144 protein-coding genes and 3 pseudogenes (1 of these 147 only partly in view) are annotated in these 172,869 nt (G+C 71.4%); 73 read left to right on the top strand and 74 right to left on the bottom strand.

Annotated features, from left to right (window positions below; genetic code table 11):
* Positions 1–130: 130 nt before the first annotated feature.
* A complete protein-coding gene (locus ACIQMV_RS10790; protein ID WP_402592467.1) occupies positions 131–1,273 on the bottom strand; it encodes a glycerate kinase in 1,143 nt (380 codons plus the stop codon).
* 204 nt (positions 1,274–1,477) lie between these two features.
* Here ACIQMV_RS10790 and ACIQMV_RS10785 point away from each other — a divergent pair, with 204 nt between their 5' ends.
* From ACIQMV_RS10785 to ACIQMV_RS10765, 5 genes are all read left to right on the top strand, one after another.
* Complete coding sequence (locus ACIQMV_RS10785; RefSeq protein ID WP_402592365.1) at positions 1,478–2,560, top strand: ADP-ribosylglycohydrolase family protein; 1,083 nt, start codon at positions 1,478–1,480, stop codon at positions 2,558–2,560.
* 205 nt (positions 2,561–2,765) lie between these two features.
* Complete coding sequence (locus ACIQMV_RS10780) at positions 2,766–3,308, top strand: DUF3558 family protein (RefSeq protein ID WP_141356816.1); 543 nt, start codon at positions 2,766–2,768, stop codon at positions 3,306–3,308.
* A 91-nt stretch (positions 3,309–3,399) separates the two neighbouring features.
* Complete coding sequence (locus ACIQMV_RS10775; protein ID WP_398227482.1) at positions 3,400–3,891, top strand: NUDIX domain-containing protein; 492 nt, start codon at positions 3,400–3,402, stop codon at positions 3,889–3,891.
* Positions 3,892–4,047: 156 nt separating this feature from the next.
* A complete protein-coding gene (locus ACIQMV_RS10770; RefSeq protein ID WP_402592364.1) occupies positions 4,048–5,697 on the top strand; it encodes a recombinase family protein in 1,650 nt (549 codons plus the stop codon).
* A gap of 140 nt (positions 5,698–5,837) precedes the next feature.
* Positions 5,838–6,380 (top strand): GNAT family N-acetyltransferase, encoded by a 543-nt coding sequence (locus ACIQMV_RS10765; protein ID WP_402592363.1) that lies wholly within the window; start codon positions 5,838–5,840, stop codon positions 6,378–6,380.
* Between the two features lie 228 nt (positions 6,381–6,608).
* On the opposite strand, the gene ACIQMV_RS10760 is transcribed toward ACIQMV_RS10765, so the two are convergent.
* From ACIQMV_RS10760 to ACIQMV_RS10745, 4 genes are all read right to left on the bottom strand, one after another.
* Positions 6,609–7,973: a replication initiator gene (locus ACIQMV_RS10760; RefSeq protein WP_402592466.1), complete on the bottom strand. Its 1,365-nt coding sequence runs from the start codon at positions 7,971–7,973 to the stop codon at positions 6,609–6,611.
* A gap of 296 nt (positions 7,974–8,269) precedes the next feature.
* Positions 8,270–8,467, bottom strand: coding sequence for a hypothetical protein (locus ACIQMV_RS10755; protein WP_361411960.1), 198 nt, complete (start codon positions 8,465–8,467; stop codon positions 8,270–8,272).
* Positions 8,464–9,765, bottom strand: coding sequence for an FtsK/SpoIIIE domain-containing protein (locus ACIQMV_RS10750; protein WP_402592362.1), 1,302 nt, complete (start codon positions 9,763–9,765; stop codon positions 8,464–8,466). The genes ACIQMV_RS10755 and ACIQMV_RS10750 overlap by 4 nt, the downstream gene beginning before the upstream one ends.
* Positions 9,765–10,112, bottom strand: a complete 348-nt coding sequence (locus ACIQMV_RS10745) for a hypothetical protein (RefSeq protein ID WP_402592361.1) — start codon at positions 10,110–10,112, stop codon at positions 9,765–9,767. The genes ACIQMV_RS10750 and ACIQMV_RS10745 overlap by 1 nt, the downstream gene beginning before the upstream one ends.
* A 163-nt stretch (positions 10,113–10,275) precedes the next feature.
* Between ACIQMV_RS10745 and ACIQMV_RS10740 the strand changes: the two genes are divergently transcribed.
* Positions 10,276–11,055, top strand: a complete 780-nt coding sequence (locus tag ACIQMV_RS10740) for a GntR family transcriptional regulator (RefSeq protein ID WP_402592360.1) — start codon at positions 10,276–10,278, stop codon at positions 11,053–11,055.
* 410 nt (positions 11,056–11,465) lie between these two features.
* On the opposite strand, the gene ACIQMV_RS10735 is transcribed toward ACIQMV_RS10740, so the two are convergent.
* Complete coding sequence (locus ACIQMV_RS10735; protein WP_402592465.1) at positions 11,466–11,765, bottom strand: hypothetical protein; 300 nt, start codon at positions 11,763–11,765, stop codon at positions 11,466–11,468.
* A 321-nt stretch (positions 11,766–12,086) separates the two neighbouring features.
* Positions 12,087–12,644: an ATP-binding protein gene (locus ACIQMV_RS10730; protein WP_402592359.1), complete on the bottom strand. Its 558-nt coding sequence runs from the start codon at positions 12,642–12,644 to the stop codon at positions 12,087–12,089.
* Between the two features lie 210 nt (positions 12,645–12,854).
* Here ACIQMV_RS10730 and ACIQMV_RS10725 point away from each other — a divergent pair, with 210 nt between their 5' ends.
* A complete protein-coding gene (locus ACIQMV_RS10725; protein ID WP_402592358.1) occupies positions 12,855–14,225 on the top strand; it encodes a sporulation protein in 1,371 nt (456 codons plus the stop codon).
* Between the two features lie 3 nt (positions 14,226–14,228).
* Here the strand turns inward: ACIQMV_RS10725 and ACIQMV_RS10720 are convergent, their stop codons facing one another.
* Positions 14,229–15,143 carry an aminoglycoside phosphotransferase family protein gene (locus tag ACIQMV_RS10720; protein ID WP_402592357.1) on the bottom strand — a complete coding sequence of 305 codons (915 nt, stop codon included), beginning with the start codon at positions 15,141–15,143 and terminating at the stop codon, positions 14,229–14,231.
* Positions 15,144–16,088: 945 nt separating this feature from the next.
* Between ACIQMV_RS10720 and ACIQMV_RS10715 the strand changes: the two genes are divergently transcribed.
* Positions 16,089–19,319: a hypothetical protein gene (locus ACIQMV_RS10715; protein ID WP_402592356.1), complete on the top strand. Its 3,231-nt coding sequence runs from the start codon at positions 16,089–16,091 to the stop codon at positions 19,317–19,319.
* Positions 19,320–19,637: 318 nt separating this feature from the next.
* On the opposite strand, the gene ACIQMV_RS10710 is transcribed toward ACIQMV_RS10715, so the two are convergent.
* The 4 genes and pseudogenes from ACIQMV_RS10710 to ACIQMV_RS10695 form a co-directional block, all read right to left on the bottom strand.
* On the bottom strand, positions 19,638–20,423 hold the full coding sequence (locus ACIQMV_RS10710; protein ID WP_402592355.1) for a hypothetical protein: 786 nt from the start codon (positions 20,421–20,423) through the stop codon (positions 19,638–19,640).
* Positions 20,424–21,120: 697 nt separating this feature from the next.
* Positions 21,121–21,231, bottom strand: a pseudogene (locus ACIQMV_RS10705) (IS5/IS1182 family transposase); the annotation flags it as partial.
* Between the two features lie 919 nt (positions 21,232–22,150).
* A complete protein-coding gene (locus tag ACIQMV_RS10700; RefSeq protein ID WP_402592354.1) occupies positions 22,151–22,789 on the bottom strand; it encodes a hypothetical protein in 639 nt (212 codons plus the stop codon).
* 2 nt (positions 22,790–22,791) lie between these two features.
* A complete protein-coding gene (locus ACIQMV_RS10695; RefSeq protein WP_402592353.1) occupies positions 22,792–23,679 on the bottom strand; it encodes a nucleotidyltransferase in 888 nt (295 codons plus the stop codon).
* Positions 23,680–24,127: 448 nt separating this feature from the next.
* Between ACIQMV_RS10695 and ACIQMV_RS10690 the strand changes: the two genes are divergently transcribed.
* The 3 genes and pseudogenes from ACIQMV_RS10690 to ACIQMV_RS10680 all read left to right on the top strand — a co-directional run.
* The gene (locus tag ACIQMV_RS10690) at positions 24,128–24,826 is read left to right on the top strand and encodes an SIR2 family NAD-dependent protein deacylase (protein WP_402592352.1); all 699 of its coding nucleotides are present in this window, start codon (positions 24,128–24,130) and stop codon (positions 24,824–24,826) included.
* Positions 24,827–24,905: 79 nt separating this feature from the next.
* Positions 24,906–25,373 carry a hypothetical protein gene (locus ACIQMV_RS10685; RefSeq protein WP_402592351.1) on the top strand — a complete coding sequence of 156 codons (468 nt, stop codon included), beginning with the start codon at positions 24,906–24,908 and terminating at the stop codon, positions 25,371–25,373.
* A gap of 31 nt (positions 25,374–25,404) precedes the next feature.
* Positions 25,405–25,629, top strand: a pseudogene (locus tag ACIQMV_RS10680) (Sir2 family NAD-dependent protein deacetylase); the annotation flags it as partial.
* A gap of 103 nt (positions 25,630–25,732) precedes the next feature.
* Here ACIQMV_RS10680 and ACIQMV_RS10675 read toward each other — a convergent pair.
* Together ACIQMV_RS10675 and ACIQMV_RS10670 are read right to left on the bottom strand one after the other, a co-directional pair.
* On the bottom strand, positions 25,733–26,215 hold the full coding sequence (locus ACIQMV_RS10675; RefSeq protein WP_225078215.1) for a methylated-DNA--[protein]-cysteine S-methyltransferase: 483 nt from the start codon (positions 26,213–26,215) through the stop codon (positions 25,733–25,735).
* Positions 26,216–26,227: 12 nt separating this feature from the next.
* Entirely contained in the window at positions 26,228–27,751 is a 1,524-nt protein-coding gene (locus ACIQMV_RS10670) for an AlkA N-terminal domain-containing protein (protein WP_402592350.1), read from the bottom strand.
* Between the two features lie 235 nt (positions 27,752–27,986).
* Between ACIQMV_RS10670 and ACIQMV_RS10665 the strand changes: the two genes are divergently transcribed.
* The 10 genes from ACIQMV_RS10665 (at position 27,987) to pqqE (ending at position 37,967) form a co-directional block, all read left to right on the top strand.
* Positions 27,987–28,568 carry a DUF488 family protein gene (locus ACIQMV_RS10665; protein WP_402592349.1) on the top strand — a complete coding sequence of 194 codons (582 nt, stop codon included), beginning with the start codon at positions 27,987–27,989 and terminating at the stop codon, positions 28,566–28,568.
* A 53-nt stretch (positions 28,569–28,621) separates the two neighbouring features.
* A complete protein-coding gene (locus ACIQMV_RS10660; protein WP_402592348.1) occupies positions 28,622–30,016 on the top strand; it encodes a LytTR family transcriptional regulator DNA-binding domain-containing protein in 1,395 nt (464 codons plus the stop codon).
* A gap of 72 nt (positions 30,017–30,088) precedes the next feature.
* Positions 30,089–32,239: a catalase/peroxidase HPI gene (gene katG, locus ACIQMV_RS10655; RefSeq protein ID WP_402592464.1), complete on the top strand. Its 2,151-nt coding sequence runs from the start codon at positions 30,089–30,091 to the stop codon at positions 32,237–32,239.
* Between the two features lie 197 nt (positions 32,240–32,436).
* Positions 32,437–32,898 carry an MSMEG_3727 family PQQ-associated protein gene (locus ACIQMV_RS10650; protein WP_402592347.1) on the top strand — a complete coding sequence of 154 codons (462 nt, stop codon included), beginning with the start codon at positions 32,437–32,439 and terminating at the stop codon, positions 32,896–32,898.
* A 19-nt stretch (positions 32,899–32,917) separates the two neighbouring features.
* A complete protein-coding gene (locus ACIQMV_RS10645) occupies positions 32,918–34,618 on the top strand; it encodes a PQQ-dependent dehydrogenase, methanol/ethanol family (protein ID WP_402592346.1) in 1,701 nt (566 codons plus the stop codon).
* Positions 34,619–34,679: 61 nt separating this feature from the next.
* Positions 34,680–34,793: a pyrroloquinoline quinone precursor peptide PqqA gene (gene pqqA / locus ACIQMV_RS10640; RefSeq protein WP_141356837.1), complete on the top strand. Its 114-nt coding sequence runs from the start codon at positions 34,680–34,682 to the stop codon at positions 34,791–34,793.
* Between the two features lie 128 nt (positions 34,794–34,921).
* Positions 34,922–35,812 (top strand): pyrroloquinoline quinone biosynthesis protein PqqB, encoded by an 891-nt coding sequence (gene pqqB / locus ACIQMV_RS10635; protein ID WP_402592345.1) that lies wholly within the window; start codon positions 34,922–34,924, stop codon positions 35,810–35,812.
* Between the two features lie 4 nt (positions 35,813–35,816).
* Positions 35,817–36,515, top strand: a complete 699-nt coding sequence (gene pqqC / locus ACIQMV_RS10630; RefSeq protein WP_402592344.1) for a pyrroloquinoline-quinone synthase PqqC — start codon at positions 35,817–35,819, stop codon at positions 36,513–36,515.
* A gap of 5 nt (positions 36,516–36,520) precedes the next feature.
* Positions 36,521–36,850: a pyrroloquinoline quinone biosynthesis peptide chaperone PqqD gene (gene pqqD / locus ACIQMV_RS10625; RefSeq protein WP_141356843.1), complete on the top strand. Its 330-nt coding sequence runs from the start codon at positions 36,521–36,523 to the stop codon at positions 36,848–36,850.
* Positions 36,843–37,967: a pyrroloquinoline quinone biosynthesis protein PqqE gene (gene pqqE, locus ACIQMV_RS10620; RefSeq protein ID WP_402592343.1), complete on the top strand. Its 1,125-nt coding sequence runs from the start codon at positions 36,843–36,845 to the stop codon at positions 37,965–37,967. The genes pqqD and pqqE overlap by 8 nt, the downstream gene beginning before the upstream one ends.
* 9 nt (positions 37,968–37,976) lie before the next feature.
* Here pqqE and ACIQMV_RS10615 read toward each other — a convergent pair whose 3' ends face one another.
* The 6 genes from ACIQMV_RS10615 to ACIQMV_RS10590 form a co-directional block, all read right to left on the bottom strand.
* Positions 37,977–38,504, bottom strand: a complete 528-nt coding sequence (locus ACIQMV_RS10615) for a manganese efflux pump MntP family protein (RefSeq protein ID WP_402592342.1) — start codon at positions 38,502–38,504, stop codon at positions 37,977–37,979.
* 153 nt (positions 38,505–38,657) lie between these two features.
* Complete coding sequence (locus tag ACIQMV_RS10610; RefSeq protein WP_376504824.1) at positions 38,658–39,170, bottom strand: O-acetyl-ADP-ribose deacetylase; 513 nt, start codon at positions 39,168–39,170, stop codon at positions 38,658–38,660.
* A complete protein-coding gene (locus ACIQMV_RS10605) occupies positions 39,167–40,576 on the bottom strand; it encodes a phytoene desaturase family protein (protein WP_402592341.1) in 1,410 nt (469 codons plus the stop codon). Before ACIQMV_RS10605 ends, ACIQMV_RS10610 begins: the two co-directional genes overlap by 4 nt.
* A gap of 271 nt (positions 40,577–40,847) precedes the next feature.
* Complete coding sequence (locus ACIQMV_RS10600) at positions 40,848–41,738, bottom strand: inositol monophosphatase family protein (protein ID WP_402592340.1); 891 nt, start codon at positions 41,736–41,738, stop codon at positions 40,848–40,850.
* 141 nt (positions 41,739–41,879) lie between these two features.
* Positions 41,880–43,706 (bottom strand): gamma-glutamyltransferase family protein, encoded by a 1,827-nt coding sequence (locus ACIQMV_RS10595; protein ID WP_402592339.1) that lies wholly within the window; start codon positions 43,704–43,706, stop codon positions 41,880–41,882.
* Between the two features lie 57 nt (positions 43,707–43,763).
* Positions 43,764–44,531, bottom strand: coding sequence for a hypothetical protein (locus ACIQMV_RS10590; protein ID WP_402592338.1), 768 nt, complete (start codon positions 44,529–44,531; stop codon positions 43,764–43,766).
* A 241-nt stretch (positions 44,532–44,772) separates the two neighbouring features.
* On the opposite strand from ACIQMV_RS10590, the pseudogene ACIQMV_RS10585 reads away from it, so the two are divergent.
* The 5 genes and pseudogenes from ACIQMV_RS10585 to ACIQMV_RS10565 all read left to right on the top strand — a co-directional run.
* Positions 44,773–44,961 (top strand): annotated as a pseudogene (locus ACIQMV_RS10585) (Scr1 family TA system antitoxin-like transcriptional regulator); the annotation flags it as partial.
* Positions 44,942–45,163, top strand: a complete 222-nt coding sequence (locus ACIQMV_RS10580) for a DUF397 domain-containing protein (protein ID WP_402592463.1) — start codon at positions 44,942–44,944, stop codon at positions 45,161–45,163. The pseudogene ACIQMV_RS10585 and the gene ACIQMV_RS10580, both read left to right, overlap by 20 nt.
* Positions 45,164–45,311: 148 nt before the next feature.
* Complete coding sequence (locus ACIQMV_RS10575) at positions 45,312–46,493, top strand: DUF4190 domain-containing protein (RefSeq protein WP_402592337.1); 1,182 nt, start codon at positions 45,312–45,314, stop codon at positions 46,491–46,493.
* 82 nt (positions 46,494–46,575) lie between these two features.
* Positions 46,576–47,640, top strand: coding sequence for a biotin/lipoate A/B protein ligase family protein (locus tag ACIQMV_RS10570; protein ID WP_402592336.1), 1,065 nt, complete (start codon positions 46,576–46,578; stop codon positions 47,638–47,640).
* Positions 47,641–47,902: 262 nt separating this feature from the next.
* Complete coding sequence (locus tag ACIQMV_RS10565) at positions 47,903–48,595, top strand: hypothetical protein (protein ID WP_141356865.1); 693 nt, start codon at positions 47,903–47,905, stop codon at positions 48,593–48,595.
* 43 nt (positions 48,596–48,638) lie between these two features.
* On the opposite strand, the gene ACIQMV_RS10560 is transcribed toward ACIQMV_RS10565, so the two are convergent.
* From ACIQMV_RS10560 to ACIQMV_RS10525, 8 genes are all read right to left on the bottom strand, one after another.
* Complete coding sequence (locus ACIQMV_RS10560; RefSeq protein WP_141356867.1) at positions 48,639–50,165, bottom strand: NCS1 family nucleobase:cation symporter-1; 1,527 nt, start codon at positions 50,163–50,165, stop codon at positions 48,639–48,641.
* Positions 50,166–50,276: 111 nt separating this feature from the next.
* Positions 50,277–51,296 carry a TIGR03842 family LLM class F420-dependent oxidoreductase gene (locus ACIQMV_RS10555; protein WP_141356869.1) on the bottom strand — a complete coding sequence of 340 codons (1,020 nt, stop codon included), beginning with the start codon at positions 51,294–51,296 and terminating at the stop codon, positions 50,277–50,279.
* Positions 51,297–51,307: 11 nt separating this feature from the next.
* The gene (hydA, locus tag ACIQMV_RS10550) at positions 51,308–52,708 is read right to left on the bottom strand and encodes a dihydropyrimidinase (protein ID WP_401770857.1); all 1,401 of its coding nucleotides are present in this window, start codon (positions 52,706–52,708) and stop codon (positions 51,308–51,310) included.
* Positions 52,709–52,757: 49 nt separating this feature from the next.
* Positions 52,758–53,600, bottom strand: a complete 843-nt coding sequence (locus ACIQMV_RS10545; protein WP_225078236.1) for a nitrilase-related carbon-nitrogen hydrolase — start codon at positions 53,598–53,600, stop codon at positions 52,758–52,760.
* A 155-nt stretch (positions 53,601–53,755) separates the two neighbouring features.
* Positions 53,756–55,342 (bottom strand): PucR family transcriptional regulator, encoded by a 1,587-nt coding sequence (locus ACIQMV_RS10540; protein ID WP_401770860.1) that lies wholly within the window; start codon positions 55,340–55,342, stop codon positions 53,756–53,758.
* A 264-nt stretch (positions 55,343–55,606) separates the two neighbouring features.
* Positions 55,607–56,890 carry an aspartate aminotransferase family protein gene (locus ACIQMV_RS10535; RefSeq protein ID WP_402592335.1) on the bottom strand — a complete coding sequence of 428 codons (1,284 nt, stop codon included), beginning with the start codon at positions 56,888–56,890 and terminating at the stop codon, positions 55,607–55,609.
* On the bottom strand, positions 56,887–57,729 hold the full coding sequence (locus ACIQMV_RS10530) for a nitrilase-related carbon-nitrogen hydrolase (protein WP_141356879.1): 843 nt from the start codon (positions 57,727–57,729) through the stop codon (positions 56,887–56,889). The genes ACIQMV_RS10535 and ACIQMV_RS10530 overlap by 4 nt, the downstream gene beginning before the upstream one ends.
* Positions 57,730–57,895: 166 nt before the next feature.
* Positions 57,896–58,543 carry a ScbR family autoregulator-binding transcription factor gene (locus ACIQMV_RS10525; protein WP_402592334.1) on the bottom strand — a complete coding sequence of 216 codons (648 nt, stop codon included), beginning with the start codon at positions 58,541–58,543 and terminating at the stop codon, positions 57,896–57,898.
* Positions 58,544–58,653: 110 nt separating this feature from the next.
* On the opposite strand from ACIQMV_RS10525, the gene ACIQMV_RS10520 reads away from it, so the two are divergent.
* Together ACIQMV_RS10520 and ACIQMV_RS10515 are read left to right on the top strand one after the other, a co-directional pair.
* The gene (locus ACIQMV_RS10520) at positions 58,654–59,631 is read left to right on the top strand and encodes a ScbA/BarX family gamma-butyrolactone biosynthesis protein (protein ID WP_402592333.1); all 978 of its coding nucleotides are present in this window, start codon (positions 58,654–58,656) and stop codon (positions 59,629–59,631) included.
* Positions 59,632–59,898: 267 nt separating this feature from the next.
* Entirely contained in the window at positions 59,899–60,684 is a 786-nt protein-coding gene (locus ACIQMV_RS10515; RefSeq protein ID WP_141356885.1) for an HAD family phosphatase, read from the top strand.
* Between the two features lie 61 nt (positions 60,685–60,745).
* Here ACIQMV_RS10515 and ACIQMV_RS10510 read toward each other — a convergent pair whose 3' ends face one another.
* Positions 60,746–60,997 (bottom strand): helix-turn-helix domain-containing protein, encoded by a 252-nt coding sequence (locus tag ACIQMV_RS10510; protein ID WP_402592332.1) that lies wholly within the window; start codon positions 60,995–60,997, stop codon positions 60,746–60,748.
* A gap of 43 nt (positions 60,998–61,040) precedes the next feature.
* Between ACIQMV_RS10510 and map the strand changes: the two genes are divergently transcribed.
* Complete coding sequence (gene map, locus ACIQMV_RS10505) at positions 61,041–61,808, top strand: type I methionyl aminopeptidase (protein ID WP_402592331.1); 768 nt, start codon at positions 61,041–61,043, stop codon at positions 61,806–61,808.
* A gap of 214 nt (positions 61,809–62,022) precedes the next feature.
* On the top strand, positions 62,023–64,581 hold the full coding sequence (locus ACIQMV_RS10500; RefSeq protein WP_402592330.1) for an ATP-dependent Clp protease ATP-binding subunit: 2,559 nt from the start codon (positions 62,023–62,025) through the stop codon (positions 64,579–64,581).
* An 85-nt stretch (positions 64,582–64,666) separates the two neighbouring features.
* Here the strand turns inward: ACIQMV_RS10500 and ggt are convergent, their stop codons facing one another.
* The gene (gene ggt, locus ACIQMV_RS10495) at positions 64,667–66,478 is read right to left on the bottom strand and encodes a gamma-glutamyltransferase (RefSeq protein ID WP_402592329.1); all 1,812 of its coding nucleotides are present in this window, start codon (positions 66,476–66,478) and stop codon (positions 64,667–64,669) included.
* Positions 66,479–66,613: 135 nt separating this feature from the next.
* Here ggt and ACIQMV_RS10490 point away from each other — a divergent pair, with 135 nt between their 5' ends.
* Positions 66,614–67,375, top strand: coding sequence for a hypothetical protein (locus ACIQMV_RS10490; protein WP_402592328.1), 762 nt, complete (start codon positions 66,614–66,616; stop codon positions 67,373–67,375).
* Positions 67,376–67,742: 367 nt separating this feature from the next.
* On the opposite strand, the gene ACIQMV_RS10485 is transcribed toward ACIQMV_RS10490, so the two are convergent.
* The 4 genes from ACIQMV_RS10485 to ACIQMV_RS10470 form a co-directional block, all read right to left on the bottom strand.
* The gene (locus tag ACIQMV_RS10485) at positions 67,743–68,183 is read right to left on the bottom strand and encodes a DUF6278 family protein (RefSeq protein WP_141356897.1); all 441 of its coding nucleotides are present in this window, start codon (positions 68,181–68,183) and stop codon (positions 67,743–67,745) included.
* Positions 68,184–68,344: 161 nt separating this feature from the next.
* Complete coding sequence (locus ACIQMV_RS10480) at positions 68,345–69,124, bottom strand: exodeoxyribonuclease III (protein WP_141356899.1); 780 nt, start codon at positions 69,122–69,124, stop codon at positions 68,345–68,347.
* Between the two features lie 57 nt (positions 69,125–69,181).
* Positions 69,182–69,817 (bottom strand): MBL fold metallo-hydrolase, encoded by a 636-nt coding sequence (locus ACIQMV_RS10475; protein WP_141356901.1) that lies wholly within the window; start codon positions 69,815–69,817, stop codon positions 69,182–69,184.
* A gap of 81 nt (positions 69,818–69,898) precedes the next feature.
* Entirely contained in the window at positions 69,899–71,194 is a 1,296-nt protein-coding gene (locus ACIQMV_RS10470; RefSeq protein WP_401770882.1) for an alpha/beta fold hydrolase, read from the bottom strand.
* A gap of 269 nt (positions 71,195–71,463) precedes the next feature.
* Here ACIQMV_RS10470 and ACIQMV_RS10465 point away from each other — a divergent pair, with 269 nt between their 5' ends.
* The gene (locus ACIQMV_RS10465; protein ID WP_141356905.1) at positions 71,464–72,573 is read left to right on the top strand and encodes a PP2C family protein-serine/threonine phosphatase; all 1,110 of its coding nucleotides are present in this window, start codon (positions 71,464–71,466) and stop codon (positions 72,571–72,573) included.
* Between the two features lie 297 nt (positions 72,574–72,870).
* On the opposite strand, the gene ACIQMV_RS10460 is transcribed toward ACIQMV_RS10465, so the two are convergent.
* From ACIQMV_RS10460 to ACIQMV_RS10425, 8 genes are all read right to left on the bottom strand, one after another.
* Positions 72,871–74,709 (bottom strand): SWIM zinc finger family protein, encoded by a 1,839-nt coding sequence (locus tag ACIQMV_RS10460; RefSeq protein ID WP_402592462.1) that lies wholly within the window; start codon positions 74,707–74,709, stop codon positions 72,871–72,873.
* A 1,130-nt stretch (positions 74,710–75,839) separates the two neighbouring features.
* The gene (locus ACIQMV_RS10455; RefSeq protein ID WP_402592327.1) at positions 75,840–78,800 is read right to left on the bottom strand and encodes a DEAD/DEAH box helicase; all 2,961 of its coding nucleotides are present in this window, start codon (positions 78,798–78,800) and stop codon (positions 75,840–75,842) included.
* A gap of 103 nt (positions 78,801–78,903) precedes the next feature.
* Positions 78,904–79,485, bottom strand: coding sequence for a sugar kinase (locus ACIQMV_RS10450; protein ID WP_141356907.1), 582 nt, complete (start codon positions 79,483–79,485; stop codon positions 78,904–78,906).
* Positions 79,482–80,630 (bottom strand): ROK family glucokinase, encoded by a 1,149-nt coding sequence (locus ACIQMV_RS10445; protein WP_402592326.1) that lies wholly within the window; start codon positions 80,628–80,630, stop codon positions 79,482–79,484. Before ACIQMV_RS10445 ends, ACIQMV_RS10450 begins: the two co-directional genes overlap by 4 nt.
* A gap of 142 nt (positions 80,631–80,772) precedes the next feature.
* Positions 80,773–81,564 carry an ATP-binding cassette domain-containing protein gene (locus tag ACIQMV_RS10440; RefSeq protein WP_141356911.1) on the bottom strand — a complete coding sequence of 264 codons (792 nt, stop codon included), beginning with the start codon at positions 81,562–81,564 and terminating at the stop codon, positions 80,773–80,775.
* Positions 81,561–82,625, bottom strand: coding sequence for an ABC transporter permease (locus ACIQMV_RS10435; protein ID WP_402592325.1), 1,065 nt, complete (start codon positions 82,623–82,625; stop codon positions 81,561–81,563). The genes ACIQMV_RS10440 and ACIQMV_RS10435 overlap by 4 nt, the downstream gene beginning before the upstream one ends.
* Positions 82,622–83,626, bottom strand: a complete 1,005-nt coding sequence (locus ACIQMV_RS10430; protein ID WP_402592324.1) for a sugar ABC transporter substrate-binding protein — start codon at positions 83,624–83,626, stop codon at positions 82,622–82,624. Before ACIQMV_RS10430 ends, ACIQMV_RS10435 begins: the two co-directional genes overlap by 4 nt.
* 183 nt (positions 83,627–83,809) lie before the next feature.
* Positions 83,810–84,559: a GntR family transcriptional regulator gene (locus ACIQMV_RS10425; protein WP_141366108.1), complete on the bottom strand. Its 750-nt coding sequence runs from the start codon at positions 84,557–84,559 to the stop codon at positions 83,810–83,812.
* Positions 84,560–84,676: 117 nt separating this feature from the next.
* Here ACIQMV_RS10425 and ACIQMV_RS10420 point away from each other — a divergent pair, with 117 nt between their 5' ends.
* Entirely contained in the window at positions 84,677–85,699 is a 1,023-nt protein-coding gene (locus ACIQMV_RS10420; RefSeq protein ID WP_401770893.1) for a Gfo/Idh/MocA family oxidoreductase, read from the top strand.
* 655 nt (positions 85,700–86,354) lie between these two features.
* Positions 86,355–87,320 (top strand): NADPH:quinone reductase, encoded by a 966-nt coding sequence (locus ACIQMV_RS10415; protein ID WP_402592323.1) that lies wholly within the window; start codon positions 86,355–86,357, stop codon positions 87,318–87,320.
* A gap of 267 nt (positions 87,321–87,587) precedes the next feature.
* On the opposite strand, the gene ACIQMV_RS10410 is transcribed toward ACIQMV_RS10415, so the two are convergent.
* From ACIQMV_RS10410 to ACIQMV_RS10390, 5 genes are all read right to left on the bottom strand, one after another.
* A complete protein-coding gene (locus ACIQMV_RS10410; protein ID WP_402592322.1) occupies positions 87,588–87,983 on the bottom strand; it encodes a ribonuclease domain-containing protein in 396 nt (131 codons plus the stop codon).
* Positions 87,984–88,289: 306 nt separating this feature from the next.
* The gene (alc, locus tag ACIQMV_RS10405; protein ID WP_402592321.1) at positions 88,290–89,405 is read right to left on the bottom strand and encodes an allantoicase; all 1,116 of its coding nucleotides are present in this window, start codon (positions 89,403–89,405) and stop codon (positions 88,290–88,292) included.
* A gap of 5 nt (positions 89,406–89,410) precedes the next feature.
* Positions 89,411–90,757 (bottom strand): allantoinase AllB, encoded by a 1,347-nt coding sequence (gene allB / locus ACIQMV_RS10400; RefSeq protein ID WP_402592320.1) that lies wholly within the window; start codon positions 90,755–90,757, stop codon positions 89,411–89,413.
* 186 nt (positions 90,758–90,943) lie between these two features.
* Entirely contained in the window at positions 90,944–91,669 is a 726-nt protein-coding gene (locus ACIQMV_RS10395; protein ID WP_402592319.1) for an aspartate/glutamate racemase family protein, read from the bottom strand.
* A gap of 76 nt (positions 91,670–91,745) precedes the next feature.
* On the bottom strand, positions 91,746–93,239 hold the full coding sequence (locus tag ACIQMV_RS10390; protein ID WP_402592318.1) for an NCS1 family nucleobase:cation symporter-1: 1,494 nt from the start codon (positions 93,237–93,239) through the stop codon (positions 91,746–91,748).
* Between the two features lie 237 nt (positions 93,240–93,476).
* Between ACIQMV_RS10390 and ACIQMV_RS10385 the strand changes: the two genes are divergently transcribed.
* A complete protein-coding gene (locus ACIQMV_RS10385; protein WP_141356922.1) occupies positions 93,477–94,280 on the top strand; it encodes an IclR family transcriptional regulator in 804 nt (267 codons plus the stop codon).
* 243 nt (positions 94,281–94,523) lie between these two features.
* Here the strand turns inward: ACIQMV_RS10385 and ACIQMV_RS10380 are convergent, their stop codons facing one another.
* The gene (locus ACIQMV_RS10380) at positions 94,524–95,243 is read right to left on the bottom strand and encodes an ABC transporter ATP-binding protein (RefSeq protein ID WP_402592317.1); all 720 of its coding nucleotides are present in this window, start codon (positions 95,241–95,243) and stop codon (positions 94,524–94,526) included.
* Positions 95,240–96,274, bottom strand: coding sequence for an ABC transporter permease (locus tag ACIQMV_RS10375; protein WP_402592316.1), 1,035 nt, complete (start codon positions 96,272–96,274; stop codon positions 95,240–95,242). The genes ACIQMV_RS10380 and ACIQMV_RS10375 overlap by 4 nt, the downstream gene beginning before the upstream one ends.
* A gap of 135 nt (positions 96,275–96,409) precedes the next feature.
* On the opposite strand from ACIQMV_RS10375, the gene ACIQMV_RS10370 reads away from it, so the two are divergent.
* Both ACIQMV_RS10370 and ACIQMV_RS10365 read left to right on the top strand, forming a co-directional pair.
* Positions 96,410–97,594, top strand: a complete 1,185-nt coding sequence (locus ACIQMV_RS10370; RefSeq protein ID WP_402592315.1) for a sensor histidine kinase — start codon at positions 96,410–96,412, stop codon at positions 97,592–97,594.
* Positions 97,591–98,229: a response regulator transcription factor gene (locus ACIQMV_RS10365; RefSeq protein WP_141356929.1), complete on the top strand. Its 639-nt coding sequence runs from the start codon at positions 97,591–97,593 to the stop codon at positions 98,227–98,229. The genes ACIQMV_RS10370 and ACIQMV_RS10365 overlap by 4 nt, the downstream gene beginning before the upstream one ends.
* A gap of 73 nt (positions 98,230–98,302) precedes the next feature.
* Here ACIQMV_RS10365 and ACIQMV_RS10360 read toward each other — a convergent pair whose 3' ends face one another.
* Positions 98,303–98,617 carry a DUF5955 family protein gene (locus tag ACIQMV_RS10360; protein WP_141356931.1) on the bottom strand — a complete coding sequence of 105 codons (315 nt, stop codon included), beginning with the start codon at positions 98,615–98,617 and terminating at the stop codon, positions 98,303–98,305.
* A gap of 192 nt (positions 98,618–98,809) precedes the next feature.
* On the opposite strand from ACIQMV_RS10360, the gene ACIQMV_RS10355 reads away from it, so the two are divergent.
* Positions 98,810–99,409: an NTP transferase domain-containing protein gene (locus tag ACIQMV_RS10355; RefSeq protein WP_402592314.1), complete on the top strand. Its 600-nt coding sequence runs from the start codon at positions 98,810–98,812 to the stop codon at positions 99,407–99,409.
* A gap of 222 nt (positions 99,410–99,631) precedes the next feature.
* Positions 99,632–101,257, top strand: a complete 1,626-nt coding sequence (gene aceB, locus ACIQMV_RS10350; RefSeq protein ID WP_402592313.1) for a malate synthase A — start codon at positions 99,632–99,634, stop codon at positions 101,255–101,257.
* Between the two features lie 193 nt (positions 101,258–101,450).
* Here aceB and ACIQMV_RS10345 read toward each other — a convergent pair whose 3' ends face one another.
* The gene (locus ACIQMV_RS10345) at positions 101,451–102,365 is read right to left on the bottom strand and encodes a HipA family kinase (RefSeq protein ID WP_402592312.1); all 915 of its coding nucleotides are present in this window, start codon (positions 102,363–102,365) and stop codon (positions 101,451–101,453) included.
* Between the two features lie 210 nt (positions 102,366–102,575).
* On the opposite strand from ACIQMV_RS10345, the gene ACIQMV_RS10340 reads away from it, so the two are divergent.
* From ACIQMV_RS10340 to ACIQMV_RS10285, 12 genes are all read left to right on the top strand, one after another.
* Positions 102,576–102,746: a thiazolylpeptide-type bacteriocin gene (locus ACIQMV_RS10340; RefSeq protein WP_031128743.1), complete on the top strand. Its 171-nt coding sequence runs from the start codon at positions 102,576–102,578 to the stop codon at positions 102,744–102,746.
* Positions 102,747–103,293: 547 nt separating this feature from the next.
* Positions 103,294–105,204: a BTAD domain-containing putative transcriptional regulator gene (locus tag ACIQMV_RS10335; protein WP_402592311.1), complete on the top strand. Its 1,911-nt coding sequence runs from the start codon at positions 103,294–103,296 to the stop codon at positions 105,202–105,204.
* A gap of 126 nt (positions 105,205–105,330) precedes the next feature.
* Complete coding sequence (locus ACIQMV_RS10330) at positions 105,331–107,589, top strand: TOMM precursor leader peptide-binding protein (protein ID WP_402592310.1); 2,259 nt, start codon at positions 105,331–105,333, stop codon at positions 107,587–107,589.
* The gene (locus ACIQMV_RS10325) at positions 107,579–109,531 is read left to right on the top strand and encodes a TOMM precursor leader peptide-binding protein (RefSeq protein WP_402592309.1); all 1,953 of its coding nucleotides are present in this window, start codon (positions 107,579–107,581) and stop codon (positions 109,529–109,531) included. Before ACIQMV_RS10330 ends, ACIQMV_RS10325 begins: the two co-directional genes overlap by 11 nt.
* A gap of 82 nt (positions 109,532–109,613) precedes the next feature.
* On the top strand, positions 109,614–111,251 hold the full coding sequence (locus ACIQMV_RS10320) for a nitroreductase family protein (protein ID WP_402592308.1): 1,638 nt from the start codon (positions 109,614–109,616) through the stop codon (positions 111,249–111,251).
* Positions 111,252–111,269: 18 nt separating this feature from the next.
* Positions 111,270–114,128, top strand: a complete 2,859-nt coding sequence (locus tag ACIQMV_RS10315) for a lantibiotic dehydratase (protein WP_402592307.1) — start codon at positions 111,270–111,272, stop codon at positions 114,126–114,128.
* Positions 114,116–115,249, top strand: coding sequence for a lantibiotic dehydratase C-terminal domain-containing protein (locus ACIQMV_RS10310; protein ID WP_141356949.1), 1,134 nt, complete (start codon positions 114,116–114,118; stop codon positions 115,247–115,249). Before ACIQMV_RS10315 ends, ACIQMV_RS10310 begins: the two co-directional genes overlap by 13 nt.
* Positions 115,246–116,370, top strand: a complete 1,125-nt coding sequence (locus ACIQMV_RS10305) for a metalloprotease (RefSeq protein ID WP_402592306.1) — start codon at positions 115,246–115,248, stop codon at positions 116,368–116,370. The genes ACIQMV_RS10310 and ACIQMV_RS10305 overlap by 4 nt, the downstream gene beginning before the upstream one ends.
* 49 nt (positions 116,371–116,419) lie before the next feature.
* Complete coding sequence (locus ACIQMV_RS10300) at positions 116,420–117,406, top strand: ATP-binding cassette domain-containing protein (protein WP_402592305.1); 987 nt, start codon at positions 116,420–116,422, stop codon at positions 117,404–117,406.
* Complete coding sequence (locus ACIQMV_RS10295; RefSeq protein ID WP_365424450.1) at positions 117,403–118,158, top strand: ABC transporter permease; 756 nt, start codon at positions 117,403–117,405, stop codon at positions 118,156–118,158. Before ACIQMV_RS10300 ends, ACIQMV_RS10295 begins: the two co-directional genes overlap by 4 nt.
* Positions 118,155–120,107 carry a TOMM precursor leader peptide-binding protein gene (locus ACIQMV_RS10290; protein ID WP_402592304.1) on the top strand — a complete coding sequence of 651 codons (1,953 nt, stop codon included), beginning with the start codon at positions 118,155–118,157 and terminating at the stop codon, positions 120,105–120,107. The genes ACIQMV_RS10295 and ACIQMV_RS10290 overlap by 4 nt, the downstream gene beginning before the upstream one ends.
* Before the next feature lie 127 nt (positions 120,108–120,234).
* The gene (locus tag ACIQMV_RS10285; RefSeq protein ID WP_402592303.1) at positions 120,235–121,512 is read left to right on the top strand and encodes an amidohydrolase; all 1,278 of its coding nucleotides are present in this window, start codon (positions 120,235–120,237) and stop codon (positions 121,510–121,512) included.
* A 150-nt stretch (positions 121,513–121,662) separates the two neighbouring features.
* Here ACIQMV_RS10285 and ACIQMV_RS10280 read toward each other — a convergent pair whose 3' ends face one another.
* On the bottom strand, positions 121,663–124,149 hold the full coding sequence (locus ACIQMV_RS10280; RefSeq protein WP_402592302.1) for a lamin tail domain-containing protein: 2,487 nt from the start codon (positions 124,147–124,149) through the stop codon (positions 121,663–121,665).
* 710 nt (positions 124,150–124,859) lie between these two features.
* Positions 124,860–126,353, bottom strand: a complete 1,494-nt coding sequence (locus tag ACIQMV_RS10275; protein WP_402592301.1) for an IucA/IucC family protein — start codon at positions 126,351–126,353, stop codon at positions 124,860–124,862.
* A 111-nt stretch (positions 126,354–126,464) separates the two neighbouring features.
* On the opposite strand from ACIQMV_RS10275, the gene ACIQMV_RS10270 reads away from it, so the two are divergent.
* The 3 genes from ACIQMV_RS10270 to ACIQMV_RS10260 are packed head-to-tail and all read left to right on the top strand — an operon-like array spanning position 126,465 to position 130,093.
* Positions 126,465–127,997: an IucA/IucC family protein gene (locus ACIQMV_RS10270; protein WP_402592300.1), complete on the top strand. Its 1,533-nt coding sequence runs from the start codon at positions 126,465–126,467 to the stop codon at positions 127,995–127,997.
* Positions 127,998–128,006: 9 nt separating this feature from the next.
* A complete protein-coding gene (locus ACIQMV_RS10265) occupies positions 128,007–129,272 on the top strand; it encodes a VWA domain-containing protein (protein ID WP_402592299.1) in 1,266 nt (421 codons plus the stop codon).
* Positions 129,272–130,093, top strand: a complete 822-nt coding sequence (locus ACIQMV_RS10260) for a hypothetical protein (RefSeq protein ID WP_402592298.1) — start codon at positions 129,272–129,274, stop codon at positions 130,091–130,093. Before ACIQMV_RS10265 ends, ACIQMV_RS10260 begins: the two co-directional genes overlap by 1 nt.
* A 60-nt stretch (positions 130,094–130,153) precedes the next feature.
* Here ACIQMV_RS10260 and ACIQMV_RS10255 read toward each other — a convergent pair whose 3' ends face one another.
* Positions 130,154–130,792 carry a winged helix-turn-helix transcriptional regulator gene (locus ACIQMV_RS10255; protein ID WP_402592297.1) on the bottom strand — a complete coding sequence of 213 codons (639 nt, stop codon included), beginning with the start codon at positions 130,790–130,792 and terminating at the stop codon, positions 130,154–130,156.
* An 87-nt stretch (positions 130,793–130,879) separates the two neighbouring features.
* On the opposite strand from ACIQMV_RS10255, the gene ACIQMV_RS10250 reads away from it, so the two are divergent.
* From ACIQMV_RS10250 to ACIQMV_RS10235, 4 genes are all read left to right on the top strand, one after another.
* Positions 130,880–132,088: a pyridoxal phosphate-dependent aminotransferase gene (locus tag ACIQMV_RS10250; RefSeq protein ID WP_402592296.1), complete on the top strand. Its 1,209-nt coding sequence runs from the start codon at positions 130,880–130,882 to the stop codon at positions 132,086–132,088.
* A 242-nt stretch (positions 132,089–132,330) separates the two neighbouring features.
* Positions 132,331–133,800: a hypothetical protein gene (locus tag ACIQMV_RS10245; RefSeq protein WP_402592295.1), complete on the top strand. Its 1,470-nt coding sequence runs from the start codon at positions 132,331–132,333 to the stop codon at positions 133,798–133,800.
* Complete coding sequence (locus ACIQMV_RS10240; protein ID WP_402592294.1) at positions 133,797–134,945, top strand: ARPP-2 domain-containing protein; 1,149 nt, start codon at positions 133,797–133,799, stop codon at positions 134,943–134,945. The genes ACIQMV_RS10245 and ACIQMV_RS10240 overlap by 4 nt, the downstream gene beginning before the upstream one ends.
* Positions 134,946–135,057: 112 nt before the next feature.
* Positions 135,058–135,240 (top strand): hypothetical protein, encoded by a 183-nt coding sequence (locus ACIQMV_RS10235; protein ID WP_402592293.1) that lies wholly within the window; start codon positions 135,058–135,060, stop codon positions 135,238–135,240.
* 16 nt (positions 135,241–135,256) lie between these two features.
* On the opposite strand, the gene ACIQMV_RS10230 is transcribed toward ACIQMV_RS10235, so the two are convergent.
* Positions 135,257–135,502: a hypothetical protein gene (locus ACIQMV_RS10230; protein WP_402592292.1), complete on the bottom strand. Its 246-nt coding sequence runs from the start codon at positions 135,500–135,502 to the stop codon at positions 135,257–135,259.
* A gap of 138 nt (positions 135,503–135,640) precedes the next feature.
* Between ACIQMV_RS10230 and ACIQMV_RS10225 the strand changes: the two genes are divergently transcribed.
* From ACIQMV_RS10225 to ACIQMV_RS10215, 3 genes are all read left to right on the top strand, one after another.
* Positions 135,641–136,246 carry a histidine phosphatase family protein gene (locus ACIQMV_RS10225; RefSeq protein WP_402592291.1) on the top strand — a complete coding sequence of 202 codons (606 nt, stop codon included), beginning with the start codon at positions 135,641–135,643 and terminating at the stop codon, positions 136,244–136,246.
* Positions 136,247–136,331: 85 nt separating this feature from the next.
* Complete coding sequence (locus tag ACIQMV_RS10220) at positions 136,332–136,964, top strand: hypothetical protein (RefSeq protein WP_402592290.1); 633 nt, start codon at positions 136,332–136,334, stop codon at positions 136,962–136,964.
* Between the two features lie 50 nt (positions 136,965–137,014).
* Positions 137,015–137,437, top strand: a complete 423-nt coding sequence (locus ACIQMV_RS10215; RefSeq protein WP_402592289.1) for an acyl-CoA thioesterase — start codon at positions 137,015–137,017, stop codon at positions 137,435–137,437.
* Between the two features lie 108 nt (positions 137,438–137,545).
* Here ACIQMV_RS10215 and ACIQMV_RS10210 read toward each other — a convergent pair whose 3' ends face one another.
* The 8 genes from ACIQMV_RS10210 to ACIQMV_RS10175 form a co-directional block, all read right to left on the bottom strand.
* Positions 137,546–138,877: a nucleobase:cation symporter-2 family protein gene (locus ACIQMV_RS10210; protein ID WP_402592461.1), complete on the bottom strand. Its 1,332-nt coding sequence runs from the start codon at positions 138,875–138,877 to the stop codon at positions 137,546–137,548.
* Positions 138,878–139,196: 319 nt separating this feature from the next.
* The gene (locus tag ACIQMV_RS10205) at positions 139,197–140,582 is read right to left on the bottom strand and encodes an 8-oxoguanine deaminase (protein ID WP_402592288.1); all 1,386 of its coding nucleotides are present in this window, start codon (positions 140,580–140,582) and stop codon (positions 139,197–139,199) included.
* A 67-nt stretch (positions 140,583–140,649) separates the two neighbouring features.
* Positions 140,650–142,059: a nucleobase:cation symporter-2 family protein gene (locus ACIQMV_RS10200; RefSeq protein WP_402592287.1), complete on the bottom strand. Its 1,410-nt coding sequence runs from the start codon at positions 142,057–142,059 to the stop codon at positions 140,650–140,652.
* A gap of 62 nt (positions 142,060–142,121) precedes the next feature.
* Positions 142,122–143,057, bottom strand: coding sequence for a factor-independent urate hydroxylase (gene pucL, locus ACIQMV_RS10195; RefSeq protein WP_402592286.1), 936 nt, complete (start codon positions 143,055–143,057; stop codon positions 142,122–142,124).
* 8 nt (positions 143,058–143,065) lie between these two features.
* Entirely contained in the window at positions 143,066–143,467 is a 402-nt protein-coding gene (gene uraH, locus ACIQMV_RS10190) for a hydroxyisourate hydrolase (RefSeq protein ID WP_402592285.1), read from the bottom strand.
* Positions 143,468–143,489: 22 nt separating this feature from the next.
* The gene (gene uraD, locus ACIQMV_RS10185) at positions 143,490–143,999 is read right to left on the bottom strand and encodes a 2-oxo-4-hydroxy-4-carboxy-5-ureidoimidazoline decarboxylase (protein ID WP_402592284.1); all 510 of its coding nucleotides are present in this window, start codon (positions 143,997–143,999) and stop codon (positions 143,490–143,492) included.
* A gap of 120 nt (positions 144,000–144,119) precedes the next feature.
* Positions 144,120–144,482 carry a helix-turn-helix domain-containing protein gene (locus tag ACIQMV_RS10180; RefSeq protein WP_225078290.1) on the bottom strand — a complete coding sequence of 121 codons (363 nt, stop codon included), beginning with the start codon at positions 144,480–144,482 and terminating at the stop codon, positions 144,120–144,122.
* Entirely contained in the window at positions 144,479–144,730 is a 252-nt protein-coding gene (locus tag ACIQMV_RS10175) for a hypothetical protein (RefSeq protein WP_402592283.1), read from the bottom strand. The genes ACIQMV_RS10180 and ACIQMV_RS10175 overlap by 4 nt, the downstream gene beginning before the upstream one ends.
* 170 nt (positions 144,731–144,900) lie before the next feature.
* Here ACIQMV_RS10175 and ACIQMV_RS10170 point away from each other — a divergent pair, with 170 nt between their 5' ends.
* From ACIQMV_RS10170 to ACIQMV_RS10150, 5 genes are all read left to right on the top strand, one after another.
* Positions 144,901–145,740, top strand: a complete 840-nt coding sequence (locus ACIQMV_RS10170; RefSeq protein WP_281154199.1) for a TIM barrel protein — start codon at positions 144,901–144,903, stop codon at positions 145,738–145,740.
* Between the two features lie 66 nt (positions 145,741–145,806).
* A complete protein-coding gene (locus ACIQMV_RS10165) occupies positions 145,807–146,700 on the top strand; it encodes a 2-hydroxy-3-oxopropionate reductase (RefSeq protein ID WP_388475592.1) in 894 nt (297 codons plus the stop codon).
* A 195-nt stretch (positions 146,701–146,895) separates the two neighbouring features.
* Positions 146,896–148,359, top strand: coding sequence for a catalase (locus ACIQMV_RS10160; protein WP_402592282.1), 1,464 nt, complete (start codon positions 146,896–146,898; stop codon positions 148,357–148,359).
* Between the two features lie 463 nt (positions 148,360–148,822).
* On the top strand, positions 148,823–149,059 hold the full coding sequence (locus ACIQMV_RS10155; protein ID WP_141357001.1) for a hypothetical protein: 237 nt from the start codon (positions 148,823–148,825) through the stop codon (positions 149,057–149,059).
* Between the two features lie 211 nt (positions 149,060–149,270).
* Entirely contained in the window at positions 149,271–149,852 is a 582-nt protein-coding gene (locus tag ACIQMV_RS10150) for a TIGR04222 domain-containing membrane protein (RefSeq protein WP_402592281.1), read from the top strand.
* Positions 149,853–149,943: 91 nt separating this feature from the next.
* On the opposite strand, the gene gcl is transcribed toward ACIQMV_RS10150, so the two are convergent.
* On the bottom strand, positions 149,944–151,728 hold the full coding sequence (gene gcl / locus ACIQMV_RS10145) for a glyoxylate carboligase (protein ID WP_402592280.1): 1,785 nt from the start codon (positions 151,726–151,728) through the stop codon (positions 149,944–149,946).
* Positions 151,729–152,057: 329 nt separating this feature from the next.
* On the bottom strand, positions 152,058–152,813 hold the full coding sequence (locus ACIQMV_RS10140) for a helix-turn-helix domain-containing protein (RefSeq protein WP_402592279.1): 756 nt from the start codon (positions 152,811–152,813) through the stop codon (positions 152,058–152,060).
* Positions 152,814–153,047: 234 nt separating this feature from the next.
* Here ACIQMV_RS10140 and ACIQMV_RS10135 point away from each other — a divergent pair, with 234 nt between their 5' ends.
* Positions 153,048–153,713, top strand: coding sequence for a DUF4097 family beta strand repeat-containing protein (locus tag ACIQMV_RS10135; protein ID WP_402592460.1), 666 nt, complete (start codon positions 153,048–153,050; stop codon positions 153,711–153,713).
* 99 nt (positions 153,714–153,812) lie between these two features.
* On the opposite strand, the gene ACIQMV_RS10130 is transcribed toward ACIQMV_RS10135, so the two are convergent.
* Entirely contained in the window at positions 153,813–155,420 is a 1,608-nt protein-coding gene (locus ACIQMV_RS10130) for an AMP-binding protein (RefSeq protein ID WP_402592459.1), read from the bottom strand.
* Between the two features lie 11 nt (positions 155,421–155,431).
* Positions 155,432–157,105 carry an AMP-binding protein gene (locus tag ACIQMV_RS10125; protein WP_402592278.1) on the bottom strand — a complete coding sequence of 558 codons (1,674 nt, stop codon included), beginning with the start codon at positions 157,103–157,105 and terminating at the stop codon, positions 155,432–155,434.
* Positions 157,106–157,240: 135 nt separating this feature from the next.
* On the opposite strand from ACIQMV_RS10125, the gene ACIQMV_RS10120 reads away from it, so the two are divergent.
* From ACIQMV_RS10120 to ACIQMV_RS10110, 3 genes are all read left to right on the top strand, one after another.
* Entirely contained in the window at positions 157,241–158,077 is an 837-nt protein-coding gene (locus ACIQMV_RS10120; protein WP_402592277.1) for a response regulator transcription factor, read from the top strand.
* A 759-nt stretch (positions 158,078–158,836) separates the two neighbouring features.
* A complete protein-coding gene (locus ACIQMV_RS10115; protein WP_402592276.1) occupies positions 158,837–161,677 on the top strand; it encodes an AAA family ATPase in 2,841 nt (946 codons plus the stop codon).
* A 297-nt stretch (positions 161,678–161,974) separates the two neighbouring features.
* Positions 161,975–162,760, top strand: a complete 786-nt coding sequence (locus ACIQMV_RS10110) for a S1 family peptidase (RefSeq protein WP_402592275.1) — start codon at positions 161,975–161,977, stop codon at positions 162,758–162,760.
* A gap of 126 nt (positions 162,761–162,886) precedes the next feature.
* On the opposite strand, the gene ACIQMV_RS10105 is transcribed toward ACIQMV_RS10110, so the two are convergent.
* From ACIQMV_RS10105 to ACIQMV_RS10095, 3 genes are all read right to left on the bottom strand, one after another.
* A complete protein-coding gene (locus ACIQMV_RS10105) occupies positions 162,887–164,026 on the bottom strand; it encodes a winged helix DNA-binding domain-containing protein (RefSeq protein ID WP_402592274.1) in 1,140 nt (379 codons plus the stop codon).
* Between the two features lie 90 nt (positions 164,027–164,116).
* Positions 164,117–164,617, bottom strand: coding sequence for a TIGR03668 family PPOX class F420-dependent oxidoreductase (locus ACIQMV_RS10100; protein ID WP_141357024.1), 501 nt, complete (start codon positions 164,615–164,617; stop codon positions 164,117–164,119).
* A 14-nt stretch (positions 164,618–164,631) separates the two neighbouring features.
* Complete coding sequence (locus tag ACIQMV_RS10095; protein ID WP_402592273.1) at positions 164,632–165,273, bottom strand: phosphoribosyltransferase; 642 nt, start codon at positions 165,271–165,273, stop codon at positions 164,632–164,634.
* Positions 165,274–165,422: 149 nt separating this feature from the next.
* Here ACIQMV_RS10095 and ACIQMV_RS10090 point away from each other — a divergent pair, with 149 nt between their 5' ends.
* From ACIQMV_RS10090 to ACIQMV_RS10080, 3 genes are all read left to right on the top strand, one after another.
* Positions 165,423–165,725 carry a DUF3040 domain-containing protein gene (locus ACIQMV_RS10090; RefSeq protein WP_141357028.1) on the top strand — a complete coding sequence of 101 codons (303 nt, stop codon included), beginning with the start codon at positions 165,423–165,425 and terminating at the stop codon, positions 165,723–165,725.
* Between the two features lie 122 nt (positions 165,726–165,847).
* Positions 165,848–166,633 carry a polysaccharide deacetylase family protein gene (locus ACIQMV_RS10085; protein ID WP_402592272.1) on the top strand — a complete coding sequence of 262 codons (786 nt, stop codon included), beginning with the start codon at positions 165,848–165,850 and terminating at the stop codon, positions 166,631–166,633.
* A gap of 182 nt (positions 166,634–166,815) precedes the next feature.
* Entirely contained in the window at positions 166,816–167,256 is a 441-nt protein-coding gene (locus tag ACIQMV_RS10080; protein ID WP_141357032.1) for an SRPBCC family protein, read from the top strand.
* 16 nt (positions 167,257–167,272) lie between these two features.
* On the opposite strand, the gene ACIQMV_RS10075 is transcribed toward ACIQMV_RS10080, so the two are convergent.
* From ACIQMV_RS10075 to ACIQMV_RS10060, 4 genes are all read right to left on the bottom strand, one after another.
* Complete coding sequence (locus tag ACIQMV_RS10075) at positions 167,273–168,424, bottom strand: XdhC family protein (RefSeq protein ID WP_402592271.1); 1,152 nt, start codon at positions 168,422–168,424, stop codon at positions 167,273–167,275.
* A gap of 65 nt (positions 168,425–168,489) precedes the next feature.
* The gene (locus tag ACIQMV_RS10070; protein ID WP_402592270.1) at positions 168,490–169,947 is read right to left on the bottom strand and encodes an NCS2 family permease; all 1,458 of its coding nucleotides are present in this window, start codon (positions 169,945–169,947) and stop codon (positions 168,490–168,492) included.
* 153 nt (positions 169,948–170,100) lie between these two features.
* Complete coding sequence (locus ACIQMV_RS10065) at positions 170,101–172,482, bottom strand: xanthine dehydrogenase family protein molybdopterin-binding subunit (RefSeq protein WP_141357038.1); 2,382 nt, start codon at positions 172,480–172,482, stop codon at positions 170,101–170,103.
* Between the two features lie 2 nt (positions 172,483–172,484).
* Positions 172,485–172,869 carry the 3' portion of a (2Fe-2S)-binding protein gene (locus ACIQMV_RS10060; RefSeq protein WP_402592269.1) on the bottom strand. It continues 188 nt past the right edge of the window, so the window shows 385 of its 573 coding nt (coding positions 189–573); the start codon falls outside the window, past its right edge — the gene reads right to left on this strand; the stop codon is at positions 172,485–172,487.

Here is a 172,869-nt window from a genome sequence, read left to right as displayed (position 1 = left end):
ACCGAGCCGGGCGGGCGAGCAAAGCACCCGGGGCGCAGCCCCGGCAGGGCGCAGCCCCGGCAGGGCGCAGGGGCAGAGCCCCAGGGAACGCCCCCGTCACACCGACCCAGCCGGGCGGGCCCCCGCCCCGTCACCCCAGACAGTCACGCCCGATCTGCTCAGCCACGTGCTCAAGGATCCGCCCCGCATCCGCAATGCACGTGGCCACGTCCGGCTCGACCTCGGTCAGGGCATACGCCCGCCGGATCCCCGCACGCTCCAGAACCTCCGGCTCCAGCGCCAGCCGCCCACAGACCGCGACGACATCCTTCCCCGCCGCCCGCGCCGCCGCCGCGACCCCGGCCGGAGCCTTCCCGTGCAGCGTCTGCTCGTCCAGAGAGCCCTCACCGGTGATCACCAGCGAGGCCCGCTCCAGCGCGGGGGCGAACCCCAGCACATCGAGCATGACCTCGATCCCCGCCCGGAACCGCGCCCCGAGCAGCATCGCCCCGAACCCGATACCACCCGCCGCACCCGCCCCCGGCGACGCCGCGTACTCGGCCGCCCGGTTCCCGACCCCGCCCACTCCCTCCAGCACCTTCGCGAAGTGTGCGAGCGCAGCGTCCAGCGTCGACACGTCCTCCGCCGAGGCGCCCTTCTGCGGCCCGTAGACCGCCGGCGCGCCCTTCGGCCCGGTCAGCGGATTGTCGACGTCGCTCGCGAGCACCAGCTCCACCGCGGCGAGCCGCGGGTCGAGCCCGGACAGGTCCGCCCGGACGAGTTCCGCCAGCCCCCCGCCACCGGGCGGAATCGGCTCCCCGTCCGCGTCCAGGAACCGCGCCCCGAGCGCGGCCAGCATCCCCGCGCCCCCGTCCGTCGTCGCGCTCCCGCCGACGCCGAACACGATCGTGCGCGCCCCCGCGTCCAGCGCGGCCCGCAGCAGCTCCCCGGAGCCGTACGTGGACGCCGTGAGCGGCGCGAACACACCGGCCGGCAGCCGCTGCAGCCCGCTGGCCTCGGCCATCTCCACGACCGCCGTGTCGCCGCGCAGCGCGAACGCGGCCGTCACCTCGTCCCCGAGGGGACCCGCGACCCGTACCTCCCGGCGCTCGAACCCGGCCGCGACCGCCGCGTCCACGGTCCCGTCGCCGCCGTCGGCGACGGGCAGCGCCTCCACCTCCACGTCCGGCACGACCCGGCGCAGCCCGGCCGTCACGCGCTCGGCAACCTGCACGGCCGTCAGCGAGCCCTTGAACTTGTCCGCGGCAACCAGCACACTCCGGGTGCCTCGCACTGCAGCGTCCGCCACCTTGACATCCCCTTGCTCTCCGGGGCCCCGCACGTCAGGGCCAGTCGCGCCGCTGCGACCTTAACCGGCGACCGCCCCCGCCGTCATGCCCCGCCCGGACCCTGAGAAGCCCCTGACGTGCTGGTGAACCCCGAGGGCGTGCCCGTGAACCCCGAGCGGCCGCACCCGGAATCCGGTAGACCGGTTCCCATGACCGCTGTGGACACCGCCGTGGACACCGGACCAGCGCTCGCCGACCGCATCCTCGGCGGCTGGTTGGGCCGGATCGCCGGCAACATGCTCGGCAAGCCGGTGGAGCAGGGCGACGTGTGGACGCGCGACCGCATCGACCGCTACCTGCGCGCCGCCGACGCGCTGCCGCTGACCGACTACCTGCCCGAGCCGGCCGGCGACGACGACCCGCCGCTGCGCCCCGAGTGGCGGAGCTGCGTCCGCGGCCGCATCCACGGCAGCTGCCGCGACGACGACGTCGACTACGCGATCCTGGGCCTCGACCTCCTGGAGACGCACGGCTTCGGCTTCACCACGGAGCAGGTCGGCGAGCTGTGGCTGCGGCGCCTGCCGTACCTTCAGACGTTCACCGCGGAGCGGGCCGCGTACCGCAATCTCGCGAACGGGCTCAAGCCGCCCGTGACGGCCACGTACGACAACCCGTACCAGGAGTGGATCGGCGCCCTGATCCGCGCCGACATCCACGGCTGGACCAGCCCCGGCGACCCGCGCCGCGCCGCCTCGCTGGCCCGCCGCGACGCGGTGCTGTCGCACACCGGCAACGGCGTCTACGGCGCCATGTGGGCGGCGGCACTGATCGCGGCGGCCTTCACCGCGCCCACCGTCCGCGCCGCCGTCGACACCGCGCTCACGGTGATCCCGGCCGGCAGCCGTCTGGCCCGCACGGTGCGCCGGGCCCTCGCCCTGCACGAGGCCGGCCTGCCCTGGGAGGACGCGCTCGACACGCTTGCGGAGGAGACCGCCGGTCTCGGCTGGATCCACACGGTGCCGAACGCCGCCGTCATCACGTCCGGCCTGCTCTACGGCGGGGGCGACTTCACCCGCACCATCGCGCTGACCGTCCGCGGCGGCCTGGACACCGACTCCAACGGCGCGACGGCCGGCTCGGTGGCCGGCGTCATGACGGGTGCGGCGGCCGTCCCGGCCCAGTGGAAGGACCCCCTCGAGGACACGGTCCGCAGCGCGGTCTTCGGCTTCGACGGCGTCAGCATCGGCGAACTCGCCGAGCGCACCCTGTGTCTGGCCCGCCTCGACGCCTGACAGGACCGCACCCGCAGGACCCGCTTCCCGCCCGCTCCTGCAACGGCATGGTGCGTTCCGTCCGCCCTCATCGCACTTCTCCACAACATGGACACACAGCGGTCACCAATCCGCACCACACGCGGACTCTCGCCCCGCGGGCCGGGATCCTGGTCCGGCAACGGCTCCATCAGCCCTGACGGTCGGCAGAAACCAGGAGAACACCATGACTCTCATCCGTGTGCGCCGAGGCTCGGCGCTGCTGTCCACAACCCTGCTCGCGGTCCTCGGCCTGGCCGGCTGCGGCGGCTCCGGCGAGAAGGCGCCCGCCGCCGGCTCCGCGCCTTCCGCGACCGCCTCACAGGGGGGAGCCGCCCCCTCCGCTCCGTCGAAGAAGGCCCCGGCGGACCCGTGCGCGCTCATCTCCCTTCAGGAGGCCCAGGAGCTGGGAGGCACGTCCGTCGAGGGGCAGAAGAGCGAGGACACCGCGGGCGGCTGCAGATACACCCACGAGGGGGTACCGATCGCGTCCACCATCCAGGGGGACGAGGCCCGGCAGTTCATGGACGACATGCTCCGGGCAGCCGACCGCAAGCCGCTCACCGGCATCGGCGACGAGGCGACCGCCTACGACGACAAGGACCACGGAACGTTCGGGCTCCTGTTCCGCACGTCGGGCACCTGGGTCGCGATGACCGTGGTGGCGGACCGGGCCGACAACGACCGGCGCCTGGAGGAGCTGGCCCGCAAGGTCGCCGCCCGGATGTGACCACGCCGGACGCCGGTCCCGGTGCCCCGGGCGCGGGACCGGCGACACGGTGCGTCGCACCGGCCGCCACGCGGCTCGTTACCCTTCTTGGATGACCACCGCGGACTACGCCACGTACATCGCCGGCCTTCCCCGGGTCCTCGCCGCTGCCGCCTGCGTCTTCCGTGACGCGGAGGGCCAGGTGCTTCTCGTCGAGCCGAACTACCGGGACGGGTGGACGCTGCCCGGCGGCACCGTCGAGTCCGACGACGGGGAGACTCCGCGCCAGGGCGCGCGCCGCGAGACGCTGGAGGAGATCGGGCTCGACCGCGAGCCGGGGCGGCTGCTCGTCGTGGACTGGGTGCCCGGCACCGCACGGCCGCCGCTGGTGGCGTACCTCTACGACGGCGGGTTCCTCACCGACGACGACCTCAAGGCGATCCGCCTCCAGGAGGAGGAACTGCTGTCCTGGCGCCTGGTCGCCCGCGACGAACTCGCCGCCCACCTCCCGGGCGCCCTGGGCCGCCGCGTCCTGACCGCCCTCGACGTCCTGACCGACGGCACGGGCACGGCGGAACTGGAGAACGGCCACCGCCCCGGATGACCACCGGATGACTCCCGTCCGGCCCCGGGCGAATATCCGTTCGCCCGTGCCGCCCCTCCGCCCTACCCTCGGCCCCATGACCAAACCCCTCGTCGCCATCCTCAGCGGAGCCGGTATCTCCACCGAACAGAGCATTGGCGGAAGTAACCTCGCGCCATGACCGATGACCTGGTTCAGCGAGCGCACTGGGGTGACCTGGAAGGACAGAACTGGGCGGCGTTGGTCCGGCTCTCCCTCGAAGCGGAGGACGAGGAGTTATCCGCGTCCTCTGCCAGAAGGCAGCCGAATCGCGTGTCCGACAACGGCACGAAGTGGCGTCCGGCCACGGGTCGGGACATCAAGAGCCGGGAAGAGCAGGAGAAGGACGCCCGCCGGTTCGTCGAGAGCCGCGGAGGCCGGCACGTCTACACGTACGAGGAACCCGACACGTCGGCGTGGAAGCGCAAGAGGGTGCGGCAGCCGGACGGAACGATCTCCTACCGCGTGATACGCCCAGTGTTCGAGGGGGCGCTGGAAGATCTGAAGCGCGGAACGACGCCCGACGGCCAGCGACTGGACGGCCTGATCGTCTACGACATCGATCGTCTGACGCGCGACAACCGGCATCTTGAAGACGCCATCGAGGTGGTGGAGAACTTCCGCCGCCCGATCATCGACATCACCGGCACCCTCGACCTTCTCACCGACAACGGCCGGACGGTCGCGCGTCTGCTGGTGACCGTGGCCAACAAGTCGAGCGCCGACACAGCCCGACGCGTTCGAAGCAAGCACCAAGCGTTGCAGCAGGCAGGAATCCCGACGGGCAGCACCCGCCCGTTCGGCTACAAGGACGACAAGCGGAAGCTTGATCCCAAGGAAGCCGCTGTACTCCGTAAGGCCGTCGCGCGCATTCTCACCGGAGCGTCCCCCAGGGCGATCGCAGCCGATTGGAACAAGCAGGGCATCACCACGACGCGGGGCAACGGGTGGAGCAAGGAGACCGTGAAACAGGTGCTCCGCAACCCCCGGATCTGCGGTTACCGCTCAAGGAAGGTTCGGGAGTTCAACCCGGAGACTGGGACCGAGAGCGTGAGGGTTGAGCCCGTCCTCGATGACGACGGGGAACCGGTCAGGGGCCAGTGGGACCCGATCATCTCGGTGGCCGACTGGGAGGCCGTCACCGAAATCATCGGCAAGTCCCCTGAGCCCGGCGACGCGTACAACGCCCGGAAGTACCTGGGTACAGGCACTCTGCGGTGTGACAAGAACGGGTGCGGAGGCCGCTTGCGCGCGATGAAGGCGCCAGTGAGCCGGAACAAGCCCGAAGGGTTCTTCTACTACACCTGCCCCGACAAGCGGAGCGGTTACGGATGCGGCGGGATCCGTGTCTCCGGGCCGGAGACCGACCGTGCGCTCAAGATGCTTGTGATCGCCAAGTACGAGGAGGAGGCCCAGGAGCGGGAAGCCACGTCGGTGCCCGAAGAGTGGGGCGGCGAAGAAGAGCTTGCCCGAATCCGGGAAGACATTGCCGACTGGACAGAGCAGCGCGAACAGCGGCTCGTCAGCAAAGAGCGCTTCTTCGCGTTCCTGGCGAAGGCGGAGGCGACGGAACGTCGATTAGTGAACGAGCGTAACGAGTGGCGCCGCCGTGTAATGCGCGCGACAGGACAGCCGGTCGACCTACGCCGTGTGTGGGACGATCTCGACTTCGTGGAGCAGCACGCGTACGTGGAAAAGACACTCCTGACCGTCCTGGTCAGTCCAGCGGTCAGACCCGGTGGCCCGGTCTGGAATCGACTCACGCCCATCTACCGGGGCGAGGACTAGCGGACTGTTTGAAAGCACTTCTTTGGGCTCCACCGCACGGATGAGAAGTGGCTCCATCGCAGCAGGTATGGCATGGGCGAGACGGCAGGGCTCGACATAACCGATCGACACCCTGATCTGGTTCGGGTTGGCTGGGTGGCATGCCAGAGCTGCGAACCGATCGTCTTCTGCTCCGCCGGTGGCGGGAGTCCGACCTCGAACCGTGGGCGGCTATGAATGCCGATCCCGAAGTCCGAAAACACCTGGGGGAACTGCTCACACGGGAGCGAAGCGATGCCGCGGTGGCACTCATGCAGGCCGAGTTCGACGAGCGAGGCTTTGGGTGGTGGGCGCTCGAAGCACGGGAGACTGGTGAGTTCATCGGCCGTGCCGGCTTCGACGAGGTGGGCGAGGACATGCCGTTCGCGGGGGTGGATATTGGTTGGCGGTTGAAGCGTTCGGCATGGGGTCACGGTTACGCCACCGAGGCTGCCCTAGCCTGCCTGGCATTCGGCTTCGAGACCCTCGGACTGCCGGAAGTGGTTGCGTCGACGACAGTCAACAACCTTCGCTCCCAGGCTGTAATGCGCCGGATCGGCATGACCCGGGATCCGGCCGACGACTTCGAGGATCCAAGCGTGCCCGAGGGACCGCTTCGCCAGTGTGTGCTGTACCGGATCGCCCGCAGAGGCACCTCTGGTTGATCGCGCAACTGTCTGGGTAACGAAGAGCGAACCTGGTGATTTTCAAGAATTCCCATCATCGGGCCCGTTACGGCATGCGCTTGCCGGAACGGGCCCGAGTCGTTCTCACCTCAAGACCAAGGATCGCGTTCACTTGCCGCCATCGGGCATCCGACCACTTGGGAGCCTTGCGCGCGTGCTCTCTGGCCCACTCCCATCCTGCGGCTTCTGTCCTCTCACGTCTCGCCGTCAGCGGTCCGCCTCCCCCAGTGCAGCCGACCGCTCTTCTCGGATAACTTCGTGCAACTGAGCAAGGTCGTCGGCAATTCCGGCGGCGATAAGTGCGGCGCCGGAGGTGTGTCCGGAACCGACGTAACGCCAGTGCCCTTCGGTGACCACGTCGGGCACGTCGGCGTGACCCATGTGGTGGGCGCGTTCGGCGCGGAGTGCCGCGTAGGTAGTCGAGTAGGCGCGGGATTTGGTGAGGATGTGGCCCCGGTAGCCGAGGGTGTGAGCCCAGGCCCGGAGCCGGAGCGGTGCGTACTCGGGCAGGCTGCCCAGGCGCCAGCATCGGCGCATGAGGGCACGGACGTGTCCACTCACGGGCGCCAACTCGATGTCGCCCCAGGTCGAGAGCGCGTGGTCGAGGCCGGCACCTGTCTCACTTGCACCCTTGGTCACGTACTTGGCCACGTATGCGGCGACCGCGTCATCGTCGGGTCCGTCGCCGTCGGCGCGTAGTGGCCGGGCGTCGACCTGAGCGCCCCAGCGCAAGGCCAGCTCGCCTACGGCCGGGCTGTAGGGGGTGCGGACCACGACCCGCCGGGCGGAGGCGCACACGGCGTCGATGAGCAGGTCTGGAGTGGCCCAGGACGGGGGTTCCTCGTCAGGTCCGTTCGGTCCGTCGAGGCGGACGACGGCGTGCACGTGGACAGCCGCCCGCTTCTGATACTCCGCGACGCGGGCGAAGGACAGCCGGGCATGTTTGGCGAAGTGGGACTGTACGAGGCCGACGGATGAGGCGAGGCGCCGCCGGACGTCGATGACGAACCGGTCCCACAGTTTGGATGCGTGTGCGTGCCAGAGCACATGCGCCGTGTAGTCGTAGCAGCCGGGACAGAGGGGTTGGCCGACGGCGGGTGCGTCCGGTGCGTGGACGGCGCCGCAGCCGAGGGAGCATCCGTGTTCGCAAGTACCGCCGTCGCGACGGGGACGGCACAGCTCCCCAGCCCGGTGGACGGGGCCGAAGGACGGGGCGGTGAGGGTGACGAAGAGGCAGGGGCGGTTGCGCACGGTGGCGGGGATGTTCTTGCCGCCGAGGAGGCCGGCGCGGACGAGGTGGTAGGTGTCTCCGGCGTGGAGGCGGGAGCAGGCCGGGCAGACGGTGGCGCGTCGGTTGCGGCAGCGGACGAGGAGCCGTTCACCGGGCTCGGTGCGGGTGTCGTAGTGGTGGAGGATCTCGCCAGTCGCACCGTCCAGAGTGGTGGTCGAGCCGGTGAGGTGGACTGGGTGGGCACAGCCGCCGGTGGCGGTGATCTGCTCCAGCCAGCGGGCGAACTTGGGGTCTTGGGCGAGGCGGATGGCGTCGCGGTCTGCTTCGGGGAGCTGACGCAGGCGCGCCGCGCGGTCGAGGGCGGCGCGCCGGTCAGCCGGGGTGATCTGCGGGGTGATGGTGGTGACCTTCCGGGGTGGGCCGCCGTAGCGGCCGGGAGGGTGGTGGGTAGTGCGCTGTGGGTCATGGGGATCGCCTCCGTTGCGGGTCGGATGGGGTGCGAAGTCAGCGGATGGTTCCGGTTCCGCGGCAGACGCGGCAGCGCCGCTGCCGTCCGGTCCAGGTCTTGCGGGCTCCGTCGCCCTTGCACTGGGGGCACCTCACGCGGGGCATGGGCATGCGGTTCTGTCCTTTCAGCTCAAGGGTGGGAAAAGCCGTTGATCAGCCAGGTGACGAGGCCGTGGATCGTGAAGACCACGGGGGTCTGGCCGAGGTAGAGGCCGAAGAGGCCGACGCAGACCGCTTCCCAGGCGCGGACGTCGCGGGAGCGGACGAGGAGGACGGTGATGATCCCGAAGATCACCGCGAACGTGAACGCCGTACCTTCGCCGATCACTTCTCGTCTCCTTCCAGCGCCTCAAGGGCCCTTGTCAGGCCGGGCAGTTCGGGAGTGGTCGCGGCGTACTTCCTCGCGGCCGCCACGGCCTCTTGCGTCGGGGTGAGGTGGGATCGGGCGCGGCTCCAGCCGCCGTCCGGCCCGGTGCACACGGCCACCCCACGTTCCTTCGCCGTGATCGACTGGGCGACGGCCACGGCGTCCTTGTTCAGGTCGCCGAGGGTCATCTCGGCGGTGCTGGGGTCGTTGACGCGGTGGCAGATACGGCCGCCGAGCTGGGCCCGCAGGGCGGTGACGCCGGGGCCGAGGTCGGAGCCGACGCGTTGGCCGGCGACGACCAGGTGCAGGCCGAGCGCGGCCCCGAGCTGGGCCAGCCTGAGCAGCAGCGTGGAGCACTGGTCTGCTTCCGCCTTGCTCTCGCGGGTGCCGTCGGACAAGTACAGTTCCGCGATCTCGTCGACGATCACGACGACCGGCACCGGCCGCAGTTTCTCGGGCAGCTCCCAGATCGAGCGGACACCGGCGGACCGGCAGGCGCTCATCCGGTCCTGCATGTCGACCACCAGCGCGGAGAGCACGGCGACCGCTTCCCTGCGGCAGGTCGCCAGCGCGCTGAGCCGTCCGGCGAACAGGCCGAGTTCCATGCCGCCCTTGCAGTCGATGCCGACCAGGGCCACCGGCTGGCCAGCGAGCTGGGTGATCAGCCGGGCCAGCAGCGTGGATTTGCCCGAGCGGGTGGCCCCGGCGATAAGCCAGTGCGGCACGAGCCGCAGGTTCATCACCCACGCCCCGCCGGACTCCAGCACGCCTATCAGCGCGGAGAGGAGTTCGGCCGGAGCCGTGGCTAAGCCAGGCCGCTGCAGCGGATCCGTGGCCGTCGCCGTCAGCAGGACGAGTCCGCGTTCCGGCGAGGTGACCCGCACGGCGTGCACCTTCCACGCGTGCACGAACGCGTCCGCCGCCTTCAGGTACGTCGCCGGGGTCTGCCCCGCGTGCAGCCGCACGATCACGGTCAGGCCCATGCGGGTGGCGCGCGGGAAGGAGACCCGCGGAGCCACCGGCCGCAGTGGATCGCCCTTGACCACCAGGTCCCCGAGTAGTCCGCGCGGCGGGCGGCGGGAGACGGCGAGGTCGTTGAGCATGGCGACCTTGCGCCAGGTGAACACCACCCGGCACGCGGCAGCCGGGTAGCCCACCAGGTACCAGTGCCAGGCCGGACGGCGCCGGCGCACCAGGTCACCGACGACGAGCACCCAGGCCAGCACGGCCAGGGCGAAGGCGAGCAGGATCGGTCCCATCAGGCGCCACCGCCCTTGGCATGCGCCGTCGCGCCGGGCACGGGCGTGATGGCATCGGCGCGGAAGCTGACGCCATGCCGCTCGCCCATCGACCAGACGAACGCCGTCAGCCCGGTGACCTTGACGATCTGCCCTTCCTCGATGCCCTTCGGCTCACCGGTCACGGCGATCTCGATGACGGAGATCCGCCGCCGGTCCTGCCGCACGGTGACCGCGACGGTGTAGACGGGGTTGCCGTCCCGGTCCTTCTTCACCTCCTGTGTCTCGGGGTTGCTGATCTTCACTTCGGGCGCGATGGCGCACCGCAGTACGCCCAGCCGCGCCGTGTCCACGGGAATGGACTGCATTTCTTTGGCCTCCCTGGCCAGTCGGGACGTCAGCGATGTACTGACGTCACTTGTCCTTACGAGTTACGACTATGGAGTCCTGTACGACAGGGATGCAACTACTTATGCTGACGAGTGATGTCGCGCGTGCGACGTGCCTACGACCTCACCCGGAGAAGCCGAGATGACCGAGATCCAGCGCCCCGGAGCCCTCTACCAGCAGGTGGCCGCAGCGATCAGGGAAGCAATCCTCACGGGCGAGTTCGCCCCCGACTCCCTGCTTCCGTCCGAGGCCCAACTCATGGCCCGCTACGGCGTCTCCCGCCCCACGGTCCGCAACGCCATCGCCGCACTGAGGGCCGAAGGGCTGATCGATGTCCGGCACGGCAAGGGCAGCTTCGTACGCTCCGACGGCCAACCGGCCCTGACCCTGGAGCGGCGCATCAGCCGCACCACCGAAGGCAAGTTCGTCATGCCCAACGGCGACGTATGGCAGGAGACCGAGGAGCCGAACACCTACCGCACCCACACCGCCAAGGACACCGGCCGACTGCTTCAACTCGGCGAGGAAGAAGCACTGTTCGGCTGCGACCGACTGCTCACCGACCCCAGCACCGGGACGCGCGCCATGCACCGCACACTGATCCCCTTCGAGATCGCCGAGGCCGTCCCGCTGCTCGGCAAGGAGCCGTGCAAGCCTCCGGCAGCGATCTACTGGGTACTCACCCAGGCCGGACACAAGCTGTCGTGGACCGAGACGGTACGCGCCCGCATGCCGCTGCCGGACGAGCGCACCACGCTCCAGCTCCCCGACGCGACCCCGATCCTGCACATGGCCCGCGTCACCCACGGCACCGACGACCGCCCCCTGATCCTCGAAGAGCTGCGCATCGGCGCGGACCGTGCCGAACTCGCCTACCGGATCACCGCCGACAAACAGCCCGCCCGATGCACCCGCACCTGACCGGCAACCGGCATCGGTCGAAACCGCCTTCACTTCCTCAAGGGCGCGCCTGCGGCGCGCCGGGCCGCCCGGCCGCCCCGGCCGGGCGTGCGGCGTGGACGCCGGTCCCGTCCGGTCACCGGACGCCCCACGCCACAGCCAGCCAGAGAAGTCGAGGCGTGGACCGGCCGTCGCACCCCGGGGCGTGGGTGGCTGAGGGTCGCCGGCCTCCGAGACTTTACGCAGCTCCCATGGGGCGAGCCTCGAAGAACAGGGGGCCCATCGGGCACAACCGCGGGCAGGTCCAGTACCTGCCCGATTCGCCGGGCCAGCGTAAGGCCCCCTGTTCACTCGCCCCATGGCAGCTACTGCCCAAAGTCTCTCCAGCCGACGACGTGCCCACGAACCGCGGTCACCAGCGAACACGCCCCTCACGCCGCACCGCCGCCACCGCCGGCGAGCCCCTCCAGGAGCCCGGCAAGCCGCTCCACCGCCTCCGGCCAACCCGCCAGCCGCACGAGCCCGCGCCCGCCCTCACCCGTCGAGGCGACCGCCCGCACGGCGGACAACTCAAAGCCCGCACCGAGCAGCGCTCGGTTCAACTGGTCGGCAACCTCCCGAGCCTCCCGCCAGCCCCCCACGTAGTCGACCCCCCGCACCCACAAGCCGTGGTCGACGCCCATCGCGTCATCGAGGCCATCACTCAGCCAGCTCTCACCCGAGCCAGTCACCTTGCCCACCTCTGCCCTGATCTAGGTAACGGATCATCAACTCTGTTTGTCCCAGGGCAGACGAGCAGCACGACGGCCCCGGTACCATCAGGCACCGGGAACCGCCGTGTTCCCAGCCGGGCCACCCTTCGCTTTCCAGGGCTGATGGGGTGGCCCGGTCTCGGTATGTGGTTGTGAGGCGCGGCCCCCAGCCGAGAGGGGAGCTCCCGCGACCCGAGGGGCCGCGCCCGGTGACCGGAGTAGGTCGAGCTCCGATCGGTGTCCGGTCCGCCGCCTGCTCCCGATCGCGAGGGAGAACCGCAGGCGGCGGATCGGAGATCATCAGCGCGGTCTGTGCTCAGCCCCGCCGTCCAGATCGAAGCGGCACCAGACCGTCTTGCCGCCACCGTCCCCCGGCGTCCACCACACGGCCGTGGCCAGTCGCTGAGCGATGAGCAGCCCACGCCCGCTGTCCGGCAACACCGCCTCGGACAGTTCCGCCACCAGGCCCGGCGAGAAGATCTCGCCCACCGGGAGCAGGGGAGGCGTCGAGTCCTCATCGGCAACGCCGATGAACAGCCACTTCGGCCACACCTTGACGATCACGTCGATGCGCCGACAGCCACCCGGCCGAGCCAGATCCCGATCCGGCACCGCGTGGTTCACCACGTTTCCGACCAGCTCTGAGACGACCAACCGGGCATCGTCCACCACGTCACAGGCGCCCGCGCCCCGAAGGAACTCGGCCGTCTGATCCCGCGCGACACGTGCCGAGTTGCCGCACTCGGCAAAGAGCGTCAGCGTCAGGAAGTGTCCAGCGGAGGACGGGTTCGGCGCCACGAACCAGTGGACGTACGCGTCCAACTCGCTCGACAGGCGCTTGGCTTTCCCTGCATCCATCGTGTCCCCTTCCGAGCCTTCGACGGCTCTGCCGACACCGCTTGCTGCACGCAAGCCAGTACACGGCGAAAGGCCCCTGACCGGGAGCGTTCACCAGGGGGTTCACGTGAACACCGGCAAACGCAAAGGGGGTTCACTAATGAACCCCCCAGCGAGAGACTGCTGTGACACGATGAACACTCGCCGTCATTCTCGGGTTGGCAGGGGAGCATGAACCGAGAGCCGAACGCGCAGTTGATCGCCGTCATGGACGAGGTCAAGGTCTCGAACAAGGGTCTGGCGAAGCGGATGCAGGACGCCGCCGCACAACGCGGAGTGAGCCTCGGAACTACACACGTTTCCGTGAAGCGATGGCGCGAGGGTTCAGGCATCCAGCCGCAGGCAGCAGCGATCATGGCTGATGTCCTTGGCGGCAAACTGGGCCGACCCATCACGCCGAGCGATCTCGGCTTCTTCGACCTTGCACGGCCGGCCACCCCTCAGCCGGTCGGATACCCCAGCACAGTGCCAGAGGCGCTCTCCATGCTCGGAGGCCTTGCCGATGAGCGCGCCGAAGCCCCGGCCGCCGATCAGCTGACCGTCGCAGACGGCGATCTCAGCTCGGCGGTCCTGTCATGGATGATCGCGCGCCCAGACGGCATCCAGGCCGACCGACCCGCACACCAACGAGTCGGCATGCGCGATGTCCGCGCCATTAGGGACGCCGCCAGCATGTTCATGCAACTCGACTTCAAGTACGGCGGAGGCCAGGGGCACAAAGCCTTACGCCACTACTTTCGCCACGAGGTCCTGCCCCTGCTGGATGCCAGCTACAGCGAGAAGACGGGAACCGCGCTATTCAGCGCCGCTGCAGAGGTCTCGCAGCTGCTCGCATGGACCGCGTACGACACCGGAAACCACCGGCTCGCCCACCGTTACCTGACCTCCACTCTGCGCCTGACCCAGGTCATCGACGACCGCATGTTCGGCGCCCGCATCCTCGGCAACCTCAGCCACCAGGCCAACTACCTCGGTCGCCACCCCCAGGCAATCCAACTGGCCCGAGCCGCGGTAGAGGGAGCCAAGGGCCGCGCCACTCCGCGCGCCATGGCGAACTACTCGGCGATGGAGGCCCGCGCCCTGTCCAACGCAGGCGACCGCATCGCGGCTGGCCGCGCGATGAACGAGGCAGAACGCCACTTCGAGCACGCCGACACAGCCGAAGACCCCGTATGGCTCGCCTACTTCGACGCCGCGGAACTCATGGGCGAGCTCTGCCACTGCTTCCGCGACCTCAAGATGCGCCGAGAGACAGTCGAACAGGCACAACGCGCCGTGGACAGCACCGACCCGAAGTACGCCCGAACCCTCGGGTTCTGCCGCATGGTGCTTGCGCAGAGCCAGCTATTAAACGACGAGTTGGAGGCCGCCGTCACCACCGCGAGCCTCGCAGTCGATGGCGGCGACTCCCTTCAGTCCACCCGTTTCCAGCGCTACGTCACCGACTTCCAGGCCGAGGTGAGCGCCCACGCGACGAACCCGATCGTGGCCGCCTTCAACGACCAGGTGCGGGACGCACTTGCCCGACTCGACGACGAGTAGCAGCTACCAGGGCCGCCAGTCGCGCGGAGCATCGTCATTGCGCAGGCCAGCGATGCGCCGGCGGTACTCGGCCGCCGTCCTCTCGTCCTCCTGCACGTTCTGCATGAGCCACGTCGTCATGCCGAACTCTTGCAGCCCTCGCAGCGTCTCGTACCCGGGCCAGTCATACAGGTCACGCCCGTACGCGGTCACGAAGTCGGCGTACTGCTCATCGGTCTGCCACCCAAGGCTGTGATGTTCAACGGCCGTGACCATGAGATCCCACTCGGGATGATCGAAGCAGAAGGCTTCGAAGTCGATCAGGATGACCTGCCCCTGATCGTCCACCATGAGGTTCTGCACGTGCGCGTCCCCGTGCACCGGCCCCTTGGGCGTCTCGAAGCGCAGTTCGGCGTACTTGTCTTGCAGTTCGCGCCAGCGCTTCCGAAGGAACACCTTGTCGTCTTCCGGGATCACGGCCCGGTCGAGCCGGCGCTCTTGTTTGTCGAAGGGATCGAACGAGGGCAGCTCAAGCCCGTCCGGCACCTTCAAAGCGTGGAGATCCCGCAGGGTGGCCCCCAGCTCCCCATACGTCGCCTTCCGGTCCCCCTCAACAATCAGATGCCAGAAGGTCACGGGGTGACCGTCGACCACGAGCGGCTGCTCAAGATCCTCAACGATCCGAGCAGCCGGAAACCCCTCACCCGCCAACCACCGCGAGACAGCGACCTCTTTACGAGCCGTGGTCAACCACTCCCGCCCACGAGCCACACGCACGACCACCGGCACCGAAGCCAGCCGGAACAACGCGTTCTCCCCGAGCCGGATCAACTCCGCGCCCCTGCCATCAAGCCCCGCAGCCCGGCACGCGGCAACCATCACCCGTGTAGCCGCCGTCGACGTGAACCCCTCTTTCGACCTAGCAACGTCAACCGCCATGCCCGTACCAGCTCCCCTAGTCGCGCGCGATCAACCGGCGCACGCCAAAGGGTGACCATCCCGGCGTACACCAGACCCGACCACGACCGTATCGAGCGGGCCACTGCGAAACGAGGGCAGGAGCGTCACAGTCATCCTGGACCATCCCCCACCGAGCATGTTGTGGTCACACTGAGTGAACCAGCTGACGCATGGAGCCTGTTGTCATGCCTCGAAGGGCATACATAAGCGCGTCTCCGCAGTCATGATGGAGGCATGACGCGTAGGCAACGGATAGTCCTGGTGACCTCTGGCCTGGCCATCGGCGTACTCGCAGGGGTGACCTCCTTACTAAGTTGGGACCGAGCCAATCAGGTCGCTGGGATAGTCTCCGCTTTCGTCGGCATTGCATCGCTTGGGGTTGCTCTCTGGGCCACGACAGCGACCGCCCCGGCCCACTCCGGTATCCACATCCAAGTTTCCGACACTGGCAAGGCCACTGCCCGTGGTGGAGGTAGAGCGAACACCGGGGCGATTATCCCTACCGGCCTCGCCGAGCCAACAAAGGTGGAAGTCAAGGGAACCGGGGATGCCGACGCGGATGGCGGACAGGCCAATACGGGCATCATCCCTCAGTGAAACGTAAGCGTGCGTAAGCCCAATAAAAGTGGGGGAACCTTGGTTGGCTCCAGCCGAGTGTCGTTGAGAGGAACGGGGGACGGTCATGTGGAAGGCCCAGGCGCCTTTGTCAACACAGGCCATATTGACGGCAACGTTGTGCTACCACGGGTGCGGCCGGCCGTTTCCGGTTACCTGCATCAGGTCCGCCGACTAGCTGCACCACGCTTCCAGGGCCGCGAAGAGGAATTGGCCTCAATGGTTGAATTCTGCACGGCTCCACTCCCAACCTTATCCGGAGCATGGTGGCGATGGTTCGCGCCGGCATGGGCGGGTAAGACTGCACTGATGGCTCAATTCGTCCTGAATCCACCAACTGAAATAGTCGTTGTTTCTTTCTTTATCACGGCACGTTTGGCGGGACAGAACAATCGCGCTGCCTTCTGCGAAGTTGTCCAGCGTCAGTTGTACGCACTTCTGGACGAGGAAGAACCTGCCGTCACTGAGTACACGAGGGATGAGTCACTCTTGCACGCCCTCGAGCGGGCAGCGAGGCACTGCGCCGATCGGGGCCGACGGTTGGTCCTGGTCGTCGACGGCCTTGATGAAGACCACAGCAACGACGCAGCAGTTGGGGGGCATAGTATTGCCGCTCTCCTCCCAGCGAATCCGCCCCACGGCATCCGAATTTTGGTTGCAGGACGCCCGCACCCTCCCATCCCCCATGACGTCCCGACTGGCCACCCGCTACGAACAGACGCTATCAACCATCGTTTGACGAGATCCCCGCACGCGGCAACTGTCCGTGCCGAAGCCGAGAACGCCCTCGACGAGTTGGTGGAAAAAGGCGGGCTGGGTTACCAATTACTCGGCCTAGTTGCGGCCGCCGGTGGCGGACTCAGCGCTGAAGATCTGGCACATCTTCTTGGAACTCGCCCTCTACGAATACGTAGAACGCTCGTAGGTGTGATCGGACGACTGTTTCTTACAAGCCCGCGCACCTGGGCACCAGAGGGAGAGGTTTACATCCTCGGCCACGAGGAACTCCACAACACTGCACTGGAGATGCTCACCGATGATGAAATCATTGCGCATCGCGCACTAATCCACGCATGGGCAGATCTCTTCCGCGAAAGAGCCTGGCCATCCAACACTCCAGAATACTTGTTACGAGGATATCCTCAGCTATTGCACTCCCAGGCAGATGCGGATGGTCTCGTCAAATTGGCCTGTGATACGGCTCGACATGAGCGCTTGTGGCAAACAACAGGGTCCGACCTTGAAGCTCTAAGCGAGATCGACACGGCAGTTAGCCTTCATCAGACTAGAGCAGGCCGCACTGGCCCTGACATCCGCACCTCCCTCGTTCTAGCTATCTATCGAGAGAGCCTTCACGAGCACAGCGATAACGTCCCTGATGATCTGATCATCACACGGGGCCTGCTCGGGCATGCCGATCGCGCCATGAATCTAGCCCTTTCCTGTCCGGAACGCGAGCGGCAGGTAAACATCCTCATAACCACGGGACGTGCCCTAATACGTTCGGGAAGCATCGATGACGCCAGAAGCTTCATACGTCTGGCTACAGAAATCGCTGACAAGCTACCTACCGCTCAAAGTAAGGCGAGGAACTGGGCCAAGATCTCTGGCGCGATGGCCGAAGCTGGACTAAATGAAGAGATGAGGCTATATGCGCTTAAGGCGATCGACATAACAAACATGATCCGGAACGCCGAGAATCGGTCACGGATACTTGCGGAAATTTCCAGTTTCCTGGGGCACTCCAGTCAAGAAGAAGTCGCTTTTAAGATTGCCGACGATGCCGCCGAGATGGCTCGCGCAATTACCGACTCTTTTGTTCAAGCGCGAGAGCTTGCGGCAGTTGCTCGGGCCCAGTCAATGCTTCGCCGACATGAGGTGGCAACCGAGATCGCCTTCGAGGCGCGAGATGTTGCGCGCCTAATCGCAGATCCCTCCATGCGGGCACGAGCGCTGTCTGCTGTTGCTGACGTCATGGCTGATTTCGACGAGCGGCACGCAGCAAGCGAAACCATGACCCTGGCAGTCGAAGCAGTTAGCGCCATCCTTAATACCGAAAGCCGAACGCTAGTTCAAGGTGAGATCCTCGACTCGTTAGTACGAGCTGGCAAGGCCGAGCAAGCGCTGAGAATCGCAGCGAACTTTACCGACAAAAGAACCAGCATGCGCGCTTTGACCACTGTCGCCAGCACCTTGGCCAAGGAGGGCAAACACGCGCAAGCGATCGAGCTGGCGCACGCCATCACCGACTCCACCTTGCAAGCTCGAACCCATGCCGAGGCCGCTAGCGCGCTGGCTAGAGCAGGCCAACACGCGCAAGCGATCGAGTTGGCGCGCACCATCACCGACACCACCTTGCAGGCTCGAACCCTCGCCGAGATCGCCAAAAGTGAGGCTTTGTCAGGTAATTTTGATCAGGCCAATCAAATCGCCAATGAAGCTGGCGAGATCGCCCGCTCCTCGGCTAATTCGGAAGGACGTATGCGTGCACTTATTGAGCTCGCTCAAGCTGCCACAGACGGCCACCAATCCTCAGAGGCGGTGAAGCTCGCCCAGAGAGCCGCCGGAATTGGGCGTATGCTTCCGGATCCAGGTCGGCGAGCGCGCGCTCTCGCCGCAACGGCTGACATCATGGCTGCATGCGGGGATATCCCACAGGCAGTTCTTATGGCTCGTGAGGCTGAAGAAAGCGCTTATACGGTGACTAAGACCAAGGAACGGGTGCGCGCCCTTCATGCAGTTGTGAGGCCTACCGTCAGAGCCCACCAGTTGGCACGAGCAAGCGAGATCACCGAGGACATCAAGGATGAAGGCTGGCGCACCCTAGCAATGGGAGAAGTGGCTCATGCTTACGCAGAATCGGGAGGATATAAGCATGCTCTGAAGATAGCCAGTGCCATCTCAGACGGTGGCTGGCAAGCCCGGGTTTTGGCGCAGATCGCCAGTACCATGACACGCGCTGGCAATGACACAGCTGCCGCCGCTACCGTCGAAGAGGCGCTGACATGCGCAAGCCGGGTGACTGATCCCGGTTGGCGAGCGAGGTCGTTGTCACGGATCACCGAGACCTTGGCAGAATCGACTGGGCAGGCACAGGTCATCCGAATTGCTCACGAAGCTGCCGAAACGGCCCGCCTCGTTTCTGGCCCAGAGAGGCGTGCCCAAGCCCTTGCTGAGGCCGCCAATGCCATGGCGAGTGCCGGCCAACGCGCACAAGCCATCCAGATTGCGCACGAAGCCATGAGATTACCTAGTTTTAAAGCTCAGGCCCGCGTGCTAAGTGAAGTTGCCAGCGCTCTAGCACGCGTCAGTGAGCAAGAGCAGGCGATCAAGATCGCCAAACGCATCGATAAAGCGGACAGCCGAGCCCGAGCACTGCTCAAGGTCGCAAAGGAGAGCGGCGCCAGCCCCGCAGGGCGTCAGATTCTTGCTGAGGCATTACAGACGGCCTCATGGTTGATCGCCTGCGATGCGCTTCCATCGGTAGCTCCTGAGGCCATCTCAGTGGCAGCCGAGCATGTGCTCAGTCACGTACGGTGACTCAACCACTCTTCATGCCAAAGATCAATTACGGGGGCAGCCTCCAGGCCGACGCAGGCACCGTGCCGGCGGCAACATGCGGGGGCCCTACCACAGCCTGCACTGACCGAGTCTCCATGAAATTCACTGAGCTTTTTCAGAGTGACCACCGATCAGGTGACGCGGCTGAGGCGTCGCCAGTAGTCATCATGCTCGATCCTGCCCGTCGAGCGTGTGTCAACGACGGACGCACGTTCACCTTCCCGGGGTTCAGTTGAAAAAGCTCACTGATCCAACCGCCGCCCAACTTGGTCAACATCCTTGGTGCCGATTTCCCACTCAATACGCTGGAAATTTGCGATGCAACGCATCGCGACTTTCCCTAAAGCCCTTCACTTCCTGCCGTGCGTCACTGAACGACCCCACGACCGCAGACCTTCGAAGCAAGGAGTGATTGAAAGCATGAATTTGGCTAATCCTACCCTTAAAGCCGACCACGATACCGAGTTTGGCTCGCCAACTAACAGGAGTACCACCACTTGCAATCTTTAGGCGCATGAAAGCCAGCTCGTAGCCGATATAGAGCGCGAACAAGTAGATACAAGAGAGGGATCCTATCGATAGCCATATGGGCGCCAAATACAAGGAAATAACACCCTGGGGCTCAATTTCGTTCCAATTTTCTATCAAATTTCTTGCAGTGCCAATAGCGGCCCACATGAAGATAATGAACAAACTTCCCCCCAGAAGTCGACTTGCCGACTTAAACTCATCCCTAGTATCACTAAAGGACTTTAGTGTGATGAGAACCGCAAGTGCCAGCTGGAGAATAATCTCAACAGGAAGACTGAAGGTCCTTACATTCAAGAAGAGTTCGATGACTGAAGCTACTCCCACAAGTTTAACTATGCGCTTACGGAAAAACCCAGTTTCACTGCCTACATCAGTGACCTGCAGGAAATACCTCAGACCCGTAAAAAGGAACCAAAGGACGATCGTGCCAATCATGGATTTATTCCAATAGCCGAGCCTTGCCATGAACCACGTAAGGGATCCCAATGCAGCAGCATAGAGAGATAGCGCCACGGCCACGCCTGACACCAACACCTGCCTAAAGCTGCTCACGATCGATCTCCGTAGGCTGCTCTTGGTCATGCAAGCCACGAGGAATATCGTCAGCCAGAGAAGGATTGCCTGTTCACGCGTAGTCACATTGCTAGTTAAACACAGCTCTTCCAGGAATCACTAGGCTTCAGAGTAAGTTACAAGCACCGAGAGTTCACACTCTGACGTGATGGCGCACGTCCTGCGCTCCAACTTCCAGCCGAAAGTCGGAGCGCCGACGTGTTCCCCTGACTCAATCTTTCAACGACCTCTTGAAGCGACGCCATGCTTCAACCAAGGATGGCAACTGGTCAAGAAGAGCCTTGGAGGCGTAAATGAGCATAGCGATGACCCCGGACCAAGTGATGATCCAAAGGCTGACGGAGGACGCCACGGCTCGGCTTCCCTTCGAATAGAGGCCAAACCTCATGCGCGGGCGCACTCAGTCCGACCACGTACACAAGTGATCGAACTGAGTCCCATCCGACGCTGAAACTCAGGTACTACTGCAATATCTGGGTACCTGTTTGGGGGTAGTGAGCCCTGGTTTGCTCTCCCAGGGGGCCCTTCAGAGGCTGCCGTAAAGAGCAGTCGTCGGATTGCTCCCGGCAGCATGGTTGGCTGGGCGTCACGTCATCGAGCGACCGACCCAACTCACTGCGTTCCAGCGATGATAGCGCGTCTTCGAAGGCGTAGGCGTCTATCTGCATTGAGCCATGCCCTCGCGTCGGCAGCGGTCCAGAACCTCGTGCAAGTCTGGGGCCTGATCGGTGAGGACGTCGATGCCTTCGTGCAGGTAACTGTAGCCGGTGGCCTGGGAGATGCCGGCGGTCGCCTTCGCCGAGCGCTCGCTTCCGTCCACCGACCGCGACAGTTTTCCTCACCATGCGGGTCCGTCAGGTCTGGCGGATAGTGATGGAAGAACGATGTCCCCCACAGCTCCCCGTGCTTCAGGAGACTCGATGCCTTCTTCACCGTCCGACGGGTGCCGACTTGGCAGCACCCCTATGTACGCGGGGGCTGGGGACCGTCCGGTCCACCCCCTCGCCAGACATCCCGCAATTCTCGCAGTGCCTTGATGATGGGCGGGAACGCTCCCAGCAGCATCAGCAAAAGAATAAATAGGAGCGCCAAGAGGTCGAAAACATCGAGCAGAATCGATCTGACCTCGTCATGCCAGTGCACTTGGCCGTGTCCTCTTCTTGACGACATGGCCAGGCTGGACAGGCAGGCTCAGCCCGACCACGTTTGGGGTCGAGGTGAGTTCTGCCAGCGCCAGAAGGTCACAAAGGTGTGGCTAAGGGTACCGAAGATGTATGTATATCGACGGCATGCATTCACGAAATGGGATTAGGTGCATCCGTGGGACCCTCGGCTGCGCGGAGCCGAATGAACCTCGAAGGACACCCATCGCGGCCGACTTTTCAGCCTGACGCACGCGAACCCTGCCGGGCCGACCTCTTCGGTCAGACACCCGTAGCCGACCTCTTCGGTCAGACACCTTGGGTCCCTGGGGCGTGAGAGAGCCATCTTAGCCCAACACGTCAGCTCATGGGTGGCGTCTGTAAAAGCAGCCTGCAATAGCGGCTGTCTCCCTAAGGACTTGTGAGCGCGCCTTGACGTGGATCAAGCAGTCGTTCCCCATCCGGTCACCCCCTGGCACCCCGAACGGACCTACCTCCCTGACCGGACAAGCCCACCGAGCGGCCCGTGTCGCCAGGAGAGAACGATGGCTTGATCCAGCTCAGTCAGCTAGGGGTGTGCTCTGGGTCGGCCGCCTGGGCTTCGGCGAACGTGCCGTAGTCGATGGAGCGGTTGAGCAGGATGAAGTCCATGTCGCCGGCGGTGAACCGGCTGGTGTAGTAGTGCCCAGTTGCTGCCCGGGGATTTAGGCCCGTGACAGAGATGCGGCAGGCCCCTTCGTGCCGGGGGCTGCGGTGCTGATGTGCCACGCGGGGCGTGTTGTCGTAGAGGAACCCGATCTCGCCGGTGCCGGAGTTCTCGGGGGAACCGATGGTGGCGTTGCTTGAACGGGAGGCGCTCTCTTTAGTGCGGAGCGTGGCGTGCAGGCTCCAGAAGGTCTGCTCGATCGTCATGTACGTGGTGATCGGGCCCTGGTTTCCGCCTTCGGGTATGTGGCTGTCCGGGCTCGGCGACAGGATCACGCGCCAGGTGCCGGTGACCCAGGGTCGGCCGGTGAAACGGTGGATGCCGGGCCAGTGCCAGGCCCACTTGTCGAAGACGACCACGCCGTATCCGACAGCGGCCGGGATGTAGGCAAACAGGTAGCGGAACTGCGATGGGTACAGGCCCAGCACGAGCAGGATGACTGTGTAGAGAGTGGCGGCGATGGTGGCGCCAGTGCGGATGGTGGTAGCCGTGCCCATCGTCAGCCTCCGTAGCCGAGGTAATACCAGGCTTCCTCGATCAGCTCCCGTGCGTCCTTCTCAGTCCACTTCTGGCCCTCACCGAAGACCTTCTTGATTCCGTTCGGCTCCACCATGCGCTGCGAACCGAACCAGGGTCCCGTGAGCTGCCGGTAGACCTCTTGCAGGCTCGCGCGGACTGCGTCGTCAAAGTCGCCGGCGAGGAAGACGAGGTTCGGCACGTTGTAGATCAGGCACTCCGAGAAGTACGACGGGAGGGCCTTGATCACACCCTCAGTGGCGAGGTCGTTCTCCACGTTCTTCAGGACCCGCACCACGAACTTGTACCGCCGGTTCGTGCTGGTGTTCTTCGTGCGGCCGTTGACCAACTGAAGCTCGGGCCAGTTGATGATCCGCTTGCTGTTGCGGCCATAGACGGCGCTCCCCACGTACTGGCCCCCGGGCGCCGAGAAGTCATACTTCACCCACTTGAAGCACGGCACTACGTCGATGCTGGGACGGCTGCCGACAACCTCCGGGACGTAGAAGGCGATGTTGTGGTTCGGGTCCACCCACCCGAAGTGATTCGTGAGGGCGGCGTAGACCTCCTCGCGAAGCCTCGTCCTGGTCCACGCCCCCGCGTCGGCCTGTTCACCAAACCACCAGGCTGCCGCGCCGTCGGTGTGAAAGGGATCGTTGAGCTTCACCATGATGTCCACGTCGCTGTCGCCGCGGACGTTGGTCTTGTTGGGGTAGGAACCCTTCGCCGCGACCGTGATGTCGAGCCCCCGGAACGGCCCGTGCCGATCGACCGCGGCCTTGACCATGCGCTCGGCTCGCTCCAGCCGAAGCTGCTCGGAAGGGCCGGGTGGGTTCTTCCACTTTTTGATCAGAGCGAGCCGCTGCGTCACCGTCAACTGCCTTGCCATGAGCCTCTCCCTACCTCCCGCCCTACGCTGGGAGAAGCCTACGGACGGGGACTGACAAACCGATCTACGGCGGGCACACGTGACCGAAGCTGCTCGTTGGATCGAGGATGACGACGTACGACTCGGCTCTGCGGTCCGCTCCGAAAGCAGACGGGGACGTCTCGCTGGCAGCCTGCTTCAACCTGGCCGTTGTCTGAGATTCGAGGTGCAGTAGACACGCTGGCCGACTGCCTCCGGCAACATGCCTCGTTCTGGCATCCGGCGCGGCTGTGGCGCAGACGCCGCTGACGCGTCGCGAATCGGGGACAGGCAGACCGACGCGCAGGAGTCTACAAACGGCTGGATGAGGCATGTCGCTCTGTCTCATCTCTGCACCCGAACGGCCAAGACCTGCACCGTTGTTGCCCAGCTCGCAGTGTTACATCCACCAATGCCTTGCGATTCCGGCATCCCTGACTACCGCGGCCCGAACGGGCTGTGGCGACGGGATCCCGAGGCCGAGAAGCTCGTGACCTACGAGTACTACATGGGCGACCCCGAGATCCGGCGGCGGTCCTGGCAGATGCGGCGGAAGAACCGCGCGCTCACGGCCGAGCCGAACGCCGCGCACCGGGCCGTCGCCGAGCTGGAGCGGGCCGGGGTACCGGTCAGGGTGATCACACAGAACGTCGACGGCCTGCACCAGCTCGCCGGGATGCCCGCCCGCAAGGTACTGGAACTGCACGGCAGCGTACGCAGTGTGGTGTGCACGCGGTGCGGGGCGCGCGGCCCGATGGAGGACGCCCTGGAACGGGTGGCGGCCGGGGAGGACGACCCGCCGTGCCGGGAATGCGGCGGGATCCTCAAGTCGGCCACCGTGATGTTCGGCGAACGCCTCGACCCGGCGGTCCTCGGCGAGGCCGTAGCCATCACCAAGGCGTGCCAGGTGTTCATCGCTGTCGGCACCAGCCTCCAGGTCCAGCCGGCCGCCGCACTCGCAGGCGTGGCCGCCGACCACGGAGCACGGCTGGTCATCATCAACGCCGAACCGACACCGTACGACGACATCGCCGACGAGGTCGTACGCGAGCCGATCGGCACCGCCCTGCCCCGGTTGCTGTGCAGGCTGAGCGCAGAGAGCACCCAGTAGATCCCGCCAGTGCGGTGACCGGGAAGATTCGCCGGGTTGCGTACGCTGAGCCCCGCTGCTGTGGACGAGGAGAGCGGGCATGACGCGGAGACCGCTGGTGGGTGAGGCCGTGGGAGTGCTTGAGGGCGAACTGGGGGCCGGGCGACGGGCACTTGCCGGCCTGGCGACGGAAGACGTCTGGCTTGCCTTCCTCCGTTTCGGCAGACGGCTGTTCGACGTCCCGGACACACCCGACGTTGACGGCCTTCTGTTCCAGTACGGGACCTACGCGTTCGACGGTCCTCCGACGTTCACGCTGGACCTCGCCCGGCAGTTCGAGATCTCCGACAACGACGGTGATCACGGCCATTACGTCCAGGTCCACTGCGAGCTTCGATACGGACTCGCTCCCGCCCTGGAGGCCCTGGGAAGCTTCGACTCCTGGTTCTTCCACGGTGCCGGGGACGATCTCGGTGAGTGGGCCGAAAGGCTGACCGAGCGGGCAGCCTGGAAAACGATCCGCACACTCCAGCCGGCTGAGATCAGGGTGTACCAGGAGCAGGTGTAGTCGCTCAGGCGCGCTTGTAATACATCCGCCGATGCCTTGCGATTCCGGCATCCCTGACTACCGCGGCCCGAACGGGCTGTGGCGGCGGGATCCCGAGGCCGAGAAGCTCGTGACCTACGAGTACTACATGGGCGACCCCGAGATCCGGCGGCGGTCCTGGCAGATGCGGCGGAAGAACCGCGCGCTCACGGCCGAGCCGAACGCCGCCCACCGGGCCGTGACCGAGCTGGAGCGGGCCGGGGTACCGGTCAGGGTGAGCCGACACCGTACGACGACATCGCCGACGAGGTCGTGCGGGAGCCGATCGGTACGGCGCTTCCCGCGCTGCTGCGCGGGCTGCGCGACGGCTCGCACAGCGGCTAGAAGAGGGCCGTTCCCCGTTCGAAGTCCAGCAGGCGCCGCTTTCTGGGCAGGCCGCCGCCGTAGCCGGTGAGGCTGCCGCCCGCGCCGATCACGCGGTGGCAGGGGACGATGATGCCGATGGGGTTCTTGCCGTTGGCGAGGCCGACCGCGCGGGAGGCGCCCGGGTTGCCGAGGGCGGTGGCGAGTTCGCCGTAGGAGCGGGTCTCGCCGTAGGGGATCTTCCGCAGCTGGTCCCAGACCGTGCGCTGGAACGGGGTGCCGTGCAGGCGCAACGGGACGGTGAACTCCTTCAGTTCGCCCGTGAAGTAGGCCTCCAGCTGATCGACGGCCTCGCCGAAGGGGCCGTCGTCGGGCTCTCCGAAGGACTCCTCGGGCGGGCGGTGGCGCTGATCGGTCATGTACAAGCCGCACAGGACGCCGTCGTCGGCGACGAGGGTGAGCAGGTCGTAGGGGCTGTCGATCACGGTGTACTGCTTCATGGCGGAACGTCCTCAGACGGGAAGGAAGTTGATCGGGTGGCTGTCGGTCGCCCACAGGTACTGCACGGCGTACGCCCGCCAGGGCCGCCAGGCCGCCGCGCGGGCGGTGAGCGCGGCCGGGGTGGACGGCAGGCCGAGTTCCCGTGCGGCGCGCCGGATGCCGAGGTCGGTGGGGAGGAAGGCGTCCGGGTCGCCCAGGGCGCGCATGGCGATGACATCGGCGGTCCAGGGGCCGAATCCGGGGAGTGCCAGGAGACGGGCGCGAGTCTCCTCCCAGTCGCTTTCCACGCCCAAGTGGAGTGTTCCGTCCGCGAGTTGACCGGCCAGGGTGAGCAGTGTCGTACGACGGGTGCGGGGCATCGCCAGCGACTCGGGATCGAGGGCGGCCAGTGCCTCGGGGGCGGGGAAGAGGTGGGTGAGGCCGCCTTCGGGGTCGTCGACGGGCTCGCCGTGCACGGCGGCCAGGCGGCCCGCGTGGGTGCGGGCGGCGGCCGTGGAGACCTGCTGGCCGAGCACGGCCCGCAGCGCGAACTCGCCCTCGTCCACGGTGCGCGGCACGCGCCGGCCGGGGGCCTTGTCGACCAGGGGCGCGAGGAACGGGTCGGTGCGCAGTTGGTCGTCGATGGCGACCGGGTCGGCGTCCAGGTCGAGCATGCGCCGGCAGCGGCTGATGGCGACCGGAAGGTCCCGCAGGTCGCCGAGGGTGAGGCGGCAGGCGATGTGGTCCGGCTTCGGGGTCAGCGTGGCGATCCCGTGGCCGTAGGGCAGGCGCAGGGTCCTGCGGTAGGCGCCGTCGCGCCACTCCTCGACGCCGGGTACGGCGGTGGCCGCGAGGTGACCGAAGAGGTTGTCCGGGTTGAGCGGGGCGCGGAACGGCAGGCGCAGGGAGAGGGCGCCCGGGGTGCCCGGGGAGCCAGGGCTGCCCGGTGTGCCGGGAAGCGTGCCGGGCTCGGTGGGTCGCCGAGGAGCGCGGGTGCGCAGTCCGCTGGGCGACAGGGCGAACACCTCGCGCACGGTGTCGTTGAAGGTGCGGATCGAGGAGAAGCCGGCGGCGAAGGCGATCTCCGCCATGGGCAGGGCGGTCGTCTCGATCAGCAGCCGGGCGGTCTGGGCACGCTGGGCGCGGGCGAGCGCGAGCGGTCCGGCGCCGAGTTCGGCGCGGAGCTGGCGCTCGATCTGGCGGGTGCTGTAGCCGAGGCGGGCGGCGAGTCCGGGCACGCCCTCGCGGTCGACGACTCCGTCGGCGATCAGCCGCATCGCGCGGGCCACGGCGTCGGCGCGCTGGTTCCACTCCGGTGAGCCGGGGCTGGTGTCGGGGCGGCAGCGCTTGCAGGCCCGGAAGCCGGCCTGCTGGCAGGCGGCCGCGCTCGGGTAGAAGGTCATGTTCTCCGGCTTGGGCGGCACCACCGGACAGCTGGGCCGGCAGTAGATGCGGGTGGTCAGGACGGCGGTGAAGAACCAGCCGTCGAACCGCGCGTCCTTGGACTGGACGGCGCGCACACAGCGCTCCCGGTGGGTGTACATCCCTTTCTGCATGCGTCCAGCATCCGGCACCGGGCGGCCCGGGGCTGGCGGGAATCCGACATCGACCTCGTGTGTCCTGGGTCCGTGGCGATCGCGTCTTGCGTCCGTGGCGATCGCGTCCCGGGTCCGTGGTGATCGTATCGAGCCGTGGCGATCGTTCCGTGGCGATCGTGTCGACCCGTGGGGATCGCCCTCGGAGGGACGAGGCTCTCCGGCGCTCCGGAGGCATGGAGACGATCCTGGAGGCATGGAGCAGCAGCCGCTCGTCACCTTCGGGCACGGTACGGCGGACCGCGAACGCCTCACGGAGCTGATCCGGGCGGCGGGGATCGCCGCCGTGGTGGACGTCAGGACCGCGCCCGGAAGCCGCCACAACCCGGACGTGGGCCGGGAGGGGCTGCTGCGGTGGCTGCCCGAGCGCGGGATCGCCTACCGCTGGGAACCGCGACTGGGCGGATTCCGCACAGTGCCTCCGGACTCGCCGGACACCGTCTGGCGCAACGAGGCCTTCCGCGGTTACGCCGCACACACGCGCACGGGCGAGTTCCTCGACGCGATCGCCCGGCTCCTCGACGAGGCCGCGCTGCGGCGGACGGCCGTCATGTGCGCGGAGGCGGTCTGGTGGCGTTGCCACCGCCGTGTCATCGCCGACTTCGTGGTGCTCGCCCGCGGACGGCCCGTCGTGCACCTGATGCACGACGGCCGGCTCGTCCCCCATCGGCTCGGCGAGGGAGTACGTCTGCGCGAGGACGGACTGCTCGTCTACGACGGCCGGCGGTCCTCGGACCGGCCCGAAGAGGGACGTGCACAGCCCGACGACGGAACCTAGGGTGGGGGATGCAGGTCTGGGGGGTGGACAGGGACCAAGGACGGTTCTGAACCATGAGGGATGTACATCGGCTCGAGCCCGTCTCGGCGAACCTGGGCAGCGGCACCGTGCTCGCGGCGTGGGAGCGGTTCGTGCGGGGCGAGGACCACGTCCCGGACGTCCGGCCCCTGGTGGCGATCTCCTGGCACCGCTGCCGGGAGCAGTACCGGGTGGATCCCCACCTCACGCGGGCCCCGGTGGCCGTCGCGGAGCCCGACCACACGCCCGAGCACGACGTCGTGTTCGCCGAGTTGGGTTTCCGTGCCGCCTCCGTCGCCCATGAGGTGGGCGGCCTCGGTGGCGTCGTCACCGTCACCGACGCCACCGGCAGGATCCTGGCCGAGTGGGGTGACCAGGCCACGCTCGCCCGGGCCGGCGAGGCCAATCTGGCGCCCTGGTTCTGCTGGTCCGAGTGCGCGGTCGGCACGAACGGCATGGGCACGGCGCTGGAGGCGCACGGACCGGTACCGATCAGGGGCGCGGAGCACTGGTGCCAGGCGTTCCACGACTGGGTCTGCGCGGGCGTCGCGGTGCGTGACGTGGTGACCAAGGACCCGATCGCGGTCATGACCATCTGCTGCTGGCGCAGCCCGCTGCCCGCGTCCGCGAGCGGCTGGCTGGCGAACGCGGTCACCATGACCCAGTACCCGTTGAAGAGGCGCGCCCGGGACAGCGGCGCCGAGCTGGTCGCGGCCTGCACGCAGGCCAGGGCGCGCTCCGGTGCGGCGCTCGCCGCGGTGGACACCGCGGGCAAGGTGGTGATCGCCGACGACATGGCGAGCGTGCTCCTGGGCGTCCCCGCCTGCACCCCGGCGGTCGACCCCACATTGCGCTGGAAGCCCGGGCTGCCGGAGCTGATCGCGGCCGCCCGGTACGCCACGGGGCAGGCGGCCCACAATCCCGACTGGGTCGGCTCGACGCAGATCTTCGCCCATCTCGCCGACGAGCCGACGTCGATCGGCATCCGGCCCGTCTTCTCGTCGGGGCGCCTGATCGGGCACCTGGTCTCGTTCGGTGCGTCCGACGGGGCGCAGGTGCCGCAGGTGGAGGGACCCGCGCATCCTCGGGTGCCGCCGCGCCGGCTGGTCGCGGTGCGCGACAACCGGCTGGTGCTGCTGCGGCTGCCGGAAGTCTCCTTCGCCGAGTCGCGGGGCAACGACGTGTGGCTCTCCACCGATCAGGGGCGGCTGCGGGCCGCCTCCGTGAGCCTGGACAAGCTCGACAGTGAGCTGGCGGACGCCGGATTCCTGCGGGTGCACCGCCGGTATGTGGTCAACCTCGGCCGCATCCGGGAGATCGAGCGCGGGCTCAAGGGCGAGCTGTCCCTGGTCATGGACGGCCGGACCAGCGAGATGGTGCCGGTCTCCCGGCGGAACGCGCCGGCCGTGCGTCGCGCGCTGGACCTCTGAGTCCCCCGGCACCACCGCTGTTCCCGGAAGGAGGGTCCCGTGACGGACAGTCGGGACGCCGTTGCCGGCGCGATGAACCCCGGGGGCGCGTGCAACCGCGACTGGTGGCCGGGCCGGCTCGACCTGGCGGTCCTCCGGAAGCACCCCGCCATGGCCGACCCCATGGGCGAGCGCTTCGACTACGCCGCGGAGTTCCGGACGCTCGACCTCGACGCCGTGGCGCGGGACGTCGACGAGGTGCTGACGACGTCGCAAGAGTGGTGGCCGGCCGACTTCGGCCACTACGGGCCGCTCGTGATCCGGATGGTGTGGCATTGCGCCGGGACGTACCGCGTCGACGACGGCCGCGGTGGCGCGGGCGCCGGCATGCAGCGTTTCGCGCCGCTGAACAGCTGGCCGGACAACCGCAACCTCGACAAGGCGCGCCGGCTGCTGTGGCCGGTGAAGAAGAAGTACGGCCGCACGATCTCCTGGCCGGACCTGATGGTCTTCGCGGGCAACCGCGCCCTGGAGACGATGGGCTTCACGACCTTCGGCTTCGCCGGCGGCCGGGCCGAGGTCTGGGAGCCCGACGAGGACGTCTACTGGGGTCCCGAGCGCGCCTGGCTCGGCGACGAACGCCACGGGGGCGTCCGGAAGCTGGAGAGTCCGCTGGCCGCCGACCAGATGGGCCTCATCTACGTCAACCCGGAGGGTCCGAACACCGTCCCGGACCCGCTCACCGCCGCCCGGGACATCCGCGAGACGTTCCGGCGCATGGGGATGAACGACGAGGAGACCGTCGCTCTGATCGCGGGCGGCCACACGTTCGGCAAGACCCACGGCGTGGCCGACCCGGACACCTGCCTCGGCCCCGAACCCGAGCGCGCCCCGCTCGAACAGCAGGGCCTGGGCTGGAAGAGCGGGTACGGCACGGGAAAGGGAGCGGACGCCATCTCCAGCGGGCTGGAAGGCACGTGGACGCCCACCCCGACGAGGTGGGACAACGGCTTCCTGGAGACCCTGTTCGGCTACGAGTGGGAGCTGGAGCTGAGTCCCGGCGGTCTGTGGCAGTGGATCCCGAGGGACGGCGGCGGGGCCGGCACCGTGCCGGACGCCCACGACCCGTCGGCGACCCACGCCCCGACGATCCTGACGACGGACCTCGCGCTGCGGTCGGATCCGGTCTACGAGCCGATCGCGCGGCGCTTCCTGGAGCACCCGGACCAGCTCGCGGACGCGTTCGCACGCTCCTGGTTCAAGCTGACGCACCTCGACATGGGCCCGGTCCGGCGCTACCTCGGGCCGCTGGTCCCCCGGGAGACGCTGCGCTGGCAGGACCCGGTCCCCGCCGTGGACCACGAATTGGTCGGGGCGGCGGGCATCGCCGCGCTCAAGAGGCGGATCCTCGCCTCCGGGCTGTCGGTCTCCCAGCTCGTCTCGACGGCGTGGGCGTCGGCCTCGACGTTCCGCGTCAGCGACAAGCGGGGCGGGGCGAACGGTGCCCGCATCCGCCTGGAGCCGCAGCGGAACTGGGAGGTCAACGACCCCGGCACGCTGGCAGGGGTGCTGCGCACCCTGGAGGGGATCCAGGAATCCTTCAACAGCGCCCAGACCGGGGACAAGAGGATCTCGCTGGCCGACCTCATCGTGCTGGGCGGGGCCGTCGCCGTCGAGCAGGCCGCCAGGACCGCCGGCCACGACGTCCAGGTCCCCTTCGCACCGGGGCGCACGGACGCCGCCCAGGAGTGGACCGACGTGGAGTCCTTCGCCCCACTGGAGCCGGCCGCGGACGGGTTCCGCAACTACCGCGGCAAGGGCGGCCGGCTGCCGTCGGAGCACTCGCTGGTCGACCGTGCGAACCTGCTGGACCTGAGCGCGCCCGAGATGACCGTCCTCGTGGGTGGCCTGCGGGTGCTGGGCGCCAACCATCGGCAGTCGCCGCTGGGTGTCTTCACCTCGGCGCCCGGGTCGCTGACCAACGACTTCTTCGTGAATCTGCTCGACATGGGCACGGAATGGAGCCCGACGTCCGCGACCGGGGAAACCTTCGAGGGCCGCGACCGCGCCACCGGCGAGGTCAAGTGGACCGGCAGCCGCGTCGACCTCGTCTTCGGCTCGGACTCCGAGCTGCGTGCCCTCGCCGAGGTCTACGCGAGCGACGACGCGCGGGAGAGGTTCGTGCGGGACTTCGTCGCCGCGTGGGACAAGGTCATGAACCTCGATCGGTACGACCTCGCCTGATTCCTCCGCCCCTCCCGACGGCGGCACTTCGGGTACGAACGGTGGCTGGTCACGGACGAACGGCATGCGCCGCCCGGTGTGATTCCTCCGGCGTAGCGTGCTCTTTGATGACTAATTTTTTACCTTTTTCGGCGCGAATTTCATAAATTCGTGAATTCAAGGTCCCTTCGGATTCGGGTGAGGAGAGTGAAGCCCCGATGACGACCGCGCAGGAACGGTCCAGCCTCCTTGACAAGATCGGGTTGGCCGGACAGAACAAGGCAGCGCTGGGGCAAGTGCTGGGAACCGGAAGCATTGGGCAGGCCACCGTGAGGCCGGACGGCCGGATGGAGGCCACCATTCGCATCCACCCGGACGAGCTGGCCTGGGATCCCTCCATTCTGGTCATGCCCCACGGAGGCGATATCGAGCTCGAACTCGTCAATGACGACCTGAACACGCACTGTGCGCTCCTGCCCAGCAATGGCGACCGGAAGTTCATCTGGCTGGTGAACCATTCGCGAGGACGGGCGGCCCTCAACCTCGACGGACCGGGCTACTACTGGTTCGGCTCCCCCACCGGCAATGACGAGGGCCGGGGTCTGACCGGGGCCATCGTCGTCATGGGTGACGCTCCGCCGGAGGCCCGCCTCGACCGGCCCGAACAGCCGCGGCCGTAGGAAGAAGGAGGTGGAGCACATGGCCGTCGAGTACGTGGACGCGGGCTGGGCCGTCGACCAGGGAAGCCTGAGCGGCAAGGTCGCGGGCGGGGACATCGCGCCGCCCGTGGTGGCCGGCGTCGACTACGAACGCCTGCTCAACGCCCGCGAGGAGCCCCAGAACTGGCTCACCTACTACGGCGCCTACGACGGGCAGCGGTACAGCCCGCTGGGCCAGATCAACACGGAGACCGTCAAGCGCATGGTCCCCGCATGGGTCTTCCAGGCCGGCACGACCGGACTGATCGCGGGCGCGTCGACCTACTCCTTCGAGGCAGCCCCGATCGTCGTCGACGGGGTCATGTTCCTCTCCGGCTGGGACGGCTGGGTCTGGGCCCTCGACGCGAAGACGGGTGTGGAGATCTGGCGGTACAAGCACGCGGTCCCCTTCGACGTGTCCCTGTGCTGCGGGAACGTCAACCGCGGGGTCGCCGTGGCGCAGGGGAAGGTCTTCTTCGTCACCGCGAACGCCCGTGTGCTCGCGCTCGACGCCACCACCGGCAAGCGGGTCTGGGACAGGACCTACGGAGACGTCCGCGCCGGGGAGAGCGCCACCCTCGCCCCGCTGGTCGTGAAGAACCTGCTCATCGTCGGCAGTTCCGGCGGCGAGTTCGGCGTACGGGGCCACCTCGACGCGTTCGACCTCGAGACCGGCGAGCACCAGTGGCGCTGCTACACGGTGCCGAAGCCCGGGGAGCCCGGCTCGGAGACCTGGCCCGCCGACGGCGAGGCCTGGGCCCGGGGCGGGGCGAACTGCTGGGTCACCGGCACCTTCGACCCGGAGACGAACCTGCTGTACGTCGGCACCGGCAACCCGGCGCCCGACTTCGACGGAGCCGTCCGCGAGGGCGACAACCTCTTCACCGACAGCATCATCGCCGTCGACGTGGACAGCGGTCAGATCCGCTGGCACTACCAGTGCACCCCGCACGACGTGTGGGACTACGACAGCATCGCCGAGTGCATCCTGTTCGAGCGGGACGGACGCAAACTGCTCGGGCACTTCGACAAGAACGGCTACTTCTTCGTCCTCGACCGCACGAACGGCGCGAGGGTCGGGATCACCCCCTTCGTGGACCGCATCACCTGGGGAGCGATCACGAGGGACGGCCAGGTGACGGCGAAGGCGTACCCGGACGAGGAGGGAGTGCCGGTCCACTTCTACCCGGGTCCGGCCGGTGCCAAGGAATGGACGCACGCGGCTTACAGCCCGAAGACCGGGCTCTTCTACGTCCCGGTCCAGGACACCGGGGCCACGGCCACCCGGCGGCGCCGGGAGTTCAAGGAGAGCATTCCGTACTGGGGCGCGGGCGTTCAGGTGGACATCGAGGACATGGCCGGGTCCATCAGCGCGTTCGACGCGAGCGGCGAGGAGAAGTGGCGGTGGCGCAACGAACTCCCGATGTGCGCCTCGGTGCTGGCCACCGGCGGTGATCTGGTGTTCGCCGGTGAGGCCTCCGGGGAGTTCAACGCGCTCGACGCCCGTACCGGGGAACTGCTGTGGCAGTTCCAGTGCGGAAGCGGCCACCACAGCAACCCGACCACCTACATGGTCGACGGCAGGCAGTACATCGCCGTGCCCGTCGGCTGGGGCGGATGGGCCGAGGGATTCCTCCCCGGCATGCTCGGCGCGGGGCACGGAAGCGCCCTGATGGTCTTCGCCCTCCCGGAATCGCCGTAGCGCGTGACCGGAACCTGCCCCCTTCGGGCAGAGAGGATTCGGGCAGAGAGGAGGTGCATCCATGGAGTCTCAGCTCGAAGTGCTGGAAGCGCTCGAAGTGTGGGAGCCGCCCGAGTTCGAGGAGATCGCGGTCGCGGCCGAGGTGACCATGTACGTCGCCCGGATGGAGGACTAGCGGACTGGCGGACTGACGGACGTGGGACGGCGCCGGACCCGGTCCGGCGCCCTCCGAGGGTTCAGTACGGCCACGGACGACCGGGCCGGGCGACGGACCCGGACCTCTTCGACGAACGGAGTGCCGGCGTGTTGCTGCGCGTGCTGGGCTCGGCGGCGGGGGGCGGCTCCCCGCAGTGGAACTGCGGCTGCCCGGTGTGCGCCGCGGTCCGCTCCCGGGGCCTCGCGCGCACCCAGTCGTCGGTCGCGGTCAGCGCCGACGGCCGCCGGTGGTTCCTCATCAACGCCTCGCCCGACGTCCGCGCCCAGATCGAGGCCTTCCCCGCACTGCACCCGCGCGACGACCGGACGACGCCGCTGGAGGCGGTGCTCCTCACCGACGCCGAGCTGGACCACACGCTGGGCCTGCTGCTGTTGCGCGAGGCCCGCGCCCTGCGGCTGTACGCCACACCGGCGGTGCGCGAGACCCTGTGCGTCGGCTCGGGAATCCTGCGCACGCTCGAACGCTACTGCCCGGTCGAGTGGCGGGCGGTGACCCCCGGCGCCGGCCTGGCCCTCGCCCTGGCGGACGGGCTGTCCTGCCGGGCGTTCGACGTGCCCACCGGCAAACGCGACCGGTTCGGAACCGGGCAGGACCACGGCCGCGTAGTGGGCTACCGGCTGACCGACGAGCGCACCGGCGGGACGCTGGTGTACCTGCCGGGGGTGCAGTCGCTGGCGCCGGCGGTGCGCGGGGAGATCGAGGGCTGCGCATGCCTGCTGATCGACGGGACCTGCTGGAGCGACGACGAACTCGTACGGCTCGGCCTGGCCGGCAGGACGTCCAGGGAGATGGGCCATCTGCCCATCGACGGCCCGGACGGCAGCCTGGCGCAGCTCCCGTCGCTGGGCGTGCGGCGGACGGTCTTCGTGCACATGAACAACACCAACCCGATCCTTCTGGAGGACACTCCCGAACGTCGTATCGTGGAGAAGAGCGGCATGGAAGTGGCCACGGACGGCCTAGAGGTCCAGGTGTAGAGCCGTGACGACAACGACCACGAGAACCGGCGCCGACGGCTTCGTCGAGGCGTTGCGGGCCCACTCGCGGCGCTACCACGACCAGCACCCGTTCCACGTCCGGATGAACGCCGGCCGGCTGAGCCGCCGGCAGGTGCGGGGCTGGGTGGCCAACCGCTTCTACTACCAGGAGAACATCCCCCGCAAGGACGCCGCGATCCTCTCCAACTGCCCCGACCTGGAGGTCCGGCGCCGCTGGATCCGGCGGATCACCGACCACGACGGCACCGCCGCCGGCGAGGGCGGCATCGAGGCGTGGCTGCGCCTCGGCGAGGCCGCGGGGCTGACCCGCGAGGAGGTCCGGGACCACCGGCACCTGGTGCCCGGGGTGCGGTTCGCCGTCGACGCCTACGTGAACTTCGCCCGGACCCGCCCGTGGGTGGAGGCGGTGGCGTCCTCGCTCACCGAGCTGTTCGCGCCCGATCTGATGACGGCGCGGCTGGCCGCGTTCGAGCGGTGGTACCCGTGGATCGACCCCGAGGGCCTCGCCTACTTCCGTACCCGGCTGGAGCAGGCGCCCCGCGACTGCGAGCACGCCCTCGAAGTGGTCACGGCGCACTGCCTCTCCGCCGAGTCCCAGGCACGCGCCGTCGACGCGCTGTCGTTCAAGTGCGACGTCCTGTGGAGTCTGATGGACGCCGTCGACCAGGCCTATCCGGAGTGACCACCATGGACCCGACCCCCACCGGAACGACCCGGACCACATCCGGGACCCGCCCCTTCGTCGAGGTGTCCGGCACGGACCGGCCCCGCCTGGCGCGCCATGTCCGGCTGGCCTACTCCCGGACCAGGCAGCGTCCGGTCCTGCTGCACCCCGAGACGGTGGTGGTGCTGAACGGCAGCGGCGCGGAGATCCTCAAGCTGTGCGACGGGCGGCACACCGTGGCCGAGATCATGGCCGAGCTGGGCACGCGCTACGAGTCCGTCCCCGACGACCAGGTGCGGCGGTTCCTGGCCCGGCTCGTGGCCCGGCGCTGGGTGGAGCTCGCCGATGGATAGCCCGTTCGGGTTGCTCGCCGAGCTCACCTACCGCTGCCCGCTGGCCTGCCCGTACTGCTCCAACCCGCTGAACCTGGGCGACTACCGGGACGAGCTGACCACCGACGAGTGGCGGCGGGTGCTGGCCGAGGCGGGCGATCTGGGGGTGCTCCAGTGCCACCTGTCCGGCGGGGAGCCGCTGCTGCGGCGCGACCTGGTGGAGATCGTGGCAGACGCCCACGACCTGGGTCTCTACACCAACCTCATCACCAGCGCGGTCGGGTTCTCGCGTCCGAAGGCCGAGCGGCTGCGGGCCGCCGGCCTGGACCACGTGCAGGTCAGCATCCAGGCCGACGAGCCGGCCGTGTCCGACCGGATCGCCGGGATCCCGTCCTTCGAGCGCAAGGTCGAGGCGATGGGCGTGGTCAAGGAGCTGGGCTGGCCGCTCACCGTGAACGTGGTGCTGCACCGGTACAACATCGACCGCGTCGCCGACGTCCTCGGGCTGGCCGAGAAGGTGGGCGCCGACCGGGTGGAGCTGGCCAACACCCAGTACTACGGCTGGGCCTGGCGGAACCGTGACGCGCTGCTGCCGAGCCGGGCCCAGCTCCAGGCGGCCGAGGTCGTCGTACGGGCCGCCCGCGAGCGGTTGCGGGACCGGATGGACGTCATCTACGTCCTCCCCGACTACTACAGCCGCTACCCGAAGCCCTGCATGAGCGGCTGGGCCTCCCGGCAGCTGACCGTGACGCCGAACGGTGACGTCCTGCCCTGCCCGGCCGCCCAGTCCCTGCCGTTGCCGCGGGCCAGCGTGCGGGAGGACTCGCTGGCGCGGATCTGGACCGAGTCCCCGGTGATGACCGCGTTCCGGGGTACCGACTGGATGCCGGAACCGTGCCGGAGCTGTCCCCGGCGGGAGGTGGACTTCGGCGGGTGCCGCTGCCAGGCGTTCCTGCTCACCGGCGACGCCGCCCGCACCGACCCGGTCTGCCATCTGTCGCCCGACCACGACCTGGTCGCCCGGGCGGTCGAGGCCGCCAACGCCGGCTCGCGCGCCGAGGCCCTTCGGCTGATCCCCCGCTCGCACCGGGGCCGCCGGCCGGATCGAGCGGGCCGGGCCGCCTCCGGGGCCGAATGAGCGGTCGTACTAGCCACCGAACACCAACGGCAGCACCGCCGCCGCGATGATCAGGCTGACCCCGCTCACCAGGTCCGCACGGATCCGGACGAGGCGCGCCGCGGCCCGCCCGAGCTGGAGCCCGATCAGCGACATCACCGCCGTGATGAGGCCGAAGACGGGGGCCGAGAACCACGGCGAGAGCCCGAGGATGCCCAGGCTCGCGCCGGCGACCAGGTTGTCCAGGCTCAGCGTCAACGGGATGCCGAACAGCGCCCACGGCTGGTCCAGCTCGTCCGGCTCGGGGTTCCGGAGGGACGCGATGACGAGGTAGAGGCCGTACCCGCCGAGCGCGACCGCGCCCACCACATCGGCGACGCCCCCGACGACCTCCCCGATTTCGCGGCCGATGAGCAGCCCGACCAGCGGCATGACCGCGTCCCACAGTCCGAAGGTCAGCGCGACCTGCATCGCACGCTTCAGACCGAAGGGGACGGTGCCGAGCGCTATCGACACCCGGAAATTGTCCAGGCCGAGCACGAAACCCAGGCCCAGCATTTCCCAGATCATCGCGACGTCACTGCCCCGACGTCACTGCCCGATGACGACCGACGCCGGCGTGAGCGGCTGTGCCTCGGCTCCTACCCGCCATAATCAGCCATGATATAGGGCGATTTGCCGGAGTTCCGCTCCGTATGGGGGGTAGCCGGGTCAGCCGACGCGTGCGGCGAACGCCTCGTAGGCCCGGTCGTCGAAGAGGACGAAGCGGACCTCTTCGACCGAGGTGCCGGTCTCCCTCACGGTCTCCACCGCGATCCGGGCCGCGTCGTCCATCGGCCAGCGGTAGACGCCGGTGGAGATCGCCGGGAACGCCACGGTGCGGGCGCCCAGCTCGTCGGCGACGCCGAGGGACGCGCGGTAGCAGGAGGCCAGCAGGTGCGAGCGGTCCTCGGTGCGGCTGTGGACGGGGCCGACGGTGTGGATCACCCAGAGGGCGTCCAGTTCGCCGGCCGTGGTGGCGACCGCCTGGCCCGTGGGCAGGCCTTTGCCGTAGCGGGAGGCGCGCAGGGCGCGGCACTCCTGGAGGATCGCGGGGCCGCCGCGGCGGTGGATGGCGCCGTCGACGCCACCGCCCCCGAGGAGGGAGGAGTTGGCGGCGTTGACGATCGCGTCGGCGCGCTGCCTGGTGATGTCGCCCTGGACGAGCGTGATGACGGTGGTCATGTCTGCCGCAGCCTCCTCCAGACGGCCTTCGCGGCGTTGTGCCCCGACATGCCGTGCACGCCGGGGCCGGGCGGGGTGGCCGACGAGCAGATGAAGACGGCCGGGTGCGGGGTGCTGTACGGGAACAGCGACGGCTTCGGGCGCAGCAGGAGCTGGAGCCCGGAGACCGAGCCGGAGGCGATGTCGCCGCCGACGTAGTTGGCGTTGCGGGCGGCGACCTCGGGCGGGCCGGCGGTGGCGCGGGCGAGTACGCGGTCGCGGAAGCCCGGGGCGAAGCGTTCCAGCTGGCGTTCCACGGCGTCGGTGAGGTCGCCGGTCCAGCCGTTGGGGACATGGCCGTACGCCCAGAAGACCTGCTTGCCCGCGGGGGCGCGGGTGGGGTCGGCGACGCTGGGCTGGACCGTGATGAGGAAGGGCCGGTCGGGGGCGCGGCCCTCGCGGGACGCGGCGCGCAGCGCTGTGCCGATCTCGGCGCTGTCCGCGCCGATCTGCACGGTGCCGGCGCCGCGGGGCTCCCGCGCGGTCCACGGCACCGGGCCGTCCAGGGCGTAGTCGATCTTGAAGACGCCGGGGCCGTAGCGGTAGCCGTCGTAGTAGCGGCCGAGGCCGGCGATACGGGCCAGCGCGGTGGGCGAGGTGTCGAAGACGTACGCCCGCGCGGGCGGCAGGTCGTCGAGGCGCTTGACCTCGTAGTCGGTGTGCACGGCGCCGCCGAGGTCCTTGAGGTACGCGGCGAGGGCGTCGGAGATCGCCTGGGAGCCGCCGCGGGCCACCGGCCAGCCGCGGGCGTGCGCGGCGAGTGCGAAGATCAGGCCGACGGCGCCGGTGGCGAAGCCGCCGAGGGGGGCCATGACGTGGGCGACGAGACCGGCGAAGAGGGTCCTGGCCCGCTCGTCCCGGAAGCGGCGCATCAGCCACGTGGACGGGGGCAGGCCGACCAGGCCGAAGCGGGCCAGGGTGACCGGGTCGCGCGGGAGCGCGGTCAGGGGAAGCGACATGAAATCGCGGGCGAGGGTGTCCCACCTGGGCAGGAACGGCTGGACCAGCCTGCGGTAGGTGCCCGCGTCGCGCGGCCCGAAGGAGGCGGCCGTCTCGGCGACGGAACGGGCCAGCACGGCCGCGGTGCCGTCCGGGAAGGGGTGCGCCATGGGCAGCTCGGCGTGCAGCCACTCCAGGCCGTAGCGCTCCAGGGGCAGGGCGCGGAACGCGGGCGAGTTGATGCCGAGGGGGTGCGCGGCGGAGCAGGGGTCGTGCCGGAAGCCGGGCAGGGTGAGCTCCTCGGTGCGGGCACCGCCGCCCACGGTGTCCCGCGCCTCGAACACCGCCACGTCGAAGCCGCGGCGGGCGAGCTCCACGGCAGCGGTCAGTCCGTTCGGCCCCGCACCCACCACGACCGCATCGAGCATCGACGGCACCTTCGGACCCCCTAGTCAGCCGATGGCCACTCGGCCCCAGGATATGCCGCACCCCTGACACCCCGAGGGCGGGGCAGCGGGCTCGGGAACGGGGTGGTGTCGCAGGGGCTTGCCGGGATCGGGGGGCCGAGGCCCAGCGTGACCGGACTCGCGGGGGTCGGGGTCGGGGTCGGCCGTACCCGGACTCGCCGGGGTCGGGGTCGGCCGTACCCGGACTCGCCAAGGTCGGGACCGGTGCCCGCCGTACCCGGACTCGTCGGGATCAGGGCGCCGGGGGCGGGCCTTGCACGCCGGGCGAGGGGGTGTGGGCGTCCGGGGCGGTGAGGAGGCCGGTGATGTGGCGGGCCGTCGCCATGTCTCGCGCCGCTGTGAACGGGAGGGTGTTGCCGCCCGTGATGCGGAAAGGAGTGCCGGTCAGGGTCAGGTGGGTGCCGCCGGCCTCCTCGACCAGGAGGAGGCCCGCCGCGTGGTCCCAGGCCGCCTCCCAGCAGAAGGCCGTGGCGTCCAACTCGCCCCGGGCGACGGCCAGATACTCCAGCCCCGCCGACCCGCAGGGACGCGGCGCGACACCGTCCGACCACAGGCCGCGCAGGGCCCGCTTCTGTTCGTCCGTCGTGTAGTCGGGGTGGGACGTGGCGACTTCGAGCGGCCGCCCCGGCTCGGGCGCACCGCAGCGCAGGCGTACGCCGTCGAGGAAGGCGCCCTGACCCCGTACGGCCGTGGCGAGTTGGTCGTACGCCGGCGCGTACGTCCAGGAGGCCAGCACGACCCCGTGCCGGGCGAGGGCCACCAGGGTGCAGAAGCCGGGGTCGCCGTGCACGAACTGCCGTGTGCCGTCGACCGGGTCGACGATCCAGACGGGGGCGTCGCCCCGTATGGCCTCGTAGACCGCCGGATCGGCGTGCACCGCCTCCTCGCCGACCACGACCGAGCCCGGCAGCAGGGCGCCGAGCGCGTCCGTGAGGTGCCGCTCGGCCAGCCGGTCCGCGTCCGTCACCAGGTCGTGCGGTCCGGACTTCTGGTCCACCTCGTGCTCCGCCAGCCGCCGGAAGCGGGGCATGATCTCGGCCGCGGCGGCCTTGCGGACCGCCTCCTCCACGTCGGCCGAGTGACGTGCGAGAAACTCTTCGATGGTTTCCGTCTCTTCGATCATGTCTCTATGAGACCATGCCCCACTGACATTCCCCGCCGGGCCGGTGCACTCCGGATGGAATCGGCGTGAACACCCGTCATCGGACATCCCGGCACGTCCGGTGCAGGCCCGCGGCCGGCGCGCGGCGGAAGCCGGCCGGCCTCACCGGCCGACCGCGTACCCCTGCATCCCCCGCGGGTTGGCGGCCGCGGACAGGATGCCGGTCTCGGGGCAGCGGGCGACGGCACACAGGCGGCCCTCGGACCAGGGCCCGCCGACGGTCACGTCATGACCGCGGCGCCGCAGTTCCCTGACGACCTCCGCGTCCATGCGGGACTCGACGGTGACGCTGCCGGGGCGCGTCCCGCGCGGATAGAAGGAGCCGGGGAAGCTGTCGTTGTGCCAGTTCGGCGCGTCGATGGCGCCCTGGAGGTCGAGGCCCCCGCGGACGGCGGCGCGCAGCGCGACCGCGAGGAGGAAGTGCAGCTGCCACTGGTCCTGCTGGTCCCCGCCGGGCGTGCCGAACGCCATGACGGGCACCCCGTCGCGCAGCGCGATCGAGGGGGTGAGGGTGGTGCGTGGACGGCGGCCCGGCGTCAGCGAGTTGGGCAGGCCCTCCTCCAGCCACGCCATCTGGAGCCGGGTGCCGAGCGGGAAGCCCAACTCGGGCACGACGGGGTTGGACTGGAGCCAGCCACCGCTGGGGGTGGCGGCGACCATGTTGCCCCAGCGGTCGACGACGTCGATGTGGCAGGTGTCACCGCGCGTGCCGCCGTCGGCGGCCACGTCGGGTTCGCCCGGCACGGGTGACGCGGGACTCTTGGCGAACGTCGGCTCGCCGACGCCCATCGCGTCGAACTCGCCCTCGCTGGCGGCCACCGCGTGCGCGTGCGTGCTCAGCCGCGGGACGCGCCCGCCGGGACTGCCGGGCCGCAGCTCGTACGAGGCGGCGGCGCCGACCAGCCTGCGCCGCTCGATGTTGTACGGCGCCGACAGCAACTCCGTCAGCGGCACCTCGGCGGCGTCCCCGTACCAGGCCTCCCGGTCGGCCATGGCGAGCTTGCAGCCCTCGATGAGCAGGTGGACGTAGTCGGCGGAGCCGTACGGGGGCAGTTCGGACGGGAGGAGGGCCAGTTGCTGGAGGAGCACCGGGCCCTGGCTCCAGGGGCCGGCCTTGCACACGGTCCAGCCGTTCCAGTCGTACGTCGCCGGAGTCTCGTAGGTCGCGGACCAGGCGGCGAGGTCGGCGGCCGTCAGGGTGCCGGTGTGCCGTTCGCCGCTGGTGTCCAGCGTCGGCCGCCCGGCCTGCCGGACCAGCGCCTCGGCGATGAAACCGGTGCGCCACGCCTCCCGCGCGGCCTCGATCCGCGCCTCCCGGTCCCCCGCGCCGGCGCTCTCGGTGAGCACCCGCTCCCAGGTGGCGGCGAGCGCGGGGTTGCGCAGCAGCGTGCCGGGGCGCGGCGAGTGTCCGCCGGGCAGGTAGACCTCGGCGGACGAGGTCCACTCGGTCTCGAACAGCCGCCGCACGGTCTCGACGGTCTCGCCGACGCGCTCCACGGGCGCGTGCCCGTGCTCGGCGTACCCGATGGCGTACTTGAGGACGTCGTCGAGGGACTTCGTGCCGTGGTCGCGCAGCAGCACCATCCACGCGTCGAACGCGCCCGGCACGGCGGCGGCCAGCGGGCCGGTGCCGGGTACGAGGTCCAGCCCGAGCGCCCGGTAGTGCGCGACCGTGGCCCCGGCCGGGGCGACACCCTGCCCGCACAGCACCCGTACCTCGCCGCCGGCCGGGGCGAGCAGGATCGGCACCTCACCGGCGGGTCCGTTCAGGTGCGGCTCCACGACGTGCAGTACGAAGGCCCCGGCCACGGCCGCGTCGTAGGCGTTGCCACCGTCCTCCAGCACGGCCATCGCCGACTGCGAGGCGAGCCAGTGGGTGGAGGACACCATGCCGAAGGTGCCCTGGAGGGTGGGCCGGGTGGTGAACATGCGGTGTCTTACCTCGCTGTTTCCGCGCGTCGGTCGGTCCGGGCGAACGACCTCATCTCACCGCACGTCCGCCGGCAGCTCAATCCTCCCGGCGTACGCCCCCTGGTTCTCCTCACCGACATGCTGCTCGAACGTGATGTCGGCGCCGCCGTACGGGATCAGGAAGCCGAAGTCCAACCGGTGACTCCTGATCCGGTACGTCTTCGCGTCCAGGACCAGCACTTCGTCAAGGCCGGAGAGCGTCAACCGGGCATCCTCGACGGCCACTCCCGCCGTGCGGAGCTGTTCAGCCGTCGGATCGAACTCGCGCTTCGCCTTCTTCGCCCAGGCCCGGTCCGCGACGGCACTCAGCTTCCGCTTGCCGCTCGCGACGCGGAGTTCCACCGTGCCGTCGCCCGTCCCGGTCACCTTCACGTCTCCCCCGGTGGCCTTCGCGTACGTCCGGAACTCCTCGACGACCGCGACCGGGTCCTCGACCTTGTTCCGCATCTCCGGGTCGGTGACGGGTGCGTGCCTCCAGGGCGCGTCACCCTCCCTCAGGTAGGCGGTGCCGTCGGCGACGTACATCTCCTCGTTCTTCCTGGTCCCCTTGCTGCTGGTGGTGACGCCCTCGGACCGCAGCACCTCCGGCTTCATCGAGCGCCGGACCGTGGCCCGATAGGTCGCCGCGTTCTTCTGCCCCTGGAGAGTGAGCCCCTCCTCCCCCTTCACGGAGAAGGTCCAGGCGGGCTCCTCGGCCATCGCCTTCGCCGCGAGGTCGAGGAAGTCCAACGGCGACTCGGGCGTCGCGGACGGCTCGGGCGTCGCGGACGAAGGCGCCGCCACCTCGGGGCTTCCCGCCGCCCCGGCCGGCTCCCCCGCCTCAACTCCACATGCGTCCAGTGAGAACACGAGCGGGAGTACGAGCACAAGGGCACACCGGAGGCGAGTTCGCATGGACCTTTTCCTTACGTCACGGCGGAGCGGCGCGGACTGTACAGCAACACTCGGCCGCGATCATCCCGACGGTCATTCCGCGCATATCGACACACACGACGGCTCGTCCTCGACCTGATCACTCCGGAACCCGGACGCCCCGCCCCCGGTCTGCACAGAGGCGCTGCACAGCGGCGACACCATCGACGATCCAGCCCTCGTGAAGGAGTACCGCAGGTCGTACGATCTGCTCAGGGCCGCCGCACTGCCTCCGGAGGCGTCCCTCGCCCTGATCGAGGAAACGGCTGAGGATGACCGAAATGGCAAGCAGCGGGATTGACTTGACCACCGCCATCCGGCGCAGGAGCAGCTACAGCAAGGGCGACGGCGGGAGCTGCGTCGAGGTCGCCGACGGTCTCACGGGTGTCGCCCCCGTCCGCGACTCCAAGCTCTCCCGCGGCCCGGTTCTCACGGTCACGGCCCCCGCCTGGACGTCGTTCGTCACGGCTCTGAAGAACGCCCCCGCCCCACAGGCTTCGTAGGCTCCGACTGGCGCTTCAGCACGACGGCTCGGCGCCACCCGGTTGGGCGTGGTTCGTCCTCACCGCGTCTTTCTACGCGCATGGACCGGCGCCCTACGCGCATGGACCGGCGCCGAGTCTCCGTTGTATCGAGAAAGGCTCAGAATCCGTGTCGTTTCCCCCGCCGCCCCCTCCTCCTCAGCCGCCCGCGTCCGCGCCCGGCCCAGGACAGCCCTGGGGACCACAGTGGAACCCGGCGGGACAGCCGGTTCAGCCGACGCTGAACGGCTTCGCGGTCACGGCACTGGTGACGTCACTGGTGTGCCTCGCACCTCTGGGATTGATATTCGGCATCGTCGCGCTGGTGCAGATATCCAGGAAGGGACAGCGGGGCAAGGGGCTCGCGATTGCCGGGATCTCCGTCTCCGGTGCCGTTCTGCTGCTGGCCGCCCTCGTCGCGGGGACGGCCGACTTCAAGGTGTGGACGCTTCCCGGCAGAGACAGCAGCGGCGAGGTCACGAGAAGCGGGTGGACCACGATCCTCTCACTCCGCACCGGTGACTGCTTCAACCCGGGCACCGAGATAGAGCGGGACAAATCAACACTGAATGACGCGAGTGTGGAGCTGGTGCCGTGCGACACGTCGCATCGAGGGGAGGCCTACGCCTCCTTCACGCTCTCCGGACAGCGGGACTTCCCAGGCACCGACACGATCGCGGCGATCGCGATGCCGCGGTGCGCGAAACTCTTTCTCGACTACTCGCTCGACCCGGTGGCCCACGGGCCGTTGCAGACCTACTACTACTATCCGGCCGAACAGAGCTGGGCAGCCGGGAATCGCACCGTGCGGTGCTGGGTGGCCCCGAAGGGCGACGCCGAACTCGACACCACGGTCAAGCGCGACGCGTCCGATCTGGACTCCGGTCAGCTGGCCTTCCTCTCCGCCGTGAAGCCGCTGAACGCGGCAGGCGTGCTCCGTCCGGCGGAGGGCCCCCGGCAGGACCTCGCCGGCGCCAAGGCCTGGGCCGGCCAGATGGCCGAGGCGCAGGCCGAGACCATCCGGCTGCTCAAGGACGCCGACCTGCCCGGGGCTCAGCGGCCGGCCGGACAACTCGTGGCGGAGCTCGAAGCGGGGCTGCCGTTCTGGCGGCAGGCCACCAAGGCGTCCGACGCGGACACCTTCCTCGGGCATCTGCGCTCGGTGAACGAGCACAACGGAGACACGTACGTCCGCCGGATCCGAGAACTGCTGGACCTGCCCCTGCCCAGCGCACAGCCGACGCAGGCACGCCACGACGGGGCCGCCCCGGCATCCACAGCTCGAACATCCACCGCTCCGGCACCCGTGTGACCTCGCCCGCTCCCACCCGGCCCGCGGGAACACCATGGAAGCCCGCGGTGTTGGTCTGCTGCGGCAGATCGGAGGTCGGACGGTGCATGGTGAGTACAAGGTCCCGGGCGGCAAGCTCGTCGTCGTGGACGTGGAGGTCGAGGACGGCTCGCTGCGGCACGTACGCGTGGCGGGCGACTTCTTCCTGGAGCCGGACGAGGCCCTGGAGGCCGTGAACCGCGCGCTGGAGGGCGCACCCGCGGACACCGCCGCGGCGGGCCTGGCCGCCCGCATCGACGCGGCGCTGCCCGAGGGCACCGTGATGTACGGGCTGACGTCCGAGGGCGTCGGGATCGCGGTGCGCCGCGCGCTGGCGCACGCCACGGACTGGACGGACTACGACTGGCAGCTCGTCCACGAGGGCCCGCAGTCCCCCGCGCTGCACATGGCACTGGACGAGGTGCTGACGGCGGAGGTCGCCGCGGGCCGGCGTCCGCCGACCCTGCGCGTGTGGGAGTGGGCCGCGCCCGCGGTGATCATCGGCAGTTTCCAGTCGCTGCGCAACGAGGTGGACCCCGAGGGGGCGGCGCGGCACGGCGTCGAGGTGGTGCGCCGGATCTCCGGCGGCGGCGCGATGTTCGTCGAGCCGGGCAACACGATCACGTACTCGCTGTCGGTGCCGGAGGCGCTGGTGCAGGGGCTCTCCTTCCAGGACAGCTACGCCTACCTGGACGACTGGGTGCTCGGCGCCCTCGGCGACATGGGGATCCGGGCCTGGTACCAGCCGCTGAACGACATCGCCACCGACCAGGGAAAGATCGCGGGCGCCGCGCAGAAGCGGATGGTGGGGCCGGGCGGAGGTCCCGGAGCGGTGCTGCACCACGTGACCATGTCGTACGACATCGACGCCGGCAAGATGATGGAGGTGCTGCGGATCGGGCGGGAGAAGCTGTCCGACAAGGGCATCGGGAGCGCGAAGAAGCGGGTGGACCCGCTGCGCCGGCAGACCGGGCTCGCCCGCGAGGCGGTCATCGCGCGGATGGTGGAGTCCTTCCGCGCCCGGTACGGGCTGACGGACGGCAAGGCGACCGACGAGGAGCTGGCCCGCGCGCGGGAGCTGGCGCGGACGAAGTTCGGTTCGGAGCGGTGGACGGCGCGGGTGCCGTAGCGTCCAGGCACGCTGTCACCGGCCCCGACTGCTCGGCAGGGACGAGGAGTTGCTCCGCGCGGCCTCAAGGGTCCGGCTCCGTTTCGCCTCCCTCCGCCGGGACATAAACGGCAAACGGTACGTCAGGAGCGGGCGGCCGTAACCGCGCGGGCACGGAGCGGAGTACCGCTTCCGCCACACGGGGAGTCGTGTGACACTGAGGTTCCGTCCGCGGTGTGGAGTCGCTCCCCACCGCGTCCGTCCCCCACACGAGAAGTGCGCCGTGCGTGAACTTCCTCTCCCTCTCGCGCTCACCGCGCGACTGAGTCCGGTCGTCGTGCTCGCCTGCGCGGGCTGGGCGTTGACGTCCGGCCCGTTCGCCGCCTCCCCGGCCGCCGCCGGTCCCAAGGCCGCACAGCAGGAGGACCGCGGCGCCGACGACGGGGCGTCCTCCGAGCCGTCCGCTCCGTCGTCGACCGCGGTGACCAAGACGTACGCGTCCGCCCCCGCACCGTGCACCAGCGTCGCCGAGAAGACGATCACGTCCCTGGTGCCGGGCGCCAAGGCCGCGGGCAAGGAGATCCCGTCGACGGACACCAACGTGCGCCGGACCTGCTCCTGGAACGCGCTCAAGGACTACGACTACCGCTGGCTCGACGTGTCCTTCGAGATCATGGCGACGGACGAGGCGGCGCTGAAGTCGTACGAGCAGCGGACCACCGACAAGAGCGGCGGCGGAGCCGTGCCCGGTCTCGGTGACAGCGCCTACTCGGTGGTGAACCTGACCACCGAGGACAAGCAGGAGACCCGCGAGGGCGTGGTGCTGGCCCGCGCCGCCAACGCGATCGTGGTCGTCACGTACAACGGCAGCGACTTCGAGTCGAAGAAGGCGCCCAGCACGGACGAGATCAACAAGGGCGCCATCAAGGCCGCCAAGGAGGCGATGGCCGCCCTGGAGAACGGTCGCACGGGCTGACCGTCCTCCCCGGGCGGTGAAACGCTTCGGATGGTGACGCGCGTCAGACGGTGGCCCGCTGCCGGCCGCGCGCCGCCATCAGCAGCAGGTACAGCACCAGCGAGGTGCCCAGGCCCACCGCCCAGCCGTAGTCGGCGAGGGACTTCAGGGCCGGGATGGGCCGGCCGTCGATCAGCGGGTGGAAGTCCGCGCCGCCGATGGCCAGCACGCCGCCCACCACGAAGGCCACGACCGCCCGCCAGTTCCAGCCGCCCTCGTACCAGTAGCGTCCGCCCGCGCGGTACAGGTCGCCCAGGTCCAGCCGGGAGCGCCTGAGGACCCAGTAGTCGGCGATGAGGATGCCGGCGACCGTGCCGAGCAGTCCGCCGACCAGGCCGAGCCAGGTGAAGATGTAGCCCTGCGGGTCGGCGTACAGCTTCCACGGGCACATCACCACGGCGAGCACGGCGGTGACCAGGGCGCCGGTGCGGAAACTGACCTTGCGCGGCGCGACGTTGGAGAAGTCGAAGGCCGGGGAGACCATGTTGGCCGCGATGTTGACCGACAGGGTCGCCACCAGCACGGTGACCAGCGCGTACACCAGGCCCACCACGTTGTCCGTCTTCGCCGCCAACTGCACCGGGTCCCACACCGGTTCGCCGTACACGGCCTGGGAGCCGGAGGTGACCAGCACGGACAGGAACGCGAACAGGGTCATGGTCGTGGGCAGTCCGAGCGCCTGGCCCCGGGTCTGCGCCTTCTGGCTCCTGCCGTACCGGGTGAAGTCCGGGATGTTCAGCGACAGGGTGGACCAGAAGCCGATCATGCCCATCAGGGAGGGCGCGAACAGTCTCCAGAAGTCCGCTCCCCAGCCCAGTTTCGACGGCTGGTCGAAGAGCGGGCCGAGTCCGCCGGCCTTGCTGCTCATCCACCACAGCATCACGAAGGCGCCGACGAGCACGAAGGGCGCCGCCCAGTTCTCGAACCGGCGGATGGTCTCCATGCCCCGGTAGATGACGGCCACCTGGATCAGCCAGAAGATGGCGAACGACAGCCACATCGTCCAGGCGTGGCCGCCCACCTTCGCGGCGTCCGTCCAGCCGCTCCCGATCAGTTTCCCGGCGAGGAAGTAGATCGCCTCGCCGCCGATCCAGGTCTGGATGCCGAACCAGCCGCACGCCACCAACGCCCGTACGACGGCGGGCAGGTTGGCGCCGCGCACGCCGAAGGAGGCGCGGGCGAAGACCGGGAAGGGGATGCCGTACTTGGGTCCCGCGTGCCCGGTGAGCAGCATGGGGACGAGCACGATCAGATTGGCCAGGGCGATGGTGAACACCGCCTGCTTCCAGTCCATCCCGACGGCGATCAGACCGGAGGCCAGGGTCCAGGAGGCCGTGTTGTGGGCCATGCCGACCCACAGTGCGGAGAAGTTGTACGTGGTCCAGGTGCGCTGGGCGACCGGGACGGGCAGCAGGTCCGCGTTGGCGTAGGGGCCGCTGGGCGGCGGAGTGCCGGGGGCGATCTCCACCCGCCCGTCGGCGAGGGTGACCTGCGCGGACGGCGGTATGGCCGGAGGAGCGGTGTCGGTCATGGGCAGCCCAATCGATGAGACGGGTCGAAACGGGGCGGTGCGGGCGCCCGGCCCCTCCCCGGGGAGGTGGGGAGGGGGGACAGAGGGGGGATGGGAACAGCGCTCGGGGACTCAGGAGTTGACGGCCGGGATGATCTGCTGCCCGTACGCGTCGATCACGGCTTCCTGCGCGTCGTGCATGTCGTACACGGCGAACTGGTCCACGCCCAGCTCACGCAGCGCGTTCAGCTTCTCGATGTGCTTCTCGACCGGTCCGACCACGCAGAACCGGTCGACGATCTCGTCCGGCACGAACTGCGTGTCCGGGTTGCCGCTGCGCCCGTGGTGGGCGTAGTCGTAGCCCTGGCGGGCCTTGATGTAGTCGGTGAGTTCGTCGGGGACGGCGGCGGAGTGCTCGCCGTAGCGGGTGACCAGGTCGGCCACGTGGTTGCCGACCATGCCGCCGAACCACCGGCACTGGTCGCGGGCGTGGGCGAGCGCCTCGGGCGAGTCGTCGGCGGTGACGTACGCCGGGGCGGCGACGCAGATCTTCACCTCGGACGGGTCGCGCCCGGCCGCGGCCGCCGCGTCCTTCACGGCCTTCACCATGTACTCGGTCAGATAGAGGTCGGCGAGTTGGAGGATGAACCCGTCGGCCTCCTCACCGGTCATCTTCAGCGCCTTGGGGCCGTACGCGGCCATCCACACGGGCAGTTCCGCGCCCGGCTTGATCCACGGGAACCTGATCACCGTGCCGCCGAGGTCGGCCTCCTCGCCCCTGCCCAGCGCCCGGATGACCTTCATCGCCTCGCTGATCCGGGCCAGGGTGTTGGGTTTGCGGCCGGCCACCCGCATCGCGGAGTCGCCGCGGCCGATCCCGCAGACCGTGCGGTTGCCGAACATGTCGTTGAGGGTGGCGAAGGTGGAGGCCGTGACCTCCCAGGTGCGGGTGCCGGGGTTGGTGACCATGGGGCCGACGGTCAGCTTCTCGGTGTTCGCGAGGATCTGACTGTAGATCACGAACGGCTCCTGCCAGAGCACGGCGGAGTCGAAGGTCCAGCCGTAGCGGAAACCGTTGTGCTCGGCGCGCTTCATCAGGCTGACCACGCGCGAGGCCGGCGGGTCGGTCTGCAGGACGAGTCCGAAGTCCATGGGCGGCACTCCTAGTCGAGGTACTGGCAGGTGGAGCGCGGGGTGTAGACGCCGTGCCCGGCGTGCCCGGTGTACTCCCGCTCGGTGATGACGGGTTCGCCGCGGGAGAGCACGGTCTCCACCCGGCCGGTGATCCGCCTGCCCTCGTACGCCGAGTAGTCGACGTTCATGTGGTGGGTCTCGGCGGACATGACCTGCTCGGCGTGCGGGTCGTAGACGACGACGTCCGCGTCGGCGCCCGGCGCGATCGTGCCCTTCTTCGGGTACATGCCGAACATGCGGGCCGGGGTGGCGCAGGCGATCTCGATCCAGCGGCGGCGCGAGATGTGCCCGTCGACGACGGCCTGGTGGAGCAGGTCCATCCGGTTCTCCACGCCCGGCATGCCGTTGGGGATCTTGGAGAAGTCGCCACGGCCGAGTTCCTTCTGGCCGGTGAAGCAGAAGGGGCAGTGGTCGGTGGAGACCACCTGGAGGTCGTTGGTGCGCAGGCCCTTCCACAGGGCCGCCTGGTGCTCCCTGGGGCGAAGAGGCGTCGAGCACACGTACTTGGCGCCCTCGAAGCCGGGCTCGGCGAGGTTGTCGGTGGACAGGAACAGGTACTGCGGGCAGGTCTCGCCGAAGACGTGCAGTCCCTGGTCGCGTGCCCTGGCCAGTTCGGCGACCGCCTCCTGCGCCGAGACGTGCACGACGTACAGCGGCGCGCCCGCGACCTGGGCGAGCCGGATGGCGCGGTGGGTGGCCTCGGCCTCCAGCAGGGCCTTGCGGACCTCTCCGTGATAGCGCGGGTCGGTCTCGCCGCGGGCCAGGGCCTGTTCGACCAGGACGTCGATGGCGATGCCGTTCTCGGCGTGCATCATGATCAGCCCGCCGTTGTCGGCGGCACGCTGCATGGCGCGCAGGATCTGCCCGTCGTCGCTGTAGAAGACGCCCGGGTAGGCCATGAACTGCTTGAAGGAGGTCACACCCTCCTCCACCAGGAGGTCCATCTCCTTGAGCGTCTCCTGGTTCACATCGGAGACGATCATGTGGAAGCCGTAGTCGATCGCGCAGTTGCCCTCGGCCTTGGCGTGCCAGGCGTCCAGGCCCTCGCGCAGGGTTCCGCCGACGGTCTGGATGGCGAAGTCCACGATCGTGGTCGTGCCGCCCCAGGCGGCGGCCCGGGTGCCGGTCTCGAAGGTGTCCGCGGCGTAGGTGCCGCCGAAGGGCATCTCCATGTGGGTGTGGCCGTCGACGCCGCCCGGGATCACGTACTTGCCGGTGGCGTCGATGGTCCGTTCGGCGGTGAACGCCCCGGCGGCCGGGGTGCCGGAGGCGGCGAGGGCGGCGATGCGGCCGTCCTCGATCAGGACGTCGGCGTGGATCTCGTCGGCGGCGGTGATGACGAGGCCGCCGCGGATGACGGTGCGGCTCATGCTCCCTCTCCTTCCGGTCGGGTGTGCACGGTGGGTCGCGGGTCCCCGGTCAGGGCGCGGTCAGCGGCTCGTACGTGCCCGGGGCGCGGTCGCGGTAGAACTGCCAGCGGTCGCGGACCTCGCGCAGCTTGGCCAGGTCCAGGTCCCGCACCACGAGTTCGGTGTCCTTGTCGCTCGCCGGTTCGCCGACGAACTGCGCCTCCGGGTCCACGAAGTACGAGGTGCCGTAGAAGTCGTTGTCCCCGTACTCCTCGACGCCCACCCGGTTGATCGCGCCGACGAAGTACTCGTTGGCGACGGCCGCCGCCGGCTGCTCCAGCTGCCACAGGTAGCCGGACAGTCCGCGCGAGGTGGCCGACGGGTTGAAGACGATCTCGGCGCCGGCCAGGCCGAGGGCCCGCCAGCCCTCCGGGAAGTGCCGGTCGTAGCAGATGTAGACACCGATCCTGCCCGCCTTGGTGTCGAAGATCGGCCAGCCGCTGTTGCCGGGCCGGAAGTAGAACTTCTCCCAGAAGCCCTTGACCTGCGGGATGTGGGTCTTGCGGTACTTGCCGAGGTAGGAGCCGTCCGCGTCGATCACGGCGGCGGTGTTGTAGAGGACGCCGGGCTGCTCCTCCTCGTACATCGGCAGCACCAGGACGAGGCCGAGTTCCTTCGCGAGCGCCTGGAAGCGCCGGACGATCGGGCCCTCGGGGATCTGCTCGGCGTACTCGTAGAACGCGGGGTCCTGGACCTGGCAGAAGTACGGTCCGTAGAACAGTTCCTGGAAGCACAGCACCTGGGCGCCCTGCGCGGCCGCGTCGCGGGCCGCCTGCTCGTGGACCTGGATCATGGATTCCTTGTCGCCGGTCCACGCGGTCTGGAAGAGGGCGGCGCGGATCACCTTGCTCATCGGGACCTCCACTCGCTGGATGTGCGGGGAGCGTAGAAAGCCGGCGGCTCCGTTTTGAGGTGCACCGTGTCACGTCTGCGGGGGCGGTGCGTGCCACCGTGTCACTCCGGGTCCGTCCCATGTCTCACCGCCGTTCTCCCGGCCGTTCTTCCGGCTCACTCCTGTTGCGCGTCGTGCGCGAGGAGCGCGATGTGCACCGAGGCGGCCTGCTCGAAGTCGTCGAGGTCCACCCCGAGGCACGCCTGTATGGACTCCAGGCGGCGGTAGAGCGCGGGCCGGGAGACGTGGTGGAGCTGTGCGGTGCGGGACTTGTTGCGGCCCGTGGCGAGGTAGGTGCGCAGCACGGACAGCAGGTCGTCGTCGGCCCGTCGCAGCAGGCCGTCCAGTTCCCGCTCGGCGAAGGACTGCACGTGCGGGTCGTCGCGCAGCAGCCGGACCAGGCCGCGCAGGTGCACGTCCTTCAGGCGTACGACGGCCGGGAGGTCCAGGGCCGCGGCGGAGTCGGCCACGGCCCGGGCGACGTGCCGGGCCTCGCGCAGCCCGGCGGGCACGTCGTCCCAGACGGTGCGTGCGTCCGCGGCGGCGACGACCGTGCGGTCCGCGCCGGATCCGCCGCGCAGCCGGGCCGCGAAGTGCTCGGTGAGGGCGTCGGCGTCCTGGTCGCGGGCGAGGCTGAGCAGCACGGCGGTGGCGCCCTCGGTCAGCTCGGCGACCAGCCCGGGAAGGCCCAGCAGGCGCAGCAGCCGGTCGAGTCCGGCCACGTCGCCGTCCGGTACGACCAGCGGTACGAAGCTGCGCCGGTTGACCGGCAGCCCGGCGGCCCGTGCCCGGGGCAGCAGCTGCCGGGCCGGTACGGCTCCGCCCACGAGGTCGGTGAGCAGGCTCTGCGCGGACTGCTCCTCCCAGGAGCAGCCGGCGTTGCCGCCGAGCATGCGGTGCAGGACGAGGGCCTCGGCGGCGCGGTCGGCCAGCAGCCGTCCGGTGGCGCTGTCGCCGCGGTGGCCGCACAGCACGATCCGTCCCCACCGCTCCCCGCGTCCGCCCAGTTCGGCGCGGATCCAGCCGTCGCCCTGCCCGGCACCGGCCTGCCGGGCGATGCGCTCCCAGTCCCGCAGCACGTCGTCGACCGCCGACCGTTCCCCCGCCGTGGCCAGGACGCGGTGGGCGAGGTTGGTGACGACGACGGGGCAGGCGCTGTGCTGGGCGATCTCGTCGAGCAGTGCCTGGAGCGGGGCGCCTGCCGTGATCAGCGCGGTGAGGGCGGTGCGTACGGCCTCCGACAGGCTGACGGAGGCGAACTTGCGCCGCACCAGCCGGGACTGGACCTCCTCGGTCAGCTCGGCGAAGGGGAAGGGGCGGTGCAGGACGACCAGGGGCAGCTGGCACCGCTCGGCGGCCCGGCGCATCACGTCCGGCGGCGTGGGGAAGGCCCGGCCCAGGCCCAGTACGACGGCCGCGGCCTCCGCGCGGTGCAGGGAGCGGATGTACTCGGCCTGTTTCTCCTCGTCGCCGGCGAGCAGCACGCCGGTGGTGAGGACCATCTCGCCGCCGCTGAGCATCACGCCGACGTCGGCGGCCTCGGCGACGTGCACCCAGCGCACGGGCCGGTCGAGGTGGCCGGCGCCGGCCACCACCTCGGGCTCCCCCGCGAGCACCCGCTCCAGGGTGAGGACCTGGCGCACCGACAGGGCGGGTTCCGGCGGGTTCCAGGTGGTCGGGGGTGTGTCCGAGGCGGTGGTCATGTCGAGGTTCCCCTCTGCGTACGGTCCGGTTCGCCTCCGCTAGTGCTGTGACCGGAAAGGTTCACCGGCTCGCGACGCCCGGCACGGCACTCCCCCAGCCTTCGGCCGGGGGTACCCCCACGCCGCGTTGTCGCATCACCCGAGTACATCCCGTACGCGGGCAATGCTCCGCCTCGCGAGGCTCCCCCACTGCCCGAAGGGCGTGGGAGGTGCCCCCAGCACCGGACGCCGCGAGCTTCCCGGCAAACCTTCCCGGCCACAGCACTAGTAGGCGGCGCGCAGTGCGCCCTCCAGGATCGCGGCGCCCTCCTCGGCCTCCGCGACGGTCAGGGACAGCGGCGGGGCGATGCGCAGGGCGCTGGTGTTGTGTCCGCCGCCCTTGCCGATGAGCAGGCCGTCCCGCCGGGCCGCCTCCAGCACCGCGGTGGCCGCCTGCGGGTCGGCCTGGTCCGTCCCCGGCCGGGTCAGTTCGACGCCGATCATCAGCCCGCGTCCGCGGACCTCGCGCACGCCGGGCAGTTGGGCGGCGACGGCCCGCAGCCGCTCGATGAGGAGTCCGCCGACGCGCCGGGCGTTGCCCTGGAGGTCGTGTTCCAGGAGGTAGTTGAGGTTGGCGAGGCCCGCGGCCATGGTGAGCTGGGTGCCGCCGAAGGTGGAGATGCTGTTGGCGTCCAGGCAGTTCATGATCTCGGCGCGGGCGACGACCCCGCCGATGGACGTGCCGTTGCCGATGCCCTTGGCGAAGGTGACGATGTCGGGCGGTCCGCTGGATGCGTGCGCCTGCCAGCCCCAGAAGTGGTCGCCGGTGCGGCCCCAGCCGGTCTGCACCTCGTCGGAGATCCACAGGATGCCGTGCTCCTGGAGCACGTCCCGGAAGGCGGCGTACAGGCCGTCGGGCGGGGAGGTGAAGCCGCCGACGCCCTGGACGGGCTCGGCGATCAGCGCGGCGGGCGGGCGGGTGTGGCCGAGGAGGTCTCTGAGGTCCTCGACGCAGGCGGCGATGAACTCGGCGTCGCTCAGGTGGGCGAACGGGCCGCGGGTGCGTACGCCGCCATGGACGTACAGCGTCTGGAGCGGGGACAGGGAGGTCGGGGACCAGCCGCGGTTGCCGGTGATGCCGACGGCGCTGAAGGAGCGCCCGTGGTAGCTGTTGCGCATGGCCAGGACGGTGTTGGCGCGCCGGTACGTCGTCGCCAGCAGCAGGGCGGTGTCGTTGGCCTCGGTGCCGGAGGTGGTGAAGAACACCCGGGCGTCCGGGATGCCGCTCAACTGGGCGACTCGTTCGGCGAGTTCGACCATCGGGCGGTTGAGGTAGAGCGTGGAGGAGTGGATGATCCGCCCGGCCTGCTCGGTCACCGCCTTGGTGACCTCGGGCAGCGCGTGGGCGGTCATGGTGGTGAGGATTCCGCCGAAGAAGTCGAGGTAGCGCCTGCCGTCGGCGTCCCAGACGTGGCGTCCCTCGCCGTGGGTGATCTCGATCGGGTCCTCGTAGTAGAGCGCCAGCCAGTCGGGTGTGACGGCCCGGTGACGGTCGTACAGGTCGCTCACGGCTGCACCAGCCCTTCGTAGGCGTCGGGGCGGCGGTCGCGGTAGAAGGCCCACTGCTGCCGCACCTCTTCGATGACGTCGAAGTCGAGGTCGCGGACGAGGAGTTGCTCCTTGGAGTCGTCGGCGACGTCTCCGACGAACCGTCCGCGGGGGTCGACGAAGTAGCTCGTTCCGTAGAAGTCGTTGTCGCCGTACTCCTCCCGGCCGACGCGGTTGATCGCGGCGACGAAGTACTCGTTGGCGACGGCGGCGGCCGGCTGTTCCAGCTGCCACAGGTAGGCGGACAGGCCGCGGTGGGTGGCGGAGGGGTTGTAGACGAGCTGGGCGCCGTTCAGGCCGAGTTGCCGCCAGCCCTCCGGGAAGTGGCGGTCGTAGCAGATGTAGACGCCGACCCGGCCGACGGCGGTGTCGAAGACGGGCCAGCCGAGGTTGCCGGGTTTGAAGTAGTACTTCTCCCAGAAGCCCTTGACCTGCGGGATGTGGTGCTTGCGGTACTTGCCGAGGTAGCTGCCGTCGGCGTCGATCACGGCGGCGGTGTTGTAGTAGAAGCCGGACTGCTCGACCTCGAACACCGGGACGACGATCACCATGCCGGTCTCGCGGGCGAGTTCGCGCATGCGTCGCACCGTGGGCCCGTCCGGCACCGGCTCGGCCCAGCGGTAGTGCTCCGGCTCCTGGACCTGGCAGAAGTACGGCGCGTTGAAGACTTCCTGGAACCCGATGATCCGGGCACCCTGACGAGCCGCCTCGCGGGCGTGCTCCTCGTGTTTGGCGACCATGGACTCGGTGTCGCCGGTCCAGGTGGCCTGGACCAGGGCCGCACGGACGACGTTGGCCATGAGCTGCTCCTTCGACGTACGTCAGAGCCTCTACGCCCGTAGAACAGGCCTAGAGGCACGAACGTAAGCCTCTTCTCCTGGCTTGCCAAGACCATTGTCGTCAACCCGCGAAGTCAATCGTGTTTCGCACTCCTGTGGGTGAGCGCGGGGACCGGCGGCAGGGGCGTCACGACGAGGCCGGGACCGGGGCACGCGCCCTGGCCAGCAGGTCGTGGGGCGCCGCGGGGCCGACGGGATCGACCAGGAGTCCGGGAAGCAGCAGCAGCCACAGGGCGGCCAGGCGGTCCTCGATCAGCAGGCGGTCGTCGAGGACGTCGGAGAGCGTGTGCAGGCCGAAGAAGGCGGCGACCAGGGTGGGAGCGTCCCGGCCGGGCTCCGCCCCCGGGGCCAGTCCTCCCTCGCTCCGGGCGGCGGCGAGCATGCGTTCGACGGTGGCGATCCAGTCCACGAACGGCGGGGGCATCTCCACGTCGATGGACCGCCGCTCGGCCCACAGCCGCGCGCCGGCGCGTACGACGACGTCGTCACGGAACGCCCGGGCCACCGAGAAGCTCAGCCGCACCAGCCTCTCCAGGGCGGGCTCGGCCACCGACTCGTGCTGTGCGACCAGGGCCGGCCAGGCGGCGAAGTGCGCGGTGACCACGGCGAGGGCGAGCTGCTCCTTGTTGGTGTAGTGGAAATAGATGGCCCCGCTGGTACGGCCGGACCGTGCGCTGATGTCGGCGATACTGGTCCCCGCGTAACCCCGTTCGAAGAACAGGTGAGCCGCCGCCTGCAATACGGCCTTGCGGGTTTCCTCCGCCCGTTCCTGCACGCGTCTCCCTCGTCCGTAGGTGCGTCGCGAGGAAAAATCTATCGGCCTTTGCCGCCCGGCCGGGAGAGCCCAACATGCGAAACTCTTAATAGTCTTATTAGCATTTTTCCATGGACTCCGGATCGCGCACACGGGATTCCCGCACCCCGTCGACCGGGTCCGGCGACCCCACCGCCCTTTCCCGTCTTTCCCCGCCTTCCCCGCCTTCCCGGTCTTCCCCGCTCAACCGGTCCCGGACGGTCGAGCGCGAACTGGTCCACCGGACCTCCGTGGCCGAGGTGTTGCTGACCGACGTCCGCCCCCACGGTCCGCTCTCCTTCCGCGCCGCCGCCGCGTGGCCGCGCTCGCATCCCACGTTCCCCCGCGGACGCGACGACCGGCACAGCCCCTGGATGATCGTCGAGACCCTGCGCCAGCTCGGCATCTACATCCCGCTGCGGCACCTGGACGTGCCCCGCACCGCCCGCTTCCTGATCGACGACCTGTCCTACGCCCTGGATGTGGCCGCGGAGCCCACGGCACCGCACGGGGCCAGCGAGGTCACCTGCCTGGTGCGGGTGGGCGGCCTGCGCACCGACCACGACGGAAACGCGCTGACCGGGCTGCGCATGCGGGTCGACTTCCTGGCCGGCCGGCGGCCGTTCGCCCGCGCGGCGGGCGGGGCGCGGTTCCTCGACGCCGAGCGCTACGACCGGCTCCGGTCCGGCGCCGGCGCGGCCGTGCCCTCCGGAGCCGGGCCGCGGCCCGAACCCACGCTGCTGGGGCTGGCGTCGGAGTCGGACGCCGTCGTCGTCGCGGCCGGCGAGGAACTGCTGGTGTGCCCCGCCGATCCGCGTCATCCGTTCCTGTTCGACCACGGCACGGACCACGTGCCCGGGACGGCCCTGCTGGAGGCGGCGCGGCAGGCGATCGCCCTGCGCAGCGGAGGACGGCTCGTGCGGCCCGTCGCCTGCCGGATGTCGGCCCTGCGGTTCACCGAGCACGCCCCGCCCGCCGTCATTCACTGCTCCACCCAGGGCCGCACCGGCGCATTCCTTTTCCGGCAGGGCGGCACCACCACGGCCGAAGGCGTACTGCGATACCCGTGAGGTGTCACCCACACGTGCGTATTGCGGCAGTGGATATCCGCGACCGGTCAAGTGGAGCGTAACGTTCATTATGTTTCCGGTTCCGGATGAATTCCCGGAAACCACGCAGTGCGGTGCGTGTGACCGCCTCACTTCTCAACCATCCCTGTCCGCCTGCGACTTCACGCTGCCTTGAAACGCGTGACGAACAGCAGGCGCCGACGTCCACGACCGGCGGATCGCGCCGCCCTCCGGCAGGTCCGTCCCGCGCCAGAACGGCAAGAGCACATGGCCACACATCACATGTTCGACCTCGACTGGACCCCCGAAGCCGTCGTCTTCGACTGCGACGGCACACTGGTGGACTCCGAACAGCACTGGCAGCAGGCCCGGGTCAGCGTCCTGCGGGACTTCGGCTGCGAACCCGGCCCGGACTTCACGGAACGCGCGAAGGGACTGCACTACACCGAGTGCGGCGCCCTCATGGCGCGCGTCGCCGGGAGGCCGGACGCCGCCGAGGAGATGACCGAGCGGTTGCTGACGACCTTCCGCACCCTCGTCGCGCGCGAGCCCGTGGCCGCGCGCGGCGCCAAGGGTCTGGTGACGATCCTGAGCCGGGTCGCACCGCTGGCCGTGGCCAGCAACTGCCCCGCCGACGTGGTGGAGTTCTCCCTGGAGTCGGTGGGCTTACGGCACCACTTCCGGCACATCGTCGTGCCCGACGAGGAGGTCCGCCCCAAGCCGCACCCCGGCACCTACGCAGAGGCCGTGCGCCGCCTCGGGGTGACCGACGGCAACACCCTGGCCGTGGAGGACTCGGTCAACGGGTTGAAGGCCGCGGCGGACGCCGGCCTCCGGGTGGTCGGGGTGGGCCCACGACCGGGCCCCGAGGCCGCCACCCTCGCCGACCTGTGGGTGGGCGCGCTGGACAACGCGGGCCTGATGGCCTGGGCGGCCAGCCGCCCCAGAACCGTCCGACTCAGGACCGGCACCCCCGGCGCGGCGCAGGGCCGCCCCGCGGTTCCGCCACCCGGCGGCCCCAGCCGGTCCTCCGACACCACGTCCGCCCCCTGAGCCCCGTACCGCCCGCGGTGGTCCACCTCATGCCGACGGCCACCGCGGGCCGTGCGGACGGTCATACCGAGGCCAGTGCGCTCCGCTCCGCCAGCTCCTCCATGGACAGTCCCAGCACCCGGGCCAGCGCGGCGATCGTGAAGAAGGCCGGGGTCGGGGCGCGGCCCGTCTCGATCTTGCGCAGCGTCTCGGCCGAGATGCCCGCGCTCGCCGCGACCTGAGCCATGCTGCGGTCGCCGCGCGCCGCGCGCAGCAGACGGCCGAGCCGCTCACCGCGCTCGCGTTCCTCGGGGGTCAGGGGGGTGCGCACCATACGAGCATCCTACCGCGATTCAAATACCGGTATAGTAATTGGCATGGTGGAACTGAAGACGGACACGTCGATCGACGCGATGTACGAGGCCGGCCAGGTCGTGGCACGGGCCCTGACCGCGGCACGCAAGGCCGCCGGCGTGGGAGTGTCCCTGCTGGAGCTGGACGAACTGGCCCACGACGTCCTGCGGGAGGCGGGCGCGGCCTCGCCGTTCCTGGGCTATCGGCCCTCCTTCGCCCCGACCCCCTTCCCCGCCGTGCTCTGCGCCTCGGTGAACGACGCGATCGTGCACGGGATCCCCACGAAGTACCGGCTGCGCGACGGCGACCTCGTCTCCCTGGACTTCGGCGCGAAGCTCGGCGGCTGGGCAGGCGACTCGGCGATCAGCTTCGTCGTGGGCCGGCCGCGCCCCGCGGACCTGCGGCTGATCGAGACCGCCGAGCGGGCGCTGGCCGCGGGCATCGAGGCGGCCGTGGTCGGCAACCGCATCGGCGACATCGCCCACGCCATCGGCTCGGTGTGCCGCGCGGCGGGCTACGGCATCCCGGACGGGTTCGGCGGCCACGGCATCGGCCGCCAGATGCACGAGGACCCCGGCGTCCCGAACGAGGGCCGGCCTGGCCGGGGCCTGCCCCTGCGTCACGGCATGGTCCTCGCCATCGAGCCGATGCTGATCGCCGGCGGCACGGACGGCTACCACGCGGCCCCGGACGGCTGGACCCTGCGCACCGACGACGGCTCCCGCGCGGCCCACGTCGAGCACACGGTGGCGATCACGGAAACGGGCCCGCGCATCCTCACGGAACGGTAGGCCGCCCGCTCGCGGGGCGCGGAGCCGTATCGATGGGCGGCTCCGTCGCGCGGGCGCGACCAGCCGCGACGCACCCGCGGCCGCACGACGGCACCGTGCCCGCCGCCCGCGGGCGCTCCGTATGCCGTCCGCGGGAACTCGTGCCATCGTGGCATGAACGACCCCCACACCGGTTACCCGGCGGGAGCCACTGTCAGCGACGGAACGGACAGCGATGACCAGCGGCTTCAACGGCCCGGAGGGCGACCGCGACCGCGACCCCTTCGGTGAACTCTTCGCCCGCTTCTTCGGCGGACCGCGCCCCGGCCCCCGGCAGATAGACATCGGCCGGCTGCTGAGCCAGCCCGCCCGGGAGCTGGTGCGGGGCGCGGCGCAGTACGCCGCGGAGCACGGCAGCCATGATCTGGACACCGAGCACCTGCTGCGCGCCGCCCTCGCCGCCGAGCCCACCCGCAGTCTGCTCAGCCGGTCCGGTGCGGACCCCGACTCGCTCGCGACGCAGATCGACGAGCGGGCCGGCCCCGTGCAGCACCCGCCGGGCGAGGCGCCACCGCCGACCTCCCTCTCGCTCACCCCGGCGGTCAAGCGCGCCTTCCTCGACGCCCACGACATGGCACGGGCCAGCGGCGCCGGTTACATCGGTCCGGAGCACGTGCTCAGCGCGCTCGCCGCGAACCCCGACTCGGCGGCCGGGCACATCCTGAACGCGGCCCGGTACGCCTCCTCCGGCCTGCCGCCCGAGACGCCGGACGCCGCGGCGCCGCCCGGGACGGAACGGCAGCGGTCCACCTCGACACCGACCCTGGACAGGTACGGGCGCGATCTCACCGAACTGGCCCGGCAGGGGCGCATCGACCCGGTGATCGGGCGGGAGCAGGAGATCGAGCAGACCATCGAGGTGCTCTCCCGGCGGGGCAAGAACAACCCGGTGCTCATCGGCGACGCGGGCGTCGGCAAGACCGCCATCGTGGAGGGGCTGGCGCAGCGGATCGCCGACGGGGACGTGCCCGACGTCCTGACCGGCCGCCGGGTGGTGGCCCTGGACCTGACGGGCGTCGTCGCGGGCACCCGGTACCGGGGCGACTTCGAGGAGCGGCTGAACAACATCGTCACCGAGATCCGCACCAACTCCGAGCGGCTGATCGTCTTCATCGACGAGCTGCACACCGTCGTCGGCGCCGGCGCGGGCGGCGAGGGCGGCGCGATGGACGCGGGCAACATCCTCAAGCCCGCCCTCTCCCGCGGCGAGCTGCACATCGTGGGCGCGACGACGCTGGAGGAGTTCCGGCGGATCGAGAAGGACGCGGCGCTGGCCCGCCGGTTCCAGCCGATCCTGGTGCCCGAGCCGTCCGTCGCGGACGCGCTGGAGATCCTGCGCGGGCTGCGCGACCGCTACGAGGCCCACCACCAGGTGCGGTACACCGACGAGGCGCTGGTGGCCGCCGTGGAGCTGTCCGACCGCTATCTGACGGAGCGCCGTCTGCCGGACAAGGCGATCGACCTGATCGACCAGGCCGGTGCCCGGGTGAAGCTGCGGGCACGCACCAAGGGCACCGACGTACGGGCCATGGAGCGCGAGGTCGAGCAGCTCACCCTGGACAAGGACCAGGCGGTCGCGGACGAACAGTACGAGCAGGCCACGCAGTTGCGCGACCGGATCACCGAGCTGAAGCAGCGGATCGGCCAGGCCACCGGCGGCGGCGAGGCCGACGAGGGTCAGCATCTGGAGGTCACCGCGGAGGCCATCGCCGAGGTGGTGTCGCGGCAGACCGGCATCCCCGTCAGCAGCCTCACCCAGGAGGAGAAGGAGCGCCTGCTCGGCCTGGAGCTGCACCTGCACCGGCGGGTCGTCGGCCAGGAGGAGGCCGTGAGCGCGGTCTCGGAGGCGGTGCTGCGCTCCCGCGCCGGGCTGGCCAGCCCGGACCGGCCGATCGGCAGCTTCCTGTTCCTCGGCCCGACCGGCGTCGGCAAGACCGAGCTGGCCCGGGCGCTGGCCGAGGTCCTGTTCTCCAGCGAGGACCGCATGGTCCGCCTGGACATGAGCGAGTACCAGGAGCGGCACACGGTCAGCCGGCTGGTGGGCGCCCCACCCGGGTACGTCGGTCACGAGGAGGCCGGCCAGCTCACCGAGGTGGTGCGCCGGCACCCGTACTCGCTGCTTCTGCTCGACGAGGTGGAGAAGGCGCACCCGGACGTCTTCAACATCCTGCTCCAGGTGCTCGACGACGGGCGGCTCACCGACTCCCAGGGCCGCACGGTGGACTTCACCCACACCGTCATCGTGATGACCAGCAACCTCGGCTCCGAGGCGATCACCCGGCGCGGGGCCGGCATCGGGTTCGGCCCGGGCGGTGCGGAGGCGGACGAGGAGGCGCGGCGCGAGCAGATCCTCAGGCCGCTGCGCGAGCACTTCCGGCCCGAGTTCCTCAACCGGATCGACGAGATCGTCGTCTTCCGCCAGCTGACCGCCGATCAGTTGCGGCAGATCACCGACCTGCTGCTGGAGAAGACGCGCCGGCTGCTGCACGCGCAGGACGTCACCGTCGAGTTCACCGAGGCGGCCGTGGACTGGCTCGCCCGGCACGGCCACCAGCCCGAGTACGGCGCCCGTCCGCTGCGCCGCACCATCCAGCGCGAGGTCGAGAACCAGCTCTCCCGGCTGCTCCTGGCCGGCCGGGTCCGCGAGGGCGGCCGGGTCGTCGTGGACGCGAAGGACGACCGGCTCACCTTCGACCCCCAGAACAAGGAGCCCGCGCCCTCACCCACGGAGTGAACGAGCCGGGCGTGAACGGCCGGGGCCCGCCGTCCCTTCCGGGAGGCGGGCCCCGCCGTGCCGGCCGGCATGTCAGCGGCCCGGCTCACGGCGACGGATTCACCACCATCGCCGAGCCTCCGCCCCGGCGCACCTTCTCCGCGGCGGCCAGCCACCTGCCGTCCGGCAGGCTCTGGACGCCGGTGGCGGCGCCGATCTCGGGATTGAGCTTGAAGGAGTGGCCGATCGCCTCCAGCTGCTTCTTCAACACGCTGTCGTAGAGGGCCGGTTCGAGTTCGGTCTGCGCGGCGTTGCGCTGGCTGGCGCGCGGTGCGGCGATCGCGTCGACCAGGGACAGGTGCCGGTCGAGGAACCCGGTCAAGGTCTGCAGCACGGTGGTGATGATGGTCGCCCCGCCCGGCGAACCGAGCGCCACCACCGGCCGGTCGTGCCGGTCCAGCACGATCGTCGGCGAGATCGACGAGCGCGGCCGCTTGCCCGGACCGGGCAGGTTCGGGTCGTGCACGGCCGGGTTGGCCGGGGCGAAGGAGAAGTCCGTCAGCTCGTTGTTGAGCAGGAAGCCCCGGCCGGGCACGGTGATCCCGCTGCCGCCGGTCTGCTCGATGGTGAGGGTGTAGGCGACGACGTTGCCCCACCGGTCGGCGACCGTCAGGTGCGTGGTGTTCTCGCCCTCGTACGTCGTCGGCGCGGCCGTGCCGCCCCGGGAGCAGGCCGCGGGGTGGCGCGGGTCGCCGGGTGCGAGCGGGCTGGTGAGGACCGCGTCGTCCTTGATCAGGCAGGCCCGGGAGTCGGCGTACTTCTGCGACAGCAGTTGCTTCGTGGGCACGTTCTCGAAGGCGGGGTCGCCGACCCAGCGCCCGCGGTCGGCGAAGGCGATCCGGCTCGCCTCGATGAAGTGGTGCAGGTACTGGAACTCGCTCGCCGTCGAGAGCTCCGAGCGCTGCAGGATGTTGAGCGCCTCGCCGACGGTGGTGCCACCGGAGGAGGAGGGCGCGATGGAGAACACGCGCAGGCCCCGGTACGAGGTCTGCGTGGGCGCCTGGAGCTTGGCGCGGTAGGCCGCGAGGTCCTTGGCGGACAGCTTGCCCGGGCGGGCGTTCCAGCCGGACTTCGGGTCGACGGGCGGGTAGTTGACTGTCTTGATGATGTCCTTGCCGAGGTCGCCCCGGTAGATCGCGCCGACGCCCTTGGCGGCCAGCTCCTGATAGGTGCGGGCGAGGTCGGGGTTCTTCAGGGTGGAGCCGACCGCCGGCGGCTTTCCGCCGGGCAGGAACAGCTTGGCGGTGTCGGGGAAGTAGCGGAAGCGGGTCTCGTTGGCGGCGGTCTGCGAGCGGAAGGTCTCGTCGACGGTGAAGCCGTCGCGGGCCAGCTTCTCGGCCGGCTTCAGGACCGTGCCCAGTCGTCTGGTGCCCCAGTGGTCCAGCGCCGTCTGCCAGGTGGCGGGCGTGCCCGGGGTACCGACGCTCAGACCGCTGCTGACGGCGTCGTCGAAGGCGAGCGGCTTGCCGTTCTCCGTGAAGAGCGTCGAGTCGGCGGTCAGCGGGGCGGTCTCGCGGCCGTCGATGGTGTGCACCGTGCGGGAGCGGGCGTCGTAGTAGACGAAGTAGCCGCCTCCGCCGATGCCTGCGGAGTAGGGCTCGGTGACGCCGAGGGCGGCGGCGGTGGCGACCGCCGCGTCGACGGCGTTGCCGCCCTGCTTGAGCACCTCGATACCGGCGGCGGAGGCGTCCGCGTCGACGCTGGCCACGGCGCCGCCGTAGCCGGCCGCCACGGGGACCTTCTGGACCGGTCTCGGCTTCGCCTCCGGCTGGGCGGTGGGCGGCGCCGCGGCTCCCACCGTCACCACGGCGGCCGAGACCGCCAGGACCGCCAGTTTCCGTGCGACAGGGCGACGCATCCGCACCTCCACGCTGATTGTGGTTCGGTTGCCTGACCGTTCGCGCAGCTTAATTCATTGCCATGCTCCCGTCAGGCCGACAGGGCCAGTCGGGTGTCGAACAGAGGTACGCGGGACCGGCTACCATGCGCGGCCATGAACGACGACGTGCGCAACATCGTCCTGGGAGTGGCCGCGACAGGGGTCAGCGCCGCGTTCGGCTGGCTGGCCCGCACTTATCTGTGGCGGCGCAGGCTGCGCCGCAAGCAGGCGTTCTTCGGGCTGCCCGACAACGCCGAGTCGCTGCTGGTGGTCAACCGCGACCCGGCGACGGCCGAACTCGCGGTGCACCGGTTCGACGTGTTCGCCCTGCTCGAACTGGCCGCACTGATCAAGAGCTGCGGCGCGAACGTCCAGATGGTCACCCAGGACTCGGTCCATCAGGGATTCGGCGAGCGCACGGAGTTCTGCGTGGGGGGTCCGGGGTCGAACCGGCGGATGATGGCGCACATGTCCGCCATGCTGCCGGGCGTGCGGGTGAACACCGACCGGGAGCCCGGCCCGGACCGGTGCGCCTTCCGGATCGGTACCGAGCACTACCGCATGGACTCGGGCGTCACGGAGTACGTGCTGCTGGCGCGTCTCACCGCGGGCGAGCGCGGCGGCAGCCGGCCGGTGTTCCTGTTCTGCGGCCAGCGCGCGATCGACAACCAGGCCGCGACCCGCTATCTGGCCCGCAACCACGAGCGGCTGCACCGCAAGTACGGCAACGGCTCCTTCGTGCTGCTGCTGAAGGTGATCAACTCCCAGGCCTACGGCCCGGACGTGGTCGAACTCGTCGCGGACGTGACCCGCGCGGCACGGACCCCCCTGCCGGAGCCCGAGAATGATCCCTCAACAAGCGTTACCAGCACGTAACTTACGGCGGCGCCCACGGCGAGCCGTCCGGTGTGGATCCGCGTCGAGCACAACCCGTCCGGCGCGCAGCTGACCTTCCCCTCGCCGGCGGACGACCCGTCATATCGGTCCGTCCCACCGCGCGAGCAGTGATCTCCGGCTGCCGCCGGCCGGGTATGGCTCTCTGTGACCTGCTGCCCCCTACGGTCGAGGGGCCGCCGTGGGGGTGCCTCACCCGGCAGCAGCGTCCCCGTCCCGGTGGCGGTGGGCCAAGGGGCGCCATCACCACAGGGACGAGCGGAACATCGTAGTCGAGGTCGGGCGCGCCTGGCCCGGCGGTGTGAAGGAACGCCCTTCGGGGGCCGTGCGGCCACGCTCCTCCCGGCGCTCACACCTCCGCGATCTCCGCGTACAGCTGGGAGAGTTCGGGCACCCCGGAGCCGGCCCAGTCGTGGCCGGCGGTCACCACGTCGATCTCGCGTCCGGAGGCCAGCCTGACGACCGGCCGGCCGCCCGGCCCGATCTCCCAACCCGCGCCGGGCACGGTCCGCACGACGACCGTGCCCAGGTACAGCCCGGCGTCGTTGCCGAGCCAGGTCAGGGTGTCCTCGTCGTCGCGCCAGCGCGGCAGCAACTGGTCCAGTGCCTCAAGGGAGGCGGCAGAGTCGTCGAGCCGGAGGCCCGCCCCGGACACCTGGGAACGCAACAGCTCGCACTCGGAGAGGAGTTGGGCGAGGCCCGCCCGGCCCTCGGATCCCTCGGGGAACACCACGGCACCGACGGACGAGTCCTGCCTTTTGCGCCACCTGCCGAGGAAAGGGATGTCCATGGCCCCAGGGTGACATCCGCACCGCCGGTCGCACCACAGGCGCGCGGGCCCTGGCACCGCGCCCTGATCCGCCCTGATCCGGCCTGATCCGGCCTGATCCGAAGGAAAGACCCCATGCTGTGACCGGAAAGGTTCACCGGCTCGCGACGCCCGGCACGGCACTAGACGTCGAGGTCCACCACCACCGGGGCGTGGTCGGACGCGCCCTTGCCCTTGCGCTCCTCGCGGTCGACGTAGGAGTCGGTGACCGCCTTCGCGAAGGGCTCGTTGGCGTACACCAGGTCGATGCGCATGCCGCGGTTCTTGGGGAAGCAGAGCTGGCGGTAGTCCCAGTACGTGTAGGGGTGGTCGTACTTCAGGGGCCGGGGGACCACGTCCGAGAGGCCCACCTCGCGCAGGGCGGTCAGGGCGGCGCGCTCGGCCGGGGTGACGTGGGTGGCGCCCTCGAAGGCGGCGCGGTCGTAGACGTCGTCGTCCGTCGGCGCGACGTTGTAGTCGCCGAGGACGGCGAAGGGGCGGCTGCCGCCCGCGTCGCCGGCGACGGCCGCCCTGAGGGCCTCGAACCACTGGATCTTGTAGGCGTAGTGGGGGTGGTCCACCTCACGGCCGTTGGGCACGTACACCGACCAGACGCGGACCGGGCCGCAGGTCGCCGAGATGGCGCGGGGCTCCTCCACGCCCTCGTAGCCGGGGCCGCCGGGCAGGCCGCGGACCACGTCCTCGAGCCCGACGCGGGAGAGCACCGCCACGCCGTTCCACCGTCCGGTCGCGTGGACCGCCGCCTCGTAGCCCAGTTCGCGCAGCTGGTCGAAGGGGAACTGGTCCTCGGCGACCTTGGCCTCCTGGAGGCACAGCACGTCCGTGCCGCTGCTCTCCAGCCAGGCCAGCAGCCTGGGCAGACGGGCGGTGATCGAGTTCACGTTCCAGGTCGCGATGCGCATGACTCACAACCTACCGGGCACCGCTGACAACGCCCTCCGCCCGGCTCCGGGCCCGGCTCAGACCTCCGCCGACGCGCCCGGCGTCAGCCGCAGGTGCTCCGCACCGCCCAGGGCGCCGATCTGCCGGTCGTAGATCGGGCGGGCCAGATCGGTCAGGAGGGCGTCGTGGATGTCGTAGGCGCGCTGCGGCCCGACCTCGCGGACGTAGTCGATCACCTCGGAGATCTTGTTCCATGGCGCCATCACCGGCAGCATCAGCGTCTCGACCGGGACGTCCGGCACGGTGAGCGCGTCGCCCGGGTGGAAGACCCGGCCGCCGTCGACGAGGTAGCCGACGTTGGTGATGCGCGGGATGTCCGGGTGGATCACCGCGTGCAGCTCGCCGTGGACCTGCACGTCGAAGCCCGCGGCGGTGAAGGTGTCGCCGTGGCCGACGGTGTGGACGCGGCCCGGGAAGGCGGCGGCGATCTGCTCCGCGACGGACTTCAGGGTCCAGATCTCGGCGCCGGGGCGGGACTCCAGGGCGGCGCGCAGACGCCCCTCGTCGAAATGGTCGGCGTGCTCGTGGGTGACCAGGATCGCGTCCGCGCCGGACGCGGCGTCCTGCTCGCTGAACCCGCCGGGATCGATGACGAGCGTCCGCCCGTCCTTCTCCAGACGAACGCAGGCGTGCGCCTTCTTCGTGAGTCTCATGCTCCCCAGCCTGGACCACCCGCGCGTCGGGCGCGCGGGTGGTTGCCGGTGGCGGTGCCCGGCCGGAGGTCACGCCGGGGGTCACTCCGTGAGCGTCGTCTCCTCGCGTATGACCTGCTGGGCGATCCCGAAGGCGGCGCCCGCCGCGGGAATCCCGCAGTACACCGCGGTCTGCAGCAGCACCTCCTTGATCTCGTCCGGGGTCAGTCCGTTGCGCAGGGCGGCCCGGGTGTGGGCGGCGAGGTCCTGGAGGTGGCCGCCCGCGACCAGGGCGGTGAGGGCGACGCTGCTGCGGGTGCGCCGGTCCAGGCCGGGCCGGTCCCAGATCTCGCCCCAGGCGTAGCGGGTCAGGAACTCCTGGAAGTCGCCGGAGAAGTCCTCCGCCTCGGCGAGCGCCCCGTCCACGTGCGCGTCGCCCAGCACCTCGCGGCGGATCTTCAGACCGATGTCGTACCGGTCCGGCCCGCCCGCCACCTGCGCCGGTACGGGCGCCGGGGCGATCTCGGCGATGGGCGAGACCTGCGGGGGCGCGGCGAGCACCGGCTTGACCGGGGGCCCGACGATCGCCATGTGTCCCGTGGTCGAGTCGTATCCGGGGTGCCAGGCGGTGGAGAAGTGCCGGACCAGCAGGTCGGTCACGGCGACGGGCTGCTCCACCGGCACCAGGTGGGAGGCGCCGGGCACGACGGCCAGGCGCGCGTCGCGGATGCCGGCGACCAGGGTGCGTGCCTCGGCGGGGCCGGTGACCTGGTCGTCGGAGCCGACCAGGACCAGCGTGGGCACGCCGATGCGGCCGAGGTCGGCACGGGCGTCGAAGACGGCCAGCGCCTCGCAGGCGGCGATGTAGCAGCCGGGATCGGTGGTGCGCACCATCTGCACGGCCCAGTCGGTGATCGCGGGCTGCGCGGCGGCGAAACCGCTGGTGAACCAGCGTTCCGGGGAGGTGCGGGCGATCGGGTCGAGACCGTTCGTCCGCACGATCACCCCGCGCTGCCGGAACTCGTCGGGAGTGCCGAACCGCGGCGAGGTGGCGATCAGGGCGAGGGAGGCGAGGCGCTCCGGGTGGCGCAGCGCCAGTTCGACGCCGATCGCGCCGCCGAGCGCGCACCCGGCGTAGCCGAAGCGCTGTACGCCCAGTCCGTCCAGGGTGGCCAGCAGCCGGGTGACCAGGTCGGAGACCGAGTCGGCGGGGTGCGCGGGCGCTCCACCGTGTCCCGGCAGGTCGAACCGGAAGACACGCCACTGTTTCGTCAGCTCCGGGACCTGCCGGTCCCACATGTGCCAGGTCGTACCCAGTGAGGGACCCAAGATCAGGACTGGGGCGTCTTCCCGCCCGTCGAAGCGGTATTGCAGGGTGTTCGTCGGTGTGTCACTCACGCCCTGCACGCTCTCACATCACACAAATTCTCACGTGCTTGGGTCGGAGCCCCTCGCAAGCCGCCCCAGGTTGTGGTGACTTCGCGAAGATCCTCTCCTTCTCGGCTTCAGCGGGAAGTGACGGTCTCTCCCCAGAGGTGTGCAACGCCTGTCGCTTTCGCCGGCTGGCCGACGGCGCCTTCCTGCGGCCGGCCGCCGCGACCCCCGAGGAGCGGATGGGCCGGACCGTCCGGGCTGCCGCGTCCGAGTGGGGGGTGTAAGCAGGAAGCATGCGTCCAGGGCGGCGGATCTCGCACCGCTTCCACTCGTGGCAGGCCAGCGACGCTCTGCTCGCGGTGCCGCTCGGTCTGATCGCCGCCATCCTCGTCGCCGACATTCTGACCGGGCCCCACGTGCCGCTGGGGCCGCTGCTGATCGTGGCACCCGCGATCACCGCGTCCTTCGCCAGTCCCTTCGTCACCGCTCTGGTCGGCGCCATCGCCGTGGGGGCCCTGCTCGGCGTCGGCGCGGGGTTCCGCCTGCTGACCACGGAGAGCGTCGGCGCGCAGATCATCTCCCTGGTCGTGGTCTCGGTGGTCGTGACGGTGTTCCGCTATCTGCGCGAGCGGCACAACCGCGAGCTGGAGCAGGTACGCAGAGTGTCGGAGGCCGCTCAGCGAGTGGTGCTCAGGCCCTTGCCCAGGCGCATCGGGCCGCTGCGGGTGGCGTCGGTGTACCTGGCGGCTCAGGAGGAGGCGCTGATCGGCGGCGACCTGTACGCGGCCGTCCGCACCCCGACCGGCACGCGGCTGATCATCGGCGATGTGATGGGCAAGGGCCTGACCGCGATGGGCGACGCCTCGCTGCTGCTGGGCGCGTTCCGGGAGGCCGCGCACCGGAAGGCGGCCCTGCCCGAGCTGATGGCCTACCTGGAGCGCAGCGTGTGCTGGAACCTGGCCGAGCCCACCGAGCCGGGGCAGGAGGGGGAATGCTTCATCACGGCCGCGATCATCGACATCCCCGACGCGCTGCCGCAGGCGCAGATGGTGACCTGCGGGCACCCGCCGCCGTTGCTGCTGCGCGGCCGGCAGGCCGTCACGCTGCGCCCCAGCGCTCCCGCTCCGCCGCTGGGCCTGGGCGAGCTGGGCACACCGGAGTACCGGGTGGACACCTTCCAGCTGGAGCCCGGGGATCTCCTGCTGCTCTACACCGATGGTGTGGTCGAAGCACGCGACCCCGGGGGCGTCTTCTACCCGCTCGCCGCACGGGCCATCTCCTGGGCGCAGGACAGCCCGGTGGCTCTGGTCCATCACCTGCGGGCCGATCTCCTGGACCACGTCGGCGGGCGCCTGGCCGACGACGCCGCCGTGGTCGCGCTGCAACGCACCGCCGGCCCTTAGGCCACGGAAGTCCGCGGAAGCCCCGGGAAGCCCACGGAGCAGGCACGGGCCATCCACGGAGCAGGCACGGGCCGCCGACGGGATCAGGCGGGGCCTCGCCCGAGGGGCCGCCAGGTCCGCCCCTCGGGTCCGGCAAGGCCGCCCACGGGTCCGGCAGGGCGCCCACGGATCCGCCAGGCACCGGGATGCCTACGGGATGCAGGCGCGGCCTCGCCCGAGGGGCCGCCAGGTCCGCCCCTCGGGTCCGGCAAGTCCCGCGGGGTCCGGCAGGACGCCCACAGATCCGGCAGGGGGCCGTCAGAGGGCGCCCGGTGGGCCCAGGCCGGTCAGGGCGCCGACCGGGTCGAGGTCGGGGGTGCCGCGGGGCCACCAGTCGTCGCGGTCCGGCTCCGATTCGTACGCGTACCACAGGCCGTCCCGGCCCAGGCGGAGCTGGAGGTGGCCGCGGGGGTGGGTGAGCCGGTTGCGCCAGGGGCGGAAGGCCGGCAGGTCGGCGGCGAGGAGCAGCGGGCGCGCCCGGTCGAAGCGGCCGGCCGGAGGGTCCCAGGGCTCCTCCAGGACGGCGAGTCCTTCCGGGCCGCCCTGCCGCCAGGCCGCCACCGCCCGCGCCAGTTCGGCCGTGCCGCGGCCGGTGGCGGAGGCGAGCGAGGCGTACAGGGAGCGGGTGGCCGCGGTCAGTCCGGAGCCGGGGCGGGCGGCGGCGAGGCGTACCGCGTCCTGCCACAGTGTGAGCCCGCCGACCGGGTCGCGGCCGGTGGTGAGCAGGGCGTGGGCGCGGGTGGCGGCGTCCGTGGCCAGCTGGTCCAGGGCGAACGGGTCGGGGCCGCCCGGTGCCGCCGGATACACCGGGGGCTGCTCCGGGTGCGGGGGTGCGGGCAACGGAGCGGGCAGCGGCGGGCGTCGCCGCTCGGCCAGTGCCTCGCCCGCGCGCACGCCCGGGAACGGCTCCGGTTCCCGCTCCTGCGCGGCGCGGGCCGTGCGGGTGGCGTTCAGCCGGGACAGGGCGTCGAGCAGTTCCCGCTCGCCCCGGCCGCGGAGCAGCAGCAGGACGAAGGGGTCCGCGTCCAGCAGGCGTGCGGTCTGATAACAGAGGGCGGCGGCGTGTTTGCAGGGGTGGCCGTGGTCGGGGCAGCTGCAGTGCGGCTCCAGGTCTCCGGGGCCGGGGAGCAGCGGGACCCCGCAGTCGGCGAGCGACTGGGGCATCTCCTTGTCGAGGAGCGCGGCGATGTGCCCGGGGCGCTCCGCGACGGCGTCCAGGAACCGGTCCCAGTCGGCGTCGTCCAGCGTCCGCAGCCGCACCTGGACCCGGTACGGGCGCGGCCGGCTCCCCTGCACGTATGCCAGGACCAGCCCCGGGGTGACCGTGACGGCGTCCACGTGCCCCGTCCGCGCGTACCCACGCCCACGGGCCAGCCGCGCCGCGTCCAGCGCGCCCTCCTCCAGCGCGTCGACCCATGCGTCGCCCCACCAGGTCTCGGCGAACCGCTCCCCTTCCACCGCCCGCGCCGGGAACGCCGGAAAGGTACGCCGAAGTTCGCCGTCCCGGCGGGGGGAGGCCATGGTCCGGGGGACCCGGGGCGGCGCGGGGGGCTCGGCGCCGTCCCGCGCCGGTGAGAACGCGGCACTTCCGGAGCCCGCCCCGGCCGAGGACGGGGACGCCTGGCGACCGTGCGCCCGCCTCCCTGCCGAGGGGATGTCCGGGGTGCCTGCCGAGGCGGCTTCCGGGGTGTCTGTCCAGGGGGCGCCCGGGGCGCCTGTCCAGGGGGCGTCCGTTGAGACGCCGTCCCGCGTCGTGGCTGAGGGGGCGCCCGGAGTGCCAGCCGAGGCGCTGTCCCGCATCGCGGCTGAGGGGGCGTCCGGAGCGCCCGCCGAGACGCCGTCCGGGACGCCCTCCCCCGTCGCCACCGAGGGGGCGCCCGAGGTAGCCACTGACGCGCCGTGCCGCGGTGCGGCTGAGGGGTCGTCCGGGGCACGCTCCGAGGCGCCCTCACCCATCGCCGCCCAGGCGCCGTCCGGAGCGCCTGCCGGGGCCCACTCCTCCGTCCCCACCGAGAGGGCTTCGGGGTTGGCACCCAGAGTGCCGGGCTGTGGGGTGGGGTTCGGTGGACTGTCACAGGGTGCGGACGAGGTGGCCACGGTGGGGGCGACGGAGGTGCCCTTCTGCGGCGTGCGGTTCGGAGAGCCGCCGGACGGGGTGGGCGACGTGTCGGCGTGGGAGGCGACAGGGCTGTCGTCCTGGGGCGCGCGGCTCGGAGAGCCGTCGGCCGGGGCGCCCGAGGTAACGGTGGGCGTCAGGACGCCCCGCAATGCGGCAGCCCAAGCGGCGGTCGGGATGGCTGCCAGGGCGCCCGCAGTAGCAAGGTCCTCCCCCGAGGACACGGGTGTGGGCGGGAACGTCCGGGGCTCAGGGCTTCCCTGATCGGTCGGGCTGTTGCCGCCGGTGTTCGCATCGTGGCCCGGCGCAGCCGGGGGCGTCCGGAAGGGACCGGTGGGCGCGCCGGCGTGGGTGCCTGCCCCGTCGTGTGCGGCGGCGGTTCCGATCGGGGAGTCGGCGGGCGCCGGCGGCGTCGCTCGACGCGGGGCCGGGGTCCGACGGCGAGCGGCCCTGGTCTCCGCCTGCGTGGCCTCCGCACGGGCCGCCCGCCGGGCCAGGGCGCCGCGCAGCGCCTCCCGCGCGGCTTCCGAGGGACGTGCCCCCGCGGGCCGCCGTGGCGCGGCGCCGTCCACCGGAGCGCCGAAGGGCACCTCCGGCCGGGGTACCGACTCGTCCGCGTCCGCCGAGGGCACGGCCTCCGAGGGCACGGCCTCCGAGGGGCGGGCCCCAACCGACCGCCGCGACGCGGCGCCATCCGCCGGTCCGCCGGAGGCCGCCTCCGACCGGGGCACCGACTCGGCCGCGTCCACCTCCGGCACGGCCTCAGAGAAACGGGTCCCAGCCGTCCACCGCAGCGCCGCGCCGTCCACCGGACCGCCGGAGGCCGCCTCCGGCCGAGGCACCGACTCATCCGCGTCCGCGTCCTGGGCAGTGGCCCCGTCGTCCGCGGGGCCGTCGCCGCGCCGGGCGTTCACCGCGCGCCGCAAGGCGTCCCGTGCGGCGTCGCCGGGACGGTTCCCCGCACCGGCCGGATCGCCCGGAACGGGCTTGCGGTGGTCCGCGGGGCCGTCGGGGGTCCGGGTCTGCTGTTCCCGGGCGGCGCGCAGGGCCCGGCGTGCCGCGTCGGCGGGGCGCTCGTCCATCAGGCCTCCCTCGGCGGGGCGCTCGTCCATCAGGCTTCCCTCCGCAGAGAGACCAGGTCGGACAGCTCGCGGTCGGTCAGCTCCGTGAGCGCCGACTCGCCCGCGCCGAGGATCGCGTCGGCCAGGGCGCGCTTGGCGGCGAGCATCTCGGCGATACGGTCCTCCACGGTGCCCTCGGTGATCAGGCGGTGCACCTGGACCGGCTGGGTCTGGCCGATGCGATAGGCGCGGTCGGTGGCCTGCTCCTCGACCGCCGGGTTCCACCAGCGGTCGAAGTGGACGACGTGGCCCGCGCGCGTGAGGTTCAGGCCCGTGCCCGCCGCTTTCAGGGACAGTACGAGGACCGGGGTCGCGCCGCTCTGGAAACGGTCCACCATGCGCTCGCGCTCCGGGACCGGCGTACCGCCGTGCAGCAGGTCCACCGGGACCGCGCGGGTGGTGAGGTGGGAGGTGATCAGGCGGGCCATGCCGACGTACTGGGTGAAGACCAGCGCCGAGCCGTCCTCGGCGAGCAGGGTGTCCAGCAGCTCGTCCAGGAGCGCCAGCTTCCCGGAGCGCGCCGCCAACCTGTCGCCGCCACGGGCGTGCTCCTCCTTGAGGTAGAGCGCCGGGTGGTCGCAGATCTGCTTCAGCGAGGTCAGCAGTTTCAGGACCAGCCCGCGCCGGGCCATGCCCTCGGCGGTCTCGATGGCGAGCATCGACTCGCGCACCACGGCCTCGTACAGCGCGGCCTGTTCGCGGGTGAGGGGGACGGGGTGGTCCGTCTCGGTCTTGGGCGGCAGCTCGGGGACGATGCCGGGGTCGGACTTCCTGCGGCGCAGCAGGAAGGGGCGTACCAGGCGGCCCAGACGCTGCACGGCCTCCTCGTCCTCGCCGGTCTCCACCGCGCGGGCGTGCCGGGCGCGGAAGGACTTCAGCGGGCCGAGGAGCCCGGGGGTGGTCCAGTCGAGCAGCGCCCACAGTTCGGAGAGGTTGTTCTCCACGGGCGTGCCGGTGAGGGCCACGCGCGCGGGGGACGGGATCGTCCGCAGCGCCTTCGCGGTCGCCGAGTACGGGTTCTTGACGTGCTGGGCCTCGTCGGCGACGACCATGCCCCAGGGCTGCTCGGCCAGCAGGGGTGCCGCGGACCGCATCGTGCCGTACGTGGTGAGCGCGAAGCCTCCGTCGAGGCCGTCCAGGGTGCGGTCCTGGCCGTGGAAGCGGCGGACGGGGACGCCGGGGGCGAACCGGGTGATCTCCCGCTGCCAGTTGCCCAGCAGGGAGGCCGGGCAGATCACCAGGGTGGGTTCGTCGCGCGCCCGCTTGAGGTGCAGCGCGATGACGGTGACCGTCTTGCCGAGGCCCATGTCGTCGGCGAGGCAGCCGCCGAGGCCGAGCGAGGTCATGAGGTCGAGCCAGCCCAGACCGCGCAGTTGGTAGTCGCGCAGGGTGGCGTCGAGGCCCGGCGGCGGTTCGGCGGGCCGTACGCCTGCCGTGAGCCGGTCCCGCAGGGTCGCCAGCGCGCCGACGGGCACCGCCTCGACCGTCTCGCCGTCGACCTCCGCCGTGCCGGTGAGGGCGACGGAGAGCGCGTCGACCGGGTCGAGCAGACCGAGTTCGCGCTTGCGGGCCTTGCGGACGAGGGCCGGGTCGACGAGCACCCAGCGGTCCCGCAGCCGCACCACCGGGCGGTGGGCCTCGGCGAGCGCGTCCATCTCGGCGTCGCTGAGCGGATCGCCGCCGAGCGCCAACTGCCAGCGGAACCGCAGCAGTTCCTCACCCTCGAAGAAGCCGGTGCCGTCCTTGGCGGAGCCCGGCGCGGGGCGCACCACCGCGGTCGCCGTGAGGTCCTGGGCCAGGTCGCGCGGCCAGTGCACGGCGACGCCTGCCGCGGCGAGCCGGGTCGCGGCCACGCCGAGCAGTTCGCTCACCTCGCCCTCGGAGAGGGCGAGGACGTCGGGCACCTCCTGCTCGGAGAGCCGGTCCAGCGGGGGCCAGACGCGGGCCGCGCGCCGTACGGCCAGGGCGGCGTCCACGCGTGCGCGTGGGCCGAACGCCGTGTCCGCCTCGCCCGCCCACAGGGCCGCCGCGTCGGCGACGAGGGTGGGGTCGGCGAGGCTGTGCACCTGGACGATCGCCGCGCCCGCGCTGCGGGCGGCCCGGTCGCCGTTGCCGCCGTCGCCGTCGCCGTCGCCGTCGAACAGGTTGTGCGCGGACAGATCCAGGCGGAGGGAGACGCGTACGCCTGCGTCCATGCCGGCGGCGACCTCGGCCGCCCAGTCGTGGGCGTGCGGCAGGTGCTGCGGCCCGCGGGCGGCGAAGGGTTTCCCGGAGGTGTGGGGTGCGGCCGGGGTGCGGGGCAGGGTGTCGGCGACCGCGTCGAGGAAGGCGCGCAGCAGCGCCTCCGGTTCGGGCAGGCGGAGCGGGCCGGAACCGGACAGCGGGACCGCGTGGCCCTCGTAGGGCAGGGCGGCGGCGATCGCGCGCAGGTGGGCGATGTCGTCCGGGTCGAGGGGGCCCGCGCGCCAGGCGTCGTGCCCGGTGACGGTCAGGCCGGGCAGCAGCCGTCCACGGGCGACGAGCCGCAGCGCGTGCAGGGCGGCGGCGCCCCAGCATGCCGTGGCGGGATGGGCCGCCGGATCGTGCCGTGCCCGTACGAGGTGGGGAAGCGCGTCCTCGATCGGCAGCGACAGCGCGGACGCGCTCCTGCGCCGGGCCCCCGCCCCGTGCCGCCGCACGACGGTGAGCTCCGCAGGCTCCGGCCCACCGCCGCCCGGATGCGGCCCGGGCGTGCTCGTCGCTCCCTGTACGGCGCCCTCCGAGCGGGCGTCGGCCGCTCGGCCGTTGCCGTCGGCGGGGTCGCGCCCCGCCCATACGTCGCCGCTCGGGTCCCAGAAGGCGATGCGGCTGTCGCGTGGAAGGGAGGCGGGAAGGAAGACGGCGGCGAGGCGGGGGGACACGGACACCGGGTGCGTCGCGCTGTCCGTCGCTCCGACAGCCATGTCGCTCATACGTTCTGTCACCTCCCGCTCGCAGTCCGGCCCAGTCGTCTCCGACTGTACGGGCGGGGTCCGACAATCGGCTCCGGCGGCCTGGATCGGGCCACGGCCGGCATCAGGGGACGGTGCGGGAGACGACGTAGACCATCGGCAGGACCGGGTTGGACAGGTTCACGACCACGTCCTGCGTGGGGGCGGGGTTCTTCTGGCCGTGAGTGAGGCCCCACCAGGGGCCGGTGCTGGTGAAGGTCCAGCCGGTGGTCTTCTTGTCCCGGGCGCCGACGGTGACGGCGCCCTCCTTCAGGTCGCTCCGGTTGACCCCCATGGCCTCCAGGAAGGAGGTGAGGCCCGGTTCGGTGGTCCGGAACTGGACGTAGAGACGGCTGGTCTTCCAGTTGTTCGTCTCGTAGTAGGAGACCTTGTCGGCCGGGTGCGGGATCGGCACCTGGTAGAGGCGGCGCTGGACCTTGGACGGGTAGCCGGGCGCGAGGCCCTTCACCGCGTACCGGGCCTCCTTGTCCTTGCCGCTGTCGCGGCTCTGGTTGGCGGAGATCACCAGGTAACCGGCCGGGACGCCGATGAGCAGCCCGATGATCAGCAGGGTGAGGGTCCTGCGGCGGTTGCGGTGCCGGCGGTCCTCGACACGCGGCGGCCGCCCGTCCGGGGGCGCCGCCTGGCGTGGCAACGACATCGTCACAGCGCCTCCCGGGCCGCGCGCCGCGCCTGCGCGTACCGCTCGTAGCGCTCGTACCGCTCGACCCGGCGCCGCTTGGCGCGCCGGAAGCGGCGGGCGACCAGCCGGGCGAGGTCTGCGGCGCCGACCATGCCGGCCTCGGGACCGAGCTGGGCGCGGGTGATACGGGCCTCGGGACGGTAGCCGCGGCCGGTGAGGTGCCGTTTGAACGCGTCCCGCGCGGGGCCGATCAGCAGGTCGTCGGCCGCGGAGACCCCGCCGCCGATGACGAAGCAGGACGGGTCGAGGGCGGCGGCCAGGTTGGCGATACCGACGCCGAGCCACTGGCCGATGTCCTCGAGCAGTTCGATGCACATGGCGTCGCCCTCGCGGGCCAGCTCGGTGATCATCGGCCCGGTGATGTCGGCGATGTTCCCTTTGACGTGCTCGATGATCCCGTAGGCGACCGGGGAGTCGGCCGCGGCCAGCTCACGCGCCTCGCGCACCAGGGCGTTGCCCGAGCTGTACTGCTCCCAGCAGCCGCGGTTGCCGCACGGGCAGCGGTGGCCGCCGGGCACGACCTGCATGTGCCCGAACTCGCCCGCGACACCGAATTTTCCCCGCTTGACCTGGCCGTCCTCCAGGATCGCGCCGCCGATCCCGGTACCCAGCGTGATCATGACGAGGTGGTCCTCGTCGCGGCCCGCGCCGAAGCGCCACTCGGCCCAGGCGGCGGCGTTGGCGTCGTTGTCCACCAGGACCGGCACGGACAGGCGTTCGGAGAGGCGGTCGCGCAGGGGTTCGTTGCGCCAGGACAGGTGGGGGGCGAACAGCACGCGGTTGCGGTCGGCGTCGACCCAGCCGGCCGCGCCGATGCCGACCGCGTGCACGTCGTGCCGGTCGGACAGGTCGAGGACCAGTTCGACGATGGTGTCCTCGACGACCTGCGGGCTCTTGGACTTGTCCGGGGTCTCCGTGCGGAGCCGCTCCAGGATGTTGCCGTCGGCGTCGACGACGCCCGCCATCACCTTGGTGCCGCCGATGTCGATGCCCACCGTGGGGACGCGGGGTGCGGTCAGGTGGGAGCGCCGCTCCCGGGTACCGACCGTGCGCAGTACGGGGGCGCGGTGGGAGCCGATGGGGGCGGTGAGGTCGCGGTAGGTGCTCATCGGGCCCGATTCTGCCGCACGGTGGTTAAGGGTTCCGTTCGGGGCACCGAGGGGTCGGTGCCCGGTTTGTACGGGATGCGGACGTGTCGGGGTCGTCGCGTCCGCGCTGCGGAGCGGCATGATGCCACAACCCCGCGGGCCCTCAGGTCCCTTGCAGCTCATGGCGTAGATCGTCCAGGTCGGTGCCGCCCGCCATCTGCCGGGTCAGCTCGTCCAGGGTGATCCCGTCCCGAGTGTGATGACCGACCATGGCACCCCGCCTCAGCAGGACGAATCGGTCACCTACAAGGTACGCGTGATGCGGGTTGTGGGTGATCAGCACAACACCCAGACCCTGGTCGCGGGCCGCCGCCACATACCTCAGCACCACGCCCGATTGCTTCACGCCGAGCGCCGCGGTCGGCTCGTCCAGGACGAGCACCTTCGCGCCGAGGTACACCGCGCGCGCGATGGCGACGCACTGGCGCTCGCCGCCCGACAGGGTGCCGATGGGCTGGTCGACGTCGCGCAGGTCGATTCCCATCCGCAGCAGTTCGGCCCGCGCCGTCCTGCGCATGAGGTCGACGTCCAGGCGCTTGAAGGGGCCGGCCCCCTTGCGGGGCTCGGAGCCGAGGAAGAAGTTCCGCCAGACCGGCATGAGGCCCACGACCGCCAGGTCCTGGTACACCGTGGCGATGCCCCGGTCCAGGGCGTCGCGCGGTGAGGTGAGCCGGGTCTCCTCGCCGTCGACGCGCAGGACGCCTTCGTCGTGCTGGTGCAGTCCCGCGATGATCTTGATCAGGGTCGACTTGCCGGCCCCGTTGTCGCCCAGGACGCAGGTGATCTCCCCCGCGTGGACCTCCAGGCCGACGTCCTCCAGGGCGCGGACACCGCCGTAGTGCTTGCTGACGCCGGACAGCTCCACGAGTGCCGTGCGTGCTTCGGTCTGCGTCACTTGATGGCCTCCGCCCGCCTGCGGACCCAGGTGTTGAGCAGGGTCGCGAGGAGCAGCATCGCTCCGAGGAAGAACTTGAACCAGTCGGGGTTCCACTCGGCGAAGACGATGCCCTTGCTGGTCATGCCGAACAGGAGGGCGCCGACCGCCGAGCCGATGGCGCTGCCGTAGCCGCCGGTGATCAGACAGCCGCCGATGACGGCGGCGATGATGTAGATCAGCTCGTTGCCCACGCCCTCGCCGGACTGCACCGCGTCGAAGGAGAAGAGCAGGTGCTGCCCGCAGATCCAGGCGCCGAGACCCACGCCCATGTAGAGGCCGGCCTTGGTTCCGGTGACCGGTACGCCGACCGCGCGGGCCGCGTCCTTGTTGCCGCCGACCGCGAAGATCCAGTTGCCGGTGCGGGTGCGCAGCAGGATCCAGGAGGCGAGGGCGACCAGGCCGAGCCACCACAGGATGGTGACCTTGACGTCGACGCCGCCGATGGTGAGGGTCGAGGCGAACACCGCGTGCGCGCTGGAGAAGCCCTCCATGTCGCCGATCGTCTTGGTGGAGACGGTGCCGTCGATCAGCTTGGTGAAGCCGAGGTTCATCCCGGTCAGCATCAGGAAGGTGCCCAGGGTGACGATGAAGCTGGGCAGCCGGGTACGGGTCAGCATGAAGCCGTTGAAGGCGCCGATCGCCAAAGTGACCAGGAGCGATACGCCGACTCCCACCCAGACGTTCGCGGTCATCTGGTAGCTGAACATCGAGGAGACCAGCGCGGAGGACGTCACCATCACGCCCGCCGACAGGTCGAACTCGCCGCCGATCATCAGCAGCGCGACCGGAACCGCCATGATGCCGATGGTCGAGGACGCGTACAGGACGGTGCTGAGGCTGGAGGCGCGCAGGAAGCCGTCCGCGGCGCAGGCGAAGAAGACGAACACGGCGATCGCGCCGACGACCGAGCCGAGCTCGGGACGGGTGAGCAGCCTGCGCAGCGCCGAGTTCTGCGGAAACGTTTCGGCAGCGGAGGTCTCCGGGTGGGCGGCAGGACGGTTCGTGGTCGTCCCGGTCATCGGGTGCCCCGCTTCGTGTACTCCTCCAGCGTGGCCGCCTGGTCCCTGGTGACGATCTGCGGGCCGGTGAGCACCGGCCGGCCGCCGCCGAGGACGTCACCGTTGTACTTGTAGAGCCAGAGCAGGTCGACGGCCTGGTAGCCCTGGAGGTAGGGCTGCTGGTCGACGGCGAAGCCGAGCGTGCCGTCCTTGAGCTCGGCGGCGACCTTGGCGTTCAGGTCGAAGGTGTCGACCTCGGCCCTGCTGCCGGCGTCGGCCTTCGCCTTGACGGCGGTGTCCGCGTACGGGGCGCCGAGCGTGACGACCGCGTCGACGGACCTGTCCGCCTGGAGCCTGGCGCCGATCGCGGCCTGCGTGTCCGGCATGTTGGTGCCGTTGACGTAGAGGTTCTCGACCGTGCCGGAGAAGGTCTTCGCCACCCCGGCACAGCGCTGCTCGTGCCCGACGTTGCCCTGCTCGTGCAGGACGCAGAGCACCTTCTTCCTTCCGCGCTCGGTCAGCTCCTGCCCGACGGCCTCACCGGCGACGGTCTCGTCCTGGCCGACGTGCGTGAGGGCGCCGTACGCCTTGGACTGCGCGGATCCGGAGTTGACCGTGATCACCGGGATGCCGGCCTTCTCGGCGCGGGCCACGGCGGCCTTGAGCGCGTCGGGCTTGGCGAGGGTGACGATGATGCCGTCGACCTTCTTGTCCACCGCGGCGTCCACGAGCTGGGCCTGCTGCTGGGCCTCGGCGTCGTGCGAGTACAGGAAGTTGATGTTGTCCTTGACCGCGGCCTGCTTGGCGCCGCTCTGCACGATGTCCCAGAACGTGTCGCCGTCCCCGGAGTGCGTGATCATCGCGAAGGTCCAGCGGGGGGTGTTCACGGCGGCTCTGCCCTGGGCCGACGCGGCCTTGCGGGCGTCCTCCGCCCGCTTGCCGCCGGTGCTGCTGCACCCCGCCAGCGACAGGGACAGTGCCCCTGTCAGCGCGATGACTACCCAGGTTGGAAACCGTGCCACGAGGCCGTGCCCTTCTTGCTGTGCCCGAACGTACGCAAGGGGCCGATGACCATCCCACCAGCCCCGAACGTTCCATTATCGGACACCGGAACCACTGGTTCCGCGGCCGGGGAGCGGTGACCGGTCACATTGTCCGGACATGAGGAGAGTGCCTGGATCACACCGGGCGGGCGCAGGGCACGGTCAGGGGCGTACGAGGAGCTGGAACTCGAAGGAGTAACGGGAGGGCCGGTAGGTGTGCGTGCCGTACTCCACCGCGCGGCCGGTGTCGTCGAAGGTGGTGCGCTGCATGGTGAGCAGCGGGGCACCCTCGGCCTCGGTGAGCCGCTCGGCCTCGGCGGAGGAGGCGGCGCGGGCGCCGATGCACTGGCGGGCGCTGTGCAGGGTGATCCCGGCGGCGCGCATCAGCCGGTACAGGCCGGTGGACTCCAGCTGACCGGTGTCCAGGTCGAGCAGTCCGGGCGGCAGGTAGTTGGTCAGATACGCCATCGGCTCGCCGTGGGTCAGGCGCAGCCGTTCGACGCGGTGGACCTCCTCGCCCTCGGCCACCCCGAGCGCGGCGGCGACCTCGGCGGAGGCCGGGACCACCGTGTTGACCAGGACCTTCGTCGCCGGGCGCTGACCGGCCGCCTCCAGGTCGTCGTAGAGGCTGCTCAGCTCCAGCGGGCGCTTGACGCGGCTGTGCACGACCTGCGTGCCGACACCGCGGCGGCGTACCAGGAGGCCCTTGTCGACCAGCGACTGGATGGCCTGGCGGACGGTGGGCCGGGACAGGCCGAGCCGCGCGGCGAGCTCGATCTCGTTGCCCAGCAGGCTGCCGGGGGTGAGGCTGCCGTGTTCGATCGCGGCCTCGAGCTGCTGGGACAACTGGAAGTACAGCGGTACCGGGGAACTCCGGTCCACATGGAGTTCGAGTGAGACGGTGGGGTCCACTTCTGGTTTCGGCACGGCCCGAGCGTAGCTCCGCGGCCGGTTGACGGGAAGTCGTGAAGTCCGATTGTCCGGACAAGCGGATTGACACGGTCCGGGGTCCGCCCTCACTTTGTTCCCATGCGCATCGGGGTCATCGGTACGGGCCGCATAGGCACCATCCACGCGAACACACTCAGCCGCCACCGCGAGGTCGGCTCATTGATCCTCACGGACGCCGATCCGGCGCGGGCACAGTCGCTCGCCCTCCGGCTGGGTGAGACGGCGGCACCGGGGGTGGACGAGATCTTCACCTGGGGCGTGGACGCGGTCGTGATCACCACGGCGACCTCGGCCCACGCCGAACTGATCGGCCGGGCGGCACGGTCGGGGCTCCCGGTGTTCTGCGAGAAACCGATCGCCCTGGACCTGCCGGGCACGTTACAGGCGCTCGCCGAGGTCGAAGCCGCCGGCACGGTGCTCCAGATGGGCTTCCAGCGCCGCTTCGACACGGGCTACGCCGGCGCGCGCGAGGCGGTGCGCTCCGGGCGCCTCGGCCGTCTGCACACGGTCCGCGCGCTCACCTCCGACCAGGCACCGCCACCGCCCCAGTGGCTTCCGCTCTCCGGCGGGCTTTTCAGGGACACCCTGATCCACGACTTCGACATGCTGCGCTGGGTGACGGGCCGCGAGGTCCTCAGCGTCTACGCGGCCGGATCCGACGCCGGCCCCGCGATGTTCCGCGAGGCGGGCGACGTCGACACGGGCGCGGCGCTGCTCACCCTCGACGACGGCACGCTCGCCACCGCCACCGCGACCCGCCTCAACGGCGCGGGCTACGACGTCCGCATGGAACTGGCCGGGGAGCGGGACCAGATCGTGGTCGGCCTCGACGACCGCACGCCGATCGCGTCCACCGAGCCGACCGGCCCACCGGCCGCGGACAAGCCCTGGCCCGACTTCCTGGAACGCTTCGGCCCCGCCTACGAAGCCGAACTGGCCGCGTTCGTGCAGGTGCTGCACGGTGAGCGCCCCAACCCGTGCGACGGCCGCGAGGCACTCCAGGCCCTGCGCATCGCCGAGGCCTGCGAGGTCTCCCGCCGTGAACACCGCCCGGTGAGCCTGGCGGAGATCCCGGGCGGCGACCGGGCGGTCTACCGGTGACGGACCCCCACCCACGGTGAGCCGCCGTCCGGGTGCCTGAACTCCCGGAGGCCCGGACGGCTTTCACACCGGCCGCCGGCTACCGGCCGAGCGGTGACTCCCGTCCGACCGGCGGCTTCCGGCCCAGCGGCGGCTTCCGGCCCAGCAGCGGCCTCCGCCCGACCAGGGGTGCCGGGCCGACCGCCGACGCGGTCACCCGGTGGCTGCCGGCCGAGCGGTAACTCACGTCCGACCGGCGGCTCCCCGTCGGCCAGAGGTTCCCCGCCGACCGCCGGCGCACGGCCGGCCGGTGGCTTCCGGCCAACCCGTGGCTCCGTCCAATCGGCGGTGCACAGCCAAACAGCGTCTCGCTGTCGAGCGGCGGCTCCCGTACGGCCAGCGGTGCCTGACCGACCGCCACCCCACGGCCGACCGGCGGCCACCGACCAATCCGTGCCCCCGCCCGACCGGCGGCGCGGCCGCCCCGGTGGGCACACCGGGGTGGGGCGGGTCACTGACGGGCACGGACCGTGGCGGGCTCGGCGCCCGCACACCGAGCTCACGGCCCGCGCCCGCTGACGGCCCCCAGCTCACCAGCCCGGCCCACCACCGGAACTCGCCCGCCCGCAGGCTCCGCGAGCGACACGCGGCCGGTGCGGTGGGAGAATGGGTGGTCGTGCGTGCCGCCTATGTCGAACAGCTGGGGCCACCCGACGTCATCCGCTTCGGTGAGTTGCCCGCTCCCGTGCCGGGGCCGGGCGAGGTGCTGGTGGATGTGCTGGCCACCACCGTCAACCCGGTGGACACCTTCGTCCGCTCGGGGCTGTTCCGCACACCGCTGCCGTTCCCGTTCGTGGTCGGGCGCGACCTGGTGGGCATGGTGGCGTCCGCGGGCTCCGGTTTCGCCGTCGGCGAGACGGTGTGGTGCAACAGCCTGGGCCACGACGGCCGGCAAGGAGCGGCCGCCGAACAGGCCGTGGTGCCCGCCGACCGCCTCTACCGGCTGCCGGCGGGCGTGCGCCCGGAGGAGGCGGTGGCCGTGTTCCATCCCGCCGCGACCGCCCATCTGGCGCTCTTCGCGCACGGCGGGCTGCGCCCCGGTGAGACGGTCCTGGTCGGTGGCGCGGCCGGCAACGTGGGCGGCGCGCTGGTGGAGTTCGCGCACCGGGCGCACGCGCGGGTCCTCGCCACGGCCGCGCCGCGTGACCACGAGCACGTTCGGTCCCTGGGCGCGGCGCAGGTCGTGGACTATCACGCCCCCGATCTCGCGGCGCGGCTGGCGCGGCTCGCTCCGTCCGGCGTCGGCGTCCACGTCGACACCTCGGGACACAACGATCTGAGGACCGCGGTCGACCTCCTCGCCCACCGCGGCCGCATCGTCGTCCTGTCCGGGGCCCGCGACGAGCCGGCCCTTCCGGTCGGTCCGCTCTACATGAAGGACGGCTCCCTGCGCGGGTTCGCCATCTCCAACGCCACAGCCGCGGAACTGGCCGAGGCGGCGACCGCCGTCAACGACCTCCTGGCCTCGGGCGGGCTGCGGCCCCGTTCGGTGGAGTACCTCCCCCTGAGCGCCGCGGCGGAGATCCACCAGCGCATGGAACGGGGCGAACTCCACGGCCGGCGCGTGGTGCTGCGCCCCTGACCCGGGCCCGTCCGGCACCTGCCCGCCGCCGGCTCCCCGTTCCGCGGGAGCGGTCGTCCGGGCAGCCCACCGCCGCCGGGCGCACAGCACCGGGACGGGGTGACCGACCACGAGGGCCACTCCCAGCCCGACGAAGTGGACGCTGCTCAGGAAGACCCGCGGCTCCGGCCCCTTCCGAGGCCGGGGCCGGAACCGGGCAGCGGCTCGCCCCGCGGCCGGTGTGCGTGGAGGGTCCGCGAGGCGAGGGACGTGCGGTGGACTCGTGTGTCAGCAGCCGAAGTTGACGAGCCTGAACGTGACGTAGTGGTCCGCGGTGTAGTAGTCCTCCCGGGTCTTCTGGCCGGTGACTATGCGTCGGGCACCACGGTCGGGGGAGCCCGGGGTGACGACCGTGTACTCGTGGTAGTACCCGGTCGACTGCTTGGGCAGGACGCCCTCGCGGTTCTGGAAGACGGAGCCGTCCTGGGAGTACGGGTAGGGACCGCCCTTGTCGATCAGACGGAGCGTGTCGTACGCCTGGGAGGGCAGCGCGCTGTAGCAGATGCTGCCGACCGCGGTCGCGGCGGCGTCGGCCGGGGCGGCGGCGACGGTGCCACCGACCAGGAGGGCGGACAGGAGGGCGCCGGCAGCGCCGATGCGGGTGGCGCGTGGGGGGAATCTCATGCGCTCATCATGACGCGCGTAGACACTGGCATGTCGATGACAAGTCCGAGGAATTTACCGTCAAGTTCGATGAATTCGCGGGGAGTTAATCCAGGTCGGAACCGTACCGGGGGCGGTAGGTGCGGCGGCCGAGGAGGAAGGCGCCGGCACGGTCGAAGACCTCGGCCGTGAACCGGCCGAAGCCCTCGTCACCGGTCGGACCCCACCGGCCCCGAAACCCATCGGCACCCGAACTCATCGGCCCCCGCTGGGCGGGGCGTGCCGGTCCGTACGGCTACGGCCGGCCGCCCCGCGGGTACGGACGGGTCAGCCGCCCAGTTCCTGGTGACGGGCCGCCAGTGCGGCCGCGCCCTGCTCGGTCAGCGTGCCGAACAGACGGAGCCGGGAGATGCCTCCGTCCGGGAAGATGTCCACGCGCGCGTGCGTGCCGACGGCCGCCGCGGGCAGCACGAAGCGGTGGTTGGTGTCGGGCTGGAGACGGGTGCGCGGCAGGATCTCCGTCCACTCGCCGTCCTCCCCGTCCTTGACGGAGACCGACGCCCAGCCGGCGCTGTTGCCCTTGAGGTAGGCGGTGTCGATCTCCAGGGCGCGGATCTCGGTGTGCCCGGCGAGGCGATAGCTGATCCAGTCGTTGCCCTGGTCGCGGCGGCGGCGGGTCTCCCAGCCGTCGTCCATCTTGCGGGAACGGCCCGGCTGGATGGTGTTGGTGGCCGGCGAGTAGAAGAGGTTGGAGGCGTCCACGACGCTGCCGCCGTTCTCCAGCGCCACCACGTCGAAGGTGCCGAGCGCGGCCAGCCACGCGGGGTCGGGCACGACCTCGCCGTACACCCGCAGGCGCGCGATGCCGCCGTCGGGGTGCTGCTTGAGACGCAGGTGCGTGAAGCGCTGCTCGGCGTTCACCTCGAAGCCGTTGTCCGCGTGGCCGCCGACGGCGGTGCGCGGGACGAGGGTCGTCCACTTGACGTCGTCGGCGAGGAGTTCCTCGGGCGTGGGGGCGCCGTCGACCGAGGCGCCCTCGACGGAGACGGCCTGCGGGTAGTTGCCGCGGAAGTGGGCGGTGTCCACGACGATGCCGCGGACGACGCCGGGCGCGCCGAGCCGGATCAGCGCCCAGTCGTGGTCGTCCTCGGCGGGCCAGGGGTGCTCGGCCGAGACGCCGCGCCGGCGGCGGGTCTCCCAGCCGTCCATGACCTTGCCCTTGTGCCCGAAGTCCTCGGGGTCGAACTCGGCCCGCTCGGGCACCAGCAGGTTCTCGCGCTGGGCGAAGAACTCGTCGTTGGCGGCGATGACACCCGCGCCGAGCCGGCGGTCGGCCAGGTTGGCGTGCCGGGTGAAGGGGAAGTCGGCCGTACGGAAGTCGGCGTACGCGTCGCCGCCGCCGTAGGGGTTCGCGTCGCCGGTGAAGCTCAGGGTCGCCGTCACGGTGATCAGTTCGTCCTTTCCAGAAGTCGGCCGGTGGGTTCGGTGAAGTGGCCGTCGAGCACAGGGCCGTAGATGCGCTCGCCGCGCAGCCAGGTGGATTTCACGACACCGCGCAGGGTCTTGCCCGCGTACGCGGTGATGCGGTTGCGGTGCTGGAGTGCGGCGGGGTCGACGGTGAAGGTCTCGTCGGTGGCCAGGACCGCGAAGTCGGCGTCCCGGCCGGGCGCGATGGCGCCCTTGCGGTCCAGACCGGCGAGGTTCGCGGTGCGTTCGGACATCCACCGGACCACGTCCTCGATGCCGTGGCCGCGCCGGGCCGCCTCGGTCCAGATGGCCGGCAGGCTCAGCTGGAGCGAGGATATGCCGCCCCAGGCGGTGGCGAAGTCGGCCGTCTTGAGGTCCACGGTGGACGGCGAGTGGTCGGTGACGACGCAGTCGATGGTGCCGTCGGCGAGCGCGGCCCACAGCAGGTCCTGGTTGGCGGCCTCGCGGATCGGCGGGCAGCACTTGAACTCGCTGGCCCCGTCGGGCACTTCCTCGGCGGTGAGGGTGAGGTAGTGCGGGCAGGTCTCGACGCTGAGGCGAACGCCCTCGCGCTTGGCGGCGGCGATCAGCGGCAGTGCGCCGGAGGACGACAGGTGCAGGATGTGGACCCGCGCGCCGAGCCGGCGGGCCAGGGCGATGAGCCCGTCGATGGCGCTGTCCTCGGAGACCTGGGGGCGGGTCTGCAGGAAGTCGGCGTACTTCGGACCGCTCAACCGGGGGGCGAGCCCGAGTTCGTGCGGGTCCTCCGCGTGCACGATGAGCAGCCCGCCGAAGCCCGCGATCTCCGCCATGGACGCGGTCAGCTGGTCATGGTTCAGCTCCGGGAACTCGTCGACCCCGGACGGGGACAGGAAGCACTTGAAGCCGAAGACGCCCGCGTCGTGCAGCGGCCGCAGGTCCTTGACGTTGTCCGGGAGCGCGCCGCCCCAGAACCCGACGTCGATGTGGGCCTTGCTGCGGGCCACCTCCCGCTTGACGCGCAGGTTGTCGACGGTGGTCGTCGGCGGCAGCGAGTTGAGGGGCATGTCGACGAGGGTGGTGATGCCTCCGGCGGCGGCCGCCCGGGTGGCCGTCCAGAAGCCCTCCCAGTCGCTGCGCCCGGGGTCGTTCACATGGACATGGGTGTCGACGAGGCCGGGCAGCAGAGCGTCGTCACCGACGTCCTCAAGCCACGCTCCCGCCGGAACCTCGGCGTCGTGCGGCAGTACCGCCACGATCCGGCCGTCGGCGACGGTGACGGACGCGGGGCGCACGCCCTCGGGGGTGACGACGCGTGTGGAGCGCAGTACGAGCTGTACGTCGGGCAACGGACGCCCCTCCTCTGGTGCTGTTCCTCTATTCACTGTCACTCACCCGCAAGGCAAGCAATATTCCGGAGAGCGGAAACAAGTTTCCTGTAGACGGAGTCTTCATGGCCGAACCTCATGAGTCAAGACCTTCTTGGCGGAGCGGACCTCGTCGCGGCGGCCTGCGCGGGCCTCGTGCGACCTGCGTCAACGCGTGCGCGGGGGCCAGTTGACCATGCGCTTGGGCCGGGGCGGCGCGTATGTGCGCACCTTGGAGGTGGACAGGCCGAGCCGGACGAGGGACTCGGCGATCGTCACGGCGGCGGTCACGCCGTCGACGACCGGGACGCCGGTGCGCTCGGCGACGCGCTCGGTGAGCCCGGACATGCCCCCGCAGCCGAGGCAGATCACCTCAGCCCGGTCCTCCTCCACCGCGCGGGCGGCCTGTTCGGCGATCGCGGCGACGGCGGCCTTCTCGTCCCGCTCCAGATCGAGCACGGCGAGCCCGCTGGCCCGCACGGAGGCGCACCGGGCGCTCAGCCCGGCGATGTGGAGGCGCTCCTCGATCAGCGGGACCGTGCGGTCCAGGCTGGTGACGACGGAGTAGGAGCGGCCGAGGAACTGGGCGGTGCTCGCGGCGGCCTCGGTGATGTCGACGACGGGTACGTCGAGCAGTTCCTGAAGGCCCTCGCGGCCGTGCTCGCCGTATCCGGCCTGGATCACGGCGTCGAAGGGTCCGGAATGGGCGCGGACGGCCTCCATCACGGCGATGGCGGCGAGGTAGCTCTCGTAGTTGCCCTCCACGGACTCCGCTCCGAAGGACGGGGTCAGCGGGACGATCTCGGTGCCGGGGGACGCCGCACCCGCCGCCTGTTCACCGATCGAGTCGGTGATGGACTGCGTGGTGTTGACGTTCACGACGAGGATGCGCATGGTTCGCTTTCTGGGTGGTCCTGCTGGACGGCTCGTTCGTGGCTGACCCACGGCTGGTTCGTGGCCGGTTCGCGGCTCATTCGGCGGCGACCGCGATGGCCTCGCCGTCCACGTCGTGGATCAGGGCGCCGCGGTCGGCGATGACCGTGTAGAAGACGGCGGCGAGGATGGCGCCGACGAACCAGGAGAAGCCGGCCACGGCGTGGAGGACCGGCACCAGGGCGAGGACGACGGCGATGGCCGCGGACGGCACGAAGGCCCAGACGGCCCGCGGGTTGTAGCCGCGGCGGTAGTGGTACTCGCCCTGCGCGTCCTCGGTGTAGAGGTCGGGCACGTTGATCCGGGCCCTGCGCAGCAGCCAGTAGTCCGCCATGATCACGCCGAAGAGGGGCCCGAGCAGGGCGCCGAGTCCGCCGAGGAAGTACTCCACCGCGATCGGGCTGTTGTAGAGGTTCCACGGCGTGATCACCAGGCCGGCGATCGCGCTCACGAGGCCGGCGCGGCGGAAGTTCAGCCGGTGCGGGAAGAGGTTGACCAGGGCGTAGATCGGTGCCACGAAGTTGGCCAGCAGGTTCACCGCGACGGTCAGGGCGATGAGGGCGAGCGAGGCCGCGGCCAGCAGGATCATGTTCGGGATGGTGCGGACGATGTCCGTGGGGCTGGTGATGATCTGCCCGTCGAGCTTGAACTGCGCGCCGCTGAGCACCGCCACGATGACGGCGAAGAAGAGCATGTTCACCGGGATGCCGATCACGTTGCCGCGGACGATGGAGGCGCGGCTCCTGGCCGACCGGGTGAAGTCGCAGAAGTTCAGTACGAAGGTGCCGTAGATCACCACCCACAGGGCGGCGCCCTGGAAGATGTGCAGCCACATCGCGCCGCCGGTGAGCGCGGCGCCGTCGGACAGGGAGATCGATCCGCCGGCCCGGAAGAACATCCAGGCGGCCAGGGCGGACATGGTGATCAGCGTGGTGGGCGCGGCGAAGGCCATGTAGCGCCGAATCATCTGCATGCCGTAGCTCACGATGAGCACCTGGAGCACCCAGAGGGCCATGAAGGTGAGCCAGCCGAGCAGGGTCTGGCCGAGCACGGAATGCGCCTGGAGCCGGCTCAGGCCGGGGAACAGGGCCACCAGCAGCGCGCTCAGGACGGCGGAGGCGAGGTAGGTCTGGATGCCGAACCAGGCAATGGCGACGGCGCCGCGGACGCCGGCCGGTATCTTCGCGCCCTTGATGCCGAAGGCGATGCGGCTCATGACGGGAAACGGGACGCCCGTCTTGTGTCCCATGAACCCGGACAGGGTGAGCAGCAGGAAGAGCAGGACGGAAGCGAGTGCGAAGGCGGCCAGGATGCCCCACACGTTCAGGCCGAGCGCGAACAGACCGATCGCGAAGGCGTAGTTTCCGAGGCTGTGCACATCGTTGGCCCAGAGCGTGAAGACGTTGTAGGCGCCCCAGCGGCGCCCTTCTTTCTTCGTGGGGGCGAGATCGTACGTGTACAGGCCGGAACTGGCTGTGTTGCCTGTGTTGCCGGTATCCACGGACGATCGGTCATCCACAGCAGGAGGCATAGGGGGCTCCCGGGGAGGGGAAAGTGGGGGAACGTTCGGTGTTTTCCACAGAACGGAAGTAAACTTCCGGTGGCCAGAACGTAGTTTTCACCGAGAGCACCGTCAAGAGCCCGACCGCAATGCAGACAAGGATATGGACAAACCCTTGCTGATCGGTAGGAACATCCCGTGACGGACCTCGGTAGGCATCCGACCAGGCCGGTAGCATGCGGCCACACCCGCAGAAAGGAATGCGACGTGCCGCCGTCAGACGAGCGCAAGTCCTCCGCCTCCGCCGGCCCCGCCGCCACCGGTGGGGTCCAGTCCCTCGAGCGTGCCTTCGACCTGCTCGAGCGGATGGCGGACGCCGGGGGCGAGGTGGGTCTGAGCGAACTCTCCGCCGCGAGCGGTCTGCCGCTGCCCACCATCCACCGGCTGATGCGGACCCTGGTCGCCTGCGGCTATGTGCGGCAGCAGCCGAACCGGCGGTACTCGCTCGGTCCCCGCCTCATCCGCCTCGGCGAGTCCGCCTCGCGGCTGCTCGGCACGTGGGCGCGGCCGTACCTGGCACGGCTGGTGGAGGAGACCGGCGAGACCGCGAACATGGCACTGCTGGACGGGGACGAGATCGTCTACGTGGCGCAGGTGCCGTCCAAGCACTCCATGCGGATGTTCACCGAGGTGGGCCGCAGGGTGCTGCCGCACTCCACGGGCGTCGGCAAGGCCCTGCTGGCGCACACGTCCGACAACGAGGTGCGCGCGCTGCTGGCCCGCACCGGCATGCCGGCCGCCACGGACAAGACCATAACCACCCCGGACGGCTTCCTGGCGGCCCTGCAGGACGTCCGCCGGCTCGGCTACGCGGTCGACGACAACGAGCAGGAGATCGGGGTCCGCTGCCTCGCGGTCACCGTCCCCGACAGCCCCACCGCCGCGGCGATCTCCATCTCCGGCCCGGCGGGCCGGGTCACGGACACGGCGACGGAACGGATCGTCCCGGTCCTCCAGCAGGTGGCGAGAGAACTGTCCAAGGCCCTCGCCAGCTCGGGCCCGGCGGCCTGATTCCCGGCCCGCCGGCTGCCGGTCGGCGCATCCCGCCCACGGACGTGCGCGTCCCCGCCCGCGGGCGGGGACGCGCACGCGGTGACGGACCGCCAACCGGGCGGCCCGAAGGGGCTGGGCCCCGGCCGGCCCCTGCCCCCGGCCCGCCCCTGCCCCGGCCGGGGCCGGCACGCACCACCGGCCAACCGGCTCCACCCCGGCCGCCCCGGTTCCCGCCCCCCACCACCGGGCCGGCCGCCGCCCTCAGGCCCTTCCTCGTTCGCCCAGTCGGTGTCCCGAATCACCGGGGCGGTCGGCGGCTGGAGGGGCCAGCCGTCCGTCTCTCATCTCCAGCACCGCGTCCGCCGCGCCCAGGTGGGTGCGGTCGTGGGTGACGAGGACGGTCGCCGTGCCGCGGGCACGGGTGAGGCTGGTCAGCAGGTCGAGGACGGCCGCGCCGCGTTCGTGGTCGAGGGCGCTGGTGGGCTCGTCGACCAGGAGGACGGAAGGGTCGTTCATCAGCGCACGGGCGATGTTGACACGCTGGCGCTGACCGCCGGAGAGCTGGTGCGGCCGCCGGTGCGCCCGGTCGGCGAGGCCCACGGCGGCCAGGAGTTCACGGACCCGGCCCGCCGCCGCCCGGCGGCCGTCCAGACGGGCCATCACCTCCAGCTGCTCCGCCGCCGTCAGCGACGGCAGCAGGTTGGGCTGCTGGAAGACGATCCCGATGCCGCGGCGGCGCAGCACCGCCCGCTCCGCGGCGCTCAGCTCCCCGGTCGGCGTACCGTCCACGCATACGCGTCCGCTGTCCGGCGTGATCAGCGTGGCCGCGACCGCGAGCAGGCTGGACTTGCCCGAGCCGGACGGCCCGGCCACCGCCGTGACCGTGCCCGCGGGCACCTCCAGGCGTACCCGGTCCAGGGCGGTGAGCCTGCCGTCGCCGTCGGGATAGGTCAGGGTGATGTCGTCGAGGAGCAGGCTCATCGCACGCCTCCCAGCGCGGTCAGCGGGTCGACGGCGGTGATCCGCCGGACGGAGAGGCCGGCGCCCAGCACGCCCAGGGCGGCCATCACCGCGGCGGGCAGCAGGACGGTCGGCAGGTCGAGCACGAAGGGAATCGCGCCGCCCCGTACCAGGGCACCGGTCAGGGCCGCGAGCCCGGTGCCGAGCAGCGTCCCGGCGGCGAGCAGCACCGCGGCCTGTCCCAGCGCGTCGCGCAACAGGTGGCCGGTGGAGGCGCCGAGCGCCTTGAGTACGGCGATGTCGGGGGACCGCTGGATCGTCCACACCGTGAAGAACGCCCCGACGACCAGCGCGGAGATGGCGAACAGGAAACCGCGCATCAGTTGCAGCGAGCCGTTCTCGGCCTGGTAGGAGCCGATCGCGGTCAGCGCGTCGTCCTTGGCGAGGGTCTTCGTGCCGGCGCTCCGGTCCCCGGCCGGAACGTCGGCGCCCCGCGTGCGCAGCGCGATCACGGTCGCCCGGCCGCCGTCCCACGCCGTCCACACCACGGGCGTGTGGCTGTAGGAGGCACCGCCCGTCACGGCCGCCACGGTCCGGACGGCGGAGCCGAGACGGACCCGGTCCCCGGCGGCGACGCCGAGTGCGGACGCTGCCTCGGCGGAGAGCACGGCCCGCCCGGGCGCCACGCCGTCCGGTGCGATGCCGGCCGCCGGGCGTACGGCGAACACGGACACCGCCGCCGTACGGCTCCCGGCGGCCGCGTCGAGCGTGCGGATCGCGACCGGCTCCGCGTACGGAACGCGTTCCGCCCACCGCCGGACGGCCTCCGGCGGCAGCGAGGAACCGGTGAACGACACCGGCCGGCCGCCGGGTGGCGCGGCGAAGGCGAGGTGGTCGGCGGGCAGGCCCTTCACCGCCGAGACGTTCTCCTCGGCCAGCCCGGCGGTGAGCCCGGACAACAGCCCCACGAGCAGGGTGATCAGTGTGACCACGGCTCCCATCAGGGCGAACCGCCCCTTGGCGAAGCGCAGGTCTCTCCATGCGACGAACATGTCCTCCACCCTGCGCGGCACCGCCCCCGCCGGGCATCGCGCCGGGGCACGGCTGCCGCGGATCGAAGGACGCACCCGTCTTTCGAACTTTCGGTTGACCGGCGCCCCGCCCGGCCCGCCTACCCTGGACCCGTCATGGATGTCCGCACCCACTCCCCCGTCGTCGTCACCCTGCGCCTGTGCCTGTACGCGCTGTTCGCAGGCCTGCTCGCGCTCGCCGCGGTCCGCGCGCCGAGTCCTGCCACGGTGGTGGCGGCTCTCGGCACGGGCGCGGTGTTCGCCTGGGGTGTGCTGCGCCCGGCGGTGCAGCGCTCCCGGCGTGCGGCGGCGATGTGGCTGGCGGCACTCGGCGTGGCCTGGCTGGTGCTGCTCGCGTTCTCTCCCGAGGCCCTGTGGGCGGCCTTCCCGCTGTACTTCCTGCAACTGCACCTGCTGCCGGTGCGCTGGAGCCTGCCCGCGGTCGCCGCGACCGCGGGCGCGGCCATCGCCGGTTTCATCGGGCACGGGGGGCAGGTCACCGCGGGCGCGTTCATCGGCCCGCTGCTCGGCGCGGCGGTCGCCGTCGCCACGGTCCTCGGCTACGAGGCCCTGTACCGGGAGAGCGAGCGGCGCCGTGAGCTGATCGAGGAGCTGGTGGCCACCCGCGCCGAGCTGGCCGGCGCCGAGCGCACCGCCGGCACGCTGGCGGAGCGGGAGCGGCTGGCCCGGGAGATCCACGACACGCTCGCCCAGGGCCTGTCCAGCATCCAGCTGCTGCTGCGTGCCGCCCAGCGTGCGCTGCCCGACGGCTCCCCGGCCGCCGCGCACATCGAGCAGGCCCGCGCGACCGCGCAGGACAACCTCGCCGAGGCCCGCCGCTTCGTGCACGCGCTGACCCCGCCCGACCTGGAACGCGGCTCACTGGCCGGAGCCCTGGAACGGCTGTGCTCGGGCGTGGCCGCGCCGACCAAGGTCCGCTTCACGGTGAGCGGCACTCCGGCCGAGCTGCCCACCCCCTACGAGGTGGCGCTGCTCAGGATCGCCCAGTCGGCGCTCGGCAACACCCTGCGGCACGCCCGCGCCCACCGCGCGGAGATCACCCTGAGCTTCATGGACACGGCGGTGGCGTTGGACGTCGTCGACGACGGCGCGGGTTTCGATCCCGGCGCCGGGCACACCGCCGCACGGCCCGACCGGGCGGCGGACGGCGGTTTCGGGCTGCCCGCGATGCGCTCGCGGGCCGAGGCGCTGGGCGGGACGTTCGCCGTGGAGTCGGCGCCCGGCCAGGGCACCGCGGTGGCGGTCACGCTGCCGTACCCGGTCTCCGGGGGCGGCGTATGACGATCCGGCTGCTGCTGGCGGACGACCATCCCGTGGTCCGTGCGGGCCTGAAGGCGGTGCTGTCCGCCGAGCCCGACTTCGAGATCGCCGGGGAGGCGCCGACGGCGGAGCGCGCCGTGGAGCTGGCCGCGGCGGGCGGTGTGGACGTGGTGCTGATGGATCTGCAGTTCGGCACGGGCGGCGCGCACGGTGCGGAGGCGACGGCGGCGATCACCGCCCGGCCCGGCGCCCCGCGCGTCCTGGTGCTGACCACGTACGACACCGACGCGGACATCCTCGCCGCGGTGGAGGCCGGTGCGGCGGGCTACCTCCTGAAGGACGCGCCGCCGCAGGAGCTGGCCGCCGCGGTGCGCACCGCCGCCTCCGGCCGCTCTGCCCTCGCGCCCGCGGTCGCCCACCGGCTGATGGACCGCATGCGCACGCCCGCAGCCGCGCTCAGCCGCCGCGAACTGGAGGTGCTGGAACTGGTCCGCGACGGCCTGTCCAACCTTCAGATCAGCAAGCGCCTGTTCCTGAGCCAGGCCACGGTGAAGTCCCATCTGGTGCACATCTACGCCAAGTTGGGCGTCGAGTCGCGTACCGCGGCGGTGGCGGCGGCGACCGGGCAGGGCCTCATCCGGCGCCTGAGACCGTGACGGGCACGGACGGGCCCGCCGGCGCGCACACCGGGCCTCCGGGCACGGACACCGGCCGGGACTGACGGGTCCGTCAACCGCGCGGCGGCTCCGCGAACAGGTCGACCGCGGTACGCACCTGGGACAGTCCGTGCGCCAGGGCGCTGACCGAGCCGATGGATCCGGCGATCAGCAGCAGGGAGCGGCGCAGCCGCGGGATCTCGGGAGTGCCGTGGGCGGCCATCGCGGCGAGGGCGGCCAGTTCGTCCTCGGCGATGGCACGGTCGGAGAACTCCGCCGGATGCGCGGCGAGTTCACGGCGCAGCCGGGCCACGGCGGTCCGCAGTTCCGTCACCCTGGGATCCTCTTTGCCGCCGGTCGCCGGCCGCCGGTCCAAGCTCCGCAACACAGCCCCTCCCCCTCGCACGCCGTCGTGCGCCGTCCCCTCCGTGGTCCCGTCGGACATCCCTGTCGAGCGGGTCGGGCGCCGGGGGACGCCGATCAGTAAACGCCACCAGGACCGGGGTGCGCCACCGCGGGGACCGAAATTCAGCCCCCGCACACGGGCTCGACGGTGGACGGTCCGCGGTATGCAGGACCCATGACACGCGCAGAGGACGAGATCGCGGGACTGGTGCTGGCCGCCGGCGGCGGGCGGCGGCTCGGCGGGCGGCCCAAGGCGCTGCTCGTGCACCGGGGCCGGCCGCTGGTGGAGCACGCGGTCGGGACCCTGCGGGCGGCCGGATGCGAACGGGTCCACGTGGTCCTGGGCGCGCGGTCGGCCGAGGTGCGGCGGCGCGCGGCACTGGCCGGCTGCGTGCTCGTGGAGAACCCGCGCTGGGAGCAGGGCATGGGCTCCTCGCTGCGGGCCGGGCTGGACTCCCTCGCCGGTACGGGGGTCCGCGCGGCCCTGGTCCTGCTCGTGGACCAGCCCGGTGTGAGCGCCGAGGCAGTGGCCCGGGTGCGGGCCGCGTACCGGGACGAGGGCTCGCTGGTCTCGGCCGCGTACGACGGCGTGCGCGGCCATCCGGTGCTGCTCGGGGCGGCCCACTGGGGCGGCGTCGCGGAGAGCGCGACCGGCGACCGGGGGGCACGCGCCTACCTGAGGGCGCACGAGAGATCGATCACCCTCGTCGAGTGCGGGGACGTGGCACGGGCGTACGACATCGACACCGAGGCCGACCTGGGCCACCTTGAGTGAGCGGGATGGCACCGAGCGCCACCTTCACTCGACTCGAAGAATCTCGACGTCAACACACCATTGAACTTCCACCATGAGGAAACTACTATCCACACTTCAGAAGCACTCGACCGCTCCTCGGGTGCGAAATGCCGCATTCATAGCTATTGGCATCCGGTGCCACGGCGTGGTGGCACTGAACGTGGTTCGCTGAAGAAGCTCCCCCGAAGGAAGTGACAGCTCATGTCCGCACCAGCGCCGTCCCCGCTGGCCATCGTCGACGCCGAGCCCCTGCCCCGGCAGGACGAGGTCCTCTCCGACGCGGCGCTCGCCTTCGTGGCCGAGCTGCACCGGCGGTTCACGCCGCGCCGCGACGAACTTCTCGCCCGCCGGGCGCGGCGCCGCGCCGAGATCGCCCGCACCTCCACGCTCGACTTCCTCCCGGAGACGGCCGCGATCCGCGCGGACGACTCCTGGAAGGTGGCCCCGGCTCCCGCGGCCCTGAACGACCGCCGGGTCGAGATCACCGGTCCCACCGACCGCAAGATGACCATCAACGCGCTCAACTCGGGTGCGAAGGTCTGGCTCGCCGACTTCGAGGACGCCTCCGCCCCGACCTGGGAGAACGTGGTCCTCGGCCAGCTCAACCTGATCGACGCCTACACCCGGAACATCGACTTCACGGACCCCGGATCCGGCAAGTCCTACGCGCTGCGCCCGAACGAGGAGCTCGCCACGGTCGTCATGCGCCCGCGCGGCTGGCACCTGGACGAGCGCCACCTCGTCGACGCGGACGGCACTCAGGTGCCGGGCGCCTTCGTCGACTTCGGCCTGTACTTCTTCCACAACGCGCAGCGTCTGCTCGACCTCGGCAAGGGCCCGTACTTCTACCTCCCGAAGACGGAGTCGCACCTGGAGGCGCGGCTGTGGAACGACGTGTTCGTCTTCGCCCAGGACTACGTCGGCGTCCCGCAGGGCACCGTGCGCGCCACCGTCCTGATCGAGACGATCACGGCCGCGTACGAGATGGAGGAGATCCTCTACGAACTGCGCGACCACGCCGCCGGACTGAACGCGGGCCGCTGGGACTACCTGTTCTCCATCGTCAAGAACTTCCGTGACGGCGGGGCCAAGTTCGTCCTGCCGGACCGCAACGCGGTCACGATGACGGCTCCGTTCATGCGCGCCTACACCGAACTCCTCGTGCGCACCTGCCACAAGCGCGGCGCGCACGCGATCGGCGGCATGGCGGCCTTCATCCCCTCCCGCCGGGACGCCGAGGTCAACAAGGTGGCCTTCGAGAAGGTCCGCGCCGACAAGGACCGCGAGGCCGGCGACGGCTTCGACGGTTCCTGGGTGGCCCACCCCGACCTGGTGCCGATCTGCCTGGAGTCCTTCGACAAGGTCCTCGGCGACAAGCCGAACCAGAAGGACCGGCTGCGTGAGGACGTGCACGTCGAGGCGGCCGACCTGACCGCGGTCGACTCCCTCGACGCCAAGCCGACGTACGCGGGACTGGTCAACGCCGTCCAGGTCGGCATCCGTTACATCGAGGCCTGGCTGCGCGGGCTGGGCGCGGTCGCGATCTTCAACCTGATGGAGGACGCGGCCACCGCGGAGATCTCCCGCTCGCAGATCTGGCAGTGGATCAACGCGGGCGTGGAGTTCGAGAACGGCGAGAAGGTCACGCCGGAGCTGGCCCGCGAGGTCGCCGCCGAGGAACTGGAGAACATCCGCAAGGAGATCGGCGACGAGGCCTTCGCCGCCGGCCACTGGCAGCAGGCCCACGACCTGCTGCTCCAGGTCTCCCTCGACGAGGACTACGCCGACTTCCTGACCCTGCCGGCCTACCAGCAGCTCAAGGGCTGACAACTGCACCACGCGAAGTGGCCCCGGAACCCTCCGGGGCCACTTCGCGTCATGCCCCGGCTCATCCCAGGCCCACGGACCAGCCCCGCGCCGCGACCGGTCACCCCAAGCCCACAGACCAGCCCCGCGCCGCGACCGGTCACCCCAAGCCCACAGACCAGTCCCGCGCAGACCAGCCCCGCGCCGCGGCCGGTCATCCCAGGTGCACGGACCAGTCCTGCGCCGCGGCCGGTCTGCCGTGCAGGTCGGGGACGTGTTTGAGCCAGTCCGGCCGGCCCGCCCGGGTCCGCGCGGCCCGCCGGGACTCCTCCGCCGCCAGTTCCTCGCGGGTGGGGAAGTCGGTGGGCAGCCAGGCCGGGGAGGCCTCGACGCGGGCCGCGAGGTAGTCGACGTAGGCGTGCCGGGCCTCGTCCGGGCCGGCGAAACCGGGCTCGTCGGCGAGCCAGGCGTCCGGCACCTCGGCGAGGACGGACCGCAGCAGCTCGCCGGTCACCCTGGGGGCCAGTTCGGCGTCGGCGGCCCGCACGTCCGGCGCGTACCGGCCCAGCGCGTGGTGGCGGAAGTCGTAGGCCTTCCCCGGTTCCGAGGCGTCCCAGCGATGGTGGAAGACCAGGGCCGCGCCGTGGTCGATGAGCCACAGGCGCGGCGGCGCGGTGCCGAAGGTCGGCCACACCATCAGGTTCGAGCTGTGGACGGTGCGGTCCACGTTCACGGTCAGCGCGTCCAGCCAGACGATCCGGCCCGCCTCCACGGGGTCCACCGGGAAGTGCTCGGCGACCTCGGGGGTGAAGTCCGCGGCGCCCGGCAGGTAGTCCATGCCGAGGTTCACGCCCGGGCTCGCGTCGAGCAGGTCGCGCACCTCCTGGTGCGGTTCGTGCGCGGCGAGCGCGGGGTCGAAGTGCACGAGGACCAGCTCGGGGAACCGCAGTCCGAGGGCGCGCGCCAGCTCACCCACGATCACCTCGGCGACCAGCGCCTTGCGGCCCTGCGCGGAGCCGGTGAACTTCACCACGTACGTGCCGAGGTCGTCGGCCTCGACGACTCCGGGTACGGAGCCACCGGACCGCAGCGGCGCTATGTAGCGGGTGGCGTGGACCTCAGTGAGCATCCTCCCAGGCTATACGGGGAGAATCCGGGGAGTTCCGACCGGCGAGCCGATCCCTCCGCGCGCCCCCGGTCGCCCGCTGGCGCCGCGTGCCAGCGGGATGCCAGCGGCAGACGTGCCGAACGGTGAGCGGGGGCCGCTGGAATGGTCCCGTACCCCACACGGCGGAGGCTGCCGGCCACGGCGGTCCGCCCCGACTCATCGGGAGGCACCATGAACAAGGACCTGAGCACCCTCGCGGACGAGATCCTCGAGCTCGAGGCCGAGACCTTCGAGATCTCCGACTACTCGGACGCCAGCGAGGTCGTGCTGGCCGGTTGCACGAGCACCAGCTCCACCTCGACCTCCAGCTCCACCTGCAGCACCACCTCCTGCTCCGCCTGAGCCCAGGTCCGGTGCCGCAGCGCCCGGTTCGCGCCTTCCCTCGTCAAGAGGCGGTCGCGATCCGGGCGTTCGCCGTGCCCGCGGACCGGTCGCACCGGCGCCCGGCGGCGCGCGGGCCGGCCCCGGGCCGTCCGGAGCGGGAGTGAATGCCGTGACAAGTTTTGGAGAACGTCATCCGTCAAACGCGCCTGCCTTCTCGGGAGCGTCCGCCCGGCGCGGGACACCGACAGGTCCGTGACCAGTAACGACGCTGTTTTCAATGCAAGTTGACGCATAGTCAGTGGCTGAAATTTGCCCCTTGAGCTTTTCTTGACCACCTCTTGACCCACGGTCTACGCCAGTAGACACTCACCACTGCCACAAGGCCGAATCGTTTCGTGAAGACGACTTCACACGTGCTCCGTCCCGCCCGCACCAGAGGTGAGATCAGGGTCCTGTGTGAGCCACCGCTCCCGGCAGGAGCGGCCATGGCGGCAGGACACCACTTCCCTGAAGGCGCCGTGGTGAGCCGGGCCGGCAGGTGTTCGACGGTCAACGGGGGAACTCGGTGCGTTTTCAGTTGCTCGGTCCGCTCAGCATCACCGACGGGCGTGACGTGGTCGTTCTTCCGCCGTCCAAACCGACGTCGCTGCTGGCGGCGCTGCTGGTCCGCCCCGGCGAGGTGGTTCCGACGGATCGTCTCCGGCAGGCCGTCTGGGGGGAGGCGCAGCCGGCGACGGCGAAAGCGGCCCTGCAGAGTTGCGTCCTGCGGTTGCGCCGCCTCTTCGCGAAGTACGACATAGAGGAGCAGTCGGTGGTCGCGGTCGCCGGGGGCTACCGCCTCCCGGCCGACGGCGACACCCTGGACCTGCTGCACTTCCGCAGCCTGGTGTCCAGGGCGGCCGGGGCCGGAGAGTCCGAACTCCCCTTGCTGCGCACGGCACTCGGCCTGTGGCGGGGACCGCTTCTCGCCAATGTCCCCTCCGCACTCATACACCGCGACGAGGTGCCCCGGCTGGTCGAGGAGCGCCTGCGCGTCCTGGAACGTGTCTGCGAGATCCAACTGGCCCGGGGACGATGCCGCGAGGTCCTGGTGGACCTCTGGGAGGCCACCCGGACCCACCCCGAGCACGAGGGATTCGCCGCCCAGTTGATGCGGGCGCTCTACCGGGTGGGACGGCAGATCGAGGCGCTGGCCGAATACCGGAGGATCAGGACGCATCTCCGGGACGAACTCGGCGTCGACCCGGGCGCGGAACTGCAGAGCCTGGAACTGGCCATCCTGCGCGGCGCCGAACCCCGTGACCCGGCCTTCGAGGCCACGCCGCTCACACTGACGCCGCACGGGGCACCCGCGGCGGGCGACGCCACGGCCGACGACCCCGCGGTGCAGCACGGGCGCACCGCTGCGGCCGGACCCGTCCCGCCCGGCGGCCACCTGTCCCCGGGTCCGGCCGACCCGCCCGGGCCCCGGCTGCCCCACGTCCCCGGCTTCACCGGGCGCACCGGTGAGACCGCCCACCTGGTGAGCCACCTGAGCGGCGGCGGCCGAAGCGCCGGTCGGGCGGACGCCGCCCCGGTGATCGCGGTGATCTCCGGAGGCCCCGGCATGGGCAAGACCGCGCTGGCCCTGCACGCCGCGCAGTTGGTGGCGGACCGGTACCCCGCGGGCGGCGTACTGCTGCGGCTGACCGGACCCGACGGTAGGCCACGGCCCGCCGACGAGGCGGCCGCCGAACTGCGCTCCCTGCTCCCCGCCGGCGCTTCCCGCGGATCGTGCCTGGTGATACTCGACGATGTCGTGCACCCTGACCAGGCACGCGGGCTGCTCGACGTGAGCGGCTGCGGCGCCGTCGTCGTCACCAGCCGTCTGGGACTGGCCGCCCTGGTCGCCACGCACGGCCCGGCGGTACTGCAGCTCGGCGCCCTGTCGCCGCAGGAGTCCCACGCGCTCCTCACCGCCGTCCTGGGTCATGAACGGGTGACGGCCGAGGCCACGGCCGCACGAACCCTCACGGACACGTGCGGGCATGTCCCGCTGGCCCTGCGGATCGTCGCGGCCCGGCTGCTGACCCGGCCGAAGCTGCGCCTGGCGGACTACGCCGCCTGGGTGCGGCGGGACCTGCCCGCCCGGCTGGCCCTGCCCGACGACCCCCGGATGTCCGTTCCCCTGGCCCTCGACGGGGCCCTGGACCGGCTGCCCGCCCCGCTGGCCGACGCACACCTGCGCCTGGCACGACTGAACGGGCAGATCACCGGGCCGGCCGCGGCCGCCGCCCTCTCCGTCCCCGAGACACACGCCGAGGAACTGCTTGAGCGACTCCTCGACACCGGGCTCCTCGACGAGGAGCAGCCGGGGACGCTCCGGATGAACTCCCTGTTCCGCGCCCACGCGCTGCACAGGGCCGCCCGGACCGGCGACATCCCGCAGACCGTCGGCTCCCCGGCCCGGCGCGCGCTTCCGTCCGGAGCCACCTGACGGCCCCGGCGCCACCGCGCGGAACGCGGCCCGGCTCGGCCGGCCCACACCACGAACGCCTCGCCCTTTCCCATCCGTTCAGACCAGAGCGGCCGACAGGCCCCGACCCGGAGGTGCGATCCCCGCATGCCCACGACGCCGTACGAGGAGACCGCGCACACACGGCCCAGGGTGCGCCGCGACGTGCTGTTCACCGAGACACCGGGCGGCGTGATCTTCCACAACGCCGATGGTGGTTTCCAGCTCAGCTCCCCGTCCGCCTACCGGTTCGCCACCCTCCTCGTCCCGCACCTGGACGGGAGCCGGACCGTGGCGGAGATCTGCGCCGGCTTCAAGGACCCGCAGAAGGCGATGGTGGGCGGCCTGGTCAAGGCGCTCTACGCGCGCGGATTCGCCCGGCCCGTGCCGGACCCCACCGAGGAGAGACCGGGCGCGTCCGTGGAGCCGGCGGTCGCCGCCCGCTTCGGGCAGCAGATCGCCTACATCGACCACTACGCCGACGACGCCGGGAGCAGATTCGCCGCGTTCCGCGGCACCCGCGTCGCCGTGCTCGGCGACGGCCCGGTCGCCCGTTGGTGCGCGCTCTCCTTGATCCGCAACGGCTGCGCCTTCGTCGGTGTGGAGGCCGCACTGGCCGAAAATCCCGCCACCGCGGCCGAGTTCGGCTCGCTCCGGACCGAGGCGGCGGAGCTCACCGCTCAGGGCAGCCCGGCCGAGGTGGCGGTGCTGCCCGACGCCGGGTCCGGCGCGGCGGGCGGCTGGAACGCGTACGAGGGGTACGACGTGGTGGTCGCCGCCTGCGGCCGCGACGCGTTCCGGACCGCGATCGCCCTGCTCGGCGAGGGCGTTCCGGACGGCCGCCTCCTGCTCCCCGCCTGGACCTTCGGCGGCCGGGCGGTGGTCGGACCGGTCGGCGCCCCGGACTCCGCCGGGTGCCTGGCCTGCGCGGCGCTGCGGCTCGGCGCGACGGGGGACGCAGCGGTCGCGGCCGACCTCTGGAGCGGCCTGGCGCTGGGGGGCACTCCCGGACCCGGGCCGCGCGGTCCGCTCGCCGCGATGCTCGGCAACCTGCTCGGCTACGAAGTATTCCGGCTGGTCACCAAGGCACTGCCGGCCGAGACCCGGGGACAGGTGCTGCTCCAGGACATGGCTTCCTTCGACGTCCTGGCGGAACGGCTGCTGCCCCATCCGCGCTGCCCGTTCTGCCCGGGCCGGCCCGGCTCTCCCGAGCCCGTCGACCTGACCGCGGCCCCCGAGCGGCCCGCCTTCCAGCCGGTCGTCGCCGCCGCCCCGGACGACGGCGCGACCGAGGGGCCGCTCGCCGAGCTCGACCGCCGCTCGCTCGCGGTCCGACCGTCCGTCGGTGTCTTCACCCGGTACGCGGACGAACCGGTCACCCAGACCCCGCTGAAGGTCGGCGCCGTGGAGATCGGTCTGGGCGCGACCGGAACCCGGACCGTCGCCGCGTTCGACGTCCATCACACCGCGGGGGCCCGCCTGCGGGCCCTCAACGCGGCCGCCGAGGTCTACGCCGAGCACGTGGTGCCCACCTTCCCCGCCCCGACCGGTACTTCCGGCTCGGGCCACCCGGACGCGCTGCCGAAGGTGGACCCGGACGCGCTGACCACGGCCACCGGCGCCGGGGGCGATCCGGTCGCCTCCTGGGCCCTTGCCACGTCGCTGCTGACCAAGGAGCAGACACTGGTGCCGGCCGGCGCCGTGCGGCCCTTCGGGCCGGACAACCAGGACCGTCGGTTCGAGCCGTCCCGCGCCGGGGCCGGAGCGGGCGACGGCCTCCCGGAGGCCGCAGCGGCCGGCCTGCTGTCCGCGCTCGCCCACGACGCGCTCCAGCGGTCCGTGCGAGGGACCGGGCGCACCGCGATGATCTCCCCGGCCGAGTTCGCCGAGGACCCCGAGGCGACCTTCCTGCTGCGTTCCGCCGGGCATCTGGAACTGGACGTCGAAGTCCTCGACCTCGGGGAGGCGGACCGCACCGGGGTGTCCGTTGTGCTGGCCAGGACCCGTCCGACGGAGTCGGACGAGCCGTGCCGCTGGGCCACCGGCGCCGCTCTGGAGCGGGCCGCCGCGGCCACCGACGCCCTGCGTGACCTGCTCGGCACGGTCCAGCTCGCCGCGGAGGGGGTACTGGGCACGTCCGACACCGGTGACCCGCTGCTGGCCGACCTCGACGCGGCCCTGATACCGGTCACGGCACAGGACGACGCCACCGACCGATCCGCGGTGACCTGGACGGACGTCCTGGAGCGCCTGGCCGCCGCCGGACGTGACGCCCTCGTCGTGCCCACGCACGCGGCCGACCTGCCCGCCGCCGGCATCCACACCGTCCGGGTCCTGCTCACCAAGGCGGCCGGCGATGACCGTTGACCTCGCGGAGGCCACCGTCGACGGGATCGAGGAGCCGCGGAGCGGGGCGTGCCGTCTCTTCGCGGAGGAACTCCGCGAAGCCCTGAGGGAGTTGCTGTCCGAGCCGGGCCACCAGGAGCCCGGGATCGAGGTCTCCGCGCTCGGTGTGCGGGACGCCTTCGCCGCCCCCGCCCCCGTCGGCGCCTCACGCGCCGCGCTCCCCGTGCACCTGTACGGCCGGCAGGTGCTGGTCGGCCCCTGGCCCGCCGAGGGGCGGGCCGGCTGCGGCAACTGTCTGCGGCGCCGCTGGCAGGGGGTGCGCTCCGTCGGCCTGCGGGAGGGCATCGAGCTGCGCGGCGACACCCGGGAGGCGGGCCCCTGGCCCTACCGGGGGCCGTTCGCCGCGCAGGCCGTCGCCGCGCTGATCGCCCGGCTCGGCGCCGCCCCCAGGGACGACCGGCGGCCGTTCCCCGACGTATGGCTGGTGGACCTGGAGAAGCTGACGGTCCGTCACTATCCGCTGGTGCCCGAGCCGGACTGCCCCGGCTGCGGCACACCGGAGCCGGTGACCGCCGAGTCGGCCGCTCTCGTCCTGCGGCCCGCGCCCAAGTACCGGCCGGGCGTCAGCAGGGTCCGGCCGGTGGACGCGTACGGCCTCCAGGTGGACGCGTTCGCCAACCCGCACTGGGGCGCCGTCGGGCCGTCGGTGGTGTGCGACGTCACCTCGCCGACCACCTCGGCCACCGTGGGCTGCTTCTCCAGTCGCTCCGGCGACTATCTGCGGGAGACGTTCTGGGGCGGTCACGCCGACACGTACCACGCCAGCACCCGGATCGGTGTTCTGGAAGGCCTGGAGCGCTTCGCCGGGATGCGCGCCCGGGGCCGCGCCCTCACCCTGACCGCCTCCCTGGACGATCTCGGGCCGGCCGCCGTCGACCCGCGCGAGACCGGCCTGTACACGGACGACTTCCACCGGGCCAACCCCTGGGTGCCGCCGTTCACTTCGAACCGCCCGATCCTCTGGGTGTGGGGCTGGTCGCTGCGGGACGCGCGCCCCCGCCCCGTCCCGGAGATCCTCGCCTTCTACCACAAGCCCGGGATCGAGCACCGGTTCGTCCAGGAGAGCTCCAACGGCTGTGCCTCCGGGGGGAGTCTGGAGGAGGCCGTGCTCAGCGGCCTGATGGAGGTCCTGGAACGGGACGCCTTCCTGCTCGCCTGGCACGGGATGCAGCCGCTGCCCGAGATCGACCCGGCGACCAGCGCCGACCCGCGCACCCGGTTCATGGTGGACCGGATGGCCATGTACGGGTACCGGGCCAGGTTCTTCGACACCCGGATCACCTTCCCGGTCCCCGTGGTCACCGCGGTCGCCGAGCGGTTCGACGGCGGCCTCGCCCGGATGTGTTTCGGGGCCGGAGCCGCCCTCGACCCCGAGGCCGCTCTCGCCGCGGCCCTGTGCGAGATCGCCACCGACTCGGTGCAGCTCCTCCAGCGGTTCCGGCGCGACGAGGCCGGGTACCGTGCCATGTCCGAGGACTTCGAGAAGATCACCAGCCTGCACGACCATCCGCTGGTCTACGCGGTGCCGGAGATGGGCCGCCACGCCGACTTCCTGCTCCGCCCGGCCTCGCCCCCCGAACCACGGAGCGTGGCCGACCTGCGCTGGACCCGCGCCGACGGTTCCGGTCCGGACGTACGAGACGATCTGCTCGCCGCGGTGGACGCCGTGACGTCCGCCGGATTCGACGTGGTCGTCGTCGACCAGACCACGCCCGAGCAGCGCGCTCTCGGTCTGCACACCGTGAAGGTGCTGGTGCCCGGCCTCCTCCCGCTCGACTTCGGCTGGACGCGGCAGCGCGCCCGGCACATGCCCCGGATGCGCACCGCGCTGCGCGAGGCGGGCCTGCGGCCGGACGACCTCACCGCGGCCGATCTCCATCCCGGCCCGCACCCGTTCCCATGACCGGCCGTCCGTCCCCGGCGCGAGTGCGCCGAAGAACCGAGCAGAGCCCAGGAAACAGAGGAACCGAGGAAAGGGGGATCCCATGGGGTACGCCCATGAGTACGCGCACGCCATCCTGCACCGCGGCCGCGTCCCGATGGAACCCACCGACCATGTCGTGAACTGGGCCGACGGCCCGCGCAAGGGCAAGTACTACCCGAACGCCGAGGCGTTCGCCCTGCCCGGCACCGAGGACCTCGCGGACGCTCCGATCGCGCCGGGCCTGCTGCCCGGCGCCGCCGAGGACCAGGAAGCCGATGGCTCGGCGGGGTTCAGTCTCCCGCTGCTGTCGGCGATGCTCAAGGACTCCTACGGGCTGACCGGGCGCCGCCTCGGCATCCAGGCCAACACCGACCTGGCCGGGCTGCCGTTCTACACCCACGCGAACTGGTCGCGCGGCACCGCGGGCGGCGGCGGGCTCTACCCGGTGAGCATCCACTGGGCATCCGGCCCCTCCGGCCCCCTCACCCCGGGTCTCCACTACTACGACATCCACCGGCACGCCCTGCAGCGGCTGCTGGCCGGCGACGTCACGGACCGGGTCCGCGACGCGCTCGGCCCGGACACGCCCGAAGAGGCCCTCGACACCGACCAGTACCTGATCCTCGGCGTCAAGTACTGGCAGAACTCCTTCAAGTACAACAGCTTCTCGTTCCATGTGGTGTCCACCGACCTCGGCACTCTGGTGCAGACCTGGCGGATCTGGGCCGCCGCCCATGGCCTGCGGCTCGCCCCGGTGCTCTGGTTCGACGAACCCCGGCTGAACGAACTGCTCGGCACGGCGGGCGAGGAGGAGACCGTGTTCGCCGTCGTGCCGCTGCACTGGGACGGGCCGGCGCCCCGCCGGGACGCCGCCGCCGGCCGGGATGCCCCGCGCACGGACCCGCGCCACCGGCCCGCCGTCCGGCACCGGGACGTCGAACGCTCGCGCACCCTGCTGGACTTCGACACGCTGCGCGACATGCACACCGCGACTCTGGAGTGCGCCGCCGACCGGCCCGCCCCCGGCACGCTGGCCGCCGCCGCGGCCCTTCCCGACGACGCGGACGGCGTCCGCGTGGCCCTGCCCGAGCCGGCCTTCCCGGACACCGGCGTCCGCCGGGCCCTGCGCGAGCGCCGCTCCAGCTTCGGCAGGTTCGACGCCCGGCGCCGGGTCGGCGGCGGCCACCTCTCGGCGGTCCTGGCGGCCTGTGCCGAGACCCGGCTGGCCGGGGACACCGATCCGTCCGGCGCGGTCCGGCTCGCCAGGCTCTACGCCTTCGTCAACCACGTGGAGGGCGTGGAGCAGGGGGCGTACGCGTACGACCCCGACCGCGGCACCCTGCGTCAGGTCGTCCCCGGCCCGCAGGGATCGTTCCTCCAGGAGAACTACTTCCTGGCCAACTACAACCTGGAGCAGGCCGGCGCGGTCCTGGTGCCCACCGTGCGGACCACCGCCGTGCTGGACGCCCTCGGCGACCGCGGCTACCGGCTCGCCGTCGGCACCGCCGGAGCCGTCGCGCAGAGCTTCTACCTCGCGGCCTCCGTCCTGGGGCTCGGCGCCGGTGTGGCGCTGGGCTTCGACAACGTCTCGTTCGTCGAGCGGCTCGGGCTGGCGGAAGGCGACGAGGCCCCGCTGCTCGTCATGGCCCTCGGTCACGAACGGCCCGAGCCCGCCGACTTCCGCCACGAGATCGCCTGACCGCCGCAGAGGATTCCCATGACACCCATAGAGTCCGCCTCCCTGGACACCGGCACGGGCACGGGCACCGCCACGGCCACCGACGCGGGCACCGCCCCGGAGCCCGGGACCCACTGGGAGCCCGGCAGGCGCTTCGTGCTCCGCGCGGCCGGCCTGCCCATCGAGACCGTGCACGGCCTGCGCTGCCCCGGCACCAGCCGCTGGTCCGACGCCGTGCTGGCCGAGGAGGAACGCCTGACGGCCGCCGGAGCGGCCCTCAGCGATCTGCTGCACATCCTGGTCAAGTCGACCACCGGCCCCGACGAGGAACCGGGCGACGCCGCCGTGCGGCGCTGCCTGCTCAACCTGCGGCGGCAGATCTTCAACAACCGTCTGCCGGCCGACTCCGAGGCCGCCGTCCGCCTGGTGACGGGGCTGGACGGGAAGACCGGCCGGCGCACCGCCCAGTGGTTGCGGGACCGGGCACGTCTCGATGAGCTCCGGGCCACCGGAGCGGACCTGCTCGCCGGCGAACTCCGGGAAAACCGCCGCGCGTTGCGCGATGTGCTGACCGACGACCGGCTGCGCCTCGGTCTGCTGCTGGCCTCGCCCTCCCTCGACGGCCGGCTGGACGCCTACCTGCGCGACACCAGCCCGCGGCCGGGCAACCGCCTGCGCAAGATCGAGCGTTCCGCGCTGACCTACCTGTACCGCACGGCCTGCAAGACCAGCCCCTTCAGCACCTTCACCGGCATCGGCCTCGGCACCTTCGCGGGCGACCCGTGGGACGACGGGGCCGCGCTGCGCACCGGCGAGGACTGGGTGAGCCACGTACGGCTCAACGTGGTGGTACTGGTCCGGCTGACCGAACTGATCACGGCCGACCCCGCACGCCGACGGGACCTGCCGGTGGTCCTCTCCCCGGGCTGGGGACGCGACGCCGACCGCATCCGCTACGTACGCCATGTCATGACCGCGGGTGACGACAGCGCCGCCGTCACCTTCGACGCGGTCCGCGACCGGCTGTTCTTCCTGCGCAGCAGCGGCACCCTGGAGCGGCTCCTGGAATGGCTCGGCGGCCACGAGGCGCCGGTACGCCACCGGGACCTGGTCGACTGGCTCCAGACCGAGCACGACGCCGGACGCGACGCGTGCGAACGGTACGCGTCGGCCCTCCTGGACCTCGGCATGGTGCAGGTGCCGGTGCTCCGCGCGGACGTGCACAGCCGCGACCCGCTGCGTTCCTACCAGGACGCCCTGCGTTCCCTCGGGGCGTCCTGGGCCGACCGGCTGGCCCACCTGCTGGACGGCCCGGCCGACTGCCTCGCCCGCTACGCCGGGGCCGACGTCGGTGAACGCCGCACCCTGCTGAGCACTCTGCGCGATCGGCTCCTCGACGCCCAGCGGGAACTGGGAGCGCCGGATCCGGCCCTTCCGCAGACCCTGGTGTACGAGGACGTCAGCACGGGCGACGACCTGGTCTGCGGGCCCGCCGTGCTGAGCGGGGAGACCGGCCGGGCCCTGCGGGCCATCGAGGGCGTCCTGCCGCTCTTCGACCTGACGCTCCCTCAGCGTGTCACCCTGCTGGGCTTCTTCATCGCCCGCTACGGCCGCGGCGGACGCTGCGACGACCTGCTCGGCCTGGTCCACGACTTCCACGAGGACTTCTTCGACCAGTACGTGTCCTTCACCTCCAAGCGGGCCTCCTTCGACAAGGACGGCGCCTACGTGCCGGAGGAGAACTGGCTCGGGCAGAGCGAGATGAAGGCCCTCGACCGGGCCCGCCGCCACTTCCACGAGGGCATGTGCGCCCTGTGGCGGCAGCACGGTGGGGGGATCGAGGCCGAGGAGATCGAACTCCCGGACGGCCTGCTCTCCGAGACCGCCGCCGAACTCGCGCCGCTCACCAGCCACTTCATACCGCAGAGCCACCATCTCCAGCTGTCCCGGCCTCCCGGCGGCCGACAACAGGTCGTCCTCAACAAGTCCTACGGCGGACTGGCCTTCCCCTTCAGCCGGTTCACCCACCTCTACGACGGCACCGCACCGGCCGCGGACGCGGCGACACCCGGCTTCTCCGACGCGCTGCGCGAGGAGATGGCGGCCCGCAGTCCGGACGGCGCCGTGTTCGCGGAGATCACCGGAGGGCCGGTCAGCAGCAACCTGAACCTGCACGGCCGGCTGACCGACCACCAGATCGTCTGCCCGGGCGAGACCAGTTCCGTGCCCGAGGAGGCCCGGATCCACCTCGACGACCTCTACGTCGAGCACGACGAGCCGTCCGGACGCCTGGTGCTCCGCTCCCGCCGCCTCGACCGCGAGGTCGTGCCGGTCTACCTCGGCTACCTCGTGCCGATCGCGCTTCCCGAGATCCCGCGCACCCTGCTCCTCCTCTCCCCCAGCACCATGGCCCCCTTCGACGTATGGGCGGGGGTCCCCGAGGGCGAGCCCGAGAGCGGGGTCACCCGCAGGCCCCGGGTGCGGCACGGGAACGTGGTGGTCAGCCGGCGCGGCTGGACCGCGGACGCGGAGGTCCTGCCGGCCCGCCGCCCCGGAGCCGGGGAGGAGGAGGGCTACCTGGAGTGGCGGCGCTGGCAGCGCACCCACGGTCTGCCCGACCGCTGCTTCGCCACCGTCGCCCACGCCGGCCAGGGCCCGATCGGGGCCAAGCCCGTCCACGTCGACTTCGACAGCCCGCTCTCCCTGGCCGCGTTCGACGCCCTGGTGGAGCGCAAGCCGGGCACCCGGGTGACCTTCCGGGAAATGCTCCCCGCCGAGGACGGCCTCCACCTCACCTCCCCGCGCGGCCGGCACGTGGCCGAACTCGCCGTGGAGACCTTCACCACCCGCCAACTGCCGCAGTCCAGACCGGAGGCCGCACCGTCATGCCCGAACTGACCGAACCCGCCGCCTTCCGTCCGGCTCCCGAGGGCGCCGAGCCGTCTCCCTGGCTGGCGCTGCACGTCTTCTACGCCGCCAACCCCCAGCCGCTGCTGGTCAACTGCGTGCGCCCGCTGGTCGACCGGCTCACCGAGGACGGCCTGCTGTCCGGCTGCTTCTTCATCAACTACTGGCTGGAGGGGCCGCACGTGCGGCTGCGCCTGCGCCCGAGCGGCCCCGCTGCCGAAGCCGAGGTGCGCCGCCGCGCCGAGGAGGCGATCAGCGGCTTCCTGAAGACCCGCCCCGCCCTCTACGAGGTCGACTCCGGCTTCCTCAAGGACTTCTACAACGCCCTGTTCGACATCGAGTTCCCGGGCGAGGACCGGGCCAGGTACATGGGCGCGGACGGCCGGATGAACCTCAGGCCGAACAACTCCTTCTCCTACGAGGTCTACGCCCCCGAGTACGCCAAGTACGGCGGACCGGCCGGCGTCGCCCTCGCCGAATGGCACTTCCGGCACTCCAGCGACCTGGTCCTGGAGGCGTACCGGAGCATGAACCTGCACCTGCGGACGGTGCTGCTCGGGACCTCCGCCCAGCTGATGATGGTGATGGCGAGCTGCTTCCTCCCCGAGGAGGAGCGGCTCGCGGACTACCTCGACTCCTACTACGCCTTCTGGCACCGGCTGTTCCCCGGTACCAACTTCATCGGGTCCACCGAGTACGAGCGGACCTACGCGCGTATGGCGCCCACCCTCGGCGCACGGTTCGCACAGCTCAGGCAGGCCGTGGCGAGCGGCGACCTGACCCGGCTGCCGGCGTTCCTCCGCCGCTGGGCCGAGCACTGCCTGGAACTGCGCGAGAAGGTGGTGGACCTCACCGAGCGCGGTGAACTCGCCTTCCCCGCCTGGGACGGTCCGGCCCGCGAGGACACCGGCCAGGAACGCGCCGAGGATCCCGACGCGGCTCCCCTGGTGACCGTCACCCATGTTCCGGCGGTACTGCCCCGCCTGCTGTCGCCGTATATGCACATGACCAACAACCGGCTGCATGTGACGATCCGGGACGAGGCATACCTGGCCTTCATTCTGGGCCGGGTCCTGCGCGAGCCGGCCGGCGGACGGCAGGATGCCTCATGAGTGCCACCGACCGCTCTGCCGCGGACCGTTCCGTCGCCGCCCGCGCCTACCGGCCCGCGCTGCGTCCGGGCGTGCTGATCGGTCCGCCCCTGCTGCGCGGCCCGCGCACCGTCCACCTGATCAAGCACCCGGTCAGCGGCGCCGCGTTCGAGGTCGGCCCCAAGGAGCACTTCGTCATCAGCCGGCTCGACGGAACCCGGAACCTCGACGACGTCGTGTCCGAGTACGCGGCCCGGTTCCGCCGCAGGCTCCCCGAGGAGCAGTGGACCCGGCTGCTCGGCCTGCTCGGCACCCGCGGGCTGCTCGCCGGGTCCCCGGATCCCGCGCCGCCCGAACCGCCCCCGGCCCGCACCGGCACCTTCTGGAAGGGCAGTCGGCGGGCCGTCACCGACGCGCACAGGACCACCGGCCGCCTCCACCGGGTGCTGCGTCCGCTGCTGCGCCCCTGGGCGCAACTGCCTCTGACGGCCGCCGTACTGGTGATGACGGTGGCCGTGTTCGCGGATCCGGCGGCGCTCCTCGACGGGATACTGGACCTGCTGTCCCGCCCCCTCGTGCTCATCCCGTTCGCGGTCTTCCTCTGGTTCAGCATCTGCCTGCACGAACTCGCCCACGGCATCGCCGCCCGGCACTACGGCGGTGTGGTCACCGAGATCGGGCTGCGCTGGCGGTTCCCGGCCATGATGATGTACTGCACGGTCGACAACTACCTGTTCCTGCCCGGCCTGCGGGCGAAGCTGGTGGTCGCCGCCGCGGGCGCGTACGTCAACCTGGTGCTCCTGCTGCCCTTCGCGGTCTGGTGGGCGCTCCTGGACCCGTCCGACCCGAACCGCCCGCCGCTCACCGGGATGCTCTTCGTCGGCATCGCGCAGGCCCTGAGCAACCTGGTCCCGCTGCCGCCTCTGGACGGGTACCGCATGCTCGGCCACGCCCTGGGCACCGCCAACCTCGCCCCGGAGACCCGGACCTACCTGGCCCTGCGCCGGCGCGGGCGGGACGCCGTCGCCGCCTACCCGGGGCGCGCCCGCCGTCTCTACACGTCCTACGCCTTCACGGCGGCCGCACTCGTGCTGCTCGCGGCGGCCGGAAGCTGCACCACCGTCGTTCTCCTGCTGCTTTGATGACGTCCCCCCCTCGGAAGATCACGCAACTCATGAATGAGGTACCCGTATGAGCTCCACCTCCCCCACCCCAGATCACGGAGCCCAACCCGCCGTCGAGGTCAACGACGTGATCAAGACTTACGGCGACCGGCGGGCCGTCGACGGTGTCTCCCTGGACGTCCGGCGCGGCGAGTTCTTCGGGCTGCTCGGCCCCAACGGGGCCGGGAAGTCCACCCTGGTGGAGATCATGGAGGGGCTGCGCAAGACCGACTCCGGCTCGGTCACGGTGTTCGGCGAGTCGCCCTGGCCGCGCAACACTGGTCTGCTGCCGCGCATGGGCGTGCAGACCCAGTCATCGGCCTTCTTCGTCCGGCAGACCGTCCACGAGCACCTGCGCACCGTCGCGGCGCTGTTCGGCGCGGAGCGCGAGGCCGTCGACGCCACCCTCGACGCCGTGGGCCTCGGCGGGCAGCACGACGTCCGGGTCGACAACCTCTCGGGCGGCCAGCGGCAGCGGCTCGCCATCGCCTCCGCGCTGGTCCACGGACCCGAGCTGATCTTCCTCGACGAGCCGACCGCCGCGCTCGACCCGGAGGGCCGACGCGATCTGTGGGAGGTCCTGCGGGGTCTCAAGGCGGAGGGCCGGACCATCGTGTACACCACGCACCACCTGGACGAGGCGGAGGCGCTCTGCGACCGTGTGGGCATCCTGGTGGCCGGCCGGCTCGTCGTCACCGACGAACCGCAGCACCTGATCGGCACCTTCGGCGCCACCAGCCGGCTGCTGATTCCGCTCGGCCGGATCGACGAGCGTGAGGCCTCGTCCCTTCCCGGTGTGGACGGCGTCACCGTGCAGGGCGGACACCTCGTCCTGGAGACCCGCGCCACCGGCCGGGTGCTGGCCGCCCTCGACCCCCTCACCGGTCTGGACGGTGTCCAGACCCGCACCCCCACACTCGAGGACGTCTACCTCGAGATCACCGCCCGGCAGACCCGGGCCCCCCTCACCGCGACCGACACAACCCACACGAACAGCCAGGAGCAGCAGGCATGAGCGCCTACACCGCGCTGACCACGGCGGGCTACCGCGCCCAGGTCCGGGACAAGACGACCGTCTTCTTCACCTTCGCCTTCCCACTGATCTTCCTCGTGGTCTTCGGACTCGTCTTCCGCGGCCGGAGCGTCGAGGAGAGCGGCTTCTCCTACCTCTCCTACACCGCCGCCGGCGTGCTCTCCTGGGGCGTCGCCAACGCCGCCGTCTTCGGCATCGGGTTCACGCTGATGCAGTGGCGCGCGGACGACATCCTCCGGATGATCCGTATGTCGCCCGCCCCGCTGTCCTCCGTCATCGGATCCCGCTACGTCCTCGCCCTGGGCGTGGGACTCGTCCAGTCGGTGCTGTTCGTCGGGGTGGCGATGCTTCCCGGGTTCGACCTGGTGCCCGCGTCCCGGTGGCCCCTGCTGATTCCCGTCATGGTCCTCGGCATCACCACCTTCCTGCTGCTCGGGGTGATCATCGGCAGTATCGCCGACACCCCGGAGTCGGTCGCCGGCATCGCCAACTTCCTGATGCTGCCCATGGCCTTCCTGTCCGGGTCGTTCTTCCCGCTGGACGCCATGCCCGACTGGCTGCAGAAGGTCTCGCTGATCATGCCGCTGCGCTATCTCAACGACGCGGTGTCGGCGGCTCTGACCGGCCGCGGCGACCTGTCCGACATCGGTGTGGGGTGCGCGGGGCTCGTCGCGTTCGCCGTCGTCTTCGGGGCAGCCGCGGCGCGCACCTTCCGCTGGACGAAGACGTCATGAGCACCACGCCCCGGCTGCTCGCGCACCCGATGGAGGAGGCCCGCGACGCTCTCCAGGCGTTCCTGGGCGACCACTTCGGCGCCGACGCCCCACGGGTTGTGCCGGTCGGTGCCGTCGGCGCGGGGGACGGGGACGCCGGGGCCCCGGACCCCTGGGCCGCGGACCGCTCGACGGCGCTGGTCCACGTCAGCGCCTCGGCGATCCTGCTCGGCCCATGGGGAGGCGACGGCAGCGCACCCGCCTGCGGCCGCTGTCTCGCCGTACGGTGGCAGCGCCTGCGCAGCCGCAGCGAGCGCAACGCCCTGGAGACCGGCGGCCCGGAGGGGCCCCGCCCGGCGGGCGCCTGGCCGCTGCTCACCAGCCATGTCCAGGACACCGTGGCCGCGCTGTGCGAGGCCCTGTTGAACAGGCCCGGCCCGGTGCCCCCCGCCGGACTTCCCGCCGACCGCGCCCTGCCCCAGGTGACCCGGCTGGACCTGGCCAACCTGCTGATCAGGACGTTCCCGCTGCTCGCCGACCCGCTCTGTCCCGACTGCGGCCCGCCCGTTCAGGCACCGGACAGCGTCCCGCCGCTCACCCCGGCCCCGCGTCCCAAGCCGGATCCCGGCGCCTACCGGCTGCGTTCGGCCTTCGCCCACCCGCTCCCCACCGACGCCCTGGCCAATCCGGTCTGCGGCGCCCTGGGGGCCGGCACCTGGACCGACGTCACCTCGTCGACCACCGCTCCGGTGGCCGGCAGCGTGTTCATCCGGGGGTACGCGGGGCTGCACGACGTCACCTGGAGCGGGCAGGAGAACTCCTTCGCCACCAGCCGCCGGCTCGCCTTCCTCGAAGGCCTTGAACGGTACGCGGGCACCCATCGACGGGGCGGCTCCGCGCCGGTCGTCGGCTCCTACGACGAGCTGAAGGCCGACGCGGTCGACCCCGCGGTGTGCGGCCTGTACAGCCCGGAGACCTACCGGGACGACCCCCTGGTCGAGCCCTTCGACCCGGGCCGGCCCATCCCCTGGGAGTGGGGCTGGTCACTGCGGGACGAGCGCCCCGTACTGGTGCCGTCGCGGCTGGTCTACTACAGCATCCCGCCGGCCGACGACAACTTCGTCTTCGAGTGCTCCAACGGCTGTGCCATCGGCGGCTGTCTGGAGGAGGCGGTCCTGGGCGGCCTCCTCGAACTCGTCGAGCGCGACTCCTTCCTGAACGGCTGGTACGGCGCGGCCCGGCTCCCCCGCATCGACCTGGGGACGGTCGGCAGTCCGACGGCCACCGCCATGGCCGAGCGGGCCGCCCTGCAGGGCTACGACGTCCATGTCTTCGACAACCGGATCGACCTGGCGATCCCGGCCGTCACCGTGGTCGGCGTCCGCCGGGACGGGGGCCCGGGCACCCTGTCCTTCGCGGCCGCGGCCTCGCTGGATCCGAGGAGCGCGGTCGAGGGGGCACTGTCCGAGGTACTGAGCTACATCCCGCACCTGGCCCGGCAGACCGCCGAGCGCCGCGGCGAACTGGAGGCCATGGCCGACGACTTCTTCCTGGTGCGTCATCTGAAGGACCACCCCCAGCTCTACGGGCTGCCCCGCATGGCCGAGTACGCGCGCGGCTATCTGGAGCCGTCCGTGGCCCGTCCCTTCGACGAGGTGTACCGGGACTGGGAGAGCCGCGGCCGCCCCCGCACCGGCGACCTGCGCGACGACGTCGCCGTGGTCAGGGACGAACTGGTCCGGGCGGGCCATGACGTCATCGTCGTCGACCAGACCTCGCCCGAGCAGGAGCGGATGGGGCTGCGGACGGTCGGCACGGTGGTGCCGGGACTGCTGCCGATCGACTTCGGCTGGAACCGGCAGCGGGCCCTGCTGATGCCCCGGCTGCGCACCGCGCTGCGCCGCGGCGGACACCGGGACCGCGACCTCACCGACGCGGAGATCCGCCGGGCCCCGCATCCCTTCCCGTGAGCCCACCTCCCGCACCCGGGCCTCCCCGCACCGCGATGGAGGCCCGGCCGTTCCCCGGAGTCCGCCCATGAACCCGCCGTCCCCCCACGCCCCGGTCCCGGCACGGGCCGGCCACAACGCCCCGCTCGTGACCGATCAAGACCCGCCTCCGGGCGGGGAGGACCTGCTCACCCGCGCCGGGGACGTTCTGCGCCCCGCTCTCTCCCTCTGTCTGGACCTGCACGCGCATCCGGAACCGTCCGGACAGGAGGCCCGCACCGCGGACCGCTTCGGCCGGCGACTCGCGGCGGCGGCCTGCGAGATCACCCAGGGGGTGGGCGGCCACGGCGTCGTCGGCGTGCTCCGCAACGGGGACGGCCCCCGCGTCTGGCTGCGGGCGGAGCTCGACGCGCTCCCGATGCGCGAGCGGACCGGGCTGCCGTACGCCAGCCGCAACGACGCCATGCACGCGTGCGGCCACGACCTGCACCTGGCCGCCGCGGCCGGCGCCGCCGACCTGCTCGCCCGCCTGTCCCACCGATGGCGGGGCACCCTGGTGGTGGTGGGACAGCCGGCCGAGGAGACGCTCAGCGGGGCCGAGGCCATGCTGCGCGACGGACTGTACGAACGGTTCGGCAGCCCCGGCGTCGTCCTCGCCCAGCATGCCGCGCCGCTGCCCTCCGGCACGGTCGCGCACTCGGCGCGGCAGGCGCCGATGGCGGCGGCCGGCGCGGTGCTCGAGGTGGTGCTGCACGGACAGGGCGGTCACGCCGCCACTCCGCATCTGGCGGTGGATCCGGTCGTCGCCGCGGCCGCCGTCGTCACCCGGCTCCAGAACATCGTCGCCCGCGAGACCGCGCCCGCCGACCAGGTGACCCTGACCGTGGGCACGCTGCGGGCCGGAACGGCCGCCAACGTCATACCGGACCGCGCCGAACTGGGCGTCGGGGTCCGCGCGTCGAGCGAGGCGTCCCTCGACCGGGCGCTGACCGCGGTGCGCCGCATCGTCCTCGCCGAGAGCGCCGCCACGGGCGCCCCCCGAGAGCCCGAGGTGACCGTCACCTCCCGCTCGGCGGCCCTGCGGTGCGACCCGGACACCACCGACTCGATACGGCGCGCTCACACCGGACTCCTGGGGCCCGGGCGGGTTCTGCCCTGGCCGGGATCGATGGCCACGGAGGACTTCCCGCTGTTCGGGGACGCCGGAGCCGGCGTCCACGGGCAGCACGGAATCCCGCTGGTCTACTGGATGCTGGGCGTGGTGGGCCCGGACGAATGGCGCCGGGCAACGGCCGACGGCCCTGACGCCTCACCACCCCCGGCCCCGAACCACTCCCCGTACTTCGCCCCCCACATCGGCAGCGCCCTGCGCCCCGCGATCGCCGCGCTGACGATCGCGGCACTCGACCGGTTCGCGGCCACGTGAGAGACCGGCGCCGGAAGAGGTGCCGCGGGCAGTGGCGGTCACGCTTGGGACCTGTCCGGCGCCGCAGGTGCTCGTGCGTCAGGACATGTGCACACAGGCCCGCCCGCCCCCGCTGCACTGGGCGCGGGAGCGGGCGGGCCTGCGTCGGCCTTACGGCTTCACACGCAGAACCTGCGGGTCGTGGTCGCTGACCTGGTCGGCGAACTCGGAGTTGATGTGCACCACGTCGTAGGTGACGTGGTTCAGCATGCTCGGGTTCACCATCATGTGGTCCAGCACCTGCGAGTTGCCCTGGAAGACGTAGGAGTAACGCTCGTTCGCCGGCAGGGTGTTCACCAGGTCGGTGAGCTGCTTGCCGTCACCGGTCAGGGTCTTCATCGCGGAGGAGAACTGGTAGTCGTTGTAGTCGCCCAGGGAGACGATGAGGGCCTTGGGGTCGGCGGCCTCGAGCTTCTTGACGAAGGCGTTCTCCAGCGTGGCCTGCTTGTTCCGCTGGATCTCGGAGTTGAGGACGGGCGGCTGGATGCGGCCGGCGACGTTCTGGTCGCCGCCCTTGCTGTTGAAGTGGTTGGCTATCACGAAGATCTTCTTGTTGTTCTTCGTGAGGAACTCGCCGACCAGCGGCTTGCGGCTGCTGTTCCAGGCCTCGTCCGTCGGGGCGATGCGTCCGGGCGAGACGGACAGGTGCGTGTCGCTGCCCTTGCCGACGACGTCGACGGCGGTGACGGAGTCGCCACCGGGCCGGTCCACGAACGTGACCCGCTTCGGGTCGAACAGGAAGACGGTGCGGATGTTGCCACCCGGCTGGCCGCCGTCCTTGTCGTTCACCGGGTTGATCTGACGGTACTCGTAGCGCGGGCCGCCGGCGGCGACGATGGCGTCGGTGAGCTTGGCCAGCGTCTTGTCGGGGTCCACGGTGCCGTCGTCGACGGCGCCGCTGTTGTCCTGGATCTCCTCGACGCCGACGATGGCGGGAGCGCGGAGGTTCGTCACCAGGTTGTGGCCGAGCCGGTCGAACTTGGCCTGCGGGTCGCTCGGCGCGAGGTTCTGCACGTTGTACGTGCCGATGGTGACCTCGTTGGACTTCGCCTCGCTCGTGACCTCGGGCTTGAGGCCGTTGTCCTTGTAGGTACCGAGCTGGCGGGCCGCGAGGATGTAGGTGCCGGCGAACTGGCTGTAGTCCAGCGGGCCCTCGGTGACGCCGGTGAGCTCGTCGCCCACGTTCGCCTTCGGGAACGGGTCCGTGGTGTTGATCGCCTGAACCTGGAGGCGAGCCACGTTCGGGTCGTCGTACGACGGGTAGTAGACGCCGCCGCGCTTGGTCTTGTTGTGGTCGGGGTCGGCCGTGACCCACATCTCGTGGTAGGCGTCCGTGGCGCCGACGACGCGGGCGTCGGAGATCTGGACGTTCATGCCCTCCAGGGACTCGTAGAAGTCCAGGGCGTACTTGGTCGGCTCGAGGTCGAGGTACTCGGTGTTGCCGGTGCTGTCGCCCTTCGGGGACCACGCGGCGGGGATGCTGTTCTTGTCGAGGACGACCGGGGCCGGCAGCGGGTTGCCGCTGGACAGCACGGTGACCGTCGGCTTCATGATCTCGGTCGTCGACTGGATGCCGGAGTCGTAGCCGCCCGGGTAGTACTCGGTGACCACACCGGAGACGGTGACGCTGTCGCCGACCTTCACCGTGGGGTTGGAGCTGGTGTAGACGAAGATGCCCTCGCTGGTGCGGGGGTCGTTGTCCGGGTTCGGGTCCTGCATCCAGAAGCCCTTGGACGTGGAGGACGTGCTGGTGGTGCGGACACCGGTGACGATGCCGGTGACGTCCTTGACGTTCTTGGTGGACAGCGGGGAGCGCCGGTTGGTGCCCTGGATGTCGTGGATCTTCGCCGAGATCGCGTCGGCGGGGGCGGTCTGGGTCGGCGTCGGGGTCGGCGTGGGGTCACCGCCGGGGCCGCCGCCCTGGCCGCCGGAGTTCTCCGGGGTGGGGGCACCCGCGGCGAAGTCGGCCGCGTTGTCGTCGGTGTCCACCAGCGTCTTGCGGGCGACCGAGGCGGTGTTGCTCGCGCCGGCGGCCGGGCCGGAGCCCTCGCGGACGACGGCGGTGCCAAAGCCGACCAGGTCCTTGATGCGGGGGTCGGCGGCGCAGTCCTCGGCGGTGACACAGGTCAGCAGGTCGGTGCCCTTGACCAGCGCGACGGTGCCGGTGGTGCCCGACATGTTGATGTTGCCGGTGGCGTCCGGGGTGGGCAGTGCGACGGTGCCGCCGGTGCCTGCGGCCTCCTGGATCAGATACCGGCCGTTGCCGGCGAGGGTGCCGGTGAGGCGGGTGGCCTGCCACTTGGTGGTCGGGCCGGGGCTGCCCGACAAGTACTGGACGCTGTAGTCGGAGAGGTCCAGCGAGCCGGAGCCGGCGTTGGCCAGCTCGATGAAGTCGTTGATCAAGGTGGCGCCGGAGTTGCCGCCGCCTCCGTAGACCTCGGATATGACGGCGTCGGCCGACGGGGTCGCAAAGGCGGAGTGGACGCCCACTCCGGCCAGCACGACCGAGCCGGTGATCGCCAGGGGTATCAGACGCTTGCGCAGAGAAGTCGCGCGGTGTCTTGCGGGGCGGGGCGTTTCAGCGCTGGAGTTCGACACAGGAAGGGTCTCCTTGGGAGCCGGGAAAGCATGAGGGCGCGTGGGGATGCGCCGACCGACCCGGATCCGCTGTCGACGGCCAGGGCCTGGCAAGCGCTCAAGCTACGCGCATAGATACGTCTGAAAAAAGGCCGGGGGTTAAAACGCTTGGCAAACTGTTATCCGGCACCCGGCGCGCCCGACGCCCGGTGCGCGTGGCGGCATGACCGGTGGTGAACCGATCCGATGGGTGCGGCGGCAGGCTGCGCCTCGCGTCGGCCGGTTGGCGAGGTGACACCCGCTCAGAGAGGAACGGCGGGAGGCCGTCAGCCGAGTGTGAAGCGGGCGGGGCCGCCCAGGCTCGCGAGGGCGCAGCACACCGCGAACAGGGTGTCGACATCCACAGACTTTCGTTCAACGGGACGCTTCGGGATCGTCGGCGCCGCCGGGGGGAGGCCACGGCACACCAGGCCAGAGGCCCTGCGGACGCTGCGGCTCCGTCCCGCATCCCAGCGCCGGAAAGTGAACGGCGGGCAACGAGGGTTTCCTCGTCTCGAAACCAATGGGTGAGCAGTTGGTCGCGGCAGGGGAAGGTGCAGCGTTCGGAAACTCATCGTTGCTGTTCGGCGACGACCTTCGCGACGAACCGCGGATCGGCGGAGAGTTCGACGTCCCCAGGTCACCGGCCTTGACGGCCACGGACACGGACCCGCCGGGGATCAGCCTGGGATTCAGGCGCTCACCAGCGGATTCGGCAGCGGCTGATAGCGGGCGGCGGCGCCGTCGGCGTTCGTCCAGCGCAGCAGCAGGTTCGTCTTCCCGGGCACGGTGGGCGAGGTGAGCAGGGCGGCGGCCTCGGGCAGGTCGTGGCAGGCGAGTTCACGGCGGGCGGCGGGCCAGGGGTCGAGACCCGGGTGGCGTTCGGCGAGGGCGGCGGCGATCTCGCTGAGATGGTTGACGACCAGGCAGTACACCAGCCGCTCCCATCCGGCGGCCCGGGAGACGTCCGGCAGCAGCTTGACGCCCTCCGCGTCGCGGAAGAGTGCCTGCACGGGCAGGCCGGCGGCGTCCACGGCGATCAGCGAGTTCTGCAGATGGGCCTCCAGGACGACACCGTGCCGCGCGAAGGCGCCGAGGACGGGGGGTATCACCTGGCGCAGATACGCCTCCCACCACAGCGCCGGGTCCGCCGGGCCGTCCAGCGGGTTGCCGTCGAAGCCCTCGGCGAGGGCCGCGGCGAGCAGCGGGGTCGCGCCGGGCACCAGGTGTTCGCCCAGTCCGTCGCGGACGACGACGGCGAGTTCCTCGAAGGCGAAGGCGGCGGTGCGGTAGCCGCGGTCGGACAGCCAGGCCGCCGGGCCCGGCAGGTGGGCGAAGGCGGTCGCGACCGCCGTGTCGGTGCGGCGCAGCCTGCCGAGGTCGTGCCGCCACAACCGCCGTACGTCGTTGGTGATCCGCACGTCCAGACTGAACTTCAGGAAGAGGTCCGCGCCGGGGACGTGGACGGTGCGGACCGCCGCCGTGGGCCACACCGACCGGGCCGTCGTGCCCAGCCGCAGCAGCCGTCCGTCGGCGAAGGCCTCGGCGAGGTCGCGGCCCACCAGTTCGAGCTGCCAGGGGTGGGCGGGCAGCAGCCGGTAGCCGGGCGGGGCCTGGCCCAGCGCGTCGAGCGCCGAGGTGTCGCCCTCCTCGGCGACCAGGTCCTCGCGCACCCCGAGCAGCACCAGGGGGAAGCGGGCGTGCGCCTCGGGCGCGTACGGCAGCCAGGAGGCGGCCGGGCCGCCACCACGCGCCTTGGGCGCAGGGTGGTACGGGTGGCCGGTGACGAGCGCCTGCTCGGACCGGATGTACGGGTCCTCGGGCACCGGCGCGCGGTCGCGGGCGGCGAGCAGCGCCGCCACCGCCTCCCGGCTGTCGATCATCTCGGCGGGCAGTTCGTCGTTGGGCAGGCCCGTGTGCCGACGCAGCTCCTCCGCCACGAGTTTGACCAGTTCCGGGTGGTCGATCCGCTGCCAGCCTCCCTCCGCGTACACCTCCGGCGCGGTGGGCCGCCGCCCGTCGCGCACGCGCAGCAGCCGGTCCCCGCCGGGCAGCCGGTACGTCCGCCGGCCGCCCGGATCCGGGTACGGCCGCGCGACCTCGCGGATCAGGCAGTTCAGCAGGGGCGCGGCCGCGTACGCGTCGGCGCGCTCCGCGACGTCGTCGGTGGGGGGCGTGAGCTCCATGCGTTTTACTCGGTCCGTTCGGTCCATAAGTCCACACGGTGCGAAGGTGATCAGTATGTCTGCCCGGCACGCGCCGACCTGACGCCCGCCCGCCATCGGAGGAGTCCGACCGTGCACCGTCCCCCAGCCACCGAGACCGAGGTCGCCGAGGAGCTGGCCGCCGTGCGGCCCGACCTGGTCTCACGGTACGCGGCGCGGCTGCACGACGCGCGGGCCGCCGTACTGACCCGGCTGTGGCGCGCGCTCGCCCACGAGCCGCTGCCGTGGATCACCGGCCGGGAGCGCACACGGGACGCGCTCGTCCTGCGGCTGCGCGACGGCCGCCGGCTGGAGGGGCCGCCGTCCGACCCGTACGCCACCTCCGCGTACGTCACGGCCGTACGTCTGGCCGGGGCGGCCCACGACGATCCGGCGCGGCTGATGAGGGACCTCGCCGTGCCGCACGGCGACTCGCTCGCCGCCGAACTCGGGCACAGTGTCGCCTCGCTGGCGCTGTCGCGGGCCGATCAGCCACCCGTTGAGGAGGCCCACCGCGAGGAGTGGCCGGTGGCGGACTGGCAGTGGGAGCAGCGGGTGGTCGACGGCCACCCCTTCCACCCCAACTGCCGTTCCCGGCCGGGCTTCTCAGTCGCCGAGCAGCTCGCGTACGGGCCCGAGCACCGGCCGTCGGTCGAGCTGGGCCTGGTGCCGGTGCCGGAGCGGGAGTGCCTGGTGAGCGGGGCGTGGCCGAGGGACCTGCGGGACGGCGGGCGGCTGCTGATCCCCGTGCACCCCTGGCAGGCGGCGCATGTGCTCAAGCAGCCGCGCGGGGAACGTGCCCTCGCGGCCCGTCCGCTGATGTCGCTGCGCACCCTGGCCGTGCCCGGCGGGCTCCACGTCAAGACCTCGCTCAGCGCCCGGCTGACGTCCTCGGTCCGGGACATCTCGGTCGGCTCGGTGACCGCCTCCGCCGCCCTGTCGGACTTCGCCGTGGACCTGGCGGCCCGCACGGACGGCCTGCTGCACATCACCCGCACCCTGGGCGCGGCCACCTCGGGCTCCCCCGATCTGGCGGCTCTGTGGCGCGAGTCGCCCGGGAGGTACGCCGCATCCGGGGAGCACGTGGTGCCGGTGGCGGCGCTGCCGACCACGGACCTGCCCGACTCACCGGCCTGGACGGGCGAGTTCACACGCCTGGCGCTGACCGTCGGACTGCGTCTGCTGGAGCTGGGGGTGGCCCTGGAGGCACACGGCCAGAACCTGCTCGTCGTGCTGTCCGGATCCGGCTCCCCGCTGCGGCTGGTCTACCGCGACCTCGCCGACATCCGGATCAGTCCGGCCCGCCTGACCCGCCACGGCATCGCCGTACCGGAGTTGCCCGCCCGGAACCTCACCGACGACCCGACCGCCCTGCGCCGCAAGCTGTTCGGCTCGCTGGTGGCGGGCGCGCTGGCGGGCACGGCCGGATCGGCGGCCGCGCTGCGGGCGGCACTGGAGCCGGCCGTACAGGACCTGCCGCGCACCCCGGACCTCGTGGCGTTGTGCGAACAGCCGCTTCCGGCCAAGGCGTTGACGCTGATGCGGCTGTCTCCCGGCACCCCCGGGGACCAGTGGACCGGGCTGCCCAACCCGCTCGTTTTGGTCCCCGGCACGTCCGATCAATAAGATCCGCCGATGATCACAAGACAACGGCTGGCGGCGGGAGTCTGTGCTCTGCTCGCCGCCCTGACGGCCGGGATGGCCTTTCCCGCCGGTGCGGTAGCCGACGAGATGGAGGGGCAGGACGCCCCGAAGGTCGAACTCGTCCTGGACGTCAGCGGCTCCATGCGGACCCGGGACATGGACGGCGGGACGCGGATGGCCGCGGCCAAGCAGGCATTCAACGAGGTGCTCGACGCGACCCCCGAGGAGGTCCAGCTCGGAATCCGCACCCTCGGGGCCAACTACCCCGGCAACGACAGGAAGACGGGGTGCAAGGACACCGCCCAGCTCTACCCGGTCGGCCCGCTGAACCGCACCGAGGCCAAGACCGCGGTGGCGACGCTGGTGCCGACCGGCTGGACCCCCATCGGACCGGCGCTCCAGAAGGCGGCGACGGACCTCGACGGCGGCAACGGCATGCGCCGGATCGTCCTGATCACCGACGGCGAGGACACCTGTCAGCCGCTGGACCCGTGCGAAGTGGCCCGCGAGATCGCGGCCAAGGGCATCGGGCTGACCATCGACACCCTCGGCCTGGTGCCGGACGCCAAGACCCGCGACCAGCTCATCTGCATCGCGGAGGCGACCGGGGGCACCTACACCTCCGTACAGCACAAGGAGGAGCTCAGCGACCGGGTCGGCCAGTTGGTCGACCGGGCGGCCGACCCGGTGGTGACGCCGGTGGCCACGGAGGGCGCCACCGAGTGCGCGAAGGCGCCGACGCTCAAGTCCGGCCTCTACACCGACCGTGAGGAGTTCGGACAGCAGCGCTGGTACCGGGTGGACGTCAACCCCGGCCAGGAGCTGCGGGCCTCGGTGAGCGTCGCCGCGGACCGGGCCGTCGACCCCGACTACGGCCTGCTGGTGCGGGCCGTGACGGAGCGCGGCCGGGAGATCGTGCGCGGTGAGGCGGCGGGCAACGGCCGCACGGACGTGATCTCCACGGGTCTGCGCTACCCGAAGCCGGAGAGCGACGACGAGAGCGCCCCGGCCGAGACCGTGTGCCTTCAGATCACCAACGCCTTCTCGGCGGCCTCCGGCGTGAAGGCCACGCCGGGTCTGCCGCTGGAGCTGACCGTCGACGTGGTGGACGGTCCGGGCAAGTCGAGCGATGTGGCCTCCTTCGGTCTCGGCCGCGGCTGGTGGCTGCTCGGCGCGCTGGTGCTCACCGGCTTCGTCGCGGGCCTGCTGTGGGGCTGGGTGTCGCGTTGGCGGGTCGCAATCTGGAGGACGAACTGATGCGTATCAACCGTGTGTTGGGCGCCGCGCTGCTGGCGCTCGGGCTGGCCGCGGGCCCCGCGGCAGCCGACTCGTCACCCTCGGCGGATCCGTCCGGCGACAGCGGGGCGCCCCGTCAGGCGGGCACCTCGTTCCGTAGCGCGACCGAGATCGAGCAGGGGCAGCAGGCCACCGCCAGCGGCTCCACCGGCGACTACCTGTACTGGTCGTTCGCCGCGGACGCCGGGCAGCGCCCCACCGTCAAGGCGACGGTGAAGCTGCCCGAGGCGCACGCCTCGCAGACCTGGCAGATCGACGTCTACGACGGTCTGCGGCGCCGCCAGTCCTGCCAGTACGGCGCCCAGACCCGCACCGCCGCACAGGGCACGGCCTCGATCGAACTCGCCTGCGTGCTGCGCACGGTGCGGGCCTGGTCGGAACCGTGGGCCAACGACCCGCTGCCGGGCACGTACTACATCCGGCTCATGGCGGCCGGTCTGCCCGCCTCCGACCTGGGTCTGCCGGTGAGCGCCGAGGTGCGGGCCGACTCCAAGGACATCGGCGGCGCCGCGGCGGTCGACGGCTCGCTCGCGCAGCCGCTGACCCCGGGCATCGCGGTCAAGTCCGAGCAGGACGGCAGCGGTTCGCAGGACGACCAGGGTTCGAAGAAGTCGGCCGTGCTGTCCAGCATCGAGCCGGACGGCGGCTGGTCCTCCACGTGGTGGTCGGACCGGTGGGTGTGGACCGGGATCGGCGGCGTGCTCGCCGCGCTCGCGGGCATCGGCGGGTACGCGCTGACGCGCGGCTCGGGACGCCCGTCGCGCATACCGCCGGGCGTCTGACGGCAGTTCCGCCCGACAGCACCTCGGAAGGCCCGCTCCTGTTTTGGGGCGGGTCTTCTCTCATGCCTCGCGCAACGCCTTGGCCGCAGAGCCGTCCCCGCCCACCTCGACGCACCCGTCCCGTACCGCGTCCACCAGGCCCAACTCCCCGCGGCTGACGGCCGTACACGTGACGGAGTCGAGAGCCAGCCGGGCGTCCGGCTCCACCGGCGCGGGTCCGTACCCGTAGAGCGGGCCCTCCACAGCTCCCACCCGCAGATGGAAGTCGCCTTCCTCCAGCCGGACTTCGACGACGCCCGTCCCGATCCCCGCCTCCTCCAGGGCGCGCAGCAGGGGCAGCGCGAACCAGTGCGCGCGCAGCGCGTCGGTGGGCCGCCGCTCCCCCAGCTCCGTCCGCCCCCACTCCCCGAGCGCCCGCAGTACCGGCAGCAACTCACGCCCGCGCGAGGTGAGTTCGTAGACGTGGACGGCTCCGGGCGGCGGCAGCCGGCGCCGGGTCGTCAGCCCGTCCCGTTCCATGTCCTTCAGCCGTGAGGCGAGCATGTCCGTGCTCACGCCCGGCAGGTCGGCGTGCAGATCGGTGTACCGGCGCGGACCGGCCAGCAGCTCCCGGACGATCAGCAGGGTCCAGCGGTCGCCGACGGCATCGAGCGCGCGGGCGGCGGAGCAGAACTGGTCGTAGCTACGGCGAGGTGGCATGCGACGCAGTGTAGACGGGTTGTTGGACTTTCCAAGCTCTCGCTTGGTAAAACCAAGCAGGACCAGTTACCGGAGGGGAAGCGGCGCATGGAATTCCGGCAGTCGAGCAAGCTCAGCGAGGTCTGTTACGAGATCCGCGGCCCGGTGATCGAGCACGCCGACGCGCTGGAGGAGGCCGGTCACAGCGTGCTGCGGCTGAACACCGGCAACCCCGCGCTGTTCGGCTTCGAGGCACCGGAGGAGATCCTCCAGGACATGATCCGGATGCTTCCGCGGGCACACGGCTACACCGACTCGCGCGGCGTCCTCTCCGCCCGCAGGGCCGTCGCCCAGCGCTACCAGACCCTCGGCCTGGAGGTGGACGTCGATGACGTCTTCCTGGGCAACGGCGTCTCGGAACTGGTCTCGATGGCCGTGCAGGCACTGATCGAGGACGGCGACGAAATCCTCGTGCCCGCACCGGACTTCCCCCTCTGGACGGCCGTGACGACGCTGGCCGGCGGCACGGCGGTCCACTATCTGTGCGACGAACAGGCCGACTGGTACCCGGACCTGGACGACATGGCCTCGAAGATCACCGACCGTACGAAGGCCGTGGTCGTCATCAACCCCAACAACCCGACCGGCGCGGTCTACCCCAAGGAGGTCCTGGAGGGCATCTGCGACCTCGCCCGCCGCCACGGCCTGATGGTCTTCGCGGACGAGATCTACGACCAGATCCTCTACGACGACGCCGTCCACCACTCCACCGCCGCGCTCGCCCCGGACCTGGTCGTGCTCACCTTCTGCGGCCTGTCCAAGACCTACCGAGTGGCGGGCTTCCGCTCCGGCTGGCTGGTGGTCACCGGCCCCAAGCAGCACGCGAAGGACTATCTGGAGGGCCTGACCATGCTGGCCTCCATGCGCCTGTGCGCCAACGCCCCCGCCCAGTACGCGATCCAGGCCGCCCTCGGCGGCCGCCAGTCCATCCGCGAACTGACCGCACCGGGCGGCCGGCTGCACGAACAGCGGAACGTGGCCTGGCAGAAGCTCAACGAGATCCCGGGCGTGACGTGCGTGAAGCCCAGGGGCGCGCTGTACGCGTTCGCCCGCCTGGATCCCAAGGTCCACCGGATCCACGACGACGAGAAGTTCGTCCTGGACCTCCTCCTGCGCGAGAAGATCCAGGTGGTCCAGGGCACGGGCTTCAACTGGCCGGCCCCGGACCACTTCCGCATCCTCACGCTCCCCCACGCGGACGTCCTGGACACGGCGATCAGTAGGATCGGCCGGTTCCTCGGCGGATACCGGCAGTAGGTCCGGCACCGCGCCTCGCGGGCCCGCGGCCGTCCCGGGCCCCTCCGGCCAGGGGAAACTCCTCCGAGCCCGCGACCCGCGCCGTGTTACGGTCCCGGTGCCGGCCGCGGGACTTCGGTGCGACTTCCGGAACCTGCCTATGAAGCAATGATTCGCAGCTCGTGCCCCCATTCCCCGGCCGGCCCCGGCAAGGGAGTGCCGACCGGCCCCGGCAGGGGGGCCGCGAGTGAACAGGTGAGGGCATGGACGAGGGCATGAAGTCGTCCGGGGATCCGATCGCGGCCGAGGACGTACTGCTCTTCGTCAACGCCGCGATCACCGCGACCGGCCAGCGCGAGTTCCGCTCCGACGCGGCGGCCCAGCGGCTCTCCCTCGACTTCCTGCACGCCTACACGCTGGGCAACTACCGCGACCTCTACGCGGGCGTGCTCGCCCTCGACATCAACGACCACAACGCGGCGCTGATCGTCCGCCGGCTGCTGGAGACCGCCCGCGAGGCCACCGCGGACCAGCGCCGCAGCGAGGGCCGGCTGATCGCCGGACGGCTGGCGCTGCTGCCGCCGCAGCGCGTCTACGGACTCTTCGGCGCCCTGCGCCGCTCCGAGGTGAACAACCGCCGCACCCGCGCCCTGCTGCGCGACTGGCTGGCCGCCCGGCCCGATCCGGCCCTCGACGCCGTCAAGTACCGCAACGGCCTCAAGCGGGCGCTGCGGCACGCGCATCTGCCGCTGGACGACGCCGAACTCGGCGCCTTCCTCTTCGCTCCGCACAGCCGCGCCCGCTACGACACGCCGATCCTGGAGGCCTGGCGGCGCGCGCACTACGAGCAGGCGGCGCTCTACGAACTCCCGTACACCGTCGCGGAGGGCTTCGCCGCCAGGCACGGCATACCGCGCGGCGTGTTCCTGGAACGTATCGCCCCCCGGCTCACCCGCCTGGAGACGCTGCGGCTCCAGGAGGCGGCACGGCAGCACGGTCCCGCGGCGGCGCGGGCGGTGGCGGCCGACCTGTCCCGGATGCCGCTCACCCGGCTCGCCGGGTACGTGCTCTCCCTCACTGCCCCGGAACGGGTCGCCCGGCGCGAGGAGCTGACCGGCGCGCTGCGCACGGCCGCCCGGCGGACGGCGGGCCGGCACCGGGGAACCTGGGGCCGGGTGGCCGCCGTCCTGGACGACAGCTTCTCCTCCTCCGGTTCGGGCGTGAAGCGGCGCCGGCCGCTGGCGGTCGCCCTGGCCTGCCACTACCTGCTCGAAGCGCTCGCCGGCCACTACACGGGGCTGTGGACCTCCGGCCGCGGCGACGCGCTCCTGGCCCACCCCGTCGGCCCGACCCCGCTGGGTGAGCGGATCCTCGACGGCCTGGAGACGGCACCGGAACGTCTGGTGATCGTCTCCGACGGCTGGGACAACTCTCCTCCCGGGCTGGCGGGTGAGGTGCTCCGGACCTGGCGCACCCGCCTCGATCCGGCCCGCCGCACCAGCGTGGTGCACCTCAACCCCGTGTACGACGCCGAGGACTTCGACGTGCGCCGACTGTCCGCACGGGTGCCGACGGCGGGCATCCGCGACGTCGAGGACCTGCCCGCGCTCGTCGAGATCGCGCAGTTCGCCGAGGGCCGGACCGGCCTGGCCGACCTGACGGCCTACCTGGACTCCCGCGCGGCGCGGCTCACCGCCGCCGCGGACCGACGGGCGGAGAGGAACCCCCGATGACACCGCACGGACTGCTCGACGGGCTGGAGACCCGCCCCGCGCAGGTGTGGGGCGCCGTACGGCTGGTGCCGCTCGTACGGGCCGAGCCGATCCAGGACCTGCGCCTGCACCCGCGGATCCACGACGGACCGGGCGAGGTGGACCTGGGCCGGGGACGGAGCTACTGCTCCTACATCCCGCACAGCTTCGTCGCCGACTGGACCGGGGACGGCTCACCCGCCGCGGCCTACGGAACACAGCTGACCGACGGGCGGCCCGAGCAGGAAGTCGGGGCCGCACGACTGCACTTCCACCGTCGGACGGCCCCCCGGGAGGCCCGGCACCGGCTGCGTTTCCTGCCGCTCCACCTCGCGCTGGAGGGCTATCTCGCACTTCACTTCGGCGGTCCCGCCGTCGCCTGGAAACAGTGGTCGCACCGAGCCGTGCGTCAGGGGCTCTCCCCGCGTGTCGAGGCCGCCTACCTCGGCACCGAAGTACCCGGACTGGCCGACGCGTTGCGCGTCTTCGAGATCCACCCGGGCCAGTGCGGCGTACTGATCCATCTGGCCGACGCGCCCGCCGCGGCGTTCGTGGTGCCGCACCCGGAGGACTACCGCACCCTGCACCCGACCCTGCTCCAGGACCTCTACGGCGACCTGGTGCACCACTACGCCACCCTGATGCCTCCCGTCACGGACTTCCGCGCCCGCATCCCCGACACCCGGATCCGCACGCTCGCCGACCTGCGGGACGCCGCGGCGGAACAGACGGCGCGGTGGGCCGACTTCCACGACACCACGATGGCGGCCGGACTGCTGGACCAGCAGAGCACCTGGCAACTGGTCCGGCGCATGGGCCGCTTCACCCTCTCCCGATTCCTGCCGCCGTTCCGCCCCAAGCAGGACAACCACATCGGCGAGGCGATCATCGACGAACACGGCCGGACCGTCTACCTCAAGACCTTCCGCCTCTCGGAGAGCCAGGTCCGCCGCGGCCACCTCCTCACGCACCTCGCCGCCCACGACTGGCACCTCCCCGCCACCGCCAGCGCCCTCGGCCTGACCGAGCCCCAACTGGCCCTCCGCCTGGAGACGTCCGGCTTCGCCCCCCTCCGTCAGGACGTCCTGGACCACTATCGCAAGCAGAACCGCACAGGAAACCCCTGACCAGAAGCGGAGATCGGACGCCGCGAAGCGGCGGGACCGGTGGAAGAAGGCACCCCCCGAACACCAGGCTCGTGCCAGGCAGGAGGAGCAAGAAGAGAAGCCGCGCGAGGCCTTGCGTACGTACCCCGTCGACCGTCGTGGCTACATCACACCGCATCCGGAGGACTACCCCGCCCTGTCGCGGCAGCGGGCGGCCCGCATCGCCGGGGAGATGGGGCTGCGTGCCGAGACGTGGGGGAACAAGGGGTCGTGGCGGTTCGAGGAGAGCGTGGTCGAGGAAGTGCCGCTCGCCTGAGCCGGAGGGGCCCGGGCTAGTAAGGATCGTCCGCGTCCGAGGGGGTTTCCCAGTGGAAGGACGCGAGGGTGACCTGGTCCTCGTCCGGCTCGGTGTCGTCGTCCTGTTCACGGCGGGTCAGGTGGCCGAGGGCCACCATCCCGCCGAGCAGCAGGCCGATCAGGCAGATCAGGCCGAGTACGAGCGTGGCCAGGCTCAGCAGCGTGTTGCCGACCAGGTCGGCCAGTATTCCGATCAGGTCCAGACATCCGCACGCCAGCATGCCGATACGTTCCCCGCCGGCGGCGCGGTCGGGACGCCGCGTTGCCGATCCGTGCTCCGAAAGTACCCGGGCCGCGATGCCCCGCCGTGGGCGCGTGAGTCCGCCGGAGCGGGGACGCGGGCTCGTAGCCTGTGACACATGGGTGATCTCTTTCTCGTACGGCACGGCGAGACCGAGTGGTCGCGGTCTGGGCGGCACACCGGGTGGACGGACGTGCCGCTCACCGAGCACGGGCGGGAGGAGGCACGGCGGCTGGTGCCGTTGATCCGCTCGCACCGGATCGGGGCCGCGTTCGTCAGCCCGTCGCAGCGGGCGCGGGAGACTGCCCAGGTGATCGGGGTCCACGACGCGCGGGTCGACACGGATCTGCGGGAGTGGGACTACGGCGGCTACGAGGGCGTCACCACCGTCGAGATCCAGCGGACGCGGCCCGGCTGGTTCCTGTTCACGGATGGGGTCGCCCCGGGGCCGCCGGAACATCCCGGGGAGACCGTGGAGCAGGTCGGGGAGCGGGCCGACCGCATGCTGGGCAAGGTGGACGCCGCGCTCGCCAACACCGAGGGGGCCGTCGTGCTGGTGGCCCACGGGCACTTCCTGCGGGTGCTCACCGCCCGGCGGCTCGGGCTGCCGCCGTCGGCGGGCGCGCTGTTCCAGCTGGCCACGGGCACGGTGTGCCGGCTGGGCACGGAGCACGGGCGGCCGGTGATCGCGGGCTGGAACATCCGGGCGGCCCCGTCGGCGTAAGCGGCGGCGGCTCGTTGTCGGACCCGGGTCGTAGTCTTCGAATGGGCCGTTCGCCAGCTGTTCGACGATTCGGGGAGGCCGCGCCGTGACACGACCGCCTACTGCCGCGCAGCGCCGCGTCATCGACGCCGCCGACCCCGTGACCGGCCGGCTCAGGGGTACGGAGGCCCAGCTCGCGGCGCTGGTGAAGCGGGGGCTCGCCTTCCGGCATCCACGGCCGCCGCACGACCACTTCCTCACCCCGGCCGGGCATCGGATACGGGAGGCGGAGGAGGTGACGAAGAAGGCGCCCGACGTCGGGGAGGCGCCTGCCGGTACCGGCGTGTTCTCCGCCCGCGTCGGCGGCGAGGAGGCCCCGTACGACGGTCCCGGGCGGGTGCGCGAGGTGCACAGCGCCTGGCAGGGACTGCTGGAACTGCGCCGGATGACCAATCCGGACGGTGCCGTCGAACGGCCCTGCGGCTGGGAGCGAACGCATCTGGTCCGGGCCGCCGCGCTCGCCCTGGAGGCGGCGGGACAGCGGCCCGCGGGGCCGGACGCGGACGGATACCGGGTACGGGCGACCCCGCAGCCGGAGGCGGTCGCGGTGTACGGGCCGGACGGCGCGGCACTGCGGGCGTGCGCGGCCGCGCTGGAGCGGGCGGGCTGGCAGGCCGGGGAGTACACCGAGCCCCGGACCAGGGCCCGGTACCTGCTGGCGTCGCCGCGCAGGATGTGACGGCCGTGCCAGGATCGGTGGGTCCGAGCGGCGTACGAGAAGGGGACGCGGTGAGCGAGCCGTGTTCCGTCCGGGTGACCGTCCGCGGTGACGAGACCGATGTGCAGGGGCACCTCAACCAGGCCGTGTACCTCAACTACGCGGAGCACGCCCGCTGGTCGTTGCTCCAGGCTGCCGGGATCAGCCAGGCGGGCCTCGTGTCCGGCGGCGTGGGGCCGGTGACCCTGGAGACGACGATCCGCTACCCGCGTGAGCTGTCGGCCGGCGACGAGGCCGACGTGACCCGTGCCTTCGAGTGGGACGGGGGCAAGACCTTCCGCATCCGGCAGACGGTCCGGAAGGCCGACGGCACGGTGGCGGCCGAGATCGACGCGGTCGGCGGCCTCCTGGACCTCAAGGCGAGGAAACCGGTGCCCGCTCCGCACGACCGCTTCAGGCAACTGGCGACGGATCCCGGCCTGTTCGGGCTGTGACGCACACGGCGGGAGGGGCACGGCACAGCGGCCGTACCCCTCCCGAAGATCGGCGCGGTTGGCCGCCCCTCCCGAGGGCCCGCGCGGCGGCCGTACCCCTCCGAGGGATCAGCGCGCCACCGCGATCTCCTCCCCCGCCTCCATCGGATGGGTGACGTCCTGGGCGTCCACCAGCCCGGGCCTGCCCAGGTGGTTGAACACGAAGTTGAGCAGGACGGCCGCGACGCAGCCCGTGGAGATGCCGGAGTCGAGGACGATCCGGGCGGTCTCCGGGAAGGCGTGGTAGAAGTTCGGCGCCGTGATCGGGATGATGCCGACGGCGATCGAGACGGCGACGATCAGGACGTTGTTGTCCTTGTCGAGGCCGGCCCGGGCCAGGGTCTGGATGCCGCTGGCGGCCACCGAGCCGAACAGGACGACGCCCGCGCCGCCGAGCACCGGGCGCGGTACGACGGCGATGAGCGAGGCGGCCATCGGGCACAGGCCCATCAGGACCAGGAAGCCGCCGCCGAAGGCCACCACGAAGCGGCTGCGGATCCGGGTCATGGCCACCAGGCCGATGTTCTGCGCGAAGGCGCTGCACATGAAGCCGTTGAACAGGGGGCTGAGGGCGGAGCCGAGGGTGTCGGCGCGCAGGCCGGCGGCGATCGTCTTCTCGTTCGCCGGGCGTTCGACGATCTCACCGAGGGCCAGCATGTCCGCGGTGGACTCGGTCATCGAGACCACCATCACCACGCACATCGACAGGATCGCGGCGACCTGGAACTGCGGCGCGCCGAAGTGGAAGGGGGTCGGGAAGCCGACCACCTGGGCGTCCGCCACCGGGCCGAAGTCCGTGACGCCGAACGGGATCGCGATGACCGTGCCGGCGATCAGCCCGAGCAGGACCGCGATCTGCTTGACGAAGCCGCGGGTGAAGCGGCGCAGCAGCAGGACGATGACCAGGGTGGTGCCGGCCAGGGAGAGGTTCGTCGCCGAACCGTAGTCGTGCGCGGCCGGGTTGGGGCCCTGGGCCCAGCCGAAGGAGACCGGCAGCAGGGAGACACCGATGAGGGTGATCACGGTGCCGGTGACCACCGGTGGGAAGAAGCGGATCGCCTTGCAGAAGATCGGCGCGGCCAGGAAGCCGAGGACGCCCGCCACGATCACCGCGCCGAAGATGATCGGCAGGGCGTCGGACTTGTCCTTGGTGGCGGCGACGACCGCCGTCATCGGGGCGACACCGGCGAAGGTGACGCCGTTGACGAAGGGGAGCCGGGCGCCGATCTTCCAGATGCCGAGGGTCTGGAGGAAGGTGGCGAGACCGGCCGTGAACAGGCAGGCCCCGGTGAGGAACGTCAGCTCGGTGCCGGACAGGCCCACGGCGGCGCCGACGATCAGGGGCGGGGCGACCACGCCCGCGTACATGGCGGCCACATGCTGAAGGCCGCTGGTCGCCATCTTCAGGATGGGGAGTTTCTCGTCCACGGGATGGGTGGTGGACTCGGCTGGCTGTAGCGCCTCGTCACGGGACGTGGGGTGAGCGGCCACGGCGGCTCCTCCGGTCGGTTGACACGTCGTCTTCGACGTGGGTGTCTGGGAGGTGGTGCGTGTGGTCGTGCGGGACCGGGTCGGGCCCTCGGTGGGGTCCGCGGGGCGAACGGAGACCGTTCCGGGGCGCGTGTCCAAGCGCGCCCCGGAGCCGGCCCGCCGCGGACCCCGCTCGGGTCCACGGCTACCGGTCGGGAGCCGTCCCTCCCGCCCGGAGTTCCTCAGTCGGTCAGCTCTGCGCGGTGATGCGCGCCAGCCGCTGTGCTTCGGCCCGCGTGGCGCGGGCGATGGCGTCCTCGTCGGCGGTCAGCAACCGGCCGTCCTCGACGATCTGCCGCCCGTCCACGAAGGAGGCGGTGACCGGTGCCGCCGCGCCCAGGACCAGGGCGGTCACCGGGTCGGCGATCGAGGCGTGGGCCAGCGTGTCCATCCTCCACAGCACCAGGTCGGCCAGCTTGCCCGGCTCCAGCGAGCCGATCTGGCCGGCCCGGCCGAGTACCCGGGCGCCGCCGTAGGTGCCCAGGCGCAGCGCCTGACGGGCGTTCAGGGCCGCCTCGCGGTGTGCGCCGAGGCGGTTGATCAGGAGGGCGTTGCGCAGTTCGGTGTGGAGTTCGCCGGACTCGTTGGAGGCGGTGCCGTCGACACCGAGGCCGACCGGGACGCCGGCCGCCAGCATGTCGGGGACCCGGGCGATTCCGGCCGCGAGGCGGGCGTTGGAGGAGGGGCAGTGCGCCACACCGGTCTTCGTACGGGCGAAGGCGGCGATGTCGGAGTCGTTCATGTGGACGCAGTGCGCCATCCACACGTCCTCGCCCAGCCAGCCCGTGGACTCGAAGTAGTCGGTGGGGCCCTTGCCGAACAGCTCGTGGCAGAACTTCTCCTCCTCGACCGTCTCCGAGCCGTGGGTGTGCAGCCGTACGCCGAGACGGCGGGCCAACTCCGCGGCCTGCTGGAGCAGTTCGGTGGAGACGGAGAACGGGGAGCAGGGGGCGACGGCGATCTGCGTCATGGCGTCGAAGGAGGCGTCGTGGTGCCGCCGAACGGTCTCCTCGGTGGCGGCGAGCGCGTCCTGGAGCGTCTCCACGGCGAAGTCCGGCGGCAGCCCGCCGTCCTTCTCGCCGCGGTCCATCGAACCGCGGGCCAGGGTGAACCGCACGCCCGTCTCGCGGGCCGCCCGGATGATCGCGCCGGACAGGTCTCCGGAGCCGTGCGGGAAGACGTAGTGGTGGTCCATGGCGGTGGTGACGCCGCCGCGGGCCATCATCGCCAGCGACCCCTGGGCCGCCGCGTACACCATCTCCTCGTCGATGCGCGCCCAGGTCGGGTAGAGCGCGACGAGCCAGTCGAACAGGTTGTGGTCGGTGGCCAGGCCCCGGGTGATCCACTGGTAGAAGTGGTGGTGGGTGTTGACCAGACCGGGCGTGGCCAGATGGCCGCTCGCGTCGATGCGGCGCACCACGTCCTTCAGCCCCTCGGGGGCCTTGCCCGCGCCGACCGACTCGATCCGGTTGCCGGCGAGGACGAGGTGTCCGGAGGCGTACTCGGTGTCGTCCGCGTCCACGGTCGCGATCGCGCAGTTCTCGATGACGATGCGCTGGGCTGCCGATGGTGCCATTGCGCTTCCTTGTCTTTGGTGGCGGCCCGTGGACGTGGGGCGTCCACGGGGAGGGCACGGCAGGACCCTAGGAGGATTTGAGTGCCGGAGCCGTGCTGCTCCGGGTGCCGAGGTGGTGGAAGAACAGGTTGAGCATGACGGCGACGATGGCGCCGGCGCTGATCCCGGAGCCGAGGACGGTCTGCGCCCAGGCGGGGAACTGGGTGTAGAAGGTGGGCGCGGCCAGCGGGATGATGCCGGCGCCGAGGGCCACGGCGACCAGGATGATGTTGGAGCTGTCGTCCAGTCCGGCCTCGGACAGGGTGCGGATGCCGCTGACGGCGATCGAGCCGAAGAGCACGATGCCCGCGCCTCCGAGGACCGGCATGGGCACCAGGGAGACGACCGCGCCGAGGACCGGGAAGGCGCCGAGGAGCAGCAGGGCGGAGCCGGCGACGGCGACGACGTAGCGGCTGCGCACCCGGGTCAGCGAGACGACGCCCACGTTCTGGGCGAAGGCCGAGGTGGGGAAGCCGCCGAAGACGGGGCCGAGCAGGGTGGCGAGGCCGTCGGTGCGCAGGCCGCGGGTGATGGTCCGGGCGTCGGCGCGGCGGTCGCAGATCTCGCCGAGGGCGAGCATGCCGGCGCTGGACTCGGTCATCAGCACCAGCATCACGATGCACAGCGACAGGATGGCCGCGGGCTGGAAGACGGGGGCGCCGAAGGCGAAGGGGGTGGGCAGCGCGGCGACCGGGGCGGACGCGAGGCCGCGGAAGTCGGCCATGCCGAACGGAAGGGCGGCCAGGGTGCCGATGAGCAGTCCGAACAGCAGGGCGACCTGCTTGACGAAGCCCGTGCCGAAGCGCTGGATCAGCAGGATCACCACGAGGGTGAACGCGGCGAGGGCGAGGTTCTTCATGGAGCCGAAGCCGGCGGCGTTCCGGTCGCCGCCCTGCGCCCAGCCGACGGGCACGGGCATCAGGGTGACCCCGATGAGGGTGATCACCACGCCGGTGACCAGCGGCGGGAAGAACTTCAGCAGCCGTCCGAAGAACGGGCCGACGGCCAGGCAGAAGGCGCCGGCGACCATCACCGCGCCGTAGATCGCCGGGAGTTGGTTTCCCTTGGCGTTGTTCTCGGCGATGGCGAGGATGGGGGCGATGCCGGCCGAGGAGGCGGCGTTCACGAACGGCAGGCGGTTGCCCACGAGTTGCCTGACGCCGATGGTCTGGAGGATCGTCGCGACGCCGGCGATCAGCAGGCTGGCGGCGATGAGCCGGGTGCGGCCCGCGATGTCGAGTCCGCAGGCCTGGCCGATGATGAGCGGAGGGGTGACAACGCCCGCGTACATGGCGGCGATGTGCTGGAGCGCGGCGGGGACGAGCCGCGAGGGGTGGAGCTTCTCGTCGACCGGGTGCACGGACGTGACGGCGTCCTCGGTGTGCACCGGTGGGGTGGAACACGGGCCTTCGACGGGCCCTTGAGCAGGCAGTGCCATTTCGTTCCCTCCGGTGTGGCGCGCCACCGGTCCGGAGCGGGTCCGGTGGCGCGCGTCCCGCGTCAGAGGTTTGTCATGTCGACCGGGATGAGCTGCTCGGCGCCGTCCCGCAGAATGGTGGCCTCGATCAGGCCGTAGGGGCGGTCGGCGGCGTAGTAGACGGCGCCGTCCTTGGCCGCGTTGTCGATCCCGAAGGGCGACAGGTCCGAGCGGAAGTGGTGCTTGTTGGGCATCGAGAAGCGGATCTCGTCGACCTCGTCGCGGGAGTTCAGCACCCGCACACCCATCTCGAAGAGGGTCTGCTGGAGCGAGTACGAGTAGGTCTCGGCGAACGCCTGGAGCGCGTGCTTGCGCACCCCGTTGTACGAGCGCTCCCAGTCGGGGGCGTGCGAGTCGATGCCGTTCCAGTTGTGCCGCCACCAGGTGGAGACGGTGGTGGCGAGGATGCGGTCGTGGTCCTCCTGAAGGGAGGTGTACTTGTCCTTCAGGAAGCCGAAGAACTCGGAGTTGGTCGAGTTCAGGACGGTCAGGTCCTTGAACCCGGAGAGCACCTGGACTCCGTGGCCGTCGTAGGTGATCTGCGCGACGCGGGTCTCCTGGCCCTTGCGGACGAAGGAGTGGGCGATCTCGTCGGAGCCGACGAAGCGCGCGCCGGACTGCGCGGTCTCGATCCGCTCCCAGGCGTACTCCTCGATGCGGATGCGGGCCCGGTGGATGGGCTCGGCGTTGTCCACGAAGTGGCGGGCGAGCCTGACGCCGAAGTCCTCGGCGCTCTGGATCCCGTGCTCCTTGGCGAAGGCGAACACCGTGTTCTTGGTGGTGTCGGTCGGCAGGACGTTCGCGTTGGAGCCGCTGCGGTGGACCTCCTCCATGTCGCCGGAGAGGGCGACGGAGACGTTCAGGTCCTTGATGTGGTGCGTGTCGCCGGCACGCGTGATCTTGACGACTCGGTTCTCGGCCTTGCCGTACTGGTTCTGTCCCAGGACGAAACGGGTCATGGTGTCGGTCAGCTCCCTCGGTAAACGGAGTAGCCGAACGGGTTGAGCAGCAGCGGAACGTGGTAGTGCTCACCGGGCACCACCGCGAAGGTGATGGTGACCTCGGGGAAGAACACCGGCCGGCCGTTCTCGCTGTCCCGGAGCGCGGGGGCGTCCTGCTGGGCCGCGGCTTGTTTCTTGGCGAAGTACGTCTCGGTGTCGAACTCGAGCCGTACGTGGGTGGTGCCCTCCGGCGGCGCCGGAAGATCCTTGCACCGCCCGTCGGCGTCGGTCGAGGATCCGCCGAGCGCCTGCCAGTCCGCTTCCCGCCCGCAACGGGTCAGGATGTGGACGGCGACGCCCCCGGCGGGGCGGCCGGCGGAGGTGTCCAGGATGTGCGTGGACACGGAGGCGGTGGTCTCGGTGCTCATGGTTTCCTCTTCGGGCGTCTTCTCAGGCGTCTTCGAGCAGTCGGGCGAGCCGGATGCGGTTGATCTTCCCCAGTTCGCTGCGGACGATCTCGCGTTCCTGCTCCGGCGCGTTGCCGATCCGCTCCTTGACCGCGTCGCGCATCTGCTCGCCGGTCCGGCCGGTGGCGCAGATGAGGAAGACGTGACCGAACTTGTCCTGGTAGGCCAGGTTGAGGTCGAGCATCTCGGCCTTGAGTTCCTCGGAGGCGCCGGCCATGCCGCGCTGTTCGCGGGCCGATGCCGGGTCGCCGGGCTTGGGACGGCCTATCGGCGGGTGGCCGGCCATCGCCTCCCCGAGGTCCGCGGGGGTCAGCTCCGCCATGGCGGCGTCGCTCGCGGCTTCGAGGTCTTCGGGGGTGCCGCAGGGGCGGGCCGCCAGCAGCCGCTCGGCCCACGCCGTGCTGGCGCACGCCTCCAGAAGGGCGGCTCGGGCCGCGTCTTCGGGGAGGGCGTTGAATCGGGCGAGGCCCGGTGGCGTTGCGGTCGAAGTCACGGGAGCCTCCGTGGGCTGTTGACGGCCTTCGCGTTGAACGGGCTGCGGATAGCTAACGCCCTGACGAACACTGCGTCAACAGTTTGTTGAAAATTCCGGGACGCCGGGCCCGGGGGCGGCTCAGCCCTGCTTGTCGCGGTTGAGGTAGTTGTAGACGGTGAAGCGGCTGACGCCCAGCGCGCTCGCCACGGTCTCCACCCCGTGCCGGACGGAGAAGGCTCCGCGCGCCTCGAGCACCCGCACGACCTCCTGCTTGGCCTTGCGGTCCAGGTCCGCGAGCGGCATGCCCTGCTTGCGCTCCATGGCGGCCAGGATGTGGTCCAGCGAGTCGGCGAGCTGCGGCAGGCGTACGGCGACGGCGACGGCACCCTCCCAGGAGAGCACGACATCGTCGGGGCCCGCCTCGTCGGGCGGGAGCATCCGGCCGCCGATCGCGTCGACCAGCGGCTTCAGGGCCGCGATGAAGGGCTCCTCCCCGATCACCTCCCGTCCTCCCCGATCACGGTGACCTGAAGGGAGATCCGGGTGGCGCCGGCCCGGAGGGTCCTGCGCAGCAGGGCGTCCACGGCGCCCAGGACGGCGTCGGCACCCCCCTCGGCCGTGTTGCCGAACGGGCCGACGTCCACGGCGTCCAGCTCGGCGGCTTCGACGACCTCCCGCGCCACCACCGCGTGCGCGGGGGCCTCGTCCAGGTCGAAGGGTTCGGTCGTGAACTCCACTCTCAATCGCACGCGCACAACCTAACGCGCGGGCCGCTTTCCGGGCAGTCCCGGCGACCGGGATCCACACGGGAGCCCGCACCCTCTTGACAAGCCACGACACCCCCCGGCAGTCTTCCATTACGCAGAAACCAAATTCCGCAATACGGAATACGGCGACAACGGAAGGGAGCGCGGCCCTGATGGGATTCGCAGACCAGCGCTTCAACGTCAACCTGTCGATCCTCTTCACGGAACTCCCGCTCCTGGAGCGGCCGGCGGCCGCCGCCGCGGCCGGCTTCACCGCGGTCGAACTGTGGTGGCCGTGGATCGACTCCCCCACCCCGGAGCGTTCCGAGACCGATGCCCTGAAGAAGGCGATCGAGGACGCGGGCGTACAGCTCACCGGCCTGAACTTCTACGCGGGCAGGCTCCCGGGCCCCGACCGCGGCGCACTGTCCGTCCCCGGTGAGGAGTCGGAGAGGTTCCGCGCCAACATCGACGTGGCCGCGGACCTGGCCCGGTCCCTCGGCTGCACGGCCCTCAACGCGCTGTACGGCAACCGGGTCGAGGGCGTGGACCCGGCCGAGCAGGACGCGCTCGCGCTGGACAACCTGGTCCTCGCGGCCCGGGCCGCCGACCGGATCGGCGCGATCCTGCTGATCGAGGCGCTGAACAAGCCGGAGTCGCCGCTGTACCCGCTGGTGAGCGCACCCGCCGCCGTCGAAGTGGTGGACAAGGTGAACGCGGCGTCGGGCCTCGGCAACGCCAGGTTCCTGATGGACCTCTACCACCTGTCCATGAACGGCGAGGACCTGCCGTCGGTGATCGAGCGGTACGCCGCGCGGACCGGCCACGTCCAGATCGCCGACAACCCCGGCCGCGGCGCGCCCGGCACGGGCTCGCTCCCGCTGGAGGACCTCCTCGACCAGCTGGGGAAGGCCGGCTACGACGGCTGGGTCGGCCTGGAGTACAAGCCGGGCGACAGGCCGAGCGCCGAGGCCTTCGCGTGGCTGCCGGCCGAGGCCCGAGCGGCCCGCTGACCAGCCCGGGCACCTTCCAGGGCCCCGACCCCCAGACGCAGCACAGAAGTGAGAGAGGCACCCGCAATGACCACCACCCTTCCCAAGGTTGCCTGGATCGGCCTCGGCATCATGGGCTCCCCCATGTCCGAGAACCTGATCAAGGCGGGCTACGCCGTCACCGGCTACACGCTGGAGCAGGCGAAGCTGGACCGGCTGGCCGCCGCGGGCGGCACCACGGCGGGCTCGATCGCCGAGGCGGTCCGGGACGCCGACGTGATCGTCACGATGGTGCCCGCGTCCCCGCAGGTCGAGGCCATCGCCTACGGCCCGGACGGCATCCTGGAGAACGCGCGCTCCGGCGCGCTGCTGATCGACATGTCCTCGATCACCCCGCAGACCTCGATCGACCTGGCCGCCGCCGCCAAGGACAAGGGCATCCGGGTCCTGGACGCCCCCGTCTCCGGCGGTGAGGCGGGCGCCGTCGAGGCGGTGCTGTCGATCATGGTCGGCGGCGAGCAGGCCGACTTCGACACGGCCAAGCCGCTCTTCGAGGCGCTGGGCAAGACGATCGTGCTGTGCGGCCCGCACGGCTCCGGCCAGACCGTGAAGGCCGCCAACCAGCTGATCGTCGCCGTGAACATCCAGGCGTGCGCCGAGGCCGTGGTCTTCCTGGAGAAGTCGGGCGTGGACCTGAAGGCGGCGCTGGACGTCCTGGGCGGCGGCCTGGCCGGCTCGACCGTGCTGACGCGGAAGAAGGACAACTTCCTCCAGCGGGACTTCAAGCCGGGCTTCCGTATCGACCTGCACCACAAGGACATGGGCATCGTGACGGACGCGGCCCGCGCCGTCGGCGCCGCCCTGCCCGTCGGCGCGGTGGTCGCCCAGCTGGTGGCCTCCCTGCGCGCGCAGGGCGACGGCGGCCTGGACCACTCGGCCCTGCTGCGGGCCGTGGAGCGCCTGTCCGGCGCCCAGGTCTGACGGACCCCAGACCTCCGGACGGCGCCGCCGCCGACACCAGTCATGTCGCGCCCAGGCGGCGGCGCCGTCCGGATCCACCCCCCTTGTTCAACAAACTGTTGACGCGCCGATCACACCGATCCTAGGCTCCACGCAAGCGGAAACTCCACGAAGCGGAAGTATGTTTCCGTTGCCCCTCTGCACGGAAGGTCCCTGATGTCGAAGCGCGTCCTCACGACCGAGTCCGGCGCCCCGGTCGCCGACAACCAGAACTCCGCCTCCGCCGGCATCGGCGGCCCCCTCCTCCTCCAGGACCAGCACCTGCTGGAGAAGCTGGCGCGCTTCAACCGCGAGCGCATCCCGGAGCGCGTGGTGCACGCCCGCGGCTCCGGCGCCCACGGCCACTTCGAGGTGACCGACGACGTCACCGGTTGCACCCACGCCGATTTCCTGAACGCGGTCGGCAAGCGCACCGAGGTGTTCGCGCGCTTCTCCACGGTGGCGGACTCCCTCGGCGGCGCGGACGCGGTGCGCGACCCGCGCGGCTTCGCGGTGAAGTTCTACACCGAGGAGGGCAACTACGACCTCGTCGGCAACAACACGCCGGTGTTCTTCGTCAAGGACCCGGTGAAGTTCCCCGACTTCATCCACTCGCAGAAGCGCGACCCGTTGACGGGCCGTCAGGAGCCGGACAACGTCTGGGACTTCTGGGCGCACTCCCCCGAGGCCACGCACCAGGTGACCTGGCTGATGGGCGACCGCGGCATCCCTGCCTCGTACCGCCACATGAACGGCTACGGCTCGCACACCTACCAGTGGACGAACGCCGACGGCGAGGCCTTCTTCGTCAAGTACCACTTCAAGACCGACCAGGGCATCCGCTGCCTGTCCACCGAGCAGGCCCAGGAGATCGCGGGCACGGACCCGGCCTCCCACCAGACGGACCTGCTCCAGGCGATCGAGCGCGGGGTGCGCCCGTCCTGGACGCTGTACGTCCAGATCATGCCGGCGGCCGAGGCGGCCGGCTACCGCTTCAACCCCTTCGACGTGACCAAGGTCTGGCCGCACAGGGACCACCCGCTGCGACGCGTGGGCCGGCTGGTCCTGGACCGCAACCCGGACAACGTGTTCGCCGAGGTCGAGCAGGCCGCGTTCTCCCCGAACAACTTCGTACCGGGCATCGGCCCGTCGCCGGACAAGATGCTCCAGGGGCGGCTGTTCGCCTACGCCGACGCCCACCGCTACCGCCTGGGCGTCAACCACACCCAGCTCGCGGTGAACGCGCCGAAGGCCGTGCCCGGCGGCGCGGACAACTACGGCCGTGACGGCCTCATGGCGTCCAACTCCCAGGGCCGGTACGCCAAGAACTACGAGCCGAACTCCTACGACGGCCCCGTCGAGACCGGCCGTCCGCTGTCGGCCCCGCTGGCGGTGACGGGCCACACGGGCACCCACGCGGCGCCCCCGCACACCAAGGACGACGACTTCTTCCAGGCCGGCGAGCTGTACCGGCTGATGTCCGAGGAGGAGAAGCGGCGTCTGGTCGCGAACATCGCCGGCGGCCTCTCGCAGGTCTCCCGCGACGACGTGATCAAGCAGAACCTCGCGCACTTCCACGCCGCCGACCCGGACTACGGCAGGCACGTGGAGGAGGCGGTACGCGCCCTGCGCGAGGACTGACACCAAGAGCCGCGTACGGGGTCCGCCGGGAGGTCATGCCCCGGGCCCCGTACGCACACGGCCCGCCCGGGCCGTCGGGCGACCCGGATGAGGGGTGGCCGTCCGACGGCCGTGCGGGCGCGTGGACCGCGGCGGCGTGCGAGCCAGTGCGGTGGTGAAGGCGACGGAGCGCTCTCCCGACCGGAGGGAGGACGTCCCGGAGCCGTCGCACCCGCCGCGGTCCCGGCCACCCGCCTCGCGCAGAACGGTCCTGCCGCGAGGCCCCTGATCCCGTCCGGCGGCGCGAATGTCCTGTCGCGCCCAGTCTCGCGCCGTCGGACGGCAACCAAACGGACCGCAGGAGGAGCGCCGGACCCGGGTCGGAACCCGGGTCCGGCGCTCCTCGTCGTCCACCCGGTCCCGGTGTCCCCGGGGTGCGGACCGGGGGCCGGCGCAGCAGGCTGAGGGTCAGGAGGCTGAGGACATGGACAACCCCACGAAGCATCCGCACATCGTGGTGCACGCACCGGCCCTGGACGGCTCCCGGCGGGTGACCGAGGGCGACGTGACCCTCGGACTCGCGTCCCACCTGGACGACGTGGTCGAAATCCTCCGACTGGCCGACCTGGACCGCGTGGAGGTGGAGGAAAGCGACCTCATCGAATGGCAGGGCGGCGGCCCCGAAACCTGGCCGGGCCTACCGGAACACGACGACACCTGAACGTACGGAGCAGCCGGGCCGCCGCATGGCGGAGGGCGGGTGCGGCCGGGGTGACTACCGCAGGGGGCGTACCGCGGGTACGGCATGCTCAAATCATGCTCTGAAGTAGGGGCGGCAGGTATCGAGCAGCCCCGGGTGCGGGCACATTCTCCTCGACGGGGCCCGCCGGCACGGGGGCGGCGGGCCCCGTGTTCCGGCCGCTGGGGGTCCCATGGACAGTGACGCAACGAACCGGCTCGCGCCGCACGAGATCGCGTTTCTACGGGGCGGCCGCCGCGCCGCCGCCACGGTCGCCGTGCTCGCTCTGCAGGCGCGGGGCGCCATCGGCCCCGGACGCGGCGGCACGATGCGCACCACGGGGCCGGCCCACGGCACGGGGACGGATCTCCCCGCCCTCCCGCATCTGACGAAGACCGTGCACGCCGCCCTCTACCGCCCCGCGGGCATGCGGCAGTTGTTGGACCGGGAATCCGTCGCGCTCGCACTGATCGACCTGCGCTACGAACTCACCGTCGCCGGGCTGCTGCGCGTCTTCCCGCCCGGGCGCACCCGGGCCGGCCGGCGAACCCTGAGGGACCTGCGGGACCGGCATCCGCTGCCCGCGACCGGAAGGGGCCTGTCGTTCGACGACCGGCTGCTGGCCGTGGCCCTGTACGGGGACCGGGCGCTGACCCGGCTCGTGCCGCGCTTCGCGCGGGAGGCGGGACTTCTCGGGCGGGGCGGGACGACCGAGCGGGAGCTGCCGCAGTCCTGGGGCGGCGGCTCGGGCGGCTTCAGCTGCGGTTCCGTGTGACGGTGCCGGCGAGGTACGTCGGAACAGCATGAACATGAGAAGGGGACGGCCCCCTGCGGGCGGGCCGTCCCCTTCGATCGGTGTCCGTGCCTCAGACCTTCAGCGTCCTGATGGAGGTCGGGGCGTGGCCGGGCTCCGTGGCCACTTCCTCGAACTCCACGACGTTGCTGATGTCGTTGGTGCCCGACATCGAGATGTTGGTGACCCGCTCCAGGATCGCCTCGACGACGACCGGCACCCGGTGTTCGGCGGCGAGCTTCTTGGCCTCCTCGAGGGCGGCGCCGAGTTCATTGGGGTCGGTCACCCGGATCGCCTTGCAGCCCAGGCCCTCGGCGACCTTGACGTGGTCGACGCCGTAGACGCCCAGCTCGGGCGAGTTGATGTTCTCGAACTCCAGATTGACCTGGAAGTCGATGTCGAAGGCCCGCTGCGCCTGGCGGATCAGGCCCAGGTAGGAGTTGTTGACCAGCACGTGGACGTAGGGGATCTTGTGCTGCGCGCCGACCGCCAGCTCCTCGATCATGAACTGGAAGTCGTAGTCGCCGGAGAGGGCGACGACGGACGCCTCCGGGTCGGCCTTGGCGACACCGAGCGCGGCCGGGACGGTCCAGCCGAGCGGCCCGGCCTGGCCGCAGTTGATCCAGTGCCGCGGCTTGAAGACGTGCAGCATCTGGGCGCCGGCGATCTGCGAGAGACCGATCGTGGAGACGTACCGGGTCTCCGGGCCGAAGGCCTTGTTCATCTCCTCGTAGACGCGCTGCGGCTTGATCGGGATGTCGTCGAAGTGCGTACGGCGCTGGAGCTTCGCCCGCTTCTCCTGTGCGGCGCCGGCCCAGGCGGAGCGGTCGGGCAGCCGTCCGGCCGCCTTCAACTCCCGTGCCACCTCGACGAACAGCTTCAGCGCGGCCTTGGCGTCGGAGGCGATGCCGTAGTCCGGGGCGAAGATCTTGCCGATCTGGGTGGGCTCGATGTCGACGTGGACGAACTTCCGGCCGGCGGTGTAGACGTCCAGCTTGCCGGTGTGGCGGTTGGCCCAGCGGTTGCCGATGCCGAGGACGAAGTCGGACTCCAGGAAGGTCGCGTTGCCGTAGCGGTGCGAGGTCTGGAGCCCGACCATTCCCGCGTTCAGTTCGTGGTCGTCGGGCAGGACGCCCCAGCCCATCAGGGTCGGGACGACCGGAGTGCCCGTCAGCTCGGCGAATTCCACGAGGAGTTCGGACGCGTCGGCGTTGATGACACCGCCGCCCGCGACGATCAGCGGCCGCTCGGACTCGTTGAGCAGCGCGATCGCCTTCTCGACCTGGGCGCGGGTCGCGGCCGGCTTGTAGACGGGCAGCGGCTCGTACGTCTCCGGGTCGAACTCGATCTCGGTGAGCTGGACGTCGATCGGCAGGTCGATCAGGACCGGGCCGGGACGGCCGGAGCGCATCAGGTGGAAGGCCTGCTGGAAGACGCCGGGGACCTGCGCGGCCTCCAGGACGGTGACGGCCATCTTGGTCACCGGCTTGGCGATGGAGGCGATGTCGACGGCCTGGAAGTCCTCCTTGTGGATCACGGCGGTGGGGGCCTGGCCCGTGATGCACAGGATCGGGATGGAGTCGCCGATGGCCGAGTACAGGCCCGTGATCATGTCGGTGCCGGCGGGGCCGGACGTGCCGATGCAGACGCCGATGTTGCCCGCGTGGGTCCTCGTGTAGCCCTCGGCCATGTGCGAGGCGCCCTCCACATGGCGGGCGAGGGTGTGGTTGACGCCGCCGGACGCCTTGAGCGCCGCGTAGAAGGGGTTGATCGCGGCGCCCGGCACACCGAACGCGGCGGTGACGCCCTCGCGCTTGAGGATCTCAACTGCCGCACGGGCAGCGGTCATACGAGCCATCGAGTTCTCCTGCTTCGGCTGTCTTCGGCTGTCGGATTCGCACGCCCGTCGCGCCCCGCGGTTGTGACTATTCCGTATAGCGGAAACTACTTTCTACTATCTGGAAGCAATGTAAGTGCGGCCCGCAAAGGGCGTCAAGAGTGGGCAAGGGGCGGCCTCGGGCGGCGGAAACTCCGGACGGGCGGCGGTTCGACGGAGACTCACGGGACGCGCGCCCGGCAGGCCGGGGCGCCCGGAGAACCGCGCCACCCAGGGTGACGAAGGCGCTCACGGGTGACGGTGACGCTCAGCGCGCCGATCGGGCCGGGTGTGACGTTCGGGACGGCTGTCTATGCGCGACCCGGACCTGACTGAGCGGAGTCGGTCGAGGTTGTCCCGGGTTTGGTGTGGAGGACCTCGCGGGCCTGCTCGGCGGCGCGGGTGATGCTTTCGCTGATGAAGTCGAGAAAGCGGGCGATGTTCTCGAGGCGGGCGGCGGCGGGGGTGCGGGGGCCGAGGACGGCGACGCCTTGACGTGCGGTCTCGACGAGTTGGTCGTTGGACCGGGCGCTGGCGATCGTCGCCTGGTAGAAGAGTTCGTCGTCGACGATGTAGCGGTCGCGGCGGCGTTCGTCGCGTTCCCGGCGGACGAGGCTCTGACTCTCCAGGAAGGCGATCGCCTTGGAGATGGACGCCGGACTGACCTGGAGGCGCTGAGCGAGCTGGGACGCGGTGAGGCTGCCCGCGTCCGTGGTGAACAGGCAGGTCAGCACCCGGGCCGTCATCCTGGGCAGGCCCGAGGCCATGAGGACGGTGGTGAGTGTCTCCTCGTACTCGGCCACGGCCCCGGCGTCGCGCCCGTGCGGCTGGGGGACCGAATCCGACCCGCGGGAGGGGGCGGGCCCGCGCCGGCGAGCGCGGTGTTCGGTGGCGCGGTGGGCCAGGTCGGCGCGATAGGCGGTGGGGCCGCCGTTGCGCATCACCTCACGCGTGACCGTCGAGGTCGGACGGCCGAGGCGGCGGGCGATCTCGGCGTAGGGGAGGCTGTCGGCCAGCCCCAGCGCGATCTGCTGGCGCTCCTGCTGGGTGAGCCTGCCTCCCGGCATCGCGGTCTCCTTGGTGATCCTTCGTGGTGGTCCCACCTCCACCCTAGCGTTCACTCATCACCCATTGCAATGATCGGAGCAGTCGTCGTTGCGTTACCGATGAGCCCGTTGCAACACTTTTTCGGCCTCTACCTGCACTGATATCAATTCTATGCAACGAGCGTGTTGATGGCTTCTGGAAAGCAACGTAGCGTTTCTGGCATCGGAAACAACGAGCGAGCACGGGAGAGCATGATGCAGAAGTTCGACAGCCCCGCCCCGATCTCCGCCGTCCTGGACATCCCCGCCGGACGCGTCCAGTTCATCGCCGCCGACCGCGCCGACACCACCGTCGAGGTCCTGCCCGCCAACCCCTCCAAGAAGCGCGACGTCCAGACCGCCGAGCAGACCACCGTCGCCTACGCCGACGGCGTCCTGCGGATCCGGACCGCCGAGCCCAAGAACCAGCTCTTCGGCCCCTCCGGATCCCTGGAGGTCACCGTCCAGCTGCCCGCCGGCTCCCGCGTCGAGGTCAAGGCCGCCGGCTCCGAGCTCCGCGGCGTCGGCCGCCTCGGCGACGTCGCCTTCGAGGGGGCGTACCGTCAGATCAAGATCGACGAGGCCGCGAGCGTCCGTCTCACCGCGATCGACGGCGACGTCGAGGTCGGCCGGCTGGACGGCCCCGCGGAGATCAGCACCGCGAGGGGCGACATCCGGATCACCGAGGCCGTGCGCGGCACGGTCGTGCTCCGCACCCAGTCCGGCGACATCTCGGTCGCCGCCGCCGGCGGCGTCTCCGCCACCCTGGACGCCGGCACCGGCCACGGCCGCGTCAGCAACACCCTCAAGAACGACGGCAGCGCCGAACTCGACATCCGCGCCACCACCTCCCACGGCGACATCACCGCCCGCAGCCTGTGAAGGGAGCAGAGCCAGGACCGTCCGGACCGTACCCCCGGCCGGTGAACCGCACGGCCGGCGTCCCGCGCACCACAGGTGCCCGGGACGCCGGCCGTCCGCTCACAGGGCGTACTTCTCGCGCAGTTCGATCTTGCGCACCTTCCCGGAGACGGTCATCGGGAAGGAGTCCAGGACCCGCAGCAGGCTCGGGATCTTGTAGTGGGCCAGCCGACCCTCGCAGAAGGCCCGCAGGTCCTCCAGGGTCAGCGGGTCGGCCGCGTCCAGCGGGATGACGCAGGCCAGCACCTCCTCGCCGTACCTCTCGTGCGGCACGCCGACCACCTGGACGTCGCGGATCTTCGGGTGGCCGTGGAGGAACTCCTCGATCTCGCGCGGGTAGATGTTCTCGCCCCCGCGGATGATCACGTCCTTGATACGCCCGACGATCTCGACATACCCGTCCTCACGCATCACCGCCAGGTCGCCCGTGTGCATCCAGCGGCCCGGGTCGACGGCCTCGGCGGTCTTCTCGGGCTCGTTCCAGTAGCCGAGCATCACGCTGTAACCGCGGGTGCACAACTCGCCCGCCGTGCAACGGGGTTGGGTGACGCCGGTAGCCGGGTCGACGACCTTGACCTCCAGGTGCGGCAGTACGCGGCCGACCGTGCCGGTGCGGTGTTCGAGGTCGTCGTCCATCCGGGTCTGGAGGGAGACCGGCGAGGTCTCGGTCATGCCGTAGCAGATGGAGACCTCCTCCATGTGCATCTCGGCGACCACCCGCTTCATCACCTCCACCGGGCAGGGCGAGCCCGCCATGATGCCGGTGCGCAGGGAAGTGAGGTCGTACGACGCGAAGTCGGGGAGGTTCAGCTCCGCGATGAACATCGTCGGCACCCCGTACAGCGAGGTGCAGCGCTCCTGCTGCACGGCCTCCAGGGTGGCCCTCGGCTCGAAGGACGGCGCCGGGATGACCATGCACGCGCCGTGCGACGTCGCCGCCAGGTTGCCCATCACCATGCCGAAGCAGTGGTAGTACGGCACGGGGATGCAGATCCGGTCCCGTTCGGTGTAGCCGACCGTACGACCCACCCAGTAGCCGTTGTTGAGGATGTTGTGGTGGGAGAGCGTGGCGCCCTTGGGAAAGCCCGTGGTGCCCGAGGTGTACTGGATGTTGACCGGGTCGTCACAACTCAACTCGGCCTGTATCGCCGCTGGCTGATCAACCGCCACATCGGCTCCGGCGGCCGTCAGCGCGTCCCACGACGGGTCGCCGATGTAGACGGTCTCCCGCAGCTCGGGACACTTGCCGCGGACCTGCTCGACCAGCGCCCGGTAGTCGGTGCCCCGGTGGGCCGGCGAGGCGACCAGCAGCGAGATGCCGGCCTGCCGGAGCACGTACTCCACCTCGTGGGCCCGGTAGGCCGGGTTGATGTTCACCATGATCACGCCGATGCGGGCGGTGGCGTACTGGACGAGCACCCACTCGGGGCAGTTGACCGCCCAGATCCCGACCCGGTCGCCCTTGGCCACGCCCTTGGCGAGCAGTCCGCGCGCCACCTGGTCGACGGCGGCGCCGAACTCGGCGTAGGTCCAGCGGCGTCCGGAGGGCACGTCGACGAGCGCCTCGCGGTCGCCGAAGGCGGCGACCGCCCGGTCGAGGTTGGCGCCGATGGTGTCGCCCAGCAGCGGGGTGCCGCTGGTGCCGTGGGCGTAGGACGGTTCGATCACCGCGAGTGCGCTCACCGGAAGTCCTCCTCGCGGTACTCGTTCGCCGAGCCCTCGGCCGTGGCCTCGCGCAGCTCGATCCGGCGGATCTTGCCGGAGACGGTCTTGGGCAGTTCCCCGAACTCCAGGCGGCGGATGCGCTTGTAGGGGGCGAGCACCTCCCGGGAGTGCTCGAAGAGCGCCTTCGCGGTGCCGGTGCCGGGCTCCCAGCCCTCGGCGAGGACGACGTACGCCTTCGGCACCGCCAGACGCAGCGGGTCCGGCGCGGGTACGACCGCCGCCTCGGCCACGGCCTCGTGCTCCAGCAGGGCGCTCTCCAGCTCGAACGGGCTGATCTTGTAGTCGGACGCCTTGAAGACATCGTCGGAACGTCCGATATACGTGAGATATCCCTCTTCGTCCCTGGAGGCGACGTCCCCCGTCCGGTAGTAGCCGCCGGCCATCGCCTCCGCGGTGCGGTCCGGGTCGCCGTGGTAGCCGGTCATCAGGCCGACCGGGCACGCGGACAGGTCGAGCGCGATCTCGCCCTCGGCGGCGCCGGGCGCGCCGGACACCGGGTCGAGCAGTTCGACGCGGTAGCCGGGGCTGGGCCGGCCCATGGAGCCGGTCTTCAGCGGCTGGCCGGGGCTGTTGGAGACCTGCACGGCGGTCTCGGTCTGCCCGAAGCCGTCCCGGATGGTCACGCCCCAGGCACGCCGGACCTGCTCGATGACCTCGGGGTTCAGCGGTTCGCCCGCTGCCACGGCCGCGCGGGGCGGGGTGCGCAGCTGGGTGAGGTCGGCCTGGATCAGCATGCGCCACACCGTCGGCGGGGCGCAGAAGGTGGTGACGCCCGCGCGGTCAATCTCGGCCATCAGCCGGGCGGCGTCGAAGCGGGTGTAGTTGTGGATGAAGACGGTCGCCTCGGCGTTCCACGGCGCGAACAGGTTCGACCAGGCGTGCTTGGCCCAGCCGGGCGAGGAGATGTTCAGGTGCACGTCGCCAGGCTTCAGGCCGATCCAGTACATGGTCGCCAGGTGCCCGACGGGGTACGAGACGTGGGTGTGCTCCACCAGCTTGGGGCGGGCCGTGGTGCCCGAGGTGAAGTACAGCATCAGCGGGTCGTCGGCGAGGGTGGGCCCGTCCGGGACGAACTCGGCGGGGGCGGCGTACGCGTCCTCGTAGGGCTCCCAGCCCTCCTCCGGCAGGCCGCCGACCGAGATACGGGTGTAGGCCCCGGGGACGTCGGCGAACTTCGCGGTGTCGGCGGCACGTGCGATCACGTGCCTGACCCGGCCGCGTTCGACGCGGTCGGTCAGGTCGGCGGGGCCGAGCAGCGGGGTGGCGGGGATGACGACCGCGCGCAGCTTCATCGCGGCGAGCGCGGTCTCCCACAACTCGGCCTGGTTGCCGAGCATGACGAGGATGCGGTCCTCGGCGGCGACACCGCGGTCGCGAAGCCAGTTCGCCGCGCGGCTGGAACGCTCGGACATCTCGGCGAAGGAGAGGCGGGTCTCGGTGCCGTCCTCCTCGACGATGTGCAGGGCGGTGCGGTCGTTCCCCTCGGCGACGGCGTCGAACCAGTCCAGTGCCCAGTTGAAGTGGGAGGGGCGGGGCCACTCGAAGCCGGCGTAGGCGGTGGCGTAGTCCTCACGGTGTTCCAGCAGGAAGTCCCGTGCCCTGCGGAAGAGCTCCGTCGCCGTCGTCATCTGTCCTCCTAGGTTCCGGACCATTGCCGGGCGGCTCTCTGCCATCGTGTAATCCGTGATGTGCGTCTCACCACCCCCGAACGGGGGTGTGGTGGGCGGGAAGGTCCACGACGGTCCACGGCGAAGGGGCGAGCGGTGAGGACGGAGGCGTCCGGGGCGGCGGAGATCCGCGGTGCGCTGGTACGGCTGCGGCGTGCGACGGGCCTCCCGGTCGCCTTCGGCGGCCTGGTCGAGCCGGGCCGGCCGCGGGTGCGGATCAGCGAGCTGACCGGCACGACGACGCTCGCGCTCAGGGCGCTCGCGGTGAGTTCCGGCAACGGGCTCGGCGGCAAGGCGGTTGCGCTCGCCCGCCCGTGCGCGGTCACGGACTACTCGCTGTCCCCGCGGATCAGCCACGAGTACGACGTCCCGGTCGCCGCGGAGGGGCTGCGCTCGGTGCTGGCCGTGCCGGTGGTCGTACGGCGCCGGGTGCACGGCGTGCTGTACGGCGCGCTGCGCACGGCCCAGCCGCTGGGCGACCGGACGCTGAGCGCGGCCGTGGAGGCGGCGCGGGACGTGGAGCAGGCGCTGGTGGCGGAGGAGCAGGCGCGGGACCTGCTGGCGGCGTCCCGTGCGGCGCCCGCGCCTGACCCCGCGGACGGGGTCGCCTGGGAGCAGGTCCGCGAGGCCCACGCGGCCCTGCGCGCCCTGGCCCCGCGGATCGCCGACCCCGGCCTGCGCGCCGAACTCCTCGACGCCTGCGGCCTGTTGACCACGGCGGCTGCCCCGGTGGCGGGCGTGAGCCTGGCCCCCCGCGAGATCGACGTGCTGACCTGCGTCGCCGCCGGCGCGACCAACGCCGCAGCGGCGACCCGCCTGGGCCTGAGCCCGGAAACCGTCAAGAGCTACCTCCGCGCGGCCATGCGCAAACTGGGCGCCCACACCAGAGGCGAGGCGGTGGCGACGGCCCGCCGGGCGGGGGTACTGCCGTAGGGGCGGGGGACTTGGCCCGCGAGGGGTGCGGGGCTAGTGGCGGGTGGGCGGGGGCGCAGTCCGGTGGGCAGGCGCAGCCCGCGGCAAGCACAGCCCGGTGGGCAGACACAGCCCGGGAAGCGGGCATAGCCCGGTGGGCAGGCACAGCCCGGTGGCGGGCACAGCCCGGGAGGCAGGCACAGCCCGGTGGCAAGCACAGCCCGGTGGGCAGACACAGCCCGGGAAGCGGGCATAGCCCGGTGGGCAGGCACAGCCCGGTGGCGGGCACAGCCCGGGAGGCAGGCACAGCCCGGTGGCAAGCACAGCCTGGGAGGCAGGCACAGCCCGGTGGCAAGCACAGCCCGGTGGCAAGCACAGCCCGGGAGGCAGGCACAGCCCGGGTGGCGGACCTTCCGGCACCGGCCGGGGGCCGGGCTCCGGCAGGCGCCGGCGGAAACCCGCACCCCCGCGGGCCTACCGGCAGCGGGGGGCCGGGGCGTGGATCCTCCCCAGGTCGGGGTCAGGGCCCCGGCACGCGCCGGTGGGAGCGGCTTCCGTAGAGGCCGGTGGCCCGGGTGGGAAGGCCGGTACGGGAGTGTTCGTGGGGGTGTGGCGGGGGTACCGTCGGAGGGCTCTGCTCGTGGGGAGGCGTATTCATTCAGCGGTGCTTTGAATATGGGCCTGCTCCGGGCGCTGTTATTTCCCTCACCACCCTGGCTGTCCGAAATTCACGGGCGGGTTGCCTAGAATTTGGCCCGAACACGACACTCGAGGGGAGCGGTGACCGTGCGACGGGACTTCAAGGGCCCTGCGAGCTGCCGTTCCGACCTGGTCATCGGCCAGGAGGAGCCGTCCGCGGCGGCGCGGGAGCAGCTCGCGCGCGGTGGGAGTGTGCTGCTGCACGGGCCGGCCGGAATAGGAAAGTCGACGGTGCTGCGGGCATTGGCCGCGGAATATGCCCCGAACGCCCGCACCGTGTTGCGCTGCTCCGCCACCGAGTCCGAATCCCACCTGCCCTTCCTCGCCCTGGCCGACCTCTTCGGCCTGGTCCTGGACGAGGTGTCCGGAAAGCTGCCCGCCGCCCAGCACACCGCGCTGGAGTCCGCGCTCACCGGCCGCGGCGAGTCCACCCTCCAGCGCGACGGCCTCGCCCTGCGCCTGGCCGTGCTCTCCACGCTCCGCGCGCTCGCCGCGAAGGGCCCGGTCCTGATCGTCGCCGACGACCTCCAGTGGCTGGACTCGGCCAGCGCAGAACTCCTCGGCTTCGCCGCCCGGCGCCTCGGCGAGACACCCGTGCAGATGCTGTGCGCGGTGCGGACCGAGGAGGAGGAGTACGACCGCCATCTGCGCGCCTGCCCGCCCGACACCCTCTCCGTCCGGCTGGGCCCGCTGACCCGTACCCAGGTCTCCTCGCTGCTCGGCCACCGCGGCTACGCCGGCCTGTCCCGCTCCACGGTCCGCGACATCCACCGCACCAGCGGCGGCAACCCGCTGTTCGCGCTGGAACTGGGCCGCGCCCTGGCCGAGAGCCCCACCCCGCCCCGGCCGGGCGAGCCGCTGCCGGTGCCGACCTCGCTGCGCGCCCTCGTCCTGAGCCGGCTGGAGATGCTGTCGGACGAGGCCCGCCGCACCCTGCTGGTGGCCAGTGCCGGCGCCCGCCCCACCCCCGCCCTGCTGCACGCGGCCGGCCGCGGCAACGCCGAGGTCGAGTGCGCGCAGGCCGCCGAACTGGGGCTGCTGGCCACCGAGCCGGAAGACCCCGCCGTACGGTTCGCGCACCCGCTGATATCGGCCGCGCTCTACGCGGAGGCCCCCGCCCAGGAGCGGCGTGCCGCCCACGCAGCGCTGGCAACCGCCGCCCCCGACCCCATCGAGCGGGCCCGGCACCTGGCGCTGGCCACCACCGGCACCGACCCGGAGGTGGCCGCCCGGCTCGCCGAGGCCGCCGCGCTGGCCCGGGACCGCGGGGCGCCCTCGGTGGCCGCCTCGCTGGGCCTGCTCGCCGCCCGGCACACCCCGGCCGGCAGCGGGCCGGGACCGGACGGCCGGCGGTTGCAGGCCGCCGAGGACGCCATCACGGCCGGCGAGGTGGACCTCGCCCGGGACATCGCCCGCGAGGTGCTGACCCGGGCCACCGTGCCCGCCGAACGCGTGCGGGCCTGGATGGTGGTGATCGAGTCGGCCGGCCAGGCCCTCGGGGACGTCGACATCGTCTTCCCGCAGGCCCTGGCCGACGCGGGCGACGACCCGCGGCTGCTCGCCCTGGTCCACTACCAACTGGCCTGGCGCGGGCTGGTCGTGGAGGGCGACTTCGCCGAGGCCCGCCAGGAGGCCGCGCACGCCGCCGAACTGGCGGAGCGCGGCCGGGACCGGCGCACCGAGCTGATGGCGCTCGCCTTCCAGGCCTCCACCGAGACCCTGATGGGGCATCCGAACGCCCCCGCCACCATCAAGCGGGCGCTGAGGGAGCCTCAGGACCCGTACGTCGCCTGCCATCACAACGGCGTCGGATCGGCCCGCTACCGCTGGCTGCTGATGAGCGACCGGCTGGCCGAGGCCCGGGCGACCATCACCGCGCTGCTGCGCGAGGTCCGGCGGCGCGGCATGGTCGAGAGCGAGGTGCACTTCCTGCGTCTGCTCGCCGAGACCGAACTGCGCTCCGGCCACTGCGGCCGGGCCCTGGACCTGGCCCGCGAGAGTCTGCGGATGGCCCGGGACACCGGCATCGGCGAGAGCGCCTCGGCCACGCTGGCGTCCCTCGCCGAGGCCTCCGGCGGCAGCACCGACCGGGCGCTGGCCCTGGCCCGGGAGGCGGTGGGGCACGCCGAGGAGGACGGCGACCAGATGTATCTCTCGCGCGCCCTGACCGCCCTGGGGCACGCCCAGTTGGTGGCCGGGGACGACCAGGCCGCCGTGACGGCGCTGCGCCGGGTGCGGGAGCTGGAGCTGGGGCTCGGCATCACCGATCCGGCACGCGGCCGCTGGCACGGCGACCTCGCGGAGGCCCTGGTGCGGACCGGGGAGCGGGCCGAGGCCCAGCGCGTCATCGACGTGGCCCGCGAGCACGCGCTGCGGCTCGGCCGCGAGAGCGTGCTGGCCGTACTCGACCGGTCCGAGGCGCAGGTACGGGCGGCCCGCGGCGAACAGGACGCGGCCGTGGCCCAGTTGACGTCCGCGCAGGACCGGCTGGCGAAGCTCGGCAACGGTCTGGAGGAGGCCCGCGCCGCGTTCGCGCTGGCCCGGCTGCGCACCCTCGCCCCGGCCCTGGGAGTCGGCCGGGCAGGGGCGGCCCCCGTGCCTGGGCCGACGTCGTACGACGAGGCGGCGCGGCTGTTCCGGCGCTGCCGCGCGCTGCCGTGGCTGCGCCGGGTGGAGGAGGCCGCCGCCGCCCGGCCGAAGCAGCAGCCGGAGGTGGCCCCGGCGGCGCTGGACGGACTGGCGGCGATGGAGCGTCAGGTGGCGGCGCTGGTCATGGAGGGCGCGACGAACCGGGAGATCGCGGCGCGGCTGTTCATCAGCGTCAAGACGGTGGAGGCGACCCTGACCCGGGTCTACCGCAAGCTGGGGATCCGTTCGCGCGTCGACATCGTCCGATTGGCGGCAGGCCGGCGCGCGAAGTGAGCGCGGCGCGGGTTGACTGACCGCGTGGACGACCGCGTGAACGCAGTGAGGACCGGCACCGGAGCGCGCCGCGGGACGAGGGCGGACCACCGGGGCCCACCGGCGGCCACCGGGGTGGGACCGAGGGATTTCCCTGCCCGACTCCCCTAGGGAGTTCCCTCATTGGAGGAGGGTGGGCCCGGTCCTAGCGTAAGGGGCGTGCCGCTCGCCCGGGCACACGGGACCCGAACACGGACCCCACGGCCCCCGTGCTTCCCCGCCCGCGCGATCCCCCACCGGCCTGCCCCGAGGAGACGCATGTTCGGCCTCACCCGCGCCAGACGGACCGCCGCCGCGGTCGCGTTCGGCGCTGCCGCGGCCGCGCTGCCCACCGCCCCCTCGGCGGTCGCCGCCCCCAGGCCCGTCGTCGGTGGCACGACGACCACGACGGCGGAGTACCCGTTCGTCATGCAGATCACGGACGCGACCGGCGGCCAGTTCTGCGGCGGCACCCTGGTCGCGCCCATGAAGGTGGTCACCGCCGCGCACTGCGTGGTCGGCGAGACCCCGGGCAAGCTGCGGGTGGTGGGCGGACGCACTCACCTCGACGGCACGGACGGCACGGTCAGCGAGGTCAGCCGGATCTGGTTCGACCCCGGCTACACGGACGTCGTCGACGGCGGCGACGTGGCCGTGCTCACCCTGGCGACGCCGATGCCGTATGCCACGGCGGCGTACGTCTCCCCCACCGGCACCGGGGTGTACGCGCCCGGCATGACGGCCCGCGTCCTGGGCTGGGGCACCACGGGCGAGAACGGCGGCTCCTCCGGCCAGTTGCGGACGGCGACGGTACCCGTCGTGTCCGACACCGAGTGCCGCGACTCCTACGGCTCCGACTTCGTCGCGAGCGACATGGTTTGCGCCGGATATCCGTCCGGCGGCATCGACACCTGCCAGGGCGACAGCGGCGGTCCCCTGCTCATCGGGGGCGTCCTGGCAGGGATCACTTCCTGGGGCAACGGCTGTGCCGAGGCGGGCCGGCCGGGTGTCTACACCCGGCTGGCCTCCTTCTCCAGCCTCGTGACCGAACAGGTCCTGACCTGAGCCGTGCCCCGGTGAAAGCCAGGGGGCGTTGCGAGCCACCACGAGCGGCCCGCAACGCCCCCTTTCCATGGCCTCGTTGGCCCCGGCACCGCCACCACCGGGGTCCGCGTCCCGGCCGCCGGGCGCTCACCGCCCCACGACGGTCCCGAACCGTATGTCGTACGCCGCACCCGGGTGCAGGACGGCGAGCATGCGCTCGGCCTCCGCGGTCACGTCCTGCCGCTGGTCCCTGGTCAGCCGGCCGAAGGGCTCGATCACCAGCGTGTCGCCCTCCGGTTTCCACACCCCCGCCAGGAACCCGTCGACGAGGAGGGTGCGATGGGCCAGGTTCCCCTGCGCGTTGCGGCCCCGGTACCGCTCGGGCACCACGCGGGCGCGGTCGGCGTGGGACAGGAGCAGGTTGTCGAACTCGGGCAGGAAGCGGGGCGGTGCCGGGGTGTCCGGGTCGGGACGGGGAGCGTCGGGAAGGTCGAACAGTTCGGCGCCGCGGTCGTCCCGGAAGGTGACGAGCCGGGGGCGGAGGCGTTCGAAGACGGGGCGCATCCGGGTCAGGCCCGCCCAGGTCTGCATGTCCCGGACGGAGGCCGGACCGAAGGCGGCGAGGTAGCGCAGGACGGTGGCTTCCAGGGCGGTGGGGTCGTCCCCCTCCACGAGCCCTGGGGGGAAGCCCGTGGGCCGGCCGAGCCAGTGCTCCGCGGTCGTGAGGACGACCTGCCCGCTTCTGTCCCACAGTCCGCGCGGGGTGACCTGCACCAGCGGGAGCCGGCAGCGGGCGGCGACGCCGAGGGCCTGTGGGTCGGCGTCGGGCCACTCGGCGCCGAGCGCGGCGCGCAGTTGTGTCATCGTGCGCGGCTCGGTCTCGACGAGGTCGCGGACGAGCACGGTGAGCCGGTCGAGGTCGACGCCGTCCAGACCCTTGCGGAACTGGTTGAGTTCGCGTTCGCGAGCGCCCTGGACGAGCGGTCGCAGGGTGAGGCAGTCGTCGGCGGTGTGGGTGTGGATGGTCGAGCGCAGGGTGACGATGCGGACCGTCTCGCGGCCGGCCATCAGCTCCGACAGCCGCTCCGGCGCGAAGCCGTCGAGGCGGGCGGCGAGGGCGTAGTACGGCGGCTTGACGTTCTGCGCCTGAAGGCCCACCAGGTGCTCCACGGCCGCCTTGGCCGGCAGCGGTGCGCGGCGCAGCAGCAACTGCCGGTCGAGAGTCGCCCGGTTGAGGGCGTGCACGCCCAGCACGGGGGCCGACGCGGTGGTCGTCGTCTTCGTCATGTCCGCACGGTAGCGGCCCTTGAGGACAGCATCTGTCCTCTTTCGTCCGTCCTCCTTTTTCGTTTGTCCTCCGCCCTCTGCCCTCTTGCGTCAGGGTCCCGGCCCTCGGTCACCGGGGTCCTGGCCGCCGGGGCCGGCGGCGGGCGGTTCGGTGGCGTACCAGCCCGTCCAGTGGCGGACGGTGATCGCGATCACCGGTCCGTCCGGCGGGATCTCGCGGTACTGCGGGTACTTGCGCAGCAGCCGGGCGAGCGCGGTCCCGTACCGCACCACGGTCCGTTCGTCCTCCGCGTCGGGTGGCACGATCCGGGCGTCGCCGTCGGCGCGGGCCCACCACAGGCGGTTCCAGTCCTCGTCGTAGTCGTCCGCCAGCAGGGACACGGACCCGGTGGCCTCGATGTTCCGCAGGCGCTTGAGCCGGGTCGTGGTCTTCGGCTTGCGGTCGACGGCCGTCACGATGCCGTCGTCGCCGAAGGCAGCGAACACCGTGGGCACCAGGTACGGGCGGCCGGCCGCGTCCACCGTGGCCAGCCGCGCCACCCTGGCGGCGAGGAACCGGCGGCGTGCCTCGCCGGGGTCCATGCGGGGCACGGGCGTGCCTCCTCTCAGCCGTCCGTCAGGGCCCGCAGCACCTCCTCGTCCGTCAACTGCTCGAAGTCGTCGTACCAGACGCCCACGGCGGTGAAGGTGGGCGGCTGGTGGAGGCAGATCACTTCGTCGGCCTCGCCGCTCAGCGCGCGGACGGCGTCGGGGGCGCCGACGGGGACGGCGAGGACGGTGCGCGCGGGTGCGCCGCGCCGGACGTGCCGCAGCGCGGCGCGGGCGGTGGAGCCGGTGGCCAGGCCGTCGTCGACGACGATCGCGGTGCGTCCGCGCAGGTCCGGGGCGGGGCGGCCATGGCGGTAGCGCCGGGCTCGGCGGCGCAGTTCGGCACGTTCGCGCTCCACCACCGGGGCGAGGTCCTCCTCGGTCAGGCCGAGCAGGTGCAGGGCCGTCTTGTCGAACAGCGGCGGATCGTCCCCGGCGATGGCGCCGAGGCCGTACTCCTCCTGCGAGGGGGCGCCGATCTTGCGGACCACGACCACGTCCAGCGGGGCGTCCAGCACCCGTGCGACCTCCCGGGCCACCGCGACGCCGCCGCGGGGCAGCGCCAGCACCACGGGGTCGGGCAGTGCGCCCGCCTCGTACCGGGGGCGCAGCCGTTCGGCCAGTTGCCGGCCGGCCTGCGCGCGGTCACGGAACCTCATGGGCGTCTCTCCTTCCGCCCCGAGTGCCGGGTACCCCGCGGGGCCCGGCCGTCCACATCCCGCCGGCGCCGCCGGCCGGCCGGTTAGGCCGAGGTGTGAGGGGCAGTCGGAGAGGACTCACGGCAGACCGGTTCCCCGTAGGAGCAACAGTGTCGACAGGCCGACTCCCCGACCGCGAACAGCGGATCCTGAACGAGATAGAACGCGCCCTCAGCCGTGACCGCCGTCTGGTCCGGCGACTGCGGTCGGCGCGCAGACCACCGGCCCTCTCCCGGGTGGCGTCCTACGCTCCCGGGATGTGGACCGTGGTGCTGCTGGTGGCGGTCTCCGCCGCCCTCCTGACGGCCGGTGCCGTCACCGCGGAGCCGGGCGTGATCTGGGCGTTCGCGGCGGTGTGGCCGGTGACGCTGTTCTCCGTCCTGCGGCTGCTGTGCCGCCGGGCCGAGTCCTGACATACCGCCGACAGGCCCGGTCCCCGCCGTGGTGCCCGTTCGACCCGCCCAGACCTTCGCTTTCGATCAGTTATTCGACCCTGCTATACACCGCGTCTCTACACGCCGCATAGAGTCCCGGCATGCCTTGTGTGACCAGGAAAACGACGAAAACGGGGGCCCGGTTCCGGGCATCGACGGCACTGGCGGCACTGACGGCCGCGTGTCTCACGCTGAGCGGCTGCGCACGCGGCGGCACGGCGCCGAGCGCGGCCCGCGCGCACCCCGCGGCGGGCGCGCCGGCCGGGTTCGGCACGGTGGACTGCCGTCACGCCAAGTGCATCGCGCTGACCTTCGACGCGGGGCCGAGCGAGAACTCCGCCCGGCTGCTCGACATCCTCCAGGAGAAACAGGTACCGGCGACCTTCTTCCTGCTCGGTGCCCGGCACATCGAGAAGTACCCGGAGCTGGTCGTCCGCATGGCCGCGGAGGGCCACGAGGTGGCGAACCACACCTGGGACCACCAGATCCTGACCCGGATACCGGCGGAGCGCGTACGCGAGGAGATACAGCGCCCGAACGAGGAGATAGAGCGGCTGACCGGGCACAAGCCGACCCTGATGCGGCCGCCGCAGGGCCGCACCGACGACACCGTGCACCGGATCTGCGAGGAGCTGGGCGTGGCCGAGGTCCTGTGGAGCGTGACCGCCAAGGACTACACCACGACCGACTCCGCGCTGATCACCCAGCGTGTCCTCGACCAGTCCTCCCGGGACGGGATCATCCTGCTGCACGACATCTACGCGGGCACGGTGCCCGCGGTGCCCGGGATCATCGACGCGCTGAAGGAGCGGGGGTACGTCTTCGTCACCGTGCCGCAGTTGCTGGCGCCGGGCAGGGCGGAGCCGGGCAAGGTCTACCGGCCGTAGGACGACCCGCGGCACCGGGCCGCGCTCCTGACGCGTGGCCCGGTTCAGCCACCGCTGCCGAGACGGATCCGGTAGCGCTCCCCGTGATCGGGTGCATACGCGGAAGGGCCGGGCGATGAGCCAACCGTGTGAGCGGGAGGCGAACGCACAAGAGGAGGCCCCCGATTGCCTACGATCGTGGCGTGGTGAACTTCTCGCTCGAACGCACCGCGCCGCTCCCCCTCGACGAGGCGTGGCGGCGGATCACGCGGTGGTCGCGGCATGCCGACACGGTGCCGTTGACCCGTATCAACGTGGTCACGTCCGCGCCGACCCGGGAGGGCACGGTGTTCGTGGCCCGCTCGGGGATCGGTCCGCTCGGCTTCGACGATCCGATGGAGGTCACCGTCTGGCGCCCGCCGGCCGACGGCGAGCCGGGGCTGTGCCGGGTGGAGAAGCGGGGCCGAGTGGTGCTGGGCTGGGCCGAGTTCGAGGTGCGGCCCGGCCCCGGGGGCCGTACGCGGGTGGTGTGGCGGGAGGAACTGCGGGTCCGCTTCCTGCCGGGCCTGTTCGACGAACCCCTGCGCGGCGCGGCCCGGTCGGTGTTCGGGCGGGCGCTGAACCGGCTGCTCAGGCAGCCCTGAGAGGGCTGACGTACCGTCAGGCCACCCAGCCGATCCGCTCGGTGGCCGCGGGCACGCCGTCGTGGTGGATCGGGGTGTGCGCTCCGGTGAGGGACACACCGCTGCCGCCGCGCCGGTCGGCGACGATCTCGGAGGCGATCGACAGGGCCGTCTCCTCGGGCGTACGGGCGCCCAGGTCGAGGCCGATCGGGGACCGCAGCCGCGCCAACTCCAGCTCCGTGACGCCGACTTCGCGCAGGCGGCGATTGCGGTCGAGGTGGGTGCGGCGGGAGCCCATGGCGCCGACGTAGGCCACCGGAAGGCGCAGCGCCAGCTTGAGCAGGGGAATGTCGAACTTGGCGTCGTGGGTCAGGACGCACAGCACCGTGCGGGCGTCGACCCCGGTGCGGGCCAGGTACTCGTGCGGCCACTCGACGACGATCTCGTCGGCCTCCGGGAAGCGGGCCCGGGTGGCGAAGACGGGCCGGGCGTCGCACACCGTGACGTGGAAGCCGAGGAACTTGCCGATGCGCACCAGCGCCGAGGCGAAGTCGATCGCGCCGAAGACGATCATCCGGGGTGGCGGCACCGCGGACTCGACGAGGACCGTGAGCGGGGCGCCGCAGCGCGAGCCCCGCTCGCCGATCTCCAGGGTGCCGGTGCGTCCGGCGTCCAGGAAGGCGGACGCCTCGCCGACGACCGTGCGGTCCAGTTCCGGATGGCCTCCGAGGCCGCCCTCCCAGGAGCCGTCCGGGCGGACCAGCAGTGCCCTGCCCAGCAGCCGGGCCGGACCGGACACGATCCGCGCGAGGGCCGCCGCCTCCCTGCGCGCGGCGGCGGCCAGCGCGGAGGCGGCCACGGTACGGGCCGGATCGGCGGCCCGTACCGGTGTGACGAGGATGTCGATGACGCCGCCGCAGGTCAGTCCGACGGCGAAGGCGTCCTCGTCGCTGTAGCCGAAGCGCTCCAGGACGGTTTCGCCGTCCTCCAGCGCCTGCCGGCACAGCTCGTAGACGGCGCCCTCCACACAGCCGCCGGAGACGGAGCCGATGGCCGTGCCGTCGGCGTCGACCGCGAGGGCGGCACCCGGCCGGCGCGGTGCGCTGCCGCCGACGGCCACCACGGTGGCCACGGCGAAGTCGCGTCCCTGCGCGACCCACCGGTCCAGTTCCTCGGCGATGTCCAGCATCTGTCGGTCTCCTTGCGGCGGTCGTGGGGGGCGCGTCGGCGGCGGGTGGTGGGCGGTGGGCGCCGCTAGCGCACGCCCAGCCAGCTCTCGATGGGGCTGAGTGCGAAGTACACGAGGAAGACCGCCGTCAGGCCCCACATGAAGGCGCCGATCTCCCGGGCCCTGCCCTGGGCGGCCTTGATGGCGGTGTACGAGACGACCCCGGCCGCGACACCGGTGGTGATGGTGTACGTGAACGGCATCAGGACCACGGTGAGGAAGACCGGGATCGCGGTGGACCGGTCGGCCCAGTCCACGTGCCGGGCGTTCATCAGCATCATGGCCCCGATGACCACCAGCGCGGCGGCCGCGACCTCCTGCGGGACGATCGCGGTGAGCGGGGTGAAGAACAGGCAGGCCGCGAAGAACAGGCCGGTGACGACCGAGGCGAGGCCCGTGCGGGCGCCCTCGCCGACGCCGGTCGCCGACTCGATGAACACGGTCTGCCCGGATCCGCCGGCGACGCCGCCGATCGCGCCGCCCGCGCCGTCGATGAACAGCGCCTTGGACAGGCCGGGCATCCGGCCCTCGGCGTCGGCCAGCTTCGCCTCGGTGCCGACGCCGATGATGGTGGCCATCGCGTCGAAGAAGCCGGCCAGGACCAGAGTGAAGACGATCAGGCCGACCGTCATCGCGCCGACCTGGCCCCAGCCGCCGAACTCGACGTGCCCGAAGAGCGAGAAGTCGGGCATCGACACCGCGCTGCCGTGCAGTACGGGCGCGCCGCCCGCCCAGGCGCCGGACTTGATGACGCCCGCCCCGTTCAGGACGGCCGCCGCCACGGTGCCGCCGACGATGCCGATGAGGATGGCGCCGGGGACGTTTCGGACCTGGAGCATGAAGATCAGCAGCAGGGTGCAGGCGAAGAGCAGCACCGGCCAGCCGGCGAGTTCGCCGGCCGGGCCGAGGGCGAGCGGGGTGGACTTGCCCTGGTGCACGAAGCCGGACTTGTAGAAGCCGATGAGCGCGATGAACAGGCCGATGCCGATGGTGATGCCGTGCTTGAGCGCCTGCGGGATGGCGTTCATGATCATCTCGCGTAGGCCGGTGACCACCAGCAGCATGATGACCACGCCGTAGACCACGCACATGCCCATCGCCTGCGGCCAGGTCATCTGCGGCGCGACCTGCGAGGACAGGACGCCGGACACGGACAGGCCGGCGGCGAGGGCGAGCGGCACCCTGCCGACGAGGCCCATCAGCAGGGTGGTGAGGGCCGCGGCGAACGCGGTCGCGGTGATCAGGGCCTTCTGGCCGAGGGTGTCGCCGGCGACGTCCTTGCCGGACAGGATCAGCGGGTTGAGGAGCAGGATGTACGCCATCGCCATGAAGGTGGTGACGCCGCCGCGCACTTCACGCGCGACCGTGGATCCCCGCCGGGATATGTGGAAGTAGCGGTCGAGCCAGGACCGGCCCGCCGGGACGCGGCTGCCCGCGCCCGCGTCCTCGGCGGTGGTCCTCGGCTCCACTGACTGCTGGGTCATGGGGCCATCTCCCAAGGTTCACAGGGACACCCGACGCCGTCGACGGCATGCGGGATCTGGGAATGGACGACCCGGGGGACGGCCCGAGACGAACAGTTGGGGTCCCCGGGGGCGGACTCCCCCCGGGGGTTCATCGGTTCGGACGCCGTGGGCTCACATGCCGGTGAGGTGTTCCGGCCGGACCGGCGTGCGATTCAGCTCCAGCCCCGTCGCGTTGCGGATCGCCGCCAGGACGGCGGGTGTGGACGACAGGGTGGGGGCCTCGCCGACGCCGCGCAGCCCGTACGGCGCGTGGTCGTCGGCGAGTTCGAGCACGTCGACGGGGATGGTCGGCGTGTCGAGGATGGTGGGGATGAGGTAGTCCGTGAAGGACGGGTTGCGCACCTTCGCCGTCTTCGGGTCGACGACGATCTCCTCCATGACCGCCACGCCCAGGCCCTGGGTGGTGCCGCCCTGGATCTGGCCGACGACGGACAGCGGGTTGAGCGCCTTGCCGACGTCCTGGGCGCAGGCCAGCTCGATCACCTTCACCAGGCCGAGGTCGGTGTCCACCTCGACGACCGCGCGGTGCGCGGCGAAGGAGTACTGCACATGGCCGTTGCCCTGACCGGTGCGCAGGTCGAAGGGTTCGGTCGGCCGGTGCCGCCACTCCTCCTCCACCTCGACGGCCTCGTCCTCGAGGACGTCCACCAGGTCGGCGAGGGCCTCGCCGCCGTCGGTGACGACCTTGCCGCCCTCCAGGAGGAGTTCGGCGGTGGCCCAGGCGGGGTGGAAGGAGCCGAACTTGCGGCGCCCGATCTCCAGGACCCTCTCGCGCACGAGCTCGCAGGCGTTCTTGACGGCGCCGCCGGTGACGTACGTCTGCCGGGAGGCGGACGTCGAACCGGCGCTGCCCACCCGGGTGTCGGCCGGGTGGATGGTCACCTGGGTGACGCCCAGCTCGGTGCGGGCGATCTGCGCGTGGACGGTGACGCCGCCCTGGCCGACCTCCGCCATCGCGGTGTGCACGGTGGCGACCGGCTCGCCGCCGACGACCTCCATGCGGACCTTGGCGGTGGAGTAGTCGTCGAAGCCCTCGGAGAAGCCGACGTTCTTGATGCCGACCGCGTAGCCCACCCCGCGTACGACGCCTTCGCCGTGCGTGGTGTTGGACAGGCCGCCGGGCAGCTGCCGCACGTCGGCGCCCTCGGAGCTCTCCCACTGGCGCTCCGGCGGCATCGGCATCGCCTTGACGCGGCGCAGGAGTTCGGCGACCGGGGCCGGGGAGTCGACCGGCTGCCCGGTCGGCATGATCGTGCCCTGGGACATGGCGTTCAGCTGCCGGAACTCCACCCGGTCCATGCCGACGGCGTCGGCGAGCTTGTCCATCTGCGCCTCGTAGGCGAAGCACGCCTGGACCGCGCCGAAGCCGCGCATGGCGCCGCAGGGCGGGTTGTTGGTGTAGAGGGCGATGGCCTCGATGTCGACGTCGTCGACCTCGTAGGGGCCGATGCCGAGCGAGGCGGCGTTGCCGACGACCGCCGGGGAGGCGGAGGCGTACGCGCCGCCGTCCAGCACGATCCGGCACTTGACGTGGGTGAGCTTGCCGTCCTTGGTGGCCCCGTGCTCGTAGTACAGCTTGGCCGGGTGGCGGTGGACGTGTCCGAAGAAGGACTCGAACCGGTTGTAGACGATCTTGACGGGCTTGCCGGTGCGCAGCGCCAGCAGGCAGGCGTGGATCTGCATCGACAGGTCCTCGCGCCCGCCGAAGGCGCCGCCGACGCCGGCCAGCGTCATGCGGACCTTCTCCGGCGGCAGGCCGAGCACCGGCGCGATCTGGCGCAGGTCGCTGTGCAGCCACTGGGTGGCGATGTAGAGGTGGACGCCGCCGTCCTCCTCGGGCACGGCGAGCCCGGACTCGGGGCCGAGGAAGGCCTGGTCCTGCATGCCGAAGTGGTACTCCCCCTTGACGACGAAGTCGGCTCTCCTCGCCGCCTGTTCGGCGTCGCCGCGGACGATCGGCTGGCGGTGGACGACGTTGGGGTGCGGGACGTGGCCGGCGTGGTGGTCGGTGCGGTTCTCGTGGACGAGGATCGCGTCCGGCGCGGTCGCGGAGGCCTCGTCGGTGATCACCGGCAGTTCCCGGTACTCCACCCTGATCTTGGCGGCGGCGCGGCGGGCGGTCTCGGGGTGGTCGGCGGCGACGACGGCGACGGGCTCGCCGTGGTGGCGGACCTTGCCGTGGGCCAGGACCGGGGTGTCCTGGATCTCCAGGCCGTAGTTCTTCACCTCGGTGGGCAGGTCGTCGTACGTCATCACGGCGTACACGCCCGGCAGGGCGAGGGCCTCGGCGGTGTCGATCGAGACGATCTCGGCGTGCGCGACCGTGGAGCGCAGGATCTGGCCCCAGAGCATGTCCTCGTGCCACATGTCGGAGGAGTACGCGAACTCGCCGGTGACCTTGAGGATGCCGTCGGGGCGGAGCGTGGACTCGCCGATGCCGCCCCTGGTCCGCGAGCCCTGGGTGATTTTGGTGGGAGCGCCGTTGGCCGCCATGCTCAGACCCCCTCGGACTGCCGGGCGGCCGCCAGGCGGACCGCGTCCATGATCTTCTCGTAGCCCGTGCAGCGGCACAGATTGCCCGACAGGGCCTCGCGGATGTCCGCGTCGGTCGGGTTGGGGTTGCGCTCCAGCATCTCGTCGGCGGCGACCAGCAGGCCCGGGGTGCAGAATCCGCACTGGACGGCGCCCGCGTCGATGAACGCCTGCTGGACCGACGAGAGTTCGCCCTCCACGCCGGTCTGCGCGCCGGCGCCCCGCGGCTGCCACCGCTGGGCGTCCTCCAGCGTCGTACCGCAGGAGCCCGTGCCGCAGGACCGCTGCCTGGCGTAGTCCGCCAGGCCCTCGACGGTCACGACCTCGCGGCCCTCGACCTGCCCGGCG

It is taken from the genome of Streptomyces sp. NPDC091412 (assembly GCF_044756885.1).
GTDB lineage: Bacteria > Actinomycetota > Actinomycetes > Streptomycetales > Streptomycetaceae > Streptomyces.
The sequence above is the reverse complement of the archived record's forward strand: the minus strand, read 5'-3'. Positions and strand labels throughout refer to the sequence as shown.

Bases quoted from the DNA above. Each gene is read 5' to 3' on its own strand.
- ACIQMV_RS10725 (WP_402592358.1), top strand. From the start codon at position 12,855: ATGAACCGAGAGCCGAACGCGCAGTTGATCGCCGTCATGGACGAGGTC.
- ACIQMV_RS10670 (WP_402592350.1), bottom strand. From the start codon at position 27,751: ATGCAGAAAGGGATGTACACCCACCGGGAGCGCTGTGTGCGCGCCGTC.
- ACIQMV_RS10085 (WP_402592272.1), top strand. From the start codon at position 165,848: ATGCCTTGTGTGACCAGGAAAACGACGAAAACGGGGGCCCGGTTCCGG.
- ggt (WP_402592329.1), bottom strand. From the start codon at position 66,478: ATGCGTCGCCCTGTCGCACGGAAACTGGCGGTCCTGGCGGTCTCGGCC.
- ACIQMV_RS10325 (WP_402592309.1), top strand. From the start codon at position 107,579: ATGACCGTTGACCTCGCGGAGGCCACCGTCGACGGGATCGAGGAGCCG.
- ACIQMV_RS10070 (WP_402592270.1), bottom strand. From the start codon at position 169,947: ATGACCCAGCAGTCAGTGGAGCCGAGGACCACCGCCGAGGACGCGGGC.
- ACIQMV_RS10165 (WP_388475592.1), top strand. From the start codon at position 145,807: ATGACCACCACCCTTCCCAAGGTTGCCTGGATCGGCCTCGGCATCATG.
- ACIQMV_RS10475 (WP_141356901.1), bottom strand. From the start codon at position 69,817: ATGAGACTCACGAAGAAGGCGCACGCCTGCGTTCGTCTGGAGAAGGAC.
- ACIQMV_RS10150 (WP_402592281.1), top strand. From the start codon at position 149,271: ATGGACAGTGACGCAACGAACCGGCTCGCGCCGCACGAGATCGCGTTT.
- ACIQMV_RS10155 (WP_141357001.1), top strand. From the start codon at position 148,823: ATGGACAACCCCACGAAGCATCCGCACATCGTGGTGCACGCACCGGCC.
- ACIQMV_RS10295 (WP_365424450.1), top strand. From the start codon at position 117,403: ATGAGCGCCTACACCGCGCTGACCACGGCGGGCTACCGCGCCCAGGTC.
- ACIQMV_RS10510 (WP_402592332.1), bottom strand. From the start codon at position 60,997: ATGGTGCGCACCCCCCTGACCCCCGAGGAACGCGAGCGCGGTGAGCGG.
- ACIQMV_RS10095 (WP_402592273.1), bottom strand. From the start codon at position 165,273: ATGAGGTTCCGTGACCGCGCGCAGGCCGGCCGGCAACTGGCCGAACGG.
- ACIQMV_RS10665 (WP_402592349.1), top strand. From the start codon at position 27,987: ATGGAGCAGCAGCCGCTCGTCACCTTCGGGCACGGTACGGCGGACCGC.
- ACIQMV_RS10490 (WP_402592328.1), top strand. From the start codon at position 66,614: ATGAACGACGACGTGCGCAACATCGTCCTGGGAGTGGCCGCGACAGGG.
- ACIQMV_RS10395 (WP_402592319.1), bottom strand. From the start codon at position 91,669: ATGCGCATCCTCGTCGTGAACGTCAACACCACGCAGTCCATCACCGAC.
- ACIQMV_RS10065 (WP_141357038.1), bottom strand. From the start codon at position 172,482: ATGGCGGCCAACGGCGCTCCCACCAAAATCACCCAGGGCTCGCGGACC.
- uraH (WP_402592285.1), bottom strand. From the start codon at position 143,467: ATGAGCACCGAGACCACCGCCTCCGTGTCCACGCACATCCTGGACACC.
- katG (WP_402592464.1), top strand. From the start codon at position 30,089: ATGAACCCCGGGGGCGCGTGCAACCGCGACTGGTGGCCGGGCCGGCTC.
- ACIQMV_RS10530 (WP_141356879.1), bottom strand. From the start codon at position 57,729: ATGGCCAACGTCGTCCGTGCGGCCCTGGTCCAGGCCACCTGGACCGGC.
- ACIQMV_RS10275 (WP_402592301.1), bottom strand. From the start codon at position 126,353: ATGGAGCTCACGCCCCCCACCGACGACGTCGCGGAGCGCGCCGACGCG.
- ACIQMV_RS10340 (WP_031128743.1), top strand. From the start codon at position 102,576: ATGAACAAGGACCTGAGCACCCTCGCGGACGAGATCCTCGAGCTCGAG.
- ACIQMV_RS10745 (WP_402592361.1), bottom strand. From the start codon at position 10,112: ATGCAGTCCATTCCCGTGGACACGGCGCGGCTGGGCGTACTGCGGTGC.
- ACIQMV_RS10540 (WP_401770860.1), bottom strand. From the start codon at position 55,342: ATGACCACCGCCTCGGACACACCCCCGACCACCTGGAACCCGCCGGAA.
- ACIQMV_RS10420 (WP_401770893.1), top strand. From the start codon at position 84,677: ATGCGCATCGGGGTCATCGGTACGGGCCGCATAGGCACCATCCACGCG.
- ACIQMV_RS10170 (WP_281154199.1), top strand. From the start codon at position 144,901: ATGGGATTCGCAGACCAGCGCTTCAACGTCAACCTGTCGATCCTCTTC.
- ACIQMV_RS10465 (WP_141356905.1), top strand. From the start codon at position 71,464: ATGCGTCCAGGGCGGCGGATCTCGCACCGCTTCCACTCGTGGCAGGCC.
- ACIQMV_RS10600 (WP_402592340.1), bottom strand. From the start codon at position 41,738: ATGATCGAAGAGACGGAAACCATCGAAGAGTTTCTCGCACGTCACTCG.
- ACIQMV_RS10690 (WP_402592352.1), top strand. From the start codon at position 24,128: ATGCCTTGCGATTCCGGCATCCCTGACTACCGCGGCCCGAACGGGCTG.
- ACIQMV_RS10445 (WP_402592326.1), bottom strand. From the start codon at position 80,630: ATGAGCACCTACCGCGACCTCACCGCCCCCATCGGCTCCCACCGCGCC.
- hydA (WP_401770857.1), bottom strand. From the start codon at position 52,708: ATGAGCCGCACCGTCATCCGCGGCGGCCTCGTCATCACCGCCGCCGAC.
- map (WP_402592331.1), top strand. From the start codon at position 61,041: ATGGTGGAACTGAAGACGGACACGTCGATCGACGCGATGTACGAGGCC.
- ACIQMV_RS10615 (WP_402592342.1), bottom strand. From the start codon at position 38,504: ATGCTGGGCCTGGGTTTCGTGCTCGGCCTGGACAATTTCCGGGTGTCG.
- ACIQMV_RS10660 (WP_402592348.1), top strand. From the start codon at position 28,622: ATGAGGGATGTACATCGGCTCGAGCCCGTCTCGGCGAACCTGGGCAGC.
- ACIQMV_RS10110 (WP_402592275.1), top strand. From the start codon at position 161,975: ATGTTCGGCCTCACCCGCGCCAGACGGACCGCCGCCGCGGTCGCGTTC.
- ACIQMV_RS10375 (WP_402592316.1), bottom strand. From the start codon at position 96,274: ATGTTCGTCGCATGGAGAGACCTGCGCTTCGCCAAGGGGCGGTTCGCC.
- ACIQMV_RS10290 (WP_402592304.1), top strand. From the start codon at position 118,155: ATGAGCACCACGCCCCGGCTGCTCGCGCACCCGATGGAGGAGGCCCGC.
- ACIQMV_RS10650 (WP_402592347.1), top strand. From the start codon at position 32,437: ATGACGACCGCGCAGGAACGGTCCAGCCTCCTTGACAAGATCGGGTTG.
- ACIQMV_RS10365 (WP_141356929.1), top strand. From the start codon at position 97,591: ATGACGATCCGGCTGCTGCTGGCGGACGACCATCCCGTGGTCCGTGCG.
- ACIQMV_RS10775 (WP_398227482.1), top strand. From the start codon at position 3,400: ATGACCACCGCGGACTACGCCACGTACATCGCCGGCCTTCCCCGGGTC.
- ACIQMV_RS10500 (WP_402592330.1), top strand. From the start codon at position 62,023: ATGACCAGCGGCTTCAACGGCCCGGAGGGCGACCGCGACCGCGACCCC.
- ACIQMV_RS10140 (WP_402592279.1), bottom strand. From the start codon at position 152,813: ATGCCGGGAGGCAGGCTCACCCAGCAGGAGCGCCAGCAGATCGCGCTG.
- pqqA (WP_141356837.1), top strand. From the start codon at position 34,680: ATGGAGTCTCAGCTCGAAGTGCTGGAAGCGCTCGAAGTGTGGGAGCCG.
- ACIQMV_RS10230 (WP_402592292.1), bottom strand. From the start codon at position 135,502: ATGCTGGCGTGCGGATGTCTGGACCTGATCGGAATACTGGCCGACCTG.
- ACIQMV_RS10225 (WP_402592291.1), top strand. From the start codon at position 135,641: ATGGGTGATCTCTTTCTCGTACGGCACGGCGAGACCGAGTGGTCGCGG.
- ACIQMV_RS10610 (WP_376504824.1), bottom strand. From the start codon at position 39,170: ATGACCACCGTCATCACGCTCGTCCAGGGCGACATCACCAGGCAGCGC.
- ACIQMV_RS10105 (WP_402592274.1), bottom strand. From the start codon at position 164,026: ATGACGAAGACGACGACCACCGCGTCGGCCCCCGTGCTGGGCGTGCAC.
- ACIQMV_RS10315 (WP_402592307.1), top strand. From the start codon at position 111,270: ATGACACCCATAGAGTCCGCCTCCCTGGACACCGGCACGGGCACGGGC.
- ACIQMV_RS10075 (WP_402592271.1), bottom strand. From the start codon at position 168,424: ATGCTGGACATCGCCGAGGAACTGGACCGGTGGGTCGCGCAGGGACGC.
- ACIQMV_RS10605 (WP_402592341.1), bottom strand. From the start codon at position 40,576: ATGCTCGATGCGGTCGTGGTGGGTGCGGGGCCGAACGGACTGACCGCT.
- ACIQMV_RS10265 (WP_402592299.1), top strand. From the start codon at position 128,007: ATGATCACAAGACAACGGCTGGCGGCGGGAGTCTGTGCTCTGCTCGCC.
- ACIQMV_RS10200 (WP_402592287.1), bottom strand. From the start codon at position 142,059: ATGGCACTGCCTGCTCAAGGGCCCGTCGAAGGCCCGTGTTCCACCCCA.
- ACIQMV_RS10515 (WP_141356885.1), top strand. From the start codon at position 59,899: ATGGCCACACATCACATGTTCGACCTCGACTGGACCCCCGAAGCCGTC.
- ACIQMV_RS10595 (WP_402592339.1), bottom strand. From the start codon at position 43,706: ATGTTCACCACCCGGCCCACCCTCCAGGGCACCTTCGGCATGGTGTCC.
- gcl (WP_402592280.1), bottom strand. From the start codon at position 151,728: ATGGCTCGTATGACCGCTGCCCGTGCGGCAGTTGAGATCCTCAAGCGC.
- pqqD (WP_141356843.1), top strand. From the start codon at position 36,521: ATGGACCCGACCCCCACCGGAACGACCCGGACCACATCCGGGACCCGC.
- ACIQMV_RS10675 (WP_225078215.1), bottom strand. From the start codon at position 26,215: ATGAAGCAGTACACCGTGATCGACAGCCCCTACGACCTGCTCACCCTC.
- ACIQMV_RS10330 (WP_402592310.1), top strand. From the start codon at position 105,331: ATGCCCACGACGCCGTACGAGGAGACCGCGCACACACGGCCCAGGGTG.
- ACIQMV_RS10260 (WP_402592298.1), top strand. From the start codon at position 129,272: ATGCGTATCAACCGTGTGTTGGGCGCCGCGCTGCTGGCGCTCGGGCTG.
- ACIQMV_RS10765 (WP_402592363.1), top strand. From the start codon at position 5,838: ATGCCAGAGCTGCGAACCGATCGTCTTCTGCTCCGCCGGTGGCGGGAG.
- ACIQMV_RS10355 (WP_402592314.1), top strand. From the start codon at position 98,810: ATGACACGCGCAGAGGACGAGATCGCGGGACTGGTGCTGGCCGCCGGC.
- ACIQMV_RS10250 (WP_402592296.1), top strand. From the start codon at position 130,880: ATGGAATTCCGGCAGTCGAGCAAGCTCAGCGAGGTCTGTTACGAGATC.
- ACIQMV_RS10435 (WP_402592325.1), bottom strand. From the start codon at position 82,625: ATGACCGGGACGACCACGAACCGTCCTGCCGCCCACCCGGAGACCTCC.
- ACIQMV_RS10370 (WP_402592315.1), top strand. From the start codon at position 96,410: ATGGATGTCCGCACCCACTCCCCCGTCGTCGTCACCCTGCGCCTGTGC.
- ACIQMV_RS10715 (WP_402592356.1), top strand. From the start codon at position 16,089: ATGGCTCAATTCGTCCTGAATCCACCAACTGAAATAGTCGTTGTTTCT.
- ACIQMV_RS10685 (WP_402592351.1), top strand. From the start codon at position 24,906: ATGACGCGGAGACCGCTGGTGGGTGAGGCCGTGGGAGTGCTTGAGGGC.
- ACIQMV_RS10580 (WP_402592463.1), top strand. From the start codon at position 44,942: ATGGCAAGCAGCGGGATTGACTTGACCACCGCCATCCGGCGCAGGAGC.
- ACIQMV_RS10125 (WP_402592278.1), bottom strand. From the start codon at position 157,105: ATGACGACGGCGACGGAGCTCTTCCGCAGGGCACGGGACTTCCTGCTG.
- ACIQMV_RS10135 (WP_402592460.1), top strand. From the start codon at position 153,048: ATGCAGAAGTTCGACAGCCCCGCCCCGATCTCCGCCGTCCTGGACATC.
- ACIQMV_RS10555 (WP_141356869.1), bottom strand. From the start codon at position 51,296: ATGGACTTCGGACTCGTCCTGCAGACCGACCCGCCGGCCTCGCGCGTG.
- aceB (WP_402592313.1), top strand. From the start codon at position 99,632: ATGTCCGCACCAGCGCCGTCCCCGCTGGCCATCGTCGACGCCGAGCCC.
- ACIQMV_RS10240 (WP_402592294.1), top strand. From the start codon at position 133,797: ATGACACCGCACGGACTGCTCGACGGGCTGGAGACCCGCCCCGCGCAG.
- ACIQMV_RS10245 (WP_402592295.1), top strand. From the start codon at position 132,331: ATGGACGAGGGCATGAAGTCGTCCGGGGATCCGATCGCGGCCGAGGAC.
- ACIQMV_RS10300 (WP_402592305.1), top strand. From the start codon at position 116,420: ATGAGCTCCACCTCCCCCACCCCAGATCACGGAGCCCAACCCGCCGTC.
- ACIQMV_RS10720 (WP_402592357.1), bottom strand. From the start codon at position 15,143: ATGGCGGTTGACGTTGCTAGGTCGAAAGAGGGGTTCACGTCGACGGCG.
- ACIQMV_RS10380 (WP_402592317.1), bottom strand. From the start codon at position 95,243: ATGAGCCTGCTCCTCGACGACATCACCCTGACCTATCCCGACGGCGAC.
- ACIQMV_RS10410 (WP_402592322.1), bottom strand. From the start codon at position 87,983: ATGAGATTCCCCCCACGCGCCACCCGCATCGGCGCTGCCGGCGCCCTC.
- ACIQMV_RS10320 (WP_402592308.1), top strand. From the start codon at position 109,614: ATGGGGTACGCCCATGAGTACGCGCACGCCATCCTGCACCGCGGCCGC.
- ACIQMV_RS10205 (WP_402592288.1), bottom strand. From the start codon at position 140,582: ATGGCACCATCGGCAGCCCAGCGCATCGTCATCGAGAACTGCGCGATC.
- ACIQMV_RS10345 (WP_402592312.1), bottom strand. From the start codon at position 102,365: ATGCTCACTGAGGTCCACGCCACCCGCTACATAGCGCCGCTGCGGTCC.
- ACIQMV_RS10785 (WP_402592365.1), top strand. From the start codon at position 1,478: ATGACCGCTGTGGACACCGCCGTGGACACCGGACCAGCGCTCGCCGAC.
- ACIQMV_RS10700 (WP_402592354.1), bottom strand. From the start codon at position 22,789: ATGGGCACGGCTACCACCATCCGCACTGGCGCCACCATCGCCGCCACT.
- ACIQMV_RS10780 (WP_141356816.1), top strand. From the start codon at position 2,766: ATGACTCTCATCCGTGTGCGCCGAGGCTCGGCGCTGCTGTCCACAACC.
- ACIQMV_RS10545 (WP_225078236.1), bottom strand. From the start codon at position 53,600: ATGAGCAAGGTGATCCGCGCCGCCCTCTTCCAGACCGCGTGGACCGGC.
- ACIQMV_RS10255 (WP_402592297.1), bottom strand. From the start codon at position 130,792: ATGCCACCTCGCCGTAGCTACGACCAGTTCTGCTCCGCCGCCCGCGCG.
- ACIQMV_RS10750 (WP_402592362.1), bottom strand. From the start codon at position 9,765: ATGGGACCGATCCTGCTCGCCTTCGCCCTGGCCGTGCTGGCCTGGGTG.
- ACIQMV_RS10390 (WP_402592318.1), bottom strand. From the start codon at position 93,239: ATGCCTCCTGCTGTGGATGACCGATCGTCCGTGGATACCGGCAACACA.
- ACIQMV_RS10480 (WP_141356899.1), bottom strand. From the start codon at position 69,124: ATGCGCATCGCGACCTGGAACGTGAACTCGATCACCGCCCGTCTGCCC.
- pqqE (WP_402592343.1), top strand. From the start codon at position 36,843: ATGGATAGCCCGTTCGGGTTGCTCGCCGAGCTCACCTACCGCTGCCCG.
- ACIQMV_RS10455 (WP_402592327.1), bottom strand. From the start codon at position 78,800: ATGAGCGACATGGCTGTCGGAGCGACGGACAGCGCGACGCACCCGGTG.
- ACIQMV_RS10310 (WP_141356949.1), top strand. From the start codon at position 114,116: ATGCCCGAACTGACCGAACCCGCCGCCTTCCGTCCGGCTCCCGAGGGC.
- ACIQMV_RS10305 (WP_402592306.1), top strand. From the start codon at position 115,246: ATGAGTGCCACCGACCGCTCTGCCGCGGACCGTTCCGTCGCCGCCCGC.
- ACIQMV_RS10560 (WP_141356867.1), bottom strand. From the start codon at position 50,165: ATGACCGACACCGCTCCTCCGGCCATACCGCCGTCCGCGCAGGTCACC.
- ACIQMV_RS10730 (WP_402592359.1), bottom strand. From the start codon at position 12,644: ATGGATGCAGGGAAAGCCAAGCGCCTGTCGAGCGAGTTGGACGCGTAC.
- ACIQMV_RS10770 (WP_402592364.1), top strand. From the start codon at position 4,048: ATGACCGATGACCTGGTTCAGCGAGCGCACTGGGGTGACCTGGAAGGA.
- ACIQMV_RS10740 (WP_402592360.1), top strand. From the start codon at position 10,276: ATGACCGAGATCCAGCGCCCCGGAGCCCTCTACCAGCAGGTGGCCGCA.
- ACIQMV_RS10645 (WP_402592346.1), top strand. From the start codon at position 32,918: ATGGCCGTCGAGTACGTGGACGCGGGCTGGGCCGTCGACCAGGGAAGC.
- ACIQMV_RS10210 (WP_402592461.1), bottom strand. From the start codon at position 138,877: ATGGCGACCAGCGGCCTTCAGCATGTGGCCGCCATGTACGCGGGCGTG.
- ACIQMV_RS10520 (WP_402592333.1), top strand. From the start codon at position 58,654: ATGGACTCCGGATCGCGCACACGGGATTCCCGCACCCCGTCGACCGGG.
- ACIQMV_RS10485 (WP_141356897.1), bottom strand. From the start codon at position 68,183: ATGGACATCCCTTTCCTCGGCAGGTGGCGCAAAAGGCAGGACTCGTCC.
- pucL (WP_402592286.1), bottom strand. From the start codon at position 143,057: ATGACCCGTTTCGTCCTGGGACAGAACCAGTACGGCAAGGCCGAGAAC.
- ACIQMV_RS10160 (WP_402592282.1), top strand. From the start codon at position 146,896: ATGTCGAAGCGCGTCCTCACGACCGAGTCCGGCGCCCCGGTCGCCGAC.